Source organism: Actinoplanes sp. SE50/110 (assembly GCF_900119315.1).
Classification (GTDB): domain Bacteria; phylum Actinomycetota; class Actinomycetes; order Mycobacteriales; family Micromonosporaceae; genus Actinoplanes.
This window is the reverse complement of the sequence record NZ_LT827010.1, coordinates 572,501-800,069: the sequence shown is the minus strand read 5'-3', so window position 1 is coordinate 800,069 and position 227,569 is coordinate 572,501. Positions and strand designations below refer to the sequence as shown.

Here is a 227,569-nt window from a genome sequence, read left to right as displayed (position 1 = left end):
GAGGTCGGCCTGGATCCCGGCTCCCCCACCGGAGTCCGACCCGGCGATGGTCAGCACCACGGGCGGCGTCATCGGACACCCCCGAGGTCGGCGGCCGCGGGCGACCCGGCGGCGGCCGCGGCGAAGGCGCCGGCCAGGACGCGGGCGACCCGTTCCGGGTTGGCGGCCCGCATGATCGCGCCGAGTACGGCGACCCCATCGGCCCCGGCGGTCGCGCAGGACGCCGCCCGGGCCGCCGAGTCGACCCCGCCGAGCGCCAGCCACGGCATCCCCGCGGCGAGCCGCGCGGCCCGATCCACGCCCAGATCCGGCCCGTACCCCGGCTTGGTCGCGGTCGGGAAGATCGGCGACAGCGTCACATAGTCCACCTCGGACACCGGCTCGGTGCCGTGCCACGATCTGCCGACCAGCGGCACGCCGCCCGGCCGTGGGTCGGCGGCGGCCAGGTGCACGGCGGCACCGCCGAGCGGATCGGGCCCGGCCACGATCAGCCGCCCGGGCGGGACCACGGCGCGCAGTTGCGCGGCCAGGGCGGCACGGTCGCCGTACGGCAGATCGCGTTCCCGGAGGATCACCCAGCCCGCGCCGCCGCGTACCGCCGCGGCCACCGTCTCCACCAGCGGCCCGGCGGCGGACCGCCGGTCGGTGAGCACGACGAGCCCGGTCGGCGTCACCACACCGGGATCCCCTCGTCCGGTGTGGACGCCACGGCGTGGAAGCGACGGGGGATGCGACCGGCCTGCCGGGCCAGTCGTCCGGCGGCGACCGCGTGCCGCATCGCGGTGGCCATCACGGCCGGCTCGTCGGCCCGGGTGATCGCGCTGGCGATCAGTACCGCGTCGCAGCCCAGCTCCATCGCCAGCACCGCGTCCGAGGCGGTGCCGATGCCGGCGTCGAGGACCACCGGCACGTCCACGCTCTGCCGGATCAGCTCGATGTGGTGCGGGTTGGCGATGCCCAGTCCGGAGCCGATCGGCGAGCCGGCCGGCATCACCGCGGCGCAGCCGGCGTCGGCGAGCCGGCGGGCCAGGACCGGGTCGTCGGTGGTGTAGGGCAGCACCGTGAATCCGTCCGCGACCAGCGTCTCGGCCGCCCGGAGCAGCTCGACGCCGTCCGGCAGCAGGGTCCGCTCGTCGCCGATCACCTCCAGTTTGATCAGGTCGGTCTCGAACGCCTCCCGGGCCATCCGGGCGGTCTTGACCGCGTCCCCGGCGGTGTAGCAGCCGGCCGTGTTGGGCAGGATCCGCACCCGGAGCCGGTCGAGCATCGGCAGCAGTCCCGGACCGGCCGCCTCGATCCGGCGCAGCGCCACGGTGACCAGGTCGGTCTGCGAGGCGACGATCGCCTCTTCGAGCGCGGCCAGGCTGTTCGCGCCGCCGGTGCCGACGATCAGCCCGTTCTCCGGCAGGAGATCGCCCATGTCAGCCGCCCTGCGCCGCGGTGAGCACCTCGACCGCATCCCCGTCGGCCAGGTCCACCCGGTCCCACGTGGACCGGGGGACGACGGTCCCGTTCACCGCGACCGCGACTCCGCGGTGCGCGTCGGTGATCTCGGCGACCAGCGCGGCCACCGAGCAGCCGGCCACTCTCGTCTGGTGCCGGCCGTTGACGGTCAGGCGCATCCGAACCTCCCGGGGGTGAAATCGTCGATGATCGGGTCGGTGGTGCCGGTGAGGACCAGGTCGGCGATCAGCCGCGCGGTGATCGGGGCGAGCAGCACGCCGTTGCGGTGGTGCCCGGCCGCGACCAGCACGCCGGGTCGCAGCACGCCGAGGATCGGGGCGTTGTCCGGGGTGCCCGGCCGGTGCCCGACGGTGACCTCGGCGAGTGCGTGCTCGGCCAGCCCGGGCACCAGGTCGAGGGCGGCGCGCAGCAGGTCGTGGACGCCGCCGGCGGTCGCCTGCCGGTCGGTCCGCTCCTCCTGGGTCGCCCCGACCACGACTTCGCCGTCGGCGCGCGGCACCAGGTAGACGTGCCGGCCGTCGGCCGCACCGTCGATCACGTGCCGCAGCAGCCCCGGCTCGCCGCGCAGCCGCAGCATCTGGCCTTTGACCGGCCGGATCGGCAGCCCGGTGAGCGGTGCGGTGCCGCAGCCGGCCGCGACGACCGTGACGTCGGCGTCCACTTCGCAGAGATCGCGCACGTCGGCCCGGACGATCCGCCCGCCGAGGATGCCGCGCAGCGCGGCGACCACCCGGCGTGGATCCACCTGTTTCTCGGTCGGCGCGAAGACCCCGGCACGCACCCGCGGGGACAGCGCCGGCGCCAGTTCCCGCACCCGCGATCCGGTGAGCGGGGTCAGTTTCTGGTGCTTCCACTCGCGTGCCATTTCGGCGACATCGTCGGCCGTCATGGCGACGCCGATCGTTCCCGCGGTGTCATAGCCGACGTCACCGAGCGACGCCGCGAATGCCGGCCACAATGCGTTCGACGCTGCGAGCAGCCGCTCCAGTCCGGGAAACTCGAACACCGATTCGCCGCCCGGCGCGAGCATTCCGGCAGCCACGTGCCAGGCCCCCGCGGAGCCGTCCGGCTCCGGGTCGTAGACCGTGACATCGGCGCCACGACGCAGCAGTTCGACCGCGGTGGCGAGCCCGATCATCCCGCCGCCGACGATTCCCACCCTCATTGCAGGGCCGCCAGAAAGGCCGCGGCAGCGCCCGCGGGGTCACCGTCGAAAGCCTTCACCGCGGCTACGCCGTACGTCGTGAGCAGCCCCACCCGCTCCAGAGTGATCCCGCCGATCGCCACCACCGGGATGCCCGGCACGGCCGCGGCGACCGCGTTCACCCCGTCCGGTCCGAGCGGCGGCGGCAGACCGTCCTTCGTGGAGGTGGGAAAGGCCGGGCCCACCCCGAGATAGGTCGCCCCGTCGGCCACCGCGGCGCGCGCCGCCTCCGGTGTCCGGCAGGTGGCCCCGATCACCGCCTCCGGACCGAGCACCCGGCGCGCGGCGGCCACCGGCAGGTCGTCGGCGCCCAGGTGCACGCCGTCCGCGCCGGTCGCGAGAGCCACCCCGATGCGATCGTTGACCAGGCACAACGCCCCCGCGGTGCGGCACCGGGGCACGGCTTCGCGGGCTACGGCGTACGCCGCGAAGTCGTTGGTCTTGACCCTGATCTGCACCGCGACGCCGGGCTGCGCCACCGCCCGGACGACATCGAGATCGTCGGTGATGACGTGGAGACGGGGGAACGAAACAGCGCCCATGACGCACTCCTCCCTGCGCCGGCATGACCCGGATCAGGTTCGACGGTCGGGGGCCGCATCAGCCCCCCTCTCAGCCCGGTGCCCGGACTCCCGTGGGTTCTTGTAACCGGACCATAACCGGTCCGTGACGAGAAAACTAGCGGACGTCCCAGACCGGTTCAGGGACCTCGACAACTTCGTTATCGCTCCTGAACAGCACGAAGCGATCGAAGGACCGGGTGAACCAGCGGTCGTGGGTGACGGCTATCACGGTGCCGTCGAAGGCCTTGAGGCCCTCCTCCAGCGCCTCCGCGGAGGCCAGGTCCAGGTTGTCGGTGGGCTCGTCGAGCAGCAGCAGGGTGGCCCCGGACAGCTCCAGCAGCAGCACCAGGAACCGCGCCTGCTGGCCGCCGGACAGGGTGCCGAACCGCTGGTCGCCCTGAGCGCCGAGCTCATAGCGGCTCAGCGCCTTCATCGCGCCGGCGCGGTCTACTCCCGACCGGTGCTCGTCGCCGCGCCAGAGGATCTCGACCAGGGTGCGCTCGGTCAGCTCGGGCCGGTCATGGGTCTGCGAGAAGTGGCCGGGCCGGACCCGGGCACCGAGCCGCGCCACCCCGGAGTGCGCGACGTGCGCGAGCGGTGCGCCGTCGACCGGCTTGTGCTCCAGGTCGGGTTCGCTGCCGCCGGCCGCGAGCAGGCGCAGGAAGTGCGACTTGCCGGTGCCGTTGGCACCCAGCACCGCGACCCGGTCGCCGTACCAGATCTCCAGGTCGAACGGGAAGGTCAGATCCTCCAGTTCCAGGCTCTCGCAGATGACCGAGCGTTTGCCGGTACGGCCGCCGCGCAGGTTCATCCGGACCGACTGCTCCTTGGGCGGCAGCGGGGGCGGCCCGGCCTCCTCGAACTTGCGCAGCCGGGTCTGCGCGGCCTGGTAGCGCGAGGCCAGGCCGTCGTTGAAGGCCGCCTTGTTCTTGAGCGTGAAGACCAGCTCGCGAAGTTTCTCGTGCTCCTCCTCCCAGCGGCGGCGCAGCTCCTCCATCCGCTCGTGCCGGTTCGACCGGGCCTCGTGCCAGGAGGCGAAGCCGCCCGGATGGGTCCAGGCGCCGCCACCCTCGACCGCGACCACCCGGTCGGCGGTCTGGGCCAGCAGCTCCCGGTCGTGCGAGACGTAGAGGATCGACTTGGCCGACTCGCGGATCCGCTGCTCCAGCCAGCGTTTCGCGGGCACGTCGAGGAAGTTGTCCGGCTCGTCGAGCAGCAGCACCTCGTCAGGGCCGCGCAGCAGCAGGTCGAGGGCGAACCGCTTCTGCTCGCCGCCGGACAGGGTGCGCACGATCCGGGACCGGGCCTCGTCCCACGACCTGCCGAGGATCGCGACGGTCACCGTGTCGAACAGCACCTCGGCGTCATAGCCGCCCACCTCACCCCAGTGGGCCAGCGCGTTCGCATAGGCCAGCTGGGTGCGCTCGGTCTCGTCGAGCGCCGCGGTCGCCGTCGCAAGCCGCTCACCGGCCGCCCGCAGCGGCGGCGCGACCAGCGACAGCGCCAGATCCTCCAACGTCCGGTCGTCGCCGATCATGCCGATGAACTGGCGCATCACGCCCAGCCCACCGACCCGCGCCACGGTGCCGGTCTGCGCCGGGATGTCGCCGGCCACCATCCGCATCAGGGTGGTCTTGCCGGCCCCGTTCGGACCCACCAGCGCCACCTTGGCACCCTCGCCGACCCGGAACGACACGTCGGCGAACAGCTCGCGCCCGTCCGGCAGGACGAACCCGGCGCCGGCCACATCCACGTACCCCATGCCCGGCATCCTGCCCGGTCCAGGTCTCAGATGGCAGCCGGTTTTCCGGTCACCCGCAGCACCCGGAACCCCTTCTGGCTGGCGATCCGCTCGACCACCCAGCCCCGGTCGGTCAGCCAGGTGTGCAGCGAGTCACCCCCGAGGTTCCGGTTGATCACCAGCCAGCCCACCCCGCCCGGCGCGAGCCGGGGCAGCCAGCGGTCCATCAGCGCGTGCAGCTCCGCCTTGCCCACGTGGGTCGGCGGGTTGCTCCAGATCTGCGTGAACGACACCCCGGCCGGCACGTCGTCGGGCGCCGACACCCGCACCCGGCCGGCCAGTCCGAGGGCCGCCGCGTTCTCCACGGTCAGCTCCCGCGCCCGGGAGTTCACGTCGATCGCGTGCACCGTCACCCGCGGCGCCTCGCTGGCCAGCACACAGGTGATCGGCCCGTAGCCGCACCCGATGTCGAGCAGCGCACCCTCGGTCGCCGGCCCGGGCAGCTCCGCCTTGCGCAGCAGGACCGCCGTCCCCGGATCCAGCCGCCCCGCCGAGAACACCCCGTTCGCCACGGCCAGCCGGTAGTCGCGCCCGGCCACACTGAACTCGATCGCACTCCGGCGCAGTGGCGCGTCCGGGTCGGTGCTGAAGTAATGCTCGGCGCTCACCCGGTCAGTCTCCCGTGTCACAACGCCCCGGCGGCGACCGGGTGTCGGACACCGTGTGCGTTCATCGACCGACGTACGCTCCTAGGTTGTCACCCATGCGGTACGCCACCCCGAGCCGCTCCGCCCACCGCGCCGCCCCGGCACCCGATCTGATGCTCCTGCTCCGCAGCTTCGCCTGGCCCCCTCCGCGGGCAGCCGGACCCTTCCGGGCCGCCGGGTCCGGCAGGCCCGCCGCCGGCCAGCACCGGACACCAGCCCGGACCCGGCGGCACGCCTGGCGTGAGCCGCACCCCGCCCACCTGATGCTCGCCCGCGGCTTGGCCGCCCTCATCGTGCTCGGCATCATCGCCACCCTCAGCTTCCTGATCGTCAGCGACGATCAGCAGCCGGGCACCGACCCCGACCAGGCGCTCACCTCGCGCGCCGCCGACCCGGAACCGCTGACCGTCGCCGAGGCCTTCCCGCCCGGCGCCGCCGGTTACCGGGTGGAGAACACCCGGGCCCAGTCCGACTGCACTCTCGCGGTCACCGGCGCCCTGCGGTCCGCGCTGACCGCGTACGGCTGCTCCCAGGCCGTCCGCGCCACCCTCACCGTCCCCGACGGCGACTACCGGGTGACCACCGGCATCCTGAACCTGGTCGACGCCCCGGGCGCGGCCGCGGTCGCCGACCAGGTCCGGCACCTGGTGGAGACCGGCGACGGCAGCTTCACCGCGCTGACCGGCACCCCGGTCGAACCCGGCACCCCGGTCGGCTGGCGGGCCCGCGGCCACTACCTGGTGTACTGCGCCATCACCGGCCCGGGCGGGGTCGCGGCGACCGGCCAGGACCGGCGGCTGTCCGAGATAACCGCCCAACTGCTCGACACGTACCTCAGCAACCAGGTCCTGGCCCGCCGCGCTTGACCGGTGGGCGACCGCGGCGCGGCCGGCTCAGGGCAGGGTGCGCAGCCGGCGGGTGGCGTCGGCGCGGACCGCGTAGTCGGCCTCGGTGGGATAACCCACCGCGACCAGGGTCAGCCCGTGCGCCGGCGCGACCGTCACCTCGCTGGAGCGTTCCCGCAGGGTGAGCAGCTTCGCCGGCCAGTCCGGCGGACGACGTCCCTCACCGACCGCGAGCATCGCGCCGACCAGGCTGCGGACCATCGCCTGGCAGAACGCGTCCGCCTGCACGGTGGCGACCAGCGTCCGGTCCGGCTCGCGCCGCCAGTCGAGGCGGGCGATGGCGCGGATCGTGGTGGCGTGCTCCTTGCGTTTACAGAAGGCGGCGAAGTCGTGCTCGCCGAGCAGGCCGGCCGCGGCCGCGTTGAGCAGGTCCAGGTCGAGCGGACGGACCCAGCCCAGGGTGTCGTGCCGGCGCAGCGGTTCGGGGCCCCAGCCGTCGTCGCAGACCCGGTACTCGTAGCGGCGGAAGGTGGCCGAGAAGCGGGCGTCGAAGGTGGCCGGGACCGGCAGCACCCCCTTGACCCGGGCGTCCGGCGGCAGTAGCCCGTTCAGCCGGCGCAGCAGCGTGCCGGCCAGGTCCGCGTACCGCTCGGCGGGCAGGTCGATGTGGCACACCTGACCGGTGGCGTGGACCCCGGCGTCGGTGCGGCCGGCCACGGTGAGGCCGAGCGGCAGGTCGGCGCCGGCGGCTCCGAGGATGCGGTGCAGAGCTTCGGTCAAGACCCCGGCGACGGTACGTCGTTCCGGTTGGGCCGCCCAGCCCGAGAAGCCGGCGCCGTCGTACGTGACGTCGAGTCGTAGCCGGATGGTGTCCGTCATGCCGCAGTGCGCTCCTCGGCCTCGCCCCGAGCGGCCTCGCGTCGCCGCGGCCACGGGACGGTGCTCGGGTCGTACGAAACAATCGTGGTTGTCAAGGGCGAAGGGCCCGGCACCCTGAGCGGATGCCGAGCCCTTCGTGATGACGCGAAGATCAGGCCTTGATGTCGTCGCCCTCGGCCTGGTTGCCCGGGCCCTCGGCGCCCTTGTCACCGGAGGCGTTGACCGGAGCCTCGGCGTCCTGGTCGTCGGCGACGGTGTCGTCGGCGACCGCCGGAACCGTCTCCTCCGGAGCCAGCGCCTCGACCTTGTCCTGCTGCGCGGCGGCCTTGCGAGCGGCAGCCTTGGCGGCGGGAGCGGTGGTGGCCGCGACCGGGGCCTCCTCGACCAGCTCGATGATCGCCATCGGAGCGGCGTCGCCCTTGCGGGGACCGGTCTTGGTGATCCGGGTGTAGCCACCGGGACGACCGGTGTACCGCGGAGCGATCTGCTCGAACAGGGCGTACACGACGTCCTTGTCCTTCACGACGGTCAGCACCCGGCGACGGGCGTGCAGGTCGCCGCGCTTGGCCTTCGTGATGAGCTGCTCAGCCAGCGGGCGCAGCCGCTTGGCCTTCGTCTCGGTGGTCTTGATCTTCCCGTGCCGGAAGAGCTCGGTGGCCAGGTTGGCCATGATGAGCTTCTCGTGTGCCGGGCTGCCGCCGAGGCGGGCACCCTTGGTGGGCGTGGGCATTTCAGATGCTCCTTGAAGAAGTGGCGCAACCGAGCTTAGAGCTGCTCGGTCTCGCGGTAGTCGTCGGTGTCGTAGTCCACGTCGCCGAACGAATCCACGACGTGCGCCGGGTCAAAGGAAGGCGCGCTGTCCTTCAGGCCCAGGCCCATTCCGGCGAGCTTCATCTTGACCTCGTCGATGGACTTCTGGCCGAAGTTCCGGATGTCCAGAAGATCGGCCTCCGTACGCCCTATCAACTCGCCCACGCTGTTGATGCCCTCGCGCTTGAGGCAGTTGTACGAACGAACGGTGAGGTCCAGCTCCTCGATCGGCAGCGCCAGGTCGGCAGCGAGCTGCGCGTCCTGCGGCGACGGGCCGATGTCGATGCCCTCGGCGGTCTCGTCCAGCTCCCGGCACAGGCCGAAGAGCTCCACCAGGGTCGAGCCGGCCGAGGCCAGCGCGGTCCGCGGCGAGATGGACGCCTTCGACTCGACGTCGATGATCAGACGGTCGAAGTCGGTGCGCTGCTCGACACGGGTCGCCTCGACGCGGTAGGTGACCTTGAGCACCGGCGAGTAGATCGAGTCGACCGGGATCCGGCCGATCTCGGCGCCCGCGCTCTTGTTCTGCGCCGCGGTGACGTAGCCACGGCCACGCTCCACGGTCAGCTCCATGTCGAGCCGGCCCTTGCTGTTCAGGGTGGCCAGCTTCAGGTCGGGGTTGTGCACGGAGACACCGGCCGGCGGCTGGATGTCCCCGGCGGTCACGTCGCCCGGGCCCTGCTTGCGCAGGTACATGCTGACCGGCTCGTCGTGCTCCGAGCTGACGGTCAGTTCCTTGACGTTCATGACCAGCTCGACCACGTCCTCCTTGACACCGGGGATCGTGGTGAACTCGTGAAGCACGCCGTCGACCTTGATGCTGGTGACCGCCGCGCCCGGGATGGACGACAGCAGGGTCCGCCGCAGCGAGTTACCGAGGGTGTAGCCGAAGCCCGGCTCGAGCGGCTCGATGGTGAACCGGGAGCGGGTTTCGCTGAGCGACTCTTCCGAGAGGCTCGGTCGCTGGCTGATGAGCACGCTGTTCTTCTTTCTGTCAGGCCAACCGCTATTTGATGGCCGTCGGGCTTGTCCGGCGCCCTCGCAGGCGCCGGACAACTTATTACTTGGAGTAGAGCTCCACGATCAGCTGCTCCTGGACCTGCGTGTCGATGACCGCGCGAGCCGGAAGCGTGTGGATCAGGATCTTCATCTCGCTCGGGATGGGCTCCAGCCACGCCGGCACCGGCCGGGACCCGGCCTGGGCCTGCGCGACGACGAAGGGAGTCATCTCCTTCGACTTCTCGCGGAGCGTGACGATGTCGTGCTCCTTCACCCGGTACGACGGGATGTCGACCTTGACGCCGTTCACCAGGAAGTGGCCGTGCTTGACCAGCTGGCGGGCGGCGTCGCGGGACGCGGCGTAGCCGGCCCGGTAGACGACGTTGTCGAGACGGGACTCGAGGATCTGCAGCAGCACCTCACCGGTCTTGCCGGGCTTGGTGACAGCCTCCTCGTAGTAACCGCGGAACTGCTTCTCGAGCACGCCGTACACGCGGCGGGCCTTCTGCTTCTCGCGGTGCTGGAGCAGGTACTCGGTCTCCTTGGTCCGGCCACGGCCGTGCTGGCCGGGCGGGAAGGGACGCGACTCGAACGGGCACTTCGGCCCGTCGCACTTGCTGCCCTTGAGGAACAGCTTCATCTTTTCGCGGCGGCAGCGCTTGCAGTCCGCACCAACGTAACGAGCCATTGCTTCTAGATCTCCCTCAGACCCGACGACGCTTAGGCGGACGGCACCCGTTGTGCGGCTGCGGGGTCACGTCGGAGATCTGACCGACCTCCAGACCAGCGGCCTGCAGCGAACGGATGGCGGTCTCCCGGCCGGAACCGGGGCCCTTGACGAACACGTCGACCTTGCGCATGCCGTGCTCCATGGCGCGACGCGCAGCGGCCTCGGCGGCCAGCTGGGCGGCGAACGGAGTGGACTTGCGGGAGCCCTTGAAGCCCACCTGGCCGGACGAGGCCCAGGAGATGACCGCACCGGTCGGGTCGGTGATCGACACGATGGTGTTGTTGAAGGTGCTCTTGATGTGCGCCTGCCCGTGGGCGACGTTCTTGCGTTCCTTGCGCCGGACCTTCTTGACTGCGGCCCCTGCGCGTGCCTTCGGTGGCATAAGTCAGTGCGCTCCTATTACTTCCGACCGGGCTTCTTCTTACCGGCGACCGTGCGCTTCGGGCCCTTGCGGGTACGAGCGTTGGTCCGGGTCCGCTGTCCTCGCACGGGCAGGCCCTTGCGGTGGCGGATGCCGGCGTAGCAGCCGATCTCAACCTTGCGGCGGATGTCCGCGGCGACCTCGCGGCGCAGGTCGCCCTCAACCTTGAAGTTGGCCTCAATGTATTCGCGGAGCTTGAGCAGCTCCTCTTCCGTGAGGTCCTTGGCGCGCTTGTTCAGGTCGATCGCCGTAGCGGTCAATGCTTCGACGGACCGGGTGCGCCCGATCCCGAAGATGTAGGTGAGCGCGATCTCCATCCGCTTTTCGCGGGGAAGATCGACGCCGACGAGACGAGCCATTGCTGGGCGTACTCCTCGTTGTTGTCGCGGAGGTCTGTACCCGTCCCATCCCGCCTGCCCGGGCGGGCCCCGGCCTCCGACCGGGGGTGCAGCTTTGAGAAACAGCTGGGACGAGCTTATTCAGTGGTGCGGATCCTGCGCGGGTTGATCAGCCCTGGCGCTGCTTGTGGCGCGGGTCGGTGCTGCAAATCACCATGACCCGGCCGTGCCGCCGGATGATCCGGCAGTTGTTGCAGATCCGCTTGACGCTCGGCTTGACCTTCACGGTTTGCCTTAACTCTCAGTCAGACGGGACAAAATCCCCGCGACCCGTTATTTGTAGCGGTAGACGATGCGCCCACGGGTCAGGTCGTACGGCGAGAGTTCGACGACGACCCTGTCCTCGGGAAGGATGCGAATGTAGTGCTGACGCATCTTCCCGGAGATGTGTGCCAGGACCTTGTGACCATTGGCGAGCTCAACGCGGAACATAGCGTTCGGGAGAGGCTCGATCACTCGGCCTTCGATCTCGATGGCTCCGTCTTTCTTAGGCATGTCCTCCGCTACCTGTACATCGGGTTCTGGGGCAGGCTGTGCAACGCCGTACCCGAGCCTCTTGGTGGGCTCGGACCAGCCGCGGCTCCCTCGTTCCTCGAAGCGCTGAGGACATGAAAGAGTGGACGCTGCGCGCCAGCAAGCCAGTCTACGCGCACGTCCCGGGGACGCCAAACTGAGGTCACCGTTACCCGGGGTCGGGCGTGTCACGCGCGTCGCTAGCGCCCCCGGCGGTTGCGCTCAGTGAGCGCCCCGACCGCCGTGATGACCACCGGGATCAAGACCCAGGCCGGCCAGAAGTAGTACGCGTGACCGGCGGCGACCGACGTGATCGTCCAGATCAGCGTGCACACCAGGAAGGCGGACAGGGCCGAGCCGAAGGTGTGCCGACCGGTCTGCGGGTCCTTTTTCCACGGCTGCTGCGGAATCGGCGGGGCCAGCGGGTGCGGCTGCGGCGGCGGGGGCGCCGGCTGCACCTGGGCGTGCTGCACCGGAACCGTGCCGGGCAGGTCGTCGAGCAGGCCGTCGAGATCGCCGTAGGTCCGGGCGGAATAGGCCCGCTGGACCCGCTCGTCGTACTCGTTCAGGTCCAGGCGGCCCTCGTCGAGCGCGGACTTCAACTGATCCGCGACCCGCTGACGATCACTGTCCGCGGCCCGCATCCCCTCGCGTCCCATGGGTCACAGCATGCCAGGCGCCGGCCAACGGTTACAGAGGCTGTCGCGCGGTCACCAGATCGCCGAGACGGGCCCGGCCGCCGTCCAGGGCGGTGGTCACCCACACCCCGTCCTCCAACAGCGCCATGGTGTGCTCCACGTGCGCCGCGCGGGATCCGTCCCGGGTCACCACGGTCCAGCCGTCGGAGAGCTCCACGGTCCGCGGCGAGCCCATCGTGATCATCGGCTCGATCGCCAATGCCATGCCCACGACCAGCCGCGGGCCACGCCCCGGCTTGCCGTGGTTGAGCACGTGCGGTTCCTGGTGCATCTCGGTGCCGATGCCGTGGCCACCGTAGCCGTCGACGATCCCGTACCGGCCGGCCTTGCGGATCACCTTCTCGACGTTGAACGAGATGTCGGTGAGCCGACCCCGGCCGTTCGCGGCGCCCCGGGCGGCCGCGGCGATCCCGGCCCACATCGCATCCTCGGCCACCTCGGCCATCCGCAGCAGTGCCGGGTCGGTCTCGCCGACGCCGACGGTGATCGCCGAGTCGCCGTGCCAGCCGTCCAGGATCGCCCCGCAGTCCAGCGAGATCAGGTCGCCCTCGGCGAGGATCTGCTGGGCTCCCGGGATGCCGTGCACGACCTGCTCGTTGACCGAGGCGCAGATCGAGGCGGGGAAGCCGTGGTAGCCCTTGAACGACGGGATGGCGCCGGCCTCGCGGATCGTCTTCTCCGCGATGGCGTCCAGGTCGGCCGTCGAGACGCCGGGTGCGACCGCGGCGCGCATCGCTTCCAGCGCGGCGTGCACGACCAGGCCGGCCGCCCGCATCTTCTCGATCTGCTCCGGCGTCTTCAGCTGGATGTCCAGCTCCTGACGTCGCATCTCAGCCCCCGTACGACCGCAGGGCGTCGATCGCGCGCACGGTGACGTCCTCGACCGGACCGGTGGCGTCGATGCCCACCAGCTTGCCCTGGGCGCCGTAGTAGTCGACCAGCGGAGCCGTCTTGTCGGCGTACTCCACCAGGCGGTTGGCGATCGTCTCGGCCTTGTCGTCGTCCCGCTGGAACAGCTCCGACCCGCACCGGTCGCAGATGTTCTCCTTGCTGGTCGGGTCGAACTCGACGTGCCAGATCTTGCCGCAGCCGCGGCAGGTCCGGCGGCCGGAGAGCCGCCGGATCACCTCGTCGTCGTCGACCACGAGCTCCATCACCAGATCCAGCGCGGTGCCGAGGTCGGCCAGCAGCTTGTCCAGCGCGGCCGCCTGCGGCACCGTGCGCGGGAACCCGTCGAGCAGGAAGCCGTCGCCGGCGTCCGGCTCGGCCAGGCGGTCCCGGACCATGTTGATGGTCACCTCGTCCGGCACCAGCTGGCCGGCGTCCATGTAGCGCTTGGCCTCGACGCCCAGCGGCGTCCCCTGCGACACGTTGGCCCGGAAGATGTCCCCGGTCGAGATCTTCGGTACGGCGAGGTGGGCGGCGATGAACTCAGCCTGGGTCCCCTTGCCGGCCCCCGGAGGGCCCACCAACACCAGCCGCACCTACATCGCCTCGCTTCGCTCGCAAGAAGCCACGCCTACCGCCGCCAGAGCCCCCCGGCTCCGCGTACCCACTACCGGAGGAACCCTTCGTAGTTCCGCTGCATGAGCTGGCTCTCGATCTGCTTCACCGTCTCCAGACCCACACCCACCATGATCAGCACAGCGGTGCCACCGAACGGGAAGTTCTGGTACTGCTTCTGGTCCAGCCAGATGAAGAAGAAGTTCGGTAGGACCGAGATCAGACCCAGGTACAGCGCGCCCGGCAGGGTGATCCGGCTGAGGATGAAGTCCAGGTAGTCGGCGGTCGGCTTGCCCGGGCGGATACCCGGCACGAAACCACCGTACTTCTTCATGTTCTCCGCGACCTCAGTCGGGTTGAACGTGATCGACACGTAGAAGTACGTGAAGAAGATGATGAGCAGGAAGTACACGGTGATGTAGAGCCAGCTGGTCGGCGTCGCCAGCCAGTTCTGGATCCAGATCTGGTAGTCCTTCAGCGTGTTCTTGTTGAAGAACTGCAGGTACAGCTGCGGCAGGTAGAGCAGCGACGACGCGAAGATGACCGGGACGACACCCGCCTGGTTCACCTTGAGCGGGATGTAGGTGGAGGTACCGCCGTACATCCGCCGGCCGATCATGCGCTTGGCGTACTGCACCGGGATGCGCCGCTGGGCCTGCTCGATGAAGACGACCAGCGCGATGATCACCAGGACCAGCGCGATCACCAGGAGGAACTTCGCGGTGCCGGCGGACTGCTTGATGGTCCAGCCCTCACCGGGGAGGCGGGCGGCGATCGAGGTGAAGATCAGGACGGACATGCCGTTGCCGACGCCGCGGTCGGTGACCAGCTCGCCGAGCCACATGACCACACCGGTGCCGGCGGTCATCGTCATCACCAGGACGCTCAGCGTCAGCCAGATCGGGATGCCGGTGTTCTCCGGGATGATCTGGAACTGCGGGTTGTCCTGGTCGCAGAGGCCGCCGAACAGCTGCCCGGTGCGGGCCAGCGCGACGAACGCCGAGGACTGCAGGATCGCCAGGCCGAGCGTCAGGTACCGGGTGTACTGGGTGATCTTCGCCTGACCGGACTGACCCTCCTTGCGGAGCTGCTCGAGCCGCGGAATCACCACGGTCAGCAGCTGCAGGATGATCGACGCGGTGATGTACGGCATGATGCCGAGCGCGAAGACCGAGAGCTGGAGGAGCGCGCCACCGGAGAACAGGTTCAACAGGTTCAGCACCTGGTTGCCGGACTGCTCTTCGATCTTCAGACAAGCCTGCACGTTGTGGTACGACACACCGGGGCTGGGCAGCGTGGCGCCGAGCCGGTAGAGCGCGATGATCGCCACCGTGAACAACAACTTCTTGCGCAGGTCAGGCGTCCGCAACGCACTCGAAAAGGCGGAGAGCAACTTCTTCCTCCTGCGCGAGGTAACCGCACGTTTGGCGGTATGGGGGGAAGGCATCGGTCCGGATGACCGATATCCCTAGCTGGGAACGGACTCTAACAGTCTTGGCCCGCCGTGGTCAGCCACGGTAGCGGGGCAAGCGGCACAACGTCACGAGCCGACACAAAAGTGCAGGTCAGACGCGGGAAGGGGATGCTCGTCCGAACAGCGTGTCCGGACGAGCATCCCCGCAAGCCTCACAGCTCGGTGGTGGAACCACCAGCGGCTGCGATCTTCTCCTTGGCGGACTCACTGAACGCGTGCGCCGAGATCGTCAGCGACACGCCGCCCAGCTCACCCGAGCCCAGCACCTTCACCGGCTGGTTCTTGCGAACCGCACCGGCCTCGACGAGCTCGGACGGGCCGACCTCGCCACCGTTCGGGAACAGCTCGGCCAGCTTGTCCAGGTTGACCACCTGGAAGATGACCTTGTTCCGCGGGCGGTTCTTCAGGCCCTTGATCTTCGGCAGGCGCATGTGGATAGGCATCTGCCCACCCTCGAACGACGCCGGAGTGTTCTTCCGGGCGCCGGTGCCCTTGGTACCGCGACCGGCCGTCTTGCCCTTCGAGCCCTCACCACGACCCACGCGGGTCTTCTTGGTCTTGGCGCCGGGGGCCGGCTTCAGGTCATGAATCTTGATCGCCATTACTCGACCTCCTCGACAGTGACGAGGTGGTTCACGGCGAAGATCATGCCCCGAATTTCGGGACGGTCCTCCTTGACCACCACATCGTTGATCCGCTTCAGGCCGAGCGACCGCAGGGAGTCCCGCTGGTTCTGCTTACGGCCGATCTCGGACCGGATCTGGGTGACCTTCAAGCGCGCCATCAGTGCACCGCCGCTTCCGCACGCGCCGCCAGCATCGCGGCCGGGGCCACGTCCTCGACCGGCAGGCTGCGGCGAGCCGCGACCTGCTCCGGGGACTCGAGGCCCTTCAGCGCCGCCACGGTGGCGTGCACGATGTTGATCGGGTTCGAGGAGCCGAGGCTCTTCGAGAGGATGTCGTGGATGCCCGCGCACTCCAGCACGGCGCGCACCGGGCCACCGGCGATGACACCGGTACCAGCGGACGCCGGCTTGAGCAGGACGACGCCCGCGGCAGCCTCACCGGTGATCGGGTGCGGGATGGTCGCACCGATCCGCGGCACCTTGAAGAAGTGCTTCTTGGCCTCCTCGACGCCCTTGGCGATCGCCGCGGGCACCTCCTTGGCCTTTCCGTAACCGACACCGACGGTGCCGTCACCGTCGCCGACGATCACCAGGGCGGTGAAGCTGAAGCGACGACCACCCTTGACGACCTTGGCGACGCGGTTGATCGCGACGACCCGCTCGAGGTGCGGGGTCTTCTCGACGGGCGCGTTACCGCGGCCGCCCTCGCGACGGTTGTCCCGGCGGCCGCCACCTTCGGTGTTACCGCCGGACCCGCCGCCACGGCGCTGCTGACCAGGCATTGGTCAATCCCTCCTAGAACTCGAGTCCGGCTTCGCGAGCGGCATCGGCAAGCGCGGCGATACGCCCCGCGTACTTGTTGCCACCGCGGTCGAAGACGACCTTGGAAATACCCGCGGCCTTGGCGCGCTCGGCGAGGAGCGCACCGACCTTGCCGGCCTGCGAGCTCTTGTCGCCCTCGGTGCCCCGGATCGAGGTGTCGAGGGTCGAGGCCGAAGCCAGCGTGTGGCCCTTGAGGTCGTCGATGATCTGCGCGGTGATGTTCCGCGTGGACCGGGTGACGACCAGGCGGGGACGCTCGGCCGTGCCGCGCACGTTCTTGCGGACCCGGAAGTGCCGACGCGCCTTGCCAACGGCCCGCCGGGAGGCGATGCCGCCGCCATTGCGGCGCTTGAGCAGCGTGGCGGTCACTTCTTACCTGCCTTTCCAGCCTTGCGGCGGATGACCTCACCCTGGTACTTGACGCCCTTGCCCTTGTAGGGCTCCGGCGGGCGGATCTTCCGGATGTTGGCGGCGACCTCGCCGACCAGCTGCTTGTCGATGCCCGCCACAGTGAACTGGGTGGGCTTCTCGACCGAGAAGGTGATCCCGGCCGGCGGCACGATGTTCACCGGGTGCGAGAAGCCCAGAGCGAACTCCAGGTCCTTGCCCTTCGCGGTGACACGGTAACCGGTGCCATTGATCTCGAGGGTCTTCTTGTAGCCCTCGGTCACCCCGACGATCATGTTGGCGACCAGGGTGCGCGAGAGACCGTGCAGCTCCTTGGCCTTGCGCTCGTCGTTCGGGCGGTTGACGACCAGCTCGGCGCCCTCCTGGGACACCGTGATCGGCTCGGCCACGATGTGCGAGAGCTCGCCCTTGGGGCCCTTGACCTTGACGGTCTGCCCCGTGATGGTGACATCGACGCCGGCCGGGACCGGGATCGACTTACGTCCGATTCGCGACATGTCAAAGTCTCCAGTTACCAGACGAAGGCGAGGACTTCCCCGCCAACGCTCCGCTTGCGGGCCTGCTTGTCGGTCAGCAGTCCCTGGGACGTCGAAATGATCGCGACACCGAGGCCGCCGAGCACGCGGGGCAGCTCGTCGGACTTGGCGTAAACCCGCAGGCCGGGCTTCGAGACGCGCTTGATGCCGGCGAGGCTGCGCTCGCGGTTCTGGCCGTACTTGAGCTCAACGACCAGACGCTTGCCGACCGCGCCCTCCTCGGGCTCCTCAGACGTCCAGGACGCGATGTAGCCCTCCGCCTTGAGGACCTCGGCGATGTTCGCCTTGATCTTCGAGTACGGCATGGTCACCTTGTCGTGGTACGCCTGGTTGGCGTTGCGCAGACGCGTCAGCATGTCTGCGATCGGGTCCGTCATCGTCATGGGTATTCGTCAACCTTTCTCGCCGGGGTTCCCACGTGACACGCGGGCCTACGGCGAAGCGGTATTACTAAGTCGGTTACCAGGAGGCCTTGGACACGCCGGGCAGCTCACCACGGTGAGCCATGTCCCGCACGCAAACCCGGCACAGGCCGAACTTGCGGTAGACCGAGTGCGGGCGACCGCACTTCTGGCAGCGGGTGTAGGCGCGCACGGCGAACTTCGGCTTCGCGGCAGCCTTGATGATCAGCGCCTTCTTCGCCATGCTCAGTTCTCCTTGAACGGGAAGCCCAGGAGCTTCAGCAGCGCCCGGCCCTCGTCGTCGGTCGAGGCGGTGGTGACCACCGTGATGTCCATGCCCCGCGGGCGATCGATCTTGTCCTGGTCGATCTCGTGGAACACCGACTGCTCGGTCAGACCGAAGGTGTAGTTGCCGTGCCCGTCCAGCTTGCGGCCGTCGAGGCCCCGGAAGTCACGGATACGCGGCAGGGAGATGGACAGCAGCCGGTCCAGGAACTCCCACATCCGGTCGCCCCGCAGGGTGACCTTGGCGCCGATCGGCATGCCCTCGCGGAGCTTGAACTGCGCGATCGACTTGGTCGCCCGGCGGATCAGCGGCTTCTGACCGGTGATCGTGGTCAGGTCGCGGACCGCGCCGTCGATGAGCTTGGCGTCGCGGGCAGCCTCGCCGACACCCATGTTCACGACGACCTTGACCAGGCCGGGGATCTGCATGGGGTTGGCGTACTTGTGCTGCTCCTGCAGCGCCGGGATGACCTCGGCCCGGTACTTGCTCTTCAGGCGCGGCAGCGCCTTCGTCTCAGTGGCGGCAGTCATCACAGTTCCTTACCGGTCGTACGCGCGATCCGGACCTTGTTGCCGTTCTCGTCGATCCGGTAACCGATCCGGGTCGGCTTCCCCTGGTCGTCCACGATCTGAACGTTGGAGATGTGGATCGCGGCCTCCTGGGTCACGATGCCACCGGTCTTCGAACCACGCTGGGTGGTGCGGATGCGTTCGTGCTTCTTGACTCGGTTGACGCCCTCGACCAGGACCTTGTCCCGCGCCGGGAAGGCCGCGATGACCTTGCCCTTGGCGCCCTTGTCCTTACCGGCGATGACGACGACCGTGTCGCCCTTCTTGATCTTCACGGTCAGAGCACCTCCGGCGCCAGGCTGATGATCTTCATGAACCGCTTGTCGCGCAGCTCGCGCCCGACCGGGCCGAAGATGCGGGTACCGCGGGGGTCCCCGCCGTCCTTGATGATGACGGCGGCGTTCTCGTCGAAGCGGATGTACGAGCCGTCCGGACGACGCCGCTCCTTGCTGGTGCGGACGATGACCGCCTTGACGACGTCACCCTTCTTCACACCGGCGCCGGGGATGGCGTCCTTGACCGTGGCCACGATGACGTCGCCGATGCTCGCGTAACGGCGACCGGAGCCACCGAGTACGCGGATGCACAGGATCTCCCGGGCACCCGTGTTGTCGGCGACGCGCAGTCGCGACTCCTGCTGGATCACGTCTGTCTCCTATGTCTGCCAGTTCTCCGGTGACCACCGAAGCTTGGCGGAACGATGGTCCGCTGGGCCGGCCATAGCCGGCCCAGCGTACTCACTTGGCCTTTTCGAGGATCTCCACGATGCGCCACCGCTTGGTAGCGGACAGCGGGCGGGTCTCCATGATCGAAACCCGGTCGCCGGTGCCGGCGGAGTTCTGCTCGTCGTGCACCTTCAGCTTGCGGGTACGACGGATGACCTTGCCGTACAGCGCGTGCTTGACGCGGTCCTCGACCTCGACGACGACGGTCTTGTCCATCTTGTCGCTGACCACGAGACCCTCACGCACCTTGCGCTGGGCGCGCGGCGCAACAGTGTTCTCACTCATGCGCTCACCTCATCCGGCGCAACCGAGAGCCCCAGCTCGCGCTCACGCATGATCGTGTAGATCTTCGCAATGTCCTTGCGGACGACCTGCAGTCGACGGTGATTGTCGAGCTGGCCGGTCGCGCGCTGCACGCGAAGGTTGAACAGCTCAGCCTTGGCCTCCCGCAGCTTCGCGATCAGCTCCTCGTCGGAGCTCTCGCGCAGCTCGGCTGCCTTAACGCCCGCTGCCATCAGCTTTCACCCACTTCGCGCGTCACGATGCGGCACTTCATCGGGAGCTTGTGGATCGCGCGGCGCATCGCCTCACGCGCGACCGTCTCGTTCGGGAAGGACATCTCGAAGAGAATCCGGCCCGGCTTGACGTTCGCCACCCACCACTCGGGAGAACCCTTACCGGAACCCATGCGGGTTTCGGCCGGCTTCTTGGTCAGCGCCTGGTCCGGGAAGATCGAGATCCAGACCTTGCCGCCACGCTTGATGTGACGGGTCATCGCGATACGCGCCGACTCGATCTGCCGGTTGGTCACGTACGCCGGCTCGAGAGCCTGGATACCGAACTCGCCGAAGACGACCCGGTTGCCGCCCTTGGACGCGCCGTGGCGGTCCGGGTGGTGCGGCTTACGGAAGCCCTTCGGGGGCTTACGCGGCATCAGCATGTGTCAGCCCTCCTGCTGCGTTTCGGCCGGAGCCGGAGCCGCGGCAACCGCGGCGTCGTTCGCGTTGTCGCCGTCCGCGGTGGACCGGGACTGGGCCGCGGCACGGCCCGCCTCGGTGCCACCCGCGGTCGTGCCGGACGAACCGGAACGGCCACGGCGCGGACGCTCGGGACGCTCGGCGCGGTCACGGCGCGGACGCGCCGGCGCCTCGGCCACGGCCTCGCGGCCGGGAACGGCGTCGCCCTTGTAGATCCAGACCTTCACGCCGATCCGGCCGAACGTGGTACGGGCCTCGAAGAAGCCGTACTCGATGTTGGCCCGGAGCGTGTGCAGCGGAACGCGACCCTCACGGTAGAACTCCGTGCGGCTCATCTCCGCGCCGCCGAGGCGGCCGGAGACCTGCACCCGGATGCCCTTGCAGATCGGGTTCTTCATGGCCGACTGCATGGCCTTGCGCATCGCCCGGCGGAAGCTGACCCGGGAGGACAGCTGCTCGGCGACGCCCTGGGCCACCAGCTGCGCGTCCGACTCGGGGCTCTTGACCTCGAGGATGTTCAGCTGGACCTGCTTGCCGGTGAGCTTCTCGAGCTCGCCGCGGATCCGGTCGGCCTCCGCACCCTTACGGCCGATGACGATGCCCGGCCGGGCGGTGTGGATGTCGACCCGGACCCGGTCGCGGGTCCGCTCGATGTCCACCTTGGAGATGCCGGCACGCTCAAGACCCTTGGACATCATCCGGCGGATCTTGACGTCCTCGCCGATGTAGTCCTTGTAGAGCTTGTCCGCGAACCAGCGGCTCTTCCAGTCGGTGGAGATGCCGAGGCGGAACCCGGTGGGGTGAACCTTCTGACCCATTACTCGGCACCCTCCGTGCTCTGGGACTCGGCAGCCTGCGGCTCAGCCGGCTTGGCAGCCTTCTTCGCCGTGGCCTTCTTCGCCGGGCGGGCCACCTGGACCGCCTCGACCGCGATGGTGATGTGACTCGTACGCTTGCGGATCCGGTACGCCCGGCCCTGCGCCCGCGGACGGAAACGCTTGAGCGTGGGACCCTCGTCGACGAACGCCTCGCTCACGAGGAGTGCGTCGGGGTCGAGCCGCTCGTTGTTCTCCGCGTTCGCCACGGCGCTGGCAAGCACCTTGTAGACCTGCTCGCTGGCGGCCTGCGGCGCGAACTGCAGGACGGTCAGCGCCTCCTTCGCGGGCAGACCGCGGACGAGGTTGACCACCCGGCGCGCCTTGTTCGGCGAGATGCGCACGTGTCGCGCAACCGCCCGCGCGCCCGGAAGCACCGGAGCGTCGCCCTTTGCTGGCATCGCTGTAGCTCCTTGATCCTCTAATCCGTGTATCTGCTTAGCGACGACGGCTCTTGCGGTCGTCCTTCTCGTGACCCTTGAACGTGCGGGTCAGAGCGAACTCGCCGAGCTTGTGCCCGACCATCGCCTCGGTGACGAACACCGGGACGTGCTTGCGCCCGTCATGCACGGCGATCGTGTGCCCGAGCATGTCCGGGATGATGGTCGAACGCCGCGACCAGGTCTTGATGACGTTCTTCGAGTTCTTCTCGTTCTGGACTTCCACCTTCTTGAGCAGGTGGTCGTCGACGAACGGGCCCTTCTTCAGGCTGCGAGGCATCTTCTTCTACTCCCGTTACCCGCGCTTGCGGGTGGCGTAGCGGCGGCGAACGATCAGCTTGTCGCTCGGCTGGCCCTTGCGACGGGTACGGCCCTCGGGCTTACCCGCCGGGTTCACCGGGTGGCGACCACCCGAGGTCTTACCCTCACCACCACCGTGCGGGTGGTCGACAGGGTTCATGGCGACACCACGGACGGTCGGGCGCTTGCCCTTCCACCGCATGCGACCAGCCTTGCCCCAGTTGATGTTCGACTGCTCGGCGTTGCCGATCTCACCGACGGTGGCGCGGCAGCGCACGTCGACGCGACGAATCTCGCCGGAGGGCATACGCAGCGTGGCGTACACACCCTCACGGCCCAGGAGCTGGATGCCGACGCCGGCCGAACGGGCCAGCTTGGCGCCACCGCCGGGACGAAGCTCCACGTTGTGGATCGTCGTACCGACCGGGATGTTGCGCAGGGGCAGGTTGTTGCCCGGCTTGATGTCGGCGCCGACGCCGGACTCGACGCGGTCACCCTGCTTCAGGTCCTTCGGCGCCACGATGTAGCGCTTCTCACCGTCGGCGTAGTGCAGCAGCGCGATGCGGGCGGTGCGGTTGGGGTCGTACTCGATGTGAGCGACCTTGGCCGGCACGCCGTCCTTGTCGTTCCGCTTGAAGTCGATCAGCCGGTACTGCCGCTTGTGGCCACCGCCCTGGTGCCGCGTGGTGATGCGGCCGTGGACGTTGCGACCACCCTTCTTGGGCAGCGGGACCAGCAGAGACTTCTCCGGGGTGGACCGGGTGATCTCGGCGAAGTCGGCGACGCTCGAGCCGCGACGGCCCGGCGTGGTCGGCTTGTACTTACGGATAGCCATGATTCACAAACCCCTTAGCTGACCGGGCCGCCGAAGGCCTCGATACGGTCACCGTCAGCCAGCTTCACCATCGCGCGCTTGGTCGCCTTGCGCTGACCGAAACCGGTCTTGGTGCGCTTGCGCTTGCCCTCGCGGTTCGCGGTGTTGACGGTCAGCACGCGGACGTTGAAGATCTGCTGGATCGCGATCTTGATCTGCGTCTTGTTGGCGTCCGGGTTGACCAGGAAGGTGTACCAGTTCTGGTCGAGAACGCTGTAGCTCTTCTCGGAGACCACCGGGGCGACGATGATGTCGCGCGGGTCGGCGATCGTGCTCACTTGTCGCCCTCCTCGGACGTCTCGGACCCGCCCAGGAACTCGTCGAGCGCGACCTTGGTGAAGACCACCTCGTCGGCGACCAGCACGTCGTACGTGTTCAGCTGGCCGGCCTCGATGAGGTGCACGGTCGGCTCGTTGCGCAGCGAGATCCAGTTCAGCTCGTCCTGGCTGTCCAGCACGACGAGAACCTTGGTGGTCTGCGCCACCTTCCGCAGCGTGGCGACGGCGGCCTTGGTCGACGGCGTCTCGCCGCTGACGAAGGACTCGACGACGAACACGCGGCCGTCGCGGGCCCGGTCGGAGAGGGCGCCACGCAGGGCGGCGGCCTTCATCTTCTTCGGGGTCCGCTGGCTGTAGTCACGCGGCACGGGACCGTGCACGACGCCACCACCGGTGAACTGCGGCGCGCGGATCGAGCCCTGACGGGCGCGACCGGTGCCCTTCTGCTTGTACGGCTTCTTGCCGCCGCCGGCGACCTCGCCGCGGGTCTTCGCCTTGTGCGTGCCCTGGCGGGCCGCGGCCAGCTGGGCCACGACGACCTGGTGCATCAGCGGGATGTTCGCCTGCGCGTCGAAGACGCTGGCGGGCAGGTCGACCGAGCCGGCCTTCGCGCCCTCGGCGTTGATGATGTCCACCGAGCTCACTTGACACCACCCTTCTTGGCCGCGGTACGGACCAGGATCAGCGCGCCCTTCGGGCCGGGCACAGCGCCGCGGACCAGGATCAGGTTGCGCTCGGTGTCGACCGCCTGCACCGTCAGGTTCTGCACGGTGTAGCGCTTGCCGCCCATGCGGCCGGCCATCTTCACGCCCTTGAAGACGCGACCCGGGGTCGCGCAGGCGCCGATCGAGCCGGGCGAGCGGTGCTTGCGCTCGACACCGTGGCTGGCCCGCAGACCGTGGAAGCCGTGCCGCTTCATGACACCGGCGTAGCCCTTGCCCTTGGTCTTACCGGTGACGTCGATCGCGGTACCCGCGGCGAACGCCTCGACGGTGACCTCCTGGCCGAGCTCGTACTCGGAGGCGTCGACGGTACGAAGCTCGACGATGTGGCGCCGCGGCGACACACCGGCCTTCGCGTAGTGGCCGCTCTCGGGCTTGTTGACCTTGCGGGGGTCAATCGCGCCGTAGGCCAGCTGGACAGCCGAGTAGCCGTCCTTCTCGTCAGTACGGACCTGGGTCACGACGCACGGGCCGGCCTGAACCACGGTCACCGGGACGACCTTGTTGTTGTCCCAGACCTGGGTCATGCCGAGCTTGGCGCCCAGGATCCCCTTTACTTGCCTGTCCATTTGTCCGGATCCCTACAGCTTGATCTCGATGTCGACGCCAGCCGGCAGGTCGAGGCGCATGAGCGAGTCGACCGTCTTCGGAGTCGGGTCGATGATGTCGATCAGACGCTTGTGCGTGCGCATCTCGAAGTGCTCGCGCGAGTCCTTGTACTTGTGCGGCGAACGGATCACGCAGAAACGGTTGATCTCCGTGGGCAGCGGCACCGGGCCCGCGACCTGCGCCCCGGTACGCGTCACCGTCTCGACGATCTTCCGCGCCGAGGAGTCGACGACCTCGTGGTCATAGGCCTTGAGCCGGATGCGGATCTTCTGTCCCGCCATGGTGGCTTCTGTTTCCTTCTCTCGATGCCGCTACGTGCGGAGGCGGTGGCCCCCACATGCCCGCAGGACCGTTGATCCTGCGTTGTCCGACCCCCGCGGTCGGGCGTGTCGCGCCTCGTCACAGAGTGCTGGGCACTCAGCTTTCGGCCTCCATCCCCGATCTTGCCGGGGACGAACGCGATCGCGGGGATCTGAGGGCGCCGGGCGGCTGGAAACACACCCGGACACCCGGCGAGGGTGGGCGGCTGACGAACGCCAGCCACCCACCCCGCGCGGACGCAACCTGACTAGTATGCCCGATTGAACGCAGCATTGCTAATCGGGGTCACCGGTGGGGGTTGTCACCGGCTCTCACCGGCGACAACCCGCAATCACTTGGTGATCTTCGTGACCGTGCCGGCGCCGACGGTGCGGCCACCCTCACGGATCGCGAACTTCAGGCCCTGCTCCATGGCGATCGGCTGGATCAGCTTCACGGCCATCGAGGTGGAGTCGCCGGGCATGACCATCTCGGTGCCCTCGGGCAGCGTGACGACGCCGGTGACGTCCGTGGTGCGGAAGTAGAACTGCGGCCGGTAGTTCTGGAAGAACGGGGTGTGCCGGCCACCCTCCTCCTTCGAGAGGATGTAGACCTGGCCCTCGAACTCCGTGTGCGGAGTGGAGGTGCCCGGCTTCACGACGACCATGCCGCGCTCGACGTCCTCGCGCTTGATGCCACGCAGCAGCAGACCGACGTTCTCACCCGCGCGGGCCTCGTCGAGCAGCTTGCGGAACATCTCGATGCCGGTGCAGACGGTCTTGGTCGACTTCTCGCGGATACCGACGATCTCGACCTCCTCGTTCGGCTTGAGGATGCCGCGCTCGGCGCGACCGGTCACCACGGTGCCACGACCGGTGATCGTGAAGACGTCCTCGATCGGCATGAGGAACGGCTTCTCGGTCTCCCGCTCGGGCTGCGGGATCGCGGTGTCGACCGCGTTCATCAGCTCGAGCAGCTTGCCGGTCCACTCCGGGTCGCCCTCGAGCGCCTTGAGCGCCGACACGCGCACGACCGGCAGGTCGTCGCCCGGGAACTCGTAGGTGCTCAGCAGCTCGCGGACCTCGAGCTCGACGAGCTCCAGGAGCTCCTCGTCCTCGACCATGTCGCTCTTGTTCAGGGCGACGACGATGTACGGAACGCCGACCTGGCGGGCCAGGAGGACGTGCTCCTTGGTCTGCGGCATCGGGCCGTCGGTGGCGGCCACGACCAGGATCGCGCCGTCCATCTGGGCGGCACCGGTGATCATGTTCTTGATGTAGTCGGCGTGGCCGGGGCAGTCCACGTGCGCGTAGTGACGCGCCGCGGTCTGGTACTCGACGTGCGCGATCGAGATCGTGATGCCGCGGGCCTTCTCCTCCGGCGCCTTGTCGATCTCGTCGAACGGGGTGTACGGGTTGAGCTCAGGGAACTCGTCGTGCAGGACCTTCGTGATGGCCGCAGTCAGCGTCGTCTTACCGTGGTCGATGTGACCAATGGTGCCGATGTTGACGTGCGGCTTAGTCCGCTCGAACTTCGCCTTCGCCACTGGTGTCCTCCTGTGGACTGATCATTACTTTTCGCCCGGCACGCCGATAAGGCGCTCAGGACTCTGTCGACTGCTCGTGCACGTGCGGCCCTCGACGGGCCGCACGTGCCTCAACGCGTCAGGCGCCGGTGGCCTTAGCGATGATCTCCTTCGCCACGTTCTGCGGAACCTCGGCGTAGGAGTCGAACTGCATGCTGTAGCTGGCCCGGCCCGCAGTCTTCGACCGCAGGTCGCCGACGTAGCCGAACATCTCCGAGAGCGGCACCAGAGCCTTCACGACGCGGGCGCCGTGACGCTCCTCCATCGACTGGATCATGCCACGACGGGAGTTGAGGTCGCCGATCACGTCACCCATGTTGTCCTCAGGGGTGGTGACCTCGACGGACATCATCGGCTCCAGCAGCGCGGGATCGGCCTTGCGGGCCACCTCCTTCATCGCCATGGAGCCGGCAATCTTGAACGCCATCTCGGACGAGTCGACCTCGTGGTACTGACCGTCGACCAGCGTGAACTTCACGCCGACCAGCGGGTAGCCGGCGAGGACGCCGTACTGGAGGGAGTCCTGGGCGCCCGCGTCCACCGAGGGGATGAACTCCTTGGGGATGCGACCACCGGTCACCGCGTTCACGAACTCGTACGTGGGGCCGTCCGCCTCGAGCGACAGCGGCTCGACGTTGACGACGACCTTCGCGTACTGGCCCGAGCCACCGGTCTGCTTCTTGTGGACGTACGTGTGCTTCTCCACGGTGCCGCGGATCGTCTCGCGGTACGCCACCTGCGGCTTGCCGATGTTGGCCTCGACGTTGAACTCGCGGCGCATGCGGTCCACCAGGATGTCCAGGTGGAGCTCGCCCATGCCGGCGATGATCGTCTGGCCGGTCTCCTCGTCGTTGAAGACGCGGAAGGTCGGGTCCTCCTCGGCCAGGCGCTGGATCGCGGTGCCCAGCTTCTCCTGGTCCGACTTGGTCTTCGGCTCGATGGCGACCTGGATGACCGGCTCCGGGAAGGTCATCGACTCCAGGATGACCGGGTTCGCCGGGTCGCTGAGCGTGTCACCGGTGGTGGTCTGCTTCAGACCCTGGACGGCGATGATGTCGCCGGCCTGCGCGGTGGCGCGCTCCTCACGCTTGTTCGCGTGCATCTGGTAGATCTTGCCGATCCGCTCCTTGCGGTCCTTGGTGGAGTTGACCACCTGGGAACCGGAGTCGAGCGTGCCGGAGTAGACCCGGACGTAGGTCAGCTTGCCGAGGTGCTTGTCCGTCTGGATCTTGAACGCCAGGCCGGAGAACGGCTCGTCGTTCGACGGCTTGCGCAGCATCGGGGTCTCGCCGTCGGTCGCGGTGCCCTCGATCGCCGGGATGTCCAGCGGCGACGGCAGGTAGTCGACGACGGCGTCGAGCATGGGCTGAACGCCCTTGTTCTTGAACGCCGAGCCGCACAGGACCGGGTTGGCCTTGCTGGCGATCGTGGCGCGCCGGATGGCGGCCCGGATCTCGTCGATGGAGACCTCTTCGCCTTCGAGGTACTTCTCCATCACCGCGTCGTCGACGTCGGCCAGCGTCTCGACCAGCTTCTCGCGCCACTCGTTCGCGGAGTCGACCAGGTCGGCCGGGATCTCCTCGATCGCGTAGTCCTCACCCTTCTGGGTCTCCCCGCGCCAGGTGAGCGCCTTCATGTTGATCAGGTCGACGACGCCGATGTGGTCGGCCTCGAGCCCGATCGGGATCTGCAGAACGAGCGGCGTGGCGTTGAGCCGGTCGATCATCATCTGCACGCAGCGGAAGAAGTCCGCGCCGGTCCGGTCGAGCTTGTTGACGAAGCACATCCGGGGGACGTGGTACTTGTCGGCCTGGCGCCAGACGTTCTCCGTCTGCGGCTCCACGCCGGCCACACCGTCGTACACCGCGACCGCGCCGTCGAGCACGCGCAGCGACCGCTCGACCTCGACCGTGAAGTCGACGTGGCCGGGCGTGTCGATGATCTGGATCGTGTAGCCCTTCCACTCGCACTTCGTGGCGGCGGAGGTGATGGTGATACCGCGTTCCTGCTCCTGCTCCATCCAGTCCATGACGGCAGCGCCCTCGTGGACCTCACCGATCTTGTACGTGATGCCGGTGTAGAACAGGATCCGCTCGGTCGTCGTGGTCTTACCAGCGTCGATGTGCGCCATGATGCCGATGTTGCGAACCTTGGCGAGCGCGTCTGCGGCGGCCACTTCCATCCCTACTTTTCTTCGTCGTCGTCTCGTGGACCGGTACGACTGCCACGGCCCGGCGTGCAGCCGGGCCTCAGCAGGGTCTTACCAGCGGTAGTGCGCGAAGGCCTTGTTGGACTCCGCCATCTTGTGGGTGTCCTCACGACGCTTCACCGCGGCACCGAGGCCGTTGCTGGCGTCCAGCAGCTCGTTCTGCAGCCGCTCGATCATGGTCTTCTCCCGGCGGGCCTTGGAGTACTGCACCAGCCAGCGGAGACCGAGGGTGGTCTGGCGCGGCGTGCGCACCTCGACCGGGACCTGGTAGGTCGCGCCACCGACGCGGCGGCTGCGGACCTCGAGGGTCGGCTTGACGTTGTCCATCGCGCGCTTGAGGATGACCACCGGGTCGGTGCCACTCTTCTCGCGGGCACCCTCGAGGGCGCCGTACACGATGCGCTCGGCGAGCTGACGCTTGCCGCCGACCAGGATCTTGTTCACCAGCTGGGTGACCAGCGGCGAGTTGTACACCGGGTCAGCGACCACCGGGTGACGCTGAGCGGGGCCCTTACGCGGCATGTCAGCTCTTCTCCTTCTTCGCGCCGTAACGGCTGCGGGCCTGCTTGCGGTTGCGGACACCCTGGGTGTCCAGCGAACCGCGGACGATCTTGTAGCGGACGCCGGGCAGGTCCTTCACACGGCCGCCACGCACGAGCACGATCGAGTGCTCCTGCAGGTTGTGGCCGACGCCCGGGATGTACGCCGTGACCTCGATCTGGCTGCTCAGCTTCACGCGAGCGACCTTGCGCAGCGCAGAGTTCGGCTTCTTGGGGGTGGTGGTGTACACGCGGGTACACACGCCGCGCCGCTGAGGGCTTCCCTTCAGTGCCGGCGTCTTCGTCTTGGTCGTCTTCGCCTGGCGGCCCTTGCGGACCAGCTGCTGGATCGTGGGCACCGGGTTTCTCCGCTCCCTTCGGCCGCTTCCTGTTTACGGCCGCACCGAGTGTTCTGCCTGTGTGCGAGGCGCTCCAGGGAGGAGCGTCCCGCACCCGCGGTCGGGCGTGTCGTCCGGCTCACGGTCCCGCTACGCGTGATGAGCCCACGCGTACCGGATCTTGTCTTTGTCAGGGCAAGGGTTCTCGCCGAACCCTGCCCGTCGTGCGGCAATACCCGTCGTACGTTCCGATTCGGGTGCACGCACGAGTTGCCCGGGCGAGCCCGGGCACGAGGGGAAAGAGTACCCACCAAGGGCACCCAGGTCAAAATGACCGTGTCAAATCGACTGTGTCACCAGACCGGGCTCCCACGATGGACATCTCCGTATACCAGTGTACCGGGTGCCCCTCCGCGACAACGCCGCGGTGCCGGATCCACCGTTACCGGCCCTCAAGAAGTCTGCAACACCACTCCCAGCACCAGAGCAAGCAACGATATTCCCGAGCCGGCGGCGCCACAGGCGATCCCGGAGATCGCCAGCCCGCGGCCGGTGAACCGGACCCGGCCCGGGCCACCGGAGCGCTTGATCTGCCGCATCGCGATCACCGCGGCGGTCACCGCTCCCCCGCCGGCCAGCACACTGAGCAGGCTGAAGGCGCCGGCCACCCACGCGCTCGCGCCACCGAACCCGAAGCAGGCGGTGATCAACGCGACCAGGATCGAGCCGATCCCGACGATCAGGGAACCGATCGCCAGGCCCGACGTGATCGGCACGACACGCAGCTGGACCAGGCCGAAGTCGGTGCCACTCACCACGTCGACCCGCTCCGGCTCCCAGCCTGCGCCGGCCGGCGGCGGCGGGACCGGCGCGCCGTAGGACGGCGGACCGTACGGCAGGGGCGGCGGCGGCTGCATCATGGTCTGAAGCATGTCACCCGGACGAGCGGGCGCGCAGCCCGGCCCTCGGCCGGCGGCTCAGTCGGTGCCCGGGGAGAACTGCTGACCGGCCGGGGTGGCGGCCAGGTGCAGCAGACCGGCGATCAACGCCACCACCAGGGCGGTCAGGGCCAGCACCAGGCCGCCCCAGGCGAGCCTGCGGCCGCGGCGGATCCACGCGCCCCCGGTGAGGTAGCCACCGGCCGCGTAGGCCTCACGGGCCGTCTGACGGGCCAGCAGCAACGCCACCGTGGCCGGGATCACGCCGCCGACGAGCGGGCCGGCCAGCAGACCCACCAGGCCCAGCACGAAGACGGCGCGCGCCTTCGTGGACGGGGCCGGTTCCGGATCCAGCGGATGGCGGGTCGGCACTGCTTCAACGGTCACCCGACCATCTTAGAAACCCCGAAGGGCGGCCGCGCGTGTGCGCGACCGCCCTCCGGCATGCAGAACCCTTAGCGGTACGACCCGAAGTCGAAGTCGTCCAGCGGCACAGCCTGCCCGCTGGCCGGCCCGAAGCCGTAGTCGGTCTCCGGGTACCCGGTCATCGAGTACACCTTGGCCTTGGCCTCCTCGGTGGGCTCGACCCGGATGTTGCGGTACTTGGAGATACCGGTACCGGCCGGGATGAGCTTGCCGATGATGACGTTCTCCTTGAGGCCGACCAGCGAGTCGCTGCGCGAGTTGATCGCCGCGTCGGTCAGCACCCGGGTGGTCTCCTGGAAGGAGGCCGCCGAGAGCCAGGAGTCGGTGGCCAGCGAGGCCTTGGTGATACCCATCAGCACCGGACGACCGGCGGCGGGCTCGCCACCCTCGCCCACGAGTCGGCGGTTCTCCGACTCGAAGAGCGCCCGGTCGACCAGCACGCCCGGGAGGAACTCGGTCGCGCCGGAGTCGATGACCGTCACCCGCTTGAGCATCTGGCGGATGATGATCTCGATGTGCTTGTCGTGGATGAGCACACCCTGCGAGCGGTAGACCTCCTGGACCTCACTGGTCAGGTGGACCTGGACCGCGCGCGGGCCCATGATGCGCAGCAGCTCGTGCGGGTCGATGGTGCCCTCGGTGAGCTTCTCGCCGACCTGCACGTGGTCGCCATCGTGCGCCCGCAGCTTGACGCGCTTGGAGATCTTGTCGTAGACGATCTCCTCGCTGCCGTCGTCCGGGATCACGATGATCTTCCGCGACCGCTCGCCGTCCTCGATCCGGATGCGTCCGGGGGTGTCGGCGATCGGCGCCTTGCCCTTCGGCACCCGGGCCTCGAAGATCTCCTGGACACGCGGCAGACCCTGGGTGATGTCCTCACCCGCGACACCACCGGTGTGGAAGGTACGCATCGTCAGCTGGGTACCCGGCTCACCGATGGACTGGGCCGCGATGATGCCGACCGCCTCGCCGATGTCGACCGACTTGCCGGTCGGCAACGAACGGCCGTAGCAGGCCGCGCAGACGCCCAGCTTCGACTCACAGGTCAGCACGCTGCGCACCCGGACGTTCTCGACACCGGCGGCGACCAGCTGGTCGACGATGATCGAGTTCAGGTCCGTACCGCGGGCGACGACCAGGTTGCCGTTCGGGTCGCTGATGTCGTCGGCGATGGTCCGGGCGTGCACGCCGGTCTCGGCGTGGGTGTGCACGACCAGGGTGCCGTCCGGCTCGCGCTCGCCGACCGCCATCGGGATGGCGCGGTCGGTGCCGCAGTCCTCCTCGCGGATGATGACGTCCTGCGAGACGTCCACCAGACGCCGGGTCAGGTAACCCGAGTCGGCGGTCCGCAGCGCGGTGTCGGCCAGACCCTTACGGGCACCGTGGGTGGAGATGAAGTACTCCAGCACGGTCAGACCCTCGCGGTACGACGAGGTGATCGGCCGCGGGATGATCTCACCCTTGGGGTTGGCCACCAGACCACGGATCGCGGCGATCTGCCGGAGCTGGAGCAGGTTACCGCGGGCGCCGGAGTTGATCATCACCCAGAGCGGGTTCTCCTGCGGCAGCGCGGTCTCCATCTCCTTGGAGATCTCGTTGGTCGCCTTGGTCCAGATCTCGATGAGCTCGCCGCGACGCTCCTCGGCGGTCATCAGACCACGCTGGTACTGCTTGTCGATCCGGTCTGCCTCGACCTGGTAGCGGGCCAGGATCTCCGGCTTGCGCGGGGGACCGATGACGTCGCCCATGCCGATCGTCACACCGGACCAGGTGGCCCAGTGGAAGCCGGCCTCCTTGAGCGCGTCCAGGGTCGCGGCCAGGGCGACCTTGGGGAAGCGCTCGGCGAGGTCGTTGACGATCGCCGACAGCTGACCCTTGCGGATCTCGTAGTTCACGAAGCGGTAGCCCGGGGGCAGCGTCTCGTTGAAGATGACCCGGCCGAGCGTGGTCTCGACGAGCAGCGGCTCGCCCTCGACCCACTCCTCCGGCGCCTCCCACGCGGCCTGCTTGGCCCCGTTGTCGACACCGATGACGTCCCGCAGCCGGATCTTCACCGGGGCCTGCAGGTGCAGCTCGCCGTTGTCGAACGCCATCCGCGCCTCGGCGTCCGAGCTGAACACCCGGCCCTCACCCTTGGCACCCGCGGTGAGGTGCGTCAGGTGGTACAGGCCGATGACCATGTCCTGGGTCGGCATGGTGACCGGCTTGCCGTCGGCCGGCTTGAGGATGTTGTTCGACGAGAGCATCAGGATCCGGGCCTCGGCCTGCGCCTCGGCCGACAGCGGCACGTGCACCGCCATCTGGTCACCGTCGAAGTCCGCGTTGAACGCGGTGCAGACGAGCGGGTGGATCTGGATCGCCTTGCCCTCGACCAGCTGCGGCTCGAAGGCCTGGATGCCCAGGCGGTGCAGGGTCGGAGCACGGTTCAGCAGCACCGGGTGCTCGCTGATGACCTCCTCCAGCACGTCCCACACGACCGGACGCTGACGCTCGACCATCCGCTTGGCGGACTTGATGTTCTGCGCGTGGTTCAGGTCGACCAGGCGCTTCATCACGAACGGCTTGAACAGCTCCAGCGCCATCTGCTTGGGCAGACCGCACTGGTGCAGCTTGAGCCGCGGGCCGACGACGATGACCGAACGGCCGGAGTAGTCGACGCGCTTGCCGAGCAGGTTCTGACGGAACCGGCCCTGCTTGCCCTTGAGCATGTCGGACAGCGACTTCAGCGGGCGGTTGCCCGGGCCGGTGACCGGCCGGCCGCGGCGGCCGTTGTCGAACAGCGCGTCGACGGCCTCCTGCAGCATCCGCTTCTCGTTGTTGACGATGATCTCGGGCGCGCCGAGGTCGATCAGCCGCTTGAGGCGGTTGTTCCGGTTGATCACCCGGCGGTACAGGTCGTTCAGGTCGGACGTGGCGAAGCGGCCACCGTCGAGCTGCACCATCGGGCGCAGGTCCGGCGGGATGACCGGGACGCAGTCCAGGACCATGCCGAGCGGCGAGTTGCGGGTGTTCAGGAACGCCGCGACGACCTTGAGCCGCTTGAGCGCCCGGATCTTCCGCTGGCCCTTGCCGGACCGGATGATCTCCCGGAGGTTGTCCGCCTCGGCGTCCAGGTCCATGTTCTGCAGCAGGGCCTTGATCGCCTCGGCGCCCATGCCACCGGTGAAGTACTCACCGAAGCGGTCGCGCAGCTCGCGGTAGAGCAGTTCGTCGGTGACCAGCTGCTTGGAGTCGAGCTTGCGGAACGTGTCGAGCACCTCGTCGAGGCGGTCGATCTCGCGCTGGGCCTTGTCCCGGATCTGGCGCATCTCGCGCTCGCCGGCTTCCTTGACCTTGCGGCGCACGTCCGCCTTGGCGCCCTCGGCCTCCAGCTCGGCGAGGTCCTGCTCGAGCTTGGCGGCCCGCTTCTCGATCTCCGAGTCGCGGCTGTTCTCGGACTGCCGCTTCTCCGCGAAGATCTCGTTCTCGATGGTCGACATGTCGCGGTGACGCGCCTCGGCGTCCACGCTGGTGACCACGTACGAGGCGAAGTAGATGATCTTCTCGAGGTCCTTGGGAGCCAGGTCGAGCAGATAGCCCAAGCGGCTCGGAACACCCTTGAAGTACCAGATGTGGGTGACGGACGCGGCCAGCTCGATGTGGCCCATGCGCTCACGCCGGACCTTGGAACGGGTCACCTCGACGCCGCAGCGCTCACAGATGATGCCCTTGAACCGGACGCGCTTGTACTTACCGCAGTAGCACTCCCAGTCCCGCTGCGGACCGAAGATCTTCTCGCAGAAGAGTCCGTCCTTCTCCGGCTTGAGGGTGCGGTAGTTGATCGTCTCGGGCTTCTTGACCTCGCCGTGCGACCACTGCCGGATGTCGTCAGCAGTCGCCAGGCCGATGCGCAACTCGTCGAAGAAGTTGACGTCGAGCACTTGGACTATCCCTCGTGTTTCGTTGCTCGGGTGAATTCAAGGCCGGCGGGGGCGGCCCCGGTCCGTCAGAACCGGGGCCGCCAACCGTCAGATCTCTTCGACGCTGCTGACGCCCTCGTTCGGGCGCCGGGACAGGTCGATGCCGAGTTCCTCCGCGGCCCGGAAGACCTCGTCGTCGGTCTCGCGCATCTCCAGGGCAACACCGTCGCTGGAGAGCACCTCAACGTTCAGGCACAGCGACTGGAGCTCCTTGAGAAGCACCTTGAACGACTCCGGGATTCCCGGCTCCGGGATGTTCTCGCCCTTGACGATGGCCTCGTACACCTTCACGCGGCCGAGAACGTCGTCGGACTTGATGGTCAGCAGCTCCTGCAGCGCGTAAGCGGCGCCGTAGGCCTGCATCGCCCAGCACTCCATCTCGCCGAACCGCTGGCCACCGAACTGGGCCTTACCACCGAGCGGCTGCTGCGTGATCATCGAGTACGGGCCGGTCGAACGAGCGTGGATCTTGTCGTCGACCAGGTGGTTCAGCTTCAGGATGTAGACGTAGCCGACCGAGATCGGGTCCGGCAGCGGCTCACCCGAGCGGCCGTCGAACAGCTGCGCCTTGCCGTCGCCGTTGACCAGGCGCTTGCCGTCCCGGTTGACCAGGGTCGACTCGAGCAGACCCTTGATCTCCTCCTCCTGGGCACCGTCGAAGACCGGGGTCGCGACGTTGCTGTCGGCGGGGGACTCGTGCGCCTCGATCGAGCGGAGCTGGCGCTTCCACTCCTCGTCGTCGCCCTCGATCGACCAGCCGGTCTTGGCGATCCACCCGAGGTGGGTCTCCAGGACCTGGCCGATGTTCATGCGCGAGGGCACACCCAGCGGGTTGAGCACGATGTCGACCGGGGTGCCGTCCTCCAGGAACGGCATGTCCTCGACCGGCAGGATCTTGGAGATGACGCCCTTGTTGCCGTGCCGGCCGGCGAGCTTGTCACCGTCCTGGATCTTCCGCTTCTGCGCGACGTAGACCCGGACCAGCTCGTTCACGCCGGGGGGCAGCTCGTCGCCGTCCTCGCGGGAGAACGTGCGGACACCGATGACCGTGCCGGTCTCGCCGTGCGGAACCTTCAGCGAGGTGTCCCGGACCTCCCGGGCCTTCTCGCCGAAGATGGCGCGCAGCAGGCGCTCCTCCGGGGTCAGCTCGGTCTCGCCCTTGGGGGTGACCTTGCCGACCAGGATGTCGCCCGGGACGACCTCGGCACCGATCCGGATGATCCCGCGCTCGTCCAGGTCCGCCAGCATCTCCTCGCTGACGTTCGGGATGTCGCGGGTGATCTCCTCCGGGCCCAGCTTGGTGTCGCGGGCGTCGACCTCGTGCTCCTCGATGTGGATCGAGGTGAGGACGTCCTGCTGCACGAGGCGCTGCGACAGGATGATCGCGTCCTCGTAGTTGTGGCCCTCCCAGCACATGAACGCGACCAGGAGGTTGCGGCCCAGGGCCATCTCCCCCTCGTCGGTGCACGGGCCGTCGGCGATGACCTGGCCGGCCTCGACCCGGTCCCCCTCGAAGACGACCGGCTTCTGGTTGACGCAGGAGCCGGCGTTCGAGCGACGGAACTTGTGCAGCAGGTACGTGCGGCGGTGGCCGTCGTCCTGGTGCACCGTCACGTAGTCGGCGCACAGGTCCTCGACCACGCCGGCGACCTCGGCGACGACCACGTCACCGGCGTCGACCGCGGCACGGTACTCCATGCCGGTGCCGACCAGTGGCGACTCGGCCTTGACCAGCGGCACGGCCTGACGCTGCATGTTCGCGCCCATGAGGGCACGGTTCGCGTCGTCGTGCTCGAGGAACGGGATCATCGCGGTGGCGACCGAGGTCATCTGCCGCGGCGACACGTCCATGTAGTCGACCTCCGTGCCGGGCACGTAGTCGACCTCACCGCCCTTACGGCGGACCAGGACGCGGTCCTCGGCGAACGTGTTGTCGCTGGACAGCACGGCGTTCGCCTGGGCCTTGATGTACCGGTCCTCTTCGTCAGCCGTGAGGTAGTGCACCTCGTCGGTGACGACACCGTTCTCGACCTTGCGGTACGGCGTCTCGATGAAACCGAACGGGTTGACCCGCGCGAACGTCGAGAGCGCGCCGATCAGACCGATGTTCGGGCCCTCGGGCGTCTCGATCGGGCACATCCGGCCGTAGTGCGACGGGTGCACGTCCCGGACCTCGAAGCCGGCCCGCTCACGGCTCAGGCCACCGGGGCCGAGCGCGCTCAGACGACGCCGGTGGGTCAGGCCTGCCAGCGGGTTCGTCTGGTCCATGAACTGGGACAGCTGCGACGTACCGAAGAACTCCTTGATCGCCGCCACCACGGGACGGATGTTGATCAGGGTCTGCGGCGTGATCGCCTCGACGTCCTGGGTCGTCATCCGCTCGCGGACGACGCGCTCCATCCGGGACAGGCCGACGCGGACCTGGTTCTGGATGAGCTCGCCGACCGTGCGCAGGCGACGGTTGCCGAAGTGGTCGATGTCGTCGGCCTCGTAGCCCTCCTCACCGGCGTGCAGCCGGCAGAGGTACTCCACGGTCTTGACGATGTCTTCCTCGGAGAGCGTGCCCCGGACGATCGGGACGTCGATCTCGAGCTTCTTGTTGAACTTGTACCGGCCGACCTTGGCGACGTCATACCGCTTCGGGTTGAAGAAGAGGTTGTCGAGCAGGGTCTGCGCGTTCTCCCGGGTCGGCGGCTCGCCGGGACGCAGCTTGCGGTAGATGTCTAGCAGGGCCTCGTCCTGCCCCGCGATGTGGTCCTTCTCCAGCGTCGTCATGAGCAGCTCGGACCAGCCGAAGCGCTCACGGATCTGGTCGGCGGACCAACCGATCGCCTTCAGCAGGACGGTGACGGCCTGGCGACGCTTACGGTCGATGCGGACACCGACGGTGTCGCGCTTGTCGATGTCGAACTCCAGCCAGGCACCCCGGCTCGGGATGACCTTGACGCTGGTCAGGTCGCGGTCGGAGGTCTTGTCCGGCTCCTTGGTGAAGTACACGCCCGGCGAACGGACGAGCTGACTCACCACGACCCGCTCGGTGCCGTTGATGACGAACGTCCCCTTGGGGGTCATCATCGGGAAGTCACCCATGAACACGGTCTGGCTCTTGATCTCGCCAGTGGTGTTGTTGGTGAACTCCGCGGTCACGAACAGCGGGGCACAGTAGGTCAGGTCCTTCTCCTTGCACTCCTCGATCGAGGCCTTGACCTCGTCGAATCGCGGAGCCGAGAAGGACAGCGACATGGTGCCGGAGAAGTCCTCAATGGGACTGATCTCTTCGAGGATCTCTGCGAGGCCCGAGTGGGCGTGCGGGTCGTCCGTCGTCCGGGCCTGCCACGCCTCGTTGCCGACCAACCAGTCGAACGAATCCGTCTGGAGGGCGAGGAGGTTGGGGACCTCTAGCTGCTCGGTGATCCGGCCGAAAGAGACCCGGCGGGGTGCGTAAGCGCTCGACGTACGGCTGGTCTTCGCAGGGCGGGAAGCTGCCAAGATGCGTCCTTCCGAGGACCGGTGCTGCTATGCGGCTGAGTTGCTGGTGCAACTGGTCTGCGTGCACTCCAAAAGACGCCCGTCGAATCCAAAGACATGGATAAAACGATAGGCGTCAAGATAGAAGGCAGCGCACACTAGCAGTGTAGCCGCTTGGCTAACCGCTGTCCAGCCCACACCCGAAGTGGCTCGCGGAACATGCTCTGACCTCGCCAGAGCCGCTCAAGAAACGCGGCGCAACTTCTCCAGGTGCCGGTCCGTGGTCGTCGAGTCACTCGATACCCACGGGGCGGCTGTCGCAAGCGCGGAAACTTGCTGCCATCAGCGTGCCTGTCAGCGGACACTCAGTCAAGGGCTGTGCCGCGGGTCGGATGCACCCGGTCGTCCGGCCAGCGCCCGAAAGGGACCTTACTGCATGGTTATCGAGCTTTGACATGCTTTGTCAGCCGGGCTCCGACTCGCCCACGCTGAGCAGCGGCGACATCACCACGAAACATCGCCAGGGGTCGAGAGACGCCGATGGCGGAGATCCGGGTCGGATCTCCGCCATCGAGAGAAAACGCTGAGAAGCGTCAGATCACTTGAGGGTGACCTTGGCGCCCTCGGCCTCGAGCTTGGCCTTGGCGGCCTCGGCCTTCTCCTTGTTGACGCCCTCGATGATGGCCTTCGGCGCGGCCTCGACCGCGTCCTTGGCCTCCTTGAGGCCCAGGCCGGTCAGCTCACGCACGACCTTGATGACCTGGATCTTCTTGCCGCCGTCGCTCTCCAGAACGACGTCGAAGGAGTCCTGCTCGACAGCAGCCTCGGCCGGAGCCGCAGCGGCCGGGCCGGCGGCGGCGACGGCCACCGCAGCCTTGACGTCGAAGACCTCCTCGAACTGCTTCACGAACTCGGAGAGCTCGATCAGCGTCATCTCCTTGAAGGCGTCGAGCAGGTCATCGGTGCTGAGCTTCGCCATGATGGCAACCTTTCCTAGCTTCTGATGTAAACGTTGCTCGGTTCGCGAGGCCGTCAGGCGGCCTCGGCGGAACCGTCCTTCTCGCGCTTGTCACGCAGGGCGTCCACCAGGCGAACGGCCTGGGAGAGCGGAGCCTGGAACGTGGCCGCGGCCTTGCTCAGGTTGCCCTTCATGGCGCCGGCCAGCTTGGCCAGCAGCACCTCACGGGACTCGAGGTCGGCAAGCTTGCTGACGTCCTCGGCCGAGATCGCCTTGCCCTCGAAGACACCGCCCTTGATGACCAGCGCCGGGTTGGCCTTGGCGAAGGCCCGAAGACCCTTGGCCGCCTCGACCACGTCGCCGCTCACGAAGGCGAGCGCGGTAGGACCGGTGAACAGCGCGTCGAGGCCCTCGATGCCCGCGTCGCCAGCCGCACGCTTCGCCAGCGTGTTCTTGGCGACGGAGTACTTGGCCTGCTGGCCGAGCGACCGGCGCAGCTCGGTGAGCTGCTTCACGGTGAGGCCCCGGTATTCGGTCAACACGGTGGCCGCGGAGTCACGGAAGTTCTCCGTCAGCTCGGCGACGGCCGTGGCCTTGTCGGCCCGGACCGGCTTGTCCGCCATGTCCCTCCTCTCCTCAGTGCTATTGCCACTGGTCGAGGGGCCCGGAAAAAGCAAAACGCCCCGGCGCAGGGCACGGGGCGGAAATCCGGCGCGCTCGCGCGCACCGTCAGATCACGAACCGGTCTCCCTGCGCAGGTCGCCCGCTCTTGCGGGACCTTCGGCCGCGACATCCGTCTCGCGACGGGTGCTGCGGCGACCAGCGGTCTATGGGTGGAACTTCGAGAATTTAATGTACGCGGGCGGCACCCGAAACACCAAATCGGTGCCCGCCCGACCCTCAGGAGCGGGCCCGGCGCAGCCACCCGTAGGTGGCGAGCGCGACCGTGCACCAGGCCAGCGACCAGATCGTCAGCCGGGCCAGCTCGGCCGCCGGTGGCACGGCACCGTCGGTCAGGACCCGGGCCACGGCCATCACCGGCGGCGCCAGCCAGGGCGCGAACGAGCCGTTCAGGCCCAGGACGACGACCAGGAGCGAGCCGGTCACCAGGACCGCCACGCCGGGCAGGATGCGCCGGGTGACCGCCCGGCCGGACAGGGCGCCCAGGGCGACCGCGGCCGGCAGCGCGAGCAGGTGGGCCAGTACGCCGAGCAGGATGCCGGCCGGCAGAGACGCCTCGGCGGACCCCGGCTCTGGACCGCGGATCGCGTGGAACGCCCAGGGGGTGAGCATGGCGGCGGCGCACACCGCGGCGCCGGCGAGCGTGGCGGCCAGCAGACCGGCCAGGCCCTCCCGGACCGGGCCGACGGCGAGCCGGGCCAGGCGGCGCTGCACGTCCGGCTCGGTGTCCAGGACCACCTTGGCGAGCCAGGCGAGGATCGGGAACAGCGCGGCGGCGGAATAGCCGTAGGCGGTGGCGGCCGGGGAGGCGCCCCCGCCGTAGAGGACGCCGAGGACGACCAGGACGGCGATCAGCGGGGCCAGCACCCGGCCGCCGTGAAAGAAGCCGGCCAGACGCATCCGGATCAGGGCGGTCACCGGGCCTCCCCGTCCGGCGTGCGGTCTGCTCGGGGCGGGGAGAGTTCATCGCGTACGCCGTAATCGGCTCTGTCCCGGACCCGCAGCACGTGGTGACCGGCCGAGCGGAGCTGGACCAGCGTCCGCGCCGCCGCCGTGCGCGGCACGGCGATCTCGACCACGACCTCGTCCCGCTCCGCCACCACCGCGTCCGGCTCCCCCGTGACCGCGCCCGGCTCCCCCGTGACCGCCTCCGGCTCCCCCGCGACCGCGTCCCGGTCCGTCCCGACCGGCTGTGCGACGGTGACCGCACCGGCGGCGACCGACCAGTGGATCGTGTCCGGCAGCGTGGTGATCTCGCCGCGGTGATCGCTGACCAGGACGATGCCGCCGGCCGTGGTGACCTCGGCGACGATCTGCGGGATCAGCGTCCGGGCCTGCGCGTCGAGACCCTCCCAGGGCTCGTCGAGGACCAGCAGGCCGGGCCGGGCGAGCAGCGCCTGGGCCAGGCCGACCTTCTGCGCGGTGCCCTTGGAGAGCGCGGTGAGCGGGGTGTCGGCGTGCTCGCTCAGCAGCAGCCGCTCCAGCCAGTGATCGGCCGCGGTGGCCGGCACCCGTCGGACCGCGGCGGTCGCCCGCAGGTAACCGAGCGCGGTGAACGGCTGGTCGGCCGGGAAACGCTCGGGCACCCAGCCGACGACCGGCGGCCGGTCCCGGAGCACGCCGCGGACCGGGCGCAGGACGCCGGCGGCCAGTTGCAGCAGGGTGGACTTGCCCGCGCCGTTCGGGCCGAGGACGACCACGCTGCGGCCGGGATCGATCGTCACGGACACGTCACGCAGCGCCCACGGGGCACGCCGGGCGTACCGGAAGCCGACCCCGTCGAAACGCATGGCCGCAAGGATCGCACGAAAAAGCCCCCGGGATGACCCCGGGGGCTTCGACGATCAGCGTGCTCAGGCGTCGGCGGACTCGCCGCGCAGGTTCTTCTGCGCGTTCGGGTCGACCGGGACACCGGGGCCCGTGGTGGTGCTGACGGTTACCTTCTTCAGGTACTTGCCCTTGGCGGCCGACGGCTTGGCCCGCAGGACCTCGTCGAGCACCGCGGCGTAGTTGTCGATCAGCTGCTCGGTGCTGAACGACGCCTTGCCGATGATCAGGTGCAGGTTCGAGTGCTTGTCCACCCGGAAGGTGATCTTGCCACCCTTGATCTCGTTGACCGCCTTGGTCACGTCCACCGTGACGGTGCCGGTCTTCGGGTTCGGCATCAGGCCACGCGGGCCGAGGATGCGGGCGATCCGGCCGATCTTGGCCATCTGGTCCGGCGTCGCGATCGCGGCGTCGAACTCCAGCCAGCCACCCTGGATCCGGGCGACGAGCTCGTCGGTGCCGACCTCGTCGGCGCCGGCCGCGAGGGCCTCCTCAGCCTTCGCACCCTGGGCGAACACGATGACCCGGGCGGTCTTGCCGGTGCCGTGCGGCAGGTTGACCGTGCCACGGACCATCTGGTCGGCCTTACGCGGGTCGACACCCAGCCGCATCGCGACCTCGACGGTGGCGTCGAACTTCGCGGAGCTGGTCTCCTTCGCGAGGGCGACCGCGTCCTTCGGCTCGTAGAGCTTGCCGTCGTCGATCTTCGCCGCCGCGGCGCGGTAGATCTTGCTGCGCTGTGCCATTACTGATTACTCCTGTGGTTGATGGCGGGGCCTGGAACACGACCCCTCCCACTGAAACCGCCGGGAACCCGGCGATCAGATCTTGGTGACCTGGTTGAAGTTCAGCTCGACCGGGGTCTCCCGGCCGAAGATCGACACCAGGACCTTGAGCTTCTGCTGGTCGGCGTTGATCTCGCTGATCGACGCCGGCAGCGAGGCGAACGCGCCGTCGGTGACCGTGACCGAGTCGCCGACCTCGAAGTCGAGCACCTTGATCTCGGGCTTCGCCTTCTTCTCCTCGGCCTGCACGGCCGGGGCCAGCCACTTCAGCACCTCGTCGAGCGAGAGCGGAGCCGGGCGGTCGACCCGGTCGGTGGCGCCGACGAACCCGGTGACCCCCGGCGTGTTGCGCACGCAGGAATACGACTCCGGGGTCAGGTCCATCCGGACCAGGATGTAGCCGGGGAAGACCTTGGCCTGCACCTGGTTGCGCTTGCCGTTCTTGACCTCGACCTCTTCACGGGTCGGGACCTCGACCTGGAAGATGAAATCCTCCATGTCGAGGCTGGTGATCCGGGTCTCGAGGTTGGTCTTGACCTTGTTCTCGTAACCGGCGTACGAGTGCACCACGTACCAGTCGCCGGGCGCGTACCGCAGCTTCTGCCGCAGCTCCTTGACCGGGTCGTAGTCCTCGTCGGCCTCGGGCTCCTGAACCGCCACCGGAGTCTCGTCGGCCTCCTCGACCGACTCGTCGGTGATCGGCGACGACTGCTCGTCAGCAAACTGCGCGGTCTCGTCGTCGTACTCAGGCACGCTCGCTCACTTCCAGATAAGTCACTCGGTCGAGATCGGCGGGCTGGCTCACTTACCGCCCAGGGCGTGGATCATGCCCTGCGCGAAGCCATAGTCCAGCACACCGACGATCGCCGTCATGATCGTGACGAAGGCGATCACGACGGTGGTGTAGGTCAGCAGCTCCTTGCGCGTGGGCCAGATGACCTTACGGAGCTCGCTGATCACCTCGCGGAAGAATCCGCCGATCCGCCCGAAGAATCCGGTGCGCTTGCGCTCCTTCTTCGTCTTCGGGGAGTCGTCGTCCTTCGTGCGCTCGGCGACGGCGGTGCCACCGCCGCGGCTCACCGGGGCGTCGGCCTCATCGGCATCGTCACCGTCGACAACGTCGGCGAGCAGCTCGTCGTCGCCCGGGACGTCGTCACCGGGCCGGTTTTTGTCGGCCACTTCGCCCTACTTCCGTCGTCGGTGGTGATGATTCCCGTCAGCACTCGACCGGACGCGGACTGTGCAAACCGCGCACCGGGCGGGCACGTCGAGGAGGATTGCGCAGGGGTGACAGGACTTGAACCTGCAGCCTGCGGTTTTGGAGACCGCTGCTCTGCCAATTGAGCTACACCCCTTTGCGGGACCGCTGCCTCGCGGCTCACAGCCCCACGGCGCACCAGTGTACGGGTACGCCCTTGGTTATCCCAACCCGGGCTACCGCTTACCGATAAGCGCCTGTGCCAGAGACAGTACCTTGTCCCCGTTGCACGTGGCAGTCAGGGCGAGCCTGGTGTCCCCGTCCTCAGTGATCTCCTTCACCGTCGCGGTGACCACCACCTCGGTGCCCTCGTCGGTGTCCGGCACCGGCACGGGCCGGGAGAAGCGAACGCTGAACTCCTTGACCGAATCGGGTGCACCGGCCCAGGCGGTCACCGCGCGGCCCACCAGGGCCATGGTGAACATCCCGTGCGCGATCACCCCGGGCAGGCCGACGCCGGTGGCGATCCGGTCGCTCCAGTGGATCGGATTGAAGTCACCCGACGCCCCCGCGTAACGCACCAGGTCGGCACGGGTGATCCGGAAGGTCTGCGGCTCCAGCACGTCACCCATCAGGCACTCTCCTCGCCGCGCTGAACCAGTTTCGACCAGGCCGTGACGATCGGCTCGCCGGCCTCGGTACGCACCTCGGTGCGGATGGTGACGAACCAGTGGCCGCCACGGGTGGTGATCTCGTCGACCGTGTTCACACAGACCACCGCGTCGCCGGCCACCAGCGGGCGGGTATAGGCGAACCGCTGGTCGCCGTGCACCACCCGGCTGTAGTCGATGCCGAGCGCCGGGTCGTTGATCACCTGGCGGCTGGCCGCCATGGTGATGGTGACCGGGAAGGTCGGCGGGGCCACCACGTCCGGGTGGCCGAGAGCGCGGGCGGCCTCGGGGTCGTGATACTCCGCCTCGGTGGCGCCGATCGCGCGGGCGAACTCACGGATCTTCTCCCGGCCGACGAGATAGGTGTCCGTGGGCGGCCAGGTGCGGCCGGCAAACGTCTGATCCAGGGGCATACCCCACAAACTACAATGCGCCGCCCGGAGTGACTCCGGGCGGCGCATCGGAAAACTTCTGGGGCTGCGGCCCCGCTGGATCAGCGGGTCTCGCGGTGCAGGGTGTGCTTCCCGTCGCGCGGGCAGAACTTCTTCAGCTCGACGCGGTCGGGGTCGTTACGCCGGTTCTTCTTCGTGATGTAGTTCCGGTCCTTGCACTCCGTGCACGCCAGGGTGATCTTCGGACGGACGTCGGTCGCCTTGGCCACGGCGGGGTGCCTTCCTGCTAACGGAATCTAACTTGTCGACAAACCAGCGTAGACGCTCGGCGGGTCGCTCTGCAAAGCGGGCCCCGAAACCACCGGAATCGAGGCATGGTGAACCCCTGACCGGGGATCACCAGAAAGTAGCGGTGGCCGGACTTGAACCGGCGACACAGCGATTATGAGCCGCTTGCTCTGCCAACTGAGCTACACCGCTGCAACAGGCTCACGTCCATCGCCGGGCGGCGGGAACGAACCCGGTAGAGCCCCCTTACGGAATCGAACCGTAGACCTTCTCCTTACCATGGAGACGCTCTGCCGACTGAGCTAAGGGGGCTTGCTGCTTGCGATCTCTCGCTCGCTGCAGGAGTAAGACTACACGGCCCCGACCCGGGGGTGAAATCGACCCCCCAACCCGGCAGAACCGCAGGTCAGATGACTGCCCGGAGCCGACGGACCTCACCGGTGGGAGTGGACTCGGGCTCGGTCTGCGCGCTCAGCCACGCCTCCAACCGCTCGAACGGCAGCGGCCGGCTGAACAGGTAGCCCTGACCGATCTCGCAGCCCATCTCCTCCAGCAGCTCCAGGGTGAGCTCGCTCTCCACCCCCTCGGCCACCACGGTGAGACCGAACTCCCGGGCCAGGCTGACGATCGCCCGAACGATCGCCAGATCACCCGAGTCGGTCGCCATGCCCTGCACGAACGTGTCGTCGATCTTGACCTCGTGCACCGGCCACTGCCGCAGATAGCCCAGCGACGAGGCGCCGGTGCCGAAGTCGTCGACACTCAGCCGGACACCCAGGTCCCGCAGGCGGTAGAGGGTGGGCAGGACCCGCTCGATGTCACTGAGCATGCCCGGCTCGGAGATCTCGAAGGTAACCTGGCCCGGGTCGACCTGGTGCACGCCCAGCAGATCCTGGACCAGGTCCGGGAATCGGGAATCGAGCAGCGTGCGGGCCGACAGGTTGACCGCGACGGACAGCGGCCGGTCGGCGTCCGCCCAGGCCCGGCAGTGCCGCAGGCCGGCGGTGAGCACCACCTCGGTGAGCCGGGCCAGCTGGCCGGTGTGCTCGGCGACCGCGACGAAGTCCTCCGGGGCCACCTCGCCGTGCGCCGGATGCACCCAGCGGGCCAGGCACTCGACGCCCAGCACGTGTCGGTCGGTGAGCGTCACCTTGGGCTGGAAGTAGACCTCCAGCTGATCGCTGTCGATCGCGCGGCGCAGATCGGCGGCGATGCCCAGCCGGCGCACCGCCCGGGACTCCAGCGCCGGATGGAACGGCTGGACGCCGTACGGCAGCACCTTCGCCGCGTTGGCGGCCAGCTCCGCGCGCTGCAGCAGTGTCTCCGGATCGGCGCCGTGGTCGGGGTGCACCGAGACACCGACCGCGGTGTCCACATCCAGGGTCAGCGAGCCGACCGCCATCGGGCCGCGCAGCCGCTCGCGCATCTGGGTGGCCAGCTCGATCGTCGCGTCGATGCCCTGGGCCCGCAGCGTGACCATGAACTCGTCGCCGCCGACCCGCCCGACCAGGGCGCCCGGGCCGGCGATCCCGCGCAGCCGCTCGGCCACCTCGGCGAGCAGCTTGTCACCGGCCGCGTGACCCATCGACTCGTTGACGTTGCGCTGGCCGTCGACGTCGAACAGCAGGACCGCGACGACCTCGCCCTCGACCGCCACCCGCACCGACTCGGCGAGGGCGTCGAGCATCCGCCGGCGGTTCGGCATCGCGGTCAGCCGGTCGTGGTACGCGTCGTAGCGCAGCCGGTCGACCAGCCGCGAATTCTCCACCGCGACCGCGGCGTGCGCGGCGATCGTCTCCAGCACCTGCACGTCGCTGTCGCGGAAGGTCCGGCCCTCACCGATCCGGTTGACCACCTCGACCGTGCCGATCACCGCCTGGCCGGACCGGAGCGGGACGACGACCGCGTCCTTGACCCGCACTCCGCGCAGCGCCCCGCGAACCCGCGCGTCCTCCGCGAACTGCCGGCCGAAGGCGATCGGGCTCCGCCGCTCCACCACGAGGTCACGAACGGCGGACGGGAGGGGCGACATGTCCAGGAGCCCGGCGTTGTCGACCTGGGCGGAGAGCAGCATCTCGGGATAGCGCTCCCGGGGAGCCAGCCAGAGCGTGGCGAACTCGGCATTCATCAGCGTGCGGACCCGGCCGAGCAGGACGTCCGGCAGACCGTGATCGGAGACCTCGTTGCGGACCGCCTGGGTGATCTCGTAGACGTCGGCGAGCGTCTGGTGCTGCCGGAAGAACCCGGCGAACGAGCGGAGCACGAAGACCAGAGCGCCGATCAGCACCGCCATCAGGAGCACCGACCAGCCGGTCGCGTCGAGCGCGTTCAGGAAGAGCAGGCCGACGGTCGCGCTGATGCAGGGCACGATGAAGCTGGACAGCATCGGGCGGACCACGTTGCGCCCGGCCTGTATCCCCTGCACCACGCTCAGCACACCGAACAGGCTGGCCAACTGCACCAACAGCATGAGCACGGTGGCGAAGAACAGGATCGCCCAGGTTTTCGGACTCGTCGCCACCAGCGGCCGGAACGGCTCGATCACCAGCAGCGCGGCGCAGATGCTCGCCGCCGCCCGGGCCAGGTTGTAGAACGTCTTGACCGGGCTGTAAGGGCCCTTGAGCAGCGTCAGGAGATTGCCGCAGACGATTGTCAGAATCACCATCATCGGCGGCAGGTAGAACAGGCCCAGAACGAGGGGGACTTCGTTCAGGTGCAGGACGAAGGAACTGCGCCGCACGACCACGTTGAACGCGGCGAACGAGGCAACCGTCCAGAGAACACAAATCAGGAGGCCGAGGGGCCACGCCCGCCACCAGTCGGTGTCGGTGACCCAGAATCCGGTGGTGCACACGACGGCGAACAACGCCATGGGGCCGGTGATCGCCCAGGAATACTGCTCAGAACGCTGCTGCGGACCCGAAGGCCTTGGCATGAGCGCTCCCTATCGAATGGGTCGGCGTCCTGAGCAGCCGCGGATCTGCCGCCTTATCAGTTCCAGCTGTAGTCGAGCGTGGAGAACTGCACCGCAGAGGAATCGGAGGCCACGTGCCCGACCGCACTGGTAGCCACGCCCCCGACCAGCGCGACAAGCACGAGAGCCATGCTCGCGTAGCGGATCATCTTCTTGGCAGACATCCCTATGCTCCTTGTCTGGGAGTGCACTTACCGGGGTCCCATGATGGTGCCACACCGGCTGTGCGACAGGGAGTGTTCATCGGCGGGTCGCCACGACGCTCCGGCGAATCCTGGCCGAAAGGCTGAGGTGGGGACGAGTGTCCACGCTGAAGTATTGGCGTCTTTATAGACCATTTAAGCGGAGAAGTGAGAACAATTCGCCCTGCAGCGTCAGGTAGGCTTGACGTCAAGCAGTCTTGACGAAGGAGTGCCCACCGTGATGACTCCCGACGATCTTGAGCGACACCATACGCTCACCACGGCTACCCGGCGTTACGACGACCTACGGATGCGGGACGCCCTCGCTGCGATGGGCCGCGACGACGACAACCCCGGCCTCACCCCCGCCGAAACCCTCGAAATGCTGGCCCTCAGCGAGATCATCAGCCGCAAGGCCGGATACGGCCGGCAGGCCATGGTCCGCTCCGCCCGCGCGGCCGGCGTCTCCTGGACCCGGATCGGCGCCGCCCTCGGCACCAGCAAACAGGCCGCCTGGGAGGCCCACCAGCGCTGGATCGACGACCAGGCCCGGCAGCACGAACAAACCGGATACCAGGGCCTGGACCCGGAATCGGCGCACGACGCTCGCGGCCTCGCCGGCCGGCCCGACTAGTCGCCGATGGCAGCCGGGCGGTCCGTCGCGCTGTACTGCGACCACGAACCCGGGTAGAGCCGGCCCCGCCCCAGGCCCGCATGCTCCATCGCCAGCAGGTTGTGGCAGGCGGTCACCCCGGAACCGCAATACGAGATGACCTCGGAGGCATCCGACACCCCCACCGCGGCGAACCGCTCCCGCAACTCGGGGACCGGTAGGAACCGGCCGTCCGCGGACACGTTGTCGCGGCACGGCAGACTGCGGGCGCCCGGGATGTGACCGGCCCGGGGGTCGACCGGCTCGCTGTCGCCGCGGAACCGGGCGGCATCCCGGGCATCCAGCACGAGGTGGCCACCGTCGGCGGTGTCGGCGAGCGTGGCCAGGCGATCCTCGGGCCACGGACGCGCGGAGAAGACCGCGGCGCGGCGGGGGGCGGGCTCGGCGGTCAGCTCCGCGGCGTACGCCGGCAATCCGCCATCGAGAAGAGCGGCCTCACACCCGAGCGCGCGCAGCAACCAGACGAGACGAGCGGCGATGACGCCGCCGGCGTCGTCGTAGGCGACGACGGTGTCCGCGTCACCGATCCCGGCGGCGGACATGGCGGCCGCGAAGACCGCCGGATCCGGCAGCGGATGCCGGCCCTCGGCCGGCGACGCCGGAGCGGCCAGCGCGGTGTCCAGATCGATGAAGACGGCGCCGGGAAGATGACCCCGCTCGTACGCCGCGCGGCCGGAGCGGCCGTCCAGATACCACCGGACGTCGGCGACGATCACCTCGGCGGCGTGGGCACGCAGCCAGTCCTGATCCACAACCGCGTCGATCATGTGCCTCTTTCCAGTCTCCCGGCAGGCCCGGATTCAGTTTCCCGGCAGGCCCGGATTCAGTCTCCCGACAGGCCCAGACGAAGCCCGAAGCCGATCAGAACCGCGCCGGTCCCGGCATCGACGGTACGCCGTACCGTGCGGCGCGCCAGGAAGCCGCGCGCCGCCCGCGCGCCGAAGATGAGCAAGGTGAACCAGAGCAGCCCCTCCAGGTCATGGACCAGGGCCAGCAGCAGGCCGGCACCGAGCGGCGGCGACCCGGCCGGGATGAACTGCGGAAGAACCGCGACGTAGAACGCGCCGAACTTCGGATTCAACAGGTTCGTGAGCAGACCCCGCCCGAACGTGTTCCACCAGGTCGCGGCCGAGGCCACGGCGACCTCCCCGGTCACCGCCGGCTTCCGCAGAGCCGAGACGATCATGCGTACGCCGAGGTAGAGCATGTAGCCCGCGCCGACCACCCGGAGCACGGTGTACGCCACCGCCGACGCCGTGAGCAGCGCGGAGACTCCGACCGCGGCAGCCGCACCCCAGACCAGCGCGCCGGCGTTGATACCGAGCGCGGTGGCGAACGCCGGACCCCGGCCCATGGTGACCGCGGACCGCACCACCAGCGCGGTGTCCAGACCGGGAGTGATCGTGAGCAGCGCGCCGAGAAGGGCGAAGCTGAGAACGGCGTGAGTCATGATCCCTTCCTAAGCCTTACGGGTCGGCCCCCGCCCCCGAGGTCGGAAGCGGACGACCGCGACCCCCACCAGAACCACCGCGAGCAGCCCCGCCGCCTGCGCCGCCACCGTTCCGGGCAGATGCAGACCGCCCACGTAGATCAGGAGAGCCAGGCCGAACAGCAGGTGGTAGTAACCGGCGTCCCGGACCGACCGGAACGACCGGACGATCATGCCCGGTGCCTGACCCCACACCAGCATGCGCATCCCGAAGATGAACAGCGCGAGGCCCGCCAGGCCGCCCAGCACCTCGGTACTCATCGCCCCAGTGTGCGACCGGGCCGGGCGGCGAACCGACGGTTAGCGGTAATTCGTGAACTGCAGCGCGACGCCGAAATCCTCCGCCTTCAACAGGGCGATCACGGCCTGCAGATCGTCCCGCTTCTTTCCGGTGACCCGCAGCGAGTCACCCTGGATCTGCGCCTGCACACCCTTCGGCCCCTCATCGCGGATCTTCTTGCTGATCGCCTTCGCCTTGTCCGACTCGATCCCCTCCAGCACCTTGAGGTCGATCTTGAAGGTCTTGCCGGACTGCCGGGGCTCCCCCGCATCCAGCGACTTCAGCGAAATGTTCCGCTTCACCAGCTTCTCCTTGAACACGTCGAGCGCGGCCGTCGCCCGCTCCTCGGTCTCCGACGTGATGGTGAAGGCCTCGCCCGACTTGGCGAGCTCGGTGCCGGTCCCCCGGAAGTCGAACCGGGTGCTCAGCTCCTTCTCCGCCTGGTGGTAAGCGTTGTCGACCTCCTGCCGGTCGACCTTGCTGACGATGTCGAACGACGGGTTGGCTGCCATGATCAGACTCCTGCGGCTGGATGCTTGTCGATGATGCTTGCGGGCCCGCTCCGGCCCCGCGACATGCCGACCGTACCCGGTTGCGGACCGGCCCCGCGGTACGGCTATGCTCTTGTTCGCTGCCGCGCGAAGGTGTGGTGGTTGCCCAGGCGGGTTGCCCGAGCGGCCAATGGGAGCGGACTGTAAATCCGTCGCGAAAGCTACAGAGGTTCGAATCCTCTACCCGCCACCACAGGGTAAAAGAAGCCCCTCACCTGCTGAAACAGCGGTGAGGGGCTTCTCTCGTTGGTCCCACTGGGTCTCACTCGGGATGGCTCGATCTCACTGGTCGTGTCGTATACGTGTCGGCGATCAAGCGGGGGGCGCGCGTCGTGGGTCGCGCCGTCGCCTTCCCTGCCGAGGGGCTTGCTCCGGGCCAGCCATGCGCACGCTCGTAGAGGGACTGAAACAGTGGGGTACGGGAGGAGACTGGGCAGGCTTGGGCCGCGAGCGCGGCGGCCCGGCGATGAGCACCAACCACGCTGCGCACCGGGAAGGGTGTCCGGCGTCAGCCGGGCCTATTTGGTCGTTCAGGGTTGACCGTCACGCCGCTGGCGTCGATCCCCGCGTTTTCCCTGCTGACAGTTCGGATGATGGCGCTTCAATGACACCATCGTCCAGCGTCATTTTTCGTTCCGGGCAGCCTCAGCACGGAACTCCGCTGCGATGCTTTCAACACTCGGTACGGGAACGTCCACTACACGCGCCAGGTCAACCAGCTTGGACCGATACTTGATCGCCATGGTTTCGGCATCCACAGTACCTTGAAGCACGTTCTGCATCGACCGTAGAAGGTCAACGTATGCCGACTTACTTCTCTCAATAGCCAGGTATGCGCCAAAGTCACGGTCTGACCATCCTGTCGGCATGACACGCTCTTTCCAGGCCGAGATGAACGCCTCTTTCTGCCACTCCGGATAACTCATCTTGTGAATGTGGACAGCCAGGTCATACAGCGGATCTCCAACCAGCGCCAGTTCCCAGTCAAGCACATATAGGCCGCCGCCGGGAGCGCCCGTACGCAGGTTCTTCCTGTGCAGGTCGCAATGCATGAGCACGTCTGGCCTTGCAACCTCGCGCTGCGGTATAGCACTCACAATTCCGTCTACAGACGGGAGACTTAGTGCAGCGGCCAGTATCGGCCGCCGCTCAATAGCCTCATTTGCGAGTAGACCGAGGTGACTGACCAGCATGTCGAGGGTCGAGGTTACTGGCAGGCCAAGTGCGCTGATCGAATCCCTCTGCATCGCCACGAACGCGGAGACCGGAACGGTAGTAAGTGCCGCCATCGTGCCGATAATCGAATCCATCTGCTGCATCATGACCGCAGTACCGCGCGGGCTTATTTCGTTCAGCGTCGCCTCTCCCACGAATGAGCAGACGAAGAACCTGCGCGCAGGATCGGTACGCCATACTTGCGGGGCGTATACACGTCCCGCAATTGCTTCAAGGATAGCCACCTCATCCAACGGTCGCAGATCCATTTGATCCGTCGCGGGAATGCGGCTGCGGACGATTGCAACGCCTGCATCCGTCTGAGCTACGGCATTGACGTTGTAAAAGCCCCGAAATTCGGGACCAGTCACAGTCCATCTCTCGATCACGGCAGCCATAACCTCAGAATACACCTCACAGTCTACGCAAACCATACCTAAACCCGCATATAGTGCATTGACTCGTCACTCTGCGCAACTAAATCTGGATCGTTGCGCGGTAGCGGTCGCGGGCCTCTCCTCCGCATACGGGAGCGGTGATGCCGAAAGCTTGAGCCATAGGGAAATGACGCAACCCGCGACCAGGCAACGACGTCGCTGGCCTAGACGGTCGCGCCACAAGTCGCGTCGCCGCGACCGGTCGCGCGTGTTCCGCGACCGGAAGGCGGTCGTTGGGCCGGTCGTGCCAGTGACGCTTCGTGTTCGCCGGGGACGGGCGGTCGCTGGCCGGGGGACACCCTGCCCCCGTCGTTCTCGCTGATCGGCGGGTTTGGGGGAACCCGGGGCACGCGGGGGACAGCGGGGACACGGGGACAGCGGCCCGCGTGCCGGCCGACCGGTGGCGGGGTGGAGCTGGCGCATGCGGTGACAACCGGGGTTGCGGGCGGGTCCGGCCGGGTAGCGGCACGGCCTGTCGGTGCCCGAGAGCCGCTGTCCGGGCGTTTGCAAGTGGTCGGCGAGGGTGCCGCTACCCGCTACCTCCCACCGTTCGTACTGGCCGGACAGCGATCGTGAGGTAGCGGGCGAGGTAGCGCAACCGCTACCTACCCGTGCGCCGCTACCTCCACCGCTACCCGGTGCGCCGGGGGACAGCGGGGGACAGCGTGTCCCAGACGTTTCCGCTGGTCAGCTCGGTCCGGGGACACCGGGGACAGGAGGGACACGGGGACACCTGTCCCCGCCGACACACATCCCCGTCCCCCGTGTCCCCCTGCTGTCCCCCGTGTCCCCCAACCACTCCTGAGCTGGGAAAAGGAGGGGGACAGTACGGGGACAGCAGGGGGACAGCGCTGGAGGCGGTACGCGAGCACGCCCTGCGCGCATGGCCGTCAAGCTGGTACGCGCCGCGACAACTTCGGTTGCCGCCCACCGCTACCCGGTGCGCCGGGGACAGCAGGGGACAGCGTGTCCCCGACGTTTCCGCTGGTCAGCTCGGTCCGGGGACACCGGGGACAGGAGGGACACGGGGACACCTGTCCCCGCCAACACACATCCCCGTCCCCCGTGTCCCCGCTGTCCCCCGTGTCCCCCAACCACTCCTGAGCTGGGAAAAGCACGGGGACAGTACGGGGACAGCGCTGGAGAGGTACGCGAGCACCAGTCAAAGGCGGACTGAAACAGAGGGGCAACGCTCAGGGCCATAGGCAAGCCTCGCTTGGTTCACCCCTCCCCGCTAGGCCCTAGCGGGGTCGGCCGCTAGGCCTAGCGGGTCCGCTAGCTCAACCCTCGTGCGCCTGGCCAGCGATCTAGCGCCTAGCGGCAATCGGACAGCGCACCCCCGAACCGCCCGCAGGCACATCCATATGACCCCACCCAGCCAGCCGCTAGGAGCCCCGCTAAGCCAAGATCTCGCCCTGCTTGGGAGACCAACCCACCCAACGCCAGATAGACGGCGAGTGCCCTTCCCCCGCCTCCCTGTTTCAGCGGTCCTTGATCGTTGGACCCGCTTGCAGGGGCCCTCGTTGTCGCATCCGTGTCGGCCTGGCGCCGATCGGGGTTGTTTCGCCTGGTCAGCGACGGATGATCAGCAGACTGTAAATCCGTCGCGAAAGCTACAGAGGTTCGAATCCTCTACCCGCCACAAGCACAGATAACGGCCCTGAGACCAGCGGAAACGCGGTCCGGGGCCGTTCTCGTTGTGCTCTAGCGAGTCCCGCAAAATCCGGCCGTCTACGACCCTCCACGGCAACATAGCGGGAACACTTCCCCCATTCGTCCCCGGTAGGGTGAGCCTTCACCTAGCCCGCCGGAACCTCGTCAACCTCATCCTGCGTGCCGGTAGAAGCAACACGACTGAGGAAGTCAGTAAGCAGGTGAGCGCGCAGGCATGCATCGGATTCTGCGGGCGCCTTGGTTCATCCGGGCGGCATGGCCAACGCCCCGGATCTCCTTCTACCTACTCACGCCAGCGTGCCGCTTTCCAGGGACGCCGCGCCGACTGACGTGCCGTACCGTGGACGGAAGCACCCTTCTTATGAGCCGCTGCTGGAGGTGACGTCGTCGATGAGCGTGGGAGTGGTTGACCACGTCGGTCCATGGACTGAGGACGAGTATTTTGCGCTCGGCGAGACGACGGACCGGATCGAGCTCATCGATGGGAGCCTGGTGGTGAGCCCCGCGCCGAGCATGAGCCATCAGCGTCTCTCTCGCCGACTGGCGAACGCGCTGGACGAGGGCGCCGAACCAGCCGGGCTCTTTGTCTATGAGGCGATCAACGTCCGGCTGAACACCGGCCGAATCGTCATTCCCGACCTGGCTGTGGTGGACCAGGACGAGGAGGCCGTCACGGCAGACGCTTCCCGGGTGCTCCTGATCGGTGAGATCGTTTCGCCGAGCAATGCCGCCATGGACCGTGTACTCAAGATGCAGCTCTACGCCGCTGCGGGCATCGGGTGGTACCTCCTCGTCGAGCACGAGGCGCCGGACTCGCTGACGCTACGGCTCAACCGTCTCGATGGCCAGCACTACGTCGAGGAAACCGTCGTGAAGACTGGCGCGAGCTTAACCTCCGAGTACCCGTTCCGGTTCGACCTCGACACGCGTTCGCTCGTTCGTCGCTGACAGCCGCAGCCGCCGACAGCGCCGGCCACCACAGGATAAAAGAAGCCCCTCAATCAACTGCTGAGACAGCGGCGAGGGGCTTCTCCCGTCGGTCCCACCGGGTCCCACTCAGGACCAAAGGCGACCAGTTCGGGCGTGCGGTGATGGACTGCGGCGAGCAGCGCGCCAACTTGTGCCGGGTTGACCACTGCCCTGCGGTCGACCTCATCGTCATGCTCGGGGCACTCCAGCTCACCCCGAGCCCTGTTCACACCAGGATCTTGTCGGCTGACCGACAAGGTCGTTCCGAACCGGCGGGAGATAGATAGACGTTCATACGGTGGTGGCACTTTGCGCGGGAAATCTGACTCGCTACGGCCTTACGCCGCCGACCTGACCGACGAGTCCGAGGCCGCCCGGGAGACCCGGAGCTACGCCGACAAGTGGGGGACGTTGCGGCGGGCGGGGACGTGCCGGGGCTATTTGATGCGGCGGGTGTTGCGGGCGACCAGCGGTTCGAACTCCTTGTGCTGGTCGAGCCATGCGGCGATGAAGGGGCACATCGGGACGACGGTGCGCGACCTGGCGCGGGCGTCTTCCAGGGCGGTCCGGGCCAGGGCGGAGCCGACGCCCTGGTGTTCGAAGGCCGGGTCCACCTCGGTGTGGGTGAAGACCACGATGGGGCCGGTCATCTGGTAGGTGAGGACCCCGGCCAGGGCGCCCGTGTCGGTGCGGGCTTCGAAGCGGCCCTTGTCCGGGACCTCGGCGACGGTGAACTCCATGCCGCCATCAAACCATGATGATCAGGTGAGGCGGTCGGTCACCTCGGCCAGCATGGCGGGCGGGAGTTCCGGGGCCTCCAGGAGGCGGGGCAGGCGGGTGGGGTCGTGCATGTAGATCTCGTAGGCCTCGGTGAGGGTCAGGCCGTGCGACGGGCGGTCGGTGACCGTGATGCGGTCGCCGGGGACCAGTGTGCCGGGGGTGAGCACGCGCAGGTAGGCGCCGGTGCGGTTGGCCTGGGAGAAGCGTTTCACCCAGCGGGGCTCGGCCATCCTGTTCTGGAAGGTGAGGCACGGGATCCGGCCGAACGTGACCTGCAGGAGCAGGCCGGAACCGAACTGCCATTGTTCGCCGATGACGCCGTCGCGCAGGTCGAGGCCGGAGGTGGTCAGGTTCTCCCCGAAGGTGGCCGGAGCCAGGTCGCGGCCCAGGTTGGCGGCCCACCAGGCGTAATCCTCCGTGGCGTACGCGTACACCGCCTGGTCGTCGCCGCCGTGGTGCCGGGTGTCGCCGATGTGGTCGCCGACGATGCCGCTGTGCAGGCCGGTGCGGCGCGGGCCGGGGGCACGGACCTGGACCGGGGCGGACACCGGCTTCTTGTTGATGCCGGTGGTCGGGACGTCCTTGCCCATGCTCGGCTCCGAAGCACCCACGTTGACCGACAACGCGATCCCGTTCACGCGAAAGTCACCACCGCTCGATCCTCCACCGGACGGTAGCCGAGCCGGTGGTAAAGGGCATTGCTGGTCGGGTTGTCCAGATCGGTGTAGAGCACGACCTCGGCCGCACCCTCGTCGAGGGCGGCACGGGTGGCCGCCGCGGTGGCGCCGGCCGCATAACCGTGGCGGCGCAGGGCGGGTGGGGTCCACACGTACAAGATCCGGATCATGCCGGCCGCGGGCCGGGAGCGGACCGCCATCGAGACCGGGGTGGCGTCGTCGACCCGGAGGGTGACCCGGGGCAGCAGTTCGTCGACGACCGCGGCGACGTCGGCGCGGGGCTCGCCGGTGACCGCGAAGAAGTCGGTGAGCCAGGCGGTCACCAGATCCCGGTCGGCCGGGCCGGCGGGCCGCGCGGCACCCGGCGGCGACGGCGGGGTCAGCGTGCCCAGGGGGTGCAGGCGGGTCCGCATCCCGGGCTGGTGCGCCCGGGAGCCGACGAACGCGGGGAGATCGTCGACGAGCATGTTGACCCCGGGAAGCGGGCGGCTCCGCAAGGCCGCGGCGGCGGCCGGCACGGCGGGCGCGGGCAGCGCGGTGAACATCACCGGATGCGGGGGCGTCTGCAGCAGGACACCGCTCACCGAGTCGTCGCCGGGGGTGATCCACCAGCCGAAAACCGGGTCTCCCGCGCCGTAGGCGTGCAGGCCGCGGGAACGCAGGTTGTCGATCAGGGTCAGGAAAACCGTGTGCCGCACCGGTGAGGCCCGCAGGAAATCCCCGGCGACCGCGGCGAATCGGTCCAGATCGGACCTGATCTCCCAGGTCATCCGGTCATCCTAGATCCGGTCATCGGCCCCACGCCTTCGCTATTCGGGCGAGGGTGTCCCGCCGGGTCTCCGGGTCGTAGACGGTGCCGGCCAGCATCAGCTCGTCCGCGCCGGTGCGGGCGACCAGGGCATCCAGGCCGGCGACCACCTCGTCCGCGGTGCCGGCGTACTGCGTGCCGGGCAACGCGTGCAGCATCTGACGATCCAGATCGGACAACTCGCGGGTCGCGGCCTGCTCGGGCGAGATGATCGGGCCGAGCCGCCCGGTGCGCAGGCTCAACGCCATGATCCGGCTCGGGCCGGCGAGGAACTCCGCCTCCTCGGTGGTCTCGGCGGCGATCACCGACGCGCTGACCATCACGTGCGGCTCGGGCAGGCCCGGCGACGGCTGGAAGCCCGACCGGTACAGCTGCAGCGCGGCGTCCACATCGGCGGCGATCGCGAAGTGGTACGCGTAGCAGAACGGCAGGCCCAGAGCGGCCGCGACCTGCGCGCCATAGGTCGACGAGCCGAGGATCCAGACCTGGGGGTACGTCTCGGGGGCCGGCGTCGCGTGCAGACGCCCCGCCGCGCCCGCCACCCGAGCGTCACCGAGCAGTCCCAGCACCGTCCGCAGATGCTCGGGGAACCGCTCCACGGTCAGATGCGGCGACACCCCGCGCAGCGCGGCCGCGGTCGCCTGATCGGTGCCCGGCGCCCGCCCGATGCCCAGGTCGACCCGGCCCGGGTAGAGCGCCTCCAGCAGCGCGAACTGCTCGGCGACCACGAACGGCATGTGGTTGGGCAGCATCACCCCGCCGGAACCGACCCGGATCCGGCCGGTCTGCGCGGCGACCGCCCCGATCAGCACCGGCGGTGAGGTCGACGCCACCGCCGGCATGTTGTGGTGCTCGGCGACCCAGAACCGGGCATATCCCAGCTCGTCGGCCGCCCTCGCGGTCGCGATGGTGCCGCGCAACGCGTCGGCGCTGCCGTGCCCCTCGCGGACGGTGGCCAGATCCAGCACGGAGAGCGGAACACGGGTCATGACCTCATCCAATCCGGAAAACCGGGTGGGTGCCACGGTGATGCCGGTCTCCCGCCCTAGGGGCGGCGCTGCTGGTGCCGGAGCACCTGGACGCCGGCGGTGACCGCGGCCAGGGCGGCCCCGGGCACCAGCATCCAGACCGGCCACGGGTAGATCTCGTGGTCGACCGTGGTCCGGACCAGTGCGTACACCACCAGGTTGACGGCGGCGAGCGCCGCCCAGACGGTCCAGAGCACGATCAGCGCGACCGGCAGCCGCCGCGACTCCCGCCGGCTCTCGGCAGCCTGGCGGGCCCGCACCTCGGCGGCGCTCGTCCCGGGCTGCGGAAGATCACGAACCAGGACCAGGAGTTCCGCGTACGTCTGTGCCGCATACGCCGCGGCCACCCGGTCGTCGTACTCGTGCAGCGACAGCCGGCCCTCGTCGAGCGCGCCCTTCAACTGGTCGGCGATCAGCTGCCGGTCGGAGTCGGCGGCCCGCAGCGACTCGATCTGCTCGCCACGCCGCCCCGGGCCGGTTACCTCTTTTGCCATGGCCGGGCTCCTTCGCGTACGCGCCGGTTGTCGGCGTCAGGCTATCGAAAACCGGCGACGCTGTGGTGACCGTGACACGGCGCGCTCCGCGGAAGCCACCCGGGTCAGTGTGATCGGAAACGGGCGCCGGCTGACCGCGTACGCCGGCAATCGGATCGGTCCGGGGAGAAGCGGACGGCCGCGCCCCCGCGCGGCCGTGGCCTCAGCGAAGGTAGGGGCGGGACGCCCCGCCGGTGAGCGACGCCTGCTCATGCAGCCGACGGATCCGCTCGACCATCGGCGGGTGCGTGGCGAAGAGCGCCGCGATCCCCTCGGCGCGGAACGGGTTGGCGATCATCAGGTGCGCCGCGCTGGTCAGTTGCCCCTCGGCCGGCAGCGGCATCCGCTGCGTGCCGTAGTGGATCTTTTCCAGAGCACTGGCCAGGGCCAGCGGATCACCGGTCAGGGTGGCCCCGGACGCATCCGCCTGGAACTCCCGGTTCCGGCTGATCGCCAGCTGGATGATCGACGCGGCCAGCGGGCCGAGAATGAGCATCAGCAACAGCGACGCCGGGTTCGGCGCATCGTCGTCGTCCGAACCGCCGAACGGCAGGAAGATCGCCAGCTGGGCGAGCATGGTGACGATCCCGGCGAGTGCGCCGGCGACGCTGGAGATCAGGATGTCGCGGTTGTAGACGTGCGACAACTCGTGCCCGATCACCCCGCGCAGCTCACGGGCATCCAGGATCCGGGTGATGCCGGCGGTCACCGCGACCGCCGCGTGCTGCGGATCCCGGCCGGTGGCGAAGGCGTTCGGCTGCATCGACGGCGACACGTACAGCCGCGGCATCGGCTGGCCGGCCTGCGCCGCCAGCTCCCGCACGATCTGGTGCAGCGCCGGGAACTCGGCCTCGCTGACCGGCTGCGCGCCCATCGCCCGCAGCGCGATCCGGTCCGAGAAGAAGTAGCTGACCGCGTTGGTGACCAGCGAGAAGATCACCGCGATGACGAGGCCGGTGCTGCCGCCGAGCCAATACCCCACGGCCAGGATCAGGCCGGTGAGCAGGCCGAGCAGGGCGGCCGTCTTGAGTCCGTTGTGATGGCTGTGCACGTTCGACTCCTTCGGCATGCGGGCTCGTGACCCACACTCCAGAGAACGCGGAAAGCCTGCACGTTCATCCGGGCGGACGCTGTGAGTACGCTGGAACGCCGCGAGCGTCAACCCGGGAGTCGCCGCCGCCGGGGCACGCTGGCGGGCGGCGCGATGGGAAGCCGCGCGGCGGGGCGCGGCGCGATGGGAAGCCGCGCGGCGGGGCGCGGCGCGATGGGAAGCCCCGCGGCGCGGCGCGGCGCGATGGGAAGCCCCGCGGCGCGGCGCGGCGCGATGGGAAGCCCCGCGGCGCGGCGCGGCGCGATGGGAAGCTCCGCGGCGCGATGCAGAACCGCGCGATGCCGTGCCGGGCAGCCCGGTGCGGAGCCGCCGCCAAGCGGCGGATGCCGTGCGGAGCGGTGATCCCGAGACGTGCGGCCGCGGCGAGGGCTCAGCTCAGCGCGGCGAAGAGGAGCTGCGGGGCGAAGCCCAGCACGATGGCCACCGCCACCGAGACCGCGAGGGTGGCGGCGACCGGCCGGGAAACCGGAAGCCGGGGGTGCAGGGCGGCGTCCATCAGGGCCGGGTCGGCGACGGTCATGCCGATCCGTGGCGGCAGGGAGTAGAGGGTCGCGGTGACCCGGATGTAGTAGGCCAGGGCGATGACCGCGTTCAGGACCACGACCGCGGCGAGCCAGGACCAGTGGTGCCGGATCAGGACGTCGACCACGGACAGCTTGGCGAACAGACCGGCCAGGCCCGGGGGCAGCCCGGCCAGACCGGCCAGGGACAGGGTCAGGGCGGCGCCCGGCCACGGGTTGCGGCGGGCGGCTCCGCGGTGGTCGAGGATGGTGCCGCCGTCGGCGCCGGGCAGGCGCAGGGCGGTCACCACGGTGAAGGCGATGAACTCCAGGACCATGAACAGGACCGCGTAGGCCAGGGCGGCGGGAACGCCCGGAGCGCCGAGGGCCAGGGCGGCCAGGATGTAACCGGCCTGCGCGATCGACGACCAGGCCAGCAGGCGGACCATCCGGGTCTGCCGAAGGGCGACCAGGTTGCCGATGGTCATGGTGAGGACGGCCAGTACCGCCATGACCGCGCGGGCGTCGAGACGGGCGACGATCGCGGCCAGCGCCAGGACGCCGCCCAGCTTCGAGGCGGTGGACAGGTAGGCCGCGACGGGGAGCGGGGCGCCGTCGTAGGTGGCCGGAGCCCAGGCGTGCAGCGGGACGGCGGCGACCTTGAAGGCCAGGCCGATCACCAGCAGGGCCACGCCGACGCCGGCGAGCGGGCGGAACGGGCCGGTGGCCGGGTGCAGCAGGGCCAGGTGCACCGAGCCGGTGGCGGCGTAGTTCAGGGCGGCGCCGAGCAGGGTGACGGCCGTGGAGACGACGCTGATCAGGAAGAACGTCAGCGAGGCCGAGACGCCGGCGGTGGTGGGGCGCTCACCGGGGGCGAAGCGGCGCAGGCCGACCAGGACGTACAGCGGGAGGGTCAGCGTCTCCAGGCCGACGATCAGGGTGATCAGGTCGCCGGCGTAGGCGATCACCACGCCGCCGGTCATCGAGCAGGCCAGCAGGAAGCAGAACTCGCCGGCCGGGGCGATGCCGAGGCGCAGGGCCGGGGTGGACAGGGCCAGGACGCCGACGGTGAGGGCGGCGAACAGGGCGGCGGTGACCGCGGCCGGCCAGGTGGGCAGCCAGGAGCAGGCGCCGGTGGTGCAGAAGGTACCCGGTTCGGGGCCGACGACCAGGGCCAGAACCGCGGTGGCCAGGCCACCGAGCGCGGTGGCGGACAGGACGGCGGTGCGGTTCGCCAGGAACAGGTCGGCCAGGAAGGCGAGGATCGCGGTGCCGGCCGCCGCATAGAGGGGCAGCAGCGCGAAGTGGTCGACGGACTGGCTCACGAGCGCCCTCCCATCGAGGTCGGCGACGGACCGGCCACGGGGTGGCCACCCGGCCGGGTCGGAGCAGGACCGGCCACGGGGTGGACACCCGGCCGGGTCGGAGCAGAAGCGGCCACGGGGTGGCCTCCCAGCGGGGTCGGAGCAGGACCGGTCACGGGTGTCCTCCCAGCAGGGTGGTCAGCGGGACGGCGGTTTTGGCGATGACCAGGGCCGGGATGACGCCGACCGCCAGGGTGAGCAGGATCAGCGGGGTCCAGGCGAACCATTCGACGCCGGCGATCGAGGGACGCAGGGCGTGGACGGTCGGGGTGGTCGGGCCGTGCGTGACCCGGCGCAGCAGGCGCAGGAAGTACGCCGCGGTGAGGGCGCCGCCGAGCGCCGCGACGGCGGCCAGGGTGAGCCAGAGTGGGCCGCCCCGGCGGACCGCGGCGAGCACCGCGAACGCCTCGCCCCAGAAGCCGGCCAGGCCGGGCAGCCCGAGGGAGGCGATGGCGGCGAAGCCGAGCAGGCCGGCCAGCCGCGGCGCGGTCTCCCGCAGGCCGCTCAGCTGGTCGAGTGAGCCGGTGCCGGCGCGGTCCTTGATCGTGCCGGCCAGGAAGAACAGCAGGCCGGTGATCAGGCCGTGTGCCACGTTGCCGAGCAGCGCGGCCTGCAGGCCGGTGACCGTCAGGGTGGCGATGCCGAGCAGCACGAAACCCATGTGGCCGACGCTGGAGTAGGCGATCAGGCGTTTCAGGTCGCGTTGCCGCAGGCAGATCAGCGAGCCGGCGAGGATCGCGATCACGGCGAGCACGCCGAGGACCGGGGCCGCCCAGGAGGCGCCCTGCGGGGCGACGCCGACGCCGACCCGGATCAGGCCGTAGGTGCCCATTTTCAGCAGCACGCCGGCCAGGACGACCGAGCCGACCGTGGGCGCCTCGGTGTGCGCGTCGGGCAGCCAGGTGTGCAGCGGCCAGAGCGGGGCCTTGATCGCGAATGCGACCGCGAGCAGGGCGAACACCACGCACTGGGTGGTGCGGGAGAGCATCGGGGCGCCGGTCAGGCTGATCAGGTCGCCGGTGCCCACCCTGGTGGTCACCAGCAGCACGCCGAGCAGCAGCAGGACCGAGCCGGCCAGGGTGTAGAGGACGAACTTGCGGGCCGCGGCACGGCGTTCCGGGCCGCCCCAGCCGGCGATCACCGCGTACATCGGAAGGAGGACGACCTCGAAGAAGACGAAGAACAACAGCAGGTCCAGGGCGAGGAAGGTGCCCAGGACACCGACTTCCAGGATCAACAACAGGGCACTGAGCGTACGACCGGAGCCGCCGCCCCTGGGCACCTTGCGCACCGTGTACGCGCAGCAGAGCAGGGTGAGCAGCCCGGTCAGCACGATCAGTGGATAGGAGACGCCGTCCACCCCGAGGTGGAAACGCAGGCCGAGGGCCGGCACCCAGGGCAGGTCGAGATTGACCCAGGGCATCAGGGGCACGGTGTCCCGGCCGGTGAAGCCGACCCAGACCTGGCCCCGCTGCCCGGCGAAGACCGGGACGATCGAGAGCCCGAAGGTGATCCCGGCGAAGACGGTGGCCACGATCCGGGCCCGCCGGTCGTGCCGGGCCGGGAGCACAGCCACCACGGCCGCGCCCACGGCCGGGACCACGAGCAGGGCCAGCAGCAGGACGGACCCCGCTGTCCAGGTGGCGGTGTCATAGGCATAGTCGTGGAACATCAGCCCAGGGCCCCCAACCACGCGACGACGCTCAGGATCAGGGCGCCGAACAGAACCAGGACCGCGGCGCCGGGCAGGCTGGCCCGGTGCGCGTCGGCGAACATCCCGCCGAGCCCGCGGGTGGCCGTGCCGGCGCCCTCGACGGCGGCGTCCACCACCCGCTCGTCCGCAGCGGTGGCGAACCGGGCCAGGGCTTTGGCCGGTCGTACGACCAGGAGGCTCTGGACGTGATCCAGATGGAATCCGGCGGCGAACAGCGGCCGGGCCCGGCCCAGCGCCTCGGCCGGGTCGGCCCCGGGTACCGCCCACCACAACCACCAGGCCGTGCCGGCACCGGTCGCGAGCAACAGCATCGGCAGCAGGATGGCGACGCTCAGGTGCGGGTCGTCGAGCTCCAGCGCGTGCCGGAAGCCGGGGGCGAAGGCGGCCAGGCCGAGCAGCGCGGCCGGGATCGCGAGCAGCAGGATCGGCCAGCGCATCGGGCCGGGCGGATCGTGCGGGACGGCCGGGGACTGATAGCGCGCGTCGTCGAAGCCGACCTCCCAGTGCGGGCCCGCCGGACCGTGCGCCCGGGACGGGCCGAAGAATGCGCGCAGCAGCAGGCGCGTCGCATACCAGGCGGTGAGCCCCACACCGAGCAGCGCGGCGACCCAGACCAGCCAGGCGGCCCAGACCGGTGCCGTCCCGCCGCCGTCGGTGGCGTGCGCGGCCGCGGTCAGCACGTTCTCCTTCGACCAGAAGCCGGCAAGCGGGGGCAGGCCGGCCAGCGCGCTGAGGCCGATCACGAACGACCAGAAGGTGACCGGCATGTGCGTGCGCAGGCCGCCCATCCGGGACAGGTGGTTGCCGCCCACGGTGTGGATCACCGCGCCCGCCGCGAGGAACAGCAGGGCTTTGAAGGCGGCGTGGGTGAGCAGGTGGAACAGGGCGGCCGCGGGTGAACCGACGGCCAGCGCGCCGGTCATGTAGCCGATCTGCGAGACCGTGGACCAGGCCAGCACGCGTTTCATATCGTCCTGGGCCATCGCGGACAGGGCGCCGAGCAGGATGGTGATCGACGACATCACCGCGAGGGTGGCCAGCGCGGCCGGCGACTGCTGGAACAGCGGGAACGTCCGGAACACCACGTAGACCCCGGCGGCGACCATGGTGGCCGCGTGGATCAGCGCGGAGATCGGGGTGGGGCCGGCCATCGCGTCGGGCAGCCAGGTGTGCAGCGGGAACTGGGCGCTCTTGCCGGCCACCCCGGCGAGCAGCAGAAGCAGCGCGGCGATCAGCGTGCCGTGGCCGTAGGAGTGGGTGAGCACCACCGACAGCCGGGATGTGCCGGCGCCGGCGACCAGCAGCGCGATGCCGAGCAGGAAGCCGACGTCACCCACCCGGGTGACCAGGAACGCCTTCACCGCGGCGGCCGGGGCCTCGGGTAGCCGGCGGTCGTGGCCGATCAGCAGGTAGGAGCAGGCGCCCATCACCTCCCAGCCGATCAGCAGGCCGATCAGGTCGCCGGAGCTGACCACCAGCAGCATCGCGCCGGTGAACAGGGCGACCTGGGCGGCATAGGGCGCATAGCGCGGGTCGTCGTGCAGATAGGTGGTCGAGTAGACCTGGACGCACAGGGCGACCACGCAGACCGCGAGCGCGACGTAGAGCGCGGCCGGGCCGACCGCGAAGCCGAGCGTCACTTCGATGTCGCCGAAGCGCGCCCAGGTGGTGCCGGCCGCCAGCGGCGCAGCGCGGCTGGTGGTGATCGCCAACAGGGCGATCGCGTCGAGCAGGGCCAGGGCGGCGCCGGCGATGCCGAGCGTGGCGGCGAGCCGGCGGGGCCCACCGTCGCCCGGGCGCAGGGTCAGGCCGAGCAGGCCCAGCAGCAGGGGGATGCCGGGGAGCAGCGCGCCGAGAACGTCGGTGGTCACTGATCCACCTCGTCGAGGGCGACCTCGTCGATCGCGACGGCCCGGCGCATCCGGTAATACTGCAGGACGATGGCGAGGCCGACGCCCACCTCGGCGGCGGCCAGCACGATCACGAACAGGGCGAAGACGCCGCCCGAGCCGGGCTGCGCATTCGGCGTGGCCCAGGACTCGCTCGGGACGCCGCGCAAGGTGGGGCGCAGCGACACGTCGGCGGTGACCAGGATCAGGTTCACCGCGTTCAGCATCAGCTCGACGGCCATCAGGACCAGGATCGCGTTGCGCCGGCGGACCACGCCGTAGGCGCCCAGGCCGAACAGCCACGCACCGATCACGTAGGGAACGGTCACGTGCATCAGGCCGGCACCTCCTCGTCCTCGTCCGTCTGCCTGTCCGTCGTCTCCCCCGGTGCGGAAGGGTGCCCCGTGCGCCTGCCGATATCCGGGCGGGACAGCACGATCGCTCCGACCAGGGCGGACAGCAGCAGAATCGAGAGCACCTCGAACGGGAGCACCCACGTGCCGAAGACCTGGGCGCCGATCCGCTCAGCGGTGCCGGGGGCGGCCCGCGGATATTCGATCCAGCGGAAGGCGTCGGCGAACAGGGCGGCCAGGCCGAGACCGACACCGGCGCCGATCAGGGCGGAGGGGCCGGCGGGCCGGTCCAGGTCGGGGCTCGGGCCGATCGGGGCGCGGGTCAGCATCACCGCGAACAGCAGCAGCACGACCACCGCGCCGACATAGACCAGCACCTGGGTCCAGGCGACCAGTTCGGCGCCGAGGACCAGGTAGAGGCCGGCGATCGCGCCCAGCGAGACGACCAGGTAGAGGCCGGAGCGGACCAGGTGGGCGCTGGTCACCACCAGGGCGCCCGAGCCGACCGCCACGGCGCCCAGCGCGAGCATCAACACATCGGCGACGGTCACTGCTGGCTCTCCGGGCGCTGCTGCGGGCGTACCGTAGCCGGTCTTGCGGTCTTGGCGGCGGTGGCCGCGCCCGGACCGGCGGCCTTGCGTGCCGCGGTCGCCTCCTCCTTGGAAGGCTCGCCCAGCACGTCGTGCGCAGGCGGCGGCGGCACGGTCCGCATCCACTCGCCCAGCCGGCCCTTGTCGTGCAGCAGCGAGAGGACGTCGGTCTCCGCGTACTCGAACTCGGGGGTCCAGTGCAGGGCGTCGAACGGGCAGACCTCGATGCAGATCCCGCAGTACATGCAGAGAGAGAAGTCGATGTCGAAACGGTCCAGCACGTTGCGCTGCCGGGCGCGGGCGGCGCCCGGAACGACGACCTCCTCCTTGTGCGAGTCGATGTAGATGCACCAGTCGGGGCACTCGCGGGCGCACAGCATGCAGACCGTGCAGTTCTCCTCCAGGAGGGCGATCACGCCGCGCGAGCGCGGGGGCAGCTCCGGCTCGACGTCCGGATACTGCTGGGTGATGGTCTTCCTGGTCAGTGTCTTGAGGGTGACGGCAAGGCCATTGATCAAACCCTTGCCGGGTACGAGGTGGTCGCCGTCATCAGTCACAAGGGCATATCCTGCCCGCTTCGTCCGAGCGACGCGACCTCGACCCGGCTTCGAACGCCCTCCCGTGCCCGACCATCGCCGCGACCGATCGCACACCGGCGCTCAGAGCAGGGACTTCACCGCGACGGTGAGGACCAGCTGGGCCAGCGAGACCGGGACCAGGATCAGCCAGCAGAGTCGCTGCAGCTGGTCCTCGCGCAGCCGGGGGTAGGTGACCCGGAACCAGATGATCACGAAGGACAGCGCGGCCATCTTGAGCAGCGTCCACAGCCAGCCCAGGTGATCCGCGAACGGGCCGTGCCAGCCGCCCAGGAACAGGACCGTGGTGAGCGCGGCGATCACGATGATCCCCACGTACTCGGCGAGCAGGAAGAACGCGAACCGCAGGCCGGTGTACTCGGTCATGTAGCCGAAGACCAGCTCGGAATCGGCGATCGGCATGTCGAACGGCGGGCGGCGGATCTCCGCCAGCCCGGCGATGAAGAAGACCAGCGCGGCCGGCGCCTGCCAGATCAGCCACCACGGGCGCCACGCCTCGACGATGCCGGGCAGGCTCAGCGTGCCGGCCGCCATCGCGACGCTGGCCGCGGCGAGCACCAGCGGCAGCTCATAGCCGAGCAGCTGGGCGGCGCCGCGCAGGCCACCGAGCAGGCTGTACTTGTTGGCCGAGGCCCACGCCGACATCAGCACGGCGACCACGCCGATCCCGAGGATCGCCAGGACCAGGAACAGGCCGATGTCCAGCCGTTGCGCGACCAGGCCGTGCGGGCCGAGCGGGAGGGTCAGGATGACCACCAGGTACGGGAAGAGGGCGACGATCGGCGCCAGCCGGAAAACGGGGCGATCGGCTCCGTCCGGATGCACATCTTCCTTCTGGACGAATTTGACCCCGTCCGCCACGAGCTGCGCCCAGCCGTGGAAGGCGCCCGCGTACATCGGGCCGACCCGGCCCTGCATGTGCGCCATCACCTTGTGCTCGGCCTGCCCGACCAGCAGCGGGAGCACCAGGAAGCCCACCATCACGGCGGCGACCCGGATCAGCAGATCCAGCCAGAGCGGCATCAGCCGGCCTCCCCGCCCCTGGTCCTGCGGGGGCCCCACTCGCTCGGATCGGGGACGCCCGGCGGGCGCATCGGGGCCCGCTTCGCCGTGCCGTGCTCCGACTCGCCCGGCTCCTTGGCCCCCGGCCACGGCTTGGCCACCCGGGCGGCCAGCACGAACTCCTTGCGCAGCGGATGCCCCTCGAACTCCGGCGGCAGCAGCAGCGGCCGCAGCCCCGGATGGCGGGCGAAGACGATGCCGAACATCTCGAACGTCTCCCGCTCGTGCCAGTCGGCGCCCGGATAGAGGTCCACCAGGGACTCCACCTCCGGGTCGGCCCGCGGCACCCGGGTGCGCAGCAGCAGGCCGTGCCGCCGCCGGGTCGACCACAGGTGCGCGACCACGTCGAAGCCGTCGTCCAGCTCGTCGACCGCGGACAGCCAGTCGAAGAAGTCGCAGCCCAGCGCACCCGGATCGCGGGCGATCGTGGCGGCGTGCCACCAGCGGGCGACCGGGACGTCGACCACCGCCCGGGAATGGCCGGGACCGCCGCCGGACACCCCGGCGGTGACGACGCCCAGGCCCGGGTCGTCCGTCTCCATCAGGTGGACGAGGCGTTCTCCGACCTCTTCGGGCGTCATGGCAGCCATCCTATGATCCGGGGCCGGCCTGCAACCTCCCGCCGGGCCCGGACGTGTAGTCGCCGTGACAGCAGTTGACGAGCATCGAACGGAGTGGCTGAGCGCCGTGCCGCCCGACCCGCCGTCGTTCGATGAGGTGTACGCCGCGCACTATGCCGACCTGACCGTCCAGTTGTACGCCTACTTCGGCGATCGCCAGGAGGCACAGGACGTCGTGCAGGAGGCGTTCTGCCGGGCGTTCACCCGGTGGCGCAAGGTCTCCGGCTACGGGGATCCGGTCGGGTGGATCCGCCGCGTCGCCTGGAACCTGGCGGTGAGCCGCTGGCGCCGGGTGCGGACCTCCATCGGCTTCCTGCGCCGGCAGACCGTCGCCGAGCTGCACACCGAAGGTCCCGGACCGGACCGGGTGGCGCTGATCTCGGCACTGGCCACGCTGCCCGGCGCTCATCGGCGGGCGCTGGTCCTGCACTACCTGGCCGACATGCCGATCACCGAGGTGGCCCGCCGCGAAGGGGTCGCCGAGGGAACCGTCAAGTCATGGCTGCATCGAGGTCGCGCGGCGATGGCCGCCCGGCTGAATCTGACCATCGGAGGCGAGTGATGGCCGACCAGATCGAACGGCTCTTCGCCGACCTGCGTACCGACACGCTGCCGCGGATCAGGCCGCCCGGCGCTGACGCGGCCCGCCGGACGGTCCGGCGCCGACGGCGGCGGGCGGCCGCGGTGACCGGGATCGGCCTGGCCGTTCTGGCGGTGGCCGCCTTCACCACCCCCCTGCGGCTGTCCTCGCCGGCCGAGCCGGCCGCCCCACTGAGCCAGGCGGAACGTGACAGCCTCGCCCTCGACGCGGCCCGGGTGATCCGCCTGCACGATTACCCGCAGACCAACGGCGGGACGATCACCGGCGACGGCCCGCTGGTCACTCTCGACGTCCTGCCCGGCGAGTACGACTTCGTCGCCGCCTGTGCGGGCCAGGCCGGCACCGTCGACCTGAGGGCAGGCGAGACGCACCTGGAACTACCCTGCGGACCGGCCCCGGACAAGAAGGCGATCACCGTGGCGGTCACCGGGCGACGGCAGCAGATCTCCGTCGCCGCCCGGTCCGACCCGGCCGCGCTGGGCCGGGTCGGGATCGGCTGGGCGCTGAACCTCTCCGAGAAGAGCCGGGCGCAGCTGATGGCCGCGGCCAGGCAGGCGATCGGGGACAACGCGTCGAGCACCTTCCTCGACGACAACGGCGCCAGCGGCGTGCAGGACAACAGCGTGCGAGCCGGCTCGTACCGGGTCACCGCGGCGTGCATCGGCACCGGACCGGTCCACGGGCAGGCCGGGAACCAACAGGCCACCGGACCGTTCCACCCGCTCAAGGCCTTCGTGGTGGAGTGTGACGGGAAAGCGCACGACTTCGATGTGACCATGCCGGCCGGCAGCAAGATGGGTTTCTTCGAATTCAGCACGGTCGCGTCGGCCCAGGGCGCCCTGGGTTACCGGGTGACACGCCGCTGATCTCTCACAGGCCCGGGATGCGACCGTTGCGGAACACGTCGACGAAGTCCTGGTGGTCCTCCCGGGCCTGGTCACCGTACTTGTGGGCGAAGTCGACCAGGTGCGCGACGAACCCCTTCTCGTCCTTGTCGACCACCGCGACGATCGCCTCCTCGGTCGAGAAGTCGACCAGGTCGTGGCTCGACTCGTCGTCGGCGACCGAATGCATCCGGGCCACCGCCCGGCCCAGGTCGGCGATCACCCCGGAGAGCTCCTCCGGCTCGTTGACATCCGACCAGTCCAGATCCGCGGCGTACGGCGACACCTCGGCGACCAGCTGGCCGACGCCGCCCAATTCGGTGTAGCCCAGCCACGGGTCGGCGTGCGCCTGCAGCGCCCGCTGGGACTCGGCGGTCCGGTGACCCTGATGCTTGAAGTAGGACCGGACCCGCTCGTCGTCGATCCACCGCGCCACCGCCGGCACCTGGGCCTGCTTCATGTAGATGATGACGTCGTTCTCCAGGGCCTCGGTGTGCCCCTCCAGCAGCAGGTTGTACGACGGCAACCCGGCCGAGCCGATCCCGACGCCCTTGCGCAGCTTGATGTCCTTGATGTTGGTGGAGATCGGCCGGCCGGTGTCCGGCAGCGTCGCCAGATACCGGTCGAAGGCGGCCGTCACCCGGGCCACCGTGGCCTCGTCCACCTCGAAGACGCCGTCGCCCAGGGAGAACCGGCGCTCGTAGTCGTCGACCGTGGTCTGCCCGTCGAGCAGGGCCACCCGGGTGTTCAGCCGCGCCTCCTGCAACACCCGGCGCAGCACCCCGTCCGCGTTCTCCAGGGTGATCGACCCGATCGCGTCGTCGCCGCCCTGCGCGATCGCCCGCAGCTCGGTCAGGTACGACTCGGCGAACGTGGTGACCAGCGCCGAGATGCTGTCGTCGGAGAGTGCCTTCGAATAGCCGATCAGCGCGACGCTCGCCGAGAAGCGCTTCAGATCCCAGGAGAACGGACCGACGTACGCCTCGTCGAAGTCGTTGACGTTGAAGACGAGCCGCCCGGACGAGTTCATGTAGGTGCCGAAATTCTCCGCGTGCAGATCGCCGTGGATCCACACCCGGCTGGTCCGCTCGTCGAGATAACTGTCGTCACGGAAGTCACCGACCTGGTCGGCGTAGAACAGCGAGGCACTCCCCCGGTAGAACGCGAACGGCGAAGCCGCCATCTTCCGGAACTTGCGGCGGAACGCCGTCGGATCGATGGCCATCAGCTCGCCGAACTCGCGAGCCAGCACGTCGACGATGAAGTCGGCACGAGACGCAGAACTCATGCCGCCCACGCTAGACCGGCGGGGCCACCACGGGAGCGGTTAGGGCGGCGGCGGTCCTGGTGAGGGGGTCGGGGCGAGAGACGCCGCCGGGGCCGGACTGCTCGGCGGCGATCTTCTCCTGCAGGCGCAGGATGCCGTGCAACAGGGCTTCCGGGCGGGGTGGGCAGCCGGGGACGTAGACGTCGACCGGGATGATCTGGTCGACACCTTTGGTGACCGCGTACGAGTCCCAGTACGGGCCGCCGCAGTTGGAGCACGAACCGAACGAGATGACGTATTTCGGCTCGGGCATCTGGTCGTACAGCCGCTTGATGGCGGGGGCCATCTTGTCGGTGACCGTGCCGGAGACGACCATCAGGTCGGCCTGACGGGGACCGTGCGCGAACGGGATGACGCCGAGGCGCATGAAGTCGTGGCGGCTCATGCTGGAGGCGATGAACTCGATCGCGCAACAGGCGAGACCGAAGTTGAACACCCAGAGGGAGTACCGACGGCCCCAGTTCAGCACGAACCGGATGGGTTCACCGAGCACTCCAGGAAGGGCCATTTCGTCAACCTACTGCATTCTCGTACGGGTCGATGAGGCTCATCGGGCGGCGCGCGTCCTCCAGCACCTGCTGCGGGAAGTTGGAGCCCTCGATGTAGTAGCGAGCACGGGTGCGACCGACCGGTTCCAGCATTCCCGCCGCAGCCAGGTCACGGAGGTCACGCTGGGCCTGCTGCAGGGTCAGTCCTTCCGCCTGCTCGTAGCGGTGCCGCCGGATTCGACCGAATACCGCTACGTCGTGCAAGGCGGAGACGACTCGCTCGTCCAGACCTTTCTGCCCGGCGAAGGAGAAGAGTCGTTCCCACACCGTCGCCGACAGATCGGCTTGGCCCTGCACCATTTGCGCCTGCTGGTGATAAGCCGTCAGGTTGCACCTGATCCACGGCGAGACGTCCTGGTTCGGCCGGTAGGTAGATCCGCGGGCCTGGAGTACCCGGTAGTACTCGAACGTGTTCAGAGACTGGCCGAGCCATGCCTCGATCGAGGAGAACTCCGGAGCAAGCACTCCCTCACGCGCGATCATCAGCGTTTGCAGTGAGCGGGACATCCGGCCGTTGCCGTCCGCCCACGGATGGATGGAAACCAGAATGAGATGCGCCATTGCCGCCCGGATCAGCGGATGCGCGCCGTCGTCAGTGTCGAGCCAGTCGACGAGTTCCGACATCAGACCGGGAACCTCGGATGCATCCGGTGCCGTGTAGGCGAGGGTGCGAGTGCGGTGTCCTGGAGCAGTGACATACACGGGACCGTGACGCCACTGGCCCGCGGGCTTGTTCGGCGTATGGCGATGCCCCTGCAACATCCAGTGCAGCGCGTTGAGAAGTCCCTTGCTGTAGGAGAAGTCGGCGAAGTCGTGCAGCGTCTGCACGTAGGTCATCATCCGCTGATAAGCAAGCGTCTCCTCGCGATTCTCGTCGGACACCTCAACGTCCCGCTCGCCGTCCATGAGGTCTTGGACGTCAGCCGTTGACACGCGAAACCCCTCGATGGAGTTGGAGGCTGCGACCGCGTCCGCGGTGAGAAATTTGCGGAGTCCCTGTTCCCACTTGGAAGGCCGCGACTGAATCTGATGGCGAAGTCTTTCGCGCATCACGTCGACCTCGGCGAGGACCGCCTGGTCAGCGGGTTCAAGAGCGGGAGTCGGGTAGAGCACGATTCAATCAAACAATGACGCAGACATTGCGTCAAGAAGACCCGTCAGGACGCTGGAGGATGCTGGGAAACCTAGTCAGGAGGGCCAGCGGGTTGACAGCGCGTCCCACGCCTTCGGCGATAGCACAAGCAGGCCGGCTACGCCCGCGGCGACACCCAGCGTGTCGGTCAGATACGGCGGAAGCAACAAACCGGGCACCGTGCCGAAAGCGCCGGTGACCAGGGATCCGAACGCGTACCCAGCCAAAACTCTCCTGGGCGGAACACTCGCCCGGGTTACCACGGGAGAGGGATCGCGGGCGTCATCGACGCGCATCGTAACCATGATCGGGCGTTGCCGCCTACGCTCGCCAGCATGGGAAGCGTTGCGGCCGGCGTCGCCGCGAGCCATCCGGCGACCGCCCGCACCGGAGTGCGGATTCTCGAGGCGGGCGGGAGCGCCGCCGACGCCGCGGTCGGCGCGGTTCTGGCCTGCTGCGTCGCCGAGACGATCTACACCGGGCTGGGTGGTGGCGGCTTCGCCACCTACTTCGACGCGCATACCGGTCAGGTCACCTGCCTGGACTTCTTCGTCGCGGTGCCGGGCCTGGACGGCGACCGGAAGCCGGAGCCGATGGTCGCGGTCGACGTGTTCTTCGGCGGGCTGCCGCAGATCTATTCGATCGGTGGGGCCAGCGTCGCGGTACCGGGGGTGCCGGCCGGGCTGGGCGAGGTGCACCGCCGCTGGGGCCGGCTGCCGTGGCGGGACGTGGTCGCGCCGGCGGCCGGGCTGGCCCGCACCGGGGTGCTGCTGCCCGCCGCGCACGCCCGCACGCTGCAGTCGTGTGCGCCGGCGCTGGCCTTCGGCGAGGGCGCGGCCCCGTACCAGCCGGGCGGCCGGCTGCTGCAGAGCGACGAGCTGCTCTTCCACGACGGGCTGGCGACCGCGATGGACGCGCTGGCCAGTGACGGGCCGGGCGTCTTCTACGGCGGGGAGTACGCCGATCTGCTGGTCGCCACGGTCCGTGCGGCCGGCGGCACGCTGGGCCCGGGCGACCTGGGCAGTTACCGGGTGGCCGAGGTGGCGGTCGACCATGCCACGTTGGCCGGCTACCGGGTCTGCGCCCGGCACGACCTGAACCGCACGGTGGACACGATCGGCGCGCTGCCGGCCGACCTGTCCCGTCCGGGCCGGGCCGCCGCGGTCGCCACGGCGCTGCGCAATCTGGGGGCGCAGCGGCTGGGTGACACCACCAACGTCTCGGTGGTCGACCCGGACGGCAACGCCTGCGTGGTCACCACGACGCTCGGGCTGGGCGCCGGGGTGTGGCTGCCCGGGCTGGGCATCAACCTGAACTCCATGCTGGGCGAGGGTGAGCTGCTCACCGAGCCACTGGTGCCGGGGCAGCGGATGTCGTCCTACATGTGCCCGCTGGTGGTGATCGGCCCGGACGACTCGCTGACCGTCGCGGCCGGTTCGGCCGGCGCCTCGCGAATCCGCACCGCCCTGGTCGACACGCTGCTCGGGGTCCTGGTGGACGGCCTGGACGTGGCCGACGCGATCGCCCGGCCGCGGTTCCACGCGGTGGGCGACACGATCCACGCGGAGAACGGCTGCCCGCCGGCCGAGCTGGCGACGCTGCGGGAGGCCGGGTGGCACGTGGTCGAGTGGCCCGAGCTCAACCACTACTTCGGCGGGGTGACCGCGGTGGGCCAGGCCGGGGTCGCCGGTGACCCGCGCCGGGGCGGGGTCGGGCTGCTGCTCTGACTCACATCCGGCGGGCGGCGGTCGCCTCGGCCGCGGCCGCGGTCTCGCGCAGCGCCACGTCCAGGTCGGTCGGGGTGAGGCCGAAGGTGCGCTGGGTGCGCGAGCTGTCCATGTGGAACGGCGCGTAGAACTGGTAGTCCATCTCGGCCAGCTCTCGGGCGATCGGCACCACCAGGCCGGCCGTGCGCATCACGAACCGCGGCAGGCCCTTGACCTTGACCCGGGGCACCCCGGCCGCGTCGCAGTACCGGTCGGCCAGCTCGCGCATGCTGATCGCCGGGCCGGACGGGACGTGCCACGGCTTGCCCCAGGCGCGCTCGTCGCGGGCCAGGGTGACCAGCGTGCGGGCCATGTCACCGGTGTAGGTGAAGGTGTGCGGCGCCTCCGGGTCGCCCGGCGCCATCGCCGCCCGGCCCTTGTTGATCGCCGGCAGCAGCACCGCGGAGATGGTGCTGACGGCGCCGGCCCCGACGTAGTCCGAGGCGCGCGCCTCGACCGTGCGGACGCCGCTGGCCAGCGCGTCCTGCCACATCCTGGCCCTGATCCGGCCCTTGCGCCCGGTGGCGGCCAGCGGAGTGTCCTCGGTCATCACGCCGCCGGGCTGCGGGCCGTAGCCGTACAGATTCCCGGTGATCGCGTAGACCGCGTCGGCGGCCCGGGCGGCCTCGATCATGGCGTGGTTCATCGGCGGCCACTTGTCCGCCCACTCGGTGTATTTCGGGTTGGCGCAGTTGTAGACGACCTCGGCGCCGCGGGCCAGCTCGGTCAACCGCTGCGCGTCGGCGGCGTCACCGGCGACCCGCTCGATCAGCGCATGCTCCGGCCCGCTGCCGCTGCGCGTCACGATCCGCACCCGCTCGCCCCGGTCGGCCAGGAGGCGGGCGACGTTCGCGCCGATCGGACCGGAACCGATGATGACGTGCATGTCGTTCTCCTTTGTGAGCACCGCTCTCTGTCGAGAACAACGATGACACATCTCCCGCAACCATGCAAGAGCACTGCTCTCGTTGTGGCACACTGGCTCCCATGAAGGCCGCCAACCTGCGGGCCCGCGTCCGGGCCGAGATGACCGAAGAGATCAAACAGGTGGCTCAGCGTCACCTGGCAACCGATGGCGCCAACCTGTCGTTACGGGCCGTCGCCCGGGACCTGGGCATGGCGTCGTCCGCGGTCTACCGCTACTTCGCCAGCCGCGACGAACTGCTCACCGCGATGATCATCGACGCCTACGACGCGGTGGGGGCGGCGGCGGAACAGGCCGCCGAAACGACCGACGACCCGATGCGCAGGTGGGTGGCGATCGGGCACGCGGTGCGGGACTGGGCGGTGGCGAATCCGCACCAGTGGGCGCTGATCTACGGCAGCCCGGTGCCGGGGTATCAGGCGCCGCAGGACACCGTCGTGCCGGCCACCCGGGTGATCTTCGCGCTCGCCGCGACGACACAGATGGCACTGGCGCAGGGGCGGCTCGGGGAGGTTCCGGCGCAGCCGGAAGGGCGCTTCGGGGAGGAGATGGCGGCGGTCGCGGCGCAGATCAACCCGGATGCGCCGGCGCATCTGGTGGGGGCGGTGATGTATGGCTTCGTGCATTTGTGCGGGGCGGTCAGCGCGGAACTCTTCGGGCAGCTCAACAACACCATCGAAGACGACCGGAGGGGCTTCTTCGAATGGCAGATGCGAGCGGCGGGAAGGTTTGCGGGACTTCTTTAGACCACATTCTTTTTTGCGTGCGCTGCGGCCGATAACTGACCGCAGCTCCCGCCGGGACCCTTCCGGGCCGGGCTGGCCGCTGCGCGTCCAGAACGCCCGACCCGCAAGGGCGACATCCGCGGGTGGGCGCGGTCAAACCCCGCGCCGGGCGTGCAGGATGTGGCCACCGGCAGTGTCGGCGGGGACGTCGGTGCGGCCGAAGAAGCGGGCGGCCAGGCCGGACGGCCCCAGGTCCTCGATGTCGCCGAAGCCGTGCGCCCCCAGCGTGGCGGCGATCTCCTCCGGCTCGAAGAAGGTCAGCCACGGCTCGCCGATCTTGGCGACCCGGGCGGCGCGGGCTTCCAGGGCGGCGCGGCGCTCGGCCGGCATCCGCTCGGGGGACTGCGCATAGTCGAAGACGACCTCGTTGCCCTCGCGTCCGCCGACGAACCGCAGCGTCTCGGTGAAACCGTCGACGGTCAGGTAGGGCACCACGCCCATCCACAGGAAGAACGCGGGCTGCTCCAGCGTCAGCCGGGCTTCCAGGTCGTCCCGCTCGAAGTCGATCCCGACATATCGGAGGTTGCCGGGAATGCCGATCCCGGTCGAGGCGAGCCGCTCCCGCTTCCACGCCTGCGTGTCCGGATGGTCGATCTCGATCACCTCGAGCCCGGGATGCGGATTCCGGTAGGCGAACGTGTCCAGCCCCGCCCCCAGCACCACCGCCGTCCGGATCCCGCGGCCCACCGCGGCCGCCAGATGATCCTCGGCGAACCGGTGCCGCGCCGCGATGAACAGCCGCATCCCCCGCCGGGGCGCGTCACCCAGCAGCTCGTCCGGCTGATGCCCGAGGATCCGCAGGGCCAGCGGGTCGGCGAAGATCGCCCCGTCCTCCAGCACCTGGTGGGCCGCGCGGTATCGGGCCGCGGCGTACGCCGTCCTACTCGCCTGTCCGGTCTCCATCAGGACTCCACCCGGCTTTCTCGATCAGCACCCGGTCGCCGCGCAACGGTACGCCCTCGGCGAGCAGCCGCGCCCGCGCTTCACGTTCGTGCCCGGGCGGCAGCCGGCCGGCGCTGGTCACCACCCGGTGCCACGGCACCCCGCCGCCGTGCCGGGACATGATCCCGCCGATCTGCCGGGGCGAGTTCCGCCCGGAGACCTCGGCCAGCGCGTCGGCGACCGCCCCATAGGACATCACCCGGCCCTCCGGAATGCTCTCGACGAGCGTGAGAACCGCTTCGACGTACTCCTGGGGTGTCATCACCGGCCACGATATGGGATCCGGACCGGATCGACACCGGGCGGCCGAGCAGAATGGGCCGGGTGCGGGAAGTGGTGACCGGTGCGCGCCGGATCGTGGTCAAGGTGGGGTCGTCCTCGCTGACCACCGCGGCGGGCGGCATCGATGAGCAGCGGCTGGATTCCCTGGTCGACGCGCTGGGCCGGTTGGCCGGCGCGGGCCGTGAGGTGGTGCTGGTCTCCAGCGGCGCGATCGCCGCCGGCCTGGCCCCGCTGCAGCTGCCGCGCCGGCCGCGTGACCTGGCCACCCAGCAGGCCGCCGCCGCGGTCGGCCAAGGCCTGTTGATCGGGCGCTACACCGCCGGTTTCGCCCGGCACGGCCGGACCGTCGCGCAGGTGCTGCTCACCGTCGACGACGTGACCCGCCGCTCGCACTACCGCAACGCCTACCAGACGCTGCGCAAACTGCTGGATCTCGGCGCCCTGCCGATCGTCAACGAGAACGACACGGTGGCCACCGAGGAGATCCGCTTCGGGGACAACGACCGGCTGGCCGCGCTGGTCGCCGCCCTGGTCGACGCCGACCTGCTGGTGCTGCTCTCCGACGTGGACGCGCTCTACACCGGCAGCCCGTCCGACCCGGCCTCGCGCCGGATCCCGCTGGTCCGCGACGACGCCGACCTGGCGGGGGTGGCGATCGGCTCGGCCGGCCGGTCCGGGGTCGGCACCGGCGGCATGGTGACCAAGGTGGAGGCGGCCCGGATCGCCACCGGGTTCGGCATCCCGGTGGTGCTGACCGCCGCCCCGCTGGCCGCCGACGCGCTGACCGGCGCCGAGGTCGGCACCCTGTTCCAGGCCGCCGAGTCGCGGCCGACCGCCCGGCTGTTCTGGCTGGCGCACGCCACCGCGCCGCGCGGCCGCCTGCACCTGGACGCGGGCGCGGTCACCGCGGTGGTGGCCCGACGCAAGTCGCTGCTGCCGGCCGGGATCACCGCGGTGGACGGTTCCTTCGCCGCCGGCGACCCGGTGGACCTGGTCGACGCCGGCTCGGGCGCCCCGGTCGCGCGCGGCCTGGTCAACTATGACGCGGTCGAGCTGCCGGCGCTGCTCGGCCGGTCCACTCCGGAGTTGGCGGCCGCGCTCGGCCCGGGCTATGAACGAGAGGTCGTTCACCGCGACGACCTCGTACTGCTGTGAAAGGTGTGTCATGAGCGTGCTGGAGCAGGCGGCCGCGGCCCGGATCGCCGCCATCGACCTGGCCGGGGCCACCCGCGCGGACAAGGACGCGGCGCTGCTGCTGATGGCCGATCGCCTGGTCGAGCGGACCGACGACATCGTCGCGGCGAACGCGGTGGACGTGGCGGCCGCACGGGAGGCGGGCACCGGTGAGGCGATCGTCGACCGGCTGGCGCTGAGCCCGGCCCGGGTCGCCGCGATGGCCGACGGGCTGCGCCAGCTGGCCGCCCTGCCCGACCCGATCGGTGACGTGGTGCGCGGCTCGACCCTGGCCAACGGATTGGAGCTGCGACAGGTCCGGGTGCCGTTCGGCGTCGTCGGGATGATCTACGAGGGCCGGCCGAACGTGACCGCGGACGCCGCCGGCATCTGCCTGAAATCGGGGAACGCGGCGCTGCTGCGCGGTTCCCGCTCGGCCTTCTCGTCGAACGCGGCGATCGTCGCGGTGCTGCGCAAGGCGGTCGCCGACGCCGGCCTGCCGATCAACACGATCCAGCTGCTCGACGCCACCACCCGTGACTCGGTGAAGGATTTGATGCGCGCCCGCGGCCTGGTCGACGTGCTGATCCCGCGGGGCGGCGCCGACCTGATCCGCACCGTGGTCGAGGAGTCCACGGTGCCGGTGATCGAGACCGGGGTGGGCAACTGCCACGTCTACGTGGACGCCGCCGCCGACCTGGAGAAGGCGCTGTCGATCACGATGAACTCCAAGACGCAGCGCAACTCGGTCTGCAACGCGGCCGAGTCGCTGCTGGTGCACACCGAGATCGCCGACTCGTTCCTGCCGCTGATCCTGTCCGCGTTCGCCGAGGCCGGGGTGACCGTGCACGGCGACTCCCGGGTGGCCGGCTACAGCGACGCCGTGGTCCCGGCCACCGAGCAGGACTGGGGCACCGAATATCTGTCGGCCGACATCTCGGTCGCGGTGGTCGACTCGCTGGAGGACGCGCTCGACCACATTCGGCAGTTCGGCTCCGGGCACACCGAGGCGATCGTCAGCGAGTCGCTGGGCGCGACCCGGCGCTTCACCGCCGGCGTCGACGCCGCCGCCGTCGTGGTGAACGCGTCGACCCGGTTCACCGACGGCGGCGAGTTCGGCTTCGGCGCCGAGATCGGCATCTCCACCCAGAAACTGCACGCCCGCGGACCGATGGGCCTGCCCGAGCTCACCTCGACGAAGTACATCGTCACCGGCGACGGTCACATCCGCTGATCCGCGGCACTCCACGCCGACCGGCGAGAGCCACCGGCGTGGAGGTCCCCGTCCGGTGCTGGACCGCTGGAACGAAGACCCGAAATGGTCAGCGGCAGGCGCGCAGGGCGGTCAGGGTGACGTTCACGTCGAAGACCGGGCCCTCGTTGCTGTCCCAACCGCCGTCCGAGCGCTGCGTCTCGCCCAGCCGCTTCCACGTGTTGCGCAGCAGCCAGTCGTCGCCCAGGTTGACCCGGCGCAACGCGGCCGCCATCGCCGCGACGTCGGCCGGGGCCATGTCACCCAGCCGCTCGCCCAGCACGATCTGCACCCGCGACGACTCGTAGAAATACTGCTGCTGGTGCAGGAGGCCGGCGAGGTGCCAGCCGGCCGCCAGGAAGGACGGCCAGGACCCGTCCGGCCGCAGCTGCGAGGCGACGAAGGCAGCCGCCCGGCCGAGCACCTCGCCGTTGCGCCCGCGGGTCTGGTACGGGTCGCTCTCGACGGCTGCCGCGGTCAGCCAGAAGCCGGCGACCGACGTCAGGTAGAGGGTGGCCTCCGGCTCGCCGGGCATCGCCCAGGCCGGAGCCTCGCCGGCCAGGGACTCGTGCTCCTGCCAGGTGCCGTCGGACCGCTGGGCGCTCGCGAGCCAGGTCAGCGCCCGCTCGGCGACCGGACCGGCCTGCAGGCCGCCGAGGTCGTCGAGCTCGCTGAGCCGGAAGCAGGTGGCGTCGACCGAGGGGACCTGACCGTCGGCGGAGGCGGGCCAGCCGCCCTCGGACATCTGACCGCCGGACAGCCGGTCGATGATCTCCGGGGAGGCCGGCTGGCCCGTCCGCAGATAGTGCAGACGAGCACGTTCGACCGGGTCGCCATGGGCAACGACGTACCCGATGGCGGCATCGATATCGACCACGATAGAGAAGCTACCCGTCGATTCTGTGTTTCGGCGACCGGACCGTCACACTTTAGGAGGCCGATGACGTGACATCGGCCTCCCCAGTGCGTCAGTACGACGGCAGCGACGGGTCCACGGTGTTGACCCAGGAGACGATGCCGCCCTGGACGTGCACGGCGTCCTTGAAGCCGGCCGCCTTCAGCGCGGCCAGCGCCTCCGCCGAGCGCACGCCCGACTTGCAGTGCAGGACGATCTGCCGGTCCTGCGGGAATTTCGCCAACGCCTCGCCGGAGAGGATCTCCCCCTTCGGGATCAGCACGGCGCCGGGGATCCGGTTGATCTCCCACTCGGCCGGCTCGCGGACGTCGACCAGGAACACGTCCTTGCCGGTGTCCTGCCAGTCCTTGAGCTCACGCGCGGTGATCGTGGAACCGGTCACCGCCTCCTGAGCCTCTTCGGAGACCGCGCCGCAGAAGTCCTCGTAGTCGTCCATGAGGTCGGTCAGCGTCGGGTTCTCCCCGCAGAGCACGCAGTTCGGGTCCTTCCGGACCTTGATCTTGCGATACTCCATCTCCAGAGCGTCGTAGACCATCAGGCGCCCGACCAGCGGCTCACCGATGCCGGTGATCAGCTTGATCGCCTCGTTGACCTGGATCGAGCCGATCGACGCGCAGAGCACGCCGAGGACGCCGCCCTCGGCGCAGCTCGGCACCATGCCGGGCGGCGGCGGCTCCGGGTAGAGGCAGCGGTAGCAGGGACCGTGCTCCTCCCAGAAGACCGAGGCCTGGCCGTCGAAGCGGTAGATCGAGCCCCACACGTACGGCTTGCCGAGCAGCACGGCGGCGTCGTTCACCATGTACCGCGTGGCGAAGTTGTCGGTGCCGTCGACGATCAGGTCGTACTGACTGAAGATCTCTTTGACGTTGTCGCGGTCCAGCGCGGTGTTGTGGATGACCACGTTCACCAGCGGGTTGACCTCGGCGATGCTGCGCGCCGCCGACTCCGCCTTGGGCGTGCCGACATCCGAGACGCCGTGGATGATCTGGCGCTGCAGGTTGGACTCGTCGACCGTGTCGAAGTCGATGATGCCGAGCGTGCCCACCCCGGCCGCGGCCAGGTAGAGCAGGGTCGGCGAGCCGAGGCCACCCGCGCCGACCGCGAGGACCTTGGCGTTCTTCAGCCGCTTCTGCCCGTCCATCCCGACGTCGGGGATGATCAGGTGACGCGAATAGCGGCGGATCTCGTCGACGCTCAGCTCGGCGGCCGGCTCGACGAGCGGGGGCAGAGCCACAGTTCACTCCCCGGGTTCGGTGGTAAGGATCGTCGCCCATTGTCGCTCGTTGAGCGCCGCCACGCCCATGACGTCGGACACGGGCCCGACATGCGGGATGCGGAATATTTCCGGGCCGGTCGTTACGGGCGCGCGTCGCCTGCGTACCGCTCGCCGTCCAGGAACGGCCAGGCGTTCCGGGTGCAACCCTCCAGACCGTACGTCTGCTGCAGCATCACCGGAGCCGGTTCGCCCTTGCCCGGGCACCCTTCGTGGCCGTGCCCGAGCTGATGCCCCACCTCATGGTTGATCGTGTATTCCCGGTACTCGCCCAGGTGGCCGTCGTACTCCGGGATGGCGGTCGCCCAACGCTCAGCATTGATGATCACCTGGCCCGGCACCCGGCACGAGGTGAACCCCTCGGTGTGCAGGCCACCGGCCGCGCACATCTTCTCCGAGGTGGTCGGCGAGGCCAGGAAGACGGTGAACTCCGCGTTGTCGGCCGACTTCGGCACCCGGCGCAGGCGCACCTTGCCGCCGCCGATCCAGCTCCGCCTGTCGCCGAGCGTGCGGTCGACGGTCCGGGCGAAGTCGTCGGGTGCGACGTCCCCGACCGTCTCCTCGACGGCGACCTTGAACCGGTGCAGGTCACCGCCGGTGCCGAGGACTGAGCCGCGCGAGGTCACGTACCGGAAGTGCCCGGCTTTCCCGTTCGTCTCGCTCAGCGCCGAACCGCGCTGCTCCGCCAGGTGATCACGCTGCCCGCGGTCCGCCTCGGGGGCGCCGATCGGCGCCGGGCGCGCCGCTTCCGGCTCCGCCACGGGTCGCTGCCGGTCCCGCAACTCATGGCCGACGACCAGGACGAGAGCGACGACCATGACGTACGCCAGGAAGGTGACCCGTCGGCGCCGGCGCAGCAGCTTCCGGCCGTCCGGGGTCAGCGTGCCGGATTCCTCGGGCTGCCCGTCGACATCCGGCGGCGCGTCACGGTCGATCTCGACGACCGGCGTCGCACCGCCCCGCGCGGTGGGGAGATCATCAGCGTGCACCTCGGCCGCGGCGGCGGTGTTCACCTCGACGGCGTGTGCCTCTGCCAGGCCGGCGGCGTGCGCCCCGGTCAGGCCGGCGGCGTCCGCCCCGGCCGGAGCGGCGGCGGGCGCCGGAATATGGCCGGACTGCTGCGGATCGACGTAGGCCGGTTGCTCATGGGTCGCCTGTTCGCCGAACGCGGTCTGATCGGCCGGATTCGCATACCCGGTGTGTCCCATCGAGGCCGCAAATCCGACATCTCCCGCCAGTTCCGCATATTCGGGATACCCCGCGCTCCCGGCATCCTCCGCCGGCCAGGCTGGGTCCATCCCGGCCACGTCAGAGGCGGCCAGACCGGTTCCGGCCAGATCACTCCCGGCCGCGGCACGCTCATCCTCGGCCGGATGCCAGAGGCCCTCCGGGATGCCGGCCGGAAGTCGCAGACTCTCCGGCAGGCCGGCCGGCGGGTGGTCGGTCGTTGACCAGAACCAGGCGTCGTGCGGGTCCTCGGGCTCCGGCTCCGGCCAGGCCACCGACCGGTCATGCAGATCGGGATAGACGCGGGGAATCTCCGCGGTATCGGACACGAACTGCGGCGGAAGGGCGGGCCGCAGGCTGTCCAGGTCCGCTTCCGACCATCGGATCGCGGCGTCCTGCTGTCCCATCGCTTGCGGGTACGCCGTCGGCCCCGCCGCTTGCGGGTATGCCGTCGGCCCCGCCCCTTGCGGGTACGCCGTCGGCTCCGTCCCTGGCGAGTACGCCGTCTGTCCCGCCTCGGGGTGCACCGCTTGTCCCGCGTCCTGCGGCTGCGCCGGGGTGTCCGCGGTCGTCCGCAGGATCGGCCGGCGGCGGCTGGGGCGGTCCGGTTCCACGATCGGCTCGGCTTCGGCGGGCGGCTCCTGCTGCTGCAGCCCCGCCCCTTGCCCGTCGACGGCGGCCGGGTCCGGCCGCGGTTCGGCACGCTGCTCGGACAGTGCCGCCGCCCGGGCCGCCCGCATCCGCCGCATGCTCTGCCAGTCGACGGGCTGCGGCTCGACCTCCGCCGGAGCATGCAGCTCAGCCTCGGTGATGACCACCGGCTGGTGATAGACGTCCACATCGGGCGCCGCCGAAGCCGCCCCCGCCGCCGACGCACGCGGCGCCGTCTCGACCGGCTGCCCGTAGACGTCCACGCCCCGCGCTGCCTGCGGACCCGCATCGGGGAGGAACGACGGCCGGTGTCCGTGTCCCACCGAAGCCTCTGGCGAATGCCGGCGAAGATCCGCCGCAGCCCAGCCGGCATCCGGGACTCCCGGTGCGCCAGGCTCGGCAGCATCCTGCCTGGTCGGGACGGCGGAATCGGTATCGGTAGGGGTGGCCTGCGCGGCCCGGGCAGCAGCCTGGGCAGCCCGGGAGGCGGCCAGGCGTTCGGCGGCCAGTTCCAGGATGCCGCGGGTCATGCCGGGTGGCAGGCCGGTCTCCGGATCCACCGGGGGTGGGGCCGGGCGCGGTTGCGCATGGCGCGCGGCCGAGGACCGATCCGGCACCCCCGCCGGCTGATCCGCCGACCCGACCGACGACCCGGGTGGCGCCCCGGGCGCCGATCCGTGCAGCGCTCCGGCCGCCGACCCCTGCAGCGCTCCGGCCGCCGACCCCTGCGGCCCTCCGGCCGCCGACCCCTGCAGCGCTCCGGCGGACGGGTTGAGCCGCGGCGGGGCCCCTTCGGCGCGGTGCCGAGCCAGGGGTTCCTCGCCGGACATCCGGTGCCGGCCGCCCGAAGTTTCCACCGGCTCACCGCTGCGTCGGTGCCGGCCGCCGGATTCGTCGCGGTCCGAGCCGGGGTGCAGCGCCGGCCGAGCGGGCTCACCGCCCCTGCTGATCGTCTTGCGCGGCGTCGCTCCGCCCGCGGGCTTGCGCGGCGTCCCGGCTGCCGGCTTCCGCGGCGTCGTCCCGGCCGGCGACGCGTCGCTGGACAGCGTCTTCCGCGGCCGCGCCGCGGTGCTCGTCTCGGCGGCCACCGCCCGGCTCCGCGCCGGTACATCGGCCGCGGTCTTGCGGGGCCGACCGGTGCCGGATCCGCTGGACGACGCCGCGCCCGGTGCACCGGAGCGCCCCGCTTCGCCTGCCGCACTCCGACCACGCGTCGCCTTCACAGTGTCGGCCCGCGCGGTCTTCACGGTGTCGGCTCGCGCGGTCTTCACAATCTCGGCTCGCGCGGTCTTCACAGTCTCGGCCCGCGCGGTCTTCACAGTCTCGGCCCGGGATGCCCTGGCGGCGGCCGTCCGGGTTGTCTTCGTGCCGTCCGTCCGGGTTGTCTTCGCGGCGCCGGACCGGGATGTCGTCGTGGCGTCGGACCGTGTGGCCTTCTTGGCGGTGTCGGTCTTCGCCGTGATGACGCCCTTGGCCGATGTCGCGGCCGCCGCGGACGTCTTCTTCGCGGGGTTCGGCGTGGTGCGGGCACGCCGGCCGCCGGCGGGCGGCTGGTCGCCGAAGGCCGGGTCCGGGGAGGCATTTGTCGCGTTTGCCATAACATCCGCCAGCGTGCCATGACTCGACGCGCGTCACAGGAGAATCGAATTCCCCACCGGAGAAACCCCGCACCACCCCGCCCCTCGACCGGCTGGCGGCTGCCGGCCGGCACCCCCGCCTCGCAGCGGACGGCGCCGCCGGGATCCGCACCGCCGCGATCCGCACCGCCGCGATCCGCACCGCCGCGAACCGCACCGCCGCGGACCACGCCCCGGGAACCGGGTCAGTAGGAGCGGGTCAGTGGGAGACGGACGGTCCGGTGAACGGGTGGTTGTCGAGGCGCGGCCAGGAGTAGGGCACGCAACCGCGCAGCATCAACGTCTGCTGGACCATGACCGGCGCCGGGCCGCCCGGCTCGGGGCAGCCCTCGTGGTGGTGGCCCAGCTCGTGCCCGACCTCGTGGTTGATCACATACATCCGGTAGGTGGCCAGCGGGATCTTGGCGGCGAGATACGGCTTGGCCGACTTCCGGTAGCGGTCCAGGTTGATGATCGCGGCGCCGGGGACGCGGCAGGACGTGTACGGGACGCCGCCGATGTGGATGTTCGTGCCACCCCGCTGACACATCTCTCCGGCCGTCTCCCGGGTCGCCAGGTAGACCGTGAAGTCGGCGTGATCGTCCGCGTCGACCATCTGCAGGCGCAGGTTTCCGTCACCGACCCAGCTGCGCGCGTCGCCGAGAGTCGACACCACCAGAGTGGCGAACGCGTTCGCGTCCTCCCCGGAGCCCTTCTCCACGGCGACGTGGAACCGACGGATCGGGCCTTTGCCGCCGAGCACGGCGCCGCGTTTCACGGCGTACACAAAATCGCCGGAACCGTGCGTCGGGACCGCCCCGGGCACCTGCAGGATCTCGGGGTCCAACGAGGTGGGGCCGGCCGATGGCGGAGCCGAGGTGTGTTCCAGGGTGGGCGCCGCCGAGGTCGGCGCAGCCGACGGGGAGGCCGCCGGGGACGGCGTCGCGGCGGCGGACGGCGTCGGCCTCCCGGAGTGCCGGACCGCCACCGTGATGACCACCAGCAGGACCAGCGTGATCGCGAACAGCGCCGGCCACCACTGCCGCCATCGATCGGTGGCACGTGCCGGCGGTTCGAGGGTGGGCGTACCGGAAGGGACCATGGTGCGCACCAGCCTCGCACACGAGCGCCATTCACATGGCCCCGTGCCGGATCAGCGGTGCGGTGCGCGGATGTCCTCCAGCATGCCGACGATCGCGCGGGCGACCAGCCGGGGCACCTCCATCTGCGCGACGTGCCCGACGCCGGGCAGGATCAGCAGCCGGCTGTCCGGGATGGTCCTGGCCACCTGGACGGGCACCCGCGGGTCGACCAGTTTGTCGGTCAGCCCGCCGATCACCAGGGTGGGGGCCTGGATCTGGGCGGCCAGCCGCCACTGCGAGTTGACGCCCGGCAGGTACGCCCGCAGGAAACTGCCGACGAGGCCGCGCAGGGTGCCCAGGTAGGCCCGCGGATAGTGGGCGACGGTGTAGCGGAGCTGGATCTCCGCCATCGCCTCGGCCCGCCGCTGCGGATGCACCTTGCTGGTGTCGCCGAAGCAGGCGGCCAGCACCTGCTCGGCCATCTGTTCCGCGGTGACCCGGGTGAGCGCCCACGCCATCAGGCGTTCGGCACCCGGCAGCGCGAGCAGCGGCAGCACCGGGCCCTGTGCGGTGCGACGTGGGTCGAGGAACGGCATCGCCGGGGAGATCAGGGTGAGGGTGCGCACCAGGTCGGGGCGCAGCGCGGCGACCCGTACCGAAATGGACCCGCCCAGCGAGTTGCCGACCAGGTGCACCGGGCCGCGGCCGGACGCGTCCAGATAGTCGATCAGGGTGGCCGCGAAGGCCGGAATCGAATATCGCGGGCTGGGGTCGCTGTAGCCGAATCCGGGCAGGTCGACCGCCTGCCCGTCGAACCGGTCGGCGAGCAGGCCGGCCAGGTCGGTGAAATTCTGGGAGGAACCGCCGAGGCCGTGCACGTAGACCGCGGGCTCGGCGTCCGGGCCCAGTGCCGGGGTGTCCCGCACGTGCAGCATGGCGCCGCCCACCTCGACCCGTCGTGCGGGCCACGGTGGCGGCACCTCACCCTCCGGCAGGAGCGTGTCCTCGCCGGCCAGCATCGCGCCTTTCACTACGCCAACAGTGCCTCGGCGCGGCGATTGACCGCGGCCAGTGTGGCGCGGACCATCGCGTGCCGATCGTCACCGGTGACCACGGCCGAGCCGGAGAGCTGCTCGACCCAGCCGCCACCGGCGCAGGACAGCAGCAGCACCACGACGGCGACCTGGGTGGAACCGAACGAGACGGCGGCCGCGTGCTCGACGAAGCAGCGGGCCGGGCCGTCGGTGTGGGTGGAGACGGCGAGCAGCTCGTCGACCGCGCCCGCGGTGGCGGTGGCACACAGGCGCAGCAGGTAGCCGTCGACGGCCGGGCCGGTGGCGACGCCGGAGGCGGTCCGGTCGCCGGCACGCAGTCGCACCTCGACGGAGGCGTCCGCGCCGAACGTGTTGACGTGCACGTTCTCGATCAGGACGCGGGGGCCGGGGCGGTCGCCGGGGTCGAGCGGGCGGGGACCGTTGAGGTCTCGCGGGGTGACAGCGGCACGCTCGGTGGCGGGGGCCGGCGGGGTCGACACCGGGGCGGCCGAGACCGGGGCCGGCGTGGGCACGGGTGCCGGCGACACCGGCTTGACCGAGGCACGGGCCGGCCGGGGTGCCGGGGTAGGCGGCGGCGTCGGGCTGGACTGCAGCGGACCGGGGGACAGCGGGTCGGCGGGCAGCGGACCGGCCGGCATTCCGCCGGGCATCGCCGCGTCCAGGCCCATCCGCTCGGCCAGCAGCCGGGCGACGTGTCGGCTCACCTCGGCCGCGTCGGCGCCGTCGGCCAGGTCCAGGCGCAGGCTGTGCGCGCCGGCCGGGGTGGCTTTCAGCGAGGCGTCCCGGACTCCGTCGACCTCGCGCACCGCGGCGAGGATGGCCTGCACGTCGAAGCCCTCCTGCCGCTCCTGGGCGGGCACGACGTCCCCGCGGCGCAGGTGCGTCGCGATGCGCGCCAGGGCGGGCGCCTCGGCCGATGGCTCCACGGAGGGCGGCTCCGGAACTCGGGGCACGTCCGGCTGGGCCGGCACGCGCTGGGGCAGGGCGTCGCTGGGCTCGCCCAGCGCGGCCGCCACCTCCTCCGGTGTACCGGAATATCCGGGGAAGACCGGGGCGGGGAAGGCGGGCGGCGCCGACGGCTCGTAAGCCCGGCGGGAGAAGCTGGAGGCATCGTACGTCGGCAGGCCGGTGCGGGCCTCGTTGTCCACCGATCGCTGGTCCCCCTGCGGGGCCGCCGGCTCCACCCGGGGCAGGCCCTGCGCGAGGGTGTCGTTGACCAGCGCGTGGCGGGAACGGATCGGCTCGGACGGCGCGTCGGTACGGCTCAGGGGATCTCCCAGGGTCGGGCCCGGCTCGGCGGGCTGCCAGTCGCCCCGGGCGGACGGGACCGGCCGGGGCATCGGCACGGCCGCGCGCTGCGCGGTGGCGGAGTGATACGAGTCGTCGAGGTCGCCCTCGTACGGGTAGGGGGGTGCACTGCTCGGGGCGGGCCCGGTGGACGCCGTATCGACCGGACGCGGCCGGTGACCGAGAATGTCAGCCAGACGGCTGCGTTCAGCGGGCCACGGTGTGGGCTCGGCGGCCCCGGAAGGGGGAATCTCGGTGGACGGTGGCGGGTCCACGAACCCCGGCGGCGGGGGCACCTGCGCCGGCACGGCGGAGCTGGGAGCCGGTCCGAAAGGGCGTGTCGGGCTCGGCTGCCGGCCGATGGCGCCGCGCCGCCACGGGGGCACGTCGGCCTCCTGTTCCCGTGCGGAACCCGCGTTCGACCACGGGTTTTCGCCGTTCACCCACCCGTTCACCCGATTGCGGTCACGCGCGTCGGCGCCGTTGCCGCCATGCGCGGCTCCGGCGTCTCCGGAATGCCCTGTTTCATCCACCGCGTGCTCCTCGCTCGCCCCCGCTGAGGCTACCGTGTGGTTGCAGTGGCGATAAGTTGCAGCGTCGCGACAATTGCCCGCACGACCGCGACATGCGCCGATCCGGGCAATCCGCGTCGACAAACCGCGGGGACCGACCCCCTGGAGGTTCACCAGATATGACCGCCGCGTCCGGCGGGGCTCAGACCACCCGCCCCACCCGGCTGCCCAGATCGGCACGCCGAAAGCAACTGCTGGCCGCCGCTCAGCAGATCTTCGTCGCGCACGGCTACCACGCCGCCGCGATGGACGACATCGCCGAGCGCGCGGGTGTCTCCAAGCCCGTGCTCTATCAGCACTTCCCCGGCAAGCTCGAGCTCTACCTGGCGCTGCTCGACACCCACTGCGACGCGATCATCGCCAAGGTCCGGGGCGCGTTGGAGGCGACCCCGGACAACAAGGAGCGGGTGAAGGGTGCCGTCCGGGCCTACTTCGACTTCATGGACCACGAGAGCGAGGCGTTCCGGCTCGTCTTCGAGTCCGACCTGCGCAACGACCCGCAGGTGCGCCAGCGGGTGGAGCGGGTCGAGCAGGGCTGCATCGTGGCGCTGACCGAGACGATCATCTCGGACACCGGGCTGCGCCCCGATCAGGCCCAACTGCTCGCCTCGGGCCTCGCCGGGGCCTCCGGGGCGGCCGCTCAGTACTGGTTGGCGAACGGCCGTCGTACGCCCAAAGCTGAAGCCGAGAGCCTCGTCGCCGCTCTGATCTGGCGCGGGATCGCCAGCTTCCCCCTCCAGGGCGGTTCAACGGCCGGAACGGCACCGGAAATCGGATAGCCTTTCCAAGCGGTACACGGGTTGACAGAGGAGGACTCCGTGGAGGTCAAGATCGGCGTGCAACAGTCGCCGCGTGAGCTCGTGCTCGAAAGCGCGCAGACCCCGGCGGAGGTCGAGCAGGCCGTGTCCGAGGCTCTGGCCAAGGACGGCGTCCTTTCGCTCACGGATGAGAAGGGCCGCAAGGTGATCGTCCCGGTCACCAAGCTGGCCTACGTGGAGATCGCCGAGGCCTCACACCGGCCGTTCGGCTTCACCACCCGCTGAGGTGACGGGAGGGGGCCCTGGTGATCAGGGTTCCCTCCCGCAACTGCTCTCGCGTACGTCTGCTATGGGTCGGGTAGAGTGGAGTCTGTCGCCGCCGGTGCCCAGTCGCTGGCGGCCCCGCGTGTGGCCCGCTTTCGAGCGTGCGGCCCGCGCCACAACAGACCGCGCCCCAGGACAGTCGACGGGCGCACCACGAGAGGGCACCCGTAAAACTTCATGACCGACATTGAGCAAGCTCTCATCCCCGTGACGAACCGCGCCCCGGTCCGCCCGGACAGCCCCACCTTCGCTGACCTGGGCGTCCGGCCGGAGACCGTCGAGGCGCTGGCGAAGGCCGGCATCACGCACGCCTTCGCGATCCAGGAGTACGCGCTGCCGATCGCGCTGCGCGGCACCGACCTGATCGGCCAGGCGCCGACCGGTACCGGCAAGACCCTCGGCTTCGGCCTTCCGCTGCTGGAGCGGGTCCTCGCCCCGTCCGAGGGCGCCGACGGCCGCCCTCAGGCGCTGATCGTCGTCCCCACCCGCGAGCTGGGCCTGCAGGTGGCCCGCGACCTGGCCGCCGCGGGCAGCACGCGCGGTGTCCGGGTGCTGCCGATCTACGGCGGCGTCGCCTACGAGCCGCAGGTGGAGCAGCTGAAGAAGGGTGTCGAGATTCTCGTCGGCACCCCCGGCCGGCTGCTCGACCTGGCCAAGCAGAAGCAGCTGAAGCTGAACGCGGTGGCCGCGCTGGTCCTCGACGAGGCCGACCGGATGCTCGACCTGGGCTTCCTCGACGACGTCGAGAAGATCCTGGCGATGCTCCCGGAGCAGCGGCAGACCATGCTGTTCTCGGCCACCATGCCGGACCCGATCGTGGCGCTGTCCCGCCGGTTCCTGCGCAACCCGATGACCATCCACGCCGGGCACACCACCGACAGCGGGCCGAACCCGCTGACCAAGCAGGTGGTCTACCGCACGCACCCGCTCAACAAGATCGAGATGGTGTCCCGGATCCTGCAGGCCAGGGACCGCGGGCTCACGATGATCTTCACGCGGACCAAGCGGGCCGCCGACAAGGTCTCCGAGGAACTGGACTTCCGCGGCTTCGCGGTCGCCGCGGTGCACGGCGACCTGGGTCAGGGCGCCCGTGAGCGCGCGCTGCGGGCCTTCCGCAGCGGCAAGATCGACGTGCTGGTCGCCACCGACGTCGCCGCCCGCGGCCTGGACGTCTCCGGCGTCACCCACGTGCTCAACTACGACTGTCCGGAGGACCCGGAGACGTACACGCACCGCATCGGCCGCACCGGTCGCGCCGGCGCCACCGGTGTCGCGGTGACGTTCGTCGACTGGGAGGACATGCCGCGCTGGGTCCTGATCGACAAGTCGCTGGTGCTCGGCATGCCGGAGCCCCCGGAGACGTATCACACCAGCCCCGCGCTCTACGCCGACCTGGACATCCCGTCGGACGTCTCGGGCACGCTGCCGACCGCGGAACGCAACCGGGCCGGCCTGTCGGCCGAGATCGAGGAGGATCTCGGCGGCGGTGGCCGCGGCCGGCGGTCGTCCCGTCCGGCACGCGGCGGGCGGTCCCGCGGCGGCTCCGGCTCTGCCCCGGCAGCGCCGTCCGACCCGGCTTCGCCGGCCGGCGACGGCGGCGACCGTCCCCAGCGGCAGCGGCGCCGGCGCAAGGTGGTCGAGGGTCCGGCTTCCGAGCTTGGCGGTACGCCGTCAGCCCCCGCCCTGGAAAGCCCCGCCGAGCCGTCGGCCGTGGCCCCTTCGGGTGACGAGCCGGCGCCGCGCTCGCGCAACCGCCGCCGCCGGGCGCCGGCCACGACCGTGGAATTCTCCGACACCGCGTCGGCGGCCACGGACGCCCCGGCGACAGCTTCGGTCGCCACCACCGCTGCCCCGGCCACCTCTGACCCGGCTACCACTGCCCCGGCTGCCGCAGCTCCGGCCGCCGCAGGCCCGGCCGCCGCAGGCCCGGCCGCCGCAGGCCCGGCCGCTCCGGTCGCGGAAGCCGCTCCGGCCGCCGCCGTCGCTGCCGAGCCGGCCGCGGAGTCCGCGTCCACCGGTGACGCCGCCCCGCGTCGCCGTCGGCGGCGGACGACTCGCGCCGACGAGCCGGCGGACAGCATGAGCGCCGGCTCCGAGGCAGGGGTCGGCACCGCCGAAGCCTGATCTGACACACCGGCGCCCGGGATCGCATCCACGATCCCGGGCGCCGCACTTTTGCCCGCCGCCGCCCGGGCGCCGCACTTTTGCCCGCCGCCGCCCGGGCGCCGCACTTTTGCCCGCCGGCGCGCGCAGCCGCCGCGTCTGCCAGGACCCGCAGCCCGCACACCGCCGCGAGCCTGAGGACCCGCCATCCACGACCCCCGCGCCTCACACCGCCGCGCGGCCCTTGCACCGCGCCCAGCCAGCCCCGCGCCTCACACCGCCGCGCGCCCTTGCACCGCGCCCAGCCGGCCCCGCGCCTCACACCGCAGGGCACGCCGACACCGCCACGCCGATCACCACGCGCCTGGTGCTGGCCCATTTCCCGGGACCCCACTTCTCGCGGGGTACATCCGCCGCTGACGTGGCACGGTTAGCGGCGCCGGCTGAGCGCGGCGGAGGGGCTGGATGGGGCGGTCACGCGGCTTACGACGTACTCTAATCGGATTTTTGGGTGTTTAGAGCCATCGATCGGCTAAGTCGGTCAGCAGGTTGACCGAGAGTTGGCCGGCCGCCGTCACCTCGGCCAGGAAGGCGTGCTGCTCGGCCCGACACCACGGCGTCGCATCCAGCTGCCGGTAGTAGCAGGCCGGGAAGAGCTCCGGGTCGACGCCCTCGAAGACGAAGAAGCGGTAGCCCTCGCGGCGGAATCGATACACTTCGAGGACGGCGGCGCCCAGCCATTGACCACCGTCGAGGTCGCCGAGGTAGCGGGCGCCGTGGTGCGCGACGAAACCGGTGGCCCGGTCGAAGGCCGCGGATCGCAACCGCGTGCATTAGGTGGTCGTGGCCGGCAGTGCGGCGATCCGCCCGGTCCAGCACGGACCGTGCAGAAAGCGCAGGTCAGCCTCGATCGCCGGCACCCGGAAGAGCTCCGGGAAGTGGAATCGGCCGGCCACCGGATCGCAGGCCATCGCGGCCGTGGCCAACTCCAGCGACTCGTAGACGAACCAGTGCTGGGCGACGAGCTCGGCGTAGGCGGCGATCGGCAGCCGCCCGCCGGCCAGGGCGACGACGAAACGATGGTGGCGGACCGCGGCGTACGCCTCGCCCAGAATTCTCCGCAGTTGGCCGGAGAGCATGCCGGTGTTTGGCGGATCCGCCAGTGACCACATCGGATGCTCCCCCTTCCGCGTCGACGATCAAACTAGCCCCCGCGGGGCGCCCATGGCGACCGGGCAGAATGGTGGGATGCCACAACCGCTCGACCAAGCCCTCGCCGAGGTGCGCGAACTGCTGCTCGCCCCCGGTCTGACCCGTGCCGTCGCGGCCGGGCGGCGCCGCGGACAGCTACCGTCGGTGACCCGAGCCCAGCTACGGCCGGTGACTCTGAAGAGCGGTCCGAAATTGCAGATCGTCACCGACGACGGTGCCCGACCCGCCACCCGCAACGTCACACCCGGCGCGGAAGCGGCCGCCGCGATCGACGAGCTGCTCGCCGAGCCGTTCGGCAACTGGCACATCGAGACCGATTCCGCCACCGTCCAGGTGCGGATCACCAAGAAGGGCGAGGCCCAGGTGCACCGCGCGGCGACCGTCGCGGCGCCCGTCGCGCAGGACCACGACCGGGCGAAACAGTGGCTGCTCGACCCGGGTGACCCGCTGTTCGAGGTGATCGGCGGCAACGCCGCGAAACGGCGGCAGATCGACGCGTTCCTGCGCGCGCTCGCCGCGACACTGCCCGACGAGCTGCCGCCGACGCTCCGCGTCGTCGACCTGGGCTGCGGAAACGCTTATCTGACCTTCGCCGCCTACCGCTATCTGGCCGGGCGCGGCGTGACACTCCAGATCGCCGGGGTCGATGTCCGCGAGGATCAGCGGGTACGCAACAACGCGGTCGCCGCCCAGCTCGGATGTGCGGCCGAGGTCAGCTTCGTGGCCGGCACCATCGAGGAGGCCGAGCTGCCGTTCACCCCCGACCTGGTGCTCGCGCTGCACGCCTGCGACACCGCGACCGACCAGGCGCTGGCCCGCGCGGTGCGCTGGGAGGCGCGCTGGGTGCTGGCCGCGCCGTGCTGCCACCACGACATCGCGGCCCAGCTCAAGGGCGGTGCGGCGCCGTCGCCGTACGCGGAGTTCACCCGGCACGCCATCGTCCGGGAACGGTTCGCGGACGTGCTGACCGACTCGCTGCGGGCCGCACTGCTGCGGTTGCACGGCTACCGGGTCGACGTGGTGGAGTTCATCGACTCGGCGCACACGCCGCGCAATCTGATGCTGCGGGCGCGGCGCAGCGGTGCGGCGGCGACGCCGGAGCAGCACGCCGAGTATGACGCGCTGATCCGGCAGTGGGGCGTCACGCCGGCGCTGTCCCGGCTGCTAGCCGACGGTTAGGGTCCACTCCGCGGTGTGCACCTGCCCGGCGACCTGGAAGTCGAAGAACATCCGGTAGTCGCCCGGGCCGGGCGCGGTGACCCAGAACTTGACCTTGCCGTCGACCGGCTGCAGCTCCGGGTGGATGTGCAGATAGGCGACGTCGCCGCGGCGCAGCACGACCAGATGACCGAAAGCGCCCAGATACGGCTCGACGGTCGCCGGGCGGCCGTCGGCCCCGGTCACACTGATCAGGACGGGTTGGACGGCCTGGGTGTTCGGCGCGCCCTCGTAACTGACCGTGAATCCACCGGTGGTGGTCCGACGGTCGGCCGGCGGGAGCGGCTGCGGCGCGTAATCGCCGGCGACGGTGAGATCGGTGCCGAGTGTGGTGGCGATCTGTCGGCCGCCGGCCAGCGCGGTGAAATCGGTGATCATGCGGTAGGCGCCGGGCCGGTCCAGGGTCAGATCGATCGACCAGGTGCCGTCGGTGGCCATCGTCGGATGCAGGTGCTGGAACCCGGTCAGGTCGCGGCGGACGATGATCAGGTGCAGCGGTTTGTCGTGGACGATCGCGTACGACGTGACCGGGGCGCCGCCCGGACCGTCGATCACGAAGCTGAGGCGCGCGCGGTGACCGGCGTCGAAACTGGTGGCGGCCGGGTGCAGGGTGAGTCCGTCGGAGCTGAGGGAGAGGCCGCCGAGCGCCGCGGCCATGGTGACGCCGGTGCCGGTGGTGCCGTGGGTGTGCGGCATGTTCTCGTTCATGACCATGCCGGTGGTGGGGCTGGGGCCGGCGGCGGCCGGGGTGGCGGTGCCGTTGTTGAGGCGGCCCAGGCCGTAGCCGGCGAACAGGACGACGATGAGCAGGGCGCCGAAGGCGGCGAGCCGGAAGGTGTTTCCGCTGGGGGGATGCTCCGGCTCGTCGTCCTGGTGCAGGGCATCGTCGGTCGTGTCCGGGAGTGACCATCTGCCGGACTTGACGGACTTCTGCTTCTTTATCGCACTCTGCGGTTCGGGGACAGCGGGCGTCGGGTCGGCTGCCCTGCCTTCGCCGGCTAATTCGCCCCTGTGGGTCGTGGCGTCGGCGCCGGGCTGGTCAGGCATCCGCGAGCTGGTAGCCGGCCTCGTCGACCGCCGCGCGGACCGCGTCGTCGGTGAGCGGCGCCTCGCTGGTCACCGTGACACCGCCGGAAGCCAGGTCCACGCTCACCTCGGCCACCCCCGGAAGCGCCGAGATCTCCTCGGTCACCGCGTTGACGCAGTGCGAGCAGGTCATGCCCTGGACGGTGTAGGTGCTGGTGACAGCCATCTTGAACGCCTTTCACTACCGTTGCACATGGTTAGTCGCTCGACGACCCGCTCGGGTTCCGTCAGGATTTGATCAGTCGGGCGATCGCGTTCGACGCTTCTTTGACCTTGTCGGACGGGTCCCCGGCGCGTGCCGCATCCACCACGCAGTGGGCCAGATGATCCTCCAGCAGCCCGACCGCGACCGCCTGCAGCGCACTCTTCGCCGCGGAGATCTGGGTCAGGACATCGATGCAGTACGTGTCCTCGTCCACCATCCGCTGCAGCCCGCGGATCTGGCCCTCGATCCGCCGCAGCCGCCCGAGCAGGGCAGCCTTGTCCCCCGAGTAGCCGTGCGGACCGTGCCCCGTGTTCGCCTCCTCCGACATGCCCCTAGCATACCCCCCGCCGGTATCCGCGGGACTTGCGTACCGTTCGCCGGACATTGTCGTACCCGACCGTTAGATTGCCGCCGTGACGGAATGGCAGGTGGCACACCGATCCGCTCTCGATCATGTCGTGACGCTGATCGCCGGCTCCGAGTGGGCCGAGACGGTGGTCCTGCGCGGCAGCATGGCGATGCCGGCCTGGGTCGGCGACGCCGCCCGCCCACCCGGCGACCTCGACCTGATTCTGCTCCCCAGCCCGATCGTCGGCGTCGACACCCGCGAGCCGTGGCCGTTCGTCCCCCACCTCGGCCCGTCCCAGCATTGGCCGGAGGCCGTCCACGGCGGCGCCCGCAACGAGATCTGGACCTTCGAGGAGTTCGAGACCGGCGGCCTGCGCCCCGTCCTCCCACCGGAGGGCCTGCACTGGATGACCAGCCTCGACGTGTCCGAGCCGTTCGACTTCGCCCACCAGTTCCTGATCGACCTGCTCACCGGGCATCCCCGCACCCCCGACGGCGTCCTGCTCGACCTCGACGCCGCCACCGAGAACCTCAGCTGGGACTACAGCGAACCGGACGAATACACCACCACCAGCGAGAACGGCCGAGCCCGGCTCCGCATCCCGTGGACCACCCCCGCCGGCCTTCCCGGTCACATGCAGATCGATTTGTCGTACGACGAACCACTCCCCACCCCACCCGTCCTGACCGCCGTGCCGCGGGTCGCCGCCCCGCCGATCGCCGTCCTCACCGCCGGCCGGGAGCTCTCCCTGGCCTGGAAACTCCACTGGCTGGCCGCCGACCAGCAGTCGGAGGGCCGGTCCGCCGCCAAAGACCTGTACGACGCCGTCCTGCTGGCCGAACTCCCCCAGATCCGCCTGCGGCCCCGCCTGCAGCGGCTGGCGCTGCCCCAGCCCTTATCACCGACCGCCCTGGCCGGCTGGACCATCGACGGCCCGCTACCCGGCGGCCCGGCGCCCTGGCTGACCCGGCTCGCCACCGCCCTCCCCCACCTGACCGCCGCCCCTGCCCCATGACCACGCCAGCCACCCGCGCTGCCCCACTGCCGACACCACCGCGCGACGCGTCCCGCCATCGCGCCGCCCCTCCCCCACGACCACGCCAGCCACCCACGCTGCCCCCTTGCCCACACCGCCGCCCGACGCGTCCCACCAACGCGCTGCCCCCGCGCGACGCGTCCCACCAACGCGCTGCCCCCGCGCGACGCGTCCCACCAACGCGCCGCCCCGCGCGACGCGTCTCACCACCGCGCCGCCGCCCCCGCGCGACGCGTCCTACCACCGCGCCGCCGCCCCGCGCGACGCGTCCCACCACCGCGCCGCGCGGAGGAACCGTGCTCGGTCTTGTCCCAGGCATCAACCGGAGCTGGGTGGCGGTGCTGTGACCTGCGCTTCGCCAGGCGGTGGGAAAGCGTTGGCGCAGCCGCCCGAACCGCATGGCACCATGCAGCAAGTTCGGAATCGCTGAAGGAGCAACCGTGGAAGACCGCGAGAAGGACGGCTACGTCCTCACCGACGATGCAGGCCGGGTCGACATCGATCGCGTACACCGCTGGCTGGCCGAGGAGTCCTATTGGGCTACCGGCCGCCCGCTCGACCTGGTCACCCGCTCGATCGACGGCTCCGTGCCCTATTCCATCCTCCACAATGGCGAGCAGGTCGGTTTCGCCCGTGTGGTCACCGACGGCGCCACCTTCGCCTGGGTCTGCGACGTCTTCATCGCCGAGTCGCACCGCGGCCACGGTCTGGGCGTCTGGCTGGTCGACACCATCGTCGAGGACATGACCGCCCGCGGCATCCTCCGCCTGCTGCTCGCCACCCGCGACGCCCACGAGGTCTACCGCCGCTCCGGCTTCACCCCGTTGGAAGGCCCCGGCCGCTTCATGGAAATCGACCGCCGCCCGACCCGCAACGCCATCCTGGGCCGCTCCTGATCCGCAGCCACCCACCCCGCTGCCATAGGCCCAGCCACCCACCACCGGACAGAGCGCCTCATCCACCACCGGACAGCGCGCCCCATCCACCGCCGGACAGCGCGCCCCATCCACCGACAGACGACGCGCCATCCAACGCCGGACGACGCGCCCATCCACCGCCGGACAGCGGACTCCATCCACCGCCGAACAGCGCGCCCATCATCGCCGAGCAGCGAACCTCGCTCACCGCCGGATAACGCACCATCCCACCGTCGGAGAGCGAGCCTCCCCGCGCCAGTCGAAGCGGGTCAGGCCGCAGAAGTGACCGAGTCCGCCCGCCCGCCGAAGCGGACCCGGCGGCAGAAGCGACCAGGTCGCACCCGCCAGACAAGGCAGGCCCGCAGCAGAAGCAACAAGGCCCACCCGACCGACGAGGTAGGCCGGGCGGTGGTCAGCTGGCGACGGCCAGGGCCAGCGGAAGGACGGAGTGGGCGCCGGACTGGCGTAGGGTGCGGCCGGCCAGGGCCATCGTCCAGCCCGAGTCGACCAGGTCGTCGACCAGCAGCAGCGGGCCCTGGTGAACGGTGAGGCCGGCGGCGACCTCGGGTGGAACGGTGAAGGCGTTGTGCAGGGCGCGGACGCGCTGGGCGCTGTTGCCGCGGAACGTCTCCTCTCCGGAACCGGCTGAGGTGAGGACGCCGAGCAACGGTAGGCGGCCGACCGTTGCGATGTGCTCGGCGAGGCTGTGGACAAGTTGTGGATGACGTCGTGAGCCGACCGCCACGACGCCGACCGGGCGCTGGGCCCAGGCGTCATCGCCGCGCGCCCACGCTTTGAGGACCTCGACGACCGCGGCGGCGAGCTCGGCCGGGATCGGTGCGTCCGGGGACTCGGGGCCGACCACGCCGCGTAGGCGGGCGCCCCAGCCGAGATCGGAGAGGCGGCCGACGGCCCGGCCCGGCTCGACCTGCTCGGCCGGCCCGATCTTGCCCTTCAGCGAGATGCCGACCGCGGTCATGCCGGTGGGCCACATCTTCTTCGGCGCGACCTCCACCCCGGGACGGCCGAGGAACGCCTCGGCGGCGGCCAGCGAGCCGGCCGACACGTCCGGGCCGAAGAGCGGCTCGGCACAGTTGTCACACCGGCCGCACGGTGTGGCCTCCGGGTCGTCGAGGCATCTGCGGAGGAATTCCATCCGGCAGGTGGGGGTCACGGCGTACTCGAGCATGGTTTGTTGCTCGGCGGAGCGCGCCTCGGCGACGCGCCGCAACCGGGCGGTGTCGTAGGTCCACGGCTCGCCGGTGGCGAGCCAGCCGCCACGTGTGCGGCGGACCGCCCCGTCGACGTCCAGCACCTTGAGCATCAGCTCCAGGCGGTTGCGCCGCAGATCGACCAGGGGCTCCAGGGCCTGCGTGGACATCGGCCGGTCGGCGGAGAGCTGGGCCAGCACCGAACGCACCTGATCCTCCGGCGGGAAGGCCAGCGAGGCGAAATATCGCCAGATCGCCGCATCCTCCGGGCCGGGCAGCAGCACCACCTCGGCGTGCTCGACGGCCCGGCCGGCGCGACCGACCTGCTGGTAATACGCGATCGGGGAATTCGGCGCGCCGAGGTGAACGACGAAGCCGAGGTCGGGCTTGTCGAAACCCATGCCGAGCGCGGACGTCGCCACCAACGCCTTGATCTTGTTGTCCAGCAGGTCCTGCTCGGCGGCGCGGCGCTCGGCGTCGTCGACCTGGCCCGTGTACGAAGCGACCGGAAAATTTCGGGACCGCAGGAAGTCGGCGGTCTCGGTGGCGGCCGCGACGGTGAGCGTGTAGACGATGCCGGAGCCGGGCAGGCGCTCCAAATGGTCGGCGAGCCAGGCCAACCGGTGTGCCGGCTCGGGCAGCCGCAGCACCGCGAGGCGCAGCGAATCCCGGTCGAGCGGCCCGCGGAGCACCAGCGCGTCGCCGAGCTGGTCGGCGACGTCGGCGGTGACCCGGGCATTCGCGGTGGCCGTGGTGGCCAGCACCGGGGTGCGGCCGGGCAGGCCGGCCAGGAAGGTGCGCAGACGGCGATAGTCGGGCCGGAAGTCGTGACCCCAGTCGGAGACGCAGTGCGCCTCGTCGACCACGAGCAGCCCGGTGCTGTGGGCGAGGCCGGGCAGCACGTTGTCGCGGAAGTCGGGATTGTTCAGCCGCTCGGGGCTGATCAGCAGCACGTCGACCGTGCCGGCCCGGATCTCCTGCTCGATCTCGGACCACTCGTCGAGGTTGGCCGAGTTGATGGTGCGAGCCCGGATGCCGGCCCGGGCAGCCGCGTCGACCTGGTTGCGCATGAGCGCGAGCAGCGGGGACACGATCACCGTGGGGCCGGCCGAACCGCCGGCCCGCAGCAGGGCGGTGGCCACGAAATAGACCGCCGACTTGCCCCACCCGGTGCGCTGCACGCACAGCACCCGGCGCCGGTCGACGGTGAGCGCCTCGATGGCACGCCACTGATCCTCTCGCAGTCTCGCGTGCTCTCCGGCGAGCCGGCGCAGCACCTGCTCGGCGCGCTCCCGCACACTCGCCCGCTCGGCCGCATCGGCTGTCATCCGCGTCGTCTCGGTCACCCGGCATGTCTATCAGCCGCCACCGACAGAACCGGAGTTATCCACAGTCCGGGGTTATCCACAGAACGAGGAGAAAGTCGTGCGGCGGTCGCCGCGCCGGGCCAAGCTGCTGGGCATCCGAACTTCTCGCGACGGGGAGGAAGCGATGCGAGCCATGACGGCAGCGAGTCGACGGTTCCGCCCGGGCGGAACGCCGCACCCGGCCCGGTCACCGCCGCGCCGGCGGCCGGGTGACCGGCTGGCATCGACCGCAAATCCGACCCGGACCCACTGCTGAATGGAAGTCTCAGGGCATGAGCAAAACGATCGCCGAGAAGCTGTTGATCAAGCCGAATTCCACCGTCTGGCTCAGCCAGCCGGCACGCCTGCCGCTGCTCACACCGATGCCGGAGGGTGTGCGCGAGACCGGATCGCTGGCCGCCGCCGGCACCGCTGTGCTGTTCGCCGAGGATGCCGCCTCGGTGCGCGCCCAGCTCACCGAGCACCGGGCCGACCTGGACAAGCCGAGTGCCTTCTGGATCGCCTATCCGAAGGGCAACAAGGCGGACATCAATCGCGACACGCTGTGGCCGATCGTGGCCGATTTCGACATGCGGCCGTGCGGCCAGGTGGCGATCGACGACCGCTGGTCCGGTCTGCGCTTCCGGCCGAACCGTCCCGATGAGGGCCGATTCACCGGAGGCAGCCAATGACCAGCCGGGCGCCGCTTCGGTGGCCGGCCGTCCCGGCCACCGGGGCACCCGCTCAGCGGCCGACCGGTGCACGCCGACCCGGCCCGACAGCGGCCGGATCAGCGGCCGAGGACCGTCCCGCCGTTGACGTTGACGATCTGACCGGTCACGAAACCGCCGCCCGGCCCGACCAGCCACCGCACCGCCTCGGCGATCTCCTGCGGCTCACCGGCGCGCTTGACCAGTGCGGAGTCGACCCGCTTGGCGTGCCCCTCCGGCGTCATCCGGCCGTCGAAGAACTCGCTGTCGGTGATGTATCCGGGCGAGATCACGTTGGCTGTGATGCCCTCCCCGCCCAGGTTCACCGCCAGGTCCAGTGCGTAGCCGTGCAGGGCGGATTTCGCCGCGGAATACGGCCCCCCGCCCCCGCGCTGGGCCGCGATCGAGCTGGTCAGGATGATCTTGCCGCCCGGCCGGCGGAGCAGTGGCAGCAGCGCGGTGGTCGTCAGCACCGCGGTGAGCACGTTGGAGTCGAGGTTGGCCCGCCAGCGTGCGGCCACGCCGTCCAGCGTGCTGTCGTCGCCGCCGATGAACGCGCCGGCATTGTTGACCAGGACGTCCACCGCCCGACCGGCGACCGCCTCGACGATCCGGGGGACCTGCGCCGGGTCGGCGGCGTCGGCGGTGACCGCGGAGGCCTGCGGGCCGATCCACTTCACCGCGTCGGCGAGCACCTCGGGTCGCCGGCCCACGATGATCACGTCGTAGCCCTCGCCGGCCAGCATGCCGGCGGTCGCCTTGCCGATTCCGGTGCCACCACCGGTGACCACAGCCAGTCTTGTCATGATCCCGACCCTATCCGGCCCGCTTGGGCGGTTCGGTCAAAGGGCGAGAGAGAACCCGCTGTTCGGTTTGGCCGGGGCGGCCGGCGACGGGTCGGCCGGCGACGGCGCGGCCTTCCTCCGGGCGCCGCCATGCCGGGACGGTGGCCGCTTGCGCTGGTGGATGGTTTCCTCCGGCCCCGGGCGATCATCCTTGGCCGAGGCGGCGCTCACCGCATCGTCCTTGGTGGCCGGGTCACTGACCACGCCGAGCACCTCGGCCCGGCACGGATGGCCGTTCATGGCGAAGGCGAGCGGCAGCGGGTTGCGGTCCCGGTAACCCCCGCGCAGCGTGATCACCCGGCTCCGGCCGGCACCGCGCACCACGACACGTCGACCGTGCTGGGCGACCGATCGGGGCGGTCCGGCCAGCCGCTGCGTACCGGGGAAGCTGAACTCCAACCGCCAGCCGGCCGAGCCGCCGGTGGTCAGCACGGTCATCCGCGCTTCAAAGGCACCGCCCGAGTCGCGCCGCACCTGGTACTGGACCGAGCAACGGACCCGCTGCGTGGTGTCCGCGCCCGGGCCGGCGGCGGAGGCGCTGGACTGGTCGGCGTCCGCGGCCTCCCGCCGGGCCGACCAGGTCAACGCGCTACCGGCCAGCAGCACCACGGTGGCCAAAGCCGCGGCCGCCGACAACCGGTTCCGGGCGCGGGCCGGGCGGCCGTGCCGCACCCACGCGGCGACCGCGCCAGCCTGGCGCAGGCGCGAGCCGAGAAACAACCCATTACCGAGGGGATGCACCGCACCCGTCCGCAGCACGGTCCCGAATCGGAGAGCGGCCCGCAGCCGCAGTTCACGGAGCCGCAAGCGGCACGACGGGCCGGACGACCAGGGCCGGCGATCGGGCAACCCGGGCCCGGACTCCGCGACACTGCCGTACGAAGAGCCGGACCGCCCGGAGGCACCATGCGGCGCGGCGGGCCGCCGGAGTCTCCGGTGCGGCGAGCCGGACAGCCAGGACAACCGGGCGCGGCGCGGCGCCTCGGAGCCGGCCGGGGCGGGTACCACCGCGCGGGCGACCGGGACGGCCGGACGTTCCCCGGGGCGCAGCGGCGGGATGATCGGCCGCACCCCGACGGTGGCCGCCAAGGCCCGGGCCACCTCCGCGGAGACCGGCCGGTCGGCCGGGGCTTTGGCCAGGCACCGCAGGCACAGATCAGCCACCGCGGCCGGCATGCCCGGGACGTCGGGGACCGGATCGGGGTCGGCGTAGAGATGGGCGCGGAGCGCCTCGGTGGTGCTCGCGGCGGGCCACGGCATCCGGCCGGTGAGCGCGCGGTAGAGCAGCAGCCCAAGGGCGTAGACGTCGGTGGCCGGAGAGACCGGCGCCCCGCCGAGGCGTTCCGGGGCGAGGTAGGCGGGCGTCCCCAGCAGGCTGCCGTCCGGGCCGGCGTCGCGCTGCCCGACCACCGCCGAGATGCCGAAGTCGACCACCTTCGCACCGGCCCCGGTGAGCATCACGTTGGCCGGGGTCACATCCCGGTGCACGACGCCGCGGGCGTGCGCGGTGGCCAGGGCCGAAGCGACCTCGGCGCAGACCATCACGGCTTCGCGCCAGTCGAGGGTGCCCTGCCGGCCTATGCGCGCGCCTACCGACTCCCCGTCGTTGAGTTCCATCACCACATACGGAACGGTCAGATGATCAGAAAGCAGAGCCTCCCCGAAGTCGTAGACGCCGGTGATGTGCGGGTGGCACAGCCGGGCGGCGGCCAGCGCCTCCTGCCGAAGCCGGTCACGGAAGGCACGGTCGGTGGCCAGTTGCGGGGTGAGCACCTTCACCGCGACGTCACGGCTGAGGGTCTCGTCGTACGCGCGCCAGACGACCGACATGCCGCCGGTGCCGAGCTTCTCGACGAGGCGGTAACGGCCGGCGATCCGAAGCGATCCCTCGTGACCGTTTCGCTCCGTACGCCCCATGCGCCGATTCTCGCCCGAGGGACTGAGTCTCCGGTGCCGCACTCCGAAACCCGCCCGGATTCTCCGAGCGGAACGCCCAAAACACCTCAAACCTCGCCCCGTGCCGATCCGGTGACCGGTGACCGACCGGCCCGCAGCCGGGACGCGAAGCCGTGGCGCCGGCGATGTCGCTGGTTGCGGTCCGGCCGCTGACCGAGTGGCCGGAAACGACGACGCCCGCCCCGAGAGCCGGGGCGGGCGCGCGAGACACCGGAGCAGGTCTAGAGCATGGAAAGGTGCACGTGGTTGGTATGAACCACCGACGGACCACCACTGGCGCTGTAGGCACGCCAGCCCGTGCTGGGCATCCAGATCTGGCGATACCAGATCACGTACATGATGCCGAGGGCGTCCGCGTTCTTGACGAAGTACGCGGCGAGGCGATCGCCGTACGCCTTGTCGCTGCCGGTCGCCGCGGCGTCCTTGAAGGTGCTGGGGTTGGCGGAGAAATCGCAGGCCCGGCCCTTCGGATGTTCACCGGAGTCGCGCTGGCTCCAGCAGACCGTGTAATGCGTGAAGCCGTCCGACCGCGCCTCCTGATAGGCGTGCAGGGTCCGCGGCGTGATGCAGCCGGTCGAGGTCGGGTCGTCGACCGTGCATGACTCCTTGGGCCAGGAGCCGTCCGAGTTGCGCGGCGCCGGGGCGGCCGCCGCCGAGTCGGCGCTGACGAAGCCGCCCACCGAACCGCCACCGACCGCCCCGAGAGCGATCTCGGCCTGCTTCTTCTTCTGCGCCATGACGTTGACCTGGCGGTTCTGCTCGATGATCTCGGCAGACAGCGCGGTCTGCGCCTTCTTGGTGGTGTCGATGTCCGTCTTGTACGCGGCGAGGGTGCTGCCGTCGAGCTGCGCGAGCATGTCGAGGCCCTGCACCCGCTCCACGAAACTGTCCGGCGAGCCACTGTTGAGCAGCAGCATCATCGTGTTCATCCGGCCCATCTGGTACGAGCGGTTCGCCACGGCGGCGACCCGCCTGGTGAGGCCGTCCACCCGGGTCTGCGCCGCCTTCAGCGTGGCGGTCAGCTGCGTCTGCCGTTTCTTCGACTCGGCCAGTTTCGTCTTCGCCAGGTCGTACCCCTTGGCGGCCGCTTCCAGGTTGGCCCGCAGCGCCTTGGTCCCGCCTTCCGGGTCGGCGGCACGGGCCGGCGTCCCGGACACGACGAGCACGGCCGCGAGGGTCGCGGCCACCAGGGCGGCGAACCGGGCCGGTCGCCCCGACCGGCTGAGGAACAGTCCACCGCGCCGCCGAATAACGGCAAATGGGGCGCGCGTGGAGTCGGCGAGCAGGTCGGTGCGCCGGCGCGGGGGGAAGGCCGCCACGGAAAACCTCCAAGTCGGGAGCGCGGGTACTTTACCGTGCCGGGCCTGGAGAAAGGGAGATCGATCAGGTCGCCGAATATCCACCGTCGACGAAGAGTGTCTGACCGGTTACCGCTTGGCTCGCCCCGCTGGCCAGAAAAACGGCACATCCGGCGAAATCCTCGGGCAACCCATTGCGACCGATCATTGTCCGAGCGGCGTGCGCCGCCACTTTCGAGGGATCCCCGAAGACGGGTTCGGTGAGTGGGGTGTGCACCACTCCGGGGGCGATCGCGTTGGCGCACACGCCGTGTCGCGACCACGCCTCGGCCTGCGAGCGGGTCAGTCCGACCAGGCCGGCCTTGGCCGCACCGTACGCCCCGCTGTTGCCGTAGGCGCGAAAGGCCTGCTGGGAGGCGATGTTGATGATCCGCCCCCAGCCTCGGGCGGCCATCCCCGGGCCGAACGCCTGACCGAGCAGAAAGGGGGACGTCAGGTTGGCCTCCACGGTCAGGTCCCAGACGTCCTCGGCCAGCTCGTCCAACGGCGGTCGCAGGTTCACGGCCGCCGAATTGACCAGGATGTCCGGCTCGCCGTACCGCGAGTTCATCTCCCCGACCGCGGACCGGACCGCCGACCGGTCCGCCAGGTCGGCCGTGATCGCCCCACCCTCGGCACCATGTTTTTCCAGCTCAGCGACCACTTCGGCGAGTGGCCCCGCACGCCGGGCGAGCAGCACGACCCGGGCGCCGGCGCGACCCAGCGCGAGGGCGATCTCCCGGCCGATCCCGGAGCTCCCACCGGTGACCAGCGCAGTTCGCCCATTCAGCCCGAAAAGCTCATCCAGGTACGAAGTCATACTCCGCACGGTAGATCGCTGAGTGACCGTGCGAGATCCCACTGTGAGATCCGACACTCACCCCGAAATCAGTCCTCGATGACGGGCGGTCCATCCGGGAAAAGAGTGTTCTGCACGGTATGCCAGATCTCCTCGTTGCCGGCGACCAGCAGTCCCTTGCGACGGTTGATCGGCATGTACTCCACGCCGTCGAGGTGTCGGGCGACGCCGCCGGCCTCGCGGACGATCAACGTGCCGGGCGCGTGGTCCCAGGGCAGGATCCGCCAGAACATGCCGAACTGCTGCGCGTCGGTGGCGATCGCCGGGTATTCGTATCCGGCGCAGTGCCGGCCCGGGGTGTACCCGCCGAGCGCGCCCGCGTGCGCGTCGATGTGCGCCTGCATGTCGGGCGGAAAGTACTTGTTCGCGATCACCCCGTGCAGGTCGCCGGCCGGCGGGTCGTCGGCCCGGGCTTTGACCCGCACGCCGTCGCGGAACGTGCCGGACCCGGCCTCGGCCACGGTCAGGCTGTCCTCGACCACGTCGAGGATCCAGGCGGCCACCGTCTCGCGCTCCCGCACCAGGGCGACCATCACGCAGAACGGCGTCCGCCCGGCGGCGAAGTTGTTGGTGCCGTCGACCGGGTCGACGATCCACACCGCGCCACCCTCGTCGATCCGGTCGCGGACAGCGGGATCGGCGGCGACCGCCTCCTCACCGACCACCGTGGACCCGGGCAGCAGGGCGGTCAGTCCGCGGGTCAGCGCCCGCTCGGACTCCTGGTCGGCGATGGTGACCAGGTCACCGGGCGCTTTCTGGTGCACGTCGGCGCTGTCCAGCCGCTGGAATCGGGGCAGCACCACCGTCTGCGCGACCTCACGGACGAGGTCCGAAACCTGGTCAAGCACGGGGCGGCAGCTTCACGACGCTGACGAAGAACTCGTCGATCTGGCGGATCACCGCGATGAACCGTTCGAAGTCGACGGGCTTGGTCACATACGCGTTCGCGTGCAGCTGGTAACTGCGCAGGATGTCCTCGTCGGCGGAGGAGGTGGTCAGCACTACGACCGGGATCCGGCCCAGATCGTCGTCGTTCTTGATCTCCTCGAGCACCTCGCGGCCGTCGCGCCTCGGCAGGTTCAGGTCGAGCAGGATCAGGTCGGGGCGGACCGCCTCCGCGAACTGTCCCTCGCGACGCAGGTAGGCCAGCGCCTCCGCGCCGTCGGAGACGACGGTCAGCCGGTTGCGGACCTTGTGCTCCTCGAACGCCTCCTGGGTCATCAGGACGTCACCGGGATCGTCCTCGACCAGCAGGACCTCGATCGGTGTGCCGCTGTCCCGGAATTCGGTGCTCACACCCCCACCGCCTCTCGCTCCTCGTGCTCCTCGCCGGGCTCATCCAGGCCGATCAGCGCCGGGAGCGTGAACCAGATCGACGCGCCCGGAGACACGTCCACATCCAGCCAGATCCGTCCGCCATGGTATTCGACGATCTTCTTGACGATCGCCAGTCCGATACCGGTGCCCTCGTAAGCGTCCCGGGCGTGCAGCCGCTGGAAGATCACGAACACCTTGTCGGCGAACTCGGCCTCGATGCCGATGCCGTTGTCCCGCACGTTGAACTTCCACTCGCTGCCGTCGCGTTCGGCGGTGACCCGCACCCGCGGTGCCACATCCGGCCGCCGGAACTTCAGCGAGTTGCCGATCAGGTTGACGAACAGCGTGGTGAGCAGCGGCTCCTCACCCTCCACAGTGGGCATCCGACCCCAGGTGATCTCACCGTCCTCGCCGGCCCGGGCGTCCAGCTGCGATTTCACGTCGCCGAGCACCCGGTCCAGGTCGACGTCGGTGAAGCCGCTGGTGAGCCGGCCGATCCGGGAGAACGCCAGCAGGTCGTTGATCAGCCGCTGCATGCGTTGCGCGCCGTCCACCGCGAAACCGATGTACTGGTCGGCGCGGTCGTCGAGCTTGCCGGCGTACCGCCGCTGCAGCAGCTGGCAGAAGCTGGCCACCTTGCGCAGCGGCTCCTGCAGGTCGTGCGAGGCGACGTAGGCGAACTGCTCCAGGTCCCGGTTCGACCGGGTCAGCTCCTCGGCCTGGCTCTGCAACTGCTGGTTGACCCACTCGACCTGCTGGCGGGCGTCGCGCACCTCGGTCAGTTCGGTGGCGATCTGCTGGCGCATCCGGTCGATGTCCGCGGCCAGGCCGACCAGCTCGGGCGCGCCGACCGAGCTCTCGATGTGCCGTTCATAATCGCCGGCCGCCACGTCGCGCACCTGGCCGGCCAGCTCCAGGATCGGCCGGCTGATCAGCCGGTCGAGCAGGAGCAGCAGGAAGATCCCGGCGAGCACGACGATCGCCGCGGCGGCGATCTCGATGGCCACCATGGTGTGACTGGACTCCTTGGCGGCGGCCGCGCTGTGCGCCCGCAGCGTCTGGATGTGCGTCTGCATCACGCTCAGCGCGTCACGCACCGCGTCGAACTGCCGGGTGTCCCCGGCCTCCACCTTGGCCTGCCCGGCGGCGGCCCCCTGGTCGCGCACGGTCGCGATCACCGGCTCGGCGACGTCGCGGTGCCAGTCGTCGATCCGCGCGCGCACCGCGGCCAGGTCCGCGCGGATCTGGCCGTCATCGGGACGCAGGAAGCCATCGATCCGGCTGACCTGGGTGTTCTGCTCCACCAGACCCTGACGGTAGGGCTCGAGACTGGCGTCCCGCCCGGTGATCGCGAAGCCGCGGATCCCGGTCTCCTGGTCGACCAGCGCGGTGCCCAGCGTCTCGCTGGCCGCCCGCATCGGGCTCACCCGGTTCAGCACGTCGTCGAGCTGACGGTTGTGGGTGGCCGCGGTGGTCGCGGCGAAGATCCCCAGAGCGGTCAGGATCAGGCCGACGACCGCACACAGCGCGACGATCCGGCCGCGCAGGGACCAGGTGCGTACGTTCATCGCCCACCGCCTCGCGAGATCAGCAGCATCGCCACGTCGTCGGTCAGCGGGCCGCCGTTGTCCTGGTCGGCACGCCCGACCAGCCAGGCCGGCAGGTCGCTCAGCGGCACCTCGCGCGCGGCCGGCTCGTCCAGCAGCTTGCACAGCCCGTCGACGTCGAGGCGCTCGTTGCCGGGCCCGGTGTGCCCCTCGATCAGGCCGTCGGTGTACATCAACAGGGACCAGTCATCGCCGGTGAACTCCAGCTCGGTTGCGGGTGTCGGGGTGGGACGTACCCCGAGCACGATCCCGGTACGCGCGTGCACCGGCCCGGCCCGGCCGTCGGTGAGCACCACCGGCGGCGGATGGCCGGCGAGCCGCACGGTCGCCCGGTTGGCGGCCAGGTCGATGGTGGCGGAGGCGACCGTGGCGAACACCTCCCGCGCCCGCCGTTCGCTCATCAGCACCTGCTCCAGCGAGGCCAGCACCTGCTCCTCGGGCACCCCGGCCAGCACCAGCGCCCGCCAGGCGACCCGGAGCTCGACGCCGAGCGCCGCCTCGTCCACCCCGTGGCCGCAGACGTCGCCGACGATCACGTGCAGCTTGCCGCCGGTCTGCACCACGTCGAAGAAGTCGCCACCGAGCAGCCCGGCCGCCCGCCCGGAGCGGTAGAAGGTCTCGACCGTCACCTCGGTGGTCTGCATCAGCGGCTGGGGCAGCAGACCGCGTTCCAGCCGGGCCGACTCCTCCTGCCGCAGCTCGACCTCGCGCAGCCGGCGGGCGTTCTCGTCGGCGCGCTTGCGCTCCACCGCGTACCGCAGGGCGCGGACCAGCCAGACCCCGTCGACCTGGCCCTTGACCAGGTAGTCCTGGGCTCCCTCGGCCACCGCCTGGACACCCAGGTGCTCGTCGGAGCGGCCGGTGAGCACGCAGACCGCGGCGTTGCCGGCGACGGCCAGCAGTTTGCGCAGCCCGTCGATGCCCTCCGCGTCGGGCAGGCCGAGGTCGAGCAGCACACAGTCGGCGTCGGCGACCAGGCCGCGCGCCTGCCGGAGGCTGCTGGCCACGGTCAGCTCGAACGGGGCCTCGGCCTCGCTGAGCAGCTCACGGACGAGGAAGGCGTCGCCCTCGTCGTCCTCGACGAGCAGGATCCGCAGCCGCTCCATCTGCGCGAGCGCGTGCGCGCGGGGTGCGAACGACCGTTCCATCATTCCCAATCCCGACTCGACGCAGAGCTGACCCGGAAATCGTGTACCACCCGGCGCGGCGGCACAACATCGGTCACCACCTCGTGACCTGTCCTCACGCCGGCCCGCTGGGAGCGTTGCCATCGCCGGCCGCGGCCACCCGGCGCACATGCTCGGCGATCACCTGTCCGAGGATGCCGTGCAGCCGTCCGCAGTCCCGGCAGTGCAGGTTCTCGTCGAGGTGGCGACCGCCACACTCGACGCATTCACCGCGGTCCTCGGGGTCGCGATAGGACTCCAGAGCACGGCACATCGCCCGGATGACGTGGTCACTCAGGGCGAAAGTCTGGTCACCGAGCGCGGTGCGCAGGCCGAGCAGCGCCACCGGCGGGACCTCCGGTTGTGGGTCGTAGGGGGCCACCGCGTCGATGAACTCCGCGATGACGGCGGCCGGGTCGAACGAGGCAGTCACCCCGACAACGCTATTGCACGTTGCATTTGATCTACCGGGTACCCGGATGTCGTACCCCCGCGCTTAGATGTCACCCATGCGTGACGCCGCTCTCCTCCGGCCGGCTCGGCGCGGCTTCGCCGCCCTGGCCGTCCTCGCCGTGCTGGCCCTCGGGGGCTTCGCCGCGGTTCGCTCCATCCTGCCACCGGCGGCGGCTCCGGCCTCGGCGCCGGGCGGCGAGTTCAGCGCGGAAAGAGCATTTCAGAGCGTGCGTACGATCGCAGCCGCCCCGCATCCGGCCGGTTCCGCGGCGAACGACACGGTCCGCGACCACCTCCTGCGGACCCTGCGCGGCCTCGGCCTCAGTCCGCAGGTGCAGGACACCGTCACCGCGCAGGGCGGTGAGCTGTCGGCCAGCGCGGGCGGCACCGGCCTGGCCCGGGTCCGCAACGTGGTCACGCTGATCCCGGGCAGCGCCTCGACCGGACGGGTGTTCCTGGTGGCGCACTACGACTCGGCGCAGACCGGCCCGGGCGGCAACGACGACGCGGCCGGCACCGCCAGCCTCCTGGAGATCGCCCGCGCCCTGACCACGGGTCCGAAGCTGCGCAACGACGTGGTGCTGGTGATGACCGACGCCGAGGAGGCCTGCCTGTGCGGGGCCGAGGCGTTCGTCCGGCAGAACCCGTTGGCCGCCGGCGGGGGCGTGGTGATCAACCTGGAGGCGCGCGGCAGCTCCGGCCCGGCCATCATGTTCGAGACCTCCGCGCGGAACGCCCGGCTGGTCGACGCGTACGCGCACACGCCGGACCCGGTGGGCACCTCGTTCGCCGTCGAGATCTACCGCCTGCTGCCCAACGACACCGACTTCACCGCGTTCCGCGAGGCCGGTTTCACCGGGCTGAACTCGGCGTACATCGACGGCGCCGCCGTGTACCACGCGCCCACCGACCTGCCCGCCGCGATGGACCGGGACAGCCTGCAGCACCACGGGGCGAACGCGCTGGCGCTGACCCGCACGCTGGGCGACACCGACCGGCTGGCCGCCGCCACCCGGGCCGGCGGCGACGCCACCTACTTCCCGGCCCTCGGCCTGCTGGTGCGCTACCCGGGCGGTCTGGTCTGGCCGCTGGCCGGCCTCGCCGTGCTGGCGGTCGCCGCGCTGGCCTGGCGGGCCCGCCGGACGGGCCGGCTGACCGGCCGGCGGCTGGCCCTGGCCGGGCTGCTCACCCTGGCGCCGATCGTGGTCGCGCCGGTTCTGGCACAGCTCTTCTGGACCGTGCTGACCCTGATCCGCCCGGAGTACGGCGCGCTGCCGATCGACCCGTACCGACCCGGTCTGTACCGGATCGCGGTGATCGCGATCGCCGCGGCGGTGGTGTTCTGCTGGTTCGCCCTGCTCCGCCGCCGGCTGGGCGCGGCCGCGCTGGCCGTCGCCGGGCTGGGCTGGCTGGCCGGACTGGGCGTGGTGCTGGCCGCGGTCACCCCGGGCGGCGCCTATCTGGCCACCCTGCCGGCGCTGGCCGGTGCGCTCACCGGACTGCTCACCCCGCACGTCCGACCGTGGGCCGGCGCCGCGGTGAGCACTCTGAGCGGGCTGGTCGCCGTCGTCATCCTGCTGCCCACCGTGGTCATGCTGTTCCCGGCGCTCGGCATGGCGATGGGCGCGGCCGGCGCGTTCCTGACCGTGCTGATGCTGCTCGCCCTGCTGCCGGTGATCGACCTGATCCACCCGTCGGCGGAGCCGGTCCAGGGCCTGCCGGCCGGCCGGGCTCGCCGCCGCGGCGCGCTGGCCACCCTGGTCGCCTCGCTCACCGCGCTCGCCTGCACGGCGGCCGGCCTGGCGGTCGACCGGTTCGACGCCGCCCACCCGTCACTCACCCAGCTGATGTACGCGCTGGACACCGACACCGGCCGGGCGCAGTGGCTCAGCGCCGAGGCGAAGACCCAGGACTGGACCGCGCAGTACGTGTCGGGTGCCCCGAAAGCGGTGGCCACCACGCTGCCCGCGTTCGGCGCCGAGGAACTGCGGACCGGCCCGGCCCCGGCGGCCAGCCTGCCGGCGCCGGCCCTCACCGTGGAGTCGGACACCCCGTCCCCGGACGGTGGCCGGGTCCTCAAGCTGCTCCTGAAACCGCAGCGCACGGTCCGTTTCACCACCCTGCACGTGGCCGCGGCCCATCAGGTGACGGCGGCGACCGTCGCCGGTCAGCAGGTCCCGGTCGGCAGGGCGGCGGGCGGCGGCTGGGGCTTCGGCTTCATCTTCCACGCGCCACCGGCCGAGGGCGTCGAGGTGGTCCTGACCGTGCGCGGCACCGGCCCGGTCAAGCTGCGCGCCATGGACGCCAGCGACAACGTCACCGAGATGCCCGGCTTCCACGCCCGCCCGTCCGGCGTCGGCGTCCTCGGCTCGCACAGCAGCGAGATGGTGGCGGTCGCCAAGACCTACCAGTTCTGAGACGCCTCGGCTACCTGCCCCGGCCGCGGCGGCCGGTCGGGGCGTCGTGCCGGAAGTGGATGAACAGGCGGCCCCAGTTGTCGCCGTCCTTCTCGACCCGGTGGTAGAGCTGCTTGATCTCCTTCTGGTCGAGGAAGCGCAGGACCTTCTTCTTCAGCGCTCCGGAGCCCTTGCCCGGAATGATCTCGACGAGGGCCGCCTTCTTCTGGATCGCCTCGTCGACGATCCCGCGCAGAGCCCGGTCGATCTCGTGCCCCTTGTTGAAGATGTCGTGCAGGTCGAGCTTCAGCTTCATGGCGACGACCTTATGCCGGTTCGTTCTTGCCGAGCCAGGTCTCCACCCGGCGCAGCGCGTCCTGATAATCCGGCTGCTGCTTCATCGCGGCCGCCAGCCGCAGGTGCGGTAGCGCCTCACGGAAACGGCCGGCCCGTTCCAGGGTCCGGCCGAGCACGTGGTGCGCATAATGATCCGACGGATCATGCTCGATCAGTGCCCTGAGCTGGGTTTCCGCGCCGTTCAACTGGGCCGAGTTGAAGTATGCCCGGGCCAGCAGCTGACGGACCGCGGTGTTCTGCGGCTCCGCCTCGACGATCGGTTCGAGCAGGCGGGACGCACCCAGCGGGTCACCGGACTCGAAGAAGAAATTGGCTCTGCGGTACTCCTCGAGAAGATCCACGTGCAGCTCCCCACGCTCGCGCCGCCCACAACGACCAACGCTTGCACAACATCGAGCGGTCAGCGAGTGTTCCGGCCCGGCAAGCTTCCCGGCAAAAACGCCCAAAGCCCATCAAGGTCGACGGAAACTGACCCTAACGCGGGAAGCGTCGATGCCGAAGACCAAGACGACACCATCATTTCCGTACGCGGTTCCACAGCCGCTACACAGGAAACGGAAAGCCGGCGCCGAGCGTCGCCGACCACAGTGGGGGCATGACGATGGCGAACGCAGACTCCAGCACCGAACTCCGGCGGCCCGACGGAACCCCGGTGCGGGTCCTCGTGGTGGACGACGAGCCGACGCTGGCCGAGCTCCTGTCGATGGCCCTGCGCTACGAGGGCTGGGAGGTCAAGAGCGCCGCTGACGGGCTCAGCGCGGTGCGGACCGCCCGTGACTTCCGGCCGGACGCCGTCATCCTGGACATGATGCTGCCCGACATCGACGGCCTGGAGGTGCTGCGCCGGCTCCGGGGCGAGACCCCCGAGGTGCCGGTGCTGTTCCTGACCGCCAAGGACTCGGTCGAGGACCGGATCACCGGGTTGACCGCGGGCGGCGACGACTACGTCACCAAGCCGTTCAGCCTCGAAGAGGTGGTGGCCCGGCTGCGCGGGCTGATGCGCCGGATGGGGCACGCCCCGATGCGCACCGAGTCGCAGCTGATCGTCGGCGACCTGACGCTGGACGAGGACTCGCACGAGGTGCGTCGCGGCGGTGCCCTGATCACCCTGACCGCCACCGAGTTCGAGCTGCTGCGCTATCTGATGCGCAACCCGCGCCGGGTGCTGAGCAAGCCGCAGATCCTGGACCGGGTCTGGAACTACGACTTCGGCGGGCAGGCGAACGTCGTCGAGCTCTACATCTCGTACCTGCGGAAGAAGATCGACGCCGGCCGCACGCCGATGATCCACACCATGCGCGGCGCCGGGTACGTCCTCAAGCCGGCCGACTGACATGGCCGCCGCCGTCACGGCCCGCCCCCGCCCAGCCCGCTGGCGCAGCCCGGCGGGCTGGCCGCTGCGTACCCGCCTGGTCGCCACCATGATCGCCCTGCTCGCGGTCCTCGGCCTGGTCGTCGGCGGCACCGCCGAGCTCTACGTCTACAAGACGCTGCACGACCAGGCCGTCAAGGATCTCCAGGAGGCGAGCAAACGGCTCGGCGTCGGCTTTGACTGCCCCGATCCGGCCGATCCCGGCCATGCTGGCCAGAGATCGTGCCCTCCGCTGCCCTCCGGCCCCGACGGCCCGAGCCAGGCCGGCTCCAACCCCCTCGCCGACCGCCGAATGTTCAACGGCATACAGCGCGACCCCATCGTGCTCTGGATGTTGGCCGACGGAACGCTGTCCGGCGGGATCGTCCACTTCGCCGACAACTTCGGGCTGAAAACCGACCCGCTCTCCGCCACGGCGCTGGCCACCGTGCATAACAAGGTCACCGGCAGCCGCAGCGTCGAGGTGAACGTGGGCAGCGACCTGCCGCGTTATCTGATGACAAAACAAACCACGCGAAGCGGTGATCGGACGTACTACGTCGGAGTATCGCTGAAGAACATGGATGCCACGCTGCTCGCGGTAGCCGGGTTCACCGGGTGTGTGGTGCTCGGGGCGCTGCTCATCGCGGGCTGGGCCGGGGCGCTGATCGTACGTCGTACCCTCCAGCCCCTCGACCGAGTGGCCGCGACCGCGAGCCGCGTCGCGGAATTGCGCCTCGATCGCGGCGCGGTGCAACTCGCGCAGCGAGTGCCCGAGTCCGACACCGATCCGCGGACCGAGGTCGGCCAGGTCGGCGCCGCCCTGAACCGGATGCTCGACCACGTCGGCAGCGCCCTGGAGGCCCGGCACGCGAGCGAGATGCAGGTGCGCCAGTTCGTCGCGGATGCGAGTCACGAGCTGCGCACCCCGCTCGCCGCGATCCGCGGTTACGCCGAGCTGACCCGGCGCAGCCGCCAGCCGATTCCCGACGAGGTGGCGCACGTGCTGGGCCGGGTCGAGTCGGAGGCGAAGCGGATGACCACCCTGGTCGAGGATCTGCTGCTGCTGGCCCGGCTGGACGCCGGCCGCCCGCTGGCGCAGGATCCGGTCGATCTGACCATGCTGGCCGTGGACGCGACCAGTGACGCGCACGCCGCCGGCCCGCGGCACTACTGGCAGCTGGACCTGCCGGACGAGCCGGTCACGGTGATCGGCGACGGCGCACGGCTGCACCAGGTGCTGGCGAATCTGCTGGCCAACGCCCGTACGCACACCCCGGAGGGTTCGACCGTCACGGTGAAGGTCGACACGGTGCCGGACGCCGCCGTGCTGCAGGTGATCGACAACGGGCCGGGGATCCAGGCCGAGCTGGTGCCGCACATCTTCGAGCGGTTCGCCCGCGGGGACAGCTCCCGTTCGCGGGCGGCCGGCAGCACCGGTCTCGGGTTGTCGATCGTGCACGCCGTGGTGACCTCGCACGGCGGCAAGGTCGGTGTGCAGAGCCGCCCCGGCCAGACGATCTTCACGGTGATGCTGCCGTCCGCCCCGGCCTCGCCGGTCGTCCCATCAGCTGAACATCACACGCCATATCTGCCGAGGGTCGGCTGATCCGGCTATGCTGTCGGGGTGACTCAGACGTCTGCGTTCTATTGGTTTACGGGGCCGGCCCGCGCCGGTGCCTCGGCCATGACCGCATGACCTGAGTCACCCCGCCAGAGCCGGCTGAGGCAGCGACGATGTCGCTGCCTTTTTGTTTGCCCCGAGCAAACCGGCTCTCGTCCAGGGCCGGTTAAAAGGAGAGAGATCACCATGACCGCCCCTGAGGTGCAGCGTGTCCGCGACCAGCGCATCGAGAAGATCGTCCCGCTGATGAGCCCGGCGCTGCTGCACCACGAGCTGCCGCTGACGACCGAGTTGCACGACACCGTGCTGGCCGGCCGCAAGCAGGTCGAGGATGTGCTGAACGGCCGAGATCAGCGCCTGCTGGTCGTGGTCGGGCCGTGTTCGGTGCACGACCCGGCCGCCGCCGGCGAGTACGCCGACCGGCTGCAGGCCGAGGCCGAGCGCCTGAAGGACGACCTGCTGATCGTGATGCGGGTGTACTTCGAGAAGCCGCGCTCCACGGTCGGCTGGAAGGGTCTGATCATGGATCCGGCGCTGGACGGTTCCGGCGACGTCGGCGCCGGCCTGCGGATCGCCCGCAAGCTGCTCCTGGAGGTGGTCAGCCGGGGTCTTCCGGTGGCCGTCGAGTTCCTCGACCCGATCACCCCGCAGTACATCGCCGACACCGTGGCTTGGGGCGCGATCGGGGCCCGGACCGTCGAGTCGCAGGTGCACCGGCAGCTGTCGTCCGGCCTGTCGATGCCGATCGGGATGAAGAACCGCCCGGACGGCAGCGTGTCCACCGCGGTGGACGCGATCCACGCCGCCGCGGCCCAGCACGTGTTCCCGGGGATCGACTACTCGGGCACCCCGGCGATCCTGCACACCACCGGCAACCCGGACTGTCACCTGGTGCTGCGCGGTGGCGGCGGCAAGCCGAACTACAGCGCGCAGGACGTGGAGGCGTCGCTGGCGCTGCTGCGCAAGGCCGGACTGCCGGAGCGCCTGGTGATCGACTGTTCGCACGGCAACAGCAACAAGGACCACAACCGGCAGCCGCTGGTGGCCGAGGACATCGCCGGGCAGATGGAGGCGGGGCAGCACGCGATCAGCGGCGTGATGCTGGAGAGTTTCCTGGTCCCGGGCCGGCAGGAGTTGGGCGCCGAGATGACGTACGGGCAGTCGGTCACCGACGCGTGCATGGGCTGGGACGGCACGGTGGCGGTGCTGGAGCGGCTGGCCGCGGCGTCGGCCAAGCGCCGCACCCTCTGAACGGCCGCGTCGTGGGTCCCGTCGATCGGGCGGCGGGACTCACAGACAGCGCACAGGGACGGCACAAGGACGCGACAGCGCCGGTGTGAAGAGTTCGTCGGGTACGAATCCGCCAGCTCTGGGAGTCTCCCGATGATCACGACGACGCCGGCACCTGTCGAAGCCGCCGCGCCCGCACCCCCGGACCCGAACCCCCGATGGGTTCGTCCGGCCGTCATCGCGTTGCTCGTCGGCACCGCGGTGCTCTACCTCTGGGGTCTACGCGCCTCGGGCTGGGCGAACGCGTTCTACTCGGCCGCGGTCCAGGCCGGCTCGGCCAGCTGGAAGGCCTTTTTCTACGGCTCGTCGGACGCGGCCAACTCGATCACCGTCGACAAGACGCCCGCTTCACTCTGGATCATGGCGCTTTCGGTACGGGTGTTCGGGCTGAGCTCGTGGAGCATCCTGGTGCCGCAGGCCCTGCTGGGGGTGGCCGGCACCGGTCTGCTCTTCGCCACCGTCCGCCGCGCGTTCGGACCGGTGGCCGGCCTGATCGCCGGAGCGGTCGCCGCGCTCACCCCGGTCGCCGTGCTGATGTTCCGGTTCAACAATCCGGACGCGCTGCTCGTGCTGCTGATGGTCGCCGGGGCGTACGCCACGCTGCGCGCCGTCGAGAGCGGCTCCACCAGGTGGATCGTGCTGGCCGGGGTGTTCGTCGGCTTCGGTTTCCTCACCAAGATGCTGCAGGCCCTGCTCGTCGTCCCGGCGTACGGCCTGGCATATCTGATCGCCGGCCCGCCGAAGCTGCTCAAGCGGATCTGGCAGCTGCTGCTCTCGCTCGGCGCGCTGATCGTCTCGGCCGGCTGGTACCTCGCCATCGTCGAACTGGTGCCGGCCGCCGACCGCCCGTTCATCGGCGGCTCGCAGAACAACAGCCTGCTCGAACTCACCCTCGGCTACAACGGCCTGGGCCGGCTCAACGGGGCGGAGACCGGCAGCGTCGGCGGTGGGGGCAGGGGCGGCAACGGCGGCAGCATGTGGGGCCAGGCCGGCTGGACCCGGATGTTCGACAGCGCGCAGGGCGGTCAGATCTCCTGGCTGCTGCCGGCCGCGCTGATCGTGCTGGCCGCCGGCCTGGTGATCACGCTGCGCCGGACCCGGGCCGACCTGCAGCGCGCCGGGCTGATCCTGTGGGGCTCGTGGCTGCTGATCACCGGACTGATCTTCAGCTTCATGCAGGGCATCTTCCACGCGTACTACACGGTGGCGCTGGCCCCGGCGGTCGGCGCGGTGGTCGCGATGGGCGTGACCCTGCTCTGGCGGCACCGGGCCAACCTCGTCGCGGCGCTCACCCTCGGTGCGGCGATCGCGGTGACCGCCTGGTGGTCGTGGAAGCTGCTCGGCCGCAGCGCCGACTTCCTGCCCTGGCTTCGCCTGCCGGTCCTGATCCTGGGCATCGGCGCGGCGGTCGCGGTGGTCGCCGCCTTCCGGCTGCCGCGCCGGATCGCCCTGGTAGGCGCGGTGGTCGCGCTGGTCACGGCCCTGGCCGGGCCGGCGGCGTACGCGGTGCAGACCGCCTCCCAGGCACACAGCGGGTCGATCCCGTCGGCCGGGCCGGCGGTCGCCGGCGGATTCGGTGGTCCCGGCGGCGGGGGCCGCGGCGGCTTCCCGGGCGGCGGTCGCGCCGGAAATCCGCCCGGCGGCTTCCCCGGCGGCGGCTTCCCCGGCGGCGGCTTCCCCGGCGGCGGGTCTCCCGGGGGCAACAACCAGGCGGGCGGCGGTACGACGGATGGTGGCGGCCGCGGTGGGCGCGTGGGCGGCGGCGGGGGCATGGGTGGTCTGCTCGACGCGACCTCGGTCAGCTCCGAGATGAAGGCGCTGCTGGAACAGGACGCGGACAGGTACACGTGGGTGGCCGCGGCGATCGGCTCGCAGAACGCCTCCGGTTATCAGCTCGCCACCGAGAAGCCGGTGATGGCCGTCGGCGGCTTCAACGGCACCGACCCCTCCCCCACCCTCGCCCAGTTCAAGGCGTACGTGGCGGCCGGGAGGATCCATTACTTCATCGGCGGCCGCGGCTTCGACGGCGGCGGGTCGGGCAGCAGCGACAGCAGCCGGATCGCCGAGTGGGTGGCGTCGACGTTCACCGCGAAAACGGTCGGCAGCACCACGGTGTACGACCTCACCGTGACTTCCTGACCACCGTCCACATCCGACCGGAAACGGGCGACCCCTGCGGGGGTCGCCCGTTTTTCGTGCTCCCGGAAGACTCACAGTGCGGCCACAGTTTTCTGACAAATCCCGCAAAGACGCGCGCCGGAAATTGTTCCCATGAGCCTTTCGACGCTGCCCTCCCAGGACGCCGGTTCGGCCCGCGTCACCGCCCCGGTGCTCGACGTGGTCGTGCCGGTCTACAACGAGGAGGTCGACCTCGAACCCTGTGTCCGGCGGCTGCACGCCTACCTCGCGGCGCACTTCCCGTACCGGTTCCGGATCACCGTGGCCGACAACGCCAGCATCGACGGCACCGCGGCCGTGGCGCAGCGACTGAAGGCGGAATTCCCCGAGGTCGAGGCGGTGCACCTGACCCAGAAGGGTCGCGGTCGGGCACTCAACCACGTCTGGACGCACTCGGATGCGGCCGTGCTCGCCTACATGGACGTCGACCTGTCGACCGACCTCGGTGCGCTGCTGCCCCTGGTGGCGCCGCTCATCTCCGGCCACTCCGACCTGGCGATCGGATCCCGGCTGGCCCGCGGCTCGCGCGTGGTCCGGGGCGCGAAACGCGAGTTCATCTCCCGCAGTTACAACCTCATTCTGCGTACGACGATGGCCGCCCGTTTCTCCGACGCGCAATGCGGATTCAAGGCGATCCGCTCCGACGTGGCCCGGCGACTGCTTCCGATGGTGGAGGACACCGGCTGGTTCTTCGACACCGAGATGCTCGTCCTCGCCGAGCGTTCCGGGCTGCGCATCCACGAGGTGCCGGTCGACTGGATCGACGACCCGGACAGCCGGGTCGACATCGTCGCCACCGCGATCGCCGACCTGAAAGGCATCGTCCGGATCACCCGCGCCCTGAGCACCGGCCGACTCCCGGTCGCGGCGCTGCGCGAACAGCTGGGCCGCAACCCGCTGCCGGTCGACGGCGTGCCCACCGGCCTGACCGGCCAGCTGATCCGGTTCGCCGCGGTCGGGGTGGCGAGCACGCTGGCCTACCTGGCGCTGTACGCGCTGCTGCGGGTCGGCGTCGGGCCGCAGGCCGCCAACCTGATCGCCCTGCTGGTCACCGCGGTCGCGAACACGGCGGCGAACCGCCGGCTGACGTTCGGGGTGAGCGGCACGGACGGCGCCCTCCGCCACCAGGCGCAGGGACTGGTCGTCTTCGCCGTCGGCCTCGGCCTGACCAGCGGCTCCCTGGCCCTGCTGGACGCGGCGGCGGCGCAGCCGTCGCGGTTCGTCGAGCTGACCGTCCTGGTGCTGGCGAACCTGATCGCCACGGCGGTTCGCTTCCTGATGCTGCGCGTCTGGGTCTTCCGCACCTCGCGAGACCGCACCTGACCGCCGCCCTCCGCCATTCCCCGCTACCGCACCTGACCCGCCCCGCCGTTCCCCGCTACCGCATCCGGCCGCCAGCCTCCGCCATTCCCCGCTACCGCACCCGGCCGCCAGCCTGCGCCATTCCCCGCTACCGCACCCGGCCATCAACCCGGCCGACCGCCGATCACCTCCGGGCCGCAACCAGCGGCCGGCCGAACCCGCTCCGCCCACTGTGGTTCCGGAACTCCGACGCGGCGCCCCGCCTGCCGGGCGCCGCGTTTCCGTACCCGGCAGGCGGGGTCGTTTCTATCGCCATCTGACCTGATGAGTCCGAAATGCGAGACAGTTTTCGATCATCAAGACGTCATCGAAACCTGGCAAAGCCGTTGTACCGGTTACCGAGCATCTTTCCGGTCATCTCACCCAGTGGGCGTTCCCGCCGGGGCCACAGGTTGTTCGGCCGAAAAATTCGGCACACGCAGACGTATCACGGAAGCAACTCAGAGGTAACAATGGGCTTTGATCGGGATAGCCGACTCTCGATCCTTGCTTCACCGGCGCGGCGACCGGAAGGTAGCAAAACATGCTCAGCAAAGAGGACAGCCGACGGCTGGCACAGCTGGAGCGTCAGCTCCGGCGCGACGACCCTGACTTCTGCGCCCGGATGGGCGGCGGCAATTTCAGCGTCCCGACCCCCCGCCCACCGTTGACCCTCTTCTTCGTCGCCGCCGCGATAGCCGTCGCCGCGATCGTCCTGGGCATCCTCGGCTGGTGGATCGCCGCCACACTCGTCGCCACCTGGGGCCTAGCCACCGCAGCCGCCGCCACCTACCGCCTGCGCCGGTTCCGCACCCGCACCCCATAGCGGTCCGCTCTCCCCGACAGACCCCCGATCGAGACGGCTCGCTCGCCACCCCGGCCCCTGACGGAATTCCCCGATCGGCCCGGCTCCCAGCCCCGGCCCTCAGCCCCGGCCCCGGCCCGGCCCCGGCCCCCGGCCCCCGGCCCCGAGAGATTTCCCCGATCCGGACGGCCCGCACCGACCCCCGACTGACCCCCTCCGATCGAGCCCGCGCCCGGCACGGCGCGGGCTCGGTCACATCCACCGCCGCGCATCCCCGCGGAGAGCGTTCAGCGACCGCGAACAGCGGCGACAACCGCCGCCCGAGGGCTGGAGAGCACCGAACGGCCGGGCAGAAGGTCAGCGGCCGGTGCCATGCTCGGCTGCGCCAGAACGACCACGTCGGCCTCGACATCCCGCAGCTGGTCAGCGATGCCCCGGTAGTAGGCCGGCAGATCACCGGATTCGAAGTACTCCCAGGCCGCCAGACAGGGAACCAGCAGCAGATCGGCCGCGGGGTCCGCGTCGAGCAGTAGTGCGGTGGTCGGTTCCCGGGTGGACTCGACGGCGTAGGCGACCGCTATCCGGCCTCCGACGGCAACCGCCGCCTGGGCCATCGGGCGGTCCCCGCGCAGTACGCCGGCCCGTTCCGCTTCCGGGCCGATGGTCGAGCAGGTGCAGACGATCACGTCGCAGCCCGCCAACTCGGCCAACCGCGCCCGCACCCCCTCCTCCACGGGGAGTCCAGCCCGCGCATCGGCCAGGAGACCCGGATCCACCACATGCCGATCACGCCATCCCGGCGCCACCTCGCCCACCAGCGCCCGGAACGTCGCCACATGCACGTCCGCTGTATGCAGAAACCCGATCGTGCCCACCGCCCACCTCCCCGCCCACCCGGCAACCAGAGATCATCCCGCACCGGGCGGGCTGCCCGGAACCACCACGCACCCACCCGGCCGCGAAACCGCTCATGCCCCCGCCACAGGACACCCGGGACAGCCACACACCCACCCGGCCGCAAACCGACATGCCCGCGCCACACGACAGCCGGGACAGCCACACACCCACCCGGCCGCGAACCCTTCGACCATGCCGTCGCGCGGCCGCGAAGCCGGATCGTGGCCGGCACGTTCCCGTCAGTCGAAGGCGGTGGTCGCCGACGGGACGTCGCGGGCGCGTGCCACTTCGGCCGCCTCCCCCTCGATCCGCTCGCGCTGGGTGGCAGTCAACGGCCGGAACGGGCTGACGGTGAGATCGACGCGTCTCCGGCCGGACATCCGCGGTCGCCACACCCCGGCGATCTCGCCATCCAGCAACAGCACGCCCGGGTTGCCCAGCGCCCGCCACACCTCCTTCTGCCGCTCCCGGTCGGGCACCAGCAGATCCCGGTCACGGGCCTGCAGCAGCGGATCCATCGCCGGCAGCAGCCGCACCCCGGCCGGTGTCGGGGGCGACCCCAGCGCCGGCACGTCAACCTCGGGAAGCCAGGCCCGGCGCCCGGCGACGTCGACCTCGACCAGGCCGTCCGGCCAGACCGAGCGGATCTCCTCGGTCGTAGTCGACAGGTATCTCGCCACCTCGGACGGGCCCGCCGGGCCGAGAAACCGCAGATAAGTCGTGATCAGCGCGCCGATCCCGCGACCGGCATCAGAAGCCGGGAGCGCCGCGCCAGGCAGCGCGCCGGCTCCCCGGCCGGCATCGGAGAGCGCAAGGCCGGCGCCGGCCAGCGGCAAAGCAACGTCGGGCAGCGGAAGGCCGGCGTCGGAAAGCGGAAGACCCGCACCGGACAGCGGAAGACCCGCGTCCGACAGCGGAAGACCCGCGTCGGGCAGCGGGCCGAGCATGGCGTCTCTGCCGCGGGAGAGCACCTGCACCCCGCCGGCAAGCCCGCTCTGCTGCCACACGTTGCCCGAGATGTGCCGGGCCCGGCAGGTCTTGCACTCGAAGGTCAGCTCCGCCGGCACCCGGGCGCTGACCCGGGTGCTGGCCTCACCCCGCGGCATCGGGGCGCGGACGACCTCGCGCATCGCCGCCGCGGTGACCCGGAAGGCCTCGATGCCGAGGCGGGCGGCGGCCGGGATCTGGTTGCTGTTGATCCGGGCGGCCGCGTCGGCGTGGCTGAGCGGCCAGAGCTGCGCGGTCAGCCGGGGCAGGTCGACGGCCCGGTGCAGGTGCGGGGCGCCGCGCGCGGCCCAGACGGTGAGCAGCCGATCGTCGTCGAGGGCGACCCGGGTGCGCGCGGCCAGTGCCACCCGGGTGGAGCCGGGGGTGTAATCCTGCACTCCCAGGTCGAGGACGGGCAGGTCGGCGGGCCGGATGGCACCGCGGGCGGACAGCCCCAGCGCGGCGAGGCGGTAGGCCATCACCTGCGCGCGATCCACCTTGAGCATCGAGCACACCCCGTTCGTTCAGGTGCGACGACCGTACCGCCGGGATGCGACATTTCTCAGGCCCTCGCGGCGGGTGCCGGGCAGCCCGCGGACGTATTCCCAGGTGTCCAGGCTCGTCGGCCCGTACGGCCCCTCCTGCGGGATGGGTGGCTCGCCGGTCAGCCGGTAGCCGCAGCGCCGGGCGACCGCGGTGCTCGCGGTGTTGTCCGGGTCGATCCGCAGCAGCAGCCTGTTCAGCCGCAGCGTCCCGCAGGCGTAGTCGGTGAGCAGGGACAGGGCGGCGGCGGCCAGCCCGCGCCGGCGGAAGCGGGCGCCGACCAGGTAGCCGAGTTCAGCTTCGCGCAGGGCCGGGTCGACGCCGAAGAGCAGCACCTCGCCGAGGGGTGGCCCACCGTCCGCGGTGATCGCGAGCTGGATCCGTCGGCCGGTCAGCCGTCCCTGCCGGGCGCGTTTCAGGTATGCGATGCCGGCGTCGACGTCGAACGGGGACGGCATCGGCGTCCATCGGGCGATGTCCGGCTCGTCGAGCAACCCGACCAGGTCGGCCAGGTCGTCGGGACTCCATTCGCGCAGCACGATGCCGTTGCCCGCCAACGTCAGCGGGTGCGGCAGCGGACTGGCGGTCACACTTCGAATCCTGCCCATAAGGGCCCGTTTGCGGCTAGGGCGATCAGCGTCGGATTACCGATCGCGTCCGGCGGCCCGGCAGGATGCAGGGCATGCCTGATCCGGTGAACACCCCTGAGCATTGGACGGAATACAACGCCCACCAGGGTGACCGGGCGGTCCGGGACACCTGCCGGATCGCCATGGACCTGGCCGGTCCGGGCGCCGGCCGCACCGCCGTCGATCTGGGCTGCGGGGCCGGCATCGAGACGCGCGCACTGCTCGACGCCGGGTGGCGGGTCAGCGCCTACGACAGCGAGCCGGCCATGCTGGCCGGCCTCGACCATCCGTGGCTGACCGCGCACCGGCTCCGCTTCGAGGCGATCGGGGCGCTGCCGCCGGCCGACCTGGTCTACGCCGGTTATGCGCTGCCCTGGCAGACCCGCGGGTCCTTCGATCGCTTGTGGACGCTGATCCGGACGGCGGTGCGCCCGGGCGGCCGGATCGCCGTCGACCTCTTCGGTGTCCGGGATGCCTGGTCCGGCAACCCGGCGATGACCTTCCTGACCGCCGCCGAGGCCCGCTCGCTCGCCGACGGCCTGGTCATCGACCACTGGCACGAACAGGACGAGACCGCGCCGGCCTACCGCGGCCCGAAGCACTGGCACGTTTTCACCCTGGTCGCCCACCGGCCGGAGAACTGACCGGCGGGCGGTCAGAGCTTGTAAGCGGTGATCTCCATCCCGGCCGCCCGCAGCCGCGCCACCAGCGCATCCCCGATACCGGTGGCGGGCGTCAGCACCCCGCCCTCGCTCTCCGGCAGTGCATCCCGGTCCAGGGCGAGCGCCAGCGCCGACTCGCCCAGCATCACGGCTGTCGCCGCATATCCGGGGTCGCCCTTGGCCCGGACCCGCGCCCGGTACCGCGCCCCGGTCGTCGTGGTCGTGAAGATGTCCATGGTGAAGTGCCCGTCCTGCTGCGTCTTCTCGCCCGGCCCGTCGCCGGGTTTGGGCAGGATCCGGTCGAGCAGGTATCGCGTGGGCGGCACCGCGAGCCCGACGATCAGCGCGCCCAGGCCGAGCTTGATGCCGGCCGCCAGGACCGGGGAGAGCGGCGACGCCCCGACGCTCATCGCTTCGCGATATTTGAAGGCGCGGCCGTACGCCCAACCCCGCAACGCGTTGCTCCGTCGCACCACCCGGGTGTTGTAGGAGGCCATCACGAAGGGTGCCAGCCGCCCGCGGAGTTTCGGGTCCACTTCGGAGGCCGGGATGGTGTCCATGTCACTCTGCCGGCCCAGTTTGGGCTCGGCCTGCCGGTCGGGGCTGAGCGAGTACGGGCTGCCGGCGACGCGCCGCAGTGACGGATCCTTTTTCATCACGTCGACCTGGTTGCGCATCGAATCGATGGTGCCGCCGCTGACCCCGCCGTGCATGCTGGTGACGACCAGTGTGGTGTCGGTTAGTTCGCCGGCGCCGTCCGCGACGACCTGCTGGTGCAGGACGTGCACGCCGATGTCGGACGGAATGGAGTCGAAGCCGCAGGAGTGCACGATCCGCGCACCGGTGCCGCGGGCGAGTTCGTGGTTCTCGTCGATGCTGTCGCGGGCGAACAGCACCTCACCGGTCAGGTCGACGTAGTCGGTACCCGCCGCGGCGCAGGCGTGCGCGAGAGCCCGGCCGTACTTCGCATACGGGCCGACGGTGGTGATGATGACGTGGGCCCGGCCGGCCAGGGTGGCCATCGCGTCGGGGTCGCCGGCGTCGGCCACCACGATCGGCCAGTCGACGCCGAGCCTGGTTTTCACCGCTTCCAGCTTCGCCGGTGAGCGCCCGGCCAGCGCGATCCGGGTGCCGGCCGGTGCGTGCCCGGCGAGGTGACGCGCCACCAGCGCGCCGACGAATCCGGTCGCACCGTAGACGATGACCTCGTAGTCGCGTGAACGATCGCTCATGGTCGGAGATTGTGCACCCCGGGCCGGGCGGTGGGTACACCCGCCGGTAACAAAGCCCGGAAAACCGTGGCTGGCAGCCGAAATCAGCGTCAGCGGATTCTCTTTACCCACTGCGGACCGGGCTCTAACCATGACTTCGGACTTTCCCCCGTCCGGCTGACCACGATGGCGGCAAGTCGTGACGCGATCGAAAAACTCGTGGAGTTATCCACACAAAGGAAGATCAAAGCGGCTAATTTGGGTGAACAACGTCACCGGCTGTGCTTACAGGCCTGGTCATTCCTGTAAGGCGGTGACTACCGTCGGCAAGTCCGCACCATCGCGGACACCGTGACTGGAACGCCGAGTCCTGCCTGCCGGTCACGGTCAACAACCCACAGGCATGGAGCGGGGGACCCACCAGTTCCTCGGCACGTCCACGAGCCGGAGTTCCCGGAACGCATGGACGAGCCTCGGGGTGAAGCCGCACCCGTGCGGCCGGGCTCCTCGGCCCGAACCCGACAGCTCACCTCGCAGGCGTGGAGGGAAAACTTCATGCTTCACCTGAACCAGCGGGTTCGTCGTGTCCTGTCCCGGCGAGCCCAGTCCCCGCGTGCCCTGAACCGGCTCGCGCAGGCTCCGGCCACCGCCGGACTCGTCACGGAGAGCACCGCAGGACCCGGAAGGCACCGGCGCACCGAGGTGCGGCGGGCCAGAATCCATCTCATCGCACTCCCGAACGCCCGCCCCGGTTTCAAGCGGGCTCTCGGCATCGCCATCGCCGGCCTGGCCGGCACGGTCGGACTGCTCGCCACCGGGGCCTCCCCGGCCAGCGCAGCCGCCGCGGACGTCAACTGGGACGCGGTCGCCAAGTGCGAGTCGAGCGGCAACTGGGGCATCAACACCGGGAACGGCTATTACGGCGGCCTGCAGTTCAGCCGCAGCACCTGGCGGGCACACGGCGGCACCCGGTACGGCTCCACCGCGAACCTCGCCTCCAAGAGTGAGCAGATCCTGATCGCCGAGCGGGTGCTGCGCCACCAGGGCATCGGCGCCTGGCCCACCTGCGGTCGCCGCGGCCTCACCAGGGCACACCGGACGACCTCGGTGAGCCCGTACCGCCTGGCGTCCTACACAACGCCGCTGCGGGCGAGCCACACCTACGTGGTGAGGCGCGGGGACACCCTGTCCCGGATCGCGAGCCGTTACCACGTCAGGGGCGGCTGGCGCGCCCTTTACCGCACCAATGCGAAGCGGCTGAGCAGCCCGAACCGCCTGTCGGTGGGGCAGCGCCTGGCCATCTAGGCCTGCTGGCCGGGCCGCATCTCCGGGTGGTCGAGGACCCGCAGCCACGAGCCGTCGGCCTGACGGCGGACCACCTGTGCCCTCGCCCCGGCGCCGTCTTTCGGCGGGGTCGCGGTGAGGGCCAGGTCGCCGCTGATCAGCGTGGGCAGCGGCGGCTCCGGCTCGAACCGCGGCATCTTGGGCAACAGCTCCGCCCACAGCTTCTGGATGGCGGCGCGCCCGACCGTCTGGCTGCCGGGCGGATAGGCCATCACCGCGTCCTCCTCGTAGAGCAGGGCGAGGCCCTCGGCATCCTTCGCGTTGGCCCGCTCGACGAAGAGCCGGGTGAGGTCCTCGGGCTGGAAGGCTTTCTCGGAAGAAGTCATGTCTTCACCCTCCTCCGCGCCGGTCCACAAGTCCAACGCATAGTTTTGATGGCAGCTACAATCGCCACTCATGGATCTGCGTCAGCTGGAGTACTTCGTCGCGGTCGCCGAGACCGGCAGCTTCACCCGCGCCGCCCAGCGGGTGCACATCACGCAATCCGGGGTCAGCGCCCAGATCAAGGCCCTGGAGCACGAGCTCGGCGCCGAGCTGTTCATCCGCAGCGGCCGCACCGCCCGGCTCACCGACGCCGGCTCGGTGGCGCTGCGCCACGCCCGCGCCGCCCTCGACTCCACGCTCGACCTGCGCGACGCGATCGACGAGGTCAAGGGCCTCATCCGGGGCCGGCTGACGATCGGCATGGTGATCGGCTGCGAGGTGGCGCCGCTGTTCGACGCGCTCGCCGCCTTCCATGCCGAGCACCCCGGCATCGAGCTGGAGCTGGCCGAGGCCAACTCGGATCAGTTGGTCGCCGGCGTCCGCACGGGCAGTCTGGACGTGGCGCTGGCCGGGCTGGCCGGCGTTCCGCCCGAGCATCTGGCCACCCGGGTGCTGATCCGGGAACGGCTCGTGGCCCTGGTGCCACCCACCAGCGACCTCGCCGGGAGCCCGGGCGTGCCGATCAGCCTGCTGTCGGCGTACCCCGTGATCTGCCTCCCGGTGGGGACCGGCATCCGTGACGCGCTGGACCGCAGCACCCCGGGGCGGTCGGCGGTCGCGCTCGTCGCGACCTCGCCGGACACGGTCGCCGGTCTGACCCGGCGCGGGCTGGGTGTCGCGGTGCTCAGCGAGTCGATGGCGGCCGCGCACCCGGATCTGACCGCCGTCCCGATCGACGGCGCCGACGTCCCGGCGCTGCTCGCGCTGGTCTGGCAGGAGCGACCGAATCCGGCGCTCACCGCGTTCCTGAAGCATTTCCCCTAGGAAGAGGCCCCCGTCGCGATCGCGACGGGGGCCTCCGCAGAAACCGGATTACCTGGTCAGCTTCTGGTTCACGACGTAACCGGGCGAGGTGTTACCCGCCCTGTCCACCGCGCTGTAGCTGATCCGCAGCGTGCCGGTGGCCACCCCGTGCACCCGCACGGACCACAGGTTGCCGCTGACGGCGGCGGTGAGCAGGTCGGCCCGGGAGATGGCCGTCTCCTTGGACGCCGACTTCCACCAGGCGCCGGCGTGGTAGTAGTACCACTTGCCGTCGACCCGGTACTCGACCGCCTTGACCCGGACGCTCGCGACGCCGAGCCCCTGGTCGGTGACCGTGCCGTGCAGGTTCGTCCACTTCTCGGCGACGTTCGCCGGGTTCGGCACCAGCAGGCTGGGCGCCGGGGCGAAGACGTCGTCGGCCACCGTGACGACACCGGCCTGGATGGCGGCGCCGGCACCGAGCTTGTTCACCGGCGTCACCGTGACCGTGTATTTACCGGCCTTGGTGTACGCGTGCGCCACCGCGATGTCGGCCGAGGCCGAGCCGGTGGTCCCGTCGCCCCAACCGATGTTGACCGAGTCGGCGGTGACGACACTGCCGGTCAGGGTGACCGCCTGGGTCGTCCAGATCGAGGCGCGGTCCAGCTTGAACTGGCCGGCCTGCGCGGCGACCGTGACCGTGCCGCCGGCGACGGTGGCCGCGTTGCCGGCCTCGTCGGTGATCGTGACCTGGATGGTGAAGCTGCCCGCCGTCGCGTACTTGTGCGTGGCGGACTTGGCGCCGGCCTCCAGGGTCTCGGCGGCGCTGCCGTCACCCCAGTTGACCACCTGCTTGATCTTCGCGGCGGCGGACTTGTCGTCGGCCAGCGAGGACTGGGTCAGGGTGACCGTCTGCCCGGTCCAGATCGCGGCCGCGTTCACCGCGTACGCCCCGGTCGGCGCCGTGCCGTCGGTGAACTTCACCGACCGCGGGGTCGGGTCCGGGCTGACCGGCGAGTGCTGGGCGAAGTAGTTGACCAGCATGGTCAGGTCGTTGTCGCCGGTGGTGGTCCGACTCGGGTTGTTCTCGCCCAGCACGGTGAAGTTGTCGCCACCGGAGGCCAGGAACGAGTTCATCGTCACCCGGTACGAGCCGGCCGGGTCGATGGTGACCCCGTTCAGCTTCATCGACGAGGCGATGATCCGCGAACCCTTCGGCAGGGTCGGGTCGTACTGGTAGGTGAAGCCCTTCGAGACGCCCAGCCAGAGGACCGGACGCGACGCGGTGTCCGGCTGCCACTGCTGCTCCAGCGCCGTCTTGAGCTGCGCGCCGGTCAGCGTCTTGGTGACCACGTCGTTCGCGAACGGCTGCACCGCGTACGCCTGGGCGTAGGTGACCGTGCCGTCCGCGCCGTACAGCAGGTCGTTGCGGAGCCCGCCCGGGTTCATCACGGCGATCTGCGCGCCGCCGCGACCGGCGTCCCTGGTCTGGTCGAGCTGCACGTCGGCGATGAGCTTGCCCATGTCCGACTCGGCGCCGCGGTCCTCGGACCCGGTGCTGGAGACCGCCCGCTTGATGTCGCCGGTGATCTTGCCGAGCACCTTCTTGCCGAGCTCCGCGGAGTTGGCCTTGGCCGCCGTCACGATCGCGGCGACGTCCGCGTTCTCCGGGTAGCCGGTGACCGGCAGCAGCTCGGCGGTCGACGCGGTGACCGACCTGGTGACCGGGTCGTAGGTCAGCTTCGCCCGGCCCAGCTTGACGCCGTAGTCCTCGGCCTGGATCACCGGACGCAGCCGGTCGGTGCCCGGGATCGGGATCTCGAACGCGTACGGCTGGTGGGTGTGACCGCTGAAGATCACGTCGATGTCCGGGCCGGCCTTGGTGAACGGGCCGAAGACCGGGTCGTTCTGCAGGGCCTCGGCGCTGGAGATGTTCGCGGTCGCGGCGCCCTCGTGGGTGAGCAGCACGACCACGTCGGCCTCCCCGTTGGCCTCGTTGCCGTCGGAGAGCTCGGCCGCGACCTGGTTCGCCTCGGCGACCGGGTCGTGGAACTCCACGCCCTTGATGCCGTCCGGGCTGACCAGCGACTTGGTCTCGCCGGTGACCACACCGATGTAGCCGACCCGGACCCCGCCCACGGTCTGCACCGAGTAGGCCGGGAGCGCGCGCTTGCCGTCGACGTAGACGTTCGCGCCCAGGTACGGGAACTTGGCCCGGCTCTGCACGTGCCCGGTCAGGTCGGCGATGCCCTTGTCGAACTCGTGGTTGCCGACCGCGGAGGCGGCCAGGCCACCGGTGCTCAGCGCGTCCAGGGTCGGGTTGTCGCCGTCGATCGACGAGACGAACGTCGAGGCGCCGATGTTGTCACCGGCCGACGTCCACAGCGTGTTCGGGTTGTCCTTGCGCAGCTTGTCGACCATGCCGACCAGCTGGGCCGCGCCACCGACGCCCGCCGACGGGGCCTCGATGCGCCCGTGGAAGTCGTTGATGGTGAGCAGCTGCAGGTCGATCGGCTTCGGCGCGCTGGTGTCCAGGCCGATCACGACCGGGTCGTGGTCGCTGGCCCGGTACGGGTCGGGGCTGTAGAACGGCGCGTACCCGTTGTACTGGAAGCCGTACGACTCGACCGAGTTGATGTTCCAGATGTCGACGCCGGTGACCCGGTCGGTCAGCGACGGCGTGGTCAGCGCGTGGTCGAGGGAGCCGGACTCGCCGCCGAAGACGTACGAGTTCTTCCCCGGCGCCTTGGCGCTGTGCACGTCGGTGTACCCCGCGCTGTAGAGGACCTGCATCGGGTCCTCCTGGGTGTACGAGTTGAAGTCGCCCAGCAGGATCACCTTGTCGGTGCCGCTGTCCTTCTCCACACCCTTGACGAAGTTGACGACCGCGGCCGCCTGACGCTTGCGGTCCCCGTTGTACGGGCCCTGCCCGTCGCCGGCGTCCACGTTGTCGCCGGTCGGCGGCACCCCGGTGCTCTTCGACTTGAGGTGGTTGGCCACCACGGTGAAGTCGATGCTGCCGGCGTGGAAGGTCTGCGCGATCGGCTCCCGCGCGTTCGACCACACGCTCTCGTCGTTCACCGACCGGGACGCGCCCTTCGGCGTGACCTTGGCCGGCTTGAAGATGATCGCCGTGGTGATGACGTCCTGCGACTCGGGGCCCGGCAGCTCGGCCGGCGTGCGCACGTAGTCCCAGGTGCCCGCGCCGTCCTTCTCGTTCAGCGCGCCGACCAGGGTCTTCAGCGCCAGCTGCGGGTCGTTCGCGTCGAACTTGACCGAGTTCTCGATCTCCATCAGCGCGACCACGTCGGCGTCCAGCGAGCTGATCGCCGAGACGATCTTCGCCTGCTGCTTGGCCAGCTGCGCGGCGTCGGTGGCGCCGCGCGCGTCGCCACCGAAGTGGACGAAGTAGTTCAGCACGTTGAAGCTGGCCACCTTGATGTCACCGCCCACGGCCGCCGGCTTGGCGGTCCGCGGGTTGCTGTCGTCGAAGGTGGTCCGGCTCGCGGCCGGGGTGTCCGCGGACACCGGGGTGGTCGGCTCCAGCAGCCAGTCACCGTAGGCGTAGTCGAGCACCACCGGACCGAACGAGGCGACCTTGTCGCCGGCCCGGATCGGCTGCTCCTTGCTGATGTACGGCGGGGCGATCCCGTTCGCCGACAGGTTGGTGGTCTTGCCGTCGTCCAGCAGGATCCGGCGGTCCCGGTTCTCCGCCTTGACCGCCGCGGCCTCGGCGCTGCCCGCCTTCGCCACGTCGGTCGGCACCTTGGCGACCTTGTCGCCGGCGGCCAGCACGACCTCGCCGTAGGTGGTCAGGTAGTACGGGTCCGAGGCGGTGTAGTCACCGACCGGCGCGACCAGCATGCCCTCGACCGACTCGCGGACCGCGTCGCCGGCCGGCAGCTTCAGCGGCACCGCGGTCGGCAGGGTCGCGTCGGTGGCGCAGACCTGGACGTCGGACTTCGCGGTGTACGACAGCTCGGTGAGCGAGTTGAACTCGGTGACCGTGCCGGTCACCCGGACCTGCTCGCCGATCTTGATGTCCGCGGTGCCGCCGTGCACGAAGACGGCGTCCGACGCGGCACCCGCGGCGACCGGGCGATCGGCGCCGCCGCTGCCCGCGGTCTGCAGGTAGAAGCCGGCGAAGCCACCGGTGCGGTGGTCGGCGGTGACCACGCCCTCGACGGTGACCTTCTGCCCGGCCAGCGGGGACGCCGCGCCGGTGCCCTGCACCTCGGCGATGGTGTTGGTGACCGCGGTGGTGCAACCGGCCGGAGCCGGGTCCGGGTCGGTGCCACCGGCTTTGTTGAGGGCGCCGAACGTGTTCGCGGCCGGGCCGGTCCACTTGCCGTCGATCTTCTGCAGCGACTGCCCGACCGGGGTGCTGGTGGTCTCCGCGACCCCGATGTCGGTGCTGGTCAGGCCGGTGGCCGGGCCGTCGACCGGGACCAGCGTGCCCTCATAGCTCAGAAACTCGACGACCGTGCCGTCCGGCTTGACCAGGGCGACACCGTCGTCCGGTCCATTCTCGACGCCATTCGCCGGGTAGGTCTGCACGACCACACCCGCCGCCGGAACGGCCCCGGACAACGTCTTGGTGTCGTACGACGTGTTGGTGTGCCCGTTGTAGAGGACGATCTGCCAGCCGCTCAGGTCGAACCCGACCGGCGCCTCGATCTCGACCGCCTCACCCGAGTCGGAGCCGGCGTTGTCGTAGTGGATCTCGCTGATGAAGGGGATCTGGGCTTCGGCCGCGAACGCCGGCCCGGAGAAACCAAAACCCAGCGCGGTCGCGAGGGCCGCGGCGCCCAAGGCTCGGATCGCCTGCGGGCTCGCAGCGGCACTCACGCTGCGTAGATATGGACGCATGGAAACAGGTCTCCCTATGGAAGTGAGTGCGCCGCAGATTAGGGAGGCTTGGTGACGGAATTCTCTCAGCCAGGTAACAGAAAGGGGTTCACCCCACAAAGGACGTGGGTGAATCCGCCCTTAACGACCACTCAACCCGACGGCGGCCCGCTCCGCGTCTGTCCACTACGGAATGTTACCTGTCGGCTGTCTATACAGCGAGTGACGGTACGTTCCCGTCCCGACGCTCGAACCCGCAAAACCTCAATCCCTCCATTGCGGCGGTACGCCGTGAGCACCCCGTCCCGGGTCGCCGCATCCGAGCCGGGTGGGCGCCGAACGTGATCTAGGTAGGGCTGAAAGGATGAGTTTCGGTTTTATGCGGGTTTGGTGCTTTCTGTCATGGTTATTGAAGTTCGGGGGGAAAAGACAGAAGGGAAGATCATGCGGAACACCATGCGTGTGCTCGGCCTCGCCGGCCTGGGAGTGCTGGGCGGCGCCGTGCTGGCGACCGGGCCGGCCGCCGCGGCGCCCAGCACTGCGGCGACCGGACACTCCCAGGCGCCGGCCAAGGCGCAGCGGGACCCGTGGAACGACGACGAGGTCGTGGGGTACTACCGGACCTTCTGGGCGTGCGAGCGGGCCGGACAGGTCGGCGAGCGGTTCCGGGCCTGGGACGACCACGCCTGCGAGCGGGTGCGGTGGGGGGTCCGGCGCGGAGCGTTCGCGCTGGTCGTCGACCAGAACGACTGGGACCAGCGGTGGGACAGCCGGTGGCGGCCGGGAATCTGGCCGAGCAACTGGCCGAACCGGCCGAACTGGCCCGGGCACGGCCGGCCGGACCACGACGGTCCGGGCGGACACGACGGTCCCGGCGGACACGAGGGTCCGGGCGGCCCCGGCGGACATGGGGGCCCCGGCGGACACGAGGGTCCGGGCGGACACGACGGTCCGGGTGCGGGCGGTCCCGGTGGGCACGGGGGTCCCGGCGCGGGCGGCCCCGGCGCAGGCGGCCCCGGCGCAGGCGGCCCCGGCGCAGGCGGCCCCGGCGCAGGCGGCCCCGGCGCAGGCGGCCCCGGTGCAGGCGGCCCCGGCGCGGGCGGTCCCGGTGGGCACGGGGGTCCCGGCGCGGGTGGTCCCGGTGCGGGCGGTCCCGGCGCGGGCGGCCCGGGTGCGGGCGGCCCGCACTCGAATCACTGATCGCGGTTAGCCAGCGAAACAGCCGTGGGCGGGCCTGACGGCCCGCCCACGACAATCTCAGTTCACCACCGGTTCCCCGGGCACCGTGAACAACGGCGCCCATGCCTCATCCGGGTCGACCGGGTAGTCGGTCGACGGTGCGTCGCCCCGGGTGGTCCACCGGGCCTCGTACGGCAAATCGTTGTAAGTGACTCGATCTCCGCGATGGTAGGACGTGCCGGGATTCCACACGTTCGTCACGCCGGTCACGTTCGGCGTCGGCGTCGGCCGCTTGTCGCCCGTGGTCACCGGCCCCACCACCGACCACGGGTTCGGCGCCCCCGCCGTGTCGTCCGCCGACGGATCGGCTCCCGAGTTGGCCCACTTCGCCTGGTAGACGACGCCGTGCCAGACCACCTTGTAGCCGCCCACGTACTGCGCGGTCAGCCGCCACACCGGGTACGGGCTGGTCGTCGGGTCGTCGATGGCCGACGACCGGTTGGGGATCTCCACCGCGTCCCGGCCGGATGATCCGACCGAGGTGCCGGGCAGCCCGGCGAACACCTTGGAGAAGGCCAGCGCCTGCTGGTCGACACCGCTGCAGGTGTTGGAGTGCACCACCACGTTGGTGAAGGTGCCCTTGCACCGTGCGTCCCGGTTCAGCGACCACATGGATACCCGGCCGAGGCCCTTGTCGACCGCGAACGTGGCGAGTCCCTGGGCATCGGCGACGGTGAACCGTTCGGTGTCGACGTCGTTCTGCCCGATCATCGGGGTGGCGCCGATCCGCGACCACACCTGTGCCGAGGTGAGTTGCGCGCCGAGTCGCAGGTACAGGTCGGTGAGCTGCTTGTGGGTGTTGTCGAGGGCCTGCGTGGTGAGACCGAGCATGTCCGGGTTCGCGCTGTTCCCGGTCCCGTAGTCCATGGTCATCACGTTGACACCGCGCAGTGCGACGCCGCCGTCGAGGGTGGCGCGGACCGCGGCGAGCCCGTCGGCGGTCAGGCCGGACGGGGAGACCGGCACGGTGAGCCACACGGCGAGCGGGTCACCGGCGGCTTTGCGCTCGTCCTGCACCGTCTTCAGCGCCGCGGCGCGGCGCTTCAGCGACGCCTGGTCGCCCAGGGCGGCGCCTTCCACATCCAGGTCGAGGGTGGCCAACTGGTAGCGCTTCACCAATTGGCGGTACGCCTCGGTGAGCCGCGCCTGGTCGGCGCACGCCACCGCGAGTTCGGTGTTGCTCTGGCCGCCGACGCTCACCATGATGTTGCCGCCGGCCGCGCGCAGCTGGCTGATCCGCCGGTCGAGTTCCAGGGAGGCGGCCGCCTCGTCGAGCGTGTACGCCCCGCCCCAGCTCGGCACGCAGCCGTCGGTCCGGTCGGCGACCACGAAGCCGAGGGCCACGTCGTTCGCCGGGTTGGCGTCCGGATCCTGGAATTCGAAGGTCGGCGTGAGGGTCACGTCGACGTACGGCACCGCCCACGACTTGGCCCGGGTGCCGGCGTTCTCCCTGAGGCGCATCGCGCCGAAGGTGCTGCCGGCGCCGACCGCGCCGAGCGCCAGGATCAGGAAGAGCAACCGGAACCAGGACAGTCTCTCGCCGGGCTGCTCGGGTTCCTGCCAGTTCGGATCGGCCAGCGGATCGTCGTCCGGCCGCACTGTCTGCGGGGTGGCGCGGTCGGTGAGCATCGGGGCCCTCTCGTTCATGGGTGTCTGGGCAGTCACATCGGCGCCGCGGCGGCGGACTGAAGGACCCACGAGGTTTTCCGGTCAAACCTTCATGCGGTGTCCTGCCAGCGCCGATGGGGTGTCGAACGGTCCCAGTGCCGAGGCCGGATTCGACAACCCATGAAGGGCAACCCCATGCAGCGCACCTCGGTGGCCCAGCCCCGGCCGGACGCCCAGCGCCAGTGGGGCGCCGACCGGCGGTCGGCCCCCCATCCGGTGGTTCCGCCACCCATTTCCGAGGGGCGGATCGCCCGCGGCCGGCTCGCGATCGTGCTCACCATCGCGGTCTGGGCCGGCTATCTCGCCTACACGATTTTCGAGCAGTTCATCGTCGGCCGGGCGAGCACCGCGCGGCTGGCGGTCGAGGCGATCGTCTACATGCTGGTGATCACCGGTCTCGCCGCCTCGGCGATGGCGTACCTGATCACCCGGATCGGCTTCTTCTACCGCAGTCGCGGGCATCAGCGGTCGCCGCGGATCGTGCTGGACGCGTTCCTGGCCGAGCCGAAGACGCCGACGGTCACCGTGCTGGTGCCGTCGTACCAGGAGGACGAGCGGGTCGTCCGGACCACGCTGCTCTCCGCCGCACTGCAGGAGTACCCGGGTCTGCGGGTGGTGCTGCTGATCGACGACCCGCAGCAGCCGAAGACCCGGTCGGCCCGGGATCTGCTGCTGTCCGCCCGGCGGCTGCCCGGCGCGATCGAGGCGGAGCTCGCGGTGCCGTTCAACCGGGCGCAGGCCGCGTTCGAGCAGTTCGAGCAGGCGCTCGCGGATCGCGGCCAACGGGTCGGGACCAGCGACGACATGCGGGCGCTGGCCGCCGAGTACCGGGCCGCGACCGGCTGGCTGTACGGGCTGGCGAACCGGCAGGAGATGGTCGACCACACCGACACGTTCTTCGTCGACCACATCCTGAACGCGCTGGCCGAGGAGTTGTCGACGATCGCCGAGGCGCTGGAGACCGGCGCCGAGGAGAACGCCACCCTGCCGGTGGCCCGGTTGGTGCAGCTGTACAGCCGGCTGCTGGCGATCTTCGGCGTGTCGATGACGAGCTTCGAGCGCAAGCGGTACGTGTCGCTGTCCGGCGAGCCGAACAAGGCGATGAACCTGAACAGCTACATCGGCCTGATGGGCGGCAGCTACCAGGAGGTGCGTACGCCGATGGGGCTGGCGCTGGTGCCGGCCGGACCGGGTCGCGCCCAGTTGACCGTGCCGAATCCGGATTATGTGCTGACCCTGGACGCGGACAGTGTGCTGCTGCCGGATTATGCGCTGCGTCTGGTACACATGATGGAGCAGGGCGCGTCGGCAGGGGTGGCGGTGGCGCAGACGCCGTACAGCGCCTTCCCCGGGGCGGCGACCCGGGTGGAACGGATCTCCGGGGCCACCACCGACATTCAGCACATCGTGCACCAGGGCATGACGCAGTACGACGCGACGTTCTGGGTGGGGGCCAACGCCGTACTCCGCAAGAAGGCTCTCGATGACATCTGCGAGACGGCCTACGAGGGCGATTGGGAGATCAAGCGCTACATCCAGGACCGCACGGTCATCGAGGACACCGAGTCGACCATCGACCTCGGGGTGCACGGCTGGACGTTGTACAACTACCCGGAGCGGCTCGCGTACAGCGCGACGCCGCCGGATTTCGGGTCGCTCTGCATTCAGCGGCAGCGCTGGGCCAATGGCGGCCTGCTGATCCTGTCCCGGCTGAAGGACCAGTTCAAGGCCCGCAACAAGCGGGAGCAGAAGAACCGGTTCGGCGAGCTGTTCCTGCGGGTGAACTACATGGCCTCCATTTTCTGGAGTTCCGTGTGCCTGGTCGTGATGCTGGTCTACCCGTTCAACAAGGATCTGCTCAACCCGGTGCTGCTGCTGGTGTCGGTGCCGTATTTCATGATGATGGCCGGCGACCTGAAGGCGAACGGCTACAAGCGGCTCGACGTGCTGCGCATCTACGGCTTCAACCTGATCCTGCTGCCGGTGAACCTGTCCGGTAGCTTCGCCTCGCTGCTGCAGTTGCTGACCGGCGAGAAGAGCCAGTTCAAACGGACGCCGAAGGTCCGCAACCGGACCACCGCGGCGACGTTCTACCTGCTGGCGCCGCTGGCCCTGATCGCGCTCTGCGGGTATACCGTGGTGCACGACGTCCAGCACAAGCTCTGGAACAACCTGGCCTTCGCCGGTTTCAATCTCCTTCTCTCGCTGTACGCGATGATCGCGTTCGTCGGTCTCGGCAACACCCTGATCGACCTGTTCGCCCATCTGCGTGCCTGGCTGTACCGCCCGGTGAAGCCGAAGAACAAGGCCACGGGCACGCCGGTCAGCTCGGTTCCGGCCCCCGCCGCGCTCGGCGGCGGCGCGATCGGCGACTGGGCGTCGGTGCTGCACTACGGCGGCGCCGAGCGGGGCGGTTCCGGAATGGTCGCGGTCCGGTCCAGCCAGGCGCCGGTCACCCGGGGCCGCAAGGCCAGCGTGTCGCACTCGTTCGAGGAGTTCAACTTCTTCACCGTGTTCCAGCCGATCTTCGAGCTGGAGTCCGGCGACGTCGTCGGCTACGAGGCGCTGACCCGGTTCGCCGACGGCAGCACCCCGCAGCTGAGCCTGGCCGCGGCACAGGACCAGGGCCTGCACATCGACCTGGACGCGGCACTGATCCGGGCCGCGCTGGCCTCGGCGAATTCGCTGCCGGCCGGCGCCTGGCTGGCCGTCAACGTCTCGAACGACCTGTTGCGCCGGCCGCACGAGCTGGCGCCGCTGCTGGACGAGGCGAACCGGCCGCTGGTCCTGGAGTTCCGCAGCCCGGAGGCCGGTGACCTGGAGCGGCTGCCGGCCGGGGCCCGGTTCGCGGTGGACGACGCGGGCGCCGGGTTCGACACGCTGTCCCGGATGGAGACGTTACGACCGGAGATCCTCAAGCTCGGCCCGGCCACGCTGGCCGGTATCGAGACGTCGGCGGCCCGGCAGGCGGCGATCCGCACGCTGGTGGAGTTCGCCGAGGCGAACGACTGCACGGTGATCGCCGAGGGCATCGAGTCGGCCCCGCAGCGCGATGCCCTGCGGGCCTGCGGCATCCGCCTGGGGCAGGGCTTCTACCTGGGCAAGCCGGTGCCGGTGGAGCGGGCTCTGGCGGACGCCACCAGCCGCTAGGTTGGAGATGGGGGCCGCGATCCAGGTTTTCTGGGTCGCGGCCTCCGTGATGTAGCCCACTCTCTTGCTTGTTGAAGTTTCAAGAGCAACCGGCGAATAGTGTTGGTGAAACTTCAACAACCTATGGGGGTTGCGATGACAGTGACGATCGGACAGGCGGCGCAGGTCCGCACCCGGGTCACCGTGCCGCTGGAGTTCCCGGACGGCTACGCGACCACCGCGGAGGTGTTCACCTTCACCGGCCTCGCCGACGGCCGTGAGCACCTCGCCCTCGGCCTCGGCGACTGGCGGAACGCGACGAACCCGCTGGTCCGCCCGCACAGCGAGTGCCTCACCGGCGATGTCTTCGGCAGCCAGCGCTGCGACTGCGGCCCGCAACTGCGGGAGGCCGCCGAGCGGATCACCGAGGCCGGCGGCATCCTGCTCTACCTGCGCCAGGAGGGTCGCGGCATCGGCCTGTACGCGAAACTCGACGCGTACGCGCTGCAGGACACCGGCCTCGACACCTACCAGGCGAACCTGGCCCTCGGCCACGGTGAGGACGAGCGGGACTACACCCCCGCCGCCCAGATGCTGCACGCCCTGGGCGCCGAACGGATCCGGCTGCTCAGCAACAACCCGGACAAGGCCGGCCAGCTCGCCGCCCTCGGGGTCGAGGTGACCGAGCAGCTGCCTACGGGCGTGCACCTGTCCCCGGCGAACGCCCGGTACCTCGCCGCCAAGCGGGACCACACCGCGCACACCCTCGACCTGACCGGTGCCGCATGACGCTTCGCGACGCGACCGAGGCCGACCTCTTCTGGACCCGGTCGGCCATCGACCTCTCCCGGCTCTCCCCGCCGTCGCCGACCCACTACGCGGTCGGCGCGGTCGTGGTCGGCCCGGCCGGCAACCCGATGGCCACCGGCTACACCGGCGAGACCGACCCGCACTTCCACGCCGAGGAGGAGGCGCTGGCCAAACTGGCCGGCCGCGGCTTCGACCTGGGCGCCGCCACCCTCTACACCTCGCTGGAGCCGTGCACCGTCCGCAAGTCCCGGCCGGTCTCCTGCACCGAGCTGATCCTGGCGAGCGGCATCCGCCGGGTCGTGCTGGCGCTGCGCGAACCGCTGCACTTCGCCGACTGCACCGGGGTCGAGACGCTGCTCGGTCACGGCGTGCAGGTGGTCGAGATCGCCGCGCTGGGCGAGGCGGTACGCGATATCAACGCCCACGTCATGGGGATGCAGACGACATGACCCAGGATGCCCTCGCGACCGACACCCGCTGGCTCAGCAGCCCCGAGATGGCCGCCTGGCTCAACCTCACCCAGCTGCTGATGCTGCTGCCCAGCGCCCTCGACCGGCAGCTGCGCGACGACGCGGGCATCCCCCACGCGTACTACCAGATCCTGGCGAACCTCAGCGCCGCCCCCGGCCACCAGATGCGGATGACCGATCTGGCCCGCATGGTCGGCACCACCACCAGCCGCCTCTCACACGCGGTCACCAGCCTGGAACAGCGCGGCTGGCTGTGCCGCCGCGCCTGCCCGTTCGACAAGCGCGGCCAGATCGCGGCGCTGACCGAGGCCGGCATGGCGGTGCTGGAGGCGGCGGCTCCGGGCCACGTCGCCGAGGTCCGTCGTCTGATCTTCGACCACCTCTCGGCGACCGAGGTCGATCAGCTCCGCGAGATCACCGGAAAGATCCTCCCGGCCGCCACCGCCTGACCGCTGCGACCGGCGTCACGCCGCCGACACCCGGCCGGCTGCCGGCATCCGCCACCAGCTTGACCCCCGGCACCGCCCGCCCCCTGCCGCCGATGCCGGCGGCCAGCGGGACGCTTCCCACCGACCTTCCCTTCCCGGTCGTCGCATGCGCCGCAGGGGGATGCCGTCGACCAGTGGCAAGCAAGGCCTTCTTCAAGGCTCCTCTTTCTCCCCGTTCTCGCCCCGGTCGCCGCGACGGAGACGAGTCGGCCCGGCGCACCTCCCGACCGGGTGGATGCCCGGGGCGAGGTCGCCCCGGGCATCCACGGGTCAGTCGGTGACCGTGCCGTCGATCACGCCGAGCGGGATCGGGTCGCCGAAGTCGGACGGGTAGACCTGCGTCTTGAAGCGGACGTGCTCGGCGCCCTCGGCCACCCCGTCGGCGACCGTCGGGACCGTCACCGCGAGCGACGTGGTCCCCGGTTCGATCGCCACGAACAGCTGCAGGCCGGCGCCGGACAGCGGCCGGGACGGCTTCGGGTCCTCACCGGTCTGGTCGGTGAACCAGCGGGCGTCGACGTCGGTCGACGACAGCTCCGGCCCGGCCGGCGGAGCCTGCGTCACGAACTCCACGTACACCGGACCGCCGGCGACCGTCGACAGGTGCACCGTCCAGGTCAGCGGCGAGCCCTCGGTCGCGGTGGCCACGGCCGGCGTGATGGTGACCTTGGGCATCGGGTCGTCCTCGCGCACCCGGACCCCACCGGAGTAGTCGCCGACCACGGCGTTCCGGACGGCCTTGGCGGTCAGCGGGTACGACCGGTCCCCGGTGTACACGGTGTCACCGGTGACCTTGATCGGCACCGAGATCCGGGTGTCGCCGGGCTTGACCCGGGCCACCCACGACTTGGTCTCCGACGTGCCGGGGTCGGTCAGGAACAGCCGGACGTCGGCCGCCTGCCGGCCGCGCACCCGCACCGGCACGCTGTGCGTGCGGGTGCCGGAGTCGCCCTCGGCGACGGTCAGGTCGCCGACGTCGATCCGGTCGAGCGCGGCCGGTCGCGGGGCGGGGGTGCCGGGCTGCCAGCCCCAGGCGTCGATCAGCCACGCCGGGCGGTTGCCACGCGCGGTGATCTCCACCCGGGCCACCGTGCCGACCGTCCGCGGGAGCGGCAGCCGCACCTCCTGGGCCCAGTACGACGTGGTCACGCCGGTGCCGGGCATGCCGGTGACCGTGGCCGGGCCGAGGTCGGTGCGCCGGCCGTGGTCGTCGGTGACCGCGACGGCGAACGAGGTGGCCGGCGCGTTCGGCGGCACGATCAGCCGCAGGGCCAGGGCCTGCGAACCGGCCACCGGCATCGGCTTGGCCGGCTGCAACGTGGCGGTCCCGGTGCCGTTGAGCGCGACCGCGACCCGGCCGGGTTCCGGGACGGCGAACGGCACGAAGTGCGGCGAGGCACCGGCGATCGTGTCGGTGTCCAGGCAGCCCTTGGCGGCGTCGGTGGCGACCTCGTCGCACAGCCGGGCGCCGCGGACGGTGAGCGCCGCGTCCGGAACGATCACCGGGCGGCGGTTGCCGCCGAGCGCGTGGCTCAGCACCCGGGCCGGGCCGGCCGAGCGGGCGCGCACCCCGGAGCCGTCGAGCAGCGGGCGGGCCCGGTCGTCGCCGCCGAGGAACACCCGGGCGGCGGTCGCGATGTACGTGGCGCCGACGGTCTGCTCCTGCTGCGGGGTGAGCCGCGCCGGGGCGGTCCCCGGGGTGCACAGCGGGTCGGGCGTCTCGCTGGAGAAGTCGTCGAAGGCGGGTCCGACGGCCTGCCCCGGCGTCCACTCGGTGTTGAAGTAGTTGTGGTTGGCGCCGGTCACGTGCAACGCGCTGTGCAGCGCCCGCCCGGAGCTGAGCCCGCGGGTGGCGTCGACGTACATCTGGCCTTCCAGGTCCGAGACGTCGCCGTCGCAGCCCGGCAGGATCGTCGCCGACGGCACGTCGGGCTGCGGGTTCTGCCCGAACGCGGTCGGCCCGATCAGCAGCAGGCCGCGAATCGTCCAGCGCACCTTGCCCTGGTAGTCGTCGTGCGCGCCCGGCGCCGGGTTCACGCTGTCCAGCGCGGCCCGGTTGACCCCCTCGCCGCCCCGGGAGTGACCCATCAGCAGGACCTGGGACAGGTCGGCGGGCGGCGCCGCGCGAACGATCGCGGGCGCAGCCCGGCGGCCGCTGCCGGCCCAGTCGGCCCAGTGTGCGAGGTGCATCCGGACGAGCGCCGAGCGCGCCTGCGCGCCGCCGTCGGCGTCCGCGTCGTCCTGGGCGTTGATCCCGTTCGCCGAGATCGACACGGTGACGTAGCCCTGCGAGGCCAGCAGTTGCTGCGCCTGCAGGTAGCCGCGGTAACTGGGCACCGGCGCGGAGCCGGCGGCGCACGGCCAGTCGGCGCTGATCGCGTTCTCGTCGGTGCCGGCGAAGCAGGTCCAGTGCCGGCCGTGCAGGAACAGCGCGAGCGGCCGCTTGCCGGGCGCGCCCTTCGGCGCCACCACGACGGCCTGCATCTCGACCTTGGCCTTGTAGGTGGAGAGGTGCACCCCCGGCAGCTGGTATTCACCGGTCGTGGTCCGGTACGGCCCCGGCACTCCCGGGTCGACCGGGTTGGCCGGCAGGATCGGCGGGATGACCGGCGAGCCCGCCGCCCGGCGCTGCACCGAAGCCGGCGCGGCCGCGTCCACCCGCTTGCCGCCGACCTTGACCTGCAGGTCCTTCAACCCACCGGGCGGGGTTCCGGGCAGCGTGAACGCGTGCGGGTCACGCGTGCCCCGGGCCCGTCCCAGCAGCCGATCCCCGGACCAGAACTCGACCGCGGCGTCACCGGTCCGGATGGCCCGATCGCTCGTCCAGGTCAGCGACCGGTGCTCCAGGGACCATCCGCGGGGCAGCGCGTCGGCCGTGCTGCCCGGCGGATCCGCCGAGGCGGGCATCGGCAGGCCCAGCAGCAGCGTGCTCGCCGCGATCGCGGCGACCAAGATTTTTCGCATGAGGCCCGTTCTAGTAGGCCGACGCAAATATCTAGATATTCTTTTATTCAAGATCAGTTGGCTGGCGGATCAGCCGCGGAGTTCCCGGATGTCGGCGGCGGAGAGACCGGCCGGCGAACAATGCGGCTTCGCGCGCCCGCAAAGCCGGCACTTTCCCCTCGATGGTGTCCCGGGCCGCCAGGCGAACCACCGTCACGTTGCGGATCTGCCCGACCCGGTGCGCCGGTCCACCATCTGCGCCTCGATCACCTGTTCCTGCTGACCGGCGCTCGACACGTCATGCCCGGCAGGAGGACGCCGCCGGGGTCACGGCTAGCCCGTCCGGAAGGCGGCGCGCAGGAAGGTCTCGATGGTGGCGTAGGTGGGGCGGGCCGCGTCCGGGGTCAGCGCCGGGGTGGTGTGGCGGACCCGGGCTCGGGCGGCCCGTGGGGAGACGATGTCGCGGTTGTGACCCACTCCCGGGACGGTGTAGTACGTCGCCGGGACGGCCGCGGCCTGCAGGGCGTCGAAGAGCATGTCGCTCTGGTCCAGCGGGACCAGAGCGTCCTGGGTGCCGTGGATGATCAGGACCGGTGGGGCGGCGGGGGTGATCCGGTGCAGCGGGTTCGCCTCGGCCACCCGCTCCGGGCAGCTCAGGATCGCACAACCGAGCAGGGACGACTCGGGTGACCGGGCGTCGATGTGGCAGTCGGCGAGCCGGAAGGCGCGATTGAACGACGCGCACGCGCCGGGCAGCATTTGCGGGTCCATCTCCAGGAAGTCGATCGGGGCGTACAGGTCGACGACCGCGCGGACGCCGGGGTCGGTGAAGCCGGCCCACAGGGCGGTCCAGCCGCCGGACGAGTCGCCGAGGACGGCGATCCGGGCGCGGTCGACTTCGAAGCGGGCCGCGTTGGCGCGCAGCCAGCGGATCGCCGCCTGGATGTCCTCCACCTGGGCCGGGAACTTGGCCTGGTAGCTGGAGCGGGTGGAGACGCCGGCCACCGCGAAGCCGTGTGCGGTGAAATACGGGACCAGAACCGGGGCGTAGCCCTTGCCGTCGTCGGCGAACCAGCCGCTGCCACCCATCACGATCAGAAGCGGTCGCGGGGTCGTAGCGGGCTGGGCCGGGAGGTAGAGGTCGATCAAGTGGCCATGGCTGCCGGCGGGCTGCGCGGGGGCGTAGGCCAGGTTGCGCAGGACGCGCGGCGGGCGGACGGCGGCTTCGGTGGGCGGGCCGGCCGCGACGACCCCGGCGAGGGTGCCGAGCAGCAGCGTGGCCAGCGCGAGCAGGCGCGAAAGCGGTCGGCTGATCATGATGGGCTCCCGGCGGCTGTCCACGGCATCGCACCGATGGTCACCTATGGTGACCACTCCACCATCCGGGAAGCCGCCATGGTGCGGAATCCCCCAGCTCGGTTACCCCGAGGCGATCGTGGCGAGTGCACACGCGAGGACGCCGGGCGTACGGCTACGCATTCTGCGTGACATGGGGATGCCTTTCGCATGCCGGGGATCCACCCGTCGCGATGGTTGCCGTGGCGCGCGGAAAGGTTGCCCTTGGCGCCGGTTTACTGTTTGCGCATGCCGACGAAACGCCGTGATGCCGAGGCGAACCGGGACCGGATCCTGCGGGCCGCCCAGGAGCTGCTGTCCCGGCAACCGACGGCGAGCATGGATGACGTGGCGCAGGCTGCCGGGGTGGTGCGCCGCACCGTCTACAGCCATTTCCCGACCCGGGAGGCGCTGCTCGACGGCCTCGCCGACAAGGTGTCCGGGCATCTGCTGGGCGCGCTCGGCGGCACCGACCGGTCCGGGCTGGAGCCGGACGTCGCGTTGGCCGATTTCGCGTTGACCGTGTGGGCGGTCGGCGCGGAGTACCGGTTGCTGATGACGCTGGCCGAGGCCGATCTGAGCGCCGCCCGGCTGCACGAGCTGCTCGCCCCGATCCGGGCGCAGGGCCTGGAGCTGCTGGTTCGCGGGCGGGCCGGTGGCCGGTTCGCCACCCATCTGCCGCCCGAACTGCTGACCCTGGCACTGCAGGGGATGACCCTGTCGATGATCCAGGCGGTGAACGACGGCGTGTGGCACGACGACGGCGTGGCCGCCTCGACGGCGGTGCTGGTCGCGGCCGGGTTACCGGTCCAGGCGGCGGAGTCGGCCATCGCGGCGGCCCGGGACCTGAAACTTGCACACATCTGAGCAGGAAGGCTAACCTGCACGCACCTGTGCAGTTTCTCTGCACGTGGCTACCCCCTGGAGGGGCACCCCCGTGTCTTCCGCTCTTCACCGCCTCGCCGCCGCCGTCGTCCGACACCGCGGCCGCACCCTCGCCGGCTGGCTGATCACGCTGGTCCTGCTGGCCGGCGGCGGTCTGCTGATCAGCCGCGGCACCGACGACGCGTTCACCATCCCCGGCTCCGAGTCGCAGCAGGCCCTGGACACCCTGAAGCGGGTGTTCCCCGAGGTCAGCGGCTCGTCCGCGCAGATCGTGATCACCGGGGTCGACCCGGCGACGATCAAACCGGAGATCACCGCGGCGGTTCGCCGGGCCGAGCGGCTCGACCAGGTGGTCGCCGTGATCAGCCCGTTCGACGAGCGCTTCCGGGGGAACCGGACCGCCCGGGCGGCGATCGTCACGGTCCAGTTCGACGTGGCGTTCATGGACGTCAAGCCGTCGACCAAGGCCGCGGTCGACGCGATCGGCGCCTCGATCCCGCACGCGAGCGTGGTGGTCGGCGGCGACGCGTACGCGGACCGGGTGCCCAAACCGAGCCCGGTCGAGGGGCTCGGTCTCGCCGTCGCCCTGATGGTCCTGCTGATCACTTTCGGCTCGCTGGTCGCGGCCGGGCTGCCGCTGCTCACCGCGATCCTCGGCGTCGGCTTGTCGGTCGGCCTGCTGTACGGGGTGACCCGGGTGGTCACCGTGCCGTCGACCGCGGTCACGCTGGCCATGATGCTCGGGCTGGCCGTCGGCATCGACTACGCGCTGTTCATCCTGTCCCGGCACCGGGACCAGCTGCGCGACGGGCTGAGCGTGGCCGAGTCGATCGCCCGGGCCGTCGCCACCGCCGGGTCCGCGGTCGTCTTCGCCGGCCTGACCGTGGTGATCGCCCTGGTCGGGCTGGTGGTGGCGGGCATACCGTTCCTCACCACGATGGGGTTGTGCGCGGCGCTCGCGGTGGCCATCGCCGTACTCATCGCCATCACCCTGATGCCCGCCCTCCTCGCGCTGGCCGGCGACCGGATCCGCCCGGCCGCGAAGCCGCGTCAGCGGCAGGGACGGATCTTCGAACGCTGGGTCGGCGCGGTGACCCGGCACCCGGTGATCACCATCGTGGTGCTGCTGGCCGGGCTCGGCGCGCTCACCCTGCCCGCCGGCGAACTGCGGCTGGCACTGCCGGACGGCGCCAGCGAGGCGCCGGGAAGTGTGGCCCGACGGACGTACGACGTGATCTCCGCCGAGTTCGGGCCCGGCTACAACGGTCCGCTCCTGGTCACCGCCGACATCATCGCCTCGCACGACCCGGTCGGCCTGATGACGAAGCTGGGCGCCGAGATCTCCCGGGTGCCCGGCGTCGCGCTGGTCCCGATCGCCACCCCCAACCCGAGCGCCGAGATCGGCATCGTGCAGGTGGTGCCGGCCAGCGCGCCGGACTCACCGGAGACCGTCGCGCTGGTCGCCCGGCTCCGCGCCCTCGAACCACACTTCCGGCAGGAGTACGGCGTGGGCACCGCCGTCACCGGGATCACCGCGGTCGGCGTCGACGTCTCGGCCCGGCTCGGCGGCGCCCTGGTGCCGTTCGGGATCCTCGTCGTCGGCCTGTCCCTGCTGCTGCTGACCATGGTGTTCCGCTCGGTCGCGGTGCCGGTCAAGGCCACCGCCGGCTACCTGCTCTCGGTCGGCAGCGCGTTCGGCGTCACCGCCCTGGTCTTCCAGCGCGGCTGGCTCGCCAACCAGCTGAACGTCGCGCACACCGGCAGCGTGATCAGCTTCCTGCCGATCATTCTGATGGGGGTCCTTTTCGGACTCGCCATGGATTACGAAGTCTTCCTGGTCTCTCGGATCCGGGAGGAGTACGTGCACACCGGCGACGCCCGGCACGCCATCGACGCTGGTTTCCGGGCCTCCGCGCCGGTCGTGGTCGCCGCCGCGGCGATCATGTTCGCGGTCTTCGCGGCCTTCGTCCCGGAGGGCGCCGCCACCGTCAAACCCATCGCGTTGAGCCTGGCCGTGGGCGTCTTCGTGGACGCCTTCCTGGTCCGCATGACACTGGTGCCGGCGGTCCTGGCACTGCTCGGCGACCGCGCCTGGTGGCTGCCGGCCCGCCTCGACCGGGCCCTGCCCTCGTTCGACGTCGAGGGCGCAGGCGTGACCCGCGAACTGGCCCTCGCCGACTGGCCAGAACCGGACAGCACCGACGTGATCGCCGCCGACGGGCTGCCCTTCCTGCCGCGCCAGGTCCGGATCGGCCCCGGCGAACTCGTCGAAGTGGTCGGCGACCCGCACACGACCAGCGCATTCCTGCTCGCCGTCGGCGGCCGGACCACCGGCGTGTCGGGCCGGATCAAAACCCTCGGCCACGTGCTGCCGCAACGCGCCGGCAGCGTACGCGCGGTCGCCGCGCTGCTGCGCCGCCCGTCGCTGCGTGACATCACCGAGGCGGCCGCCGCCGGCCCACCGCTGCTGCTCATCGACGGCTTCGAACACCTGCCGGAACGCGCCCTCGCGCTGGACGCGCTGCGGGCCGCCGCCGGCCGCGGCAGCACGGTGCTGGTGACCGGTCGTGATCAGCACCCCGACATCACCGAGACCATTGAGGTGTACGCATGAGAACGCTGCCCCGATGGGCCGCCGCACTGCTCGTGCCGGTGCTCGCCACCACCGCCCTGCTCGCCGCCTTCCAGGACCCGGCCGGTCACCTGGAGACGGTGACCGCGGCCGTGGTCAACGGCGACGAGCCGGTCACCGTGAACGGCAGGACGGTGCCGCTCGGGCGGGAACTCGCGGCCCGACTCGTCGCGCACACCGGCGACAACTACACCTGGGTGCTGACCGGGGCAGACGACGCCGCAGCCGGCCTGAACAGCGGAAGATACCGGGTGGCGGTGACCATCCCGGCGAACTTCTCGCGCGCCGCGACCTCCGTCGGCAACGCCGATCCCGCCACGGCGGAACGGGCCCGGGTGTCGGTGAGCTCATCGCGTACCGCCGCCGGAATCGATCCGGTGGTGAGCCGAACCTTGACCGGCGCCGCGGTCGCCACCCTCAACCAGACCGTGGTCGAAACGTACCTGGACAACGTCTACCTGGGCTTCAACCGGATGCACCGGCAGCTCGGGGATGCCGCGGACGGCGCCGGCAAAGTGTCCGACGGCGCCACGCGGGTCGCCGACGGCAACCGGCAACTGGTTGTCGGGCTGCGGCAGCTCGCGGCCGGCAGCGACGCCCTGGCCGACGGCACCGACCGCCTCAGCACCGGCGCGTCCACCCTGGCCGACGGCACCGGCGAGCTCCGCGACGGCGCGAACCGGCTGGCCACCGGGACCGGGCAGCTCGCGACCGGGGCCGGCCGGCTGGCGAGCGGAGCCGGGCAGGTCGCGGCCGGAACCGGCAAGCTCGCCGACGGCCTGGGCACGCTCCGGGACAGCACGAAGAACCTGCCGACGCAGACCAGGAAACTCGCGGACGGCGCGGAACAGGTCGCCGAAGGCAACCGGAAACTCGCCGGCACGGTGGTCCCGATCGCCGACCAGATCGTGAACGGGATCGATCGGCTGCCCGATCTGGACAAGCTGGCCGACCGGTGCGAGACACCCGCCGACGTGTGCGCCCAACTTCGCAGAGCCGCGGATGCCTTGGCGGCCGCCGGCAATCCGGTGGCCGACCTGCGGAACCAGGTGGTCACCTTCCGGGACGGGATCAGCGCGCTCGCCGACGGATCGCAGCGGGTGGCGGACGGCGCCGACCAGCTCGCCGACCGGACCCCGGCCCTGACCGGCGCGATCAATCAGGCGGCCGGCGGCGCCGCCCGCCTCGACAAGGCGGCCACCCAGGTCGCCGGCGGTGCCACGTCGGTCGCGGCCGGCGCCCGCCAGGCCGCCACCGGAGCGGCCGCCGTCCGCGACGGCGCGCACCGGCTGGCCGGCGGCGCCGGACAGCTCGTGTCCGGCGCGGGCCGGCTCGCCACCGGCGCCGACCAACTGACCACCGCGGTACGCCGCGCCGGGACCGCCGGTCAACGCCTCGAAAACGGCGCGCAGTCGCTCGCCGGCGGCGCCGCCGACCTGGCCGACGGCCTGAACGACGGCCGGAACCAGGTGCCGACCTACACCGACGCGGAACGGGCCCACCTGCGAGATGTCGCGGCCACCCCGATCGAAGCCACCGAAACCGCGGTCGGCGGCCTGACCGCCGGGCCGATCGTGGTCCTGGTCCTGTGGCTCGGCGCGCTGGTCACGCTGATCCTCACCCCGGCGGCCCGCCGCGACCCGCTGACCTGGCACGGCCCGACCTGGCGACTGGCCGTGCTCAACGCGCGGCCGCTGCTGCGATACGCGGCGGCGCAGGCGGTCGTGGTCAGCGCGGCCGCCGAGGCGTTCCTCCGCCTGGCCCCGCTGCGGGTGATCGCCCTGCTGGCAGTCGCGGTGCTGATCGGGGTGGCTTTCATATTGGTGATCCAGGCGTTGCTGATCGGCTTCCGCACCGCCGGCCGGCTCGCGGCCATCCTGGTGCCGGTCCTGGCGTTGACCACGGCGGTGATCTCCGCGGTGCCGGGCGCCCTGACGACGACGGCGAGCTATCTGCCGACGTACGGCCCGATCCTGGCCGTTCGCGCCCTGACCGCTCACGGCGGGGCGGCCGGGACCGGGCTGATGCTGACCGTGGGGTGGTTGGCCATCGGGGTGCTGGGCGTCCTGTGCGCCACCGCCCACCGCCGGACGGTGCCGGTCCGCTATGGGGCGGCGCCGAGCCACGCCTGAACCGGAATCGAGCCGGCGCTGCGCACCGCGGGCATGCCGGGTCGGCCGCCTCAGTCCGGACCCGAAGCTGCCGACTGGACCGTCGTGTCGCTACGTCTCCCGCAGCTGTGCGCCGCGCTGACGGCGACGGTGCTGCTCGCCGGCTGCCGTCCCGCCACGCCGGCAGAAGGCCCCGCCCCGGAACCGTCGGCCCGGGCGACGTCGCCCGTCCCGCTGCCTTCCGAGATCCTGGAAGATTGCGGATTGCCGCCCGGAAGCACCGGCATACCGAGTGCCTGCCCCGGAGTGCTGGGCCCCGACAACATCGGTGTGCCGAAATAGGCGCTGCGCCGGCCGTCCTCGGCGGTCGTCGTCGCCTTGAGCACCGGCCCGGGCCGGCGCTCGTCGAGGACCGCCAGCAGGCGCGCGCTGCCTCCCTGTTTGCCCGGTTCCGGGCACGTTCAAGGGAGATCGATGGAGTGCCCCCGGCAGGAATCGAACCTGCGACCTGCGGTTTAGGAAACCGTTGCTCTATCCCCTGAGCTACGAGGGCGCGAGTGTCCATGCTACCTGACCAGGGATGACCGCAAGCACCCGATAACACCCCCTGCTGACCAGCAGTGCCGTGGCGGGGAGATCCGACTGGGGGGCGGATGAAGCAGTCGAACCGTGGACAGACGGTAGTCTGCCCACTGATCCTGATGAGCGACCATGGTTGATCGGTGGTGACCACAGGTCCTCGAGCACTTCTGGATCGGAACCGGGGGCGGCTGGGGCAGACGGGGCGGGCCAGCCGCGTAGATCCTCGGTCGACTCGTCGAGGGCGGGTAAGGCCGGCTGAACTTCCTCCCTGAGTGTCAACTCAAGGTCCACCAGCCCACCCATCCAACACTGGCGATGTCCGCGGGCTACCCGTTTGGCTGCACCGACTCGTCTGCCGACGCGAGACTCCGCCACCACTGTTCGTCGACTACCAGTTCGCCGGTCTCGAACAACGCCCGCTCCAACGCGAGAGGATCGACGGACCGGACGGGCCCTCGCCTAGCAACCGTGATGACGTGCTCTGGCAGACGGAGATTATGCGCCTCCACGTAGTACGCGAGACCGTCTGGCCAGACGAAATGCTCGCCGTCGGTCCGCTCTGTACTTCCGTTATTGACCCCGCAGACGCCGCAGGGCGAGAAGCCAGCAAAGGCAACGATCGGCGTCCCGGAGCGGGGATACGCGGCCACCGCATCACGTTCCGCAGCTTGCGCACCGTCACCGAGAAATGCGTGGACCTCGGGCCAACCATCCAGCGTCACCGGACCACGCCAATAGCCGATCAGCCGAAAGCACACTCTGGCTCACGGAACCTCCAACCACGCGGAATCCGGACAGGCTAACCCGCGACCATCGCTCGATTCAGAAGCGTCACAAGCCGCCGATGCAGCCGGCGCCGAAATAAGATGCCCTGCCGGTGCTAGATCAAGGTGCCGGAATCAGGTGCAACAGACGCGTTTACCGCAAGCCTCAAATGATCAACTTCGGCTTAGGCTCTTCGCCGTTAGCCCCCGTGGCTCCACACCCGAGCGTCTTCCACTTTCCAGAGCAAGTCGGTGTCACGGGTGGGGTGGTGCGCGGCGAGCAGGCTCTCCAACGCAGCGACGTCGACAAGACCGAGTGCGTCTGCGATCCGCCGGTAGGTGACAAAGTCGATCCCCCGGCGCAGGGTCTCCTGCTCCCATCCCGGTAGGCCCACAAGGGAGTCGACGAAGGGCGGCTGATGCCGTCTGGGCTTGGCCGCCGTCTCTACCTCTTCCGAATCGGCCGCCATCCACGTTTCCAACCATCTGCGCAAGCTGGGTGTCTCCACCCACCGAAGTCGCAGGCCTGTTCAACCTTGGCACCAGCTCGTCACAACTCGAGTCGACGAGCAAGCAGTTCCTCGACAGCGCTCGGATCCACAGAGTGCTCACGCAGCAGTCGGCGACCTGCATCATCAGGATGGGAAAGAACTGCCAACAGCAGGTCCGCACTTCCCCCCGGTGACTTCTTCCCGTTCGCAGCAAGAGTCCGAGCCGTGTCACCCGCCTGGCAAGCCGGCAGCGTCCACGGCGGGTTCTTCGGGCTGCTCCGCCAACTCCGCCGCCGCTGGGGTGCCGCGATAGCACCTTCCTGCGGCACATCAGCCAGCGACACGAATACCTCGGACCGAGTCATCCCGAACGGACGTAGCACGAAATCGCAGGAGACAGCGTATTCACCGGATGGGCGTAAGCCGGTCGAGGTCAGCTGCTCTTCCAACACCAGAACAGCGAGAATGAGATGTACGAGGGTGGTCCGATCGTGACCCAACCGCACGGCCTCCGCAGTCGCTTCCTGTTCCAAGAAAGCGAGAGCGGGACTCGCCTGCGCGGCCAACCTGACGATCCCGGAGGTAAGCCCCCTAGTCAACGCGGTCGACCGCTGTAGACCCGGGTGAGCAGGATCCACGAGAGCCCCGGCTCGAGCCAAATGGTCCGCCAGATTCCGGATCGGTGGTTTCCCTCCAGCAACCGGCCAGGTACGTCGCGCCACCCGCGTAAGGCGATCCAAATCGACCATCTGGGCTTCGACGAGCAGACCAGCCGTGTTGGTCGGGTCAGCCAGAAGGGCTTCCAACAAATGATCCGGACCGACCCAAGGATCCCCCCGTGCTACGGATATCGCCATAGCCAGTCTCAACGCTGCGAGGACTTCGTCATCCCATTGAGGACGAGAATCACCATCAACGGACGGTCGTCCGAAGACCTGCCAGTGCACCTCTCGAATGACGCCCAACAACATGGGGTCAATTTCAGAGGAAGGCTCAGCGGAGCCACCGCGCCTATCTTCTCGCCTTATCCGACGGACATCTTCCTCGGGATTATATCGAAGCACACTCCTGAAATTCGGGAAGGTATTCACCAGACTAACCAGTACAACATTGGCGCCGATCACCGGTTGGTGCAACTTCACCGCGGCACGGCAAGCGCCCAGCAAAACGGCGCTGAGCCCCCCACTTACGTCAATCATGAAGATCACCTGAAAGCTGTGTCAGCATATCAATTAGCCCGATGCCTACCACTGTAATCGTCGGGCGCACGATGAACAGCCGGATAGCCTCCACCCCAATCATAGTATGCCCTTCGCCCATAGAAGGCACCATAAGCAGCCCGCCCCACCACATCTGCAACCGATTTCCAGGAATCTCCCGGCAGCATACCTATAATTCTCTTCGGCAGACTGTTATCCCATTTTGTGATAGCACCCTCTGCAGCTCCGGCAACAGCGTGACGCAGTGGATAAACATCAAGGGATTCTGGCCTGCCGTGCCTGGGCTCATAATCTTCACCTTGGCTTGATTCGCCCTCCGCACGGTGAGCTCCACCGCAATTGTGTACGAGTACCGGCGTGGCACCGGCGAGCACATAGTACGTGTGGAGGCTTGTGACGGTGAGGTTGTGCATGTGGTGCGCGCCGGTGTAGGCGTGCACTTTGGTGATCGTGGTCGCGGCCTGGCCATGGGTATCGCGCAGGTGGTGGCCGACCTGAAGGTCAGCGGCGTCGGTCCACTTGTGGTCGCTCTGGTCCCAGAATGGATGGTGTGCGGTGGTGTTGATGACCGCAGAGGTGCCGTCGGGGTGTTTAACGGTGAGGTCGACGAAGTCGTGGTCGAGGTTGTCGTACAGGGTTTCGACCGGTTCGGCGGTGTCCTTGCCCGTCTGAGGGTCGGTGGCGCGAACTTTGTCGCCGATCTTGATGTCGCTGATCGGTTTGCTGGTGCCGTTTGCCAGAAGCACCAGTGTCATTGCGGTGAAACTATTTTTGCATGTACTGGGAGGTCGTACGCCCTCCTCCTGCGATGCGACCTCCTTTTTAGGTCCGGCCTTGACGCCGTCGACGACGGTCATGACGTCGAGTGCGCCGAGGGCTGTGTGGCCTGCTGCCGCGGCCCAGTCACCGTTTTTGACGTCGTTGGCGATGTTGCCCACTTGACTGACCGCGTCGGCGGCAGCAAGGGGAACGGCTAGTGCGCCTTCGAGGGCGCCGGCGCCAGCCGAGTTGATCACGTCGACGACGCCGTGGATGTTGCCGTCGAGGGCGTCGGTGGTCAGCTTGCCGGCGGCGCCGGCGGCCATCATGCAGGCGGGGGTGCCCGCGCCTGCGGTGACGGCCTCGCAGCCCATGAAGGTGGCGATGCCGACGCCCGCGCCGATCAGGGTGTTCTTGTTCTCGCTGACCCAGTCGACGCCGCGCTCCCACCACGACTTCTTTTTCGGCTTCGGCTGGTTGTGGCTGCCGCTGCCACCGTCGCCACCGCCACCACTGCCGTGGCTGCTGCCGCCGCCGTTGTAGTCGTGGGTGCCGTCACCGGCACCGCCGCTGTCCGGGTCGCCGGTGTACGCGGGGCTTTCGCGTTTCGCGGCAGCCTGGGGCCCGTAGTACTGGTCATCACCGCGCAGGCCGGTGGGGTCGGACTGCGTGATGGGGTTGTTGCCGCAGTAGGAGTAGGCGTTCCACTGCTGCGGGTCGGTCAGGTCCTGGACCGGGTCGACGGAGATGAAGCGTCCCAGCGCCGGGTCGTATTCGCGGGCGCCGAGGTGGGTCAGGCCGGTGGGTTCCAGGTCGCCGCCGACGAAGCCCTTGTTGTTGGCCCAGGTGGGGTTGGTGCCGCGCGGCGCGCCGTACGGGGTCTGGCGCCGGATGCTGACCTGCTGGGTGTAGGCGTTGACCGCGGTCGACTGGGTGCCCTGGTGGTCGCTGAACAGCCACGTCAAGCTTCGGTCAGCGACGGTCCGGGAGGCGACCACGGCGCCGCCGAAACTGTAGTAGCGGGTGGCGTCGTTGGCGGTGGTGCTGGCGCCGAGGCGGCGGATCTCCTGGCCGGGTAGGAACAGGGTGGCGCCGGTGCTGTCGCGTCGGATCAGGCGGCTGCCGTCAGCGTCGAACAGGTCGGTGGTGACCTTGCTGCCTTCGACGGTTTTGACCGGGTGGCCTTCGGCGTCCCAGGTGATGGTCTGGGTGCCGGTGTCGCCGGGCCGGCTGGTCATGTTGCCGGCGTCGTCGTAGGCGTAGCCGACCGTGGTGCTGCTCTGCGCCGGGGTGGTCGTGGTCATGCCGGTCACCGCGTGCGGCCGGACCACATCCTTGCCGGCGGTGGGCACCGCGTAGCTGCGGGAGGTGTCCCCGGCCATGCCGTGCGACACCTCTTTGGTGCGGTTGCCGAGCGCGTCGATCGTCCAGTCGATCCAGTACGGGGCGGGCCCGCCGAGGTTGGCGACCGTGGGCGAAGTCTTGCAGTCCACGCCGGACTTCGGGGTCCACGCCGACGTCAGCCGGATCAGCGAGTCGTAGACGTAGCACTGGGTGTCGGTCTGGCCCACCTCCGGCGCGTCGGTGACCTGCTGGATGTTGCCGGATGCGTCGTAGTTGTAGGTGCGGTCGGCCACCGTGCCGGTCGCGGTCTCCGGCTTGACCTTCACCTCGTGCACCCGGCGGGTGTCCCCCTCGTAGGACATCATCTGCTGGGCGTAGACCCCGCCAGTGATCTTCAGCATGGTGGAGGTCGGCTTGCCGTACGCGTCGTACTGCTGAGCGGATACGTAGCTGCCGGGGTCAGACCACAGCGACTTCAGCGCGGTCGGCAGGCCGCTCGCCTTGTCGTAGGTGGTCTCGACGCCTTCGCTAGTTAGCGTCGCCGCTGCCGGGTAGGTGATGCCGGTCTCCGCGCCGGTGTATGGGGAAAAACTGTGGACGTAGCTGTAGGTGCCGCCAAGTCCCGTTTCGGCTGCCGGGATGACCCACTGCTCAACGCTGACTTGGTTGCGGGCGGAGAAACCGGTGGGACGCCAGATGTAGGGCTGCCGGGTACCGTCAGCAGCTGTCTCGTAACGGGTTGCCTGGGTGACTTTGCCGTACATGTACAGGCCGTTGGCGAGGGTGTCGTACTTCCATTCGGCGCGTTTGTTGGCCTCGGTGATGCTGCCGTCGTAGAGACCGGTTTTGCGGCCGAGGGAGTCGTATTCGTAGGCCAGGACGTGGCCGGTGGCGTCCTTGGTGGTGAGCAGGTCACCGAAGTCGTTGTAGGTTGAGCTTGACGCGCCCTTGTCCGGGTCTTTGGTCTCGATCTGCCGGCCGAGCAGGTCGTACTTGTAGGTCCAGGTGTCGCCGGCCGAGTCGGCTGCCGAGGTCATCCGGTTCTTGGCGTCGTATCCGTATTTGACGGTGTCGTGCCCGCCGGCGATCCCGGCGGCGGTGTTGTACTGCCACAGTTCGGAGGTGCGGCCCAGGACGTCGGTCAGCGTGGTGGTCGGGGTGCTGCCGGCCGGCGGCACCTGCGTGGTCCGGTCGCCTTCGTAGCTGGTGGTGGTCCGCCACTTCTCCACGACGTTGGTCGTGCCGTCGCCGGAGCGGAAGATGCTGGCGGTGGCGCGGCCGGCCCGGTCGTACTCGGTGAGGGTCTGGGTGGGCACCGACCATTCCGGTTCCCACCACAGGGTGCCCGACGGCGCGTCGGGTTCGGCGTGCGCGCCGAACGCCATGTCGGCGCGGCCGAACTGGTCGTAGAGGGTGTCGGTGACGACCCGACCGCCGCCGACGGCCTCGGACTGGGTCTGCCGGGGGCGCAGGAAACCGTCATAGATGGTGAATGACGTGTTGGTGCCGCCGCCGGAGTTCAGCGCCACCGTCTTCACGAACGGGTACGTCTTGCGGTCGGGGTCGAAGATGTAGTTGTAGGTGGCCGTCGGCTGGGCGAGGTGCGCCGACTTGGTCCACCCCGCATCCCAGGTCTGGAAGGTCCGACCCAGCGGGTCGTAGGTGACGTCGGTGACCCGCTTGTTGATGTCGGAGACGCCGACGGCACGATCACTCCGAACTATCCGGACATGGCCATCCGTGACTTCAACGGCGACCAGACCACCGACGTCCTAGCCCGAGACACCGGCGGCACCACATACGTCTACGGTGGTGACGGGAAGGGCGTCTTCGAGCCCCAGACCTCCGCCGGGACCGCATTGTCCGGCTACAACTTCGTGCTCAGCCCGGGTGACGCCACCGCCACCTTCCCGGTCACCCTCGACCGCACCGGCCCGGCCATCAGCCACATCACCCCCGGCGACATGAAACTCGTTCGCGGCACCAGCTTCACCACGACCGCGTCCGTGACTGATCCCAGCGGGGTCGCAGCCACCTCCGTGAACGGCGTCGGCACCCCCGGCACCGCCGCCACCGGAAAGGTGCCCACCGGACGCGACGGCCGGCTCACCGTCACCTGGCAAGCCACCGACCGCTTCGGCAACCAGTCCTCCGCCAGCCGCACCGTCGTGGTCGACAACACCAAACCGGCCCTCGCGATCAGCGCGGCGCCCGCCACCGGCACCAGACTCACCCGAGCCGCCACCATCACCGCCGCTGCCAGCGACCACAACGGCATCGCCAAGGTGCAGATGCTGGTCAACGGCACCGTCGTCGCGACCGACACCACCGCCGGCTACCGCTTCACCCTGAACCCGGCCAACTACGGCAGAACGTTCAGCGTGCAACTGCGTGCGTACGACCGAGCCGGCAACGTCTCACACAGCAGCACCCGCACCTACCACCGCTGAAACCGAACACCAGCCACGACGGGACCGGCCGCACCGAGAGCCGGTCCCGTCTACGCTTTCGCCGTCTCCGCGTTCGTGTCCCGCCGATCGCCCGGGATCTCGGGCTCTTCGCGCGCTAGCGACCACAATCCCGGCGAACGCCCGATCCCGACCTTGAGCACGCCGATCGGCTTGGGGCACAGCTGCTGAACCGTGGCGATGAGGTTTGTTGCGTCGGCCGACGCGTCACCCAAGGCGTTGCCTTGGATTTCTTCGGGGACTGCTGTCGTACCTATCTGAACGAGATAAATGCCGCTCTGGTGAATCCGCTGACAACTTTCTCGGCGGTACCTGAGTCTTCCTCGGTGTGACGACCGAAACGAAGCACCGACCGACCGGGGCGATGAGCGGCGCGGAGCAGGAGTTCCGGGTCTTCGTCCTGGGGATCGCGGCCTCGCTGCACCGCACGGCATTCCTGCTCTGCGGAGACTGGCATCTGGCGGACGACCTCGTCCAGGAGGCGCTGGCCAAGGCCTACAGCCATTGGCGCAAGGTACAGCGGGCCGAGAACCCCTCGGCGTACGTGCGACGCATCCTGATCAACCAATCGCGTAGCCACTGGCGCCGGCACCGCAACGTGCCCACGTACGGCGACAGCGACCTGGGGCAGCTCACGGTTCCCGATCTCTCCGACGGTGTGGTGAGCCGCGCGGACCTGGTCCAGGCGCTTCAGTCCCTGGCGATCCGGCAGCGGGCGACCGTGGTACTGCGGTTCCTGGAAGGGCTCAGCGAACGGGAGACCGCCGCGGTCCTCGGGTGCACCGAGGGCACCGTCAAGAGCCAGACGAGCCGCGCGTTGGCCAAGCTCAAGTCCGTCCTGAACCGAGGAGACCACTGACCATGCCGAACGACACCGAGGAACAGCTCAGCACGGCACTGCACGACATCGTCAAAGACCGGCCGTACACGCCCGACTTCGACCGGATCGAGAGCCGCGGGCGGACGTTGAAGAACCGTCGCCTCGCCTGGCGCGCCGGCGGGGGCGCCACGTTCGCCGTCGCCGCCGTGACGGCGATCGCGGTCGCCGTCGGCGGCACGGGAACACAGGCCCCGGCGCGTACGGAGGCGCAGCCGGGCCCGACGCGGAGCGCCACCGCCACGAGCCCGGCAACATCGGCTACCCAGCAGCCGCTGGTGCAGCTGGCCGCCTACCTCACCACGATCGAGAAGCAGCCCGGCGACGCCGCGCTCGTGCGACGCGACGAGTGGAACGCTTACAACTCTCCGCACAAGGACGTGGTGTGGGACCTGTACGCCGACAACGGCAAGTACTACTTCGCCAAGACCCGCGCCGGGCTGCCGGCGAAGGTGCGCCACAACCAGACCGACGCGGGTGACACGTTCCGGGTGGCGGTCGAGGCCGCCAAGTACGCGGTGAACGGTGATCTGACCGTGGCCCGCAAAAAGATGGCGGACATGACCGGCGCCTTTCAGGTCGAGGATCCCGGGCCGGGCGTCGTCCCGCCCTACCAGGGGCCGATTGGCAAGAAGGTCCCGAGGCAGATCCGTGACGTGCTCAAGGTCAACCTGGTCGACAACCGGGTATGGCTGAACTCGATCTTCGCGTTGGAGGCCGGGGCCGGCAGCCCGACCGTCCGCGCCGGTGTGCTGCGGTTGCTGTCGACGCTGCCCGAGGTGAAGGTCACCCAGGGCATCCTCGACGGCAAGGCGACGCTCACCCTGACCGTGGGCAAGCCGGCCATGGCCGGCGACCGCACCGAGGCCCTGACCATCGACGCCACCACCGGCGTCCCGATGCGTTTCCTCAGCGGCGCAGGCGCCTCGGGCGCCAACTACCAGGTCACCCGCGTGAGTCTCGCGGACGTGGCCGCGGGCAGGTTCTGACAGGCCGGTGCCGGGGCCGCACCCGCTCCTACGAAGGGAAGATGCCGCGCCCGATTCACTCGATGAGTAGATTTCCTCCTCGTTGCCCGCTGATCGGCCGGATGCGGGGCAGCCTGCTCGGCTTGATGCCTCATGAACGGCCGGGTGCCGCCGAAAGGAAGGCCCGCGGTGCACAGCGCACCCCGATGAGGAAGCGGTGACCAGATGGCGGCACGCGGGAAGGTGGCGGAGCTTGCCGCTGAGCTGGACCTGCTGGAGGAGGACATCGGGTGGGACCTGGCCGAGTCCCACGCTCGCCTGGACCGGCTGATCGAGGCGCTGCGGCCGTCCGGTGAGAGTGAGCTGTTCTGGCGGGCGACGCTTCTGCGGGCGGACGCCATCGAGCGTGAGGGTGACGGCGCGACCGCGGCGAGGCTCGTCGGCGAGGTGCGCCGGTGGGCGGCCGAGCACGGCTCCCAACTGCTGATCTCCCGCACGCACCGGCTGCTCGCCCGGCTCGCCACCAACGCCGGCGACCTGGGCGGAGGCCTGGAGCACATGCTTCAGTGCGTGATGGCGCTGGGGGACGACACACCGCCGGCGGAACGGATCCTGGCACTGATCAAGCTGGCCGACGCGTTCGCCGCGACCGGGTCGATGGCGGCCGCCCGGGAACGGTTCGAGCAGGCCTTGGCGGCCGCCGCCGAGATCGGTCATCTGGAACGGCAGATGACCGCCCTGAACAACTGGGCCTACAGCGAGTACGAGGCCGGCGAGCCGCAGCGCTCCTGGGAGGTGCTGCAGCGACTGCGGGCGCTCGCCCGGGCGCACGACCGGCCGCTGGACGCCGCCGAGCTGGACACGGTGGCTCGGGTCGCGCTGGAGCTGGGGCATGTCGAGGAGGCCGAGCGGGCCGCCCGCGATGCACTTGAGCTGTATCCGCACGACAAGGTCGAGGCCGATGCGCAGGCCGCGTACCTGCTGACGTTCGGCATGGCGCGGCATCGGCGGGGGGACCTGGAGGGCGCCCGGGCGGCGCTCGCCGAGAGCGCGGAGCTGTGCGAACGGCACCGGCTCGGCCGGCTGGCCGCCGGGGTGATGACCGAGCAGGCGGCCCTGCTCGCCTCGGCGGGCCGGTTCGAGGATGCCTACCGGAAGTTGTGCGAGGCCAACGAGGCCGAACGGCGGCAGCGGGACGCCGACCGGGAGGAGCAGGCCCGCAACCTGCAGGCGGCGTACGAGGTCGCCGACGCGCGCCGGCAGGCCGAGTCGTTCCGCGATCAGGCCCGCCGCGATTCGCTGACCGGGCTGCGCAACCGTCGGTTCGTCGACGAACACCTGCGCGGGCTGCTCAGCCGCGGTGGCACCGGCGCGACTCCGGTGATCGCCGCCCTGCTTGATCTCGACCATTTCAAGCGGATCAACGACTCGCTCTCCCATCAGGCCGGTGACGCCGTCCTGGTGGCGTTCGCCGGCCTGCTGGCGCAGGTCGACGCGGGCGTCGACGGCTTCGCGGCCCGGCTGGGTGGCGAGGAGTTCCTGCTGGTGATGACCGGTGTCGCCGCGCCGGAAGCGATCATGAGGGTGGCCGATTTCCGGCGGTCGGTGCTGGCTCACCGATGGACGTCGATCACCGGCGACCTGCCGGTGACGGTCAGCATCGGCGTCACCACCGCGGCGCCCGACTGCACCGTCGCGGACCTGCTCGGTCGCGCCGACGAGGCCCTGTACGCCGCCAAGCGGGCCGGGCGCGACCGGGTCCACCTCGACGAGCTGGCCGACCTGGCTACCGGAGCGTCATGAGCCCGGCCTCCCGGCAGAAAGGGTGGTGCCGGCTGCCCACCGAGGGGCAACCGGCACCATCGTCACTCGTCAGGCAGCCGGTCCGTAGACCGCCAGCTCGGTCGAGTCCATGAACTTGCAGCCGTTCGCGGTGCCCGGCTGGCCGGCCGCGCACAGCCCGGCGTCCTGGGCCTGCGTGGTCAGCATCGTGTACCGGACGTACTCGATGGCGTCGCCGGTGCCCGCGGCCAGCGCGACCGGGGTGGGCGTGACGGTGCCGGCCGGGAACTTGCCGCTCGCGGCGACAGTCCAGGTCTTGCCGTCCTTCGACGTCTCGATCCGGTAGCCGCTGGTGGAGGCCGTCTTGTCGTCGCCACAGGTGGACGACGGGTTGACGACCAGCTGCGCGACGTTGACCGCGCCGGACAGACGGATCACGGCGTTCTGGCCTTCGGCCGCGACGTCGGAACCCCAGCCGGAGATCTGCGACTGGTCGAGCAGCTCACCGGGACCACAGCCGTACGCCGTGTAGTCCGGCCCGGTGGCGCTGATGATGCCCGCGCCGCCGGAGGAGGCCGCCCAGTCGTGCCGGACCGCCCAGTTCTCCGCCTTGGTCCCCGAGTTGACCGACAGCGTCTTGACGATCTGGTCGTAGCCGGCGCCCCGGGCGTACACCTTGGCGTACGTGCCCGGAATGATCCCGGAGATCTTGTAGGTGCCGTCCGCGGCGGTGGTGGCACGGTAGTCGCCGGCGAAGCCGGAGGCGTGCCCGCCGAAGGCGATGGTCAGGCCGGCCACCGGGGCCTTGGTGTCCTGGTCGGTCACCTTGCCGGTGAGCGTCCCGCGCGGGGTGCCCGCGGCCGGCGGCGTCGAGAAGTCCTCGACCGGCTGGGTGTCGTCGCCGTCGATGGCGGCGGCGAAGTAGCCCATGCCCCGCTTGGCGAAGACCTTCCAGATGGTCTTGGCGTTCTTGCCGCCGTTGACCACCAGGTCGGCGGCGATGATCGAGTTCCGCATGTCCAGGTAGGACGGGTTGTCCGGGGACAGCTCCATACCGCGGGTCACGATCGATTCGGCCTTGGTGCTGCCGATCGCGCGACGCAGGTCCCACAGCGTCTGGGCCCAGATCTCGCCGTCCGCGTGCACCTCGGGGCCGCGCGAGGAGACCTTGCCGAAGTCGCCGTACGTGTAACCGCCGGGGCCGGCGTTCGGGGTGCCGGGGCAGGCCGCCGAGACGATGCCGACGGTGCAGTCGAGACCCTCGCTGCGGATCGTGCCGCCGGCCGACCAGTACTTGCCGATCAGCACGTCGCCGGGCTTCGCGGTGTCCTTCTCGAGACCGGTGGCGTGCAGGTAGTCCTCGGCGTACCAGTCGCTCCAGGCCTCGCCCATCGCGCCGCCCTGGATGTTGCTCAGGGTGGAGTTGCCGGCGGCGTCGATGACGAGCCGGTTCGACAGGCCGTGCGTGTACTCGTGGAACACGACGTCGGACTCGTCACCGGTGTTCGCGGCGACCGCGTCCGGGGCCGGGTTCAGCAGGTACATCTGCATGACCGGCGGGATGCCGTCCGGCGGGGTGTTCATGTTCGCGTTGTCGGTGTGGTCGGCGTCGGGCAGACCCTTCGCGGTGTCGGCGCCGTCCATGGCCTGACCCTGCACCGCGTCGCCGTCGCGCGCCTCGAAGTTGCCGGCCGCCCGGGTGAAGCCGATCGGCGAGGACTTGAGGTGGTCGTGGAAGGTGCCCAGGAACGTGAACAGCTGCACCGCGTTCTGCTTGCGGTTGACCTGCCAGGAGTTCGCCGTCTTCGGGTCCCACGAGCAGGGGTACGCGGCGGAGCAGAGGCCGCCCACCGCGACGTTGAAGTCGGCCAGCGGGTAGTCCCACCGGTGCAGGCCGGACGGGCCGACCTCCTCGGTCGGGTCGGCCTGGTTGTTGTCGTTCACGTCGGAGTAGACGTGCGCGACGTTGCCGGACAGCTGGCGCGTGTTGTCCGGCAGCCAGCCCTTGGCGGTCAGGTCGACCTTCTGCGGGACGCCGCCCTTGGGTGCGCCCGGGTAGTTCTTCCACACTTCGGCGGAGTCGTTCGCGATCGTGCTGTGGCGGTAGAGCACCTCGCCGCTGACCGCGTCGATGACGTGCACGTAGCCCTCGTCGACGACGATCGTCTGCCAGGCCAGGCGCGGGCCCGAGACGGTCTGGAACCAGACCTTCTTGGCCGTGCCGTTGTCGCTGAAGGTGGTCGTGCCGGCCGCCGTCTTGGTGGCCTTGGCGGTGGACGTGCCGAGAACGTCCTTGACCGCCGCGGCGCGGGCGCCCGTGGCGGTCACCTTGGCGGCGCCCGCCGTGGACGGCAGCGACTTCAGCGGCGACCCGTCGACCTGCACGAGGCGGCCGTCCTTGGCGACGTGCGCCTTCAGGCCGTTGCCGAACACCGGCACGCCGTCGGCGACCTGCACCCAGCTGAGGTGGTGGGTGCCCGCGACGTCGACATAGTCGCGGCGCAGTTCGAGCGTGGCCAGGTCGGCCGCGTCCAGGCCGAAGATCTCGGGGTGGGCCTTGATGTAGTCGAGGGCGATCGTGGTCGGCTTCTTGTGGCTCGGGCCGGTCAGGAAGCCGTCCAGCTTGGCCACCCGGCGCGGGGTGCCGGTGGCCCGATCGATGTCGACGATGCCCTGCACGCCGAGTTTGTTGCGCATGCTCTGCACCGCCGAGGCGGACGGTGCGGTGGCGAAGGCGCGGCTCGATGCGCTGCCCTTCGACGCTGTCGCCGGCGCTTGCGCCTGGGCCGCGGCGACCAGGTTCGCACGGGAATCGTAATCGGCTCGCCGCGGCGCCTTGCTGTCAGTGCCAGCGGTCACGGCGCCCGGTAGCGGCGCGGCCTGTGCCTGCTGCGGCAGCAACGCCGCGAGCAGAAAGACACCGGCGGCTGCCGCTCCCACCCGCCGGGTTGCGGACGGTACGGATAACGGTCTCAATTCAGCCCCTCTCGACCGGGCTAAGCTGCGCACCGGCCCGGCGTTAACCTGGTGCCGGCCCGCATCTCACAGGTGTGGCCCGTCGATGGGTGATGCTCATTGTCATTGGTGCACATAACTAGAGCTATATTTGGATCTTTACCAATTCGAGATCACTTCGCGTACGAAATTCGGACACATCAGCCGTACCGCACGGCCTCTCCGTTCCTCATGATCACGATAGGCAGGGCGGGAAGCGGTCGTCGCATGGCGAGGTCGGGGCCGGATCTTCCTCATCTCGAACGGTTCCCGGTCGAAGGGGAGGGCCGGCAGCGACGCCGCACCGCGGCCTGGCTCGAAACGAGGCTCCATGACCGAAGCACGCCGGACCGACCGGAGCCCCGCGCCTGCGACCGTCGCCGCGCTTGCCGCGGAGCTGGACGAGCTGACCCGCAACAGAGGCTCCGACATCGCAGTGGCCCTGCCCCGCCTGCTCAAGGTCGAACAGTGCGCCGCCGAAATGGGCGAGGACATCCTCAAGTGGCGGGCGACCCTGCTGCGGGCTGATCTCACCGACCGCACGGGCGACTTCGCCGCTGCCGCGCGGTTGAGCTGGCAGGCGCTGCAGTGGGGCACCGAACACGGCTGTGCCCAGGTCGTCTCCCGCGCGCACGAGCTGATCGGCCGCGGATCCCGCACCATGGGCGACCCGCTCAAGAACCTGGACCACATGCTGCAGGCGGTCGAGGCACTGGACGACACGGTTCCCAAGTCGGCTTACCTGGGCATTCTGGTCAAGCTCGCCGATGCTCTGGCGGAGACCGGCTCGATGCCGGAGGCCCGCCAGCGCTACGAGGCCGCCGCGCGCCTGGCGCTGGAGGTCGGCGATGTGGAACGCCAGGCCATGATCTACAACAACTGGGCCCACGGCGAGTACGAGGCCGGCTGCCCCGACGACGCCCGCACGGCCGTCGACCGGCTCCTGGCCTTCAACACGGCGACCGGCCGTGCGTTGGACTGCTGCGACCTGGACACCGTGGCGCGGATCCGTCTCCTGCTCGGGGAGCATCGGGCCGCCGAGGAGGCCGCCCGGGCCGCGCTGGACGCCTATCGGGAGAGCGACAAGGTCGAGGCGGACCGCGAGGCGGAGCTGCTGCTGACGGTCGCTGTCACGCAGCGTCACCAGGGTGACCTGGCCGGCGCGCAGGTGTCGCTGGACCTCAGCCGATCGTTCTGCGACGACCTCAACCTCGGTCTGCTCGCCGCGCTGGTTCAGCGGGAACAGTCCGAGATCCATGCCGCGGCCGGCCGGTGGGAGCAGGCCTACCGGGCGTTGCGCGCACACCAGGAGATCGAAACGAAGCGGGCCGACGCGCAGCGCGAGGCGCAGGCCCGGAACCGACAGGTGATGTTCGGCTTGAGCGAGGCCCGCCGGCAGGCCGAATCATTTCGCGAGCAGGCCCGTCGCGATCCACTGACCGGCCTGCACAACCGCCGGCACATGGACGAGCAACTGCCGGGCCTGCTCGCCGAGGCCGCGCGCACCGGCGCACCGATCACCGCCGCGGTGCTGGACCTCGATCACTTCAAGCGGATCAACGACACCCTCTCGCACGAGGCCGGCGACACCGTGCTGAGCCGGCTTGCCGCCCGGCTGTCCCAGGTGCCGCTCGGCGACGACGGCCTCGCCGTCCGGCTCGGCGGTGAGGAATTCCTGCTGGTGATCACGGGCGTCCGGCCGGCCGAGGCCATCTTCCGCCTCGAGGATCTCCGGCGGGACATCGCGGAGGAGTCCTGGGCGACGATCACCGGCGACCTGCCGGTCACCGTGAGCATCGGCGTGACGACCAGTGACGCCGGCAGCACGGTGAACGGTTTGCTCGGCCGCGCCGACGCCGCACTGTACGAGGCGAAGCACGGCGGCCGTAACCAGGTGCGCGTCGACCCCGGATGCGACCTGACGGAACGGCGGTGGTTCCGCAGCCTGCGCTGACCGCCGCGCCACGCGGCGTCGCCGCGTCCGGTGGGCAGTGCCGGCGGCGCGCAGGCTGGTCGCGGGCCCGGAAGCTACTTGCCCGCCGCGCCGGCCGCGCGCTTGGCTGCGGCGGCTTTGGCGGCCGCCAGTCTGGCTGCCGCCCGCTTGGCCGCCGCAGCCTTGGCCGCGGCGATCTTGGCGGCGATGCTGTTCGCCTTGCCGGCATTTCCCGCGCCGGCATCAGCCGCGGCCCCATTGGCCGCCGCGCCATTGATGGCGGCGCACTTGGCCGCTATCCGTTTGGCCGCGTCAGCCTTGGCGGCGGCAATTTTCGCTGCGATGCCTTTACCTTTGGCACCCTTACCGGCAGCCGCTTTACCGAACGCCGCACCCTTACCGGCAGCGGCTTTACCGAACGCCGCACCCTTACCGGCAGCGGCCTTACCGAACGCCGCACCCTTACCGGCGGCGGCGTTACCCGCGGCATTGTCACCGGCGGCCTGGCCGTTCGCGGCACAGAAGGCCGCGAGACGCTTGGCGGCCGCCGCCTTGGCCGCCGCAGCCCTGGCCGCGGCGTCTTTGGCACCGGCCGGGTTCTGGCCCGGCGCGGCTGCCTGGCGCCCGCCGAAGGCGGCCAGATCGGTGGCCGCGCGGGGGGTGGTGCTCGCGTTCGCGAACTGCACGCCGGTCACCGTGCCCACCCCCAGCACGCCAGCCACCACGACCGCTCCGATCGCCTTACGACGACGTCCGACAGCACCTCGGTACACACGTGAACGCACGAAATTCTCCTCGTCCTCAGCGTTGGTCTCACCGGTTGTAGATCAATACGGAGACAGCCGCTCGAACGGTTCAACAATTCTTCCGACCGCATGCATTGGATCGACGAAATCGAATTTTCTCGGCCGGTCGCGGTCATCTCCGCAAAGCCGGACGGTAGACCCGGCCGCCGGTTTGTTTTGATGGGAGGATGACCCAGCGGACGTCACCCGGGAAACTTCGCAGGCCGATCTGGCGCGGCTGGATACATCTCATCTGGTTCCTGCTCTCCTTGCCGGCCGGCGGGTTGCTCATCGCCGGGGCCCGCGGCGAAGGCGCGGTCGTCGCGGCCGCGGTCTACGCGGGGACGGTCAGCGCGATGTTCGGTACCAGCGCCCTCTACCACCGGGTCAGCCGGCCGCCCGCGCTGCGCCGGCTACTGCAGCGCCTCGATCATCTGATGATCTTCGTGCTGATCGCCGGCAGCGCCACCCCGCCGTACCAGCTTGCCGTCCCGGCCCGCTACCACGGCATCTGCCTGGTGGTGATGTGGGCGCTCGCGGCGGTGACGGCCACCCTGCACGTGGCGCGAATGCAGGCTCCGGAGCGTGCGGTCGGCGGCACCTACATCGGGCTGGCAGCCGTGGCGGGCCTGGCTCTGCCGCTGATCTGGATCCACGCCGGGCCGGCTGCCGGGGCCCTCGCGGTCGCCGGCGGTCTGTTGTACGTCGCCGGGGCTCTCGCCTACCACTACCGCAGGCCCGATCCGGCGCCGTCGGTGTTCGGCTATCACGAGGTCTTCCATGCGCTGGTCAGCGCCGGGGCCACCTGCCACTACGCCGCCGTCTTCATGCTGGTGACATAGGGGAGAGGCGGTCCTGACGGGACTTGAACCCGCGACCTCCGCCTTGACAGGGCGGCGAGCACTCCAACTGCTCCACAGGACCTTGCAGAAGGCAACCTACCAGGCCCCCCGGTCGCCACCAACTTCACGGCGACCATGTCCAGACCGTGCAGAGGTAAACGCCGTACGCCGCGGAAATCAAGGTCATCGCGGCCAGGACCGCGACCACGGTGGTCCGCCGCGCCCGGGCCAGCGTCGCCGCCACCGGCAGCAGCAGGGGGAACGCCGGCAGCAGCAGCCGCGCCTTGGAGTGGTAGTAGCCGTGGCCGAAGAACGCCAGCGCCACGATCGCCGCTGAATAGATCTTGAGCTGCCACGGCGCCACCGGGTCCGTGGCCAGCACGGCGAGCAGGGTCAGCGCGGCGATCAGCAGTAGCGTGACCACGAAATACGCCGGCGTGGACTCCCCGGTCAGCAGACCGCGCGCCGCCCTGACGGTGTATCCGCCCAGGTCGTACGACATCCTCCAGGCGTCCTTCTGAACGTGCACGTATCCGTCGGCGCGTCCCAGCCGCCACCCGACCCACCCCGCGTAGCCGAGCAGGCCGATCGGCGCCAGCGCCGCGGCCGCCCACGGCCGCCAGCCGTCGCGTCGCCGCACGATGGCGACCAGTGCGGCGGCCCCGACCACGGCGATCAGTGCGGCGGCCGTCGGGCGGGTCAGGCCGGCCAGCGCGCAGAGTGCCGCCGCGGTCAGCCACCGGCCGCGGGTCAGGGCATGCACGGCGGCCGCGGCCAGCGCGGTGAACAGGGTTTCGGTGTAGCCCATCGACTCGACGACGGCGTGCGGGAGGACCGCCCACAGCCCGGCGAGCAGGATGCCGGTGGCGCGGTCGTGCAGACGGGCGCCGACCGCGTAGAGGCAGCCGGCGGCGACCAGGCCGGCCAGCCAGGCGACGGCGATCCCGGCCCGGTCCGCGCCGCCCGGGACCAGTGGGTCGGCCAGCCGGGCCAGGGCCGGGAAGAGCGGGAAGAACGCCAGGTTGGTGGGGGCCAGGGTGCCGTCGGCGTGCACCGGGATCGCGGTGTCGTAGCCGTGCCGGGCGATCCCGGCGTACCAGGCCGCGTCGTATGCGCCGAGCAGCGCCCACGGATCGCGGTGTTTCTCGGCCACGAAATGCCAGGTGAAGATGAGGCTCACGGCCCGCAGCACCAGGTACAGGGCGACCGCCGGCCAGGCCGGGAACAACGGCGGCACGGGAGCGGGAGCGGTGCCGGTCCGCACCCGGCGGACCGGAGCGGCCGGAGTGGCGGGGGCGGGCGGAATCCGCAGCACCGGAAGGTCGCTGACGGCCGGGAAGTCCCGGGAGACGATCGAGAACGGCTCGGGCGCCCGCACCGCGGGCCGCGGCCGGCGGCGGGCGCGACGGGGGTGGGCGACTCCGGCAGCCTCCGGCGCGAACACGGCTCTGCGCGGCGACCGGTCCCGGGACCCGGACCAGGATCGGGAGAAGTCGCGCCGGGGCAGCCGTGTCCGGACACCCGCGGGTCGCCGCAGACGCGTGCCGGCCACCCGTCCACCGTGCCACATCCGGCGCTCGCGGTCGCCGGAAAGGGTGGGATCGGGGGCGCATCATGACAACCGGACGGACGGCCGTCCCCGTCCAAGGGGTGATGACCCGACGGAGGGTGCGTGACATGCGGGACGGCGCGGAGCAGGAATACATCGAGTACGTCACGGCGCGGATCCCGGCGCTGCGGCGGCTGGCGTTCCTGCTGGTCGGTGACGAACACCGGGCTGACGACCTGGTGCAGCAGACGATCACCACGCTGTATCTGAAGTGGCGGCGGGCGTCCGCGGCCGAGCACCTGGACGCGTACGTGCGCACCATGCTGGTCCGCACGTATGTCGACGAGCGCAGGCTGGCCTGGGCCCGGGTGCGGCTGTTCCAGCATGCGCCGGAGCCGCCGCCGCTGGAGCCGGGCGGTTTCGAGGAGCGTCAGGTGGTCCGGGCGGCCCTGGCCCGGCTGCCCCGCCGTCAGCAGGCGGTGCTCGTGCTGCGGTTCTTCTACGACCTGCCGGTGGAGGACGTGGCGGCGACGCTCGGCTGCTCGACCGGCACGGTGAAGAGCCACACCTCCCGGGGGTTGATCACCCTGCGTCGCCTGCTCGGCGAGCCGGAGCTCGCCGTGACGAACTGAGGAGCCGACATGCCGTCCGATTTTGACCTGTTGCGTTCGATCGACACCGAGCCGCGCGCCACGTCCACGGTGGACGTCGGCCGGGCGATCAGTACGGCGCGCCGGCGACGCAGCCGGCAGCGCACCACCTATGCCGGGGTGGCGGCGCTGGCCGCCGTGGTGCTCACCGGCGGCGTGCTGACCTGGCGGCCGTCCACGCCGACCGCCGCCGACAGCACTCCCGGGTCGGCGGCGCCGGTCGGGGTGAAGCCACCCACGAGGTGCACCGTGCGGCAGCTCCCGATCCCGGACGGTGCGCCGGCAGCCCTCGTCGCCGGCGCCGACCGGACCGGGAGATACCTGGTCGGGCGCTCCTATCCGAAGGAGAACGAGTGGCAGCCGGTGATCTGGCAGGACGGCGCCGCCAGCACGGTGCCGATTCCGGGCACCTTCGAGAAGCAGCTCGCGGATGTCAACGCGTCCGGCGTCGCGGTGGGCTGGGGCTTTTCGTCAAAAACCACCTCCTTGCCGTACGTCTTCGGCAACGGCCAGGTCACCCGGCTCCCCGGCGTGACCGGCGGCCAGGCTCTGGCGATCAACGACAGGGGAGCGATCGTCGGCGATGACGGCAGCCGGCCGGTGCTGTGGCGGTCGGCCACCGCACAGCCCACCCGCCTGCCCGTGCCACCCGGCACCACCCACGCCCAAGCGACCGATATCGACCAGGACGGCACGGTCGTCGGGACGATCGACGACCGCATCCCTTACGTATGGCTGCCGGACGGCACGCATCACCCGCTCAGCCTGCCGGACCTGGACGGTGAACCGGTCGAGGGGCGCGCCTTCCACATCAGCGGCGGCTGGGTGTCCGGGGTGGTCAACACCCGTGGCGCGGCGGCCGGGCTGGCCGCGGAGAGGGGCGAGATCCGGGTGGTCCGGTGGAACCTGCGGACCGGGGCCGCGACCCCGGTCACGGCGTTCGACAAGAGGGCCGACGCGATCAACGCGCAGGGCTGGCAGACCGGGATCGCGGCGGGCGGCGGTGGCGCGGTGCTGGTGGCCGACGGCACCACGCTGCCGCTGAGTGGCCTGGCACCGGCCGGCGACGACCGGCTGGCGGTCATCGCGAACGCGGTCAGCTACGACGGCCGGACGGTGGCCGGGCAGGCCGACGACGCCGCCGGCCGGATCCAGCCGGTGGTGTGGACCTGCTCCTGACCGGATCGGCATGGTCGGGCGATCAGGCGTGGACGGGGATGGCGCTCGACGGCCACCGGGAAAGGCTTGGCGGTACGCCGTGGGCGCGACGCCGAGGGAAGAAGGGCGCGGCGATTGTTCAGGACGCACTGCGGCCACATCGCCGCGTCCGCTCGCCCCCAAGAGCAGCGATCAGATATCGGCCGCGGCGCACGGCATCTGAATGTGAACTTTATTGATGGGGTTCTACGCCGAAGGCGACGTCCAGACGGTATTTCGTTCCGGTGTAGCGGGACTCGCTCAATTCCAGCGGCCGGCCTTCCTGATCGAGGATCAGGCGCTCCTCCACCAGTAGCGCGGTCCCCGCGGGAACGCCGAGTTCGCGCGCGTCCTCCTCGTTGGCCGGCTGGGCGGTGATCGTCGACGTTCCCCTGGTCGGGATGCGGCCGAGCGCCACCAGCGCCTCATGCACCGATTGCGAGAGGTCGAAGTCCAGCAGTGCGCCGAGCACCCCGGGGTAGCAGGCGTGCTCGAAGGCGAACGGATCCCCGTCGGCCTGCCGGACGCGATAGATGGCGACCACGTCCCCGGCCCGCTGCCGCAATCTGGTGGCCTCGATGACGGTCGCCGGGCGCAATTCCGCGCTGACGACGCGCGACGACGGCTCCTTGCCCCGCTTGCGGATCTCCTCGCTGAGGCGGATCAGGTTGTCGGCGCGGCGCGGGCCGGTGGGGACCGCGACGAAGGTGCCGCGACCGGGCGCGCGGTAGGCGAGGCCGTCGTTGACCAGCTGGGTGACGGCGGCACGCGCGGTCATCCGGCTGACGCCGAACTCGCGGGCCAGCTCCGGCTCGGAGGGCAGTGGGTCGTGCGGCCGGGCCTGCGCGATCCGCGCTCGGAGCTCCTGCTCGATGCGGAAGTAGCGCGGCGCGAAGTCGGGTCCGGCGGACATGAGGCACACCCTACCGATAGCGACAACCTGTCTAGACAGGCGGTTGTCTAGACAGGTACGGTTCGGCCCTATGGATTTCTCGGTGTCGCAGATCGCCCGCATGATCGATCACTCCATCCTCCAGCCGCAGTTCACCCTCGAGGACGTGCGTCAGGGGTGTGCCGTCGCCGCGAAGTACCAGGTCGCGTCGGTGTGCGTGCGCCCCTCCGACGTGCCGCTCGCGGTCGAGCTGCTGCGCGGCACCGACGTGCGGGTCGGCACCGTGATCGGCTTCCCGCACGGTGACACCAGCACCGAGGTGAAGGCCGCCGAGACCGAGCAGGCGGTGGCCCGCGGCGCCTCGGAGATCGACATGGTGATCAACATCGGCTGGCTGCGGTCCGGCGACGTCGCCGCGGTGGAGACCGAGATCAAGGAGATCGTCCGGGTGGCCGGCGAGGCGCACGTGAAGGTGATCCTCGAGACGGCCTACCTCACCGACGAGGAGAAGCTCGCCGCGTGCCGGGCCGCCGAGCGGGCCGGCGCGGCGTTCGTGAAGACCTCCACCGGCTTCGCCCCGACCGGCGCGACGATCGACGACCTCGCCCTGATGCGGTCCGCCGTGTCGGCCAAGGTGCAGGTCAAGGCGTCCGGCGGGATCCGCGGCCTGGACACGCTGCTGGCGATGGCGGCGGTCGGCGTCACCCGCTTCGGCACCTCCGCCACCGAGGAGATCCTCGAAGACCTGGCGCGGCGACAGGCGACAACCTACGCCCGGCGCGCCTGAGAAGCGGCGGGCCGGGCCTCACAAAGGCGCCGGCCCGCCGTACCTTTATGATCTTGGCGCGTGATCCACAAACGACTGTCCACCATGGTGGCGGCCGGGTTGATCGGCGCCGCCACCCTGCTCGGCGCCACCCCGGCACACGCCGACGAGACCGATCCACCCCGGGTCGAGCTGGTCCTCGACGTCAGCGGGTCGATGCGGGCCGCCGACATCGACGGCGAAACCCGGATCGCGGTGGCCAAACGCGCCTTCGGCAAGGTCGTCGACGCGCTCCCGGCGGACACCCGGCTCGGCATCCGGGTGCTCGGCGCCACCTACGCCGGCAAGAACAGGAAGGTGGCCTGCCAGGACACCCAGCAGATCGTCGGAGTCGGGCCGGTCAGCGCGGTGCAGGCGAAGAACGCGATCGCCACCCTGAAACCGACCGGGTACACCCCGATCGGGCTGGCGCTGCGGAAAGCGGCCGCGGACCTCGGCGACAGCGGTTCGGTCCGCCGGATCGTGCTGATCACCGACGGCGAGGACACCTGCACGCCGCCCGACCCGTGCGAGGTCGCCCGGGAACTGGCCGCCCAGGGCACCCACCTGGTGATCGACACGCTCGGCCTGACGCCCGACGAGAAGACCCGCAAGCAGCTGGTCTGCATCTCCACGGCGACCGGCGGCACGTACGCCGCGGCCAAGAGCGAACAGGAACTCACCGACCGGGTGCAGCAGCTGGTCGACCGGGCCGTGGTGCCGCCACCGGTGAAACCGGCCGTGGTCACCGGCACCGCGGCCTGCGCCGGCGCGCCGCTGTTGGCGCCGGGCGTCTACACCGACCGGGAGCAGATCAGCCAGCACCGGTTCTACCGGGTGGCGGTACCGCCCGGTCAGGAACTGCGCGCCTCGGTCAGCATCGCGCTGGACCGGGCGGTCAACCCCGACTACGGCGTGTTGCTCACCGCCTCGACGCCCGGTGGCCGCGAGCTGGTCCGCGGGCTGGACGCCGGCAGCGGACGCACCGATGTGCTGTCGGCCGGGCTGCGCTGGGCCGCCGAGCAGGGCAGCGAAGTCTGCCTGACGGTGAGCAACTCGTTCGCCACGGCCACCACCAGCCCGCTGGGCATGCCGGTCGAGCTGACCATCGGCCTGACCGGCGCCTCGCACGCCCCGGACGCCCCCGGACTCGGCCGCGGCTTCCTGTTCCTGCTGGTCCTGGCGGTCGCCGGACTGATCGCCGGCATCCTGGCCGGCTGGGCGACCCGCTACTGGGTGGCCACCTGGAGGGAGAACTGATGCGGAGCACGACGTACGCCGCCGCCGCCGTCGCCCTCGCGGCCCTCGCCGTCCCGGCGCCGGCCCTGGCCGATGACCCGTCCCCGGCGCCCGCCGTACACCTCGCCGGCACCTCGTTCCTCACCGCGGTGCCGATCAGCGCCGGTCAGCCGGTGCAGGTCGGCGCGGTCACCGGCGACTACCTGTACTGGCAGTTCAGCGCGGACGCCGGGCAGCGGCCGGAGCTCACCGCGGCGGTCACCCTGCCGGCCACCGGCCGCACCGGCGACGAATCCTGGATCATCGAGGTGTTCGACGGCCTGCGCCGCCGGCAGGCCTGCGTGGCCGGCGAGCAGAGCCCGGTCGCGGCCCGGGACGCCGCGCAGGTGACCGTCGGCTGCCGGATCCGGCAGGTGCGCTCGTGGGCCGAGCCGCAGGACGGTGACCCGCTGCCCGGCACCTACTACGTGCGGCTGTCCAGCACCAGGACACCGGAGACCGACCTGGGCCTGCCGCTCAAGGTCAGCCTCACGCTCACCGCGGACAGCGGCGACCTGGACACCGACCAGGGCACCCTGGCCCAGCCTCTGGTCCCGGACAACCGGCCCGGCACGGTGCTGACCACTCCGGCGCCGTCGGCCACCCCCTCGGCGGCCGCGGACAGCACGTTCAGCGCGGACTGGCTGCCGGACTTCTCCGGACGCTGGTTCTGGACCGCCGGCGGCGGCATCCTGGCCGCCCTGACCGGCCTGTTCGGCTTCTCCCTCACCCGGCGCCGCCGGCTCCGCTGACCCCTCGACCGCCCCGGGACCGGCACTGCGGTCCCGGGGCGGTGACGAACTTCTAGAAGTCGTCGTCGAAGGTCACGCTGCCGGTGACGCCGACCTGGTAGGCCGAGACCCGGCGCTCGAAGAAGTTCGACAGCTCCTGCACGTCCTGCAGCTCCATGAAGGCGAACGGGTTCTTCGAGCCGTAGACCGGAGCGATGCCCAGCACCTGCAGCCGCCGGTCCGCGACGTGCTGCAGGTACTCCCGCATGTCGGCCAGTGACATTCCGCTGACGCCCTGCTCGAGCAGGTCGGCGGCGAACTGCACCTCGCACTCGACGGCCTCGGCCAGCATGTCGCGGACCTGCTGCTGCATCTCCGCGTCGAACAGGTCCGGCTCCTCGCGGCGGACCTGGTCGACCACGTCGAAGGCGAACGCCATGTGCATGCTCTCGTCGCGGAACACCCAGTTGGTGCCGGACGCCAGGCCCTGCAGGACGCCGCGGGAGCGCAGGAAGTACACGTACGCGAAAGCGCCGTAGAAGAACAGGCCCTCGATGCACGCGGCGAAGCAGATCACGTTGAGCAGGAAGGCCCGCCGGTGCTCCCTGGTCTCCAGCCGGCGCAGGTCGAAGACCGAGTCGATCCACTTGAAGCAGAATTCGGCCTTGCGCGCGATCGAGGGGATGTTCTCGATCGCGGCGAACGCCTCGAACCGCTCCGCCTCATCGGGCACGTAGGTGTCGAGCAGGTTCAGGTAGAACTGGACGTGCACGGCCTCCTCGAACAGCTGCCGGGACAGGTAGAGCCGGCCCTCCGGGCTGTTCACGTGCTGATACAGGTTGAGCACCAGGTTGTTCGCCACGATCGTGTCGCCGGTGGCGAAGAACGCGACGAGCCGGGACACCAGGTGCTTCTCCGCGTCCGACAGGACCGCCAGGTCGGCGAGGTCGGAGTGCAGGTCGACCTCCTCGACCGTCCAGGTGTTCTTGATGGCGTCCTTGAACCGGTCGAAGAAGTGCGGATACTTCATCGGCCGCAGGGTCAGGTCCATTCCGGGGTCGAGCAGCATTACTGGCAGGCCTCGCAGATGTCGGGGTTTTCCAGGGACGCGGCGAGGGCACCGTCGGTGTCGCCGAGCAGGTTCAGGCTGAGGGTGGCGACCTGACCCGGGCCGGACGGGTTGGCGACCAGGGTGGTGGTCGCGGCCGGGACGACCGGGATCGTCGCGGCGGGGACGACCGTGGTGGCCGCGACCGCCGTGGTGGCCTGCTGGATCCGCGTCGCCGGGCGCGAGCGCAGGTAGTACGACGTCTTCAGGCCGGACTTCCAGGCGTACAGGTACATCGACGAGAGCTTGCCGATGGTCGGGGCGGCCAGGAACAGGTTCAGCGACTGGGACTGGTCGATGAACGGGGCGCGGGCGGCGGCCAGGTCGATCAGGGCCCGCTGCGGCAGCTCCCACGCGGTCCGGAAGATCTCCTTCACGTCCGCCGGCAGCGCCGCGATGTCCTGCACCGAACCCTCGGCGCGCTTGATCGCCTCCCGGATCTCGGGGGTCCACAGGCCGCGGGACTTCAACTCGCGTACCAGATAGTTGTTGATCTGCAGGAACTCGCCGGACATCGTCTCGCGCTTGAACAGGTTGCTGACCTGCGGCTCGATGCACTCGTAGCAGCCGGCGATGGACGCGATGGTGGCCGTCGGGGCGATCGCGACCAGCAGCGAGTTGCGCAGCCCGTGCGCCGCGATCCGCTCCTTGACGGCGGCCCAGCGGGCGCCCTGGGTCATCGGCGCACCCCACAGCTCCGGGTGCAGATCGCCCTGCGCGGCCCGGGTCTCGGCGTACGCCGGATGTGCCCCGAACTGCTCGGCGAGCCCCGCCGACGCCTCCAGGGAGGTCAGGAAGATCTCCTCCTGCACCCGGGTCGACAGCTCCTTCGCGGCCGGCGAGTCGAACGGCAGGCGCAGCGTGAAGAACGCGTCCTGCAGACCCATCAGCCCCAGTCCGACCGGACGCCAGCGCGGGTTCGACACCGCCGCCTGCTGCGACGGGTAGTAGTTGATGTCGATCACCCGGTCCAGGAACACGACCGCGGTGCGCACCGTGGCCCGCAGCCGCTCCCAGTCGACCCCGTCGGCGGTGGTGTGCGCGCCCAGGTTGATCGAGCCGAGGTTGCAGACCGCGGTCTCGTCGTCCGAGTTGACTTCGAGGATCTCGGTGCACAGGTTCGACAGGTGGATGGTGTTGCCGGGTGCGCCGGTCTGGTTCGACAGCGCGTTCGACCGGTCCTTGAAGGTCATCCAGCCGTTGCCGGTCTGCGCGAGCGTGCGCATCATCCGCCCGTACAGCTCCCGGGCCTTGATCTTCTTGACCGCCTTCTTCTCGGCGATCCGGTACGCCTCGGTGAACGCGTCACCGAACAGGTCGGGCAGTTCGGGGGCGTCCGAGGGGTCGATCAGCGACCAGTCCTCGTCGGCTTCGACCCGGCGCATGAACTCGTCCGGGATCCAGTTCGCCAGGTTCAGGTTGTGGGTGCGCCGCGACTCCTCGCCGGTGTTGTCCCGCAGCTCCAGGAACTCCTCCACGTCCGGGTGCCACGGCTCCAGGTACACGCACGCCGCGCCCTTGCGCCGCCCGCCCTGGTTGACCGCGGCCACCCCGGCGTCCAGCGTCTTCAGGAACGGGACGATGCCGTTCGACTTGCCGTTCGTGCCCCGGATCAACGCGCCCCGGCCGCGCACCCGCGACCAGGCGATGCCGATCCCGCCGGAGAACTTCGACAGCTTCGCGACCTGGTGATACCGCTCGTAGATCGAGTCGAGCTCATCCTTCGGCGAGTCGACCAGGAAGCACGACGACATCTGGGTGTGCCGGGTGCCGGAGTTGAACAGCGTCGGTGAGCTGGGCAGATAGGCCAGCGACGCCATCAGCCGGTAGAACCCGATCGCCTCCTGCGCGGTCTGCGACAGTCCACAGGCCACCCGCATCAGGAAGTACTGCGGGGTCTCGACCGGCACCCGCTTGATCGGGTGCCGCAGCAGGTAGCGGTCGGCGACCGTGCGCAGCCCGAAATACTCGAACCGCAGGTCGTTGGCGACGTCCACGGCCGCGTCCAGCTCCGCCCGGTGCGCCACCACGAACGCGTGCGCGTCGTCACCGATCAGCCCCTGCGCGAAGCCCAGCTCGATCGACTCGCTGAACGTGGTCGCACCCTGCTCCCGGACCTCCTGCTCCACCAGGTCGATCAGCAGGCGCGCGGCCAGCCGCGAATACTGCGGCTCCTCGCCGATCAGCTCCGCGGCGGTCTGGATCGAGAGCTTGTCCAGCTCCTCGGTGGTGGCGCCGTCGTACAGCCCGCTGATCGTCTTGGTGGCGACCCGCAGCGGATCCACCTCGTCCAGCCCGGTGATCCACCGCTCCACCGCGGTCACGATCTTGTTGACGTCGACGGGCTCGAACTCACCGTTCCGCTTCCGCACCCGCATCACGTGCCGCCGCTGCTCCGGCACGCCGGTCTTCTCCGGTGTGAGCGTCATGGCGCCCTCTTCCCCCTAGCGAGTCAACAGGCCGAAACCCGCGCGGGAAGACACCGACATCCCGCCGACGCGCGCACGCGTTCGGCGGACCCCCTCGGCGTCGGCCGTCCCGCGCGGCCTCCGACCGCCGCACACGGTCGTATGCGGCGCGCTGGCAGGTCTTCGGACTCGCGGGCGTGTATCGCTTTCCTACTGGCCGTCGCTTCCCAGGCTCACGCCCAGTGCTGATGTGACGGCGGTCGTTCCCACTCACCGCTGCGGGGCAGTCCCGGTCTCGCACCGGATTCCCTCTTGCCTCGGCAACCCATCTCACAGGCCACCGAACCAGCTGCGTCCGACACTATATATGGGATCGACATGCACGGTGCAACGCCACATGGTGTGTCGCACACCCTTGCGCCCACTCCCCCGAAAGCCCCCAAAAGTAGATCCCGGACGGATTACCGGCATCCTCGTGCAGTACGGCACACCGCCCCTGCCAGCGCGCCCGCGCCAGATCGTCGATCATCGCCACGCGCGCCCGGGTCAACCGCGAAACCCCGGCGCCGGCCGGCGCCACCGCCTCGGTCACCGGCTGCATGGCGCCGATCCGCCCCGCCGCACCCGGCTTCAGCACCCGATCACCGCCTCCGCAGGCGGTATCGCACGAAGCCGATGGCGAACAGCAGCGGCGCGACACCGATGATGGAGATGAGGGTGACGAGAGCGGTCACCCACCGCCTTGGCGGCACCTCGGCACGCGAGTAACCGACGCTGCCCCGGCTGCCCGTGTTCTCCCCGATCGTGAAGGTGTCCCCGGGCTTCTCGTCGGTGAAGAAGCCAGGCTTGCCGATCATCACCCGCTCGCCACCGCCGCCGTTCCACCGAATGGACACGGCACACGCTTTGACATAGCCGAATCCGCTGAGACCGATCGGCCCATCGCGCTCACACTGCTCGACGGTGGCCTCACCGGTACGGCGCGCATCAGCGATGTCCGCGCCCGTGAAGCGGCTGATGGTGACCGCCGTGCCGAACAGAGCTGCCGAGATGACCATCAGAATCACCACGAACGCCACCTCGATCAGCCAGCTGCCCGGGCCGCCCTCGACCGTCGCCGCCGCCTCCATCGAGGCCCGCGCCTCAGCACGCTGCTCCTCTGCCTCGGCCATCAGCTCGGCCATGCGACGTTTTCGATCCGCCGCACGCTTCTCATGGCTCATCACACGCTCCTAGCGATATTTACCGGGGCATGTCCACATCGGGGGAGGTCTCGGCGTCGCCGATCATGGCGTCGCCGGTAGCTCCGCCGTTCTGGATACTGTTTCCTTTGAGCGCTTCCCGTATGGCATCCGAGGCGATCTCGATCTTCGTGCCATAGACGGCATCGTCAGCGTCGCCGAAGGTTCGGTACGCCTCTTTCCACCCACCCCATGACCCGCTGCTGTCCGCCGGGTAGGTATCCGCATTGACCTTGGCCGAGTTGAGGAGCACCGCCGGCATGCTGATGTCCGAGGCGACCTTGTCCAAAAAACCTCTGAGGAAAGCACAGAGCCTTTCCAGCTGCGGGAACTTCATCCCCAGCCGGACCATGTCAGCGGAAAGCCTCCGCAGCACTCGAACGATCTTTGCGGAACATTCGGCAACCATCATCGCCACGCTGGTCAACACCTCAGGGATGGTCACCACCAGAAGCGCCTGCAACGCCTTCGAGATCGCCGCACCGACAACCTCGGCGATCAGATCGCGGACGGTGTTGCGCACCACCCCGACCATCGCGCCGGCAGCCAGCGTCGCGTCGGCCACAGCGCCGGACACCACGCCCAGGGCACGAACCCCGTCGGCTATCCCGGCCGCCTTCGCCCGGTACTCGTGAACGGCTTGCGCTTCCCACGGGGCCGTGGCGGCCGTGACCTGGGCGGCGAAGAAGTTCACCGCAGCGTTGACCTGATCGCGGACATTCCTCCAGGTGGCCGCATGTCCTTCGATCTCCTTGGGATCACCGGCCAGCCAGTCGAGCGGCTCCCGTAAGCAATTCAGGTGCTCCATCAGCCAGCCGACGCCGGCCGCGAACACCGCCTGGAAAGGATCGAGCACGGCGCCGAGGGCGCTCATCCCGGCGACGACCGAATTGCCGAACCCGGTGAGGAAGTCACCCTGAGAAAAGCCGTCGGCCGCACCCGCCACGGCTTCGAGGATGCCCGCGCCCTCGTACCATTTGGTGTCCGCGGCCGGCGCCGTCAGCGGAGCCCGCGAGACGGCGAAGGAGTCGCTCACCGGATCCGCCTGAGGCCGGCCGCGGAAATCCCATCGGTCTCCTCGAAAGCGGTGGCCATGGTCCGCAATTGGTCGGCGAGCCCCCTCATCCCCTCGGAAGCGTGGCGCATCACGTCGATGAGCTCATCGCCCTGGGGATGGAGATACAGGTTGGTGAAGAGGGGGCCGATCAGATACCCGTACGCGTCGCTGGACATTCGAGCGCCGGCACCGGCCGACCGGGCTTCGTCGAGCATGCGGGCGACCTCGTCGACATCGCGAGCATGCCGGCGGACCTCGTCCGGGGAAATCTCCACGCTCATCGACGGTTCTCCTCGTCGACAGCGGGCTTCGGGTACCGCTTCGCGTATGCCTCGTTGATCAGCGCCGCGGTTCCGGAGTCCGAGCCGTAGACCGAGGCCACCAGCTCACCGACGTGTTCTGCGAGCCGCCCCTGCGCACGGTGCGTCGTCTCCACCACCAAGCGCGCCAACTCGTCCAGCGAGAGCCGGTCGGCCTCCGGGTGGAATCGCAGGTCGGCCAGCCCGCCGGCTGAATTGACCCGCACGCTCACCTCGCCACCCGGCGCGCGCCCGGTCGCCTCGATCGCCTCCAGGGCCGCGCTGAACCGAAGCGTGCGCTGCGCACTCTCCTCGACCCGCGCCTGAAAGGAGCGCATGGGGTCATCCACATCGAACCGCACGATCACACCTCCCCGTCGCCGTCACACTCAAGCGCACGCCTGCGGATCGCGATCGGTTCAGCCAGGAAGTCAGGCACTTCGATTTGGCACATACGAGAACGGCGGGACGCCCGGTGGGGCGCCCCGCCGCTCAGCTAGCCGGGAGCGGGATCAGCAGCGGCCGAGGTCTTCCCACTGCTGGGTCCAGCCGGGTTCGGAACCCTGGGTCCAGTAGCGGGCCCGCCACAGGTGTTCGCCCTGTCCGGACGGCGGCCCGCTCGGGTCGCCGTTCTTGCTCTTCTCGTGCTTGACCAGCGCTCCGCCCAGGTAGACCGAGCTGAACGCCCACTCCGGCGCATCCGAGCAGCCGGTTGCGGGCGGCTGCGAGGTGGGCGGGGAGGACGGCGGCGTCGACGGGGAGGATGGCGGGGTGGTCGGGGTGGAGCAGGTGCCACTGGAGGCGACCGTGTCGAGGAAGCCGGTGCCGCCGGTGCGGTAGGCGGCGGCCTGCGCGGTGGCCTGCGCCGGGGAGAGCACCTGGTTCTTGGCGAACAGCACCCAGTCGATCTGCTCGTTGTAGGTGCTCTTGCCACCGGCGTGGGCGGCCAGGTCGATGAACCAGAGGTTCCAGTTGATCGTCATGGTCTGGCGCGGGTAGTACTTGCCGCCGTGGTCGCCGACCTGGACGCCGTCGATCCAGTAGACGACGTGTCCGTTGGCGACCTGGGCGACCAGGTCGTGCCAACCGTCCAGGCTGGATCGTTGCGAGGAGTGCAGGTTGTCGGCGTACCACGGATCGTTTTGATAGGTGTACCAGGTCGTCTGGTAGTTGATCGGCCCGGTTTCGCCCCAGCCGCCGTTCGGCAGGTATTCGGAGATGTCGAGTTCGCTGTAGGTGGGGTCGAGGTCCCCGTTGAGCGGGCTGATCGTGAAGAACGTCTCGTTGATGTGGTCGCCGTCGGTGCCGGCGGCCGGGGTGTCGCTGAATCTGATCCGGCTGGCGTACGTGCCGTCCAGGAACCGTTTCTGGGCCGAGTACAGCTCGGCGTGCCCGGTGCCGGCCGCGGTGCCGTCGGTGTACGCGGTGAGCTGGGCGACCTTGTCGCCGTTCGCGGTGGGGAAGGTGATGTTGGCCGGTGACCAGGTGGCTCCGGCGACGCCGGGGCCGCCGGAGTAGCTGCGCGGGGTCCAGCCGTTCGCGGTCAGCGCGGCGTCCGACGAGGTGTTGTAGTGAAAGTCGTCGAAGAGATAGCCGCAGTCGGCGGCGGAGGCGGGCGAGCCGGAGCTCAGGGCGACGATGCCGGATGCCGCGAGCACCGCCGCCACCATCCCGGACAATCGACGTTTATCAATCTTCATGGACAGACTCCTCCCAGGGGGATCGGGGATGCCGGGATCAGGCGGTGCGCCGGATGCGACCGGTGTAGCGCGCCTCGATCTCCGCGTTGTGTTCCTTCCCGCCGGGCACGTTGTCCGACAGGTAGACCGGCGGGGTGACCCCCGCCGCGATCAGGGTGGCGACCACCTCGGTGACGATCTGCTGGGCGAGCAGCGCCGCGGTGATCGAGGAGACGGCGCCGACCGCGCCGCCGCCGGGGAGGGGCAGGATCGCGTCGCCGTAGGGTGCGCCGTTGTCCAGCACCACGTCGGCGATCTCACCGAGTTTGCGGCCGCTCGGGTGCCGGGACGCCACGCCTGCCGAGTGTTGCGCCGAGGTGATCGCGATCAGCGCGTGCCCGTGTTCCTTGACCAGCAGTCCCATCTCGACGACGGCGCCGTTGATCCCGGAGTTCGAGGCGATCACGAACGCGTCGTCCGGCTTGATCGGGGCCAGTTCGTAGAGGCGGTGCGCGATCTCGGTGCCCCGCTCGACCATCGGGTCGGCGAGGGCTTCGAGCGGGTCACCGCCGTACAGCACGATGTCGCGCAGGGCGATCCGGTTGGTCGGCACCAGGCCGCCGGCCCGGCCGGCGATCTCCATGGCCAGGGCCTCGGAGTGGCCGCAGCCGAAGGCCTGGATCACGCCCCCGTTGAGCACCGTCGTGGCGAGCAGCTCGGCGGCGCGCCGTTTCTCCTCGGCCTGACCGGCGCCGACCCGGTCGACCACGGCCCGGACCTGGTGCAGGAACTCTTCACTGGTGACGCTCACGGTTGTCCTTTCGCGCGCCCGCGGCGGCGGGTCGGGATCTTCTCGGGCAGTCGGTGGGCGTCGACCGCGCGCACGGTCAGCTCCAGCGCCTCGGCGGTCCGCTCGAAGGTGCGCTGGGCGACCGCGACGTAGATCAGGTCGAGCACGAGCAGCTGGGAGTGCAGCGCGGAGAGCGCGGCCAGCCGGAAGGTGGTCTCCTGCACCGAGGTGGTGAAGACGACGTCGGCCACCTCGGCCAGCGGCGACCGGGCGTAGCTGGTCACCGCCACGGTCAGCGCGCCGTGGTCGGCGGCCTCGGCGAGCGTCTCGATCACCTCGCGGGTGCGACCGGAGTGCGACAGCCCGATCGCCACGTCGCCGGGCAGCAGCAGCGCCGCATTGGTCAGCGCGGTGTGCGAGTCGGGCCGGTGCCAGATCGGCACCCGGATGCGTTCCAGCCGGAACGCCATCTCCCGGGCCGAGGTGCCGCTGCTGCCCAGGCCGAAGATCTCCACCCGCTGGGCGCCGGCGATCGCGGCCGCCACCCGTTCGACCGCGGCGACGTCGAGGCCGGCCGCGGTGCTCTGAATGGCCCGGGTGTCGGCCGCGGTGACCACGCCGAGCACGTCGGTGAGCGGGTCGTCGGGGGCGATGTCGCCGCTGATGTCGGTCTCCCAGCGGGCCTGTTCGGCCCGCCCGGTTTCGGTGGCGATCGCGACCCGCAGGCTGGCGTACCCTTTGAAGCCCAGCGTGCGGCTGAACCGGGTGACCGTCGCGGTCGAGGTGCCGGACCGCTCGGCGAGGTCCACGATGCTGGCGTGCGCCGAGGTCTCCGGGTCGGCCAGGATCGTCTCGGCGATCCGGGCCAGGGCTTCCGGCATGCCCGGGCCCTCGATCCGCAGTCGCCCGAGCAGGCCGCCGCTCTCACCGGTCACGGTGGTCATCCTTTTCATAGATTGTTGTTGTCGATGAAAATTACGACCGCTGCGACGTCTAGTCAACAAGAAATATTCATGCTTCGATCCTTGGGCATGGAGCTGGTGCTGGGAGTCGACGCGGGTGGCACCGGGACGCGTGCCGTGCTGGCCGGTCCGGCCGGCGTCATCGGCCGAGGTCAGGCCGGTCCCGGCAATCCGATCGCGGCGGGCCGGGCGGCGATCGGGGCGATCGCCGCCGCTATCCGGCAGGCGCTGGGTCACCGTTCCCCCGCGGGCGTACGACACGGCGTGCTGGGCCTGTCCGGGGCGAGTGCCCTGCACGACCCGGCGGTCCACGACCTCTTCCGGGACATGTGGGCGGGGATCGGCCTGACCTGCCCGATGATCGTGGTCGGTGACGTGCTGACCGCGTTCGCGGCCGGCACCGCGGCGGCGTCCGGTGCGGTACTGATCGCCGGCACCGGCGCGATCGCCGCGCGGATCGACGACTTCACCGTCACCCGGATCGCCGACGGTCTCGGCTGGCTGCTCGGCGACGAGGGGTCGGGCCGCTGGCTCGGGTTACGCGCGGTGCGGGCGGCCGCCCGCGATTTCGGCACCGGGTTCGCCGCCCGGGTCGCCGCGCACGCCGGCGTCGGCTCCTGCGACGAGCTGGTCCGCTGGGCTCAGGCGCTGCCGCTGGACGCGATCGCCGCGCTGGCCCCGATCGTCTGCGACGCCGCCCGGGCCGCGGATCCGACCGCCACCGCGCTGGTCGCCGACGCGGCCCGGCGGCTGACCCGCACCCTGGACAGTCTCGGCTCGCCCGGCCCGGTCGTGCTGGCCGGCAGCCTGCTCACCGCCGACACCCCGGTCCGCGAGATCCTCCTGGCCACGCTGCGCGCCCGCGGCGCGACGGTCACGCTGGCCGGTGACCCGGCCGAAGCCGCCGCCCGGCTGGCCGTCCACCTCGCGGAGAACGGGAACCGGCCGGGAATTCCGCAACGATTCCCGGCCGGCCCGCACCCATCGTAAAGAGCCGGTCCACCGGCCTCGGAGACCGAACCCGACCGGCGGACGGCCGGGCGTGCTGTGCCCGGCATAGAGCAACCCCGTAACTTCGGCGCATGATCCCTCGTTCGCCCGGACCCCGGACCCCGGACCCCGGACCCCGGACCCCGGACCCCGGACCCCGGACCCCGGACCCCGGACCCCGGACCCCGGACCCCGGACCCCGGACCCCGGACCCCGGACCCCGGACCCCGGACCCCGGACCCCGTGGACGACCGTCGGCCATTCCCGGACGGTGCTGGTCGTCGCCCGGACGGTCACGGCGCTCACCCGCCTGCTGGACGTACTCTCGCTGATCGCCGCCGACCGCCGCATCCAGATCGTCTTCACCGTCGACGACGAACATCCGGCGATCTTCGAGGCCGGCGTCACCGCCCTGCTCGACGACCTGGCCCCCCGCACCATCGACTGGCGGCAGGCCCGCAAGACCCGGTTCGACCTGATCCTGTCGGCCAGCGAGAACGACGGCCTGGCCGACCTGACCGGCCCGGTCCTGTTGTTCCCGCACGGCCTGGCGTTCCAGAAGTTCTATCCGGACAGTGACGTCGTGGCCGGTCTGCGCCCCGGCCTTCCGGACGGTGTGACCACCGCGCTGACCCATCCCGCCCAGAGCCGCACCGCTTCCGGCCGGACCGCCGTGCTCGGCGATCCGGCCTGGGCCCGGATGCTGGCCAGCCGGCAGCGGCGCGGCGTCTACCGCACCGCGCTCGACACCACCGGCCGCCGTCTGGTCGTGCTCGCCTCCACCTGGGGGCCCGACTCTCTGCTCGGCACCGTCCCGGATCTGCCGGAACGGCTGGTCGCGGACCTCCCGATCGACGAGTACCGGCTGGTCACGGTCCTGCACCCGGGTGTCTGGGCGGAGCACGGCCGGTGGCAGGTGCGCGCCTGGCTCGCGTACGCCGCCGACGCCGGGGTGCTGGTGCTCGACCCGGATTCCGGCTGGCAGGCCGCTCTGCTGGCGGCGGATCTGGTGGTCGCCGATCACGGTTCGCTCGGCGGGTACAGCGCGCTGCTCGGCGTTCCGCTGCTGCTCGGACCTCGGCCGAGTGGCAGCACCGTGCCCGGCTCGGTCGCCGCGCGCCTCGGCGAACAGTGCCACCGTCTGAATCCGCACGCCGCGCTGCGCCCGCAGATCGACGCCGTGCTGGACGGGCACGATCCGGACCGTTACCGGCGGGCGGTGGCCGATGCCGTCGTCGAGCCGCGCGACACCGCGGCCCGGTTGTCCCGCTGGGTCTATCGCGCGCTGGATCTCCCGCGGCCGTCCGCGCCGCCCGGGTTTCCGCCGCTGCCGGTGCCGCTGCCGGTGCCGGCGCCGGTCGCCGCGTGGGTGGCCGGCGTTCACGAGGAGCCCGATGCGATCGCGGTGTCCCGTTTTCCGCTCGTCGGGGACCGGCACGAGGATCTGCCGTACCGGCACGTCGTGGCCCGGGTGGAACGGGCGACGCTGACCCAGGTGGCCGGCGCTGCGGTCCTGGGGGTCGACGCCGCCGGCGACGACGACTTGTTCCGGCTGTGGCCGCACGCGCGGCTGGTCGTCTCCGTCGACGATCGGGGCTGCCGGGCCCGGTTCCGCGACGGCGACGCGGTGCACATCCGTGCCGATGATCCGGTGGTCGACCCGTGGGTGCTGGCCTCCTGGGCGTACTGGCGGATGCGGCGCGGCGAGTCGCCGGTGGGCACGACGCGGCTGCGGGTGGGCCGCCGCCTGGTCACCGTTGTCGCGGTCAGTCGCCGAGGGCTGCCAGACGACGACTGAACTCCTGCTCGCGGGGATGCTTGTCCCGGGCGTAGTGAATCGCGAGCCGGCTCAGGCAGTCCCGTGCGGTCTGCCGGTCGCCCTCCAGCTCCGCCAGCCGGGCCTGGAGTTCGAGCAGCTCTCCCTGATACTGGCCGGCGCCGCTGAGTCCGGTCAGCTCGACCGCGCGGGCCCAGTCGCGCCGGCCCTCGACGGCGTCCCCGAGGGACAGCCACGCCTTGGCCCGGACCGTGTGCACGCGGGCGGCGTTGCGCGGGTCTCCGGCCGGCAGGTGCACATCGGCCAGCAGGTCCAGTGCGTCCCGGCCGGAGCCGGCCTCGATCAGCACGTTCGCCAGCATCCGCAGGTGCAGGCCGAGCGCCCGGCGGTCGCCGATGGCCTGATCGATGTCCACCGACTGCCGCAGCAGCGCCGCGGCCCGGTCCAGCGCGGCGGGGTCGCCCCGCCGGGCGATCTCCTGTTCCCGGCGCGCCTGCGTTTCCCGCAGGGACGCCGTCAGTTGCGGGTCGGCCAGGCCCGCGATGCCCGCGTCGGCCCGGTCCGCCTCGTGTCCGGCCTGTTCCAGCAGGCCGAGCAGAGTCAGGATCCGGGCCTGGACGATGTGCAGCCGGATCACCGCCGCGGTCCGGCCCAGCGCCGCCGCGCTGGCCAGGGCCGATTCGTTGGCCCGCAGGCAGGTCCAGTGCCGGCCGCGCATGGTGAGCAGGGCTTCCAGCGCTCCGGCGATCTGCACCACCTCGGCGTGGTGCCCGCGGAAGTGCGCCTCGCGGAGCAGGTCCTCGACGTTGTGCGCCTCGGCGGCCAGCCAGTCCACCGGGCGCACCGCGGGAAACGGCCAGGTGATCGCCGGCGGGGCCGGGTAACGCCGCAGCCGGCCGTCGCGCGCCCGGTCGGTGACACCGGCCGGGTCCATCGCCAGGTCGGCGGCACCGGCCAGGTCCCGGAACCAGGTGAGATACCGGTGGAAGGCGGCGTTCGAGGTCTCCTCGCCCGGCCGCAGCGCCGTGGCCGCGTAGCGCCGCACCGACCACGGGAAGCTCAGCCGGCCGGACCGGTCCCGGGTGATCAGCGAGGTGTCGAGCAGGTCCGCGATCAGGTCGCGGCTCGGGTAGCCGAGCCACGCGCTGGCGCCGGCGTCGCTGAGGTCGGTGCCGGGGTGGCCGGCCAGCAGCGCCAGCCCGGCCGCGCTGTCCGCGCCGAGCAGTCCGGCGCTGCGGCGCACCGAGTTCGCGAACAGCACCTCGACGCCCGGGTCGGTGCGGAACCACCGCACCTCCTCGGCCACCGCGTCCGGCACGTTGCCGCGGATCGCCAGCCGACCACCGAACTGACGGAGCAGGGCCGGGTAGGCGTCGCAGAGCCGGATCAGCTCGTCGACCGCGTCCGGTTCGGCGGCGAGCGGCCCGCGACCGCAGCGGTCGGCCAGGATCTGTCTGGCGCTCGCCGGGTCGACCCCCTCGACGGGTTCGGGGCGGCCGGGATACCAGGCGCGCAGGTCCGGGGTGAGCTGCCGGGTGGTGATCAGCACGGTGCCGGCCGGCCCGATGTGCGCCAAGGCTTCGGCCTCCTCGGCGCCCACGAGGTTGTCCAGCACCACCAGGCAGCGACCGCGGCGCAGGAAGCGCCGGTACTGCAGGTCGACGTCGGCCGCGGTCACGGCCACCTCGTCGACGTCGAGCCGGCGCAGGATGCGCTGCTGCACCTCGGTGATCCGCAGGACCCCGCCGGTCCGGTACTCGTCGAGGTCGATCTCGGCGTAGCCGGTGAGCCGGTCCCGCATGTCGACGGCGACCTGCCGGGTCAGCGCGGTCTTGCCCGACTCGCGCGCGCCGTTGATCAGCCAGACGCCCGGCTGGGCGAGCCGTCGCCGCAGGTCGGCATGGTCGACGTAGTGCGGCTGCTCGTCGACGTGGACCGCGTTTCGGCCGGCGGTCGTCACCAGGTCGTCGAGGAGCTCCCGGAACTCGGCGTCCTCCTCGATCAGGCGCCGCAGGTAGGCGCGGCGCTCGGCCGGATCGTCCGGGAAACGGCTGCCCCGTTTCAGGAACCGGTCGATCAGGCGCCGGATCCCGGCTTCGGCGGCGTTGGCCACGCCGGGGGCGATCACCCGCACGGCTTCGGAGGTGAGCACCTCGATCGTGGACATTCCGGTCACTCCCCCTCGCGCGCGCGGCCTTCGGAAGCTAACACGTGCCGGGCTACAAAAGGGACGGTCAGGTCGCCGGATAGGCCCGGGTCTCGCTGGCTTTGACCGCGACCCACAGCTCACGGCCGGGGACCAGGTCGAGGTGGGCGGCGGCCGCCGGGGTGACGTCCGCGGCGACCACGAGCGGGCCGTCGAGGCGTACCCGGACATTGTCGCCGTGCCGCTGGATGTCGGTGAGGACAGCGGACCAGGTGTTGCGCGGGCTGCCATCCGGCTTCGCCGGATGCAGCGCGACCGCCGCCGGGGGGAAGGCCACGAACGCGTCTCCGTGAACGATATCGGTCGCGGTCAGCACCACACCGCTTTCCAGCCGTACGGCGTGACCGTCGGCCCGGCCGCGATAGAGGTTGAGCCCGACCAGCTGGGCGACATAGTCGGTGCGCGGCCGGGCGGTGATCGTGGCCGCGTCGCCCTCCTGCACCACCCGACCGCCCTCGATCACCACCAGCCGGTCGGCGAGCACCAGTGCGTCCAGCGGGTCGTGGGTGACCAGCAGGGTCGCGCCGGGGTGGGCGGCCAGGTGGCGCCGCAGCTCGGCCCGGGTCTCCAGCCGGGTGCGCGCGTCCAGGGCGGCCAGTGGCTCGTCGAGCAGCAGCAGTGTCGGGTCGACCGCGAGGGCCCGGGCGAGTGCCACCCGCTGCGCCTGGCCGCCGGAGAGCAACCGCGGCTTGCGGCGGGCGAACGCGGTCAGGCCGACGCGGTCCAGCCAGTGGTCGGCGGTGGCGTGCGCGGTCCGCCGGTCGGCGCCGTGCCGCCGCGGGCCGAAGGCGACGTTGTCCCGGGCGGACAGGTGCGGGAAGAGCAGGTAGTCCTGGAAGACGACGCCGATCGGGCGGCGTTCCGGCGGGGTCCGGGACAGGTCCCGCCCGTCGAGGGTGAGGTGCCCGCCGCCCAGCGGGGTGAGCCCGGCCAGGGCGCGCAGGGCGGTGGTCTTGCCGGCCCCGTTCGGCCCGAGCAGGGCGACCGTCTCGCCGCGCGCGACGGACAGCGCGATGTCGAGCTCGAAGTCGCCACGCCGCACCACCAGCCGGGCGTCCAGCAGGGCGGTCACGGCGTGGTCAGCCAGCGGTCGCGGAGGGCGGCCAGGATGGTCACCGAGACGACGAGCAGGATCAGGCTGAGCACCACCGCGCCGTCCAGGTCACCGCTCTCCATGGTCTGGTAGACGGCGATCGGCATGGTCTGGGTGATTCCCGGATAGTTGCCGGCGAAGGTGATCGTCGCGCCGAACTCACCCAGCGCCCGGGCCCAGCAGAGCACCCCGCCGGCCGCGATTCCGGGCGCCACCAGCGGCAGCGTGACGTGGGTGAAGGTGGTCCAGCGGGTGGCGCCGAGGGTGGCCGCGGCCTCCTCGTACCGGCTGTCCGCGCCGCGCAGCGCCCCCTCCACCGCGATCACCAGGAAGGGCAGCGCCACGAACGACTCGGCCACCACCACGCCCGCGGTGGTGAACGGCAGGCTCACCCCGAAGGTGGCCGCCAGCCAGCCGCCGAGCAGGCCGCGCCGGCCCAGGGCGAGCAGCAGGGCGATGCCGCCGACCACCGGGGGCAGCACCAGCGGCACGGTGACCAGCGCCCGGACCAGCCGCCGGCCCGGGAAGTCCACCCGGGCCAGCAGCCAGGCCAGCGGCACACCGAGGAGCAGGCAGAGCGTGGTGGCCAGGCTCGCGGTCAGCAGGGACAGCCGGAGCGCCGCGAGCACCTCGGGCCGGGTGAGGCGGTCCGGCAGCGAGGCCCACGGAGTGCGCCCCAGGAGCCCGGCGAGCGGCAGGACCAGGAAGATCAGTCCGCCGATCGCGGGCACCAGCAGCGCCACCGGGACCCGACGTGTCACGGCGTCTGGAATCCGGCGGCGGTCAGCACCCTGGTCCCCTCCGGGGAGAGCACGTAGTCGACGAACTCGCGGGCGCCGGTCGGGTTCGCGGCCCTCTTCAGCACCGCGATCGGGTACTCGTTGATCGCCTCGGCGGATTCCGGGAACTCGACGGCGTCCACCTGCGCGGACGCCGTCCTGGCGTCGGTGCGGTAGACCAGCGCGGCGTCCACCTCACCCAGTTCAACCTTGGAAAGTGCCGCTTTGACGTCCTGCTCCAGCGTCACCGGGGTGAGCTTGACGCCGGAGGCCGCGAGGGCGCTCTGAGCGGCCGCGCCGCATGGCACCTCGGCGGCGCAGAGAGCCACCTTGAGGCCCGGTTTCGCGAGCTCGGCCAGACCGGTGATGTGCTTCGGGTTGCCCTTCGCGGTGGCGATCACCAACTGATTCTTCACGAAGGTGGTGGGGGTGACGGCGGCGTCGCCGATGGTCGCCATGTTCCTCGAGGCGGCCGAGGCGAACACGTCGGCCGGGGCGCCCTGGTTGATCTGGGTGGCCAGCGCGGCGCTGCCGGCGAAGTTGAAGGTCACCCGGGTGCCCCGGTGCGACGCCTCGAACTGCCTGCCGAGCGTGGTGAACGACTCGGTGAGCGAGGCCGCCGCGAAAACGCTGACATCGGTGGGCGTGGTGTCCTTCGCCGGAGACGAGCACCCGGCCAGGCTCACCGCCAACAGTGCGACGGCTGTGACGCGTTTCAACCGATCCTCCCCGGGGTGGCCCGCTCCACCACGACGGTGGTGGATTTGATCACTGCCACCGCCAGCGAGCCGACCTGGAGGTCGAGCTCGTCGACGGCCTCCCGGCTCATCAGCGACACCAGCCGGAACGGTCCGGCCTGAATGTCCACCTGAGCCATGACGGTGTCCTTGACCACCGCGGTCACGATCCCGCGCAGCCGGTTGCGCGCCGACGAGGAATCGGACCGCTCGGCCGCGTCCGCGTTCCGGGCCCGGACGAAGCCGGCCAGGTCGGCGCCGTCGATGACCCGGTGACCGTGCTCGTCGCGGGTGGCGGCCAGCCGCCCGGCGTCGACCCAGCGGCGCACCGTGTCCGGGCTGACCCCGAGCAGATCCGCCGCCTCGCCCATCGGAAACACCGTCATGCCACTCACCCTAGTCAATCGCAGTTGCCATCCGGCATGGCGTCCCCCACGCGCATCCTCAGGCTCTACCAATGAATCGGCTCGCATCTGCGGAAAGGCGAAAAAGCCCTTCGCCCCGGGCAACCGTTCCCGCCCCGGCGACCACCGCGAGCGGCACCTGGAACGGCCTGCCGCCCACTGTCGCCCTGGCCGGGCCGAACGGGCAGTACGTCGCACCCGGCATGACGGCGGTGGTCCGGCCGGGCCACCGTCCTTCTCCGATCAGATGTCGAACTCGCCGTCGAAGACCCCGCCGGTGAACGCGTCCCACTCACCCTTGGTGAAGAACAGCGTCGTGCCGGTGTCCCGGGAGTTCCGCATCGCCGCGCCGCCGTCGGGCAGCCGGGCGATCTCCACGTAGCCGTCCTCGTCGTTCCCGGACCGCAGCCAGACCGCGGTCGCCGGGTCGAACGCGGCGGCATACCCCTTCGCACTCATGCGCCGACCCTAGGACACATCGGCCGGTGCGGTCAGATCCACGATCGTGCATGGTGGAGCGCCCGGTGGGTATCCGTGAGCTACATCACGAACACGTGGAGGTATTCCCATGGCGCAAAGCTTGGGTTCGCCTGCCCCGGCCTCCGAACCAGGAACGATCCGGAGCTTGATCCCCGCACGCATCGACCGGCTCAGCTGGTCACCTTTCCATACCCGCATGATCCTGGCGCTGGGCACCGCCTGGGTGCTCGACGGCCTGGAGATCACCATCGCCAGCGCGATCGGCCCGGTGCTGTCCGACAAGGCGACCCTGGCGATGACCTCCGCCGAGGTCGGCGCGATCGCCACCGTCTACCTGATCGGCGAGGTGTTCGGCGCGCTGTTCTTCGGCCGTCTCTCCGACAAGCTGGGCCGCAAGAACCTGTTCGTGGTGACCCTCGGCGTCTACCTGGCCGGTAACGCCCTCACCGCGCTGACCTGGGGCAGCGGCACCGCGGCGATCGTCTTCCTGTACCTGACGAGATTCATCGCCGGCGCCGGCATCGGTGGCGAGTACGCGGCGATCAACTCGGCGATCGACGAGATGATGCCGGCGAAGTATCGCGGCCGGGTGGACATCGGGGTGAACGGCACCTACTGGGGTGGCGCGATCCTCGGCACGCTGGGCACCTTTGTCCTGCTCAACCACATGAACCTGAACCTGGGCTGGCGGCTCGGCTTCCTGATCGGCCCGGTCATCGGTCTGTGCATCTGGAACCTGCGCAAGCATCTCCCGGAGAGCCCCCGCTGGCTGATCATGCACGGCCGGGAGGCCGAGGCCGAGGAGAACATCGCGCAGATCGAGCGGGCGGTGGAGTCGTCCGGGCAGACGCTCGCCCCGATCGACGACAGCCGGGCCATCGACATCCGGCCGACCCAGTCGCACGGTTACCTGTCACTCCTGCGGGTGCTCTTCAAGCAGCTGCCGCAGCGGTCGATCCTCGGCGCCTCGCTGATGATCACGCAGTCGTTCCTGTACAACGCGATCTTCTTCACCTACACGCTGGTGCTGACCAAGTTCTACGGGGTGGATGAGAAGAACGCGCCGATCTACCTGATCGCGTTCGCCGCCGGGAACCTGATCGGCCCGCTCACCATCGGGCACCTGTTCGACGTGGTCGGCCGGCGCAAGATGATCGCCGGGACGTACCTGCTCTCCGGTGTGCTGCTGGCGATCACCGCGGTGCTGTTCAACGCGGGTGCGCTGAACGCGATCACCCAGACGATCTGCTGGTGCGTGATCTTCTTCTTCGCCTCGGCCGGGGCCAGCTCGGCGTACCTGACGGTCAGCGAGATCTTCCCGCTGGAGATCCGGGCGCAGGCCATCGCGGTGTTCTTCGCGATCGCCCAGTGCTTCGGCGCGATCGGCCCGGTCTTCTACGGCTGGCTGATCGGCGAGGGCGACGACCCGGGCAAGCTGTTCATCGGTTATCTGATCGGCGCCGCGGTGATGGCGATCGGCGGAGTCGTCGAGATCTTCCTGGGTGTCGACGCCGAGGGCAAGTCCCTGGAGGATGTGGCGACTCCGCTGTCCGCGGTGGTCCGCACGGCAGACTGACGCAGGTCAGCGCGGGTGCGCGGCGACGAACTCGGCGATGTACTCGTCGAGCCGGCGCTGCGGCTGCCAGCCGAGGCCGGCCGCTTTGGTGAGGTCGGCCTTGCCGCGCACCCGCTCCCCGGGCAGCGCCGGGATCAGCTGGAACTCGGCGCCGAACAGTTGCGCGACCTCGGCCAGCGGCCACTCCCGGCCGGTGCCGAGCAGGTAGCCGTCGCCGGCACCGCCGCGGGCGACCAGGATCAGGCCCCGCACGATGTCGTCGATGTGGGTGAAGTCGCGCGTCTGGGTGCCCGGGGAGACCACGGTCAGCGGCTCGCCGGCCAGGTACTGCCGCTCGAAGATGCCGATCACGGTGGCGTACTTGCCGTTGCCGATCTGGCCCGGGCCGTACACGTTGTAGAAGTACGCGATGGCGTAGTCCAGCCCGAACCAGTTCGAGTAGTTCTTGATGTACTCGATGTTCTTCGCCTTGGTCCAGGCGTACGGGTTCAGGTTCTCGTCGTCGCCGTCGTTGCCGAACTTGGAACTGGAGCCGGCGTAGATCAGCTTCGCCCCCGCCGAGGCGGTGAACTTCACCACCTCCTTGGTGCCCAGCACGTTGAAGTCCCAGGTCAGGTCGTGGTCCTCGAACGACTGCACGATCCGGGAGTATTCACCGAGGTGGAAGACGAGCTCCGGAGCGGGCAGCCCGTGGCCGGCCCAGATCTTGGCGATCTCGGCGGTCGAGCCCTCCAGGTAGGTCACCCGCGGGTCGTGGATGTGGTTCGCCGGCGAGCCGGTGAAGTAGTTGTCCAACGAGACGACGGTGGCGTCGGGGAACTCGGTCAGCAGGGACCGGATCAGAGCCGTGCCGACGAATCCGGCGCCACCGGTGACCAGCAGAGTTTGACTCAACGTAGTTCCCAACCCCTCAGCCGCGGCAAATGCGCCGCCAAGGCTACCAAGCACAGCGGCCGCACCCGAACTGGTCGGGTGCGGCCGCGGCCGGATCGATGGAAGGGTCACCAGGCAGAAGGCGCCGGCGGCGGAACCACCGCGGGACGGTCGTCGCAGGTGATCACGTTCGGGACGAACGGGCCGAGCCAGCCCCCGTCGTTGCCGCCGAGATCACTGAGGGTGAACTCAGACCCGCTGGGCGTGAAGTGGAAGGAACCGCAGTTGTTCACCCCGACCGCGCCGACGTTGCGGGCGTCCACGTTCTCGAACGTGGCACCGCCGGCGGCGCGGGCGCTGACCACGCTGGTGCCGGTGCCGTCCACCCGGATGTCCTTGAAATGCACCCCGGTGATCGCGTACCGGTCCTTCACGCCCCAGTCGGACACCAGCATGATCGCGTTGTAGGTGTTGTCGAGGAAGTCGTCCCCGGTCACCCGGATGTCCGCGTCGATGCCGGCGTCCAGTGCGAGGAACCAGATCGCCCCGAGGCCGATCCGCCAGTTCAGGTCGTACGTCCCGGCCCGCACCGTGGTGTTGCCGGTGATCCACAGGTGTCCGGTGAACGGCTCGGCGCCGAACCGCGAGCCGGCGTGGATCCCGCTGCCCTCCCGGATCGGGTCGGCCACCAGGTTGTTCGAGACGGTGTTGTCCGCGCCGCCGTAGACGGCGATGCCGTTGGCCAGGGTCGGCGTCTGCACCGTGTCGTGGTCGAAGGTGTTGCCGCTGTCCGCGGTCTTCTCCGACCACATGGCCAGGCCGTCGTCGCCGGTGTTGCGGATGAAGCTGTTCCGCACCACCGAGCCGGTCACCCCGGTGTGGAAGTTCAGCCCGTCGGCGATCTGGTCGACGATGATGGTGCCGCTGATCGTGGTGTTCGCCATCGGGCCGTCGAACCACAGCCCGACCTTGGTGTGCTGGATGTACAACCTTTCGATCGACGAGTCGCTCATCGCGCCGCCGATCCCGTTCACCTGGTCGGTGTCGATCCGCTCGCGGACGTCGCCCTGGATCGCGAAGTCGGCGAGGTGGACGTCGTGACTGCCGCCCTCCTTGCCGTAGAAACCCACCCCGGTGTGCACCGAGCCGTCGGCGGCCGGCGTGGACAGGGTGACCTGGTGACCCTTGACGACGGTGTACCAGTTGCCGGCCCCGGTGACGGTCACGTCGTCGACGACGATGTGCCGGTTCACCTGGAACGTGCCGGGCGGCAGGTAGACCGCGCGGTGGACCTTCCGGGCGAAGGCGATCGCCCTCTCGATGGCGCCCGCCGCGTCGCGCCGGCCGGTCGGGTCCGCGCCGAACAGCAGCACGTTCACCGCGCCCAGGTCGACCTTCGGCGGCCCGACCAGCTCCGAGTCGAGCAGGTCGATCGTGGTCGGCACCTCGCGCGCGGTGAGCCGGATCCGGTCGCCGGCCCGGTACGTGCGGCCCAGCGCGAGCCGCTGCTCGTCGTAGAAGTGCATCGGCCGGAACGGCTCGGTGATCGCCGGCGCCGGCGTGGTGGCGGCCGGCACACAGCCGCACTCGGTGATCCACCAGTCCGGGTGCAGCAGCCCGGCCCGCGGGTCGTCGCTGAACGGATACTGGTTGTACAGCCAGGAGTACTGCGAGGTCAGCGTCATGGTGCGGGTGCCGCCCGGGGTGCCGACGGACAGCGGTGCGGTGATCCCGCCACCGGTCGCGGCGTCCGGGATGCTGTACCGCACGGTGATCGCGTTCGCGGCTTCGGGCAGGGTGAACTCGACGTACTCCCCCGGGTCCAGGGTGACCGCGGAGCGCCCGGAGGCCTCCGCGGCGAGCGTGTACGGGGTCCGGTCGGGGCTCAGCACACTGCCGGTGGTGACGGCCTGCTCGGCTTCCTGCTCGGCGAATGCGACGGTGGCGCCGCGGCCGGCGACCAGGGCCGGATCGAGGGCGGCCCGGGTGGCCGCGGGGTTGGCGGAGGGCGGATGGGCCAGGGCGGGATCGGTCGGGCCGATCGCCAGCACGCCGAGAATGACCAGCGGTGTGACCAGGAGAGCGGCCCAGCGGGGCGGAGCGGACATGCCGCCGACCATAGAATCGTGTGATCTGCTCCACAAGGGTCGGTCCTGTTTTGCCGATGAAATGCTTGGATCTTTCATGCGAGCTTGGATTTCTTGCGGCATGCTCGTCATCTCGATGCTCGCCGCTTGCAGCGCCCGGCCGGCGGCGCCGGCCTGGACCCGGATCACCCTCCCCGGTGGGGAGCGCGCGACGTTGCGCGACGCGGCCGCTTGCGGCGACCGGTGGTACGTCGTGGGCGCCGTCCCGGACGGCGACGACACCCGCCCGGCCGCCTGGTCCAGCCCCGACACGGTGACCTGGACCCCGGTCACCTTCGCCCCGCTCCCGGACAGCTTCTACGGCCCGCACGAGGTGATCTCGACGGTGGCCTGCGCCGGTGACCGGGTGACGATGCTCGGCGGGGCACCCGGCGGCGCGCACGGCAACCTGCGGATCAGCACGTGGCGCCGGCTGCCGGACGGCCGGATGGCGGAGAACCCGGCGCCGTTCGCGACATACGGCGGCGACACCGCGGTCGACACCGAGCACCTGGCCGCCGGGCCGGCCGGCTTCGCGGTCGCCGGCAACCGCTCGTCCGGCGCCGCCGCCTGGCTCTCCCCCGACGGCGCCGGTTTCCGGCTGTTCGAGAACGCCCCCGGCCTCGCCGGCCCGGGCACCGCCGCCCGTGACGCGGTGCCCCTGCCCACCGGCGGCTGGGCCGTGCTGGGCAGCCGCAACGGTCACGCCGCGGCCTGGATCACGGTGGACGGCAGCCGCTGGACCGGCGACGATCCCCCGGCCGCCGGCGGTTTCACCGAGTTGCAGCGGGGCATCCCGGACGGCGCCGACCTGCTCGCGATCGGCCCGCACGACCGGCGGCTGGCGGTCTGGCGCCGGCACGACGGCACCTGGTCAGCCCTCGGCGACTTCGGCACCGCACCCACCGGGGTCGCGTCATTGACCCGGGCGAACGGCAGGTTCATCGCGGCTGGCGACGGGCTGTGGTCCTCGGTCGACGCGCGGCGGTGGCGGGCTGTCGACGTACCGGAGAACATCGTGGCCGTCGCCGGCCGCGACCGTCTGTTGCTGGCGGTCGCGGCCGGGACTCTCTACGTGACTACACCTTGAAGCGGTCGACGATCCGGCGCAGGTCGGTCGACATCCCGGCCAGATGCGCGGCGGACCGGTCGGCCTCGGCCACGCCGACCGTGGTGAGCTGCACCGACGCGGCCACTCCGGTGATCGTTTCGGCTACCCGGCCACCTGCCTCGGCGGCCTCGCCGACGTTGCGGCTCATCTCGTTGGTGGTCACCGTCTGCTCCTCGACGGCCGAGGCGATCGTGGTCTGGAAGTCGTTGATCCGCCCGATGATCTCGCTGATCTCCTCGATCGCGGCGACCGCGCCCGCGGTGTCCGTCTGGATCGCGGCGACCCGCTGACCGATGTCCTCGGTGGCCCGTGCGGTCTCCTGGGACAGCTCCTTGACCTCGCTGGCCACCACCGCGAACCCCTTGCCCATCTCACCGGCGCGGGCCGCCTCGATGGTGGCGTTCAGTGCGAGCAGGTTGGTCTGCTCGGCGATGGCGGTGATCGTCTTGATCACATCGCCGATCTCCGCCGACGACTCACCCAGCTTGGCCATCACCGCGCTGGTGTTCGCGGTGACCTCGACCGCCCGGTTGGCCACCTGCACGGCCAGGGTGGCGCTCTCGCTGATCTCCCGGATCGACGCGCCCATCTCCTCGGAGCCGGCCGCCACGGTCTGGATGTTGACCGACATGGTCGCCGCCGAGTCGGCCACCGTGGCCGCCTGCTCGGCGCCCTCGGCCGCGCTGGCCGAACTCTGCCGGCTGGTCTCGGCCAGGCCGCCGGCCTCGGTGGCCAGCGACTCGGCGTGCGCGGTCAGGTCGGTGACGGTCTGCCGCAGCGAGCCGGTCGCGGCGCGCAGCGAGTCGGCCATGTGCCCGAGCTCGTCGCGCTGCCACACGTCCGGGTCGCCGGTCAGGTCACCCTCGGCGACCTGGTCCAGCACGCCGCTGACCCGGCGCAACGGCACGATGATCAACCGCGCCACGAGCAGCGCGCTGCCGAGCCCGAGCAGCAGCGCCAGGGACAGTGCCACGATCACCAGGGTGCGCGTGCGGGTCACGGTGTGATCGAAGCTCTGACCGGCGAGCAGATCCTTGTTGGCCTTGTCGAGATCCGCGGTGAGCAGCGCCTCGTAGGCCTTGCGCAGGTCCCGGTTCGCGCCCAGGCCCAGCGTGGTGGCTTTCTCCGGGTCGCTCTTGTACAGGGCGAACTCGGACTTCAGCGCCTCGAACCAGGTGTCCGAGGCCGCCCGGATCGCGTCGACCCGGGTCACGTCGTCCGGGGCGGCGATCGCCCGCGCCGCGGCCAGCGACGCGTCGGCCTTCGCCTGCCGGCCGAGCGACTCGTCGCTGAACTTCGCGTCGCCCTTGAGCAGGAAGCCCCGCTCGTCGTTGGCGGCCGCCTTGAGCTGCAGTGCGGCGTCGCCGAGATTCTTGACGTACGGCGCCATCCGGCCGACCTCGGCGTTGCGGGTCTTCTCCATCGCGCTGATCCCGGTCACACTGAGCACACCGGTGACGATGGTCCCGGTGATCGCCACTCCGGCGACCGCGAGCACTTTGGTGGCGACCTTTCGGTCTCGGCACCACTGCCCCAGCCCACGGTTTCCGGTCATGGTGATCCCTCTCTTGGTCGGTACCGTAATATTCGGCATCCGGCGGGAGGGACTGACCGCTGCAACGGAGAATCAACCCAGCGCCTCCGCGCGTCTGCGCAGGGCGCGGCGCTCCGGCTCCGAGGTGGCTGCCGCGGCGGCGCGGCGGAACAGCCCGGCGGCCATCCGATGGTCACCGGCCCGCTCCGTGAGGTCCGCTTCTGCGGCCAGCGCATAGCCGCCGACCGCGCCCCGGACCTCGGCCAGAAGATCAAGGCCGGCTTGCGCGCCGTACGCGTATCCGTGCGCCACCGCGCGGTTCACCGCCACCATCGGGGTCGGGTGGACCCGGGCCAACTGGTCGTACCAGCCCGCGACGGTCGGCCAGTCGGTGGCCGCGAAGTCACGCGCGGTGGCGTGGCAGGCGGCCAGGTGCGCCTGGATCGCGTACGGCCCGGTGACCGGATGCGCGGTCAGCAGCCCGACCGCCTCGGCGATCGCCGCGTGATCCCAGCGGGACCGGTCCTGCTCGGCCAGCGGCACCAGGTCGCCGGCCGGGTCGCGGCGGGCCGCCCGGCGCGAGTGCTGCAGCAGGAACAGGGCGAGCAGGGCGGCGACCTCCGGCTCGGCCGGCATCAGCGCGACCAGCAGTCGGGCCAGCCGGATCGCCTCCTCGGCCTGGCTGTCCGCGGTGTCGTAGCCGTGCGTGAACAGCAGGTAGAGCACGGCCAGCACGCCGGGCAGGCGTTCGGCCAGCGCCGGGCCCTGCGGCACCCGGTACGGAATCCCGGCCTGCTCGATCCTGGCTTTGGCCCGGGACAGCCGCCGGGCCATCGCCGGCTCGGCGACCAGGAAGAGCCGGGCGACGTCAGCGGTCGGTACCCCGGCCACGACGCGCAGGGTGAGCGCCACCCGGGACTCCGGCGCCAGCGCCGGGTGGCAGCAGGTGAAGATCAGCCGGAGGCGGTCGTCGGCCGCCGGCGGTGGCTCGTCGGGCTGCAGCAAGGCCAGCTCCTGAAGTTTGCGGTCGGCGGTGGCGGCCCGGCGGAGCTGGTCGATGGCCCGGTTCCGGGCGGCGGTCATCAGCCAGCCGCCCGGATTCCCCGGTTCGCCGTCGACCGGCCAGCGCCGCAGCGCCGTCTCGATGGCGTCCATCGCGCAGTCCTCGGCCAGCGTCCAGTCGCCGGTCAGCCGGATCAGGGTGGCGACGATCCGGCCGAACGACTCCCGGAAGAAGACCTCCTGCACCGCGGCCGACCTCAGCCGGCCCAGTAGGGGCGCAGCTCGATCCGGCCGCCCCAGGCCATCGGGTGGGCCCGGGCCACCTCGATCGCCTCGTCCAGGTCGGCGCATTCCAGGATGTCGAAGCCGACGATCACCTCTTTGGTCTCGGCGAACGGGCCGTCGGTGAGCAGCAGTTCGCCGCCGCGCACCCGGACCGTGGTGGCCGCCTCCGGCCCGACCAGCTGGTTGCCGGCGACCCGGCGGCCGTTGGCGTCGTTCTCCGCGACCCAGGCGAAGATGTCCGGCGCCGCCAGCTCGGTCTCCGGCTCGGTGTCGGTGCAGACGAACATCATGTACTTCATGGACGGTCTCCCTGTTCGGTCGGTTTCACTGAGGTGACGAACGGCCGGACCCGATCAGGACACCGGAACGTTGAATGGCGTGATTATTTCCGGCGGCGCCCCGTCGCGGAGTACCGCGTTGATCCGGAACTGCCGCAGCAGCGCGAGAATCTCCTGGTCGGCGCCGTGCGCGACGAACACGTCAAAATTCCGCCCGGCATCCTCGAACGCCGTGATCACCCCGGCGCAGCCGTCCGGCCGGGCCGTGTAGACCGCCCGGACGGTGTGTGTGCCGGCCAGCGTCGCCGGCACCTGGCCGGGATCGGTCACCGTCCGCAGCCGGCGGCCGGGCCCCAGCGCCGACCGGAACCCGTCGATCCGCTTCCCGGTTCCCGGACCGGCGATCACCAGGACGTCACCGGCCCGGTCGTGCAGCCACTGCTCGATCAGGTAGGCGGCGGTGGCGCCGGCCGCGAAGTCGTCCGGCTCCGCGCACTCCCGATCAAGGTCGGCGACCGCCCGGCGGACCCGGGCGACGGTGCTGTCCCGGACCCCGCCGCGCCGGTGCAGCACGCGGTCGACGGTGGCCGGGCTGAGACCGGCCCGGAGGGCGATCTCCCGGATCCGGTGGGGCTGCTTCACGACGTACAGGATGATGGGTTTCTGAGGTGGCATGGAAGGTCTTTGATGTCATTGCGCCCCATCGCGTGACGTAACCTCCCCACGTGCGCGTGATCTCCCGCTGGGCCGACGGCGGCGTCGAAGTCTTCGACGAGTCCCTCGAGCCCTGCCGATCCTTCCCGGTTCCGCCCGAGGTCGAGGGCTGGGCGGTGCCGGCGAGCCGGGACAGCCTGATCCATGCGATCGGCAACACGGTGATCCGGATCGGCCCGGGCGCCGAGGAACGGTGGCGCTGCGATCTCAGCCTGCGTGAACGGCCGACGGCTTGGCCCAGCGCCGTCACCCTGTCCGCGGACGAGACCCGGATCTGGGTCTACGCCCCGGGCCGGGAGGACGGCCACGACGCCTGGTTCGTGCTCGACGCCGGCACCGGCCGGGAGATCCGGCGGTACCGGCTGCCGACCGGTGGCCAGCGAGGACAGCAGTTCCCGGTCCGTGACGGCAGCATGCTGCTCAGCGTCAGCCGCGGCCAGGACGGCTGGGCGACCTACCGCGCCGGGCCGGACGGCACCGTGCACGACTACGCCTGGGATGACCGCGCCCTGGTCGACCTCTCCCCCGACCAGCGGCAGTTCATGACCGTGGACCACTGGCAGGAGGACGTCGCCTTCCACGACTTCGCCGATGGCGCGGTGCGCTTCCGGATCGGCGCCGAAGCCTTCGGGCTGGACCGGCCGGACGTGGAATACGCCGGCGGATATCTGGACGACGAGACCGCGATCGTGGTCGCCGTCGCCGACGACGACTCGTGGCGGCACTTCCGGGTCGGTGCCCGCACCGGAGAGGTGCTGGGTGACCTGGGAATCATGACGATCGACGAGTATGACCTCCAGCCGCTCGGCGACGGGACCTATGTCATCACCGACACCGACGGAACTCTCAGGCGCATGTGATCAAGCGCCGAAGAAGATAAAGTAGTCACCGCCTATCCGAGAGGCGCTGCAACGGACAGCGAAGTCCGCCACGCTCGGGTGCGGTGTTGTTGACGTAAGGGCGCCTCCTGATGAGGGAGGAGCCCTCTTTTCATGAGCGACAAACTTCGATCCGTCAACGGTCTCGACTTCGCGATCGCCGACATCAACCTGGCCGAGGCCGGCCGCCACCAGCTGCGGCTGGCCGAGCACGAGATGCCCGGCCTGATGTCGCTGCGCGCCGAGTTCGGTGAGTCGAAGCCGCTGGCCGGCGCCCGGATCGCCGGTTCGCTGCACATGACCGTGCAGACCGCCGTGCTGATCGAGACGCTGGTCGCGCTCGGCGCCGAGGTCCGCTGGGTGTCCTGCAACATCTTCTCGACGCAGGACGAGGCGGCGGCCGCCGTCGCGGTCGGCCCGACCGGCACGGTCGACGCCCCGGCGGGTGTCCCGGTGTTCGCCTGGAAGGGCGAGACGCTGGAGGAGTACTGGTGGGCGACCACCCAGCTGTTCGACTTCGGCAACGGCCGGGGCCCGAACATGATCCTCGACGACGGCGGTGACGCCACCCTGCTGGTGCACAAGGGTGTCGAGTTCGAGGCGGCGGGCGCGGTCCCGCAGACCACCGAGGCCGACTCACACGAGTACTCGATCATCCTGGACACGCTGCGGGCGAGCCTGGCCGAGGACCCGCAGCGGTTCACCCGGATCGCCGCCGAGATCCGCGGTGTCACCGAGGAGACCACGACCGGTGTGGCCCGGCTGTACAAACTGGCCAAGGAGGGCACCCTGCTCTTCCCGGCGATCAACGTCAACGACGCGGTCACCAAGAGCAAGTTCGACAACAAGTACGGCATCCGGCACTCGCTGGTCGACGGCCTGAACCGGGCGACCGACGTGATGCTGGGCGGCAAGCTGGCCGTGGTCTGCGGTTACGGCGACGTCGGCAAGGGCTCGGCGGAGACGCTGCGCGGCCAGGGTGCCCGCGTCGTGGTGACCGAGGTCGACCCGATCTGCGCGCTGCAGGCGGCGATGGACGGCATGCAGGTGGTCCGCCTGGAGGACGTGGTCGGCGAGGCGGACATCTTCGTCACCACCACCGGCGGCACCGACATCATCCGGGTCGAGCACCTGCAGGCGATGAAGCACAACGCGATCGTCGGCAATGTCGGCCACTTCGACGACGAGATCGACATGGCCGGCCTGGCCAAGGTCCCGGGCGTCGAGAAGGTGGAGATCAAGCCGCAGGTGCACGAGTGGCGCTTCCCGGACGGCCACTCGGTGATCATCCTGTCCGAGGGCCGGCTGATGAACCTGGGCAACGCCACCGGCCACCCCAGCTTCGTCATGTCGAACTCGTTCACCAACCAGGTGATGGCGCAGATCGAGCTGTGGACCAAGCCCGGCGAGTACGCGAAGCAGGTCTTCGTGCTGCCGAAGCACCTGGACGAGAAGGTCGCGCGGCTGCACCTGGACGCGCTGGGTGTGCGCCTGACGACGCTGACCAAGAAGCAGGCGGAGTACCTGGGCGTCGACGTCGAGGGTCCGTTCAAGCCGGAGCACTACCGCTACTGAGTTATAAGCAGTAAATAGTTCCCCTATGTCGGTTTTCTCGCGGTTAATCTGCGGCTTCCGACATAGGGGGATTTTCATGCGACGTATCTTCACCGCCTTCGGCCTGACCGCCGCGATGCTGCTGCCGCTGACCACCGCGTCAGCGGCGAAGGCGGCCCCGGCCCGCCTCGATCCGGACGCGGCCTTCCTGCGCACCGCCCACCAGGGCGACCTCGCCCAGATCGCGATCGGCCGACTGGCCGTCCAGCGCTCGGCGAACCCGGTCATCCGCCACCTGGGCACGCGCTTCGCGGCGGACAGCACCCGCCTCGACACCGCCGTCCGGGCCACCGCCCAGCGCCTGCACGTCCGCCTGGACGCCGCCCCGAACGCCACCGTCCAGCAGAGTCTGGCGGCTTTCGAAACCGCGCAGGGCCCGGCCTTCGACCGGTTGTTCCTGACCGGCCAGACCGGACTGCACGCCCAGGCCGCCCACCTGATCCGCGCCGAACTCACCGATGGTGACGAGCCGGCCGTCCAGCAGATCGCTCGCCGCGCGTTGCCGCTGATCAAAAGGCATCGGCTCGCCCTGAAAAATCTGGGTAACAAGATCCGCTGAATTATCCAACCGGCGCGGGATAACGAAGAATAGGCAGATGAGCCACGAGGAGACCCTTCTTTTCGGTCTGGTGGCCATCACGATCATCGTGATCATCGTGGTGGTGCGCTGGATCTCCGGGAAGACCGGCCTGCCCGCCGCCGTCCTGCTGACCGTCATCGGTATCGCCTATACCCGCCTGCCCGGCAAGAACATCGAAATCGATCCGGATCTGATTCTTACCTTCATCCTGCCGCCGCTGCTCTACACCGCGGCGCTGGATTCGTCTCTGCTGGACATCCGGCGCAACCTGCGCACCGTGATCAGCCTCTCGGTGGCCCTGGTGATCGTCACCGCGCTCCTGGTCGGCCTCGGTTTCTCCCTGTGGGTGACCGGGGTCGGCCTGGCCGCGGGCATCGCCCTGGGCGCCGCGGTGGCCCCACCCGATCCGGTCGCCGCGCTGGCGGTGGGCCGCAAGGCCGGCCTGCCCACCAACCTGATCACCCTGATCCAGGGCGAGGGCCTGCTCAACGACGCGACCGCGCTCACCATCCTGCTGGTCGCCCGGGACGTGGCGATCGGCGCCGAGCACTTCTCGGTCAATGCCACGGTCGGCCGGTTCGTGCTTGCCGCGGCCGGCGGGGTGCTGGTCGGCTGGGCGGTGGCCCGGCTGATCCGGCTGTTGCGGGTGCTGCGCGCCGACCCGCTGACCGCGAACGCGTTGTCGCTGGCCACCCCGTTCCTCGCGTACCTGGCCGGCGAACGCCTGCACGTCTCCGGGCTGCTGGCGGTGGTGGTGGCCGGGTTGATCATCGGGCACGACACCCCGCGGTACGCGTCCGGCGCCAGCCGCCTGCAGACCAGCGCCGTCTGGCGGCTGATCGACTTCCTGCTGGAGGGTGTCGTCTTCCTGCTGATCGGCCAGCAGATGGACGGCGTGCTGAAACATCTGAAGAACTACGAGACCAGCACGATCCTCGCCGCGCTGGCGGTCACCCTGGGCGTGGTGCTGTTCCTGCGGCCGCTCTGGCTGGTGCTCACGCAGTTGCTGCCGCGGTCGCTGCACACTCGGCTGGGCGGCGAGGACGACTCCGGGACGATCCTGGAGAAGTCGCTGACCGGCCGCGAGTCGGCGGTGCTCAGCTGGGCCGGCACCCGTGGGGTGATCACGCTCGCCGCCGTCTACAGCCTCCCGGACACCCTGCCCAACCGGGATCTGCTGGCCTTCTGCGCGTTCGCGGTGGTGCTGGTGACCCTGGTCGGCCAGGGTCTGACCTTCGCCCCGCTGGTCCGGTGGCTGGGTCTGAAGGCGAACGAGACCGACAAGGCGAAGCTGCGCAACGAGGCCCGCTCGGCCGCGGTGCGGGCCGCGCTGAACCGGATCGACGACATCCAGAGCGAGCACCACGACCACGTCGAGGACGAGGCCATGCACACCATGCGCAAGCAGCTGCAGGTCCGTCTGGACCGCTACCAGCACCGGCTCGACGTGCTGGAACAGGTGGACACCCCGGAGGTGCCGCCGTCCCCGCAGTACGAGGCGGCGCTGATGGTGCGCCAGGCGGTGATCGACGCCGAGCGGGAGGAGTTGCTGCGCTGGCGCGACGCCGGCCGGCTCGACGACGAGAACCTGCGGGTCCTCAACCGCGAGCTGGACCACGAGGAGCTGGTCCTGCCCCAGCGGAACAAGGGGCACTGAGTCGGCCGGCCGGCGGGTTTCCCGCCGACCGGCCGCCTTTCAGGCGGGGATGTCGCGGCGGCGCAGGGCGGTCAGCCCGGCTCCGGACAGCAGGGCGGCGATCAGGATCAGGACGATTTCCGGTACGACGGTGAACCCCGCCGCGGGCAGCTGCGGCACGTGCGTGAACGGCGAGATGTCCAGCACCCACTGCGGCATCCCGAGCAGCCCGCCCACCAGCAGCACCAGCAGGCAGATCGCCACCGAGCCCCAGGCCGCCGCGGAGTGCCGGGGCAGCGCGCCGACCAGCAGCACGGCGATCGCGCCGAGCACCCACACCGCGGGTGCCTGGGCCAGCGACGCGGCCGGCACCCGGCCCGGTTCACCGAAGGCCAGCCCGGCCAGCAGGCCCTCGACGGCCAGCGCGACCACCGGCCCGAGCAGCACGAACAGCAGGTGACCGGCAGCCCAGCCGACCCGGCTCGCTCGCGTGCCGAGGATCAGCTCCGCGTGGCCGGTCTGCTCCTCGTCGCGCATCCGCAGGGCGGCCTGCACCGCGTACAGCGAGATGACCAGCCCGCAGAGCCCGGCGGTGGTGGCGAAGTACGCGTCGGTGACCGTCCCGCTGCCGCCGAGCCTGCTGAACACGTCGCTGACCCCGCTGCTCTCCCGGGACAGCTGCACCACGCTGGTGCCCACCCCGCCGAAGACCAGCCCGAGCGCGCCGAAGCCGGCGGTCCAGCCGAGCAGCGGCCCCCGGTGCAGCCGCCAGGCCAGGCCGAACGGCGAACCGAGCGCCCGGTCGGCGTGCGCCGGGCCGAGCCGGTCGGCGATCAGGCCGGACCCGAGGTCGCGGCGGGCCAGCAGGCGGGCGCCGACGGCGACGGTCGCGCCGGTGCCGAGCAGGGCGAGCAGGCCCGGCCAGGGGTCGTCCGCCCCGTACGGGAAGATCCGCTGCACCCAGCCGATCGGCGAGAGCCAGGAGAGCCGGCCGAGCCGGCCGTCGCCCTGCGCCGAGATGTCGCCGCCGAGCCGCAGCACGTAGGAGACGCCCAGGGCCAGCACCGCGATGGTGCGGGCACCGCGGGCGCCGCTGGTCAGTTGCGCCGCGATCGCCGCGACCCCGGCGAACAGCCAGCCGCTGAGGGTGAACACCGCGCCGAAGGCGGCCGAGCCGGCGACCGGCAGCCCGCCGCCGATCATCGTCACGGTCACCAGCACGCCGACGATCAGGCAGCCGGTCAGGGTGACCAGCAGGGCGGCGGCGAACGGCGCCCACCGGCCGACCACGGTGGCCCGGATCAGCTCGCTGCGCCCGGCCTCCTCCTCGGCCCGGGTGTGCCGGATCACGGTGAGCAGGGCGGCCAGCCCGATCATCACCGGAAGGAACCCGGCCCGCCAGACCACCAGCTCACCCATGCTGTCGCCGGACAGCGGCCCGTACAGCGCGACGAAGCCGGCGTTGGCCGCGCTGAGGTGCGCATAGTTGAGCCGGTCGGCGTCGGTGGCGAACAGTTTCTCGAAGCCGGTGAGGTAGACCCGGGGCAGCAGGCCGAGCAGCAGCACCCAGAGCGGCAGAATCACCCGGTCGCGGCGCAGGATCAGCCGCAGCAGCCCGCCCAGCCCGGTCATTTCCCGGCCTCGTCGTGGGCGTAGTGGCGCAGGAACAGCTCCTCCAGCGACGGCGGCTGGCTGACCAGGCTGCGTACCCCGGCCGCGACCAGCGACCGCAGCGCCGGTTCGAGTGCCTCGGCGTCGACGTCGAAGGCCACCCGCCCGTCCGCGGTGCTCAGGTCGTGCACGCCGGCGATCCCGGCCAGGCCGTTGACCGGGCCGGTCAGCTCGGCGCGGATCGTGGTGCGGGTCAGGTGCCGCAGGTCGGCCAGGGTGCCGGTCTCCACGGCGCGGCCCGCCCGGATGATCGTCACCCGGTCGCACAGCGCCTCGACCTCGGCCAGGATGTGGCTGGACAGCAGCACGGTCCGGTCGCCGCGCAGTTTCTCCTGCAGGATCACCTCGCGGAACACCTCCTCCATCAGCGGGTCCAGCCCGGAGGTCGGCTCGTCCAGCAGCAGCAGCTCGACGTCCGAGGCGAGGGCGGCGACCAGCGCGACCTTCTGCCGGTTGCCCTTGGAGTAGGTGCGGCTCTTCTTCCGCGGGTCGAGCTGGAAGCGCTCGACCAGGTCGTCGCGACGACGGCGGTCGAGCCCGCCGCGCAGCCGGCCGAGCAGGTCGATCACCTCGCCGCCGGTGAGGTTGGGCCAGAACGTGACGTCGCCCGGCACGTACGCCAGGCGCCGGTGAAGTGTCGTCGCGTCGGCCCACGGATCGCCGCCGAGCAGCCGGGCCCGGCCGCCGTCGAGCCGGGTCAGCCCGAGCAGGATTCGGATCGCGGTGGTCTTGCCGGCCCCGTTCGGCCCCAGGAATCCGTGCACCTCACCGGTCCGGACCCGCAGGTCGAGCCCGTCGAGGGCGGTGACCTTCCCGAACCGCTTGATCAGTCCGGCGGCGTCGATGGCCTCGGTCATGGCTGCTCCCCTTCGTGGGTGGCCAGCCGATCCAGTGCTTTTCTCGCCTGGTCGGCCTGTTCCGGGGTGAGCAGCGGCTGCTGGAAGATCTCCACGGCGGCGCGGATCATCCGCAGCCAGCCGGGCATCTCGCTGACGCTCTCCCCGAGCACCTCACCGAGCTGCTCGTGCATCAGGAACATGCCCATCTTCATGGCGGCGACGACGGCCACGAACGCGCGCGGGTCGGCGCTGTCGATGCCGGTCCGCTCCAGCCAGAGGCCACCGCGGTCGACCGACTCCGCGAACATCCTCATCCCGGCCGGCGAGCCGTCCATCAGCGAGCGCACCAGGTAGCGCTGCAGGCTCATGGTGTCCGGCGGGAGGGCGCCGATGATCCGGGTCTCGGCGAACCGGATCTGCAGCTCGGCGACGCGGCTCATGGCCCACTCGTCGCACGCGTCGCGCAGCCCCTCCTTGGAGCCGAAATGGTGCCGCAACAGCCCGGAGGAGACCCCGGCGGCCTGCGCGATCTCCCGGATCGTGGCGCCGTCGATGCCCCGCTCGGCGAAGAGCCGGATGGCGGCGTCCCGGATCCGGGCCCGGGCGGTCAGGTCGCTGTCACTACTCACACGTGTAGGCTACTACACACACGTGTAGCCACAACAGGCATCAATTCCCGCCGTTCACCGTCGCCTCCGTCACCGCTCCCGAACCGAGGTTCCAGCGCTGCAGCAACTCGCCGTACGTGCCGGTCCGGATCAGCCGCGCGAGGGCGCCCTGCAGCGCGTCCCGCAGCGCGGAGTTGTCCTTGGACACGGCGATCCCGAACAGTCCCGGCTCGTACTGCATGTCCGAGGCCAGCTCGTAGTACAGGTTCGTCTTCACCTGGCTGACCAGGTACGACGCCGGCGGGAAGTCGTTGAGCACGGCCACCGCCCGCCCGGTGCGCAGCCGCACCAGCGCATCCGCGTTGGTCTTGCGCACGTCGATGGTCATCGGCTCCCCGGCGCAGCCCTTCTGCCGGCGCCGGAGCATGTCCTCCTGGAACGTGCCGGTCTCCACGGCGATCGTCCGGCCGCACAGATCGGCCAGGTTCCGGATGTGGTCCGGGTTCCCGCGCTGCACCAGGATCGAGGTGCCGGTGCTGAAGTAGTCGACGAAGTCCGCCTTCTTCTCCCGCTCGGCGGTGTCGGTCATCGACGAGAACACCCCGTCGTACGTCCCCTTGTCCACCTCGTCGATCGCGGTGGCGAAGTCGCCGGCCACCGTCTCCACCCGGATGCCCAGCACCCCGCCGAGCGCGGCGGAGAGGTCCGGCTCGAAACCGATGATGGTGCGCCCGTCCGCGGCGAAATACTCCATCGGCGCGTAGCTGGCGTCGGTCACCAACCGGATGAAACCCCGGTTGCGCACGGCCGGTGGCAGCTTGGCGCGCAGGCTGCCGTCGACGGTCACCGCGCCGGTGAGGTCCAGGCCGCTGGCCGTGGTCCCGGCGTCCTCCGCGGCGGCGGTGCAGCCGCCCGCGGCCAGCACGGCCAGCAGGCCGGAGACGGTCAGGGCACGACGGACGACGTTCATCGCAGGCTCCTCTCGGTGATCGGTTCGACGGCGACCTGCGGCCAGGGCACCGGGCGGCCGTACAGGTAGCCCTGGCCCTCGTCGCAGCCGGCCTCGACGAGCCAGGCGTGGATCGCCGTGGTCTCCACGCCCTCGGCGGTGACCCGGCTGCCCAGACCGTGCGCCAGCTCGATCACCGAGCGGACGATGGCCTGGCTCTGCGGATCGTGGTCCACGTCGGCGACGAACGCCCGGTCCACCTTGATCTCGCTGATCGGCAGCCCGCGCAGGTGCGACAGGCTGGTGTACCCGGTGCCGAAGTCGTCGACCGAGATGCCGACACCGAGGGCGCCCAGTTCCCGGACCGCCCGCACCGCGTTGTCCGCGTCGCCGGCCAGCGCGGTCTCGGTGACCTCCAGGATCAGCCGGTCCGGCCGGGCACCGGTCTCGGCCAGCAGCGCGGCGACGTAGCCGACGAAGCCGGGCGCGTCCAGGTTGCGGGCCGACACGTTGACCGACAGCGTCCAGTCCCGCCCGGTGGCGGTCCACCCGGCCTGGTCGGCCAGCGCCCGGCGCAGCACCCACTCGGTGAGCGGCGCGATCAGCCCGGAGTGTTCGGCGGCCGGCAGGAACTCGCCGGGCGGCAGCAGCCCGCGCTCCGGGTGCTGCCAGCGGACCAGCGCCTCCACACCGTTGATCTCGGTGCTCGGCAGACCGACCTTGGGCTGGTACCAGAGCACCAGCTCGTCGCGTTCCAGCGCGTGCCGCAGCTCGGCCTGGATCTTCAGCCACTGGTGCGGGTGCCCGGTCGCCCCGCCGGCATACACCACGATGTCCTCGGTGCCACGCTTGCCCTGATACATCGCGGCGTCCGCGCGCATCTTCAGGTCCTGCAGGTCGGTGCCGTGCTCCGGGTACAGCGCGACGCCGAAGCTGGCCTCCATGTTCAGCGGCACGCCGTCGAGGACCAGCTCCTCGGCGACCCGGGCACGGATCCCGGTCAGCACCGCGACCGCCTGGGCGACGTCGCGGCCGGGCAGCAGCATCGCGAACTCGTCGCCGCCGAGCCGGGCCAGCAGGTCACCCTCGGCCAGGCCGGCGCGCATCCGCTCGGACACCACCCGCAGCAGCTCGTCGCCGGCGTGGTGGCCCAGGGTGTCGTTGACCTCCTTGAACCGGTTGAGGTCGAGCAGCACCACGGCGCCGTGGCCGCCGTCGCGGGCGGCCACCTCGAGGATCGCCTCGGCGTGCCGACGGTACGCGGCCCGGTTCGGCAGGCCGGTCAGCATGTCGTGGCTGGCGTGATACTCCTGGCGGGCGGCATACCGGCCGAGTGACCGGGTGGTCCAGCCGGCCAGCAGCGCCAGCACGAGGTAGAGGGCGGCCAGCCCGCCGGCCACCCGCTGGGCGAACCGGGTCAGCTGGGCCCGCATCTGGGCGGCGATCCCCTGGTACGGCAGGTACAACTCAAGCACCCCGATGGCCTGCCCGGAGGCGCTGGCGACCAGCGGCTGCACCACCCGGATCACCTCGCTGCCGTGGTCGCCGATCACCTTCACCCGGGACTGCCCGGCGGTGGCGGCCCGGAAATCGGGATCGGTGGTCGGCACGCCGCCGCCGGTCGAGCCGTCGTCGGAGAACACCACCTGGCCGGCGAAGCCGCGCACCCGCAGCCGCAGCACCGACCCGTTGAACAGGGCCAACTGGGTGGCCAGCCGCATGTCCTCCAGCTCGGTGCCGGTCAGGCCGGCATTCAGGTCGGCGCCGTCGAGCGCCGGGGCGACCGCCATCTCGGCGATCACCGCGGCCTGGGCCAGGCCCTGCCGGCGACCCTGCTCGGCGGCGTCCCGGCGGTAGCCCTGCCACATCACCGCGCCCAGCACCATCACCGGGATCAGGCTGGCAGCGGCGTAGGTGGCGAACAGGCGGGAGCTGGTCCGGACGCCTGCTCGCCGTCGGACTCGGCGCAACCGCATGCGGGACTGATCGACGTCGGACGGTACCGACTGAGAGTTTCACCGCATCCCGGGTGGCTGCCGCGCCGTTTGACCCGGCATGCGTATCTCTCCGCAGCCGCGACTCGTGCTCCTCGCCGCCGTCGCCCTCGTCGCGGTGCTGCTGGGCTGGTCACCGGCCAGGGCCGCGCCGGTCGGCGCGCGGTCGCCGGAGCTGCCCCGGTTCAACGGCTCGGTCTACGCGGTCGCGTTCCGCGGCGGCATCGTCTACGTCGGCGGCGACTTCACGGCGGCGACCACCGACGGGCGCCGGGTCGGGCGACAGCGGCTGGCCGCGTTCGACGCGCGCACCGGCGACCTGCTGGACTGGGCGCCGACCGCGGACCGGACGGTGCGGGCGCTGGCCGTCGCGGGGGACGCGGTCTACGCGGCCGGCGACTTCGGCACGGTGTCCGGGGCGGCCCGGGACGCGGTGGCCATGCTCGATGCGGACTCCGGCGCGGTCGGCGGCTTCGCGCACGAGTTGGACGGCTATCCGCGGGCGCTGGCGGTGGCGCACGGCCGGCTCTACCTCGGTGGCGACTTCACCGCGGTGGACGGCGCGCAGCGGACCCGGCTGGCCGCGTTCCGGATCGGCGACGGCACGCTCGACGACGACTGGCAGCCGAGTGCGGACGCGACGGTGTACACGCTGGCCACGGCGGGGCGCCGGGTGTATCTGGGCGGGAGTTTCCATCGTACGAACGAGATGCGCTCCACCGGGCGCCTGACCGCGGTCGACGCCGTCAGCGGCGACCTGGTCCAGGGTTTCCGGCCGCAGCCGACCGCGGTCGTGTACTCGGTGGCGGCCGACGGCCGAGGCGTCTACGCCGGTCTGGGCGGGCTCGGCGGCCGCGCCGAATCGTGGACCAGCGGCGGCCGGCTGCGCTGGTCCCGCACCTTCGACGGGGATGTGCAGGCGGTCGCCGCGCTGGACGGCACCGCCTACGTCGGCGGTCACTTCGACCGGGCCTGCACCAGTGCGAACGTCGACAAGTTCGGCGACTGCTCGGACGACTCCCGGTCCCGGGTGAAGCTGGCCGCGATCGACGCCGACGGCGACCTGTCCGACTGGGCGCCGCAGGCCAACGGCGTGCACGGGGTCCGCGCGATCGCCGCCAGCCGGGCCCTCGGCGCCCTCGCGGTGGGCGGCGACTTCACCATGGTCGGTGGCGCCACCCACCACCGGATCGCCACCTTCCATTGACCTCGGGCCTGTGGATAACCCTGTGGGCAACGTGTGTACAACCGGTCAGGAGGCCGGGGCCGCCCCGGTCATGATGGCCACCGCGTCCGACATCGAGTGCGAGGCCGGCGTGATCACCGCGATCCGCCGGCCGAGCCGCTGGATGTGGATCCGGTCGGCCACCTCGAACACGTGCGGCATGTTGTGACTGATCAGGATCACCGGCAGCCCGCGGTCCCGGACATCCCGGATCAACTGCAGCACCCGGTTGCCCTCCTTGACGCCGAGCGCCGCGGTCGGCTCGTCGAGGATCACCACCTTGCTGCCGAACGCCGCGGCCCGGGCCACCGCCACCGCCTGCCGCTGCCCGCCGGAGAGTGACTCGACGGCCTGCCCGATGTTCTGCAGGGTCGCCACCCCGAGCTCGCTCATGTGCCGGGCGGCCTCCTCGCGCATCCTCCGCCGGTCCAGCATCCGGAAGATCGATCCCAGTGGGCCGGCCCGCCGCTCCTCGCGCCCGAGGAACAGATTGTCCGCGATGTCCAGCCCCGGAGCGACCGCCAAGGTCTGGTAGACGGTCTCGATCCCGGCCGACCGCGCCTCCATCGGGTTGCGGAACTGCACCGGCTGCCCGTCCAGGCGGATCTCCCCGCTGTCCGGGATCAGCGCCCCGGAGAGCGCCTTGATCAGGCTGGACTTGCCGGCCCCGTTGTCCCCGATCACGGCGAGGATCTCGCCCGGCAGCAGCTCCAGGTCGCTGCCGTCGATCGCCACCACCCGCCCGTAGCGTTTGGTCAGCCCGTTCGCCGCCAAGACCGGTGTCGTCATGATTTGACCTTCCTGATCCACTGGTCCAGCGACACGGCGACCAGGACCAGCAGGCCGATGGCGAAGCCCTGCCAGACCACCTCGACGCCGGCCAGTTGCAGCCCGTTGCGGAAGACGCCGACGATCAGCGCGCCGATCAGCGTCCCGATCACCCCGCCGCGCCCGCCGAAGAGGCTGGTCCCGCCGAGCACGACCGCGGTGATCGAGTCCAGGTTGTACTCGGTGCCGACGTTCGGGCTGGCCGAGGCGAGCCGTCCGATCAGGATCCAGCCGCCGACCGCGTAGAGCAGCCCGGCCACCGTGTAGACCGAGAACAGCACCCGGCCGGTGCGGATGCCGGCGAGCCGGGCCGCCTCGGCGTCGTCGCCGGTGGCATAGACGTGCCGGCCCCACGCTGTCCGCCCCAGCGCGTAATAGAAATAGGCGAAGAGCAACAGCATCAGGATGGAGCCGTACGTCAGTTGGAAGTTCCCGATCGCGATGGCGTCCCCGGTCCACGTCATCAGGTGCGGCATGTCCGATCCACGGACCGTTTCACTGTTGCTGACCACCGAGTTCAGGGAGAAGAAGATGGTCAGCGTGCCGAGCGTGACGATGAACGGCGGCAGTTTGATCCGGGTGACCAGCATCCCGTTGATCGCGCCCATCGCGGTGCCGCAGGCCAGGCCCAGCAGCAGCGCGATCAGGCCGGGCATCCCGGCCTTGACGCAGAATTGCGCCATCAGGATCGACGAGAAGACCGCGATCGCCCCCGCTGACAGGTCGATGCCGGCGGTCAGGATGATCAGCGTCTGCCCGAGTGCGAGCGTCGCGATCACGGTGACCTGCAGCAGGACCAGCGACAGATTCGCCGCGGCGAAGAATCGGGTGTTCACGATGGAGAAGGCGACGATCGCCAGAATCAGGACGGCGAGCGGGCCGAGCACCGGGTTGCCGTGCAGCGTGTGCTGCACCCGCAGACCCAGCGAATCATGCTTTCGTACGTCGAAGTCAGTGGCCGTGGTCGACATGATGCCTTTCACCCCCAGCAGTTCTGCTTGCCCCACGCGGAGTCCTTGGCCTCCACGCCGGCCTGCGGGTCGTCGGTGATCAGTTGCACGCCGGTGTCGATGAAGTCCTTCCCGGCGGTGTTCTGCGGTTTCGTGCCGTCCTTGGCGTATTTCGCGATCGCCTCCACGCCGAGCTCGGCCATCTTGATCGGGAACTGCATCGAGGTCGCCCCGATCACCTGTCCGGCGACGTTGTCGACGCCCGGGCAGCCGCCGTCGATCGAGACGATGGTGACGTCCTTCTCCCTGCCGGCCGCCTTGAGCGCCTGATACGCCCCGGCCGCCGCCGGCTCGTTGATCGTGTAGACCAGGTTGATCGCCGGATCCCGCTGCAGCAGGTTCTCCATCGCCGTCCGGCCGCCGTCCTCGTTGCCGTCGGTGACGTCGTGCCCGGCGATGCGCGGGTCGTTCTCGTCGCCGATCCGGTTCGGGTCGCCGACCGGGACGCCGAATCCGTCGAGGAAGCCCTGGTCACGCTTGACGTCGACGGAGACCTGGTTGGGGTTGAGGTCGAGCATCGCGATCTTCGCCGGCTTGCCGTCCTTGGCGAACTTCGCCTTGGCCCACTGGCCGATCAGCTTGCCGGCCTGGTAGTTGTCGGTGGCGAAGGTGGCGTCTGCGGCGTTCGCCGGGTCGACCGGGGTGTCCAGCGCGATGACCAGCATGTGCGCTTTGTGCGCCCGGTCCAGCGACGGCACGATGGCTTTCGAGTCGTTCGGGGTGATCAGGAAGCCTCTGGCCCCGTACGAAATAAGGTTTTCGATGGCCTGGACCTGCGCCTCGTTGTCACCGTCCACCTTGCCGGCGAAGGTCTGCAGGTCGACACCCTGCTGCTGGGCGGCGTGCTGCGCGCCGTGTTTCATGGTGACGAAGAACGGGTTCGTGTCGGTCTTGGTGATCAGCCCGACCACCGGGTCGCCCGAGCCGCGGTTGCAGGCCGCGCCGGCGAGCACCAGCGTCACGCACCCCGCGACCGCCATCAGCCTGCGCATGTTGCCTCCGCTACATCGAGGGACAACGTTGCCTTGGAGTAGACGCCTCCGGCTTCCGCGGTGTCAACACGATGTTGCGCGCCGATTGCACAAAGTGATCGGGGGTCGCCGGCCGGCGACCCCCGATCCGGTGCGGCGAATTTAGTTGAAGCTGGCCAGATAGACCGGGACGGTCGCGGTGCCCTGCGCCGCGGCGCCGGTGTTGTTGATGACGTGGTCGATCACGCCGGCCCCGCCGAGCGAGACGGTCAGCAGGTCGTGCATCCTGACCCCGGAGTTCACCGGGACCTCGAAGCCGTTGTTCGAGTGGATGGTGGAGTCCGCGGTGAAGTTGCAGTAACTGCCCAGGCCCCACGCCTCGTGACTGGTCACCGAGTCGGCCACCTTGTACGCGGCGTAACCGTTGGCGCCGCTGCGCCAGGCCGCCTGGGACGGCGGGTCGTACGGCTGCTCGTTCTGCAGGAAGTAGGTCCTACCGCCGTTGCCGTTCCACACCACCTCATACTTCTGGTAATGCTCGACGAACAGGCCGTACGCGGTCACGTTCTGACCGTTCACGATCAGGCCGCTGTCGGCCGTGTTGACGGTCCAGCCGTAGGTGCCGGCGTTGCCGTGGTCGGCGCGCCACGCCCAGATGTGGTCGATGATCGTGTTGTTGCTGTTCACCAGCAGGCTGTTGGTGGCCTTACCGGCGATCGAGCCGCCGATCCGGAAGAACACGTCCTGCACCGTGGTCGGGTTCGCCGCGTGGTTCGCGCTGCTCCCGTTCGGGCCGATCACCAGCAGGTTCGCCGAGTTGGTGGTGCCCGCGTCGAAGAGCAGGCCGGCCACCTTCACACCGTCCACATCGGCCACCTGCAGCGGGGTGACCCCGTTGTCCGGGATGATGGTGGCGTAGCCGAGGCCGAGCACCACGGTGTTCGCCCGGTTCACGGTGATCGTCTGGTTCACGTGGTACACACCCGGCTGGAAGATCAGGTTCAGGCCCTGCGCCAGCGCCTGGTTGATCGTCGCCGCGCTGTCGCCCGGCTTCGCCACGTAGAACTGGTTCAGCGGGATGCTGGTCCCCGGGGTGTTGCCGTTCGCCCAGCTCACACCGGACGAGTTGGTCGACAGGCTGGGCACGAAGACGGCGTAGTCGCTGCCGTCGAGGTACAGGTACGGCTTCTCCCGGATCACCGGGGCGGTGCCGATCGTGGTGTACGGCGGGTTCGGGAAGCTCTGCGCCGGGGCGCCCTGCACGCCGACGAAGGTCTGGTTCCACACCGCGTTGGAGTTCGAGCCGATCCGGCTGTTGCGGGTGAACCACTGCTGCTGCGAGTACTGACCCTCGACGCCGCTGATCCGGGTGTCGGCGATGTAGCCGCCGGACGCCCAGCCGTAGCCGTTCGGCGCCAGGTTCAGGTCACCGTGTACGTCCATCCGGCGGAACGGGGCCGCCTGCGAGACCGCCCACCGGTCGGCGCCGGAGACCGGGTACAGCGACATGTTCTCGACCGAGCGCCAGAAGTTCTGGGTGGCGTTGCCGTTGAACCAGCCGGCGTCCACGGTGATGTCACCGTTGATCCGGACATCGTCCGGGTTCTGACCGAGACCGATCACCGAGGTGTTGAAGCCGACCTGGATGTTCAGGCCGTTGTAGGTGCCCGGCTTGAACGCCAGCAGGTTGCGCTGGGTGCCGAACTGGTTGGTCTCCTGCTGCTTGAAGATCGCATCCGCCCGGGCCTGGATCGTCGCGCTCGACATGGTCGGGTCGAAGACGGTGACCTGGGCGCCGAGGCTGCCACCACCGGGCAGGGCCGGCCCGCTCGGGGTGGTCGACGGGGTCGGGGTGACGACGCCACCGCCGTACACCTTGAACTCCCACAGCGAGTAGCCGTAGCCGGTGGTCCGCTGGGTGCCGTACATCCGGACGTAGCGACCGGAACCGTTCACCGTCAGCGACTGGTTCCCCCCGGTCGAGGTGGTCGTCGAGTAGATCGGGGTCCAGGCGGCGGCGTTGTCCGACACCTGGATCTGGAACGCCTTGGCGGCCGCGGTCTCCCAGTTCAGCTCGACCCGGGTGATCGCCTGGGTGCTGCCCAGGTCGACCTGCAGCCACTGCGGGTCGGAGAACGCGGACGACCAGCGGGTGCCGGTGTTGCCGTCGACGGCTTCCGAGGCGAGGTAGGCGCCGGCCGCCTCGGTCGACGACGCGGTCGCGGGCCTGCCCTGCGACAGCAGCGTCTCGGCAGCCGATGCGCCGGTCATGGTGATCGCGGCATAACCGGCGACGACCGCGGCCGTGAGGCCGACGATCGCGCCGCTCCGCCAGCGGGAGCGTCTCATGGGGGTCTCCTAGGTGGACGGGACGGGGGACCAGGTCTTGGGAGAGCGCTCACCCGGCCACGACGCTAAGAGTCGTTACCAATCGATGTCCAGAATGTTGCGAGGTTCCGGAACCGGTGACGACCCGACCCGGAAATCGATGTCCCGAGCTGGCGACCACTACGTTTCCGCAGGCCACGGTCCTGATTAGAGGCGCGTCGACGCCCCGGGCCGCGGGCGATAACACCTCTTCCGGAACCGGTTCCGCCAAGCCCCGCAACAACTCGCAAAAAACCTTTAACACATTATTGCCGTACGAATCAGCAGCGTCCGTGGGAGCGCCGACGCGCACCGGGTTCGCCGCCGATCCGGCACTCCGGAAAGCACGAAACCCGCCGCGGCCGGGTAGGCCACGACGGGTTCCGCCAGTGCGGCGGGGTCAGCCCAGGTTGACCGACGGGTAGAGCGGGAACGGCGAGAGCAGCTCGGACGCCTGCTTGGAGATACTTTCGGAGAGCGCCGGGTCGAGGGTGAACTTGGCCTTCGACGTCGGGTCGGGGGTGGTGCCGGCCAGCACGGTGTGGATCAGCTCGGCGATCTGGTCCATCTCGGCGACGCCGAGGCCCCGGCTGGTCAGGGCCGGGGTGCCGACCCGGATGCCGGAGGTGTACCAGGCGCCGTTCGGGTCGGACGGAATGGCGTTGCGGTTGGTGACGATGCCGCTGTCCAGCAGCGCCTGCTCGGCCTGCCGCCCGGTGAGCCCGAACGGGTGCACGTCGAGCAGCACCAGGTGGTTGTCGGTGCCGCCGGAGACCAGCTGGACGCCGCGCCGGCGCAGACCCTCGGCCAGCGCCTGGCTGTTGGTGACGATCTGCTGGGCGTACGTCGCGAACTCCGGCCGCCGCGCCTCAGCGAACGCGATCGCCTTGGCCGCCATCACGTGCGGGAGCGGGCCGCCGAGGACCATCGGGCAGCCCCGGTCGACCTGCGAGGAGAGTTCCGGCTGGCAGAACACGGCGCCGCCGCGCGGGCCGCGCAGGCTCTTGTGGGTGGTCGTGGTGACGATGTGCGCGTGCGGGATCGGGTTGTAGTCGCCGGTAAACACGCCACCCGCGACCAGGCCGGCGAAGTGCGCCATGTCGACCATGAAGGTCGCGCCCACCGCGTCGGCGATCTCCCGCATCTTCGCGAAGTTCACCTTGCGGGGGTACGCCGAGTAGCCGCCGACGATGACCGTCGGCTTGAACTCCTTGGCGGTCTCCAGCAGCGCGGCATAGTCGATCTGCCCGGTGGCCGGGTCCACCCCGTACGACCGCTGGTCGAACATCTTGCCGGAGATGTTGGGCCGGAAGCCGTGGGTGAGGTGCCCGCCGGCGTCCAGCGACATGCCGAGCAGCCGCTGGTTGCCGAACGCCTGCCGCAGCTCGGCCCACTCGGCGTCGGTCAGGTCGTTGATCTGCCGCTTCTCGAACTTCTTCAGGTACGGCACCTCGACCCGGTCGGCGAGGATCGCCCAGTACGCCACCAGGTTCGCGTCGATGCCGGAGTGCGGCTGCACGTACGCGTACGGCGCCCCGAACAGCGCCTTGGCGTGCTCGACGGCCACCGACTCGACGGTGTCCACGTTCTGGCAGCCGGCATAGAACCGGCGCCCGATGGTGCCCTCGGCGTACTTGTCGGACAGCCAGTTGCCCATGGCGAGCAGAACGGCCGGCGAGGCGTAGTTCTCGCTGGCGATCAGCTTCAGCGACTCCCGCTGATCGGTCAGCTCCTTGGCGATCGCGTCGGCGATCCGCGGCTCCACCGACCGGACCACCTCGAGGGCGGAGCGGAATGCAACAGATTCGGCGTTGAGTTCAGCGTCAGACATGGGACCTCCCTATCACGTAGTGAAGAGGCCCAGGCGCACGGCATGTCGTCATCTCGACGAGGCCGCTCCCCGATGGTCAACCATCCGAACGCGCCAGTCACGGCCTGTCCCGAGCATACCGGCGCCCGCCGGACCCGGCACACCGATCAACAGCGACGCGGGCCACTGTCCGGGGATTGGCCCCCTTCGTGGGTACAAAAAAGAAGAGGCCCACCCCTGACGGGGTGGGCCTCTTCTGAAGTTGAGTCCGGCGGCGTCCTACTCTCCCACACCCTCCCGAGTGCAGTACCATCGGCGCTGGAGGGCTTAGCTACCGGGTTCGGAATGTAACCGGGCGTTTCCCCTCCGCTATGACCACCGAAACAGCCATCAGCAGAACCAACCAGCAACCCGCATCCCGGAATTTCCCGGGTACGGGGTGGTTGTTCGTTTGCTGTGAATCACACAGTGGACGCATATCGAGCATAAAGTTTGGTGTGGTTAAGCCCTCGGCCTATTAGTACCGGTCAACTCAACACGTTACCGTGCTTACATCTCCGGCCTATCAACCCAGTAGTCTAGCTGGGAGCCTTACCCACTCAAGGTGGTGGGATACCTCATCTCGAAGCGAGCTTCCCGCTTAGATGCTTTCAGCGGTTATCCCTTCCGAACGTAGCCAACCAGCCGTGCTCTTGGCAGAACAACTGGCACACCAGAGGTTCGTCCGTCCCGGTCCTCTCGTACTAGGGACAGCCCTTCTCAAGTATCCAACGCGCACGGCGGATAGGGACCGAACTGTCTCACGACGTTCTAAACCCAGCTCGCGTACCGCTTTAATGGGCGAACAGCCCAACCCTTGGGACCTGCTACAGCCCCAGGATGCGACGAGCCGACATCGAGGTGCCAAACCATCCCGTCGATATGGACTCTTGGGGAAGATCAGCCTGTTATCCCCGGGGTACCTTTTATCCGTTGAGCGACACCGCTTCCACACGCAAGTGCCGGATCACTAGTCCCGACTTTCGTCCCTGCTCGACCCGTCAGTCTCACAGTCAAGCTCCCTTATGCACTTACACTCAACACCTGATTGCCAACCAGGCTGAGGGAACCTTTGGGCGCCTCCGTTACCCTTTAGGAGGCAACCGCCCCAGTTAAACTACCCACCAGACACTGTCCCTCGACCCGATCAGGGCCGCAAGTTAGATACCCAAACCCAACAGAGTGGTATTTCAACAATGACTCCACCCGAACTGGCGTCCGAGCTTCACAGTCTCCCACCTATCCTACACAATCGAATTCAGATACCAATGTCAAGCTATAGTAAAGGTCCCGGGGTCTTTCCGTCCTGCCGCGCGTAACGAGCATCTTTACTCGTACTGCAATTTCGCCGGGCCTGTGGTTGAGACAGTGGGGAAGTCGTTACGCCATTCGTGCAGGTCGGAACTTACCCGACAAGGAATTTCGCTACCTTAGGATGGTTATAGTTACCACCGCCGTTTACTGGCGCTTAAGTTCTCCGCTTCGCCCCGAAGAGCTAACAGGTCCCCTTAACGTTCCAGCACCGGGCAGGCGTCAGTCCATATACATCGTCTTACGACTTCGCATGGACCTGTGTTTTTAGTAAACAGTCGCTTCCCCCTGCTCTCTGCGGCCATACCACGCTCCACCAGCAAGTGGCTTCACGCGTCCGGCCCCCCTTCTCCCTAAGTTACGGGGGCAATTTGCCGAGTTCCTTAACCACAGTTCACCCGTCGCCTCGGTATTCTCTACCTGACCACCTGTGTCGGTTTAGGGTACGGGCCGCTCGAAACATCGCTAGAGGCTTTTCTCGGCAGCATAGGATCAATGACTTCACCAGAACGGCTCGGCATCACGTCTCAGCCTACATGCACCGCGGATTTGCCTACGGTACGGCCTACACGCTTACCCCGGCACAACCACCGGCCGGGATCATCTACCTTCCTGCGTCACCCCATCACTAAACTACTACCACCCAAGGTCCTAGTCTCCCGCATCGCCGGCCGAAGCCATTGAATTGATCAAGTAGTTAGTACAGATGGGTTCGTCTTGGGCGTTTCTTTGCGGGTACGGGAATATCAACCCGTTATCCATCGACTACGCCTCTCGGCCTCGCCTTAGGCCCCGACTCACCCAGGGCGGATTAGCCTGGCCCTGGAACCCTTGGTCATCCGGCGGAAGGGGTTCTCACCCTTCATTCGCTACTCATGCCTGCATTCTCACTCGTACAGCGTCCACACCTGGATCACTCCGGCGCTTCACCCGCTGCACGACGCTCCCCTACCCATCCACACAAGTGTGAATGCCACAGCTTCGGCGGTGTGCTTGAGCCCCGCTACATTGTCGGCGCGGAACCACTTGACCAGTGAGCTATTACGCACTCTTTAAAGGGTGGCTGCTTCTAAGCCAACCT

The 227,569-nt window shown here is 70.3% G+C and carries 208 protein-coding genes, 6 tRNA genes, 2 rRNA genes, 2 pseudogenes and 5 riboswitches (2 of these 223 cut by a window edge); of the genes and pseudogenes, 56 read left to right on the top strand and 162 right to left on the bottom strand.

All coding sequences use genetic code 11. The features are described 5' to 3' along the window. The 8 genes from thiD to ACSP50_RS03580 all read right to left on the bottom strand — a co-directional run. Window positions 1–72, bottom strand: partial view of a bifunctional hydroxymethylpyrimidine kinase/phosphomethylpyrimidine kinase gene (thiD, locus tag ACSP50_RS03615; RefSeq protein WP_014687792.1) — the 5' end (the start) only. It extends 690 nt beyond the left edge of the window; 72 of the gene's 762 nt are visible here — the first part of the coding sequence; its start codon is at window positions 70–72; its stop codon lies off the left edge, out of view. Continuing rightward, the gene (locus ACSP50_RS03610) at window positions 69–677 is read right to left on the bottom strand and encodes a thiamine phosphate synthase (RefSeq protein ID WP_014687791.1); all 609 of its coding nucleotides are present in this window, start codon (window positions 675–677) and stop codon (window positions 69–71) included. The genes thiD and ACSP50_RS03610 overlap by 4 nt, the downstream gene beginning before the upstream one ends. After that, on the bottom strand, window positions 671–1,420 hold the full coding sequence (locus ACSP50_RS03605) for a thiazole synthase (RefSeq protein WP_014687790.1): 750 nt from the start codon (window positions 1,418–1,420) through the stop codon (window positions 671–673). The genes ACSP50_RS03610 and ACSP50_RS03605 overlap by 7 nt, the downstream gene beginning before the upstream one ends. Before the next feature lies 1 nt (window position 1,421). Beyond that, window positions 1,422–1,622 (bottom strand): sulfur carrier protein ThiS, encoded by a 201-nt coding sequence (thiS, locus tag ACSP50_RS03600; RefSeq protein ID WP_014687789.1) that lies wholly within the window; start codon window positions 1,620–1,622, stop codon window positions 1,422–1,424. Next, on the bottom strand, window positions 1,613–2,629 hold the full coding sequence (gene thiO / locus ACSP50_RS03595; RefSeq protein WP_014687788.1) for a glycine oxidase ThiO: 1,017 nt from the start codon (window positions 2,627–2,629) through the stop codon (window positions 1,613–1,615). Before thiO ends, thiS begins: the two co-directional genes overlap by 10 nt. Beyond that, window positions 2,626–3,210, bottom strand: coding sequence for a thiamine phosphate synthase (locus ACSP50_RS03590; protein ID WP_014687787.1), 585 nt, complete (start codon window positions 3,208–3,210; stop codon window positions 2,626–2,628). The genes thiO and ACSP50_RS03590 overlap by 4 nt, the downstream gene beginning before the upstream one ends. Continuing rightward, window positions 3,204–3,314, bottom strand: a riboswitch (TPP riboswitch). It overlaps the preceding gene by 7 nt. Window positions 3,315–3,346: 32 nt before the next feature. Beyond that, window positions 3,347–4,993: an ABC-F family ATP-binding cassette domain-containing protein gene (locus ACSP50_RS03585; protein ID WP_014687786.1), complete on the bottom strand. Its 1,647-nt coding sequence runs from the start codon at window positions 4,991–4,993 to the stop codon at window positions 3,347–3,349. A gap of 26 nt (window positions 4,994–5,019) precedes the next feature. Beyond that, the gene (locus tag ACSP50_RS03580) at window positions 5,020–5,640 is read right to left on the bottom strand and encodes a class I SAM-dependent methyltransferase (protein WP_014687785.1); all 621 of its coding nucleotides are present in this window, start codon (window positions 5,638–5,640) and stop codon (window positions 5,020–5,022) included. 95 nt (window positions 5,641–5,735) lie between these two features. Between ACSP50_RS03580 and ACSP50_RS03575 the strand changes: the two genes are divergently transcribed. After that, window positions 5,736–6,545, top strand: coding sequence for a hypothetical protein (locus ACSP50_RS03575; protein ID WP_014687784.1), 810 nt, complete (start codon window positions 5,736–5,738; stop codon window positions 6,543–6,545). Window positions 6,546–6,572: 27 nt separating this feature from the next. Here the strand turns inward: ACSP50_RS03575 and truA are convergent, their stop codons facing one another. From truA to ACSP50_RS41505, 56 genes are all read right to left on the bottom strand, one after another. Beyond that, the gene (gene truA / locus ACSP50_RS03570; protein WP_014687783.1) at window positions 6,573–7,403 is read right to left on the bottom strand and encodes a tRNA pseudouridine(38-40) synthase TruA; all 831 of its coding nucleotides are present in this window, start codon (window positions 7,401–7,403) and stop codon (window positions 6,573–6,575) included. 151 nt (window positions 7,404–7,554) lie between these two features. Beyond that, a complete protein-coding gene (rplQ, locus tag ACSP50_RS03565; RefSeq protein WP_014687782.1) occupies window positions 7,555–8,133 on the bottom strand; it encodes a 50S ribosomal protein L17 in 579 nt (192 codons plus the stop codon). 35 nt (window positions 8,134–8,168) lie between these two features. Then, window positions 8,169–9,191: a DNA-directed RNA polymerase subunit alpha gene (locus ACSP50_RS03560; protein WP_014687781.1), complete on the bottom strand. Its 1,023-nt coding sequence runs from the start codon at window positions 9,189–9,191 to the stop codon at window positions 8,169–8,171. 82 nt (window positions 9,192–9,273) lie between these two features. Continuing rightward, complete coding sequence (gene rpsD, locus ACSP50_RS03555) at window positions 9,274–9,900, bottom strand: 30S ribosomal protein S4 (protein WP_014687780.1); 627 nt, start codon at window positions 9,898–9,900, stop codon at window positions 9,274–9,276. 16 nt (window positions 9,901–9,916) lie between these two features. After that, window positions 9,917–10,324 (bottom strand): 30S ribosomal protein S11, encoded by a 408-nt coding sequence (gene rpsK / locus ACSP50_RS03550; protein ID WP_014440747.1) that lies wholly within the window; start codon window positions 10,322–10,324, stop codon window positions 9,917–9,919. 17 nt (window positions 10,325–10,341) lie between these two features. Then, window positions 10,342–10,722, bottom strand: coding sequence for a 30S ribosomal protein S13 (rpsM, locus tag ACSP50_RS03545; RefSeq protein WP_014687779.1), 381 nt, complete (start codon window positions 10,720–10,722; stop codon window positions 10,342–10,344). A gap of 148 nt (window positions 10,723–10,870) precedes the next feature. Further along, window positions 10,871–10,987, bottom strand: a complete 117-nt coding sequence (gene rpmJ, locus ACSP50_RS03540; protein ID WP_014687778.1) for a 50S ribosomal protein L36 — start codon at window positions 10,985–10,987, stop codon at window positions 10,871–10,873. Between the two features lie 47 nt (window positions 10,988–11,034). Further along, window positions 11,035–11,256 (bottom strand): translation initiation factor IF-1, encoded by a 222-nt coding sequence (infA, locus tag ACSP50_RS03535; RefSeq protein WP_007073013.1) that lies wholly within the window; start codon window positions 11,254–11,256, stop codon window positions 11,035–11,037. 218 nt (window positions 11,257–11,474) lie between these two features. Beyond that, the gene (locus ACSP50_RS03530; RefSeq protein ID WP_014687777.1) at window positions 11,475–11,918 is read right to left on the bottom strand and encodes a DUF1707 domain-containing protein; all 444 of its coding nucleotides are present in this window, start codon (window positions 11,916–11,918) and stop codon (window positions 11,475–11,477) included. 46 nt (window positions 11,919–11,964) lie between these two features. Next, on the bottom strand, window positions 11,965–12,801 hold the full coding sequence (map, locus tag ACSP50_RS03525) for a type I methionyl aminopeptidase (protein WP_014687776.1): 837 nt from the start codon (window positions 12,799–12,801) through the stop codon (window positions 11,965–11,967). A gap of 1 nt (window position 12,802) precedes the next feature. After that, entirely contained in the window at window positions 12,803–13,456 is a 654-nt protein-coding gene (locus ACSP50_RS03520) for an adenylate kinase (RefSeq protein ID WP_014687775.1), read from the bottom strand. A gap of 71 nt (window positions 13,457–13,527) precedes the next feature. Beyond that, the gene (gene secY, locus ACSP50_RS03515; protein WP_014687774.1) at window positions 13,528–14,868 is read right to left on the bottom strand and encodes a preprotein translocase subunit SecY; all 1,341 of its coding nucleotides are present in this window, start codon (window positions 14,866–14,868) and stop codon (window positions 13,528–13,530) included. A 233-nt stretch (window positions 14,869–15,101) separates the two neighbouring features. Further along, window positions 15,102–15,551, bottom strand: a complete 450-nt coding sequence (rplO, locus tag ACSP50_RS03510) for a 50S ribosomal protein L15 (protein WP_014687773.1) — start codon at window positions 15,549–15,551, stop codon at window positions 15,102–15,104. Continuing rightward, entirely contained in the window at window positions 15,551–15,733 is a 183-nt protein-coding gene (rpmD, locus tag ACSP50_RS03505; RefSeq protein ID WP_014687772.1) for a 50S ribosomal protein L30, read from the bottom strand. Before rpmD ends, rplO begins: the two co-directional genes overlap by 1 nt. Then, window positions 15,733–16,356 carry a 30S ribosomal protein S5 gene (gene rpsE, locus ACSP50_RS03500; protein ID WP_014687771.1) on the bottom strand — a complete coding sequence of 208 codons (624 nt, stop codon included), beginning with the start codon at window positions 16,354–16,356 and terminating at the stop codon, window positions 15,733–15,735. Before rpsE ends, rpmD begins: the two co-directional genes overlap by 1 nt. Before the next feature lie 13 nt (window positions 16,357–16,369). Continuing rightward, window positions 16,370–16,753, bottom strand: a complete 384-nt coding sequence (gene rplR / locus ACSP50_RS03495) for a 50S ribosomal protein L18 (RefSeq protein ID WP_172898847.1) — start codon at window positions 16,751–16,753, stop codon at window positions 16,370–16,372. Between the two features lie 8 nt (window positions 16,754–16,761). Next, on the bottom strand, window positions 16,762–17,301 hold the full coding sequence (rplF, locus tag ACSP50_RS03490) for a 50S ribosomal protein L6 (protein WP_014687769.1): 540 nt from the start codon (window positions 17,299–17,301) through the stop codon (window positions 16,762–16,764). Window positions 17,302–17,315: 14 nt separating this feature from the next. Further along, complete coding sequence (gene rpsH, locus ACSP50_RS03485; protein ID WP_014440735.1) at window positions 17,316–17,723, bottom strand: 30S ribosomal protein S8; 408 nt, start codon at window positions 17,721–17,723, stop codon at window positions 17,316–17,318. A gap of 76 nt (window positions 17,724–17,799) precedes the next feature. Continuing rightward, window positions 17,800–17,985 (bottom strand): type Z 30S ribosomal protein S14, encoded by a 186-nt coding sequence (locus ACSP50_RS03480; protein WP_014440734.1) that lies wholly within the window; start codon window positions 17,983–17,985, stop codon window positions 17,800–17,802. A 2-nt stretch (window positions 17,986–17,987) separates the two neighbouring features. Further along, complete coding sequence (gene rplE / locus ACSP50_RS03475) at window positions 17,988–18,557, bottom strand: 50S ribosomal protein L5 (RefSeq protein ID WP_014687768.1); 570 nt, start codon at window positions 18,555–18,557, stop codon at window positions 17,988–17,990. Then, a complete protein-coding gene (gene rplX / locus ACSP50_RS03470; RefSeq protein ID WP_085945543.1) occupies window positions 18,557–18,877 on the bottom strand; it encodes a 50S ribosomal protein L24 in 321 nt (106 codons plus the stop codon). Before rplX ends, rplE begins: the two co-directional genes overlap by 1 nt. Then, window positions 18,874–19,242, bottom strand: coding sequence for a 50S ribosomal protein L14 (gene rplN / locus ACSP50_RS03465; protein ID WP_014687766.1), 369 nt, complete (start codon window positions 19,240–19,242; stop codon window positions 18,874–18,876). Before rplN ends, rplX begins: the two co-directional genes overlap by 4 nt. Window positions 19,243–19,333: 91 nt before the next feature. Next, window positions 19,334–19,606 (bottom strand): 30S ribosomal protein S17, encoded by a 273-nt coding sequence (gene rpsQ / locus ACSP50_RS03460; RefSeq protein WP_014687765.1) that lies wholly within the window; start codon window positions 19,604–19,606, stop codon window positions 19,334–19,336. Further along, on the bottom strand, window positions 19,603–19,836 hold the full coding sequence (rpmC, locus tag ACSP50_RS03455; RefSeq protein WP_014687764.1) for a 50S ribosomal protein L29: 234 nt from the start codon (window positions 19,834–19,836) through the stop codon (window positions 19,603–19,605). The genes rpsQ and rpmC overlap by 4 nt, the downstream gene beginning before the upstream one ends. Further along, window positions 19,836–20,261 carry a 50S ribosomal protein L16 gene (gene rplP / locus ACSP50_RS03450; RefSeq protein ID WP_014687763.1) on the bottom strand — a complete coding sequence of 142 codons (426 nt, stop codon included), beginning with the start codon at window positions 20,259–20,261 and terminating at the stop codon, window positions 19,836–19,838. The genes rpmC and rplP overlap by 1 nt, the downstream gene beginning before the upstream one ends. 3 nt (window positions 20,262–20,264) lie before the next feature. After that, window positions 20,265–21,116, bottom strand: a complete 852-nt coding sequence (gene rpsC / locus ACSP50_RS03445; protein ID WP_014687762.1) for a 30S ribosomal protein S3 — start codon at window positions 21,114–21,116, stop codon at window positions 20,265–20,267. Continuing rightward, window positions 21,116–21,574 carry a 50S ribosomal protein L22 gene (gene rplV, locus ACSP50_RS03440; RefSeq protein ID WP_014687761.1) on the bottom strand — a complete coding sequence of 153 codons (459 nt, stop codon included), beginning with the start codon at window positions 21,572–21,574 and terminating at the stop codon, window positions 21,116–21,118. The genes rpsC and rplV overlap by 1 nt, the downstream gene beginning before the upstream one ends. A gap of 37 nt (window positions 21,575–21,611) precedes the next feature. Further along, window positions 21,612–21,893: a 30S ribosomal protein S19 gene (gene rpsS, locus ACSP50_RS03435; protein ID WP_014687760.1), complete on the bottom strand. Its 282-nt coding sequence runs from the start codon at window positions 21,891–21,893 to the stop codon at window positions 21,612–21,614. A 15-nt stretch (window positions 21,894–21,908) separates the two neighbouring features. Next, window positions 21,909–22,748 carry a 50S ribosomal protein L2 gene (rplB, locus tag ACSP50_RS03430; RefSeq protein ID WP_014687759.1) on the bottom strand — a complete coding sequence of 280 codons (840 nt, stop codon included), beginning with the start codon at window positions 22,746–22,748 and terminating at the stop codon, window positions 21,909–21,911. Between the two features lie 14 nt (window positions 22,749–22,762). After that, window positions 22,763–23,065: a 50S ribosomal protein L23 gene (gene rplW / locus ACSP50_RS03425; RefSeq protein ID WP_014687758.1), complete on the bottom strand. Its 303-nt coding sequence runs from the start codon at window positions 23,063–23,065 to the stop codon at window positions 22,763–22,765. Continuing rightward, window positions 23,062–23,709 (bottom strand): 50S ribosomal protein L4, encoded by a 648-nt coding sequence (gene rplD / locus ACSP50_RS03420; RefSeq protein ID WP_014687757.1) that lies wholly within the window; start codon window positions 23,707–23,709, stop codon window positions 23,062–23,064. The genes rplW and rplD overlap by 4 nt, the downstream gene beginning before the upstream one ends. After that, a complete protein-coding gene (rplC, locus tag ACSP50_RS03415; protein ID WP_014687756.1) occupies window positions 23,706–24,356 on the bottom strand; it encodes a 50S ribosomal protein L3 in 651 nt (216 codons plus the stop codon). Before rplC ends, rplD begins: the two co-directional genes overlap by 4 nt. Window positions 24,357–24,368: 12 nt before the next feature. Further along, window positions 24,369–24,677, bottom strand: a complete 309-nt coding sequence (rpsJ, locus tag ACSP50_RS03410; protein ID WP_007073037.1) for a 30S ribosomal protein S10 — start codon at window positions 24,675–24,677, stop codon at window positions 24,369–24,371. Between the two features lie 371 nt (window positions 24,678–25,048). After that, the gene (gene tuf, locus ACSP50_RS03405) at window positions 25,049–26,242 is read right to left on the bottom strand and encodes an elongation factor Tu (protein ID WP_014687755.1); all 1,194 of its coding nucleotides are present in this window, start codon (window positions 26,240–26,242) and stop codon (window positions 25,049–25,051) included. A 118-nt stretch (window positions 26,243–26,360) separates the two neighbouring features. Further along, window positions 26,361–28,457 (bottom strand): elongation factor G, encoded by a 2,097-nt coding sequence (gene fusA, locus ACSP50_RS03400; RefSeq protein ID WP_043510773.1) that lies wholly within the window; start codon window positions 28,455–28,457, stop codon window positions 26,361–26,363. A gap of 84 nt (window positions 28,458–28,541) precedes the next feature. After that, the gene (gene rpsG / locus ACSP50_RS03395; protein ID WP_014687753.1) at window positions 28,542–29,012 is read right to left on the bottom strand and encodes a 30S ribosomal protein S7; all 471 of its coding nucleotides are present in this window, start codon (window positions 29,010–29,012) and stop codon (window positions 28,542–28,544) included. Window position 29,013: 1 nt separating this feature from the next. Continuing rightward, window positions 29,014–29,388, bottom strand: coding sequence for a 30S ribosomal protein S12 (rpsL, locus tag ACSP50_RS03390; protein WP_007465318.1), 375 nt, complete (start codon window positions 29,386–29,388; stop codon window positions 29,014–29,016). A 431-nt stretch (window positions 29,389–29,819) separates the two neighbouring features. Further along, a complete protein-coding gene (locus tag ACSP50_RS03385) occupies window positions 29,820–30,287 on the bottom strand; it encodes a hypothetical protein (protein ID WP_052311493.1) in 468 nt (155 codons plus the stop codon). Window positions 30,288–30,344: 57 nt separating this feature from the next. Next, a complete protein-coding gene (locus ACSP50_RS03380) occupies window positions 30,345–30,692 on the bottom strand; it encodes a hypothetical protein (protein WP_043510769.1) in 348 nt (115 codons plus the stop codon). Between the two features lie 68 nt (window positions 30,693–30,760). After that, window positions 30,761–34,651 carry a DNA-directed RNA polymerase subunit beta' gene (locus tag ACSP50_RS03375; protein ID WP_014687750.1) on the bottom strand — a complete coding sequence of 1,297 codons (3,891 nt, stop codon included), beginning with the start codon at window positions 34,649–34,651 and terminating at the stop codon, window positions 30,761–30,763. A gap of 87 nt (window positions 34,652–34,738) precedes the next feature. Next, window positions 34,739–38,179: a DNA-directed RNA polymerase subunit beta gene (locus tag ACSP50_RS03370; protein WP_014687749.1), complete on the bottom strand. Its 3,441-nt coding sequence runs from the start codon at window positions 38,177–38,179 to the stop codon at window positions 34,739–34,741. A gap of 577 nt (window positions 38,180–38,756) precedes the next feature. Next, window positions 38,757–39,137 (bottom strand): 50S ribosomal protein L7/L12, encoded by a 381-nt coding sequence (gene rplL, locus ACSP50_RS03365; protein ID WP_014687748.1) that lies wholly within the window; start codon window positions 39,135–39,137, stop codon window positions 38,757–38,759. Window positions 39,138–39,190: 53 nt separating this feature from the next. Next, a complete protein-coding gene (gene rplJ / locus ACSP50_RS03360) occupies window positions 39,191–39,739 on the bottom strand; it encodes a 50S ribosomal protein L10 (protein WP_014687747.1) in 549 nt (182 codons plus the stop codon). A 277-nt stretch (window positions 39,740–40,016) separates the two neighbouring features. After that, a complete protein-coding gene (locus ACSP50_RS03355) occupies window positions 40,017–40,715 on the bottom strand; it encodes a hypothetical protein (protein ID WP_014687746.1) in 699 nt (232 codons plus the stop codon). After that, window positions 40,712–41,587: an ATP-binding cassette domain-containing protein gene (locus tag ACSP50_RS03350; RefSeq protein ID WP_014687745.1), complete on the bottom strand. Its 876-nt coding sequence runs from the start codon at window positions 41,585–41,587 to the stop codon at window positions 40,712–40,714. The genes ACSP50_RS03355 and ACSP50_RS03350 overlap by 4 nt, the downstream gene beginning before the upstream one ends. Window positions 41,588–41,650: 63 nt before the next feature. Further along, window positions 41,651–42,370, bottom strand: a complete 720-nt coding sequence (gene rplA, locus ACSP50_RS03345; RefSeq protein WP_014687744.1) for a 50S ribosomal protein L1 — start codon at window positions 42,368–42,370, stop codon at window positions 41,651–41,653. A gap of 75 nt (window positions 42,371–42,445) precedes the next feature. Continuing rightward, window positions 42,446–43,162 (bottom strand): transcription termination/antitermination protein NusG, encoded by a 717-nt coding sequence (gene nusG, locus ACSP50_RS03340; protein ID WP_014687743.1) that lies wholly within the window; start codon window positions 43,160–43,162, stop codon window positions 42,446–42,448. A gap of 48 nt (window positions 43,163–43,210) precedes the next feature. Beyond that, window positions 43,211–43,588, bottom strand: coding sequence for a preprotein translocase subunit SecE (gene secE, locus ACSP50_RS03335; protein WP_014687742.1), 378 nt, complete (start codon window positions 43,586–43,588; stop codon window positions 43,211–43,213). 103 nt (window positions 43,589–43,691) lie between these two features. After that, window positions 43,692–43,764, bottom strand: a tRNA-Trp gene (locus tag ACSP50_RS03330). A gap of 79 nt (window positions 43,765–43,843) precedes the next feature. Then, window positions 43,844–44,239 (bottom strand): MaoC family dehydratase, encoded by a 396-nt coding sequence (locus tag ACSP50_RS03325; protein ID WP_014687741.1) that lies wholly within the window; start codon window positions 44,237–44,239, stop codon window positions 43,844–43,846. After that, window positions 44,239–44,691 carry a MaoC family dehydratase N-terminal domain-containing protein gene (locus tag ACSP50_RS03320; protein WP_043510766.1) on the bottom strand — a complete coding sequence of 151 codons (453 nt, stop codon included), beginning with the start codon at window positions 44,689–44,691 and terminating at the stop codon, window positions 44,239–44,241. Before ACSP50_RS03320 ends, ACSP50_RS03325 begins: the two co-directional genes overlap by 1 nt. Before the next feature lie 80 nt (window positions 44,692–44,771). After that, window positions 44,772–44,939: a 50S ribosomal protein L33 gene (gene rpmG, locus ACSP50_RS03315; protein WP_014687739.1), complete on the bottom strand. Its 168-nt coding sequence runs from the start codon at window positions 44,937–44,939 to the stop codon at window positions 44,772–44,774. A gap of 138 nt (window positions 44,940–45,077) precedes the next feature. Further along, window positions 45,078–45,150: transfer RNA gene (locus ACSP50_RS03310), tRNA-Met, on the bottom strand. Window positions 45,151–45,197: 47 nt separating this feature from the next. Then, window positions 45,198–45,270, bottom strand: a tRNA-Thr gene (locus tag ACSP50_RS03305). Window positions 45,271–45,364: 94 nt separating this feature from the next. After that, window positions 45,365–47,893, bottom strand: coding sequence for a bifunctional diguanylate cyclase/phosphodiesterase (locus tag ACSP50_RS03300; RefSeq protein ID WP_014687738.1), 2,529 nt, complete (start codon window positions 47,891–47,893; stop codon window positions 45,365–45,367). Between the two features lie 56 nt (window positions 47,894–47,949). Further along, window positions 47,950–48,096, bottom strand: coding sequence for a hypothetical protein (locus ACSP50_RS41505; RefSeq protein WP_014687737.1), 147 nt, complete (start codon window positions 48,094–48,096; stop codon window positions 47,950–47,952). Between the two features lie 259 nt (window positions 48,097–48,355). On the opposite strand from ACSP50_RS41505, the gene ACSP50_RS03295 reads away from it, so the two are divergent. Then, window positions 48,356–48,748: a hypothetical protein gene (locus tag ACSP50_RS03295; protein WP_231957001.1), complete on the top strand. Its 393-nt coding sequence runs from the start codon at window positions 48,356–48,358 to the stop codon at window positions 48,746–48,748. Here the strand turns inward: ACSP50_RS03295 and ACSP50_RS03290 are convergent. From ACSP50_RS03290 to ACSP50_RS03275, 4 genes are read right to left on the bottom strand one after another with little or no spacing between them, the layout of a single operon-like run. Further along, window positions 48,745–49,554, bottom strand: coding sequence for a sulfurtransferase (locus ACSP50_RS03290; protein WP_014687735.1), 810 nt, complete (start codon window positions 49,552–49,554; stop codon window positions 48,745–48,747). The genes ACSP50_RS03295 and ACSP50_RS03290 overlap by 4 nt on opposite strands. 56 nt (window positions 49,555–49,610) lie before the next feature. Further along, entirely contained in the window at window positions 49,611–50,237 is a 627-nt protein-coding gene (locus ACSP50_RS03285; RefSeq protein ID WP_014687734.1) for a LysE family translocator, read from the bottom strand. A gap of 9 nt (window positions 50,238–50,246) precedes the next feature. Further along, complete coding sequence (locus ACSP50_RS03280) at window positions 50,247–50,537, bottom strand: hypothetical protein (RefSeq protein ID WP_014687733.1); 291 nt, start codon at window positions 50,535–50,537, stop codon at window positions 50,247–50,249. 39 nt (window positions 50,538–50,576) lie between these two features. Then, the gene (locus ACSP50_RS03275) at window positions 50,577–51,068 is read right to left on the bottom strand and encodes a YajQ family cyclic di-GMP-binding protein (RefSeq protein WP_014687732.1); all 492 of its coding nucleotides are present in this window, start codon (window positions 51,066–51,068) and stop codon (window positions 50,577–50,579) included. Window positions 51,069–51,216: 148 nt separating this feature from the next. Here ACSP50_RS03275 and ACSP50_RS03270 point away from each other — a divergent pair. Next, a tRNA-Tyr gene (locus ACSP50_RS03270) sits at window positions 51,217–51,300 on the top strand. Window positions 51,301–51,730: 430 nt separating this feature from the next. On the opposite strand, the gene ACSP50_RS03265 is transcribed toward ACSP50_RS03270, so the two are convergent. Beyond that, window positions 51,731–52,720, bottom strand: coding sequence for an aminoglycoside phosphotransferase family protein (locus tag ACSP50_RS03265; protein ID WP_014687731.1), 990 nt, complete (start codon window positions 52,718–52,720; stop codon window positions 51,731–51,733). Window positions 52,721–54,823: 2,103 nt separating this feature from the next. On the opposite strand from ACSP50_RS03265, the gene ACSP50_RS03260 reads away from it, so the two are divergent. Beyond that, window positions 54,824–55,381, top strand: coding sequence for a Uma2 family endonuclease (locus ACSP50_RS03260; protein ID WP_014687730.1), 558 nt, complete (start codon window positions 54,824–54,826; stop codon window positions 55,379–55,381). 458 nt (window positions 55,382–55,839) lie between these two features. On the opposite strand, the gene ACSP50_RS03255 is transcribed toward ACSP50_RS03260, so the two are convergent. The 14 genes from ACSP50_RS03255 to ACSP50_RS03190 all read right to left on the bottom strand — a co-directional run bounded on the left by ACSP50_RS03255 (window position 55,840) and on the right by ACSP50_RS03190 (window position 68,988). Beyond that, window positions 55,840–56,142, bottom strand: coding sequence for a GNAT family N-acetyltransferase (locus ACSP50_RS03255; RefSeq protein ID WP_014687729.1), 303 nt, complete (start codon window positions 56,140–56,142; stop codon window positions 55,840–55,842). Between the two features lie 21 nt (window positions 56,143–56,163). Beyond that, on the bottom strand, window positions 56,164–56,772 hold the full coding sequence (locus tag ACSP50_RS03250) for an MOSC domain-containing protein (protein WP_014687728.1): 609 nt from the start codon (window positions 56,770–56,772) through the stop codon (window positions 56,164–56,166). Between the two features lie 44 nt (window positions 56,773–56,816). Beyond that, entirely contained in the window at window positions 56,817–57,629 is an 813-nt protein-coding gene (locus tag ACSP50_RS03245) for a GNAT family N-acetyltransferase (RefSeq protein ID WP_014687727.1), read from the bottom strand. 19 nt (window positions 57,630–57,648) lie between these two features. After that, the gene (locus ACSP50_RS03240) at window positions 57,649–58,656 is read right to left on the bottom strand and encodes an LLM class flavin-dependent oxidoreductase (protein WP_014687726.1); all 1,008 of its coding nucleotides are present in this window, start codon (window positions 58,654–58,656) and stop codon (window positions 57,649–57,651) included. 56 nt (window positions 58,657–58,712) lie between these two features. Beyond that, window positions 58,713–59,189 (bottom strand): DUF1707 domain-containing protein, encoded by a 477-nt coding sequence (locus ACSP50_RS03235; protein ID WP_014687725.1) that lies wholly within the window; start codon window positions 59,187–59,189, stop codon window positions 58,713–58,715. 202 nt (window positions 59,190–59,391) lie between these two features. Continuing rightward, entirely contained in the window at window positions 59,392–60,297 is a 906-nt protein-coding gene (gene htpX / locus ACSP50_RS03230; RefSeq protein ID WP_014687724.1) for a zinc metalloprotease HtpX, read from the bottom strand. Between the two features lie 412 nt (window positions 60,298–60,709). Beyond that, complete coding sequence (locus ACSP50_RS03225) at window positions 60,710–62,164, bottom strand: NADH-quinone oxidoreductase subunit N (protein ID WP_014687723.1); 1,455 nt, start codon at window positions 62,162–62,164, stop codon at window positions 60,710–60,712. Window positions 62,165–62,315: 151 nt separating this feature from the next. Further along, window positions 62,316–63,875 carry a NuoM family protein gene (locus ACSP50_RS03220; RefSeq protein WP_014687722.1) on the bottom strand — a complete coding sequence of 520 codons (1,560 nt, stop codon included), beginning with the start codon at window positions 63,873–63,875 and terminating at the stop codon, window positions 62,316–62,318. Beyond that, the gene (locus ACSP50_RS03215; protein ID WP_014687721.1) at window positions 63,875–65,788 is read right to left on the bottom strand and encodes an NADH-quinone oxidoreductase subunit L; all 1,914 of its coding nucleotides are present in this window, start codon (window positions 65,786–65,788) and stop codon (window positions 63,875–63,877) included. The genes ACSP50_RS03220 and ACSP50_RS03215 overlap by 1 nt, the downstream gene beginning before the upstream one ends. Further along, a complete protein-coding gene (locus ACSP50_RS03210; protein ID WP_014687720.1) occupies window positions 65,785–66,141 on the bottom strand; it encodes an NADH-quinone oxidoreductase subunit K in 357 nt (118 codons plus the stop codon). Before ACSP50_RS03210 ends, ACSP50_RS03215 begins: the two co-directional genes overlap by 4 nt. Next, window positions 66,141–66,710 carry an NADH-quinone oxidoreductase subunit J gene (locus ACSP50_RS03205; protein WP_014687719.1) on the bottom strand — a complete coding sequence of 190 codons (570 nt, stop codon included), beginning with the start codon at window positions 66,708–66,710 and terminating at the stop codon, window positions 66,141–66,143. The genes ACSP50_RS03210 and ACSP50_RS03205 overlap by 1 nt, the downstream gene beginning before the upstream one ends. Beyond that, window positions 66,707–67,306 (bottom strand): NADH-quinone oxidoreductase subunit I, encoded by a 600-nt coding sequence (locus ACSP50_RS03200; RefSeq protein ID WP_014687718.1) that lies wholly within the window; start codon window positions 67,304–67,306, stop codon window positions 66,707–66,709. Before ACSP50_RS03200 ends, ACSP50_RS03205 begins: the two co-directional genes overlap by 4 nt. Window positions 67,307–67,408: 102 nt before the next feature. Beyond that, window positions 67,409–68,368 (bottom strand): complex I subunit 1 family protein, encoded by a 960-nt coding sequence (locus tag ACSP50_RS03195; RefSeq protein ID WP_014687717.1) that lies wholly within the window; start codon window positions 68,366–68,368, stop codon window positions 67,409–67,411. Then, a complete protein-coding gene (locus ACSP50_RS03190; protein ID WP_014687716.1) occupies window positions 68,368–68,988 on the bottom strand; it encodes an NADH-quinone oxidoreductase subunit C in 621 nt (206 codons plus the stop codon). The genes ACSP50_RS03195 and ACSP50_RS03190 overlap by 1 nt, the downstream gene beginning before the upstream one ends. Before the next feature lie 106 nt (window positions 68,989–69,094). On the opposite strand from ACSP50_RS03190, the gene ACSP50_RS03185 reads away from it, so the two are divergent. Continuing rightward, on the top strand, window positions 69,095–69,589 hold the full coding sequence (locus ACSP50_RS03185) for an RNA polymerase sigma factor (RefSeq protein ID WP_014687715.1): 495 nt from the start codon (window positions 69,095–69,097) through the stop codon (window positions 69,587–69,589). Then, complete coding sequence (locus ACSP50_RS03180) at window positions 69,589–70,494, top strand: hypothetical protein (RefSeq protein WP_014687714.1); 906 nt, start codon at window positions 69,589–69,591, stop codon at window positions 70,492–70,494. The genes ACSP50_RS03185 and ACSP50_RS03180 overlap by 1 nt, the downstream gene beginning before the upstream one ends. Before the next feature lie 4 nt (window positions 70,495–70,498). Here ACSP50_RS03180 and ACSP50_RS03175 read toward each other — a convergent pair whose 3' ends face one another. The 4 genes and pseudogenes from ACSP50_RS03175 to ACSP50_RS03160 all read right to left on the bottom strand — a co-directional run. Next, window positions 70,499–71,800 carry a DUF2252 domain-containing protein gene (locus ACSP50_RS03175; RefSeq protein ID WP_014687713.1) on the bottom strand — a complete coding sequence of 434 codons (1,302 nt, stop codon included), beginning with the start codon at window positions 71,798–71,800 and terminating at the stop codon, window positions 70,499–70,501. A 10-nt stretch (window positions 71,801–71,810) separates the two neighbouring features. Beyond that, window positions 71,811–72,347, bottom strand: coding sequence for an NADH-quinone oxidoreductase subunit B (locus tag ACSP50_RS03170; protein WP_014687712.1), 537 nt, complete (start codon window positions 72,345–72,347; stop codon window positions 71,811–71,813). Between the two features lie 4 nt (window positions 72,348–72,351). Next, window positions 72,352–73,500 (bottom strand): Fic family protein, encoded by a 1,149-nt coding sequence (locus ACSP50_RS03165; RefSeq protein WP_043510759.1) that lies wholly within the window; start codon window positions 73,498–73,500, stop codon window positions 72,352–72,354. 96 nt (window positions 73,501–73,596) lie between these two features. Further along, window positions 73,597–73,815, bottom strand: a pseudogene (locus ACSP50_RS03160) (MFS transporter); the annotation flags it as partial. A 39-nt stretch (window positions 73,816–73,854) separates the two neighbouring features. On the opposite strand from ACSP50_RS03160, the gene ACSP50_RS03155 reads away from it, so the two are divergent. After that, entirely contained in the window at window positions 73,855–75,246 is a 1,392-nt protein-coding gene (locus ACSP50_RS03155; RefSeq protein ID WP_014687709.1) for a gamma-glutamyltransferase, read from the top strand. Window position 75,247: 1 nt separating this feature from the next. Here the strand turns inward: ACSP50_RS03155 and ACSP50_RS03150 are convergent, their stop codons facing one another. Continuing rightward, complete coding sequence (locus ACSP50_RS03150; RefSeq protein WP_014687708.1) at window positions 75,248–76,171, bottom strand: NAD-dependent epimerase/dehydratase family protein; 924 nt, start codon at window positions 76,169–76,171, stop codon at window positions 75,248–75,250. Window positions 76,172–76,272: 101 nt separating this feature from the next. Between ACSP50_RS03150 and ACSP50_RS03145 the strand changes: the two genes are divergently transcribed. After that, window positions 76,273–76,956, top strand: a complete 684-nt coding sequence (locus ACSP50_RS03145; protein ID WP_014687707.1) for a TetR/AcrR family transcriptional regulator — start codon at window positions 76,273–76,275, stop codon at window positions 76,954–76,956. Between the two features lie 132 nt (window positions 76,957–77,088). On the opposite strand, the gene ACSP50_RS03140 is transcribed toward ACSP50_RS03145, so the two are convergent. Both ACSP50_RS03140 and ACSP50_RS03135 read right to left on the bottom strand, forming a co-directional pair. Then, entirely contained in the window at window positions 77,089–77,898 is an 810-nt protein-coding gene (locus ACSP50_RS03140) for a class I SAM-dependent methyltransferase (protein ID WP_014687706.1), read from the bottom strand. Beyond that, window positions 77,876–78,199: an MGMT family protein gene (locus tag ACSP50_RS03135; protein ID WP_014687705.1), complete on the bottom strand. Its 324-nt coding sequence runs from the start codon at window positions 78,197–78,199 to the stop codon at window positions 77,876–77,878. The genes ACSP50_RS03140 and ACSP50_RS03135 overlap by 23 nt, the downstream gene beginning before the upstream one ends. A gap of 62 nt (window positions 78,200–78,261) precedes the next feature. Between ACSP50_RS03135 and proB the strand changes: the two genes are divergently transcribed. Both proB and ACSP50_RS03125 read left to right on the top strand, forming a co-directional pair. Beyond that, window positions 78,262–79,374, top strand: coding sequence for a glutamate 5-kinase (gene proB, locus ACSP50_RS03130; protein WP_172898729.1), 1,113 nt, complete (start codon window positions 78,262–78,264; stop codon window positions 79,372–79,374). A gap of 10 nt (window positions 79,375–79,384) precedes the next feature. Beyond that, complete coding sequence (locus ACSP50_RS03125; protein ID WP_014687703.1) at window positions 79,385–80,626, top strand: glutamate-5-semialdehyde dehydrogenase; 1,242 nt, start codon at window positions 79,385–79,387, stop codon at window positions 80,624–80,626. An 88-nt stretch (window positions 80,627–80,714) separates the two neighbouring features. Here the strand turns inward: ACSP50_RS03125 and ACSP50_RS03120 are convergent, their stop codons facing one another. From ACSP50_RS03120 to ACSP50_RS43700, 3 genes are all read right to left on the bottom strand, one after another. Then, entirely contained in the window at window positions 80,715–81,521 is an 807-nt protein-coding gene (locus ACSP50_RS03120; RefSeq protein WP_014687702.1) for a prenyltransferase/squalene oxidase repeat-containing protein, read from the bottom strand. 91 nt (window positions 81,522–81,612) lie between these two features. Beyond that, complete coding sequence (gene moeZ, locus ACSP50_RS03115; protein ID WP_014687701.1) at window positions 81,613–82,794, bottom strand: adenylyltransferase/sulfurtransferase MoeZ; 1,182 nt, start codon at window positions 82,792–82,794, stop codon at window positions 81,613–81,615. A 122-nt stretch (window positions 82,795–82,916) separates the two neighbouring features. Further along, window positions 82,917–85,568: a DUF3152 domain-containing protein gene (locus tag ACSP50_RS43700; RefSeq protein WP_231956854.1), complete on the bottom strand. Its 2,652-nt coding sequence runs from the start codon at window positions 85,566–85,568 to the stop codon at window positions 82,917–82,919. Window positions 85,569–85,665: 97 nt separating this feature from the next. On the opposite strand from ACSP50_RS43700, the gene ACSP50_RS03105 reads away from it, so the two are divergent. Continuing rightward, the gene (locus ACSP50_RS03105) at window positions 85,666–86,331 is read left to right on the top strand and encodes a hypothetical protein (RefSeq protein ID WP_155123431.1); all 666 of its coding nucleotides are present in this window, start codon (window positions 85,666–85,668) and stop codon (window positions 86,329–86,331) included. Window positions 86,332–86,547: 216 nt separating this feature from the next. Here ACSP50_RS03105 and ACSP50_RS03100 read toward each other — a convergent pair whose 3' ends face one another. Genes ACSP50_RS03100 through ACSP50_RS03090 form a run of 3 tightly spaced genes read right to left on the bottom strand, consistent with a single transcriptional unit; the run spans window position 86,548 to window position 89,804 of the window. Continuing rightward, on the bottom strand, window positions 86,548–87,429 hold the full coding sequence (locus ACSP50_RS03100) for a DUF3152 domain-containing protein (RefSeq protein ID WP_014687698.1): 882 nt from the start codon (window positions 87,427–87,429) through the stop codon (window positions 86,548–86,550). A 51-nt stretch (window positions 87,430–87,480) separates the two neighbouring features. Next, on the bottom strand, window positions 87,481–88,440 hold the full coding sequence (locus ACSP50_RS03095; protein ID WP_043510757.1) for an alpha/beta fold hydrolase: 960 nt from the start codon (window positions 88,438–88,440) through the stop codon (window positions 87,481–87,483). Continuing rightward, window positions 88,440–89,804 carry a Daple gene (locus tag ACSP50_RS03090; protein ID WP_369793943.1) on the bottom strand — a complete coding sequence of 455 codons (1,365 nt, stop codon included), beginning with the start codon at window positions 89,802–89,804 and terminating at the stop codon, window positions 88,440–88,442. The genes ACSP50_RS03095 and ACSP50_RS03090 overlap by 1 nt, the downstream gene beginning before the upstream one ends. A 638-nt stretch (window positions 89,805–90,442) precedes the next feature. Here ACSP50_RS03090 and ACSP50_RS03085 point away from each other — a divergent pair. The 3 genes from ACSP50_RS03085 to ACSP50_RS03075 all read left to right on the top strand — a co-directional run bounded on the left by ACSP50_RS03085 (window position 90,443) and on the right by ACSP50_RS03075 (window position 93,529). Next, window positions 90,443–91,102 (top strand): TetR/AcrR family transcriptional regulator, encoded by a 660-nt coding sequence (locus tag ACSP50_RS03085; protein WP_014687695.1) that lies wholly within the window; start codon window positions 90,443–90,445, stop codon window positions 91,100–91,102. 39 nt (window positions 91,103–91,141) lie between these two features. Next, a complete protein-coding gene (locus ACSP50_RS03080; protein ID WP_014687694.1) occupies window positions 91,142–91,366 on the top strand; it encodes a DUF3107 domain-containing protein in 225 nt (74 codons plus the stop codon). 216 nt (window positions 91,367–91,582) lie between these two features. Next, the gene (locus ACSP50_RS03075) at window positions 91,583–93,529 is read left to right on the top strand and encodes a DEAD/DEAH box helicase (protein WP_014687693.1); all 1,947 of its coding nucleotides are present in this window, start codon (window positions 91,583–91,585) and stop codon (window positions 93,527–93,529) included. A gap of 494 nt (window positions 93,530–94,023) precedes the next feature. Here the strand turns inward: ACSP50_RS03075 and ACSP50_RS03070 are convergent. Then, window positions 94,024–94,647, bottom strand: a pseudogene (locus ACSP50_RS03070) (heme oxygenase (biliverdin-producing)). Window positions 94,648–94,756: 109 nt separating this feature from the next. On the opposite strand from ACSP50_RS03070, the gene ACSP50_RS03065 reads away from it, so the two are divergent. After that, a complete protein-coding gene (locus ACSP50_RS03065; RefSeq protein ID WP_043513442.1) occupies window positions 94,757–95,899 on the top strand; it encodes an SAM-dependent methyltransferase in 1,143 nt (380 codons plus the stop codon). Here ACSP50_RS03065 and ACSP50_RS03060 read toward each other — a convergent pair. The 3 genes from ACSP50_RS03060 to ACSP50_RS03050 form a co-directional block, all read right to left on the bottom strand. After that, on the bottom strand, window positions 95,885–96,985 hold the full coding sequence (locus ACSP50_RS03060; RefSeq protein WP_014687689.1) for a hypothetical protein: 1,101 nt from the start codon (window positions 96,983–96,985) through the stop codon (window positions 95,885–95,887). The two genes, ACSP50_RS03065 and ACSP50_RS03060, sit on opposite strands and share 15 nt — an antisense overlap. Further along, window positions 96,978–97,190 (bottom strand): heavy-metal-associated domain-containing protein, encoded by a 213-nt coding sequence (locus tag ACSP50_RS03055; RefSeq protein WP_014687688.1) that lies wholly within the window; start codon window positions 97,188–97,190, stop codon window positions 96,978–96,980. Before ACSP50_RS03055 ends, ACSP50_RS03060 begins: the two co-directional genes overlap by 8 nt. Window positions 97,191–97,251: 61 nt before the next feature. After that, on the bottom strand, window positions 97,252–97,557 hold the full coding sequence (locus ACSP50_RS03050; protein ID WP_014687687.1) for a metal-sensitive transcriptional regulator: 306 nt from the start codon (window positions 97,555–97,557) through the stop codon (window positions 97,252–97,254). An 85-nt stretch (window positions 97,558–97,642) separates the two neighbouring features. Here ACSP50_RS03050 and ACSP50_RS03045 point away from each other — a divergent pair, with 85 nt between their 5' ends. Together ACSP50_RS03045 and ACSP50_RS03040 are read left to right on the top strand one after the other, a co-directional pair. Beyond that, window positions 97,643–98,593, top strand: coding sequence for a nucleotidyl transferase AbiEii/AbiGii toxin family protein (locus ACSP50_RS03045; protein ID WP_231956853.1), 951 nt, complete (start codon window positions 97,643–97,645; stop codon window positions 98,591–98,593). A gap of 461 nt (window positions 98,594–99,054) precedes the next feature. Next, on the top strand, window positions 99,055–99,510 hold the full coding sequence (locus ACSP50_RS03040; protein WP_014687685.1) for a GNAT family N-acetyltransferase: 456 nt from the start codon (window positions 99,055–99,057) through the stop codon (window positions 99,508–99,510). A 433-nt stretch (window positions 99,511–99,943) separates the two neighbouring features. On the opposite strand, the gene ACSP50_RS03035 is transcribed toward ACSP50_RS03040, so the two are convergent. Continuing rightward, window positions 99,944–102,070 (bottom strand): ATP-dependent DNA helicase RecQ, encoded by a 2,127-nt coding sequence (locus tag ACSP50_RS03035; protein ID WP_014687684.1) that lies wholly within the window; start codon window positions 102,068–102,070, stop codon window positions 99,944–99,946. A gap of 248 nt (window positions 102,071–102,318) precedes the next feature. On the opposite strand from ACSP50_RS03035, the gene ACSP50_RS03030 reads away from it, so the two are divergent. Further along, window positions 102,319–102,780 (top strand): hypothetical protein, encoded by a 462-nt coding sequence (locus ACSP50_RS03030; protein ID WP_231956852.1) that lies wholly within the window; start codon window positions 102,319–102,321, stop codon window positions 102,778–102,780. Window positions 102,781–102,878: 98 nt separating this feature from the next. On the opposite strand, the gene ACSP50_RS03025 is transcribed toward ACSP50_RS03030, so the two are convergent. The 9 genes from ACSP50_RS03025 to ACSP50_RS02985 all read right to left on the bottom strand — a co-directional run bounded on the left by ACSP50_RS03025 (window position 102,879) and on the right by ACSP50_RS02985 (window position 112,318). After that, complete coding sequence (locus tag ACSP50_RS03025) at window positions 102,879–103,607, bottom strand: SDR family NAD(P)-dependent oxidoreductase (protein WP_172898846.1); 729 nt, start codon at window positions 103,605–103,607, stop codon at window positions 102,879–102,881. Window positions 103,608–103,640: 33 nt separating this feature from the next. After that, the gene (locus ACSP50_RS03020) at window positions 103,641–105,560 is read right to left on the bottom strand and encodes a serine/threonine-protein kinase (RefSeq protein WP_014687681.1); all 1,920 of its coding nucleotides are present in this window, start codon (window positions 105,558–105,560) and stop codon (window positions 103,641–103,643) included. Between the two features lie 260 nt (window positions 105,561–105,820). Then, window positions 105,821–106,918, bottom strand: a complete 1,098-nt coding sequence (locus ACSP50_RS03015; RefSeq protein WP_014687680.1) for a hypothetical protein — start codon at window positions 106,916–106,918, stop codon at window positions 105,821–105,823. Window positions 106,919–106,982: 64 nt separating this feature from the next. Further along, window positions 106,983–107,756, bottom strand: a complete 774-nt coding sequence (locus ACSP50_RS03010) for an SDR family NAD(P)-dependent oxidoreductase (RefSeq protein ID WP_014687679.1) — start codon at window positions 107,754–107,756, stop codon at window positions 106,983–106,985. Between the two features lie 68 nt (window positions 107,757–107,824). Then, window positions 107,825–108,643, bottom strand: coding sequence for an inositol monophosphatase family protein (locus ACSP50_RS03005; RefSeq protein ID WP_014687678.1), 819 nt, complete (start codon window positions 108,641–108,643; stop codon window positions 107,825–107,827). Continuing rightward, window positions 108,636–109,091, bottom strand: coding sequence for a response regulator (locus tag ACSP50_RS03000; RefSeq protein ID WP_014687677.1), 456 nt, complete (start codon window positions 109,089–109,091; stop codon window positions 108,636–108,638). Before ACSP50_RS03000 ends, ACSP50_RS03005 begins: the two co-directional genes overlap by 8 nt. Continuing rightward, complete coding sequence (locus ACSP50_RS02995) at window positions 109,088–110,680, bottom strand: CHASE3 domain-containing protein (protein ID WP_014687676.1); 1,593 nt, start codon at window positions 110,678–110,680, stop codon at window positions 109,088–109,090. The genes ACSP50_RS03000 and ACSP50_RS02995 overlap by 4 nt, the downstream gene beginning before the upstream one ends. After that, entirely contained in the window at window positions 110,677–111,870 is a 1,194-nt protein-coding gene (locus ACSP50_RS02990; protein WP_014687675.1) for a PP2C family protein-serine/threonine phosphatase, read from the bottom strand. The genes ACSP50_RS02995 and ACSP50_RS02990 overlap by 4 nt, the downstream gene beginning before the upstream one ends. Before the next feature lie 91 nt (window positions 111,871–111,961). Next, window positions 111,962–112,318, bottom strand: a complete 357-nt coding sequence (locus ACSP50_RS02985; RefSeq protein ID WP_014687674.1) for a hypothetical protein — start codon at window positions 112,316–112,318, stop codon at window positions 111,962–111,964. Between the two features lie 76 nt (window positions 112,319–112,394). On the opposite strand from ACSP50_RS02985, the gene ACSP50_RS02980 reads away from it, so the two are divergent. Then, window positions 112,395–114,755 (top strand): M28 family peptidase, encoded by a 2,361-nt coding sequence (locus ACSP50_RS02980; protein ID WP_014687673.1) that lies wholly within the window; start codon window positions 112,395–112,397, stop codon window positions 114,753–114,755. Window positions 114,756–114,765: 10 nt separating this feature from the next. On the opposite strand, the gene ACSP50_RS02975 is transcribed toward ACSP50_RS02980, so the two are convergent. Then, window positions 114,766–115,050, bottom strand: a complete 285-nt coding sequence (locus ACSP50_RS02975; protein ID WP_014687672.1) for a Smr/MutS family protein — start codon at window positions 115,048–115,050, stop codon at window positions 114,766–114,768. A 10-nt stretch (window positions 115,051–115,060) separates the two neighbouring features. Continuing rightward, window positions 115,061–115,432 (bottom strand): M48 family metallopeptidase, encoded by a 372-nt coding sequence (locus ACSP50_RS02970; RefSeq protein WP_014687671.1) that lies wholly within the window; start codon window positions 115,430–115,432, stop codon window positions 115,061–115,063. 254 nt (window positions 115,433–115,686) lie between these two features. Between ACSP50_RS02970 and ACSP50_RS02965 the strand changes: the two genes are divergently transcribed. The 6 genes from ACSP50_RS02965 (at window position 115,687) to ACSP50_RS02940 (ending at window position 123,701) form a co-directional block, all read left to right on the top strand. Continuing rightward, window positions 115,687–116,424 carry a response regulator transcription factor gene (locus tag ACSP50_RS02965; protein WP_043510756.1) on the top strand — a complete coding sequence of 246 codons (738 nt, stop codon included), beginning with the start codon at window positions 115,687–115,689 and terminating at the stop codon, window positions 116,422–116,424. A gap of 1 nt (window position 116,425) precedes the next feature. After that, window positions 116,426–118,051 (top strand): cell wall metabolism sensor histidine kinase WalK, encoded by a 1,626-nt coding sequence (locus ACSP50_RS02960; protein WP_014687669.1) that lies wholly within the window; start codon window positions 116,426–116,428, stop codon window positions 118,049–118,051. A gap of 201 nt (window positions 118,052–118,252) precedes the next feature. Further along, window positions 118,253–119,317, top strand: a complete 1,065-nt coding sequence (locus ACSP50_RS02955; protein ID WP_014687668.1) for a 3-deoxy-7-phosphoheptulonate synthase — start codon at window positions 118,253–118,255, stop codon at window positions 119,315–119,317. Between the two features lie 132 nt (window positions 119,318–119,449). Then, window positions 119,450–121,495, top strand: coding sequence for a glycosyltransferase family 39 protein (locus tag ACSP50_RS02950; protein WP_014687667.1), 2,046 nt, complete (start codon window positions 119,450–119,452; stop codon window positions 121,493–121,495). 132 nt (window positions 121,496–121,627) lie between these two features. Beyond that, on the top strand, window positions 121,628–122,857 hold the full coding sequence (locus ACSP50_RS02945) for a bifunctional glycosyltransferase family 2/GtrA family protein (RefSeq protein ID WP_014687666.1): 1,230 nt from the start codon (window positions 121,628–121,630) through the stop codon (window positions 122,855–122,857). 562 nt (window positions 122,858–123,419) lie between these two features. Further along, a complete protein-coding gene (locus tag ACSP50_RS02940; RefSeq protein ID WP_014687665.1) occupies window positions 123,420–123,701 on the top strand; it encodes a DUF3040 domain-containing protein in 282 nt (93 codons plus the stop codon). 266 nt (window positions 123,702–123,967) lie between these two features. Here ACSP50_RS02940 and ACSP50_RS02935 read toward each other — a convergent pair whose 3' ends face one another. From ACSP50_RS02935 to ACSP50_RS02925, 3 genes are all read right to left on the bottom strand, one after another. Next, complete coding sequence (locus ACSP50_RS02935; RefSeq protein WP_014687664.1) at window positions 123,968–124,555, bottom strand: hypothetical protein; 588 nt, start codon at window positions 124,553–124,555, stop codon at window positions 123,968–123,970. A 261-nt stretch (window positions 124,556–124,816) separates the two neighbouring features. Further along, window positions 124,817–126,070 carry a DNA glycosylase AlkZ-like family protein gene (locus ACSP50_RS02930; protein WP_014687663.1) on the bottom strand — a complete coding sequence of 418 codons (1,254 nt, stop codon included), beginning with the start codon at window positions 126,068–126,070 and terminating at the stop codon, window positions 124,817–124,819. An 18-nt stretch (window positions 126,071–126,088) separates the two neighbouring features. Further along, a complete protein-coding gene (locus ACSP50_RS02925) occupies window positions 126,089–126,697 on the bottom strand; it encodes a GNAT family N-acetyltransferase (RefSeq protein ID WP_014687662.1) in 609 nt (202 codons plus the stop codon). A 92-nt stretch (window positions 126,698–126,789) separates the two neighbouring features. On the opposite strand from ACSP50_RS02925, the gene ACSP50_RS02920 reads away from it, so the two are divergent. Further along, the gene (locus ACSP50_RS02920; protein WP_014687661.1) at window positions 126,790–127,380 is read left to right on the top strand and encodes a trans-aconitate 2-methyltransferase; all 591 of its coding nucleotides are present in this window, start codon (window positions 126,790–126,792) and stop codon (window positions 127,378–127,380) included. An 11-nt stretch (window positions 127,381–127,391) separates the two neighbouring features. Here ACSP50_RS02920 and ACSP50_RS02915 read toward each other — a convergent pair whose 3' ends face one another. After that, on the bottom strand, window positions 127,392–128,630 hold the full coding sequence (locus ACSP50_RS02915) for a trans-acting enoyl reductase family protein (protein WP_014687660.1): 1,239 nt from the start codon (window positions 128,628–128,630) through the stop codon (window positions 127,392–127,394). Between the two features lie 330 nt (window positions 128,631–128,960). Beyond that, window positions 128,961–129,163, top strand: a riboswitch (cyclic di-AMP (ydaO/yuaA leader). A 1-nt stretch (window position 129,164) separates the two neighbouring features. Between ACSP50_RS02915 and ACSP50_RS44755 the strand changes: the two genes are divergently transcribed. Next, window positions 129,165–129,914 (top strand): transglycosylase family protein, encoded by a 750-nt coding sequence (locus ACSP50_RS44755; RefSeq protein WP_014687659.1) that lies wholly within the window; start codon window positions 129,165–129,167, stop codon window positions 129,912–129,914. Here the strand turns inward: ACSP50_RS44755 and ACSP50_RS02905 are convergent. Beyond that, window positions 129,911–130,279: a nuclear transport factor 2 family protein gene (locus ACSP50_RS02905; protein WP_014687658.1), complete on the bottom strand. Its 369-nt coding sequence runs from the start codon at window positions 130,277–130,279 to the stop codon at window positions 129,911–129,913. The two genes, ACSP50_RS44755 and ACSP50_RS02905, sit on opposite strands and share 4 nt — an antisense overlap. 70 nt (window positions 130,280–130,349) lie before the next feature. Here ACSP50_RS02905 and ACSP50_RS02900 point away from each other — a divergent pair, with 70 nt between their 5' ends. Further along, entirely contained in the window at window positions 130,350–131,201 is an 852-nt protein-coding gene (locus tag ACSP50_RS02900) for a LysR family transcriptional regulator (RefSeq protein ID WP_014687657.1), read from the top strand. Window positions 131,202–131,249: 48 nt separating this feature from the next. Here ACSP50_RS02900 and ACSP50_RS02895 read toward each other — a convergent pair whose 3' ends face one another. Next, window positions 131,250–136,028: an ExeM/NucH family extracellular endonuclease gene (locus ACSP50_RS02895; protein WP_231956851.1), complete on the bottom strand. Its 4,779-nt coding sequence runs from the start codon at window positions 136,026–136,028 to the stop codon at window positions 131,250–131,252. Window positions 136,029–136,472: 444 nt separating this feature from the next. On the opposite strand from ACSP50_RS02895, the gene ACSP50_RS44750 reads away from it, so the two are divergent. After that, on the top strand, window positions 136,473–137,228 hold the full coding sequence (locus ACSP50_RS44750) for a hypothetical protein (protein ID WP_155123430.1): 756 nt from the start codon (window positions 136,473–136,475) through the stop codon (window positions 137,226–137,228). A gap of 57 nt (window positions 137,229–137,285) precedes the next feature. Here the strand turns inward: ACSP50_RS44750 and ACSP50_RS02880 are convergent, their stop codons facing one another. Beyond that, window positions 137,286–138,896, bottom strand: a complete 1,611-nt coding sequence (locus ACSP50_RS02880) for a chitinase (RefSeq protein ID WP_014687654.1) — start codon at window positions 138,894–138,896, stop codon at window positions 137,286–137,288. Between the two features lie 159 nt (window positions 138,897–139,055). On the opposite strand from ACSP50_RS02880, the gene ACSP50_RS02875 reads away from it, so the two are divergent. From ACSP50_RS02875 to ACSP50_RS02860, 4 genes are all read left to right on the top strand, one after another. Then, window positions 139,056–142,085: an EAL domain-containing protein gene (locus ACSP50_RS02875; RefSeq protein WP_231956850.1), complete on the top strand. Its 3,030-nt coding sequence runs from the start codon at window positions 139,056–139,058 to the stop codon at window positions 142,083–142,085. Between the two features lie 135 nt (window positions 142,086–142,220). Next, window positions 142,221–142,853 carry a GTP cyclohydrolase II gene (gene ribA, locus ACSP50_RS02870; RefSeq protein ID WP_014687652.1) on the top strand — a complete coding sequence of 211 codons (633 nt, stop codon included), beginning with the start codon at window positions 142,221–142,223 and terminating at the stop codon, window positions 142,851–142,853. Then, a complete protein-coding gene (locus tag ACSP50_RS02865; protein WP_014687651.1) occupies window positions 142,850–143,323 on the top strand; it encodes a dCMP deaminase in 474 nt (157 codons plus the stop codon). The genes ribA and ACSP50_RS02865 overlap by 4 nt, the downstream gene beginning before the upstream one ends. Further along, window positions 143,320–143,793, top strand: a complete 474-nt coding sequence (locus ACSP50_RS02860; protein ID WP_014687650.1) for a MarR family winged helix-turn-helix transcriptional regulator — start codon at window positions 143,320–143,322, stop codon at window positions 143,791–143,793. Before ACSP50_RS02865 ends, ACSP50_RS02860 begins: the two co-directional genes overlap by 4 nt. 309 nt (window positions 143,794–144,102) lie before the next feature. On the opposite strand, the gene ACSP50_RS02855 is transcribed toward ACSP50_RS02860, so the two are convergent. Both ACSP50_RS02855 and ACSP50_RS02850 read right to left on the bottom strand, forming a co-directional pair. Beyond that, window positions 144,103–146,796 (bottom strand): hypothetical protein, encoded by a 2,694-nt coding sequence (locus ACSP50_RS02855; RefSeq protein WP_014687649.1) that lies wholly within the window; start codon window positions 146,794–146,796, stop codon window positions 144,103–144,105. 312 nt (window positions 146,797–147,108) lie between these two features. Then, window positions 147,109–148,092, bottom strand: a complete 984-nt coding sequence (locus tag ACSP50_RS02850; RefSeq protein WP_014687648.1) for an alpha/beta hydrolase — start codon at window positions 148,090–148,092, stop codon at window positions 147,109–147,111. A gap of 267 nt (window positions 148,093–148,359) precedes the next feature. On the opposite strand from ACSP50_RS02850, the gene ACSP50_RS02845 reads away from it, so the two are divergent. The 3 genes from ACSP50_RS02845 (at window position 148,360) to ACSP50_RS02835 (ending at window position 153,759) form a co-directional block, all read left to right on the top strand. Then, window positions 148,360–148,977, top strand: coding sequence for a TetR/AcrR family transcriptional regulator (locus ACSP50_RS02845; RefSeq protein WP_043510749.1), 618 nt, complete (start codon window positions 148,360–148,362; stop codon window positions 148,975–148,977). 70 nt (window positions 148,978–149,047) lie between these two features. Further along, window positions 149,048–151,609, top strand: a complete 2,562-nt coding sequence (locus ACSP50_RS02840; protein ID WP_014687646.1) for an MMPL family transporter — start codon at window positions 149,048–149,050, stop codon at window positions 151,607–151,609. Beyond that, a complete protein-coding gene (locus tag ACSP50_RS02835) occupies window positions 151,606–153,759 on the top strand; it encodes a YhgE/Pip family protein (RefSeq protein ID WP_014687645.1) in 2,154 nt (717 codons plus the stop codon). The genes ACSP50_RS02840 and ACSP50_RS02835 overlap by 4 nt, the downstream gene beginning before the upstream one ends. A 459-nt stretch (window positions 153,760–154,218) precedes the next feature. Here ACSP50_RS02835 and ACSP50_RS02830 read toward each other — a convergent pair. The 3 genes from ACSP50_RS02830 to ACSP50_RS02815 form a co-directional block, all read right to left on the bottom strand. Continuing rightward, window positions 154,219–154,291 (bottom strand) — tRNA-Arg (locus ACSP50_RS02830). A 1,343-nt stretch (window positions 154,292–155,634) separates the two neighbouring features. Beyond that, the gene (locus ACSP50_RS44975; protein ID WP_369793941.1) at window positions 155,635–156,432 is read right to left on the bottom strand and encodes a Clp protease N-terminal domain-containing protein; all 798 of its coding nucleotides are present in this window, start codon (window positions 156,430–156,432) and stop codon (window positions 155,635–155,637) included. Between the two features lie 371 nt (window positions 156,433–156,803). Continuing rightward, window positions 156,804–160,436: a polymorphic toxin-type HINT domain-containing protein gene (locus ACSP50_RS02815; RefSeq protein ID WP_014687642.1), complete on the bottom strand. Its 3,633-nt coding sequence runs from the start codon at window positions 160,434–160,436 to the stop codon at window positions 156,804–156,806. 192 nt (window positions 160,437–160,628) lie between these two features. On the opposite strand from ACSP50_RS02815, the gene ACSP50_RS02810 reads away from it, so the two are divergent. The 4 genes from ACSP50_RS02810 to ACSP50_RS02795 all read left to right on the top strand — a co-directional run bounded on the left by ACSP50_RS02810 (window position 160,629) and on the right by ACSP50_RS02795 (window position 165,014). Continuing rightward, window positions 160,629–161,348: an Ig-like domain-containing protein gene (locus ACSP50_RS02810; protein WP_014687641.1), complete on the top strand. Its 720-nt coding sequence runs from the start codon at window positions 160,629–160,631 to the stop codon at window positions 161,346–161,348. Between the two features lie 346 nt (window positions 161,349–161,694). Beyond that, on the top strand, window positions 161,695–162,225 hold the full coding sequence (locus ACSP50_RS02805) for a SigE family RNA polymerase sigma factor (RefSeq protein WP_231956849.1): 531 nt from the start codon (window positions 161,695–161,697) through the stop codon (window positions 162,223–162,225). 2 nt (window positions 162,226–162,227) lie between these two features. Next, a complete protein-coding gene (locus ACSP50_RS02800; RefSeq protein WP_014687639.1) occupies window positions 162,228–163,232 on the top strand; it encodes a hypothetical protein in 1,005 nt (334 codons plus the stop codon). 204 nt (window positions 163,233–163,436) lie between these two features. Next, window positions 163,437–165,014 (top strand): diguanylate cyclase, encoded by a 1,578-nt coding sequence (locus ACSP50_RS02795; RefSeq protein WP_014687638.1) that lies wholly within the window; start codon window positions 163,437–163,439, stop codon window positions 165,012–165,014. Between the two features lie 69 nt (window positions 165,015–165,083). Here ACSP50_RS02795 and ACSP50_RS02790 read toward each other — a convergent pair whose 3' ends face one another. Continuing rightward, the gene (locus ACSP50_RS02790) at window positions 165,084–167,933 is read right to left on the bottom strand and encodes a M36 family metallopeptidase (protein WP_014687637.1); all 2,850 of its coding nucleotides are present in this window, start codon (window positions 167,931–167,933) and stop codon (window positions 165,084–165,086) included. Between the two features lie 385 nt (window positions 167,934–168,318). On the opposite strand from ACSP50_RS02790, the gene ACSP50_RS02785 reads away from it, so the two are divergent. Beyond that, entirely contained in the window at window positions 168,319–169,941 is a 1,623-nt protein-coding gene (locus ACSP50_RS02785) for a diguanylate cyclase (RefSeq protein ID WP_014687636.1), read from the top strand. 74 nt (window positions 169,942–170,015) lie between these two features. Here ACSP50_RS02785 and ACSP50_RS02780 read toward each other — a convergent pair whose 3' ends face one another. Beyond that, window positions 170,016–170,705 carry a histone gene (locus ACSP50_RS02780; RefSeq protein WP_157432760.1) on the bottom strand — a complete coding sequence of 230 codons (690 nt, stop codon included), beginning with the start codon at window positions 170,703–170,705 and terminating at the stop codon, window positions 170,016–170,018. Between the two features lie 188 nt (window positions 170,706–170,893). Here ACSP50_RS02780 and ACSP50_RS02775 point away from each other — a divergent pair, with 188 nt between their 5' ends. Beyond that, window positions 170,894–171,547: a hemolysin III family protein gene (locus ACSP50_RS02775; RefSeq protein WP_014687634.1), complete on the top strand. Its 654-nt coding sequence runs from the start codon at window positions 170,894–170,896 to the stop codon at window positions 171,545–171,547. A gap of 8 nt (window positions 171,548–171,555) precedes the next feature. On the opposite strand, the gene ACSP50_RS02770 is transcribed toward ACSP50_RS02775, so the two are convergent. Beyond that, window positions 171,556–171,629 (bottom strand) — tRNA-Asp (locus tag ACSP50_RS02770). Between the two features lie 42 nt (window positions 171,630–171,671). After that, on the bottom strand, window positions 171,672–173,099 hold the full coding sequence (locus ACSP50_RS43680) for a hypothetical protein (protein WP_231956848.1): 1,428 nt from the start codon (window positions 173,097–173,099) through the stop codon (window positions 171,672–171,674). Window positions 173,100–173,224: 125 nt separating this feature from the next. Here ACSP50_RS43680 and ACSP50_RS02760 point away from each other — a divergent pair, with 125 nt between their 5' ends. Together ACSP50_RS02760 and ACSP50_RS02755 are read left to right on the top strand one after the other, a co-directional pair. Next, window positions 173,225–173,728, top strand: coding sequence for a SigE family RNA polymerase sigma factor (locus tag ACSP50_RS02760; protein WP_014687632.1), 504 nt, complete (start codon window positions 173,225–173,227; stop codon window positions 173,726–173,728). Window positions 173,729–173,737: 9 nt separating this feature from the next. Further along, window positions 173,738–174,925: a hypothetical protein gene (locus ACSP50_RS02755; protein ID WP_014687631.1), complete on the top strand. Its 1,188-nt coding sequence runs from the start codon at window positions 173,738–173,740 to the stop codon at window positions 174,923–174,925. 211 nt (window positions 174,926–175,136) lie between these two features. On the opposite strand, the gene ACSP50_RS02750 is transcribed toward ACSP50_RS02755, so the two are convergent. Then, window positions 175,137–175,856: a GntR family transcriptional regulator gene (locus ACSP50_RS02750; RefSeq protein WP_014687630.1), complete on the bottom strand. Its 720-nt coding sequence runs from the start codon at window positions 175,854–175,856 to the stop codon at window positions 175,137–175,139. Between the two features lie 70 nt (window positions 175,857–175,926). Here ACSP50_RS02750 and deoC point away from each other — a divergent pair, with 70 nt between their 5' ends. The 3 genes from deoC to ACSP50_RS02735 are packed head-to-tail and all read left to right on the top strand — an operon-like array spanning window position 175,927 to window position 178,670. Next, the gene (gene deoC / locus ACSP50_RS02745; protein WP_014687629.1) at window positions 175,927–176,622 is read left to right on the top strand and encodes a deoxyribose-phosphate aldolase; all 696 of its coding nucleotides are present in this window, start codon (window positions 175,927–175,929) and stop codon (window positions 176,620–176,622) included. Window positions 176,623–176,682: 60 nt separating this feature from the next. After that, on the top strand, window positions 176,683–177,900 hold the full coding sequence (locus ACSP50_RS02740; RefSeq protein ID WP_043510746.1) for a VWA domain-containing protein: 1,218 nt from the start codon (window positions 176,683–176,685) through the stop codon (window positions 177,898–177,900). Continuing rightward, window positions 177,900–178,670: a hypothetical protein gene (locus tag ACSP50_RS02735; protein WP_014687627.1), complete on the top strand. Its 771-nt coding sequence runs from the start codon at window positions 177,900–177,902 to the stop codon at window positions 178,668–178,670. The genes ACSP50_RS02740 and ACSP50_RS02735 overlap by 1 nt, the downstream gene beginning before the upstream one ends. A 52-nt stretch (window positions 178,671–178,722) precedes the next feature. Here ACSP50_RS02735 and ACSP50_RS02730 read toward each other — a convergent pair whose 3' ends face one another. From ACSP50_RS02730 to ACSP50_RS02690, 9 genes are all read right to left on the bottom strand, one after another. Further along, a complete protein-coding gene (locus tag ACSP50_RS02730; protein ID WP_014687626.1) occupies window positions 178,723–179,718 on the bottom strand; it encodes a ribonucleotide-diphosphate reductase subunit beta in 996 nt (331 codons plus the stop codon). Further along, window positions 179,718–182,186: a ribonucleoside-diphosphate reductase subunit alpha gene (locus ACSP50_RS02725; protein ID WP_014687625.1), complete on the bottom strand. Its 2,469-nt coding sequence runs from the start codon at window positions 182,184–182,186 to the stop codon at window positions 179,718–179,720. The genes ACSP50_RS02730 and ACSP50_RS02725 overlap by 1 nt, the downstream gene beginning before the upstream one ends. 135 nt (window positions 182,187–182,321) lie before the next feature. Next, a riboswitch (cobalamin riboswitch) is annotated at window positions 182,322–182,530 on the bottom strand. 276 nt (window positions 182,531–182,806) lie between these two features. Continuing rightward, complete coding sequence (locus tag ACSP50_RS02720; protein ID WP_014687623.1) at window positions 182,807–183,388, bottom strand: DUF6346 domain-containing protein; 582 nt, start codon at window positions 183,386–183,388, stop codon at window positions 182,807–182,809. A gap of 19 nt (window positions 183,389–183,407) precedes the next feature. After that, window positions 183,408–184,442 (bottom strand): hypothetical protein, encoded by a 1,035-nt coding sequence (locus tag ACSP50_RS02715; RefSeq protein WP_014687622.1) that lies wholly within the window; start codon window positions 184,440–184,442, stop codon window positions 183,408–183,410. Then, window positions 184,439–184,738: a type VII secretion target gene (locus ACSP50_RS02710; RefSeq protein ID WP_157432759.1), complete on the bottom strand. Its 300-nt coding sequence runs from the start codon at window positions 184,736–184,738 to the stop codon at window positions 184,439–184,441. Before ACSP50_RS02710 ends, ACSP50_RS02715 begins: the two co-directional genes overlap by 4 nt. Before the next feature lie 2 nt (window positions 184,739–184,740). Then, complete coding sequence (locus tag ACSP50_RS02705) at window positions 184,741–185,100, bottom strand: YbaB/EbfC family nucleoid-associated protein (protein ID WP_043510741.1); 360 nt, start codon at window positions 185,098–185,100, stop codon at window positions 184,741–184,743. Window positions 185,101–185,274: 174 nt separating this feature from the next. Further along, window positions 185,275–186,462: a glycoside hydrolase family 16 protein gene (locus ACSP50_RS02700; RefSeq protein WP_014687619.1), complete on the bottom strand. Its 1,188-nt coding sequence runs from the start codon at window positions 186,460–186,462 to the stop codon at window positions 185,275–185,277. 37 nt (window positions 186,463–186,499) lie between these two features. Beyond that, window positions 186,500–187,252 carry a sugar isomerase domain-containing protein gene (locus tag ACSP50_RS02695; protein WP_014687618.1) on the bottom strand — a complete coding sequence of 251 codons (753 nt, stop codon included), beginning with the start codon at window positions 187,250–187,252 and terminating at the stop codon, window positions 186,500–186,502. Beyond that, a complete protein-coding gene (locus tag ACSP50_RS02690; protein ID WP_231956847.1) occupies window positions 187,249–188,175 on the bottom strand; it encodes a MurR/RpiR family transcriptional regulator in 927 nt (308 codons plus the stop codon). Before ACSP50_RS02690 ends, ACSP50_RS02695 begins: the two co-directional genes overlap by 4 nt. A gap of 69 nt (window positions 188,176–188,244) precedes the next feature. Between ACSP50_RS02690 and ACSP50_RS02685 the strand changes: the two genes are divergently transcribed. Continuing rightward, on the top strand, window positions 188,245–189,183 hold the full coding sequence (locus ACSP50_RS02685) for an N-acetylglucosamine kinase (RefSeq protein ID WP_063713991.1): 939 nt from the start codon (window positions 188,245–188,247) through the stop codon (window positions 189,181–189,183). A gap of 271 nt (window positions 189,184–189,454) precedes the next feature. After that, window positions 189,455–190,981: a hypothetical protein gene (locus ACSP50_RS02680; protein WP_014687615.1), complete on the top strand. Its 1,527-nt coding sequence runs from the start codon at window positions 189,455–189,457 to the stop codon at window positions 190,979–190,981. Here the strand turns inward: ACSP50_RS02680 and ACSP50_RS02675 are convergent. The 6 genes from ACSP50_RS02675 to ACSP50_RS02650 all read right to left on the bottom strand — a co-directional run bounded on the left by ACSP50_RS02675 (window position 190,950) and on the right by ACSP50_RS02650 (window position 196,638). Next, window positions 190,950–193,127: a hypothetical protein gene (locus ACSP50_RS02675; protein WP_014687614.1), complete on the bottom strand. Its 2,178-nt coding sequence runs from the start codon at window positions 193,125–193,127 to the stop codon at window positions 190,950–190,952. The genes ACSP50_RS02680 and ACSP50_RS02675 overlap by 32 nt on opposite strands. Window positions 193,128–193,194: 67 nt before the next feature. Further along, entirely contained in the window at window positions 193,195–194,238 is a 1,044-nt protein-coding gene (locus ACSP50_RS02670; protein WP_014687613.1) for an ABC transporter ATP-binding protein, read from the bottom strand. Beyond that, window positions 194,235–195,020 carry an ABC transporter permease gene (locus ACSP50_RS02665; RefSeq protein ID WP_014687612.1) on the bottom strand — a complete coding sequence of 262 codons (786 nt, stop codon included), beginning with the start codon at window positions 195,018–195,020 and terminating at the stop codon, window positions 194,235–194,237. The genes ACSP50_RS02670 and ACSP50_RS02665 overlap by 4 nt, the downstream gene beginning before the upstream one ends. Further along, a complete protein-coding gene (gene modA, locus ACSP50_RS02660; protein WP_014687611.1) occupies window positions 195,017–195,757 on the bottom strand; it encodes a molybdate ABC transporter substrate-binding protein in 741 nt (246 codons plus the stop codon). The genes ACSP50_RS02665 and modA overlap by 4 nt, the downstream gene beginning before the upstream one ends. Then, window positions 195,754–196,161, bottom strand: a complete 408-nt coding sequence (locus ACSP50_RS02655; RefSeq protein ID WP_014687610.1) for a molybdopterin-binding protein — start codon at window positions 196,159–196,161, stop codon at window positions 195,754–195,756. Before ACSP50_RS02655 ends, modA begins: the two co-directional genes overlap by 4 nt. Before the next feature lie 261 nt (window positions 196,162–196,422). Further along, a complete protein-coding gene (locus tag ACSP50_RS02650; protein WP_014687609.1) occupies window positions 196,423–196,638 on the bottom strand; it encodes a DUF397 domain-containing protein in 216 nt (71 codons plus the stop codon). 217 nt (window positions 196,639–196,855) lie between these two features. Between ACSP50_RS02650 and ACSP50_RS02645 the strand changes: the two genes are divergently transcribed. Further along, a complete protein-coding gene (locus ACSP50_RS02645; RefSeq protein ID WP_231956846.1) occupies window positions 196,856–198,235 on the top strand; it encodes an MFS transporter in 1,380 nt (459 codons plus the stop codon). 6 nt (window positions 198,236–198,241) lie between these two features. Here the strand turns inward: ACSP50_RS02645 and ACSP50_RS02640 are convergent, their stop codons facing one another. After that, entirely contained in the window at window positions 198,242–199,129 is an 888-nt protein-coding gene (locus tag ACSP50_RS02640) for an NAD-dependent epimerase/dehydratase family protein (protein ID WP_014687607.1), read from the bottom strand. A 107-nt stretch (window positions 199,130–199,236) separates the two neighbouring features. Next, window positions 199,237–201,216: a glycosyl hydrolase family 28-related protein gene (locus ACSP50_RS02635; RefSeq protein ID WP_043513404.1), complete on the bottom strand. Its 1,980-nt coding sequence runs from the start codon at window positions 201,214–201,216 to the stop codon at window positions 199,237–199,239. Window positions 201,217–201,292: 76 nt separating this feature from the next. On the opposite strand from ACSP50_RS02635, the gene ACSP50_RS02630 reads away from it, so the two are divergent. Then, window positions 201,293–202,324, top strand: coding sequence for a hypothetical protein (locus ACSP50_RS02630; RefSeq protein ID WP_155123428.1), 1,032 nt, complete (start codon window positions 201,293–201,295; stop codon window positions 202,322–202,324). Here the strand turns inward: ACSP50_RS02630 and ACSP50_RS02625 are convergent. From ACSP50_RS02625 to ACSP50_RS02610, 4 genes are all read right to left on the bottom strand, one after another. Further along, entirely contained in the window at window positions 202,314–203,900 is a 1,587-nt protein-coding gene (locus tag ACSP50_RS02625; protein WP_014687604.1) for a methyl-accepting chemotaxis protein, read from the bottom strand. The two genes, ACSP50_RS02630 and ACSP50_RS02625, sit on opposite strands and share 11 nt — an antisense overlap. Before the next feature lie 72 nt (window positions 203,901–203,972). Then, entirely contained in the window at window positions 203,973–205,151 is a 1,179-nt protein-coding gene (locus ACSP50_RS02620) for an RNA polymerase sigma factor (RefSeq protein ID WP_369793940.1), read from the bottom strand. Further along, window positions 205,139–205,465: a YciI family protein gene (locus ACSP50_RS02615; protein ID WP_014687602.1), complete on the bottom strand. Its 327-nt coding sequence runs from the start codon at window positions 205,463–205,465 to the stop codon at window positions 205,139–205,141. Before ACSP50_RS02615 ends, ACSP50_RS02620 begins: the two co-directional genes overlap by 13 nt. A gap of 54 nt (window positions 205,466–205,519) precedes the next feature. After that, entirely contained in the window at window positions 205,520–206,086 is a 567-nt protein-coding gene (locus tag ACSP50_RS02610) for a LacI family DNA-binding transcriptional regulator (protein WP_043510736.1), read from the bottom strand. Window positions 206,087–206,169: 83 nt separating this feature from the next. On the opposite strand from ACSP50_RS02610, the gene ACSP50_RS02605 reads away from it, so the two are divergent. The 4 genes from ACSP50_RS02605 (at window position 206,170) to ACSP50_RS02590 (ending at window position 210,887) form a co-directional block, all read left to right on the top strand. After that, window positions 206,170–207,018 (top strand): hypothetical protein, encoded by an 849-nt coding sequence (locus ACSP50_RS02605; RefSeq protein ID WP_014687600.1) that lies wholly within the window; start codon window positions 206,170–206,172, stop codon window positions 207,016–207,018. 32 nt (window positions 207,019–207,050) lie between these two features. Beyond that, window positions 207,051–207,131: riboswitch (S-adenosyl-L-homocysteine riboswitch) on the top strand. 19 nt (window positions 207,132–207,150) lie between these two features. Continuing rightward, complete coding sequence (ahcY, locus tag ACSP50_RS02600; RefSeq protein ID WP_014687599.1) at window positions 207,151–208,611, top strand: adenosylhomocysteinase; 1,461 nt, start codon at window positions 207,151–207,153, stop codon at window positions 208,609–208,611. 76 nt (window positions 208,612–208,687) lie between these two features. Beyond that, window positions 208,688–209,209 carry a DUF4142 domain-containing protein gene (locus ACSP50_RS02595; RefSeq protein WP_014687598.1) on the top strand — a complete coding sequence of 174 codons (522 nt, stop codon included), beginning with the start codon at window positions 208,688–208,690 and terminating at the stop codon, window positions 209,207–209,209. A gap of 37 nt (window positions 209,210–209,246) precedes the next feature. After that, entirely contained in the window at window positions 209,247–210,887 is a 1,641-nt protein-coding gene (locus tag ACSP50_RS02590; protein ID WP_014687597.1) for a Na+/H+ antiporter, read from the top strand. Window positions 210,888–210,926: 39 nt separating this feature from the next. Here the strand turns inward: ACSP50_RS02590 and ACSP50_RS02585 are convergent, their stop codons facing one another. The 5 genes from ACSP50_RS02585 to ACSP50_RS02565 are packed head-to-tail and all read right to left on the bottom strand — an operon-like array spanning window position 210,927 to window position 216,909. Further along, complete coding sequence (locus tag ACSP50_RS02585; protein ID WP_080127705.1) at window positions 210,927–212,498, bottom strand: ABC transporter permease; 1,572 nt, start codon at window positions 212,496–212,498, stop codon at window positions 210,927–210,929. Next, window positions 212,495–213,394: an ABC transporter ATP-binding protein gene (locus ACSP50_RS02580; RefSeq protein ID WP_014687594.1), complete on the bottom strand. Its 900-nt coding sequence runs from the start codon at window positions 213,392–213,394 to the stop codon at window positions 212,495–212,497. Before ACSP50_RS02580 ends, ACSP50_RS02585 begins: the two co-directional genes overlap by 4 nt. Next, on the bottom strand, window positions 213,391–214,005 hold the full coding sequence (locus tag ACSP50_RS44745) for a TetR/AcrR family transcriptional regulator (protein ID WP_014687593.1): 615 nt from the start codon (window positions 214,003–214,005) through the stop codon (window positions 213,391–213,393). The genes ACSP50_RS02580 and ACSP50_RS44745 overlap by 4 nt, the downstream gene beginning before the upstream one ends. Window positions 214,006–214,045: 40 nt before the next feature. Then, window positions 214,046–214,954 carry an ABC transporter substrate-binding protein gene (locus ACSP50_RS02570; protein WP_014687592.1) on the bottom strand — a complete coding sequence of 303 codons (909 nt, stop codon included), beginning with the start codon at window positions 214,952–214,954 and terminating at the stop codon, window positions 214,046–214,048. Continuing rightward, the gene (locus ACSP50_RS02565; protein WP_014687591.1) at window positions 214,951–216,909 is read right to left on the bottom strand and encodes a bifunctional diguanylate cyclase/phosphodiesterase; all 1,959 of its coding nucleotides are present in this window, start codon (window positions 216,907–216,909) and stop codon (window positions 214,951–214,953) included. The genes ACSP50_RS02570 and ACSP50_RS02565 overlap by 4 nt, the downstream gene beginning before the upstream one ends. Before the next feature lie 79 nt (window positions 216,910–216,988). Between ACSP50_RS02565 and ACSP50_RS02560 the strand changes: the two genes are divergently transcribed. Beyond that, a complete protein-coding gene (locus ACSP50_RS02560) occupies window positions 216,989–218,134 on the top strand; it encodes a hypothetical protein (RefSeq protein ID WP_014687590.1) in 1,146 nt (381 codons plus the stop codon). Between the two features lie 45 nt (window positions 218,135–218,179). Here ACSP50_RS02560 and ACSP50_RS02555 read toward each other — a convergent pair whose 3' ends face one another. From ACSP50_RS02555 to ACSP50_RS02525, 7 genes are all read right to left on the bottom strand, one after another. Further along, window positions 218,180–218,941 carry an ATP-binding cassette domain-containing protein gene (locus ACSP50_RS02555; protein ID WP_014687589.1) on the bottom strand — a complete coding sequence of 254 codons (762 nt, stop codon included), beginning with the start codon at window positions 218,939–218,941 and terminating at the stop codon, window positions 218,180–218,182. Continuing rightward, window positions 218,938–219,987, bottom strand: a complete 1,050-nt coding sequence (locus ACSP50_RS02550; RefSeq protein ID WP_014687588.1) for an ABC transporter permease — start codon at window positions 219,985–219,987, stop codon at window positions 218,938–218,940. The genes ACSP50_RS02555 and ACSP50_RS02550 overlap by 4 nt, the downstream gene beginning before the upstream one ends. Next, window positions 219,960–220,982, bottom strand: coding sequence for a sugar ABC transporter substrate-binding protein (locus ACSP50_RS02545; protein WP_014687587.1), 1,023 nt, complete (start codon window positions 220,980–220,982; stop codon window positions 219,960–219,962). Before ACSP50_RS02545 ends, ACSP50_RS02550 begins: the two co-directional genes overlap by 28 nt. 141 nt (window positions 220,983–221,123) lie before the next feature. Continuing rightward, window positions 221,124–223,310, bottom strand: a complete 2,187-nt coding sequence (locus ACSP50_RS02540; protein WP_014687586.1) for a discoidin domain-containing protein — start codon at window positions 223,308–223,310, stop codon at window positions 221,124–221,126. Between the two features lie 418 nt (window positions 223,311–223,728). Continuing rightward, entirely contained in the window at window positions 223,729–225,159 is a 1,431-nt protein-coding gene (locus ACSP50_RS02535; protein ID WP_014687585.1) for a glycine hydroxymethyltransferase, read from the bottom strand. A 20-nt stretch (window positions 225,160–225,179) separates the two neighbouring features. After that, window positions 225,180–225,270, bottom strand: a riboswitch (ZMP/ZTP riboswitch). Window positions 225,271–225,404: 134 nt separating this feature from the next. Beyond that, window positions 225,405–225,521: ribosomal RNA gene (gene rrf / locus ACSP50_RS02530) — 5S ribosomal RNA — on the bottom strand. A 114-nt stretch (window positions 225,522–225,635) separates the two neighbouring features. Beyond that, window positions 225,636–227,569 (bottom strand): 23S ribosomal RNA (locus ACSP50_RS02525) (it continues 1,140 nt past the right edge of the window).

What these genes read in the sequence shown, in the direction of transcription:
- truA (WP_014687783.1), bottom strand. Translation starts at nt 7,403, where the DNA reads ATGACGGACACCATCCGGCTACGACTCGACGTCACGTACGACGGCGCC.
- ACSP50_RS03350 (WP_014687745.1), bottom strand. Translation starts at nt 41,587, where the DNA reads ATGCGTTTCGACGGGGTCGGCTTCCGGTACGCCCGGCGTGCCCCGTGG.
- ACSP50_RS03125 (WP_014687703.1), top strand. Translation starts at nt 79,385, where the DNA reads ATGAGCGTGCTGGAGCAGGCGGCCGCGGCCCGGATCGCCGCCATCGAC.
- ACSP50_RS03585 (WP_014687786.1), bottom strand. Translation starts at nt 4,993, where the DNA reads ATGGGGTACGTGGATGTGGCCGGCGCCGGGTTCGTCCTGCCGGACGGG.
- ACSP50_RS02920 (WP_014687661.1), top strand. Translation starts at nt 126,790, where the DNA reads ATGCCTGATCCGGTGAACACCCCTGAGCATTGGACGGAATACAACGCC.
- ACSP50_RS02750 (WP_014687630.1), bottom strand. Translation starts at nt 175,856, where the DNA reads ATGTCCGCCGGACCCGACTTCGCGCCGCGCTACTTCCGCATCGAGCAG.
- ACSP50_RS02875 (WP_231956850.1), top strand. Translation starts at nt 139,056, where the DNA reads ATGAAGGGCAACCCCATGCAGCGCACCTCGGTGGCCCAGCCCCGGCCG.
- rplQ (WP_014687782.1), bottom strand. Translation starts at nt 8,133, where the DNA reads ATGCCCACGCCCACCAAGGGTGCCCGCCTCGGCGGCAGCCCGGCACAC.
- ACSP50_RS03285 (WP_014687734.1), bottom strand. Translation starts at nt 50,237, where the DNA reads ATGACTCACGCCGTTCTCAGCTTCGCCCTTCTCGGCGCGCTGCTCACG.
- ACSP50_RS02960 (WP_014687669.1), top strand. Translation starts at nt 116,426, where the DNA reads ATGGCCGCCGCCGTCACGGCCCGCCCCCGCCCAGCCCGCTGGCGCAGC.
- ACSP50_RS03385 (WP_052311493.1), bottom strand. Translation starts at nt 30,287, where the DNA reads ATGATGCAGCCGCCGCCGCCCCTGCCGTACGGTCCGCCGTCCTACGGC.
- ACSP50_RS03170 (WP_014687712.1), bottom strand. Translation starts at nt 72,347, where the DNA reads ATGGCCCTTCCTGGAGTGCTCGGTGAACCCATCCGGTTCGTGCTGAAC.
- ACSP50_RS02705 (WP_043510741.1), bottom strand. Translation starts at nt 185,100, where the DNA reads ATGCGCTCCTTTCAGGCGCGGGTCGAGGAGAGTGCGCAGCGCACGCTT.
- rplA (WP_014687744.1), bottom strand. Translation starts at nt 42,370, where the DNA reads ATGGCACAGCGCAGCAAGATCTACCGCGCCGCGGCGGCGAAGATCGAC.
- ACSP50_RS02880 (WP_014687654.1), bottom strand. Translation starts at nt 138,896, where the DNA reads ATGCTCACCGACCGCGCCACCCCGCAGACAGTGCGGCCGGACGACGAT.
- ACSP50_RS02625 (WP_014687604.1), bottom strand. Translation starts at nt 203,900, where the DNA reads ATGACCGGAAACCGTGGGCTGGGGCAGTGGTGCCGAGACCGAAAGGTC.
- ACSP50_RS03240 (WP_014687726.1), bottom strand. Translation starts at nt 58,656, where the DNA reads ATGACCCGTGTTCCGCTCTCCGTGCTGGATCTGGCCACCGTCCGCGAG.
- ACSP50_RS02545 (WP_014687587.1), bottom strand. Translation starts at nt 220,982, where the DNA reads ATGCGCAGGCTGATGGCGGTCGCGGGGTGCGTGACGCTGGTGCTCGCC.
- rpsM (WP_014687779.1), bottom strand. Translation starts at nt 10,722, where the DNA reads ATGGCTCGTCTCGTCGGCGTCGATCTTCCCCGCGAAAAGCGGATGGAG.
- ACSP50_RS02775 (WP_014687634.1), top strand. Translation starts at nt 170,894, where the DNA reads ATGACCCAGCGGACGTCACCCGGGAAACTTCGCAGGCCGATCTGGCGC.
- ACSP50_RS02860 (WP_014687650.1), top strand. Translation starts at nt 143,320, where the DNA reads ATGACCCAGGATGCCCTCGCGACCGACACCCGCTGGCTCAGCAGCCCC.
- ACSP50_RS02535 (WP_014687585.1), bottom strand. Translation starts at nt 225,159, where the DNA reads ATGTCTGACGCTGAACTCAACGCCGAATCTGTTGCATTCCGCTCCGCC.
- rplB (WP_014687759.1), bottom strand. Translation starts at nt 22,748, where the DNA reads ATGGCTATCCGTAAGTACAAGCCGACCACGCCGGGCCGTCGCGGCTCG.
- rpsG (WP_014687753.1), bottom strand. Translation starts at nt 29,012, where the DNA reads ATGCCGCGTAAGGGCCCCGCTCAGCGTCACCCGGTGGTCGCTGACCCG.
- ACSP50_RS02540 (WP_014687586.1), bottom strand. Translation starts at nt 223,310, where the DNA reads ATGAGACGCTCCCGCTGGCGGAGCGGCGCGATCGTCGGCCTCACGGCC.
- ACSP50_RS03145 (WP_014687707.1), top strand. Translation starts at nt 76,273, where the DNA reads ATGAAGGCCGCCAACCTGCGGGCCCGCGTCCGGGCCGAGATGACCGAA.
- ACSP50_RS02835 (WP_014687645.1), top strand. Translation starts at nt 151,606, where the DNA reads ATGAGAACGCTGCCCCGATGGGCCGCCGCACTGCTCGTGCCGGTGCTC.
- ahcY (WP_014687599.1), top strand. Translation starts at nt 207,151, where the DNA reads ATGAGCGACAAACTTCGATCCGTCAACGGTCTCGACTTCGCGATCGCC.
- ACSP50_RS02760 (WP_014687632.1), top strand. Translation starts at nt 173,225, where the DNA reads ATGCGGGACGGCGCGGAGCAGGAATACATCGAGTACGTCACGGCGCGG.
- ACSP50_RS02990 (WP_014687675.1), bottom strand. Translation starts at nt 111,870, where the DNA reads ATGATGGAACGGTCGTTCGCACCCCGCGCGCACGCGCTCGCGCAGATG.
- ACSP50_RS03605 (WP_014687790.1), bottom strand. Translation starts at nt 1,420, where the DNA reads ATGGGCGATCTCCTGCCGGAGAACGGGCTGATCGTCGGCACCGGCGGC.
- ACSP50_RS03190 (WP_014687716.1), bottom strand. Translation starts at nt 68,988, where the DNA reads ATGACGCCCGAAGAGGTCGGAGAACGCCTCGTCCACCTGATGGAGACG.
- ACSP50_RS02650 (WP_014687609.1), bottom strand. Translation starts at nt 196,638, where the DNA reads ATGAGTGCGAAGGGGTATGCCGCCGCGTTCGACCCGGCGACCGCGGTC.
- ACSP50_RS03150 (WP_014687708.1), bottom strand. Translation starts at nt 76,171, where the DNA reads ATGCACGTCATCATCGGTTCCGGTCCGATCGGCGCGAACGTCGCCCGC.
- ACSP50_RS03010 (WP_014687679.1), bottom strand. Translation starts at nt 107,756, where the DNA reads ATGACTTCGTACCTGGATGAGCTTTTCGGGCTGAATGGGCGAACTGCG.
- ACSP50_RS44975 (WP_369793941.1), bottom strand. Translation starts at nt 156,432, where the DNA reads ATGGCGATATCCGTAGCACGGGGGGATCCTTGGGTCGGTCCGGATCAT.
- thiS (WP_014687789.1), bottom strand. Translation starts at nt 1,622, where the DNA reads ATGCGCCTGACCGTCAACGGCCGGCACCAGACGAGAGTGGCCGGCTGC.
- rpsQ (WP_014687765.1), bottom strand. Translation starts at nt 19,606, where the DNA reads ATGAGTGAGAACACTGTTGCGCCGCGCGCCCAGCGCAAGGTGCGTGAG.
- ACSP50_RS03175 (WP_014687713.1), bottom strand. Translation starts at nt 71,800, where the DNA reads ATGAGTTCTGCGTCTCGTGCCGACTTCATCGTCGACGTGCTGGCTCGC.
- ACSP50_RS03210 (WP_014687720.1), bottom strand. Translation starts at nt 66,141, where the DNA reads ATGCACGTGACCGTTCCCTACGTGATCGGTGCGTGGCTGTTCGGCCTG.
- ACSP50_RS03325 (WP_014687741.1), bottom strand. Translation starts at nt 44,239, where the DNA reads ATGGGTGACGTGCTGGAGCCGCAGACCTTCCGGATCACCCGTGCCGAC.
- ACSP50_RS02955 (WP_014687668.1), top strand. Translation starts at nt 118,253, where the DNA reads ATGACCGCCCCTGAGGTGCAGCGTGTCCGCGACCAGCGCATCGAGAAG.
- ACSP50_RS03100 (WP_014687698.1), bottom strand. Translation starts at nt 87,429, where the DNA reads ATGGTCCCTTCCGGTACGCCCACCCTCGAACCGCCGGCACGTGCCACC.
- ACSP50_RS03180 (WP_014687714.1), top strand. Translation starts at nt 69,589, where the DNA reads ATGGCCGACCAGATCGAACGGCTCTTCGCCGACCTGCGTACCGACACG.
- ACSP50_RS03065 (WP_043513442.1), top strand. Translation starts at nt 94,757, where the DNA reads ATGCCACAACCGCTCGACCAAGCCCTCGCCGAGGTGCGCGAACTGCTG.
- rplE (WP_014687768.1), bottom strand. Translation starts at nt 18,557, where the DNA reads ATGACTGCCGCCACTGAGACGAAGGCGCTGCCGCGCCTGAAGAGCAAG.
- ACSP50_RS02800 (WP_014687639.1), top strand. Translation starts at nt 162,228, where the DNA reads ATGCCGAACGACACCGAGGAACAGCTCAGCACGGCACTGCACGACATC.
- ACSP50_RS03135 (WP_014687705.1), bottom strand. Translation starts at nt 78,199, where the DNA reads ATGACACCCCAGGAGTACGTCGAAGCGGTTCTCACGCTCGTCGAGAGC.
- ACSP50_RS02565 (WP_014687591.1), bottom strand. Translation starts at nt 216,909, where the DNA reads ATGCGGTTGCGCCGAGTCCGACGGCGAGCAGGCGTCCGGACCAGCTCC.
- ACSP50_RS02900 (WP_014687657.1), top strand. Translation starts at nt 130,350, where the DNA reads ATGGATCTGCGTCAGCTGGAGTACTTCGTCGCGGTCGCCGAGACCGGC.
- ACSP50_RS02975 (WP_014687672.1), bottom strand. Translation starts at nt 115,050, where the DNA reads ATGAAGCTGAAGCTCGACCTGCACGACATCTTCAACAAGGGGCACGAG.
- rpsK (WP_014440747.1), bottom strand. Translation starts at nt 10,324, where the DNA reads ATGCCACCGAAGGCACGCGCAGGGGCCGCAGTCAAGAAGGTCCGGCGC.
- ACSP50_RS03295 (WP_231957001.1), top strand. Translation starts at nt 48,356, where the DNA reads ATGACTCCCGACGATCTTGAGCGACACCATACGCTCACCACGGCTACC.
- htpX (WP_014687724.1), bottom strand. Translation starts at nt 60,297, where the DNA reads ATGCCGAAGGAGTCGAACGTGCACAGCCATCACAACGGACTCAAGACG.
- ACSP50_RS03055 (WP_014687688.1), bottom strand. Translation starts at nt 97,190, where the DNA reads ATGGCTGTCACCAGCACCTACACCGTCCAGGGCATGACCTGCTCGCAC.
- ACSP50_RS03300 (WP_014687738.1), bottom strand. Translation starts at nt 47,893, where the DNA reads ATGCCAAGGCCTTCGGGTCCGCAGCAGCGTTCTGAGCAGTATTCCTGG.
- ACSP50_RS44755 (WP_014687659.1), top strand. Translation starts at nt 129,165, where the DNA reads ATGCTTCACCTGAACCAGCGGGTTCGTCGTGTCCTGTCCCGGCGAGCC.
- ACSP50_RS02560 (WP_014687590.1), top strand. Translation starts at nt 216,989, where the DNA reads ATGCGTATCTCTCCGCAGCCGCGACTCGTGCTCCTCGCCGCCGTCGCC.
- rpmC (WP_014687764.1), bottom strand. Translation starts at nt 19,836, where the DNA reads ATGGCAGCGGGCGTTAAGGCAGCCGAGCTGCGCGAGAGCTCCGACGAG.
- ACSP50_RS02645 (WP_231956846.1), top strand. Translation starts at nt 196,856, where the DNA reads ATGATCCTGGCGCTGGGCACCGCCTGGGTGCTCGACGGCCTGGAGATC.
- ACSP50_RS02905 (WP_014687658.1), bottom strand. Translation starts at nt 130,279, where the DNA reads ATGACTTCTTCCGAGAAAGCCTTCCAGCCCGAGGACCTCACCCGGCTC.
- ACSP50_RS02700 (WP_014687619.1), bottom strand. Translation starts at nt 186,462, where the DNA reads ATGAAGATTGATAAACGTCGATTGTCCGGGATGGTGGCGGCGGTGCTC.
- ACSP50_RS02615 (WP_014687602.1), bottom strand. Translation starts at nt 205,465, where the DNA reads ATGAAGTACATGATGTTCGTCTGCACCGACACCGAGCCGGAGACCGAG.
- infA (WP_007073013.1), bottom strand. Translation starts at nt 11,256, where the DNA reads ATGCCTAAGAAAGACGGAGCCATCGAGATCGAAGGCCGAGTGATCGAG.
- ACSP50_RS02915 (WP_014687660.1), bottom strand. Translation starts at nt 128,630, where the DNA reads ATGAGCGATCGTTCACGCGACTACGAGGTCATCGTCTACGGTGCGACC.
- ACSP50_RS03085 (WP_014687695.1), top strand. Translation starts at nt 90,443, where the DNA reads ATGACCGCCGCGTCCGGCGGGGCTCAGACCACCCGCCCCACCCGGCTG.
- ACSP50_RS03140 (WP_014687706.1), bottom strand. Translation starts at nt 77,898, where the DNA reads ATGGAGACCGGACAGGCGAGTAGGACGGCGTACGCCGCGGCCCGATAC.
- ACSP50_RS03290 (WP_014687735.1), bottom strand. Translation starts at nt 49,554, where the DNA reads ATGATCGACGCGGTTGTGGATCAGGACTGGCTGCGTGCCCACGCCGCC.
- ACSP50_RS03075 (WP_014687693.1), top strand. Translation starts at nt 91,583, where the DNA reads ATGACCGACATTGAGCAAGCTCTCATCCCCGTGACGAACCGCGCCCCG.
- ACSP50_RS03250 (WP_014687728.1), bottom strand. Translation starts at nt 56,772, where the DNA reads ATGGGCAAGGACGTCCCGACCACCGGCATCAACAAGAAGCCGGTGTCC.
- ACSP50_RS02950 (WP_014687667.1), top strand. Translation starts at nt 119,450, where the DNA reads ATGATCACGACGACGCCGGCACCTGTCGAAGCCGCCGCGCCCGCACCC.
- ACSP50_RS03245 (WP_014687727.1), bottom strand. Translation starts at nt 57,629, where the DNA reads ATGACCTGGGAGATCAGGTCCGATCTGGACCGATTCGCCGCGGTCGCC.
- ACSP50_RS02755 (WP_014687631.1), top strand. Translation starts at nt 173,738, where the DNA reads ATGCCGTCCGATTTTGACCTGTTGCGTTCGATCGACACCGAGCCGCGC.
- rpsC (WP_014687762.1), bottom strand. Translation starts at nt 21,116, where the DNA reads ATGGGTCAGAAGGTTCACCCCACCGGGTTCCGCCTCGGCATCTCCACC.
- ACSP50_RS02675 (WP_014687614.1), bottom strand. Translation starts at nt 193,127, where the DNA reads ATGTCCACGATCGAGGTGCTCACCTCCGAAGCCGTGCGGGTGATCGCC.
- ACSP50_RS02930 (WP_014687663.1), bottom strand. Translation starts at nt 126,070, where the DNA reads ATGCTCAAGGTGGATCGCGCGCAGGTGATGGCCTACCGCCTCGCCGCG.
- ACSP50_RS03235 (WP_014687725.1), bottom strand. Translation starts at nt 59,189, where the DNA reads ATGGCAAAAGAGGTAACCGGCCCGGGGCGGCGTGGCGAGCAGATCGAG.
- ACSP50_RS44750 (WP_155123430.1), top strand. Translation starts at nt 136,473, where the DNA reads ATGCGGAACACCATGCGTGTGCTCGGCCTCGCCGGCCTGGGAGTGCTG.
- ACSP50_RS02995 (WP_014687676.1), bottom strand. Translation starts at nt 110,680, where the DNA reads ATGAACGTACGCACCTGGTCCCTGCGCGGCCGGATCGTCGCGCTGTGT.
- ACSP50_RS03590 (WP_014687787.1), bottom strand. Translation starts at nt 3,210, where the DNA reads ATGGGCGCTGTTTCGTTCCCCCGTCTCCACGTCATCACCGACGATCTC.
- ACSP50_RS02845 (WP_043510749.1), top strand. Translation starts at nt 148,360, where the DNA reads ATGCCGACGAAACGCCGTGATGCCGAGGCGAACCGGGACCGGATCCTG.
- ACSP50_RS02635 (WP_043513404.1), bottom strand. Translation starts at nt 201,216, where the DNA reads ATGTCCGCTCCGCCCCGCTGGGCCGCTCTCCTGGTCACACCGCTGGTC.
- ACSP50_RS03575 (WP_014687784.1), top strand. Translation starts at nt 5,736, where the DNA reads ATGCGGTACGCCACCCCGAGCCGCTCCGCCCACCGCGCCGCCCCGGCA.
- ACSP50_RS02795 (WP_014687638.1), top strand. Translation starts at nt 163,437, where the DNA reads ATGGCGGCACGCGGGAAGGTGGCGGAGCTTGCCGCTGAGCTGGACCTG.
- ACSP50_RS03320 (WP_043510766.1), bottom strand. Translation starts at nt 44,691, where the DNA reads ATGCCCCTGGATCAGACGTTTGCCGGCCGCACCTGGCCGCCCACGGAC.
- ACSP50_RS03050 (WP_014687687.1), bottom strand. Translation starts at nt 97,557, where the DNA reads ATGTCGGAGGAGGCGAACACGGGGCACGGTCCGCACGGCTACTCGGGG.
- rpsE (WP_014687771.1), bottom strand. Translation starts at nt 16,356, where the DNA reads ATGCCTGGTCAGCAGCGCCGTGGCGGCGGGTCCGGCGGTAACACCGAA.
- ACSP50_RS02810 (WP_014687641.1), top strand. Translation starts at nt 160,629, where the DNA reads ATGGCCATCCGTGACTTCAACGGCGACCAGACCACCGACGTCCTAGCC.
- rpsS (WP_014687760.1), bottom strand. Translation starts at nt 21,893, where the DNA reads ATGCCTCGCAGCCTGAAGAAGGGCCCGTTCGTCGACGACCACCTGCTC.
- ACSP50_RS03260 (WP_014687730.1), top strand. Translation starts at nt 54,824, where the DNA reads ATGAGCGTGGGAGTGGTTGACCACGTCGGTCCATGGACTGAGGACGAG.
- rplF (WP_014687769.1), bottom strand. Translation starts at nt 17,301, where the DNA reads ATGTCGCGAATCGGACGTAAGTCGATCCCGGTCCCGGCCGGCGTCGAT.
- ACSP50_RS02865 (WP_014687651.1), top strand. Translation starts at nt 142,850, where the DNA reads ATGACGCTTCGCGACGCGACCGAGGCCGACCTCTTCTGGACCCGGTCG.
- ribA (WP_014687652.1), top strand. Translation starts at nt 142,221, where the DNA reads ATGACAGTGACGATCGGACAGGCGGCGCAGGTCCGCACCCGGGTCACC.
- ACSP50_RS03220 (WP_014687722.1), bottom strand. Translation starts at nt 63,875, where the DNA reads ATGTTCCACGACTATGCCTATGACACCGCCACCTGGACAGCGGGGTCC.
- ACSP50_RS02855 (WP_014687649.1), bottom strand. Translation starts at nt 146,796, where the DNA reads ATGCGAAAAATCTTGGTCGCCGCGATCGCGGCGAGCACGCTGCTGCTG.
- ACSP50_RS02735 (WP_014687627.1), top strand. Translation starts at nt 177,900, where the DNA reads ATGCGGAGCACGACGTACGCCGCCGCCGCCGTCGCCCTCGCGGCCCTC.
- ACSP50_RS03255 (WP_014687729.1), bottom strand. Translation starts at nt 56,142, where the DNA reads ATGGAGTTCACCGTCGCCGAGGTCCCGGACAAGGGCCGCTTCGAAGCC.
- ACSP50_RS02590 (WP_014687597.1), top strand. Translation starts at nt 209,247, where the DNA reads ATGAGCCACGAGGAGACCCTTCTTTTCGGTCTGGTGGCCATCACGATC.
- ACSP50_RS02655 (WP_014687610.1), bottom strand. Translation starts at nt 196,161, where the DNA reads ATGACGGTGTTTCCGATGGGCGAGGCGGCGGATCTGCTCGGGGTCAGC.
- ACSP50_RS02720 (WP_014687623.1), bottom strand. Translation starts at nt 183,388, where the DNA reads ATGAGCCATGAGAAGCGTGCGGCGGATCGAAAACGTCGCATGGCCGAG.
- rplP (WP_014687763.1), bottom strand. Translation starts at nt 20,261, where the DNA reads ATGCTGATGCCGCGTAAGCCCCCGAAGGGCTTCCGTAAGCCGCACCAC.
- ACSP50_RS03090 (WP_369793943.1), bottom strand. Translation starts at nt 89,804, where the DNA reads ATGCCCCGGCCGGTCCCGTCCGCCCGGGGCGACTGGCAGCCCGCCGAG.
- rplL (WP_014687748.1), bottom strand. Translation starts at nt 39,137, where the DNA reads ATGGCGAAGCTCAGCACCGATGACCTGCTCGACGCCTTCAAGGAGATG.
- ACSP50_RS02725 (WP_014687625.1), bottom strand. Translation starts at nt 182,186, where the DNA reads ATGACGCTCACACCGGAGAAGACCGGCGTGCCGGAGCAGCGGCGGCAC.
- ACSP50_RS03530 (WP_014687777.1), bottom strand. Translation starts at nt 11,918, where the DNA reads ATGCGGGCCGCGGACAGTGATCGTCAGCGGGTCGCGGATCAGTTGAAG.
- rplV (WP_014687761.1), bottom strand. Translation starts at nt 21,574, where the DNA reads ATGCCAGCAAAGGGCGACGCTCCGGTGCTTCCGGGCGCGCGGGCGGTT.
- ACSP50_RS02940 (WP_014687665.1), top strand. Translation starts at nt 123,420, where the DNA reads ATGCTCAGCAAAGAGGACAGCCGACGGCTGGCACAGCTGGAGCGTCAG.
- rplJ (WP_014687747.1), bottom strand. Translation starts at nt 39,739, where the DNA reads ATGGCGGACAAGCCGGTCCGGGCCGACAAGGCCACGGCCGTCGCCGAG.
- ACSP50_RS02945 (WP_014687666.1), top strand. Translation starts at nt 121,628, where the DNA reads ATGAGCCTTTCGACGCTGCCCTCCCAGGACGCCGGTTCGGCCCGCGTC.
- ACSP50_RS03275 (WP_014687732.1), bottom strand. Translation starts at nt 51,068, where the DNA reads ATGGCAGCCAACCCGTCGTTCGACATCGTCAGCAAGGTCGACCGGCAG.
- ACSP50_RS02630 (WP_155123428.1), top strand. Translation starts at nt 201,293, where the DNA reads ATGCGAGCTTGGATTTCTTGCGGCATGCTCGTCATCTCGATGCTCGCC.
- thiO (WP_014687788.1), bottom strand. Translation starts at nt 2,629, where the DNA reads ATGAGGGTGGGAATCGTCGGCGGCGGGATGATCGGGCTCGCCACCGCG.
- ACSP50_RS02730 (WP_014687626.1), bottom strand. Translation starts at nt 179,718, where the DNA reads ATGCTGCTCGACCCCGGAATGGACCTGACCCTGCGGCCGATGAAGTAT.
- ACSP50_RS03480 (WP_014440734.1), bottom strand. Translation starts at nt 17,985, where the DNA reads ATGGCGAAGAAGGCGCTGATCATCAAGGCTGCCGCGAAGCCGAAGTTC.
- rpsJ (WP_007073037.1), bottom strand. Translation starts at nt 24,677, where the DNA reads ATGGCGGGACAGAAGATCCGCATCCGGCTCAAGGCCTATGACCACGAG.
- ACSP50_RS02580 (WP_014687594.1), bottom strand. Translation starts at nt 213,394, where the DNA reads ATGACCGAGGCCATCGACGCCGCCGGACTGATCAAGCGGTTCGGGAAG.
- ACSP50_RS02690 (WP_231956847.1), bottom strand. Translation starts at nt 188,175, where the DNA reads ATGACCACCGTGACCGGTGAGAGCGGCGGCCTGCTCGGGCGACTGCGG.
- rplC (WP_014687756.1), bottom strand. Translation starts at nt 24,356, where the DNA reads ATGGACAGGCAAGTAAAGGGGATCCTGGGCGCCAAGCTCGGCATGACC.
- deoC (WP_014687629.1), top strand. Translation starts at nt 175,927, where the DNA reads ATGGATTTCTCGGTGTCGCAGATCGCCCGCATGATCGATCACTCCATC.
- ACSP50_RS03155 (WP_014687709.1), top strand. Translation starts at nt 73,855, where the DNA reads ATGGGAAGCGTTGCGGCCGGCGTCGCCGCGAGCCATCCGGCGACCGCC.
- map (WP_014687776.1), bottom strand. Translation starts at nt 12,801, where the DNA reads ATGCGACGTCAGGAGCTGGACATCCAGCTGAAGACGCCGGAGCAGATC.
- rplO (WP_014687773.1), bottom strand. Translation starts at nt 15,551, where the DNA reads ATGGCGATCAAGATTCATGACCTGAAGCCGGCCCCCGGCGCCAAGACC.
- ACSP50_RS02570 (WP_014687592.1), bottom strand. Translation starts at nt 214,954, where the DNA reads ATGAACGTCGTCCGTCGTGCCCTGACCGTCTCCGGCCTGCTGGCCGTG.
- ACSP50_RS03280 (WP_014687733.1), bottom strand. Translation starts at nt 50,537, where the DNA reads ATGAGTACCGAGGTGCTGGGCGGCCTGGCGGGCCTCGCGCTGTTCATC.
- ACSP50_RS02965 (WP_043510756.1), top strand. Translation starts at nt 115,687, where the DNA reads ATGACGATGGCGAACGCAGACTCCAGCACCGAACTCCGGCGGCCCGAC.
- ACSP50_RS02785 (WP_014687636.1), top strand. Translation starts at nt 168,319, where the DNA reads ATGACCGAAGCACGCCGGACCGACCGGAGCCCCGCGCCTGCGACCGTC.
- ACSP50_RS03020 (WP_014687681.1), bottom strand. Translation starts at nt 105,560, where the DNA reads ATGGGGCGTACGGAGCGAAACGGTCACGAGGGATCGCTTCGGATCGCC.
- ACSP50_RS03195 (WP_014687717.1), bottom strand. Translation starts at nt 68,368, where the DNA reads ATGCCGCTCTGGCTGGATCTGCTGATCCGGGTCGCCGCCGTGATGGTG.
- ACSP50_RS03060 (WP_014687689.1), bottom strand. Translation starts at nt 96,985, where the DNA reads ATGCCTGACCAGCCCGGCGCCGACGCCACGACCCACAGGGGCGAATTA.
- ACSP50_RS03265 (WP_014687731.1), bottom strand. Translation starts at nt 52,720, where the DNA reads ATGGCTGCCGTGATCGAGAGATGGACTGTGACTGGTCCCGAATTTCGG.
- rpsD (WP_014687780.1), bottom strand. Translation starts at nt 9,900, where the DNA reads ATGGCTCGTTACGTTGGTGCGGACTGCAAGCGCTGCCGCCGCGAAAAG.
- ACSP50_RS02585 (WP_080127705.1), bottom strand. Translation starts at nt 212,498, where the DNA reads ATGACCGGGCTGGGCGGGCTGCTGCGGCTGATCCTGCGCCGCGACCGG.
- rpmD (WP_014687772.1), bottom strand. Translation starts at nt 15,733, where the DNA reads ATGGCGCGCTTGAAGGTCACCCAGATCCGGTCCGAGATCGGCCGTAAG.
- ACSP50_RS02555 (WP_014687589.1), bottom strand. Translation starts at nt 218,941, where the DNA reads ATGACGACACCGGTCTTGGCGGCGAACGGGCTGACCAAACGCTACGGG.
- ACSP50_RS02980 (WP_014687673.1), top strand. Translation starts at nt 112,395, where the DNA reads ATGCGTGACGCCGCTCTCCTCCGGCCGGCTCGGCGCGGCTTCGCCGCC.
- rpsH (WP_014440735.1), bottom strand. Translation starts at nt 17,723, where the DNA reads ATGACGATGACGGACCCGATCGCAGACATGCTGACGCGTCTGCGCAAC.
- ACSP50_RS02685 (WP_063713991.1), top strand. Translation starts at nt 188,245, where the DNA reads ATGCTTCGATCCTTGGGCATGGAGCTGGTGCTGGGAGTCGACGCGGGT.
- ACSP50_RS02595 (WP_014687598.1), top strand. Translation starts at nt 208,688, where the DNA reads ATGCGACGTATCTTCACCGCCTTCGGCCTGACCGCCGCGATGCTGCTG.
- ACSP50_RS41505 (WP_014687737.1), bottom strand. Translation starts at nt 48,096, where the DNA reads ATGTCTGCCAAGAAGATGATCCGCTACGCGAGCATGGCTCTCGTGCTT.
- ACSP50_RS03035 (WP_014687684.1), bottom strand. Translation starts at nt 102,070, where the DNA reads ATGACAGCCGATGCGGCCGAGCGGGCGAGTGTGCGGGAGCGCGCCGAG.
- ACSP50_RS02850 (WP_014687648.1), bottom strand. Translation starts at nt 148,092, where the DNA reads ATGATCAGCCGACCGCTTTCGCGCCTGCTCGCGCTGGCCACGCTGCTG.